The organism is Spinactinospora alkalitolerans, from assembly GCF_013408795.1.
GTDB lineage: Bacteria > Actinomycetota > Actinomycetes > Streptosporangiales > Streptosporangiaceae > Spinactinospora > Spinactinospora alkalitolerans.
In genome coordinates this window covers 5,192,133-5,422,818 of record NZ_JACCCC010000001.1, presented here as the reverse complement: position 1 = coordinate 5,422,818, position 230,686 = coordinate 5,192,133, and the positions used below count along the sequence as shown (strand labels likewise).

The 230,686-nt window shown below is 72.3% G+C and carries 198 protein-coding genes and 1 other RNA gene (2 of these 199 only partly in view); 107 read left to right on the top strand and 92 right to left on the bottom strand.

The features are described from left to right. The 3 genes from HDA32_RS24155 to sucD all read left to right on the top strand — a co-directional run. Positions 1–80, top strand: the end of a protein-coding gene (locus HDA32_RS24155) for a TSUP family transporter (protein ID WP_179645368.1). Its footprint begins 709 nt before the window's first position; only the last 80 of its 789 coding nucleotides appear in the window; its start codon lies beyond the left edge, outside the window; it ends in the stop codon at positions 78–80. A 249-nt stretch (positions 81–329) separates the two neighbouring features. Next, a complete protein-coding gene (gene sucC, locus HDA32_RS24150) occupies positions 330–1,514 on the top strand; it encodes an ADP-forming succinate--CoA ligase subunit beta (protein ID WP_179645367.1) in 1,185 nt (394 codons plus the stop codon). A 15-nt stretch (positions 1,515–1,529) separates the two neighbouring features. After that, entirely contained in the window at positions 1,530–2,408 is an 879-nt protein-coding gene (sucD, locus tag HDA32_RS24145; RefSeq protein ID WP_179645366.1) for a succinate--CoA ligase subunit alpha, read from the top strand. A gap of 109 nt (positions 2,409–2,517) precedes the next feature. On the opposite strand, the gene HDA32_RS24140 is transcribed toward sucD, so the two are convergent. Continuing rightward, complete coding sequence (locus HDA32_RS24140) at positions 2,518–3,054, bottom strand: DinB family protein (protein WP_179645365.1); 537 nt, start codon at positions 3,052–3,054, stop codon at positions 2,518–2,520. Positions 3,055–3,453: 399 nt separating this feature from the next. Here HDA32_RS24140 and HDA32_RS24135 point away from each other — a divergent pair, with 399 nt between their 5' ends. Next, entirely contained in the window at positions 3,454–4,794 is a 1,341-nt protein-coding gene (locus tag HDA32_RS24135) for a cell division protein PerM (protein ID WP_179646920.1), read from the top strand. Between the two features lie 153 nt (positions 4,795–4,947). On the opposite strand, the gene HDA32_RS24130 is transcribed toward HDA32_RS24135, so the two are convergent. Then, the gene (locus HDA32_RS24130) at positions 4,948–5,364 is read right to left on the bottom strand and encodes a DUF4190 domain-containing protein (protein WP_179645364.1); all 417 of its coding nucleotides are present in this window, start codon (positions 5,362–5,364) and stop codon (positions 4,948–4,950) included. Between the two features lie 264 nt (positions 5,365–5,628). Here HDA32_RS24130 and purN point away from each other — a divergent pair, with 264 nt between their 5' ends. The 3 genes from purN to HDA32_RS24115 all read left to right on the top strand — a co-directional run bounded on the left by purN (position 5,629) and on the right by HDA32_RS24115 (position 8,844). Next, entirely contained in the window at positions 5,629–6,267 is a 639-nt protein-coding gene (purN, locus tag HDA32_RS24125; protein ID WP_179646919.1) for a phosphoribosylglycinamide formyltransferase, read from the top strand. Continuing rightward, entirely contained in the window at positions 6,264–7,832 is a 1,569-nt protein-coding gene (purH, locus tag HDA32_RS24120; protein WP_179645363.1) for a bifunctional phosphoribosylaminoimidazolecarboxamide formyltransferase/IMP cyclohydrolase, read from the top strand. Before purN ends, purH begins: the two co-directional genes overlap by 4 nt. Before the next feature lie 157 nt (positions 7,833–7,989). Beyond that, a complete protein-coding gene (locus HDA32_RS24115; protein WP_179645362.1) occupies positions 7,990–8,844 on the top strand; it encodes a bifunctional methylenetetrahydrofolate dehydrogenase/methenyltetrahydrofolate cyclohydrolase in 855 nt (284 codons plus the stop codon). 227 nt (positions 8,845–9,071) lie between these two features. On the opposite strand, the gene HDA32_RS24110 is transcribed toward HDA32_RS24115, so the two are convergent. Beyond that, positions 9,072–9,677 carry an FHA domain-containing protein gene (locus tag HDA32_RS24110; RefSeq protein WP_179645361.1) on the bottom strand — a complete coding sequence of 202 codons (606 nt, stop codon included), beginning with the start codon at positions 9,675–9,677 and terminating at the stop codon, positions 9,072–9,074. Positions 9,678–10,196: 519 nt separating this feature from the next. On the opposite strand from HDA32_RS24110, the gene HDA32_RS24105 reads away from it, so the two are divergent. The 4 genes from HDA32_RS24105 to HDA32_RS24090 all read left to right on the top strand — a co-directional run bounded on the left by HDA32_RS24105 (position 10,197) and on the right by HDA32_RS24090 (position 15,045). Further along, the gene (locus tag HDA32_RS24105) at positions 10,197–10,523 is read left to right on the top strand and encodes a DUF3017 domain-containing protein (RefSeq protein WP_312863310.1); all 327 of its coding nucleotides are present in this window, start codon (positions 10,197–10,199) and stop codon (positions 10,521–10,523) included. 217 nt (positions 10,524–10,740) lie between these two features. Then, complete coding sequence (locus HDA32_RS24100) at positions 10,741–11,955, top strand: NADP-dependent isocitrate dehydrogenase (protein WP_179645360.1); 1,215 nt, start codon at positions 10,741–10,743, stop codon at positions 11,953–11,955. Between the two features lie 479 nt (positions 11,956–12,434). Continuing rightward, entirely contained in the window at positions 12,435–13,391 is a 957-nt protein-coding gene (gene mdh, locus HDA32_RS24095) for a malate dehydrogenase (RefSeq protein ID WP_179645359.1), read from the top strand. Between the two features lie 442 nt (positions 13,392–13,833). Then, a complete protein-coding gene (locus HDA32_RS24090; RefSeq protein WP_179645358.1) occupies positions 13,834–15,045 on the top strand; it encodes an LCP family protein in 1,212 nt (403 codons plus the stop codon). A gap of 209 nt (positions 15,046–15,254) precedes the next feature. Here the strand turns inward: HDA32_RS24090 and galK are convergent, their stop codons facing one another. From galK to galT, 3 genes are read right to left on the bottom strand one after another with little or no spacing between them, the layout of a single operon-like run. After that, positions 15,255–16,463: a galactokinase gene (gene galK, locus HDA32_RS24085; protein WP_312863441.1), complete on the bottom strand. Its 1,209-nt coding sequence runs from the start codon at positions 16,461–16,463 to the stop codon at positions 15,255–15,257. Between the two features lie 44 nt (positions 16,464–16,507). Then, positions 16,508–17,482 carry a UDP-glucose 4-epimerase GalE gene (galE, locus tag HDA32_RS24080; protein ID WP_179645357.1) on the bottom strand — a complete coding sequence of 325 codons (975 nt, stop codon included), beginning with the start codon at positions 17,480–17,482 and terminating at the stop codon, positions 16,508–16,510. Next, entirely contained in the window at positions 17,479–18,624 is a 1,146-nt protein-coding gene (gene galT, locus HDA32_RS24075) for a galactose-1-phosphate uridylyltransferase (RefSeq protein WP_376766985.1), read from the bottom strand. Before galT ends, galE begins: the two co-directional genes overlap by 4 nt. A 193-nt stretch (positions 18,625–18,817) precedes the next feature. Between galT and HDA32_RS24070 the strand changes: the two genes are divergently transcribed. The 5 genes from HDA32_RS24070 (at position 18,818) to HDA32_RS24050 (ending at position 24,817) form a co-directional block, all read left to right on the top strand. Further along, complete coding sequence (locus HDA32_RS24070) at positions 18,818–20,032, top strand: YihY/virulence factor BrkB family protein (RefSeq protein ID WP_312863309.1); 1,215 nt, start codon at positions 18,818–18,820, stop codon at positions 20,030–20,032. Positions 20,033–20,457: 425 nt separating this feature from the next. Then, positions 20,458–21,729: a glutamate--cysteine ligase gene (locus HDA32_RS24065; protein ID WP_179645356.1), complete on the top strand. Its 1,272-nt coding sequence runs from the start codon at positions 20,458–20,460 to the stop codon at positions 21,727–21,729. Beyond that, the gene (locus tag HDA32_RS24060) at positions 21,716–22,957 is read left to right on the top strand and encodes a M20 family metallopeptidase (RefSeq protein ID WP_179645355.1); all 1,242 of its coding nucleotides are present in this window, start codon (positions 21,716–21,718) and stop codon (positions 22,955–22,957) included. The genes HDA32_RS24065 and HDA32_RS24060 overlap by 14 nt, the downstream gene beginning before the upstream one ends. 145 nt (positions 22,958–23,102) lie before the next feature. After that, positions 23,103–24,215, top strand: coding sequence for an adenosine deaminase (locus HDA32_RS24055; RefSeq protein ID WP_179645354.1), 1,113 nt, complete (start codon positions 23,103–23,105; stop codon positions 24,213–24,215). Beyond that, positions 24,212–24,817, top strand: coding sequence for a PH domain-containing protein (locus tag HDA32_RS24050; protein WP_218882578.1), 606 nt, complete (start codon positions 24,212–24,214; stop codon positions 24,815–24,817). Before HDA32_RS24055 ends, HDA32_RS24050 begins: the two co-directional genes overlap by 4 nt. Before the next feature lie 628 nt (positions 24,818–25,445). On the opposite strand, the gene HDA32_RS24045 is transcribed toward HDA32_RS24050, so the two are convergent. Both HDA32_RS24045 and HDA32_RS24040 read right to left on the bottom strand, forming a co-directional pair. Next, positions 25,446–26,276 (bottom strand): purine-nucleoside phosphorylase, encoded by an 831-nt coding sequence (locus HDA32_RS24045; protein WP_179645352.1) that lies wholly within the window; start codon positions 26,274–26,276, stop codon positions 25,446–25,448. A 66-nt stretch (positions 26,277–26,342) separates the two neighbouring features. After that, positions 26,343–26,789 carry a gamma-glutamylcyclotransferase family protein gene (locus tag HDA32_RS24040; RefSeq protein ID WP_179645351.1) on the bottom strand — a complete coding sequence of 149 codons (447 nt, stop codon included), beginning with the start codon at positions 26,787–26,789 and terminating at the stop codon, positions 26,343–26,345. Positions 26,790–26,954: 165 nt separating this feature from the next. On the opposite strand from HDA32_RS24040, the gene HDA32_RS24035 reads away from it, so the two are divergent. Continuing rightward, positions 26,955–28,343, top strand: a complete 1,389-nt coding sequence (locus HDA32_RS24035; RefSeq protein ID WP_312863308.1) for an NAD(P)H-quinone dehydrogenase — start codon at positions 26,955–26,957, stop codon at positions 28,341–28,343. Positions 28,344–28,450: 107 nt separating this feature from the next. Here HDA32_RS24035 and HDA32_RS24030 read toward each other — a convergent pair whose 3' ends face one another. The 8 genes from HDA32_RS24030 to HDA32_RS23995 all read right to left on the bottom strand — a co-directional run bounded on the left by HDA32_RS24030 (position 28,451) and on the right by HDA32_RS23995 (position 39,268). Further along, positions 28,451–29,719: a chemotaxis protein CheA gene (locus tag HDA32_RS24030; protein WP_179645349.1), complete on the bottom strand. Its 1,269-nt coding sequence runs from the start codon at positions 29,717–29,719 to the stop codon at positions 28,451–28,453. Positions 29,720–29,869: 150 nt separating this feature from the next. Next, the gene (locus HDA32_RS24025) at positions 29,870–31,300 is read right to left on the bottom strand and encodes a dicarboxylate/amino acid:cation symporter (RefSeq protein WP_179645348.1); all 1,431 of its coding nucleotides are present in this window, start codon (positions 31,298–31,300) and stop codon (positions 29,870–29,872) included. A 364-nt stretch (positions 31,301–31,664) separates the two neighbouring features. Beyond that, on the bottom strand, positions 31,665–33,002 hold the full coding sequence (locus HDA32_RS24020; RefSeq protein ID WP_312863307.1) for a hypothetical protein: 1,338 nt from the start codon (positions 33,000–33,002) through the stop codon (positions 31,665–31,667). After that, complete coding sequence (locus HDA32_RS24015) at positions 32,992–34,320, bottom strand: hypothetical protein (protein ID WP_179645347.1); 1,329 nt, start codon at positions 34,318–34,320, stop codon at positions 32,992–32,994. The genes HDA32_RS24020 and HDA32_RS24015 overlap by 11 nt, the downstream gene beginning before the upstream one ends. Beyond that, entirely contained in the window at positions 34,317–35,096 is a 780-nt protein-coding gene (locus HDA32_RS24010) for a hypothetical protein (protein WP_179645346.1), read from the bottom strand. The genes HDA32_RS24015 and HDA32_RS24010 overlap by 4 nt, the downstream gene beginning before the upstream one ends. 360 nt (positions 35,097–35,456) lie before the next feature. Next, positions 35,457–37,220: an acetyl/propionyl/methylcrotonyl-CoA carboxylase subunit alpha gene (locus tag HDA32_RS24005; protein ID WP_179645345.1), complete on the bottom strand. Its 1,764-nt coding sequence runs from the start codon at positions 37,218–37,220 to the stop codon at positions 35,457–35,459. 168 nt (positions 37,221–37,388) lie between these two features. Next, entirely contained in the window at positions 37,389–37,649 is a 261-nt protein-coding gene (locus tag HDA32_RS24000; RefSeq protein WP_179646913.1) for an acyl-CoA carboxylase subunit epsilon, read from the bottom strand. 14 nt (positions 37,650–37,663) lie between these two features. Further along, on the bottom strand, positions 37,664–39,268 hold the full coding sequence (locus HDA32_RS23995) for an acyl-CoA carboxylase subunit beta (protein ID WP_179645344.1): 1,605 nt from the start codon (positions 39,266–39,268) through the stop codon (positions 37,664–37,666). Positions 39,269–39,490: 222 nt separating this feature from the next. Between HDA32_RS23995 and HDA32_RS23990 the strand changes: the two genes are divergently transcribed. The 8 genes from HDA32_RS23990 (at position 39,491) to HDA32_RS23955 (ending at position 48,859) form a co-directional block, all read left to right on the top strand. Continuing rightward, positions 39,491–40,279, top strand: coding sequence for an ABC transporter ATP-binding protein (locus tag HDA32_RS23990; protein ID WP_218882576.1), 789 nt, complete (start codon positions 39,491–39,493; stop codon positions 40,277–40,279). Next, on the top strand, positions 40,255–41,868 hold the full coding sequence (locus HDA32_RS23985; protein ID WP_179645342.1) for a hypothetical protein: 1,614 nt from the start codon (positions 40,255–40,257) through the stop codon (positions 41,866–41,868). The genes HDA32_RS23990 and HDA32_RS23985 overlap by 25 nt, the downstream gene beginning before the upstream one ends. A 142-nt stretch (positions 41,869–42,010) precedes the next feature. After that, a complete protein-coding gene (locus tag HDA32_RS23980) occupies positions 42,011–44,608 on the top strand; it encodes a phosphoenolpyruvate carboxylase (RefSeq protein WP_281370527.1) in 2,598 nt (865 codons plus the stop codon). A gap of 49 nt (positions 44,609–44,657) precedes the next feature. Beyond that, positions 44,658–45,512, top strand: coding sequence for a biotin--[acetyl-CoA-carboxylase] ligase (locus HDA32_RS23975; RefSeq protein ID WP_179645340.1), 855 nt, complete (start codon positions 44,658–44,660; stop codon positions 45,510–45,512). A gap of 172 nt (positions 45,513–45,684) precedes the next feature. Then, the gene (locus HDA32_RS23970) at positions 45,685–46,677 is read left to right on the top strand and encodes an adenylate/guanylate cyclase domain-containing protein (RefSeq protein ID WP_179645339.1); all 993 of its coding nucleotides are present in this window, start codon (positions 45,685–45,687) and stop codon (positions 46,675–46,677) included. A 116-nt stretch (positions 46,678–46,793) separates the two neighbouring features. Continuing rightward, the gene (locus HDA32_RS23965) at positions 46,794–47,879 is read left to right on the top strand and encodes an S-(hydroxymethyl)mycothiol dehydrogenase (RefSeq protein ID WP_179645338.1); all 1,086 of its coding nucleotides are present in this window, start codon (positions 46,794–46,796) and stop codon (positions 47,877–47,879) included. After that, positions 47,880–48,521: an MBL fold metallo-hydrolase gene (locus HDA32_RS23960; protein WP_179645337.1), complete on the top strand. Its 642-nt coding sequence runs from the start codon at positions 47,880–47,882 to the stop codon at positions 48,519–48,521. Between the two features lie 128 nt (positions 48,522–48,649). Next, the gene (locus HDA32_RS23955) at positions 48,650–48,859 is read left to right on the top strand and encodes a hypothetical protein (protein ID WP_179645336.1); all 210 of its coding nucleotides are present in this window, start codon (positions 48,650–48,652) and stop codon (positions 48,857–48,859) included. Between the two features lie 30 nt (positions 48,860–48,889). Here the strand turns inward: HDA32_RS23955 and HDA32_RS23950 are convergent, their stop codons facing one another. Both HDA32_RS23950 and HDA32_RS23945 read right to left on the bottom strand, forming a co-directional pair. Continuing rightward, entirely contained in the window at positions 48,890–50,176 is a 1,287-nt protein-coding gene (locus tag HDA32_RS23950; protein WP_179645335.1) for a sensor histidine kinase, read from the bottom strand. A gap of 63 nt (positions 50,177–50,239) precedes the next feature. Next, complete coding sequence (locus HDA32_RS23945; RefSeq protein WP_179645334.1) at positions 50,240–50,908, bottom strand: response regulator transcription factor; 669 nt, start codon at positions 50,906–50,908, stop codon at positions 50,240–50,242. 398 nt (positions 50,909–51,306) lie between these two features. Between HDA32_RS23945 and HDA32_RS23940 the strand changes: the two genes are divergently transcribed. Beyond that, positions 51,307–52,464, top strand: coding sequence for an ICP22 family protein (locus HDA32_RS23940; protein ID WP_179645333.1), 1,158 nt, complete (start codon positions 51,307–51,309; stop codon positions 52,462–52,464). Between the two features lie 22 nt (positions 52,465–52,486). Next, complete coding sequence (locus HDA32_RS23935) at positions 52,487–52,966, top strand: hypothetical protein (protein WP_179645332.1); 480 nt, start codon at positions 52,487–52,489, stop codon at positions 52,964–52,966. A 25-nt stretch (positions 52,967–52,991) separates the two neighbouring features. Here the strand turns inward: HDA32_RS23935 and HDA32_RS23930 are convergent, their stop codons facing one another. After that, the gene (locus HDA32_RS23930; RefSeq protein WP_179645331.1) at positions 52,992–53,480 is read right to left on the bottom strand and encodes a GtrA family protein; all 489 of its coding nucleotides are present in this window, start codon (positions 53,478–53,480) and stop codon (positions 52,992–52,994) included. A 139-nt stretch (positions 53,481–53,619) separates the two neighbouring features. Here HDA32_RS23930 and HDA32_RS23925 point away from each other — a divergent pair, with 139 nt between their 5' ends. Next, positions 53,620–54,741 carry a 5-(carboxyamino)imidazole ribonucleotide synthase gene (locus tag HDA32_RS23925; protein WP_218882575.1) on the top strand — a complete coding sequence of 374 codons (1,122 nt, stop codon included), beginning with the start codon at positions 53,620–53,622 and terminating at the stop codon, positions 54,739–54,741. Continuing rightward, on the top strand, positions 54,738–55,274 hold the full coding sequence (purE, locus tag HDA32_RS23920; protein ID WP_179645329.1) for a 5-(carboxyamino)imidazole ribonucleotide mutase: 537 nt from the start codon (positions 54,738–54,740) through the stop codon (positions 55,272–55,274). The genes HDA32_RS23925 and purE overlap by 4 nt, the downstream gene beginning before the upstream one ends. Here purE and HDA32_RS23915 read toward each other — a convergent pair. The 7 genes from HDA32_RS23915 to HDA32_RS23885 all read right to left on the bottom strand — a co-directional run bounded on the left by HDA32_RS23915 (position 55,229) and on the right by HDA32_RS23885 (position 62,029). Further along, positions 55,229–55,492, bottom strand: a complete 264-nt coding sequence (locus tag HDA32_RS23915) for a helix-turn-helix domain-containing protein (RefSeq protein ID WP_179645328.1) — start codon at positions 55,490–55,492, stop codon at positions 55,229–55,231. The two genes, purE and HDA32_RS23915, sit on opposite strands and share 46 nt — an antisense overlap. Positions 55,493–55,612: 120 nt before the next feature. Next, positions 55,613–56,224 carry a type III secretion system chaperone family protein gene (locus HDA32_RS23910; protein WP_179645327.1) on the bottom strand — a complete coding sequence of 204 codons (612 nt, stop codon included), beginning with the start codon at positions 56,222–56,224 and terminating at the stop codon, positions 55,613–55,615. Between the two features lie 106 nt (positions 56,225–56,330). After that, positions 56,331–56,753, bottom strand: a complete 423-nt coding sequence (locus HDA32_RS23905; RefSeq protein WP_179645326.1) for a CoA-binding protein — start codon at positions 56,751–56,753, stop codon at positions 56,331–56,333. 32 nt (positions 56,754–56,785) lie between these two features. After that, positions 56,786–58,117 carry a UDP-glucose dehydrogenase family protein gene (locus tag HDA32_RS23900; protein ID WP_179645325.1) on the bottom strand — a complete coding sequence of 444 codons (1,332 nt, stop codon included), beginning with the start codon at positions 58,115–58,117 and terminating at the stop codon, positions 56,786–56,788. Between the two features lie 474 nt (positions 58,118–58,591). Beyond that, positions 58,592–59,464, bottom strand: a complete 873-nt coding sequence (locus tag HDA32_RS23895; protein ID WP_179645324.1) for a hypothetical protein — start codon at positions 59,462–59,464, stop codon at positions 58,592–58,594. A gap of 97 nt (positions 59,465–59,561) precedes the next feature. Further along, positions 59,562–60,239 carry a hypothetical protein gene (locus HDA32_RS23890; protein ID WP_179645323.1) on the bottom strand — a complete coding sequence of 226 codons (678 nt, stop codon included), beginning with the start codon at positions 60,237–60,239 and terminating at the stop codon, positions 59,562–59,564. Between the two features lie 248 nt (positions 60,240–60,487). Continuing rightward, positions 60,488–62,029: an LCP family protein gene (locus HDA32_RS23885; protein ID WP_179645322.1), complete on the bottom strand. Its 1,542-nt coding sequence runs from the start codon at positions 62,027–62,029 to the stop codon at positions 60,488–60,490. 333 nt (positions 62,030–62,362) lie between these two features. Here HDA32_RS23885 and HDA32_RS23880 point away from each other — a divergent pair, with 333 nt between their 5' ends. The 6 genes from HDA32_RS23880 (at position 62,363) to HDA32_RS31900 (ending at position 70,309) form a co-directional block, all read left to right on the top strand. Further along, positions 62,363–63,361 (top strand): glycosyltransferase family 2 protein, encoded by a 999-nt coding sequence (locus HDA32_RS23880; protein WP_179646912.1) that lies wholly within the window; start codon positions 62,363–62,365, stop codon positions 63,359–63,361. Between the two features lie 326 nt (positions 63,362–63,687). Then, the gene (locus HDA32_RS31005) at positions 63,688–64,839 is read left to right on the top strand and encodes an acylneuraminate cytidylyltransferase (protein WP_246334466.1); all 1,152 of its coding nucleotides are present in this window, start codon (positions 63,688–63,690) and stop codon (positions 64,837–64,839) included. A 6-nt stretch (positions 64,840–64,845) separates the two neighbouring features. After that, positions 64,846–65,751 carry an N-acetylneuraminate synthase family protein gene (locus HDA32_RS31000; RefSeq protein ID WP_246334465.1) on the top strand — a complete coding sequence of 302 codons (906 nt, stop codon included), beginning with the start codon at positions 64,846–64,848 and terminating at the stop codon, positions 65,749–65,751. Positions 65,752–65,830: 79 nt separating this feature from the next. Further along, complete coding sequence (locus tag HDA32_RS23870; protein ID WP_179645321.1) at positions 65,831–66,805, top strand: glycosyltransferase family 2 protein; 975 nt, start codon at positions 65,831–65,833, stop codon at positions 66,803–66,805. Next, complete coding sequence (locus HDA32_RS23865) at positions 66,802–68,157, top strand: alpha-2,8-polysialyltransferase family protein (RefSeq protein ID WP_179645320.1); 1,356 nt, start codon at positions 66,802–66,804, stop codon at positions 68,155–68,157. The genes HDA32_RS23870 and HDA32_RS23865 overlap by 4 nt, the downstream gene beginning before the upstream one ends. Positions 68,158–68,233: 76 nt before the next feature. Continuing rightward, positions 68,234–70,309, top strand: coding sequence for an acyltransferase family protein (locus HDA32_RS31900; RefSeq protein ID WP_179645319.1), 2,076 nt, complete (start codon positions 68,234–68,236; stop codon positions 70,307–70,309). Positions 70,310–70,645: 336 nt separating this feature from the next. Here HDA32_RS31900 and HDA32_RS23855 read toward each other — a convergent pair whose 3' ends face one another. From HDA32_RS23855 to HDA32_RS23830, 6 genes are all read right to left on the bottom strand, one after another. Continuing rightward, positions 70,646–71,923, bottom strand: a complete 1,278-nt coding sequence (locus HDA32_RS23855) for a DUF6716 putative glycosyltransferase (RefSeq protein WP_179645318.1) — start codon at positions 71,921–71,923, stop codon at positions 70,646–70,648. Next, entirely contained in the window at positions 71,920–72,954 is a 1,035-nt protein-coding gene (locus HDA32_RS23850; protein WP_179645317.1) for a hypothetical protein, read from the bottom strand. Before HDA32_RS23850 ends, HDA32_RS23855 begins: the two co-directional genes overlap by 4 nt. Before the next feature lie 344 nt (positions 72,955–73,298). Next, a complete protein-coding gene (gene manA / locus HDA32_RS23845; RefSeq protein WP_179646911.1) occupies positions 73,299–74,492 on the bottom strand; it encodes a mannose-6-phosphate isomerase, class I in 1,194 nt (397 codons plus the stop codon). A 164-nt stretch (positions 74,493–74,656) separates the two neighbouring features. After that, positions 74,657–75,562 (bottom strand): class I SAM-dependent methyltransferase, encoded by a 906-nt coding sequence (locus HDA32_RS23840; RefSeq protein ID WP_179645316.1) that lies wholly within the window; start codon positions 75,560–75,562, stop codon positions 74,657–74,659. A gap of 233 nt (positions 75,563–75,795) precedes the next feature. Then, positions 75,796–76,548 carry a glycerophosphodiester phosphodiesterase gene (locus HDA32_RS23835; RefSeq protein WP_179645315.1) on the bottom strand — a complete coding sequence of 251 codons (753 nt, stop codon included), beginning with the start codon at positions 76,546–76,548 and terminating at the stop codon, positions 75,796–75,798. Beyond that, the gene (locus HDA32_RS23830; protein WP_179645314.1) at positions 76,545–77,315 is read right to left on the bottom strand and encodes an IspD/TarI family cytidylyltransferase; all 771 of its coding nucleotides are present in this window, start codon (positions 77,313–77,315) and stop codon (positions 76,545–76,547) included. The genes HDA32_RS23835 and HDA32_RS23830 overlap by 4 nt, the downstream gene beginning before the upstream one ends. 667 nt (positions 77,316–77,982) lie before the next feature. Between HDA32_RS23830 and HDA32_RS23825 the strand changes: the two genes are divergently transcribed. The 8 genes from HDA32_RS23825 to HDA32_RS23790 all read left to right on the top strand — a co-directional run bounded on the left by HDA32_RS23825 (position 77,983) and on the right by HDA32_RS23790 (position 85,376). Next, entirely contained in the window at positions 77,983–78,795 is an 813-nt protein-coding gene (locus HDA32_RS23825) for an ABC transporter permease (protein WP_179645313.1), read from the top strand. Continuing rightward, positions 78,795–79,604, top strand: a complete 810-nt coding sequence (locus tag HDA32_RS23820; protein ID WP_179645312.1) for an ABC transporter ATP-binding protein — start codon at positions 78,795–78,797, stop codon at positions 79,602–79,604. The genes HDA32_RS23825 and HDA32_RS23820 overlap by 1 nt, the downstream gene beginning before the upstream one ends. Before the next feature lie 304 nt (positions 79,605–79,908). Then, positions 79,909–81,021 carry a hypothetical protein gene (locus HDA32_RS23815; protein WP_179645311.1) on the top strand — a complete coding sequence of 371 codons (1,113 nt, stop codon included), beginning with the start codon at positions 79,909–79,911 and terminating at the stop codon, positions 81,019–81,021. A gap of 3 nt (positions 81,022–81,024) precedes the next feature. After that, positions 81,025–81,645, top strand: coding sequence for a DUF5941 domain-containing protein (locus tag HDA32_RS23810; RefSeq protein ID WP_179645310.1), 621 nt, complete (start codon positions 81,025–81,027; stop codon positions 81,643–81,645). Positions 81,646–81,691: 46 nt separating this feature from the next. Further along, the gene (locus HDA32_RS23805; protein ID WP_179645309.1) at positions 81,692–82,423 is read left to right on the top strand and encodes a phosphocholine cytidylyltransferase family protein; all 732 of its coding nucleotides are present in this window, start codon (positions 81,692–81,694) and stop codon (positions 82,421–82,423) included. Between the two features lie 5 nt (positions 82,424–82,428). Continuing rightward, the gene (locus HDA32_RS23800; RefSeq protein WP_179646909.1) at positions 82,429–83,478 is read left to right on the top strand and encodes an iron-containing alcohol dehydrogenase family protein; all 1,050 of its coding nucleotides are present in this window, start codon (positions 82,429–82,431) and stop codon (positions 83,476–83,478) included. Further along, positions 83,456–84,226, top strand: coding sequence for a CDP-alcohol phosphatidyltransferase family protein (locus HDA32_RS23795; RefSeq protein WP_179646910.1), 771 nt, complete (start codon positions 83,456–83,458; stop codon positions 84,224–84,226). The genes HDA32_RS23800 and HDA32_RS23795 overlap by 23 nt, the downstream gene beginning before the upstream one ends. Positions 84,227–84,518: 292 nt before the next feature. Beyond that, the gene (locus tag HDA32_RS23790) at positions 84,519–85,376 is read left to right on the top strand and encodes a glycosyltransferase family 2 protein (RefSeq protein ID WP_179645308.1); all 858 of its coding nucleotides are present in this window, start codon (positions 84,519–84,521) and stop codon (positions 85,374–85,376) included. A gap of 255 nt (positions 85,377–85,631) precedes the next feature. On the opposite strand, the gene HDA32_RS23785 is transcribed toward HDA32_RS23790, so the two are convergent. Then, positions 85,632–86,972: a nucleotide sugar dehydrogenase gene (locus HDA32_RS23785; RefSeq protein ID WP_179645307.1), complete on the bottom strand. Its 1,341-nt coding sequence runs from the start codon at positions 86,970–86,972 to the stop codon at positions 85,632–85,634. Positions 86,973–87,388: 416 nt separating this feature from the next. On the opposite strand from HDA32_RS23785, the gene HDA32_RS23780 reads away from it, so the two are divergent. Further along, on the top strand, positions 87,389–89,101 hold the full coding sequence (locus tag HDA32_RS23780; RefSeq protein ID WP_179645306.1) for a hypothetical protein: 1,713 nt from the start codon (positions 87,389–87,391) through the stop codon (positions 89,099–89,101). A gap of 227 nt (positions 89,102–89,328) precedes the next feature. Then, entirely contained in the window at positions 89,329–91,464 is a 2,136-nt protein-coding gene (locus HDA32_RS23775; protein WP_179646908.1) for a glycosyltransferase, read from the top strand. A gap of 159 nt (positions 91,465–91,623) precedes the next feature. Here HDA32_RS23775 and HDA32_RS23770 read toward each other — a convergent pair whose 3' ends face one another. Next, positions 91,624–93,060 carry an LCP family protein gene (locus HDA32_RS23770; RefSeq protein WP_179645305.1) on the bottom strand — a complete coding sequence of 479 codons (1,437 nt, stop codon included), beginning with the start codon at positions 93,058–93,060 and terminating at the stop codon, positions 91,624–91,626. A gap of 20 nt (positions 93,061–93,080) precedes the next feature. Then, positions 93,081–93,887 carry a TIGR03089 family protein gene (locus HDA32_RS23765; RefSeq protein WP_312863306.1) on the bottom strand — a complete coding sequence of 269 codons (807 nt, stop codon included), beginning with the start codon at positions 93,885–93,887 and terminating at the stop codon, positions 93,081–93,083. A gap of 178 nt (positions 93,888–94,065) precedes the next feature. Between HDA32_RS23765 and HDA32_RS23760 the strand changes: the two genes are divergently transcribed. The 3 genes from HDA32_RS23760 (at position 94,066) to HDA32_RS23750 (ending at position 98,201) form a co-directional block, all read left to right on the top strand. Then, positions 94,066–96,087, top strand: a complete 2,022-nt coding sequence (locus HDA32_RS23760) for a hypothetical protein (protein WP_179645303.1) — start codon at positions 94,066–94,068, stop codon at positions 96,085–96,087. Between the two features lie 91 nt (positions 96,088–96,178). Beyond that, positions 96,179–97,105 carry a glycosyltransferase family 2 protein gene (locus tag HDA32_RS23755; protein WP_179645302.1) on the top strand — a complete coding sequence of 309 codons (927 nt, stop codon included), beginning with the start codon at positions 96,179–96,181 and terminating at the stop codon, positions 97,103–97,105. Positions 97,106–97,115: 10 nt separating this feature from the next. Beyond that, entirely contained in the window at positions 97,116–98,201 is a 1,086-nt protein-coding gene (locus HDA32_RS23750; RefSeq protein WP_179645301.1) for a glycosyltransferase family 4 protein, read from the top strand. Here HDA32_RS23750 and HDA32_RS23745 read toward each other — a convergent pair. Then, entirely contained in the window at positions 98,198–99,139 is a 942-nt protein-coding gene (locus HDA32_RS23745) for a lysylphosphatidylglycerol synthase domain-containing protein (RefSeq protein ID WP_179645300.1), read from the bottom strand. The genes HDA32_RS23750 and HDA32_RS23745 overlap by 4 nt on opposite strands. An 86-nt stretch (positions 99,140–99,225) precedes the next feature. Between HDA32_RS23745 and HDA32_RS23740 the strand changes: the two genes are divergently transcribed. From HDA32_RS23740 to HDA32_RS23725, 4 genes are all read left to right on the top strand, one after another. Then, the gene (locus HDA32_RS23740; RefSeq protein WP_179646907.1) at positions 99,226–99,930 is read left to right on the top strand and encodes a class I SAM-dependent methyltransferase; all 705 of its coding nucleotides are present in this window, start codon (positions 99,226–99,228) and stop codon (positions 99,928–99,930) included. A 332-nt stretch (positions 99,931–100,262) separates the two neighbouring features. Continuing rightward, on the top strand, positions 100,263–101,063 hold the full coding sequence (locus HDA32_RS23735) for a hypothetical protein (RefSeq protein ID WP_312863305.1): 801 nt from the start codon (positions 100,263–100,265) through the stop codon (positions 101,061–101,063). Next, positions 101,060–102,244: a glycosyltransferase family 4 protein gene (locus HDA32_RS23730; RefSeq protein ID WP_179645299.1), complete on the top strand. Its 1,185-nt coding sequence runs from the start codon at positions 101,060–101,062 to the stop codon at positions 102,242–102,244. The genes HDA32_RS23735 and HDA32_RS23730 overlap by 4 nt, the downstream gene beginning before the upstream one ends. A gap of 67 nt (positions 102,245–102,311) precedes the next feature. Then, positions 102,312–104,930 (top strand): bifunctional FO biosynthesis protein CofGH, encoded by a 2,619-nt coding sequence (locus HDA32_RS23725; protein WP_179645298.1) that lies wholly within the window; start codon positions 102,312–102,314, stop codon positions 104,928–104,930. A gap of 63 nt (positions 104,931–104,993) precedes the next feature. Here the strand turns inward: HDA32_RS23725 and HDA32_RS23720 are convergent, their stop codons facing one another. Next, on the bottom strand, positions 104,994–105,755 hold the full coding sequence (locus HDA32_RS23720) for a DUF1266 domain-containing protein (protein ID WP_179645297.1): 762 nt from the start codon (positions 105,753–105,755) through the stop codon (positions 104,994–104,996). Positions 105,756–105,924: 169 nt separating this feature from the next. Here HDA32_RS23720 and HDA32_RS23715 point away from each other — a divergent pair, with 169 nt between their 5' ends. After that, positions 105,925–106,098, top strand: a complete 174-nt coding sequence (locus HDA32_RS23715; protein ID WP_179645296.1) for a hypothetical protein — start codon at positions 105,925–105,927, stop codon at positions 106,096–106,098. A gap of 83 nt (positions 106,099–106,181) precedes the next feature. Here HDA32_RS23715 and HDA32_RS23710 read toward each other — a convergent pair whose 3' ends face one another. The 3 genes from HDA32_RS23710 to cofD all read right to left on the bottom strand — a co-directional run bounded on the left by HDA32_RS23710 (position 106,182) and on the right by cofD (position 110,020). After that, entirely contained in the window at positions 106,182–107,414 is a 1,233-nt protein-coding gene (locus HDA32_RS23710; protein WP_376767025.1) for a glycosyl hydrolase family 18 protein, read from the bottom strand. A gap of 363 nt (positions 107,415–107,777) precedes the next feature. Beyond that, positions 107,778–109,055, bottom strand: a complete 1,278-nt coding sequence (locus HDA32_RS23705; protein WP_179645295.1) for a coenzyme F420-0:L-glutamate ligase — start codon at positions 109,053–109,055, stop codon at positions 107,778–107,780. Next, positions 109,052–110,020, bottom strand: coding sequence for a 2-phospho-L-lactate transferase (gene cofD, locus HDA32_RS23700; protein ID WP_179645294.1), 969 nt, complete (start codon positions 110,018–110,020; stop codon positions 109,052–109,054). The genes HDA32_RS23705 and cofD overlap by 4 nt, the downstream gene beginning before the upstream one ends. A 265-nt stretch (positions 110,021–110,285) precedes the next feature. Here cofD and HDA32_RS23695 point away from each other — a divergent pair, with 265 nt between their 5' ends. From HDA32_RS23695 to HDA32_RS23680, 4 genes are all read left to right on the top strand, one after another. Continuing rightward, the gene (locus tag HDA32_RS23695; protein WP_179645293.1) at positions 110,286–111,989 is read left to right on the top strand and encodes a hypothetical protein; all 1,704 of its coding nucleotides are present in this window, start codon (positions 110,286–110,288) and stop codon (positions 111,987–111,989) included. Between the two features lie 214 nt (positions 111,990–112,203). After that, the gene (locus HDA32_RS23690) at positions 112,204–112,491 is read left to right on the top strand and encodes a WhiB family transcriptional regulator (protein ID WP_179645292.1); all 288 of its coding nucleotides are present in this window, start codon (positions 112,204–112,206) and stop codon (positions 112,489–112,491) included. A gap of 494 nt (positions 112,492–112,985) precedes the next feature. Further along, positions 112,986–116,159, top strand: coding sequence for a glycosyltransferase (locus HDA32_RS23685; protein ID WP_312863304.1), 3,174 nt, complete (start codon positions 112,986–112,988; stop codon positions 116,157–116,159). After that, positions 116,156–117,592 (top strand): DUF5719 family protein, encoded by a 1,437-nt coding sequence (locus HDA32_RS23680; protein WP_179645290.1) that lies wholly within the window; start codon positions 116,156–116,158, stop codon positions 117,590–117,592. Before HDA32_RS23685 ends, HDA32_RS23680 begins: the two co-directional genes overlap by 4 nt. Before the next feature lie 11 nt (positions 117,593–117,603). Here HDA32_RS23680 and HDA32_RS23675 read toward each other — a convergent pair whose 3' ends face one another. Next, the gene (locus tag HDA32_RS23675; RefSeq protein ID WP_179645289.1) at positions 117,604–118,002 is read right to left on the bottom strand and encodes a metallopeptidase family protein; all 399 of its coding nucleotides are present in this window, start codon (positions 118,000–118,002) and stop codon (positions 117,604–117,606) included. A gap of 188 nt (positions 118,003–118,190) precedes the next feature. On the opposite strand from HDA32_RS23675, the gene HDA32_RS23670 reads away from it, so the two are divergent. The 5 genes from HDA32_RS23670 to HDA32_RS23650 all read left to right on the top strand — a co-directional run bounded on the left by HDA32_RS23670 (position 118,191) and on the right by HDA32_RS23650 (position 123,003). Further along, positions 118,191–118,589 (top strand): DUF3499 domain-containing protein, encoded by a 399-nt coding sequence (locus tag HDA32_RS23670; RefSeq protein ID WP_179645288.1) that lies wholly within the window; start codon positions 118,191–118,193, stop codon positions 118,587–118,589. A gap of 127 nt (positions 118,590–118,716) precedes the next feature. Further along, positions 118,717–120,081: a phosphomannomutase/phosphoglucomutase gene (locus HDA32_RS23665; protein WP_179645287.1), complete on the top strand. Its 1,365-nt coding sequence runs from the start codon at positions 118,717–118,719 to the stop codon at positions 120,079–120,081. Between the two features lie 168 nt (positions 120,082–120,249). Continuing rightward, positions 120,250–120,426 carry a Trm112 family protein gene (locus HDA32_RS23660; RefSeq protein WP_179645286.1) on the top strand — a complete coding sequence of 59 codons (177 nt, stop codon included), beginning with the start codon at positions 120,250–120,252 and terminating at the stop codon, positions 120,424–120,426. A 132-nt stretch (positions 120,427–120,558) separates the two neighbouring features. Continuing rightward, the gene (locus HDA32_RS23655) at positions 120,559–121,674 is read left to right on the top strand and encodes an SIS domain-containing protein (RefSeq protein ID WP_179645285.1); all 1,116 of its coding nucleotides are present in this window, start codon (positions 120,559–120,561) and stop codon (positions 121,672–121,674) included. A gap of 30 nt (positions 121,675–121,704) precedes the next feature. Next, positions 121,705–123,003: a serine/threonine-protein kinase gene (locus HDA32_RS23650; protein WP_179645284.1), complete on the top strand. Its 1,299-nt coding sequence runs from the start codon at positions 121,705–121,707 to the stop codon at positions 123,001–123,003. A 26-nt stretch (positions 123,004–123,029) separates the two neighbouring features. Here the strand turns inward: HDA32_RS23650 and HDA32_RS23645 are convergent, their stop codons facing one another. Together HDA32_RS23645 and HDA32_RS23640 are read right to left on the bottom strand one after the other, a co-directional pair. Then, positions 123,030–124,286, bottom strand: a complete 1,257-nt coding sequence (locus HDA32_RS23645; RefSeq protein ID WP_179645283.1) for a hypothetical protein — start codon at positions 124,284–124,286, stop codon at positions 123,030–123,032. A gap of 103 nt (positions 124,287–124,389) precedes the next feature. Next, the gene (locus HDA32_RS23640; protein ID WP_179645282.1) at positions 124,390–124,758 is read right to left on the bottom strand and encodes a MerR family transcriptional regulator; all 369 of its coding nucleotides are present in this window, start codon (positions 124,756–124,758) and stop codon (positions 124,390–124,392) included. Positions 124,759–124,874: 116 nt separating this feature from the next. Here HDA32_RS23640 and ahcY (HDA32_RS23635) point away from each other — a divergent pair, with 116 nt between their 5' ends. Both ahcY (HDA32_RS23635) and ahcY (HDA32_RS23630) read left to right on the top strand, forming a co-directional pair. Further along, a complete protein-coding gene (ahcY, locus tag HDA32_RS23635; protein ID WP_179645281.1) occupies positions 124,875–126,311 on the top strand; it encodes an adenosylhomocysteinase in 1,437 nt (478 codons plus the stop codon). A 7-nt stretch (positions 126,312–126,318) separates the two neighbouring features. Continuing rightward, complete coding sequence (gene ahcY / locus HDA32_RS23630; RefSeq protein ID WP_179645280.1) at positions 126,319–127,581, top strand: adenosylhomocysteinase; 1,263 nt, start codon at positions 126,319–126,321, stop codon at positions 127,579–127,581. A gap of 18 nt (positions 127,582–127,599) precedes the next feature. On the opposite strand, the gene HDA32_RS30315 is transcribed toward ahcY (HDA32_RS23630), so the two are convergent. Both HDA32_RS30315 and HDA32_RS23615 read right to left on the bottom strand, forming a co-directional pair. Further along, positions 127,600–127,989 carry a type II toxin-antitoxin system HicB family antitoxin gene (locus tag HDA32_RS30315; protein ID WP_218882572.1) on the bottom strand — a complete coding sequence of 130 codons (390 nt, stop codon included), beginning with the start codon at positions 127,987–127,989 and terminating at the stop codon, positions 127,600–127,602. Between the two features lie 77 nt (positions 127,990–128,066). Continuing rightward, positions 128,067–128,864 carry an RDD family protein gene (locus HDA32_RS23615; RefSeq protein ID WP_179645278.1) on the bottom strand — a complete coding sequence of 266 codons (798 nt, stop codon included), beginning with the start codon at positions 128,862–128,864 and terminating at the stop codon, positions 128,067–128,069. Positions 128,865–128,982: 118 nt separating this feature from the next. Between HDA32_RS23615 and HDA32_RS23610 the strand changes: the two genes are divergently transcribed. Next, complete coding sequence (locus HDA32_RS23610; RefSeq protein ID WP_179645277.1) at positions 128,983–129,978, top strand: stage II sporulation protein M; 996 nt, start codon at positions 128,983–128,985, stop codon at positions 129,976–129,978. Between the two features lie 54 nt (positions 129,979–130,032). Here the strand turns inward: HDA32_RS23610 and HDA32_RS23605 are convergent, their stop codons facing one another. The 6 genes from HDA32_RS23605 to HDA32_RS23580 are packed head-to-tail and all read right to left on the bottom strand — an operon-like array spanning position 130,033 to position 135,870. Further along, complete coding sequence (locus tag HDA32_RS23605; protein ID WP_179645276.1) at positions 130,033–130,377, bottom strand: type II toxin-antitoxin system Phd/YefM family antitoxin; 345 nt, start codon at positions 130,375–130,377, stop codon at positions 130,033–130,035. Positions 130,378–130,389: 12 nt separating this feature from the next. After that, positions 130,390–131,691, bottom strand: coding sequence for a DUF58 domain-containing protein (locus HDA32_RS23600; RefSeq protein ID WP_179645275.1), 1,302 nt, complete (start codon positions 131,689–131,691; stop codon positions 130,390–130,392). Between the two features lie 36 nt (positions 131,692–131,727). Then, complete coding sequence (locus HDA32_RS23595; RefSeq protein ID WP_179645274.1) at positions 131,728–132,726, bottom strand: AAA family ATPase; 999 nt, start codon at positions 132,724–132,726, stop codon at positions 131,728–131,730. Further along, positions 132,723–133,931, bottom strand: coding sequence for a DUF4350 domain-containing protein (locus HDA32_RS23590; RefSeq protein WP_179645273.1), 1,209 nt, complete (start codon positions 133,929–133,931; stop codon positions 132,723–132,725). The genes HDA32_RS23595 and HDA32_RS23590 overlap by 4 nt, the downstream gene beginning before the upstream one ends. After that, entirely contained in the window at positions 133,928–134,539 is a 612-nt protein-coding gene (locus HDA32_RS23585) for a DUF4129 domain-containing protein (protein WP_179645272.1), read from the bottom strand. Before HDA32_RS23585 ends, HDA32_RS23590 begins: the two co-directional genes overlap by 4 nt. An 8-nt stretch (positions 134,540–134,547) precedes the next feature. Further along, positions 134,548–135,870, bottom strand: coding sequence for a DUF7847 domain-containing protein (locus HDA32_RS23580; RefSeq protein ID WP_179645271.1), 1,323 nt, complete (start codon positions 135,868–135,870; stop codon positions 134,548–134,550). Positions 135,871–136,304: 434 nt separating this feature from the next. Here HDA32_RS23580 and mtrA point away from each other — a divergent pair, with 434 nt between their 5' ends. The 5 genes from mtrA (at position 136,305) to hpf (ending at position 142,957) form a co-directional block, all read left to right on the top strand. Then, on the top strand, positions 136,305–136,982 hold the full coding sequence (gene mtrA, locus HDA32_RS23575) for an MtrAB system response regulator MtrA (RefSeq protein WP_179645270.1): 678 nt from the start codon (positions 136,305–136,307) through the stop codon (positions 136,980–136,982). 8 nt (positions 136,983–136,990) lie between these two features. After that, entirely contained in the window at positions 136,991–138,739 is a 1,749-nt protein-coding gene (mtrB, locus tag HDA32_RS23570) for an MtrAB system histidine kinase MtrB (RefSeq protein WP_312863303.1), read from the top strand. After that, positions 138,736–140,619 (top strand): LpqB family beta-propeller domain-containing protein, encoded by a 1,884-nt coding sequence (locus tag HDA32_RS23565; RefSeq protein ID WP_179645269.1) that lies wholly within the window; start codon positions 138,736–138,738, stop codon positions 140,617–140,619. Before mtrB ends, HDA32_RS23565 begins: the two co-directional genes overlap by 4 nt. A gap of 272 nt (positions 140,620–140,891) precedes the next feature. After that, complete coding sequence (locus HDA32_RS23560; RefSeq protein ID WP_312863302.1) at positions 140,892–141,560, top strand: ComF family protein; 669 nt, start codon at positions 140,892–140,894, stop codon at positions 141,558–141,560. Between the two features lie 719 nt (positions 141,561–142,279). Continuing rightward, positions 142,280–142,957 carry a ribosome hibernation-promoting factor, HPF/YfiA family gene (hpf, locus tag HDA32_RS23555; RefSeq protein WP_179645268.1) on the top strand — a complete coding sequence of 226 codons (678 nt, stop codon included), beginning with the start codon at positions 142,280–142,282 and terminating at the stop codon, positions 142,955–142,957. Positions 142,958–143,147: 190 nt separating this feature from the next. Here hpf and HDA32_RS23550 read toward each other — a convergent pair whose 3' ends face one another. Further along, positions 143,148–143,495: a hypothetical protein gene (locus HDA32_RS23550; protein WP_179645267.1), complete on the bottom strand. Its 348-nt coding sequence runs from the start codon at positions 143,493–143,495 to the stop codon at positions 143,148–143,150. Positions 143,496–143,716: 221 nt separating this feature from the next. Between HDA32_RS23550 and secA the strand changes: the two genes are divergently transcribed. Beyond that, positions 143,717–146,599: a preprotein translocase subunit SecA gene (secA, locus tag HDA32_RS23545; RefSeq protein ID WP_179645266.1), complete on the top strand. Its 2,883-nt coding sequence runs from the start codon at positions 143,717–143,719 to the stop codon at positions 146,597–146,599. A gap of 183 nt (positions 146,600–146,782) precedes the next feature. Here secA and HDA32_RS23540 read toward each other — a convergent pair whose 3' ends face one another. From HDA32_RS23540 to HDA32_RS23530, 3 genes are all read right to left on the bottom strand, one after another. Then, the gene (locus HDA32_RS23540) at positions 146,783–147,721 is read right to left on the bottom strand and encodes a TIGR03619 family F420-dependent LLM class oxidoreductase (protein WP_179645265.1); all 939 of its coding nucleotides are present in this window, start codon (positions 147,719–147,721) and stop codon (positions 146,783–146,785) included. A gap of 127 nt (positions 147,722–147,848) precedes the next feature. Beyond that, positions 147,849–149,303, bottom strand: coding sequence for a PTS transporter subunit EIIC (locus tag HDA32_RS23535; RefSeq protein WP_179645264.1), 1,455 nt, complete (start codon positions 149,301–149,303; stop codon positions 147,849–147,851). A 69-nt stretch (positions 149,304–149,372) separates the two neighbouring features. Next, the gene (locus HDA32_RS23530) at positions 149,373–150,107 is read right to left on the bottom strand and encodes a GntR family transcriptional regulator (RefSeq protein WP_179645263.1); all 735 of its coding nucleotides are present in this window, start codon (positions 150,105–150,107) and stop codon (positions 149,373–149,375) included. A gap of 195 nt (positions 150,108–150,302) precedes the next feature. Between HDA32_RS23530 and HDA32_RS23525 the strand changes: the two genes are divergently transcribed. The 7 genes from HDA32_RS23525 to HDA32_RS23495 all read left to right on the top strand — a co-directional run bounded on the left by HDA32_RS23525 (position 150,303) and on the right by HDA32_RS23495 (position 156,679). Next, complete coding sequence (locus HDA32_RS23525) at positions 150,303–151,346, top strand: SIS domain-containing protein (protein ID WP_179645262.1); 1,044 nt, start codon at positions 150,303–150,305, stop codon at positions 151,344–151,346. A 115-nt stretch (positions 151,347–151,461) separates the two neighbouring features. Beyond that, a complete protein-coding gene (locus tag HDA32_RS23520; protein ID WP_179645261.1) occupies positions 151,462–151,698 on the top strand; it encodes a PTS sugar transporter subunit IIB in 237 nt (78 codons plus the stop codon). Between the two features lie 65 nt (positions 151,699–151,763). Next, positions 151,764–152,210, top strand: coding sequence for a PTS sugar transporter subunit IIA (locus tag HDA32_RS23515; protein WP_179645260.1), 447 nt, complete (start codon positions 151,764–151,766; stop codon positions 152,208–152,210). Further along, a complete protein-coding gene (locus HDA32_RS23510) occupies positions 152,201–152,887 on the top strand; it encodes an HAD family hydrolase (protein ID WP_179645259.1) in 687 nt (228 codons plus the stop codon). Before HDA32_RS23515 ends, HDA32_RS23510 begins: the two co-directional genes overlap by 10 nt. Positions 152,888–152,910: 23 nt before the next feature. After that, complete coding sequence (locus HDA32_RS23505; protein WP_179645258.1) at positions 152,911–153,168, top strand: HPr family phosphocarrier protein; 258 nt, start codon at positions 152,911–152,913, stop codon at positions 153,166–153,168. A gap of 11 nt (positions 153,169–153,179) precedes the next feature. Continuing rightward, positions 153,180–154,862 (top strand): phosphoenolpyruvate--protein phosphotransferase, encoded by a 1,683-nt coding sequence (gene ptsP / locus HDA32_RS23500; RefSeq protein ID WP_246334463.1) that lies wholly within the window; start codon positions 153,180–153,182, stop codon positions 154,860–154,862. Between the two features lie 158 nt (positions 154,863–155,020). Beyond that, the gene (locus HDA32_RS23495; protein ID WP_179645256.1) at positions 155,021–156,679 is read left to right on the top strand and encodes a glycoside hydrolase family 3 protein; all 1,659 of its coding nucleotides are present in this window, start codon (positions 155,021–155,023) and stop codon (positions 156,677–156,679) included. Here HDA32_RS23495 and HDA32_RS23490 read toward each other — a convergent pair. Both HDA32_RS23490 and HDA32_RS23485 read right to left on the bottom strand, forming a co-directional pair. Then, positions 156,673–157,356, bottom strand: coding sequence for a Uma2 family endonuclease (locus tag HDA32_RS23490; protein ID WP_179645255.1), 684 nt, complete (start codon positions 157,354–157,356; stop codon positions 156,673–156,675). The two genes, HDA32_RS23495 and HDA32_RS23490, sit on opposite strands and share 7 nt — an antisense overlap. Positions 157,357–157,652: 296 nt before the next feature. Then, positions 157,653–158,852 carry an acyl-CoA dehydrogenase family protein gene (locus HDA32_RS23485; protein WP_179645254.1) on the bottom strand — a complete coding sequence of 400 codons (1,200 nt, stop codon included), beginning with the start codon at positions 158,850–158,852 and terminating at the stop codon, positions 157,653–157,655. A 141-nt stretch (positions 158,853–158,993) separates the two neighbouring features. Between HDA32_RS23485 and HDA32_RS23480 the strand changes: the two genes are divergently transcribed. The 3 genes from HDA32_RS23480 to pruA all read left to right on the top strand — a co-directional run bounded on the left by HDA32_RS23480 (position 158,994) and on the right by pruA (position 162,081). Continuing rightward, positions 158,994–159,656, top strand: a complete 663-nt coding sequence (locus tag HDA32_RS23480) for an HAD family hydrolase (protein ID WP_179645253.1) — start codon at positions 158,994–158,996, stop codon at positions 159,654–159,656. Positions 159,657–159,759: 103 nt separating this feature from the next. After that, positions 159,760–160,224 (top strand): DUF6912 family protein, encoded by a 465-nt coding sequence (locus HDA32_RS23475; RefSeq protein ID WP_179646902.1) that lies wholly within the window; start codon positions 159,760–159,762, stop codon positions 160,222–160,224. Between the two features lie 225 nt (positions 160,225–160,449). Beyond that, complete coding sequence (gene pruA, locus HDA32_RS23470) at positions 160,450–162,081, top strand: L-glutamate gamma-semialdehyde dehydrogenase (RefSeq protein ID WP_179645252.1); 1,632 nt, start codon at positions 160,450–160,452, stop codon at positions 162,079–162,081. 19 nt (positions 162,082–162,100) lie between these two features. On the opposite strand, the gene HDA32_RS23465 is transcribed toward pruA, so the two are convergent. Then, the gene (locus HDA32_RS23465) at positions 162,101–163,654 is read right to left on the bottom strand and encodes a hypothetical protein (protein ID WP_179645251.1); all 1,554 of its coding nucleotides are present in this window, start codon (positions 163,652–163,654) and stop codon (positions 162,101–162,103) included. A gap of 275 nt (positions 163,655–163,929) precedes the next feature. Between HDA32_RS23465 and HDA32_RS23460 the strand changes: the two genes are divergently transcribed. From HDA32_RS23460 to HDA32_RS23425, 8 genes are all read left to right on the top strand, one after another. Beyond that, positions 163,930–164,634: an HAD family hydrolase gene (locus tag HDA32_RS23460; protein ID WP_179646901.1), complete on the top strand. Its 705-nt coding sequence runs from the start codon at positions 163,930–163,932 to the stop codon at positions 164,632–164,634. Positions 164,635–164,728: 94 nt separating this feature from the next. Beyond that, on the top strand, positions 164,729–166,210 hold the full coding sequence (locus HDA32_RS23455) for an AMP-binding protein (protein WP_179645250.1): 1,482 nt from the start codon (positions 164,729–164,731) through the stop codon (positions 166,208–166,210). Between the two features lie 382 nt (positions 166,211–166,592). Further along, positions 166,593–171,476 carry an NAD-glutamate dehydrogenase gene (locus HDA32_RS23450; RefSeq protein WP_179645249.1) on the top strand — a complete coding sequence of 1,628 codons (4,884 nt, stop codon included), beginning with the start codon at positions 166,593–166,595 and terminating at the stop codon, positions 171,474–171,476. A gap of 121 nt (positions 171,477–171,597) precedes the next feature. Then, the gene (gene prfB, locus HDA32_RS23445; RefSeq protein ID WP_179645248.1) at positions 171,598–172,713 is read left to right on the top strand and encodes a peptide chain release factor 2; all 1,116 of its coding nucleotides are present in this window, start codon (positions 171,598–171,600) and stop codon (positions 172,711–172,713) included. A 295-nt stretch (positions 172,714–173,008) separates the two neighbouring features. Beyond that, a complete protein-coding gene (gene ftsE, locus HDA32_RS23440; RefSeq protein ID WP_179645247.1) occupies positions 173,009–173,698 on the top strand; it encodes a cell division ATP-binding protein FtsE in 690 nt (229 codons plus the stop codon). 83 nt (positions 173,699–173,781) lie between these two features. Then, positions 173,782–174,690 (top strand): permease-like cell division protein FtsX, encoded by a 909-nt coding sequence (gene ftsX / locus HDA32_RS23435; RefSeq protein WP_179645246.1) that lies wholly within the window; start codon positions 173,782–173,784, stop codon positions 174,688–174,690. Between the two features lie 22 nt (positions 174,691–174,712). After that, positions 174,713–175,177 (top strand): SsrA-binding protein SmpB, encoded by a 465-nt coding sequence (gene smpB / locus HDA32_RS23430; protein ID WP_179645245.1) that lies wholly within the window; start codon positions 174,713–174,715, stop codon positions 175,175–175,177. Positions 175,178–175,199: 22 nt separating this feature from the next. Beyond that, entirely contained in the window at positions 175,200–177,170 is a 1,971-nt protein-coding gene (locus HDA32_RS23425; protein ID WP_312863301.1) for a penicillin-binding transpeptidase domain-containing protein, read from the top strand. 204 nt (positions 177,171–177,374) lie between these two features. Here the strand turns inward: HDA32_RS23425 and HDA32_RS23420 are convergent, their stop codons facing one another. From HDA32_RS23420 to HDA32_RS23355, 15 genes are all read right to left on the bottom strand, one after another. Then, positions 177,375–178,526, bottom strand: a complete 1,152-nt coding sequence (locus tag HDA32_RS23420) for a tyrosine-type recombinase/integrase (RefSeq protein ID WP_179645244.1) — start codon at positions 178,524–178,526, stop codon at positions 177,375–177,377. Then, positions 178,526–178,744, bottom strand: coding sequence for a helix-turn-helix domain-containing protein (locus HDA32_RS23415; protein ID WP_179645243.1), 219 nt, complete (start codon positions 178,742–178,744; stop codon positions 178,526–178,528). Before HDA32_RS23415 ends, HDA32_RS23420 begins: the two co-directional genes overlap by 1 nt. A 47-nt stretch (positions 178,745–178,791) precedes the next feature. Then, a complete protein-coding gene (locus HDA32_RS23410) occupies positions 178,792–180,309 on the bottom strand; it encodes a YfjI family protein (protein WP_179645242.1) in 1,518 nt (505 codons plus the stop codon). After that, positions 180,306–181,217 (bottom strand): bifunctional DNA primase/polymerase, encoded by a 912-nt coding sequence (locus tag HDA32_RS23405; RefSeq protein WP_179645241.1) that lies wholly within the window; start codon positions 181,215–181,217, stop codon positions 180,306–180,308. Before HDA32_RS23405 ends, HDA32_RS23410 begins: the two co-directional genes overlap by 4 nt. Next, on the bottom strand, positions 181,214–181,627 hold the full coding sequence (locus tag HDA32_RS23400) for an RRQRL motif-containing zinc-binding protein (protein WP_179645240.1): 414 nt from the start codon (positions 181,625–181,627) through the stop codon (positions 181,214–181,216). The genes HDA32_RS23405 and HDA32_RS23400 overlap by 4 nt, the downstream gene beginning before the upstream one ends. A 137-nt stretch (positions 181,628–181,764) precedes the next feature. Further along, a complete protein-coding gene (locus tag HDA32_RS31560) occupies positions 181,765–181,890 on the bottom strand; it encodes a hypothetical protein (RefSeq protein WP_281370407.1) in 126 nt (41 codons plus the stop codon). 297 nt (positions 181,891–182,187) lie between these two features. After that, a complete protein-coding gene (locus HDA32_RS23395) occupies positions 182,188–184,458 on the bottom strand; it encodes a cell division protein FtsK (RefSeq protein WP_218882566.1) in 2,271 nt (756 codons plus the stop codon). A 19-nt stretch (positions 184,459–184,477) separates the two neighbouring features. Continuing rightward, a complete protein-coding gene (locus tag HDA32_RS23390; RefSeq protein ID WP_179645239.1) occupies positions 184,478–185,668 on the bottom strand; it encodes a hypothetical protein in 1,191 nt (396 codons plus the stop codon). Continuing rightward, the gene (locus HDA32_RS23385; RefSeq protein ID WP_179645238.1) at positions 185,665–185,859 is read right to left on the bottom strand and encodes a hypothetical protein; all 195 of its coding nucleotides are present in this window, start codon (positions 185,857–185,859) and stop codon (positions 185,665–185,667) included. Before HDA32_RS23385 ends, HDA32_RS23390 begins: the two co-directional genes overlap by 4 nt. Beyond that, positions 185,856–186,038 carry a hypothetical protein gene (locus tag HDA32_RS23380; protein ID WP_179645237.1) on the bottom strand — a complete coding sequence of 61 codons (183 nt, stop codon included), beginning with the start codon at positions 186,036–186,038 and terminating at the stop codon, positions 185,856–185,858. The genes HDA32_RS23385 and HDA32_RS23380 overlap by 4 nt, the downstream gene beginning before the upstream one ends. Next, positions 186,038–186,526, bottom strand: a complete 489-nt coding sequence (locus tag HDA32_RS23375) for a DUF3307 domain-containing protein (protein ID WP_179645236.1) — start codon at positions 186,524–186,526, stop codon at positions 186,038–186,040. The genes HDA32_RS23380 and HDA32_RS23375 overlap by 1 nt, the downstream gene beginning before the upstream one ends. Beyond that, positions 186,526–186,831 (bottom strand): hypothetical protein, encoded by a 306-nt coding sequence (locus tag HDA32_RS23370; RefSeq protein ID WP_179645235.1) that lies wholly within the window; start codon positions 186,829–186,831, stop codon positions 186,526–186,528. Before HDA32_RS23370 ends, HDA32_RS23375 begins: the two co-directional genes overlap by 1 nt. Before the next feature lie 84 nt (positions 186,832–186,915). Further along, positions 186,916–187,098, bottom strand: a complete 183-nt coding sequence (locus HDA32_RS23365) for a hypothetical protein (protein WP_179645234.1) — start codon at positions 187,096–187,098, stop codon at positions 186,916–186,918. Between the two features lie 37 nt (positions 187,099–187,135). Beyond that, positions 187,136–187,897: a DUF4097 family beta strand repeat-containing protein gene (locus HDA32_RS23360; RefSeq protein WP_179645233.1), complete on the bottom strand. Its 762-nt coding sequence runs from the start codon at positions 187,895–187,897 to the stop codon at positions 187,136–187,138. Between the two features lie 2 nt (positions 187,898–187,899). Beyond that, positions 187,900–188,184 (bottom strand): WhiB family transcriptional regulator, encoded by a 285-nt coding sequence (locus tag HDA32_RS23355; protein ID WP_179645232.1) that lies wholly within the window; start codon positions 188,182–188,184, stop codon positions 187,900–187,902. Between the two features lie 211 nt (positions 188,185–188,395). Between HDA32_RS23355 and HDA32_RS23350 the strand changes: the two genes are divergently transcribed. The 3 genes from HDA32_RS23350 to HDA32_RS23340 are packed head-to-tail and all read left to right on the top strand — an operon-like array spanning position 188,396 to position 190,058. Beyond that, a complete protein-coding gene (locus HDA32_RS23350) occupies positions 188,396–189,148 on the top strand; it encodes a GntR family transcriptional regulator (protein WP_179645231.1) in 753 nt (250 codons plus the stop codon). Then, complete coding sequence (locus HDA32_RS23345; RefSeq protein ID WP_179645230.1) at positions 189,145–189,696, top strand: GNAT family N-acetyltransferase; 552 nt, start codon at positions 189,145–189,147, stop codon at positions 189,694–189,696. The genes HDA32_RS23350 and HDA32_RS23345 overlap by 4 nt, the downstream gene beginning before the upstream one ends. Next, positions 189,693–190,058: a hypothetical protein gene (locus tag HDA32_RS23340; protein ID WP_179645229.1), complete on the top strand. Its 366-nt coding sequence runs from the start codon at positions 189,693–189,695 to the stop codon at positions 190,056–190,058. Before HDA32_RS23345 ends, HDA32_RS23340 begins: the two co-directional genes overlap by 4 nt. A gap of 300 nt (positions 190,059–190,358) precedes the next feature. Here the strand turns inward: HDA32_RS23340 and HDA32_RS23335 are convergent, their stop codons facing one another. Further along, entirely contained in the window at positions 190,359–190,772 is a 414-nt protein-coding gene (locus HDA32_RS23335) for a hypothetical protein (protein ID WP_179645228.1), read from the bottom strand. A 796-nt stretch (positions 190,773–191,568) separates the two neighbouring features. Between HDA32_RS23335 and ssrA the strand changes: the two genes are divergently transcribed. Next, positions 191,569–191,939: a transfer-messenger RNA gene (gene ssrA, locus HDA32_RS23330) on the top strand. 209 nt (positions 191,940–192,148) lie between these two features. On the opposite strand, the gene HDA32_RS23325 is transcribed toward ssrA, so the two are convergent. The 4 genes from HDA32_RS23325 to HDA32_RS30995 form a co-directional block, all read right to left on the bottom strand. After that, entirely contained in the window at positions 192,149–192,463 is a 315-nt protein-coding gene (locus HDA32_RS23325) for a hypothetical protein (protein ID WP_312863300.1), read from the bottom strand. A gap of 92 nt (positions 192,464–192,555) precedes the next feature. After that, positions 192,556–193,599, bottom strand: coding sequence for an aminotransferase class V-fold PLP-dependent enzyme (locus tag HDA32_RS23320; protein ID WP_179645227.1), 1,044 nt, complete (start codon positions 193,597–193,599; stop codon positions 192,556–192,558). Between the two features lie 58 nt (positions 193,600–193,657). Then, entirely contained in the window at positions 193,658–194,179 is a 522-nt protein-coding gene (locus tag HDA32_RS23315) for an NADPH-dependent FMN reductase (protein ID WP_179646897.1), read from the bottom strand. A 183-nt stretch (positions 194,180–194,362) separates the two neighbouring features. After that, on the bottom strand, positions 194,363–194,548 hold the full coding sequence (locus tag HDA32_RS30995) for a hypothetical protein (RefSeq protein ID WP_246334462.1): 186 nt from the start codon (positions 194,546–194,548) through the stop codon (positions 194,363–194,365). Here HDA32_RS30995 and nagA point away from each other — a divergent pair. After that, positions 194,535–195,674: an N-acetylglucosamine-6-phosphate deacetylase gene (gene nagA, locus HDA32_RS23305; protein ID WP_179645226.1), complete on the top strand. Its 1,140-nt coding sequence runs from the start codon at positions 194,535–194,537 to the stop codon at positions 195,672–195,674. The genes HDA32_RS30995 and nagA overlap by 14 nt on opposite strands. A 259-nt stretch (positions 195,675–195,933) precedes the next feature. On the opposite strand, the gene HDA32_RS23300 is transcribed toward nagA, so the two are convergent. Further along, positions 195,934–196,839, bottom strand: a complete 906-nt coding sequence (locus tag HDA32_RS23300) for a hypothetical protein (RefSeq protein ID WP_179645225.1) — start codon at positions 196,837–196,839, stop codon at positions 195,934–195,936. A gap of 267 nt (positions 196,840–197,106) precedes the next feature. On the opposite strand from HDA32_RS23300, the gene HDA32_RS23295 reads away from it, so the two are divergent. The 7 genes from HDA32_RS23295 (at position 197,107) to pgfA (HDA32_RS23260) (ending at position 210,479) form a co-directional block, all read left to right on the top strand. Further along, complete coding sequence (locus HDA32_RS23295; RefSeq protein WP_246334461.1) at positions 197,107–199,401, top strand: acyl-CoA dehydrogenase family protein; 2,295 nt, start codon at positions 197,107–197,109, stop codon at positions 199,399–199,401. 9 nt (positions 199,402–199,410) lie between these two features. Beyond that, complete coding sequence (locus HDA32_RS23285; protein WP_312863299.1) at positions 199,411–200,970, top strand: GDSL-type esterase/lipase family protein; 1,560 nt, start codon at positions 199,411–199,413, stop codon at positions 200,968–200,970. After that, positions 200,957–203,416: an MmpA family trehalose lipid delivery protein gene (locus tag HDA32_RS30990; RefSeq protein WP_312863298.1), complete on the top strand. Its 2,460-nt coding sequence runs from the start codon at positions 200,957–200,959 to the stop codon at positions 203,414–203,416. The genes HDA32_RS23285 and HDA32_RS30990 overlap by 14 nt, the downstream gene beginning before the upstream one ends. Continuing rightward, positions 203,416–203,556, top strand: a complete 141-nt coding sequence (locus HDA32_RS23275) for a hypothetical protein (RefSeq protein ID WP_179645224.1) — start codon at positions 203,416–203,418, stop codon at positions 203,554–203,556. The genes HDA32_RS30990 and HDA32_RS23275 overlap by 1 nt, the downstream gene beginning before the upstream one ends. A gap of 169 nt (positions 203,557–203,725) precedes the next feature. Then, positions 203,726–205,144, top strand: a complete 1,419-nt coding sequence (locus HDA32_RS23270; RefSeq protein ID WP_179645223.1) for a glycosyltransferase family 4 protein — start codon at positions 203,726–203,728, stop codon at positions 205,142–205,144. Next, a complete protein-coding gene (locus HDA32_RS23265) occupies positions 205,141–209,436 on the top strand; it encodes an alpha-(1->3)-arabinofuranosyltransferase (RefSeq protein ID WP_179645222.1) in 4,296 nt (1,431 codons plus the stop codon). Before HDA32_RS23270 ends, HDA32_RS23265 begins: the two co-directional genes overlap by 4 nt. Beyond that, positions 209,433–210,479, top strand: coding sequence for a cell envelope lipid trafficking protein PgfA (gene pgfA, locus HDA32_RS23260; RefSeq protein WP_312863297.1), 1,047 nt, complete (start codon positions 209,433–209,435; stop codon positions 210,477–210,479). The genes HDA32_RS23265 and pgfA (HDA32_RS23260) overlap by 4 nt, the downstream gene beginning before the upstream one ends. Here the strand turns inward: pgfA (HDA32_RS23260) and HDA32_RS23255 are convergent. From HDA32_RS23255 to HDA32_RS23240, 4 genes are all read right to left on the bottom strand, one after another. Then, positions 210,476–210,889, bottom strand: a complete 414-nt coding sequence (locus HDA32_RS23255) for a PIN domain nuclease (protein ID WP_312863296.1) — start codon at positions 210,887–210,889, stop codon at positions 210,476–210,478. The genes pgfA (HDA32_RS23260) and HDA32_RS23255 overlap by 4 nt on opposite strands. After that, positions 210,886–211,092 (bottom strand): type II toxin-antitoxin system VapB family antitoxin, encoded by a 207-nt coding sequence (locus HDA32_RS23250; protein WP_179645221.1) that lies wholly within the window; start codon positions 211,090–211,092, stop codon positions 210,886–210,888. Before HDA32_RS23250 ends, HDA32_RS23255 begins: the two co-directional genes overlap by 4 nt. Positions 211,093–211,169: 77 nt before the next feature. Beyond that, positions 211,170–211,931 (bottom strand): class I SAM-dependent methyltransferase, encoded by a 762-nt coding sequence (locus HDA32_RS23245; protein ID WP_179645220.1) that lies wholly within the window; start codon positions 211,929–211,931, stop codon positions 211,170–211,172. Continuing rightward, the gene (locus HDA32_RS23240) at positions 211,928–212,677 is read right to left on the bottom strand and encodes a class I SAM-dependent methyltransferase (protein ID WP_179645219.1); all 750 of its coding nucleotides are present in this window, start codon (positions 212,675–212,677) and stop codon (positions 211,928–211,930) included. The genes HDA32_RS23245 and HDA32_RS23240 overlap by 4 nt, the downstream gene beginning before the upstream one ends. A gap of 107 nt (positions 212,678–212,784) precedes the next feature. On the opposite strand from HDA32_RS23240, the gene HDA32_RS23235 reads away from it, so the two are divergent. Continuing rightward, positions 212,785–214,782, top strand: a complete 1,998-nt coding sequence (locus HDA32_RS23235; protein ID WP_312863295.1) for a hypothetical protein — start codon at positions 212,785–212,787, stop codon at positions 214,780–214,782. A 16-nt stretch (positions 214,783–214,798) separates the two neighbouring features. On the opposite strand, the gene HDA32_RS23230 is transcribed toward HDA32_RS23235, so the two are convergent. Continuing rightward, positions 214,799–216,067, bottom strand: coding sequence for an acyltransferase family protein (locus HDA32_RS23230; RefSeq protein ID WP_179645218.1), 1,269 nt, complete (start codon positions 216,065–216,067; stop codon positions 214,799–214,801). 325 nt (positions 216,068–216,392) lie between these two features. Between HDA32_RS23230 and pgfA (HDA32_RS23225) the strand changes: the two genes are divergently transcribed. The 4 genes from pgfA (HDA32_RS23225) to dprE2 all read left to right on the top strand — a co-directional run bounded on the left by pgfA (HDA32_RS23225) (position 216,393) and on the right by dprE2 (position 220,484). Then, on the top strand, positions 216,393–217,316 hold the full coding sequence (pgfA, locus tag HDA32_RS23225; RefSeq protein WP_179645217.1) for a cell envelope lipid trafficking protein PgfA: 924 nt from the start codon (positions 216,393–216,395) through the stop codon (positions 217,314–217,316). A 10-nt stretch (positions 217,317–217,326) separates the two neighbouring features. Beyond that, positions 217,327–218,268: a decaprenyl-phosphate phosphoribosyltransferase gene (locus HDA32_RS23220; RefSeq protein WP_179645216.1), complete on the top strand. Its 942-nt coding sequence runs from the start codon at positions 217,327–217,329 to the stop codon at positions 218,266–218,268. A gap of 25 nt (positions 218,269–218,293) precedes the next feature. After that, entirely contained in the window at positions 218,294–219,643 is a 1,350-nt protein-coding gene (dprE1, locus tag HDA32_RS23215) for an FAD-binding protein (RefSeq protein ID WP_179646891.1), read from the top strand. 70 nt (positions 219,644–219,713) lie between these two features. Continuing rightward, positions 219,714–220,484 carry a decaprenylphospho-beta-D-erythro-pentofuranosid-2-ulose 2-reductase gene (dprE2, locus tag HDA32_RS23210; protein ID WP_179645215.1) on the top strand — a complete coding sequence of 257 codons (771 nt, stop codon included), beginning with the start codon at positions 219,714–219,716 and terminating at the stop codon, positions 220,482–220,484. A 324-nt stretch (positions 220,485–220,808) separates the two neighbouring features. Here the strand turns inward: dprE2 and HDA32_RS23205 are convergent, their stop codons facing one another. The 7 genes from HDA32_RS23205 to HDA32_RS23175 all read right to left on the bottom strand — a co-directional run bounded on the left by HDA32_RS23205 (position 220,809) and on the right by HDA32_RS23175 (position 228,504). Continuing rightward, positions 220,809–221,762, bottom strand: a complete 954-nt coding sequence (locus tag HDA32_RS23205; protein WP_179645214.1) for an oxygenase MpaB family protein — start codon at positions 221,760–221,762, stop codon at positions 220,809–220,811. A gap of 208 nt (positions 221,763–221,970) precedes the next feature. Continuing rightward, positions 221,971–222,558 carry a GTP-binding protein gene (locus HDA32_RS23200; RefSeq protein WP_179645213.1) on the bottom strand — a complete coding sequence of 196 codons (588 nt, stop codon included), beginning with the start codon at positions 222,556–222,558 and terminating at the stop codon, positions 221,971–221,973. Further along, complete coding sequence (locus HDA32_RS23195; RefSeq protein ID WP_179645212.1) at positions 222,539–222,913, bottom strand: DUF742 domain-containing protein; 375 nt, start codon at positions 222,911–222,913, stop codon at positions 222,539–222,541. Before HDA32_RS23195 ends, HDA32_RS23200 begins: the two co-directional genes overlap by 20 nt. Positions 222,914–222,925: 12 nt before the next feature. Beyond that, positions 222,926–223,375 (bottom strand): roadblock/LC7 domain-containing protein, encoded by a 450-nt coding sequence (locus HDA32_RS23190; RefSeq protein WP_179645211.1) that lies wholly within the window; start codon positions 223,373–223,375, stop codon positions 222,926–222,928. Next, entirely contained in the window at positions 223,372–225,816 is a 2,445-nt protein-coding gene (locus HDA32_RS23185; RefSeq protein ID WP_179645210.1) for a sensor histidine kinase, read from the bottom strand. Before HDA32_RS23185 ends, HDA32_RS23190 begins: the two co-directional genes overlap by 4 nt. 395 nt (positions 225,817–226,211) lie before the next feature. Continuing rightward, entirely contained in the window at positions 226,212–226,604 is a 393-nt protein-coding gene (locus HDA32_RS23180) for a DUF3592 domain-containing protein (protein ID WP_179645209.1), read from the bottom strand. A 460-nt stretch (positions 226,605–227,064) separates the two neighbouring features. Beyond that, positions 227,065–228,504 (bottom strand): GuaB1 family IMP dehydrogenase-related protein, encoded by a 1,440-nt coding sequence (locus HDA32_RS23175; RefSeq protein ID WP_179645208.1) that lies wholly within the window; start codon positions 228,502–228,504, stop codon positions 227,065–227,067. Between the two features lie 228 nt (positions 228,505–228,732). Here HDA32_RS23175 and HDA32_RS23170 point away from each other — a divergent pair, with 228 nt between their 5' ends. Beyond that, positions 228,733–229,731, top strand: a complete 999-nt coding sequence (locus tag HDA32_RS23170; RefSeq protein WP_179645207.1) for a CDP-alcohol phosphatidyltransferase family protein — start codon at positions 228,733–228,735, stop codon at positions 229,729–229,731. 226 nt (positions 229,732–229,957) lie between these two features. Here the strand turns inward: HDA32_RS23170 and HDA32_RS23165 are convergent, their stop codons facing one another. Then, positions 229,958–230,686, bottom strand: the 3' portion of a protein-coding gene (locus HDA32_RS23165; protein ID WP_179645206.1) for an acyltransferase family protein. Its footprint extends 354 nt past the window's final position; only the last 729 of its 1,083 coding nucleotides appear in the window; its start codon lies beyond the right edge, outside the window — the gene reads right to left on this strand; its stop codon occupies positions 229,958–229,960.

The window sequence follows — 230,686 nt, the reverse complement described above, 5'->3', positions numbered from 1 at the left end:
TGCTGCTGGTGGTCGTGGTGGCGCTGACGCTGAAATTGGGTTATGACCAGTTCGGTCAGAGCGTGTTAGGGGTAGTGTGACCCGTCACACGAATTCTCACCGCAGGCCCGGGGAGCGCAGGGCGGAATGCGCTCTTTGTCGGCTCTCGTGACTGGTCAACCCGGCCCCGGTGTCCTCTGTCAAGGCCCGGGAGGGCTAAGCTGCCGCATGTTGCGGATGGCTGTCGGCATATCTTCCAACGCGGCCGGCCCCGACAAGGTTCCCGCCGCTTGAGTGACACGACCTCCGCAAAGGACCGCACAGCCAGCGAGTTACAAGGACGGACCCTCGTGGACCTGTTCGAATACCAGGCGAAGGAACTCTTCGCGGAGTATGGGGTCCCGGTACCCCAGGGAAAGGTGGCGAGCACGCCCGACGAGGCGCGTGCCATCGCCGAGGAATTCGCGGCCGCGGGTAAGCCCCGCGTTGTCGTCAAGGCACAGGTCAAGACGGGTGGCCGGGGCAAGGCCGGCGGTGTGAAGGTGGCCGAGGGCCCCGAGGACGCCGTGGCCAAGGCCGAGCAGATCCTCGGCATGGACATCAAGGGCCACACGGTGCACCGGGTCCTGGTCGAAGAGGCCAGTGCCATCGCCGAGGAGTACTACTTCTCGTTCCTGCTGGACCGGGCCAACCGCACCTTCCTGTCGATCTGCTCCGCCGAGGGCGGCGTGGAGATCGAGGAGGTCGCCGAGACCAACCCCGACGCGGTCGCGAAGGTCTCGATCGACGCGCTGAAGGGCGCGCCGACCGAGGTCGCCGCCGACATCGTCGCGAAGGGCAAGCTCCCCGAGGCGGCCGCCGAGGGCGCCGTCGAGGTCGTTACGAAGCTGTGGGACGTCTTCGTCGGCAAGGACGCCACGCTCGTCGAGGTGAACCCGCTCATCCTGACCGAGGATGGCCGCGTGGTCGCGCTGGACGGCAAGGTCACCCTGGACGAAAACGCCGAGTTCCGTCAGGACCTCGACAGCCTCGCCTCCGGCGCCGAAGGGGACCCTCTCGAGGTGCGGGCGAAGGAGAAGGGGTTGAACTACGTCAAGCTCGACGGTGAGGTCGGCATCATCGGCAATGGTGCGGGTCTGGTGATGTCGACGCTGGACGTGGTGGCCTATGCGGGTGAGGCGCGCGGCGGGGTCAAGCCGGCCAATTTCCTCGACATCGGGGGTGGTGCCTCGGCGGAGGTGATGGCCGACGGGTTGGAGATCATTCTGGGTGATCCGGCGGTTCGCAGCGTGTTCGTCAACGTCTTCGGCGGGATCACGGCCTGCGATGCGGTGGCCAACGGCATCGTGCAGGCGCTGGAGCTGCTGGAGCAGCGTGGTGACGACGTGTCCAAGCCGCTGGTGGTGCGTCTGGACGGCAACAACGCCGAGTTGGGGCGCCAGATCCTGGAGGAGCGGGCCCATCCGGCGGTGCGCCGGGTCGACACCATGGACGGCGCCGCAGCCCAGGCCGCCGAACTCGCCGCGGCGAAGTAAGGACGAAGAGAAACCATGGCTATTTTTCTGACCAAGGACAGCAGGGTGCTGGTCCAGGGCATGACGGGCTCTGAGGGCGGCAAGCACACGCGGCGGATGCTCGCCTCGGGCACCAATGTGGTGGGCGGGGTCAACCCGCGCAAGGCCGGCCAGAGCGTGGACTTCGACGGCGCGGCGGTGCCGGTGTTCGGGTCGGTGGCCGAGGGCATGGCCGCCACCGGCGCCGATGTGACGGTGATCTTCGTGCCGCCGCGGTTCGCCCGCGATGCGGTGATCGAGGCGATCGACGCCCGGATCGGGCTGGCGGTGGTGATCACCGAGGGCATTCCGGTGCACGACACCGCGGCGTTCTGGTCCCATGCGGGCGCCGCCGGCCATGCGACGCGGATCGTGGGGCCCAACTGCCCGGGGCTGATCACGCCGGGGGCCGCCAACGCCGGGATCATCCCGGCCGACATCACCAAGCCGGGCCGGATCGGGCTGGTGTCCAAGAGCGGCACGCTGACCTACCAGATGATGTATGAGCTGCGCGACATCGGCTTCTCCACCTGTGTGGGCATCGGCGGCGACCCGATCATCGGCACCACCCACATCGACGCGCTGGCCGCCTTCGAGGCCGATCCCGACACCGACGCCATCGTGATGATCGGCGAGATCGGCGGCGACGCCGAGGAGCGGGCCGCGGAGTTCGTCAAGGCCAACGTGTCCAAGCCGGTGGTGGGCTATGTGGCCGGGTTCACCGCGCCCGAGGGCAAGACCATGGGCCATGCCGGCGCCATCGTCTCGGGCTCCTCGGGCACCGCCGCGGCCAAGAAGCAGGCCCTGGAGGCCGCCGGCGTCAAGGTCGGCAAAACCCCCAGCGAAACCGCCAAGCTGGCGCGCGAGCTCTTCTAGCGGGTCCGTCCGGCGAGGGCCGCCGGATGTGCCGGGTCCTGCCTTCGTCGTCCACGCGTGGACGACGAAGGCAGGACCTCTTCGCGTCGCGGGCTCGGCCCGCTCGCGGTCACCACTCGCCGGTGGCGTCCAGGAGTTCGTAGGCCGTGGTGCCGTCCAGCGACTCGCGGATGATGTCGGCGTGGCCGGCGTGCCGCGCGGTCTCCTCGATCAGGTGGAACAGGATCCAGCGCGCCGAGCGCCTGCTGCCCTGCGGGAACCACGGGGCCTCGGGGAGCGGGGCGGTCCGCTCCAGGTCCGGCAGGGCGGCGACGGTCTCCTCGGTCTCCTTGGCGGCCGTCTCGTAGGCCGCGAGCAGGTCGGCGACGGTTTCGCCCTCCTCCATCCGGAAGTCGGAGCCCCGGGTCTCCGGCGCCGCGGGGTGGGGGTCGGGCCGTCCGGCCAGGACCACCGACATCCACCAGCGCTCGGTCCGCGCGGCGTGTTTGACCAGCCCGCCGAGCGTGAGCTCGCTCGCGCTCGGCCGGGACGCCGCCTGCTCGTCGGTCAGGCCGTGCACGGTCCTGCGCAGTCCCGCCCGCTGTTCGGCCAGGAACGCCAGCAGCCCGCCGCGCTCGTCGGTCTCCGCTCGCACCAGTGCCGGCATGGTGACCACCTCTGTCTTCTCGTCCGTCGGTCGTGCTGAGGACGACACTACGGAGAATTGCGGTCAGTTCCTGTCCGCAATGGTGCGCGGATCGGGAAAGCCGGAGCGAGGCCGCAGACGCGGATGCGCGCGTCCGGACCCCGGCCGCGTCGTCGCAGGTGGGGCCGCGCGTACCACATCCGGCCAGGGAGGCGCCCGCCGACACGCCCGGTCCAATGGCCGGTGGGGCGGGGGCTCGGCTGGGAGCATGGGCGGGTGAGCGCGTCCTCAGGTTCTCCCGTGCACCGTGGCAGGTCCCGCGGCGGCCGCCGCACGCCCGAGGGGTGGGGCGGCAGGCCGCACGTCCGCGATCCGGTCGATCCCGAAGGGGCGCCGCGCCCGCTCTACACCGCGGGCGGTATGGCGGCGGGCTCGGCCGCGGGCATCGGGCTGGCCACGCTCACGACGCTCACGCTCATCGGGTGGGTCGCCGCGCCGCACGCGACCTTCGGCGAGGACATCGGGGACGTGTTCCGGGTGGCGGTCCAGGCGTGGCTGGTGGGCCACCAGGCGGGCTTCGCGATCCCCGGCGGGCACGTGGGCATGCTGCCGATCGGGCTCGTCGTGCTCCCGGGGCTGCTGCTGTACCGGTCCGGGCGGTGGCTGGCGCGCAGCTGCGAGCTCCCGCGGCTGCGCCACGCCTTCCAGGCCGCGGTCGCCATCGCCGGGCCCTACGCGGCCGTCTCAGGGACGCTGGCGCTGGTCGGGCAGACCGAGGTCGTGCGCCCGAGCATGCTGCAGGCGCTGCTCCTGGGGTTCCTGCTGGCGTTCATCGCCGGAGGGCTGGGGGTGCTCCGCCAACTGCTCAAGGACAAGGAGATCCCCTGGCGCCGGCTGCTGGAGCTGATGCCGGCCCGGTCGCGCTCGCTGCTCGTCGGCACGCTCAGCGCCACGTGCACGCTGCTGCTGACGGGCGCGCTGCTGTTCTTCGTCCCGCTGCTGCTCGACTTCGGCGACGCCGTCGCGACCACGGAGGAGCTCGGTCCCGGCGTGGTCGGCGGGGGGCTGCTGTTCATCGTCCAACTGCTGTACCTGCCCAACGCCGTGGTCTTCGGGATGTCCTACGCCGCGGGCCCGGGCTTCGCCGTCGGAGCGGAGACCGTCGTCGCACCCACCGGGGTGGTGGTGGGGCCGCTGCCGCAACTGCCCATGCTGGCCGCGCTTCCCGACAGCGGGCCGGCGCCGGTCGTCTCGCTGGTGGCGCTGGCGGCCCCGTTCATCGCGGGCGGGGTCGGCGGCGCCCTGACGCTGCGCAGCGCGCCGACCGTGGTCAGCGAGGCCGCGCCGCTGTGGGGGTTCGTCTGCGGCGTCTGCACGGGAGCGCTGTGCGCGGGGCTGTCGGTCCTGGCCGGCGGGCCGGTGGGGGCGCAGCGGCTCGCCGAGGTCGGGCCGTTCGCCTGGCAGGTGGGGTTGGTCGTGGCGCTGGAGGTCGGCGTCTCGGCGGCGATCGCGGCGTGGGCGGCCAACTGGATGTACTTCCGTCGCCCGCCGGCGATCCCGGCCGAACGGGCCGAGCCGATCGACGCGGAGGAGCCGGCCTCCGAGGAGCGGCCGGACGGGGTGCGCCCGCGCCGCCGGCCGCGCGCGCTCTCCTGGCGGTCCCGGCCGCCCCGGCTGCGGCGCGCCGCACCGGCGGCGGAGGAGGACGGGGCCGAGGAGCTCTACGGCATCACCTACGAGGAGGGGGCGCCCGACCGCTGACCGCACGGGCACACCTGCGCCGATCTCGAAGTTGGGTTCTCACCTCAGTCCCAGGTCGGAGAAGGCGTGCGCGCGAGTTCCACCTGTGGCCGGGGTTGCAGACCCCTGTGGCCGGGGATGAAAAGCCTCTATTGACCAAGGGCGGTCGACACGCTACAGGCCCGTACCGAGCGGGATGCTCTCCGGGGGGACGCCGAGGCGCTCGGCGAGCGCCTCCTGCAGGGCGTCGTCGCACTCGCTCTGCAGGGCCTCGGTGTGGGCCCTGGCCGAGCACTCGCCGTAGGCGGAGTACTCCGTCCAGAACACGGCGTAGCCGATGATCATGAACAGCGAGAGCACGACGCCCATCCAGCCCACGATCATGCTCATCAGGGCGCCCGGGGCCTGGCCGTTGGAGGCCTTGGCCGCGCGCCTGGCCTTGCGGCCCTGGATGATGCCGAAGGCGGAGAGCAGCAGGCCGAACGGCGGGAGCAGCAGTCCCGCGGTGGAGAAGAAGAGCCCCCACAGGCCGCCCCGCTCCACGGTGGGCTGCTGCCCGTCGGTTTGCGGCGCGGACGGCTCGTTCGTCACTGGGGCTCCTCGTTCTGTGCGCGGGCGGGTCGTGACCCACTCGGCCGCGGAGCGTTCGGCGGTGCCGCCGGTGCCGGCGGCGTCCCGCAACGTGGGTCCTCTTGGGGTAGACGCTACCTGTAGATATAGGCTGTCGAAGCGGATGGGGCCGCGGCCCCCGTGCGCGCCGGTGAGACCGGCGCACCCGATCCGGATGCCGCGCGCTTCGACCGCGCCCCCGGGGACGGGCGGTCCCGCATCGTTTTCGCACGAGGAGGAAGCACACTGTCGGCGCGAGTAGTCGTCCTCATCTCGGGCGCGGGGAGCAACATGGCCGCTCTGCTGGAGGCCGCGACCGATCCGGCTTACGGCGCAGCGGTCGTCGCCGTCGGCGCCGACCGCGAGGCCGAGGGGATCTCCCGGGCGGCGGAGGCCGGGATCCCGACGTTCGTCACCCCGTTCTCCGGTTTCGCCGACCGAGCGCACTGGAACGCCGTGCTCGCCGACCGGATCGCCGGGTTCCGGCCCGATCTGGTGGTCTCGGCCGGGTTCATGCGCATCCTCGGCCCCGAGGTGCTGAGCCGGTTCACGGTCGTCAACATCCACCCGGCGCTGCTTCCGGCGTTCCCCGGCGCGCACGCCGTCCGCGACGCGCTGGCCTACGGGGTCAAGGTCACCGGCGCCACGGCGCACTTCGTGGACGAGGGCGTCGACACCGGCCCCGTCATCGACCAGGTCACCGTCCGGGTGCTGCCCGGTGACGACGTGGCCTCGCTGCACGAACGCATCAAGACGGTGGAGCGGCGGATGCTGGTCGACGTCGTGGGCCGACTCGCCCGCGACGGGTGGACCCTGGACGACCGACACGTGATGCTGGGCGCCGAGCCCGGCGCTTCAAGCTACGTTACAGAGGAGAACCGGTGAGCCAGCAGGCCGTTCGGCGTGCGTTGATCAGCGTTTACGACAAGACCGGGCTGGAGGAGCTCGCCTACGGCCTCGCCGAGGCCGGGGTGGAGATCGTCTCCACCGGTTCCACCGCGGCGCGGCTGGCGGCGGTCGACGTGCCGGTCACCCCGGTCGAGGACGTCACCGGCTTCCCCGAGTGCCTGGAGGGCCGGGTCAAGACCCTGCACCCCAAGGTGCACGCCGGGCTGCTCGCCGACCGCACCAAGGCCGAGCACCGCGCGACCCTCGAAGAGCTCGACATCGCGCCGTTCGACCTGGTCGTGGTCAACCTGTACCCGTTCGCCGAGACGGTGGCCTCGGGCGCCTCGCCGCAGGAGTGCATCGAGAAGATCGACATCGGCGGCCCGGCGATGGTGCGCGCGGCGGCCAAGAACCACGCCGGTGTCGCGGTCGTGGTCGACCCCACCCGCTACGACGAGGTGCTGGAGTCCCTGCGCGTCGGCGGGTTCACGCTGGAGCAGCGCAAGCGGCTGGCCGCCCAGGCCTACGCCCACACCGCGAGCTACGACGCCGCCGTGGCGTCCTGGTTCGCCGCGGACTACGCGGCCGACGAGGTGGGCGGGGAGACCGGCTGGCCGGACTTCACCGCCGTCACCTACGAGCGGGCCGCGACCCTGCGCTACGGCGAGAACCCGCACCAGGTCGCCGCGCTGTACAGGGACGGCGACTCCTCGGGCACCGGCCTGGCCAACGCCGAGCAGGTGCACGGCAAGGAGATGTCCTACAACAACTACGTCGACGCCGACGCCGCGCAGCGCGCCGCCCACGACTTCACCGACCCGTGCGTGGCCGTCATCAAGCACGCCAACCCGTGCGGCATCGCGCTGGGCTCCGACATCGCCGAGGCGCACCGCAAGGCGCACGCCTGCGACCCGGTGTCGGCCTTCGGCGGCGTCATCGCGACCAACCGGCCGGTGAGCGCGGCGATGGCCGAGCAGGTCGCCGAGGTCTTCACCGAGGTCGTCGTCGCACCGGAGTTCGAGCCGGCCGCCGTGGAGGTGCTGGCCCGCAAGAAGAACATCCGGCTGCTCAAGGTCGCGCCGCCGGACCGCTCGGCCCGCGCCGAGCAGCGCGCCATCAGCGGCGGCGTGCTGCTGCAGATGTTCGACATGATCGACGCCCCGGGCGACGACCCGGCGGCGTGGGAGCTGAGGGCCGGCCCGGCCGCCGACGAGGCCACGCTGGCCGACCTGGCGTTCGCCTGGCGGGCGGTGCGTGCGGTGAAGTCCAACGCGATCCTGCTGGCCGCCGACCGCGCCACCGTTGGCGTGGGCATGGGCCAGGTCAACCGGGTCGACTCCGCACGCCTGGCGGTCGCCCGCGCCGGCGATCGGGTGCGCGGCTCCGTGGCCGCCAGCGACGCCTTCTTCCCGTTCCCCGACGGCCTGGAGGTGCTGACCGAGGCCGGAGTGCGCGCCGTCGTCCAGCCGGGCGGCTCGGTCCGCGACGAGGAGGTCGTCGCGGCGGCCGAGCGCGCGGGGATCGCGCTCTACCTGACCGGGACGCGGCACTTCTTCCACTAGATCGTTGACAGGGGTTGGGGGCTGTGGTCGCGGTTCTTTCGCGCATCACCGCATGACGCAGGCTCGCAGTGGTCCGGCAGGGCCTGGAGACAACACGACCCTCTGTGGTCGGCACACCTAGGGCGACCGCACCGCATCCAGATGGGACGATGGGACCGTGAGCGCACAGATTCTCGATGGCAAGGCGACCGCCGCGGCGATCCGGGCGGACCTGAAGGAACGCGTGACCGCGCTGCGGTCCAGGGGCGTGGTCCCCGGGCTGGCGACGGTCCTGGTGGGCGATGACCCCGGCAGCCGCTCCTACGTCGCGGGCAAGCACCGCGACTGCGCGGAGATCGGGATCGAGAGCATCCGCAGGGACCTGCCGGCCACGGCCACCCAGGCCGAGGTCGAGGCGGTCGTGGACGAGCTGAACGCCGACCCCGACTGCACCGGCTACATCGTGCAGCTACCGCTGCCCAAGGGGCTCGATGAGAACCGGGTGCTGGAGCGGATCGACCCCGACAAGGACGCCGACGGCCTGCAGCCGGCCAACCTGGGCCGCCTGGTGCTGATGCAGGAGGCGCCGCTGCCGTGCACGCCGCGCGGCATCGTCGAACTGCTGAACCGCTACGACGTGCCGCTGAAGGGCGCCGAGGTGGTCGTGGTGGGCCGCGGCGTGACGGTGGGCCGCCCGCTGGGGCTGCTGCTCACCCGCAGGAGCGAGAACGCCACGGTGACGCTGTGCCACACCGGCACCCGCGACCTCGTCGAGCACACCCGCCGCGCCGACATCATCGTGGCGGGCGCGGGGGTGCCGGGCCTGATCACGGCCGACATGGTCAAGCCCGGCGCGGCCGTGCTGGACGTCGGGATCACCCGCACCGATGCGGGGCTCGTCGGCGACGTCGCGCCGGAGGTGCGCGAGGTCGCCGGCCACGTCGCCCCCAACCCCGGCGGTGTTGGGCCGATGACGCGGGCGATGCTGCTGGTCAACGTCGTGGAGAACGCGGAACGCCAGGCGGCCCGGTAGGACCTCTGGCCGGGCGGCGGCGGGACCCCGGTTTCGCCGCCGCCGCGGGAACGGCCGGATGCACGGTCAACGGCACGTTCAGCGGCACGGTCAACGGCACGTGCACGGGAAGCGGGAGATGCTGGAGTGCCGCGCGGGCGGCCTCCGAAGGGAGGCGACGGCCGGTTGCGGCCGTCAAGCCTGGTCAGGGCCAGGGGGCCTCGGCGCGGTGAGGCCCCTCAGGGGCGTCAGCTCGCCTTGCGCTCGCGGTCGGGTACGGGCATCGGGCGGACCAGGCCCAGGGCGACGACCTCGTTGGCCAGGCGGGTACGGCGGTTCGGACCTTCCGGCACCCGGAACTTCTGGTAGAGCCGCAGGAGATGCTGCTTGACCGCGGCCTCGGTGACGACGAGGTCCTCGGCGATCCCGCGCGCCGTCGCCGGCGACACGAACGCCTCGTCCGACAGCGCCGGCCGGCACAGCGACGTCAGCACGTCGAGTTCCCGCCGGGTGAGTTCGGGGGCCGCGCCGCGGCGCAGCTCCACCTCGGGGTTGATCTCCTCGCGCGGCAGGCCGCCGATCTTGCAGCGGGCGGCGCCGAAGCTGACGACGTCGCCCTCTTCGAGGACCCGGCGCGCGATCGGTCGGCCGTTGACCCTGGTTCCGTTGCGCGAGAGGCCCAGATCGACGACGTAGATGTAGGGTCCGCGGCGCACCAGTTCGGCGTGCAGTTGGGAGACGCTGGGGTCGCTGAGCCGGATGTCGGCGCCCTGTCCCCGTCCGACCGTGGTGATCTCGGCGGCTAAGGGCTGTACGTCACCGTTCTCCTCGACCCGTATGTAGGGCCCGTCCACGGTTGTTCCTCCCAAAGTGGGGCGCGACCGATGAGGGGGTTTGCGACGGGGCGTGACCGGATGCATCGGGGTAGGGGTGGCGCGCGTGGCGGTTGGTGGTTGAGTGGGATTCATTGGGGGGTCCTCGCTCACCGTGGCACTCATCTCATGACTGGTTACCCGTGCGGCAGCGGTTCTACGCCCTTACTCGTGAGTAACGGCTTCATCTCAGGAGCTTTGCGGCATTTCGTGGAGATAGGGACACGCCGTTCGGTGATGCCTCTGTGACCGATTCGTGAGGAACGCCGGGACGGGGGAGGATGGTCACTAGAATGACAGAAGCGTGGCCAGTAACAATACGTAGTCAATCGAGGTTCGCCCGCGCGCCCATTGCGTGCGAGTCGCGGTTTCGGTCGCGGCATAATCGGCTGTGGCCGATCCGCGCCACGGGGAACCCCGTCGCCTTTCGTCGGCTCGGCCGGTCCCGCAACGGTGTGCGCTAGCGTGAGGTTTACGGTGAGCCAAAAAACGGTGGAAGCAGTGGGAGCACGCCAGTCACACGCGCCGCAGGAACCTGAGCAGGAGCCGGACCCGCGCACCGAGGTGCCGGGCTGGCTGGCGCAGGTTCCCTACTTCCTCGTGCTCGCCATGATGGCCGCCGGCATCGTGGTGGTCGCCGCGGCCTACTTCAAGCGCGGCCCCGCCCTGATCGCCGGGGCGCTGCTGCTGGCGGCGGTCTTCCGGGGGGTGCTGCCCCAGGAGCGGATCGGGATGCTCGCGGTCCGCCGCCGCTGGATCGACGTGACCATTCTCGTCACGCTCGCGGTGCTGCTGATCGTCTTGGCATGGGTCGCGCCCCAGCTCTGATCGCGGTCTCTAATAAGCTTGATATCGAGATACCCCATATGTTCACCCAGGGGAGCCGCTGAACCGCTCCGGCCAAGGCATTCGCGAGCCGGGGGCTCCGCGGTTCTCGCGGCGAGCTCATGAGGCACGACGCGGACGAGTCGCGACCCGGCTGGGTCCCGCGCATGGCCTCCAGCCACATGACGGCTAGCCGAAACGAAGGGACAGCCACACAGCCATGGCCAAGATCAAGGTTGCCAATCCCGTAGTGGAGCTCGACGGCGACGAGATGACCCGGATCATCTGGTCCTTCATCAAGGAACGGCTGATCCTGCCGTACCTGGACGTCGACCTGAAGTACTACGACCTCGGCGTCGAGGAGCGCGACCGCACCGACGACCAGATCACGGTCGACGCCGCGAACGCGATCCGCGAGCACGGCGTCGGCGTCAAGTGCGCCACCATCACGCCGGACGAGGCCCGGGTCGAGGAGTTCGGCCTCAAGAAGATGTGGCGCTCGCCCAACGGCACCATCCGCAACATCCTGGGCGGCGTCGTCTTCCGCGAGCCGATCATCTGCTCCAACGTCCCGCGCCTGGTCCCCGGCTGGACCAAGCCGATCATCATCGGCCGCCACGCCCACGGCGACCAGTACAAGGCCAGCGACTTCAAGGTCCCCGGCCCCGGCACGGTGACGATCACCTACACGCCCGAGGACGGCGGCGAGCCCATCGAGATGGAGGTCGCGCAGTTCCCCGAGGGCGGCGGCGTCGCCATGGGCATGTACAACTACCGCAAGTCCATCGAGGAGTTCGCCCGGGCCAGCATGGAGTACGGCCTGGACCGCGGCTACCCGGTCTACATGTCCACCAAGAACACGATCCTCAAGGCCTACGACGGCATGTTCAAGGACGTGTTCGCCGAGGTCTTCGAGACCGAGTTCAAGGAGCGCTTCGACGCGGCCGGGCTCACCTACGAGCACCGGCTGATCGACGACATGGTCGCCGCCGCGCTCAAGTGGGAGGGCGGCTACGTCTGGGCCTGCAAGAACTACGACGGTGACGTGCAGTCCGACACCGTCGCGCAGGGCTTCGGCTCGCTCGGCCTGATGACCTCGGTGCTGCGCACCTCCGACGGCATCGTCGAGGCCGAGGCCGCGCACGGCACGGTCACCCGGCACTACCGCCAGCACCAGCAGGGCAAGCCGACCTCGACCAACCCGATCGCCTCCATCTTCGCCTGGACCCGCGGCCTGGAGCACCGGGGCAACCTCGACAACACCCCCGCGGTGGTCGAGTTCGCCAACACGCTCGAGGACGTCGTCGTCAAGACCGTCGAGGGCGGCCAGATGACCAAGGACCTCGCGCTGCTGGTCGGCGGCGACCAGGGCTTCCTCACCACCGAGGAGTTCCTCGCCGCGCTGGACGAGAACCTGCAGAAGCGGCTGGGCTAGCCCTTCCCGGTTCCCGCCGTCCTCCGGCCCCGGTCGCCGCCGGGGCCGTCGGGCGAGGCGCGGGCCGTCCCCTCGCGCGCCGAGGGGACGGCCCGTTCTCGTCGCCCGGCCGGTCGATTCGCGAAGAATCTGTTTTGCCCGGTTTTGGTGTTGAAAGGGCCCCTTGCTTTACCTTTCAGCGATTAGTCTCAATGGTGAGAGAGACCACAATGGTCGACGCGACCGACCGCGCGCCCGCTGGGGGGTAGGCGCGCGCGGTTGACGGAGCGTCGCACAAGGGCCCGCCGCCTGCTCCGCAGGGCGGGCCCTTTCTCTGTGCCAACGGGCGCGTACCCGGTTCACCGCTTCCGGGGCCATGCGGAGTAGCCTGGTCACCGGCATCTCTCGATGCCAAGAGATCCGCCGGCTGCCGGGATCGTGAGTTTCCCCGCGGCTTCGGTCGGCACGGCACTGAAACCAAGTGAGGAGACTTCGAGACGATGGCTCGCAAGGGCAAGGTGACCGTCGTAGGCGCCGGTTTCTACGGTTCCACCACCGCGCAGCGGCTCGCTGAGTACGACATCTTCGACGAGGTCGTGCTCACCGACATCATCGAGGGCAAGCCCGAGGGGCTGGCGCTGGACATGAACCAGTCGCGGCCCGTCGAAGGCTTCGAGACCAAGGTCACCGGCGCGACCACGACGCCGGAGGGCGAGGGCTACGAGGCCACCGCCGACTCCGACATCGTGATCATCACCGCGGGCCTGCCCCGCAAGCCGGGCATGAGCCGGATGGACCTCCTCGAGGTCAACGCCAAGATCGTGCGCGGCGTCGCGGAGAACGTGGCCAAGTACTCCCCGAACGCCGTGATCCTGGTCGTCTCCAACCCGCTGGACGAGATGACCGCCCTGGCCCAGATCGCGTCGCAGTTCCCGAAGAACCGCGTCATCGGCCAGGCCGGCGTCCTCGACACGGCCCGCTTCACCAACAACGTGGCCGAGGCGGCCGGCGTCGAGGTCAACCGCGTCACGACCCTGACCCTGGGCTCGCACGGCGACACCATGGTCCCGGTCCCGTCGCAGTCCTCGATCGACGGCAAGCCGCTGGCCGAGGTCCTGCCGGCCGACAAGATCGACGAGCTGGTGGACCGCACCCGCAACGGCGGCGCCGAGGTCGTGGCGCTGCTGAAGACCGGCTCGGCCTACTACGCCCCCTCCGCGGCCGTCGCCCGCATGGCCAAGGCCGTGCACGAGGACTCCGGCGCGGTCTTCCCGGTGTGCGCCTGGGTCGACGGCCAGTTCGGGATCTCCGGTGTCTACCTGGGCGTCCAGGCCAAGCTCGGCGCCGGCGGCATCAAGGAGGTCGTGGAGACCCCGCTGTCGGAGCAGGAGCTCGCCGGCCTGAAGGAGGCCGCCGAGGCCGTCCGCGCCAAGCAGGCCGACGTCCAGGGCCTGTAGGCGCTTCCACCGTCCGACGCGCGGCGGCCGGTCCCTTCCGGGGCCGGCCGCCGCGCCGCGTCCGGGGGCGGGGCCGTGGCAGGGGCCCATGACAGCCGTCATCCCCCGCGGGGCGAACCGTCACGGCCGGAGCAGGCGATCCCTCACCGCCGACCGGTGACATCGCCGTCTACAGCGCCGATCCCGGTTCCGCGACGCTTGGGGCATGACCTCGACACGGCACGCAGACCGGGACACTGCGGCGACCGCGGCGCGGGCGCGGGGCCTGCCCCGCGCCCCGGGACGGACATGGCTGATCGCACTGGCCGTCGGCGTCGCGGTGGCGATCGGCGGGGACGGTGCGAAGAGGTGGTCGCCGCCTGTTCGAACCGAAATACGATGTGGCGAGTCTTAATGCACGAAGCAGGATGACGCTGCCACGAACGGATGGGCGAACAGAGCGATGGTTGACGCACCAGACGGACGCAACCGCCGGCGGCGGGGCGCCTCCGGCGACGAGGACCGCACCGCTGTGTTCCGGCGGCCCGCGGACGGCGGCATGCCCGAGGAGATCGAGAAGCTCTACCGGCCGAGCCGTTCCGAGCAGCGCTCCGCCGGAGGCGCCCGGCCCACGCGGCGGATGCCTCCGGCCGAGGACGCGCCGCCGCGGCGCCGGCGGCCGCGGACCTACGACGGCGGCGGCCGCAAGCGCAGGGAGAGGGAGGCCAGGCGCAGGCGGCGCCGCACGATCCTCGTCCTGGCGCTCGTCGTGCTCCTGGTGGTGCCCACGGTCTTCTACCTCTGGGCCGACTCCCGGCTGCAGCGGATCGAGGCGCTGCCCGACTACGAGGGCCGCCCGGAGGACCAGCCCGGCACGACCTACATGATCGTCGGCTCCGACAGCCGCGAGGGCCTCACCGACGAGGACATGCAGGACCTGCGCACCGGCGACGCCGAGGGCAAGCGCACCGACACGATCATGGTGCTGTACGTGCCCGACAGCGGCAAGCCGTCGATCATCAGCGTGCCGCGCGACTCCTACGTCACCATCCCCGGCATCGGCGACAACAAGATCAACGCCGCGTTCTCCGAGACCCTCGGCGGCGGCCCCTCCACCCTGGTGCAGACGTTCGAGCAGGCCAGCGGCGTCCGCGTCGACCACTACGTGGAGATCGGGTTCTCCGGCTTCGTCGACATCGTCGACGCGGTCGGCGGCGTCGAGATGTGCCCGGAGGAGCCCATGGAGGACCCCAAGGCCGGTCTGGACATCGAGGCGGGCTGCCAGGAGTTCGACGGCTCGACGGCGCTGGGCTACGTGCGCACCCGCGCCTCGGCCCGCGCCGACCTGGACCGGATCCAGCGCCAGCGCGAGTTCTTCAGCGCCCTGATCTCCAAGGCGACCTCGCCCGGCACGCTGATCAACCCGTTCCGCTCGGTCCCGCTGGTGACCGAGGGGACCGAGACGTTCACCGTGGACGAGGGCGACCACCTCAGCGACCTGGGGGGCATGGCGCTGGCGATGCGCGACTCCCCGGCCACGACCGCCATCCCGGTCGGCTCCACCCCGACCCTGGGCGTCGGCTCGGTGGTCCTGTGGGACGAGACCCGCTCCGAGGAGATGTTCTCGGCGATGCAGGCCGGCGAGGAGATCCCCGAGTCGGCGATGCAGGAGTAGGGAGCGCTGAAGGCATCGGTCTTCGCAGCGGTCGGAGAGGGATGTCCATACCCACCCTCCTCAACCACCGGGGGTCTTGTGACCTCAGCCCGAGGACGGGGCTTCGCCCACCTGCGCGCACCTTCCTTCTGGGGTGAGCCTTCAAGCCCCGGGAGTCGAGGTCCACGCTCCCCAGGGCCAAGGCTTCGACCCCCGGGTGACGTCCTCCTCTACCAGTCCACCCGGCGCGCCCCCGCCGCGGGGACGGCGACGCGGAAGTCCGGGGCCTTCCAGCGGCGTTCGGCGAAGGCCGCCGCCACGCCGGCGCACACGGCCTCCAGGCGGTCCTCGGCGACCAGCGCGATCGCGCTGCCGCCGAAGCCGCCCCCGGTCATCCGGGCGCCGCGGGCGCCCTTGCGCGCCGCGGTGTCCACCGCGACGTCCAGTTCGGGGCAGGACACCTCGAACTGGTCGCGCAGCGACAGGTGCGACCCGTTGAAGACGGCGCCGATCTCGGCCGTCCTGCCCGCACGCAGCAGCCCCACCACGGCGTTCACCCGGTGGATCTCGGTGACCACGTGCTGGACGCGGCGGCGAAGGACCGGGTCGTCGAGCCGCTGCAGCGCCCCGGCGAGGTCCTCGACGTCGCGCAGGGCCGGCACGCCCAGCGCCCGCGCGGCGCGCTCGCACTCCTCCCTGCGGTCGCCGTAGCCGCTCTCTGTGTGCTTGTGCTCCACCCGGGTGTCGATGATGAGCAGCCGCAGTCCCGCCTCCTCCAGCGGCAGCGGCACGTTGCGCGCGCCCTCGCTGCGGCAGTCGAGGAAGAGCGCGTGCCCCTCCTTGCAGCGCAGGGACGCGCTCTGGTCGAGGATGCCGGTGGGCGCGCCGACGAAGCGGTTCTCCGCGCTCTGGGCCAGCCGGACCATGGCGCGCTGGTCGGCGGCGAGCCCGCTCAGGCCCAGCGCGTCGACCAGCGCCAGCAGCACCGCGCACTCCAGCGCCGCCGACGACGACAGCGCGGCTCCCACGGGCAGGTCGGAGTCGAGCAGGATCCGGGCGCCCAGCGCGTCGTCGGCGAGGTGTCCCTCCTCCCGCAGGGCCCAGAAGACGCCGGCCACGTAGGCGGCCCACCCGGTGACGGAGGGGGCGCGCGCGTCGAGGCCGGCCGGAGCGAAGCGCACCGGCTCGCCGGGGCGCTGCGCCGAGCGGGCCTCGACGACGCCGTCGTCGGTCGGCGCGAGCGCCAGGGACACCCCCCACGGCAGCGCCATGGGCAGCACCAGGCCGTCGTTGTAGTCGGTGTGCTCGCCGATCAGGTTCACCCGGCCGGGCGCGCGCCACACCCCGGCCGGCTGCAGCCCGTAGGCCTCCTCGAAGGCCGCGGCGACCTGCTTCGCGGTCTCCTCGGGTCGGGCGGGCGGGCCGTCGTGCAGCCGCACCGGCTCGGGGGCCGACCCGCGTCTGGAGATGCGTCCGAACAGTCTCACGCTCCGCCTCCCACCGGTGCGGCGTCGGTGTGGAACGCCCAGGCGTCGGCCACGATGCCGCGCAGCTTCGGGCGGCGGGGCACCCAGCCGAGCTCGTCCTTGGCGCGGGCGCTGGAGGCCACCAGGGTCGCCGGGTCGCCGGGCCTGCGGTCGGCCTGCACGGCCGGGATCGGATGGCCGGTGACCTCGCGGCAGACGTCGATGACCTGGCGCACCGAGAAGCCGGTGCCGTTGCCGAGGTTGTGGATCCTGTGCCGTCCGGGCACGCAGTGCTCCAGGGCGAGCAGGTGCGCCTCGGCCAGGTCGGCGACGTGGATGTAGTCGCGCACGCAACTGCCGTCGGGCGTGGGGTAGTCGCTCCCGTAGACCGACACCGACTCGCGCCGGCCCAGTGCCACCTGCAGCACGATCGGGATGAGGTGGGTCTCGGTGGTGTGCCGCTCGCCGTACCGGCCGTAGGCGCCGGCCACGTTGAAGTAGCGCAGGCTCACGGCGCCGATGCCGTGCATGCGCGCGTGCTCGGTGAGCGCGGCGTCGATGGCGGCCTTGGAGGCGCCGTAGGGGTTGGTCGGGCGCACCGGGGCGTCCTCCGGGATCGGCACCTGCTCGGGCTCGCCGTAGACGGCGGCGGTGGAGGAGAACACGATCCTGCGCACGCCGGTGGCGCGCATGGCCTCCAGCAGCGCCAGGGACGCGCCGACGTTGCCGCCCCAGTACAGCTCCGGGTGGGCCACGGACTCCGGCACGACCGACTTCGCGGCGAAGTGCAGCACCGCGTCGATCCCGCCGGCGAGCACGTCGGCGGCGTGCTCGCGCAGGCTGCCCTCGACGAAGGCCGCCCCCTCCGGCACCGCGTCGCGGTGCCCGGTGGACAGGTCGTCGAGCACGACCACCTCATGCCCCGCCTCGATCAGTTGAGCCGCCACGACGCTGCCGATGTAGCCGGCGCCTCCGGTGACCAGAACCCTCACAGTGCGTCCCCGTTCCTCTCGCGCCCCTCGTTCAGGGCCGTGCGCAGCCGCTGGGCGGCGTCCTCGGGCGCGATGTCGTTGATCCACGCCGCCATTCCCGACTCTGATCCGGCAAGATACTTCAACTTCCTGTGGGCGCGCTTCGTCGTGAAGAGCTGCAGGTGCAGGCCGAAGCCGGGGTCGGGCGCCCCCGACGCGTCCACCGGCGACTGGTTCCACGCCGAGATGTAGGGAACCGGGCCCTCGAAGAGGCCGTCGAACGCGCGCAGCAGGTCCAGGTAGACGGCGGCGAGTTCGGCGCGTTGCGCGTCGTCCAGGGACGGCAGGTCGGGGACCCTGTGCTGCGGGAAGAGCTGCACCTCGTAGGGCCAGCGCGCCGCGGCCGGCACGAAGGCCGTCCAGTGCTCGCCCTCGACGACGACGCGCCGCGCGGCCTTGCGCTCGGCGGCCACGACGTCGTCGAACAGGTTGCAGCCGGTGCGCTCGCGGTGCCGCCGCGCGGCCTCGCGCATCCGGGTGATGCGCGGCGGGGCGAAGGGGTAGCCGTAGATCTGGCCGTGCGGGTGGTGCAGCGTGACGCCGATCTCCTCGCCGCGGTTCTCGAAGGGGTACACGTGCGCGATCTCCGGCATCGCGTTCAGCTCGGCGGTGCGGTCGGCCCAGGCCTCGATGACGGTGCGGGCGCGCCGGGGCGTGAGGTCGGCGAAGGAGGCGGAGTGGTCGGAGGTGAAGCACACCACCTCGCAGCGGCCCACGCCGGGGCGCAGGGCCAGCGCGGGATCGTCGGGATCCCCCGGCGCAGGGACGGGGGCGGCCGTCGTCGCGAGGGAGGGGAAGCGGTTCTCGAAGACCGCGACGTCGTAGTCGTCCGCCGGGATCTCGGTGCGGCGGTCCCCGCGCGTGGGGTCGAGCGGACACTGGTCCGCGGGCGGCAGGAACGTCCGGTTCTGGCGGTGCGCGGCCAGGACGACCCACTCGTCGAGCAGGGGGTCGTGCCGGAGTTCGGAGCCGGAGGAGAACGCGTCGAGCGGGCGCAGGTCCGTTGCGGCGGACCGGCCGCTGTCGGGGGTCTCGTCGAAGTAGATGACCTCGCGCCCGTCGGCGAGCCGCCCGGTCGATCGCCACACCTGTGAAGTAAGCACACTTTCAATCTAAACCATAAGAGTTTAGACCTGAAGTAGTCGCCTTCGATCGTAATCGATCTCACGGATTCGGTGTTCCGCGCGGTGCGGGCGCCCGCGCGCCTCCGATCTCCGCGAGCGCGCCCGGTTCCCGCGCGCGGGGGAGCGGGCTACGCTCGATCGGCACGGATGACACGATGATCTTGGAGTCGGTGTGGCGCCACTGGCGGGGCGGACCAAGGACCGGTTGCGGCACTACGGCAATGTCGCGATGGAGACCTACTGGGCCCTGCGCCGCCGCAGACCCGGCTTCGACCACCTGGTCCGGGCCTACGAGCGCTACGCCGACCGACGCGGCGACCAGCTCGCCGCGTCCGTCACCTACTTCGCGTTCCTGTCCTTCTTCCCACTGCTGGCGCTCGCGTTCTCGGCGCTGGGCTACGTCGCGGCGTTCAACCTGGAGGCGCGCGGCCACCTGGAGCAGGCCATCAACGAGACCCTGCCGGGCTTCGCCGCCCAGCTGCCGCTGGACGAGATCGCCCGGGCGCGCACCGGCGCCGGGGTCATCGGCCTGCTCGGCCTGCTCTACACCGGGCTCGGCTCGATCGCGGCCCTGCGCGAGGCCCTGCACGTCATGTGGCTGAAGAACACCGCCGACGGCCCCAACTTCGTCGTCGCCAAGCTCCTGGACACCGTCGTCGTCATCGTGCTCGGCCTGGCCCTCCTTGGCTCCGTGGCGCTCACCGGCGTCGCCCAGACCGCCACCGGCTGGCTGCTGTCCTGGGTCGGGCTCGACGGCTCGGTCGCCGCCGCGCTGGCGACCCGGCTGCTGGGCCTGGTGATCGCCGTCGGCGTCGACGTCGCCGTCTTCACGGTCCTCTTCGGCCGCCTCTCCGGCACCGAGCGGCCCTGGCGGCTGCTGTGGCGCGGGGCGCTGCTGGCCGCGGTGGGCTTCGAGGTCCTCAAGGCGGCCGGAGCGCTGCTGATCGGCAGCACCCTGTCCAACCCGGTCTACGCCTCTTTCGCCGTCCTGGTCGGGCTCCTGGTGTGGATCAACATCGTGCTGCGCTTCGTGCTCTTCGCCGCGGCCTGGACGGCGACGTGGCTGTCGGTCCCGCCGCCCTACCACGGCACGGTGCCGATGAGCGTCCCGGTCGCCACCGCCTCCGCCGAGCCCGTGCGGCCGGCGGGGAGGCCGGTGTGGCGCCCCCGCTCCGGGGCCCGGCTCGACCGGCTGCGCGCGGCCGCGCGCCGGACGGCGCTCCCGCTGACGCTGGGCCTCGGCGCCGCGGCCCTCGCCGTGTGGGTGCGCCGACACCGCGCACACACTCTCTCCGGAATCGGGGGCGCGGAGCGGGAGCGAGCGCCGTGGCGGGGCCGGCGCGGTGGCGCGGAATGGCCCGCCACGACGCGCGACATCACGTATTGATCACTTCGCGAGGTTTTCTCCGCACGTTGTGTAGCGTGAACCCTGTCATGGGCAGAGCGGTTGACCGAAATCCCGGAAATGTCCAGAGAGCCGATTGCGTTTGGACCTAATGTGGCTCTAACGGGCCCGGGACCCACCGGTTCACCGGTCCGATGCGACGGGGCGGTCTGATCACTTTGGATCATGCTTCGGGATTTCCCAGCGAGTTCAACGGGTCGTCTGTAATCCTCGATTGAGTCGGACGGCCGCGGCAGCCTCGGGCGCCGCCGAGAACCCGCGAACCACGTCACATCGCGCATCGATCCGATCGACCCGGGGGGAGTGAAACCGGCCATGGGACGCACTGACATCGGCGAGGAGGTCTCGCCTAGTGTGCGTCTGGAGCCGGTGAGCGATCCGGCCGGAAGACAGCGCGGAGGTTGATCGTGGCCATCGAATTCAACGCCTCGGACCGTGCCACCCTCGGGATCGAATGGGAACTCCAGCTCGTCGACGTCAACACCCGCCATCTCCGGCAGGAGGCCCAGCAGATCCTCGGTGAGCTGCCCGACCTCAGCGAGGCCGGGTCCCACCCGCCGCTGCGCCACGAGCTCATGCAGTGCACCGTCGAGGTCGTCACGGGCATCTGCGAGACCGTCGAGGAGGCCAGAGCCGACCTCGCCGGGAGCGTCAAGCGGCTCCAGGAGGTCATGGAGCCGCGCTCGGCCGCGCTCCTGTGCGCGGGGACCCACCCGCTGGACGACTGGCGGGACCAGACGCTCTCGCCGGTCCAGCGCTACGGCGAGCTCATCGACCAGATGCAGTGGCTGGCCCGGCGGATCCTCACCTTCGGGGTGCACGTGCACGTGGGCGTCCGCTCCAAGGACAAAGCGCTGCCCATCGTCAACGCGCTGGCCAATTACCTGCCGCATTTCCTGGCGCTGACCGCGTCGAGCCCTTTCTGGAGCGGGCACGACACCGGGCTGGCCTCCAGCCGCTCGATCGTGTTCGGGGCGCTGCCCACCGCCGGACCGCCGCCGCACCTCGCCGACTGGCCGGTGTTCGAGGAATACATGGAAACGCTGCTGCGCGCCGGGACCATCGCCAGCATCAAGGAAGTGTGGTGGGACGTCCGCCCGCATCCGGATTTCGGTACAGTCGAAATTCGGATGTTCGACGGAATTCCGACGCTGCGCGAGGTCGGAATGGCCGCCGCGCTGTCGCAGAGCCTCGTGCAGCTGTTCGACCAGCAGCTCGATCGGGGCTACGGTCTTCCCAGCCCGCCCACGTGGGTGGTCAACGACAACAAGTGGCGGGCCACCCGCTACGGGCTCGACGCGCGCGTCATCACCGACGAGCACGGCAGCACCGTCCCGCTGCGCGACGACCTCTACGAGCTCGTCCGCGAGCTGAAGCCGGTGGCCGGGCGCCTCGGCTGCGCCGAGGACCTGGACGTGGTCTCGGAGGTCCTGCACACGGGCGCCTCCTATGAGCGCCAGCGGGCGATCATCGACCAGGGCGGCACGCTCAACGACGTGGTGGACGCCCTGGCCGCGGAGTTCCGGGCCGAGGGGTTCGGACCGGCGCCCGGGGGCGGCGGGGTCACGGGGAACGACACCGCCGCGGGCGGCACCGCAACAGAACAGGGGAACGCCGGTGGAGACACCGGCCGAGAACATCCGTCGATGAAGAGGGGGCCCTCGCATGCAGGGGCGTGACCTGCGGGAACAACTGACCGCTTTTCTGGCTCGCCGGGAGCGGGAGTTCATCGAGTTCCGGCGAGACCTCCACATGCATCCCGAGCTCGCCTTCGCCGAGCACCGGACGACCCAGCGCCTGCTGGAGCGGCTGCGCGGCGTCGGGCTCGAACCGGTGCCGCTGCCCCAGGGCACCGGCCTGGTCTGCGACATCGGCCCCGACGACGGCCCCACCGTCGCGCTGCGCGCCGACATCGACGCGCTGCCGCTGACCGACGAGAAGGACGTGCCCTACCGCTCCACGGTGCCCGGAGCGGCGCACGCCTGCGGCCACGACGTGCACACCACCGTCCTGCTGGCCACCGGGCTGTTCCTGGCCCAGCAGGCCAAGGCCGGCGCGCTGCCCGGCCGGGTGCGGCTGATCTTCCAGCCCGCCGAGGAGCTGCCCGGAGGGGCGCGCGAGGTCATCAGCGCCGGCGGCATCGACGGGACCGACCGGATCTTCGCGCTGCACTGCGATCCGCGTCTGGTCGCGGGCCAGGTGGGCCTGCGCGTCGGGGCGATCACGGCGGCCTGCGACCAGGTCCTGGTCCGGCTGTCCGGACCCGGCGGCCACACCGCGAGGCCGCACCTGACCGCCGACCTCGTGTACGCGCTCGGCAAGGTCGTCACGGAGCTGCCCGCGGCGCTGTCGCGGCGGGTCGACCCGCGGGCCGGCTTCAGCCTCGTCTGGGGCCGGATCAGCGCCGGCTCCGCGCCCAACGCCATCCCCGACGACGCCGTCGCCGAGGGCACCGTGCGCTGCCTGGACGACGACGCCTGGCACGCGGCCCCCGACCTCATCAAGGAGCTGCTGGACTCCGTGGTGGGCGCCTACGGCGCGACGGCCGAACTGAACTACCGCCGCGGCGTTCCGCCCACGGTCAACGAGGGCGGCAGCGTCCAGATGCTGCAGGACGCCTGCAGCCAGATCCTGGGATCCGAGGCCATCGCCCCCACGCCGCAGAGCCTCGGCGGCGAGGACTTCGCCTGGTACCTGGAGCAGGTGCCCGGTGCGCTGGTGCGGCTGGGCACGCACTGGCCCTCCTCCGACACCCCGATGCTGGACCTGCACCGCGGCGACTTCGACGTCGACGAGCGGGCCATCGGCGTCGGGATCCAGATGATGGCGGCCACGGCGCTGACCGCCCTGTGGGAGGCCCGCCGCCCCCGCGCCGACGAGCAGGTGGAGGACGCCGCGCTGGCCTAGAGAGGTCCAAGGGCGAAAAGGCCAAGGGGGTCGGCTGGCCGCAGTGCGCGTAGCGCCGGCGGCGTGCACAGGCTCGTTCTCCGAACGCACGCCCTCGCCCGTAGCCTCATGGCTCACAGTTCGTCAGATGGCATCCTTGGGACCCATGAGCCATCAGTTGACCCTGGACCAGATCAGGCGCGCCCCGAAGGTGCTGCTGCACGACCACCTCGACGGCGGGCTGCGGCCGGAGACGATCGTCGAGCTCGCCGCCGCGACCGGCTACACCGGCCTGCCCGCGGACGATCCCGAGGCCCTGGGGGCCTGGTTCGCCGAGGCGGCCGACTCCGGCTCGCTGGAGCGCTACCTGGAGACGTTCGGCCACACCGTCGCGGTCATGCAGACCCGTGAGTCGCTGGTGCGGGTGGCCGCCGAGTGCGCCGAGGACCTCGCGGCCGACGGCATCGTCTACGCCGAGGTCCGCTACGCCCCCGAGCAGCACCTGGAGGCCGGACTCAGCCTGGAGGAGGTGGTCGAGGCCGTCCTGGAGGGCTTCCGGGTCGGCCAGGACCGCGCGGCGGCCCAGGGGCGCTCCATCCGGGTGGGGACGCTGCTGACCGCCATGCGGCACGCGGCCCGGTCGCGCGAGATCGCCGAACTGGCCGTGCGCTACCGCGACGTGGGCGTGGTCGGCTTCGACATCGCCGGCGCCGAGGCGGGACACCCGCCCACCCGGCACCTCGACGCCTTCGAGTACCTGCGCAGGGAGAACGCCCACTTCACGATCCACGCGGGCGAGGCGTTCGGACTGCCCTCGATCTGGGAGGCCCTGCAGTGGTGCGGCGCCGGCCGGCTCGGCCACGGCGTGCGGATCGTCGACGACATCGAGGCGGCCAGGGGCGCCGACGAGGCCTCCGGCACGGTGCGGATGGGCCGACTGGCCAACTACGTCCGCGACAAGCGGGTGCCGCTGGAGATGTGCCCCAGCTCCAATGTGCAGACCGGCGCGGCCGTCTCCATCGCCGAGCACCCCATCGGCCTGCTGCGCCGGCTGCGTTTCAGGGTGACGGTCAACACCGACAACCGGCTGCAGAGCGGCACCGCCCTGTCCGAGGAGTTCGCGAAACTGGTCGAAGCCTTCGGGTATGACTGGGATGACCTGCAATGGTTTACCGTCAATGCCATGAAATCGGCGTTCCTGCCCTTCGATGAGCGGCTCGCGCTCATCAACGGCCAGATCAAGCCGGGATTCGCGCAACTCAAGTGGGCAACAGATTGAAACCCTTCACACAGCCGGTCCCCCGCGTGCTGGGGTGGGTCTGGATCGCCATCGCGGTCCTCAACCTCGTCGACCTCGCGCTGCGCGGCCGCAGCCACGCCGCGGTGATCGCGGCGGCCGTCCTGGTGCTGAGCATCGGGGCCGTCTACGTCCTGGCGCTGCGTCCGCGCGTCGTCGTGACCGAGCGGGGCGTGCGGCTGGTGAACCCGCTGCGCGAGGCCTTCGTGCCGTGGTCGGCGTTCACCTGGGCCGACGTCACCGACGTGCTGCGGGTGCACGCGGGGGACCGGGTGTTCCGCTCGTGGCCGCTGCGCGAGACCAAGCGGGCCAGGGTGCGCGACAACCTCCGTCGCGCCAACGGCTACGCCGACGCCCCCGAGGAGGACGACCCGCGCAGGATGCGCCCGGTCGACTTCAAGGCCAGGCAGTTGCGCGACGAGGCCGAGAAGCGCAAGGCGCGGCCGGTCACGGCGGGTGGCGGACCGGCGGCCGCCGACGCGGGGCCGGTCTTGGACGAGCCGACCGTGGTGTGGTCGCCCGACGCGGTCGCCGCCGTGGGCGTCCCGCTGTTGCTGCTGCTGGCGGCCGTTCTCCTCGGCTAGATCGTTGACGGGAGTCGGGAGGCTGCGGCCGCAGCCTCCCGTTCGCCACCGCAGGACCTGGAGACAGTCCCCACCCTCTCCCATCACCGATCCGGCCGAGCGCCCGGACCGCGGCGTCGGGGGAGTCCCGGATCCGGGCTCCCCCGTTTTTTTCGCCGATCGACTTGACCACGTCCCGTAAAGAATGGTTAGGTAAGGCATGCCTAAGGGTTGCGGTTCCGGCTCGCGGTGGAGCGCGGACCACCTCGGATCCGCCTCCCACGGGCGTTCGCGGGTCAACTGAATAGCGGGCGCGCCGCCGACCACGCATCGCCACGCGCGGCGGTCCGGCCGAGGTCGTGGGGACCGACCGGACCGAAGGCGGCGCGCAGCCAAGGAGTACGGTTCTGCTCGCCGGAAGTCTGCGGGGACTTTCCGCTTCGGGCCGTACGGAGACCGCGCCGTCGGCGTCCGCGGTCGGCGCAGTTCATCCCCGGCCTCGGGATGCTGCTCGCCACGCAGCGCCGGCCGCCGCCCGGCGGATCGCCGGTCTCCACCTCCCCTCGGGGGAGGAGCGCACGAGCCCCCGGCGCGGAGGGGGCGGCGCTCCTTCCCCGAGGTGCTCTCCTGCGGTGCAGGCGGGACCCTGCTACAGCCTGAGCAGGATGCTGTTCAGCAGGCCGCCCATGGCGTGGGCGCGTTCGCGGGCGACACCGAGCATCTGCTCGGGGTCGACCGCCTCGCGGCCCGGGTCCATCACGTCGGCGGTCACCAGCGAGACCCCCAGGACCTCGGCGCCCATCTCGGCCGCCGCGATCGTCTCCAGCGCCATCGAGGTGCCGATCAGGTCGGCCCCCGCGGTCCGCAGCATGGCGACCTCGGCCGGGGTCCCGAACTGCGGGCCCGTCACCGCGGCGTAGACGCCTTCGGCGATCGAGGGGTCGGCGTCGCGGGCGATGGCGCGCAACCGCGGGGCGTAGGCGTGGGTGAGATCCACGAAATCCGGCCCGATCAGCGGTGACGCGGCCGTGAGGTTGATGTGGTCGCGCACCACGATCGGCTGCCCCACGGAGAAGTCGACGCGCAGCGACGCGGCCGAGCCGGTGAGGACGACGGTGCGGGCGCCGGCCGAGATGCCCGTGCGCACGGCGTGCGCCACCTGCGCCGCGCCGTGCCCCTCGTAGAGGTGGGTGCGGCCGAGGAAGACCGCCACGCGCTTGGCGCCCACCCACGTACTGCGCACCACCGGGACGTGCCCGGCGGCGGTCGGCGCGACGAACCCGGGGAGGTCGCCGATGGCGGCTTCGGCATCGGGGGCGCCGAGGGCGTCGACCGCGCCCGCCCACCCAGAACCGAGGACGACGACGGCGTCATAGCCATCCGCGCCGGTCCGTGACAGGAGCTCACCGGCGGCCTCGGCCGCGCGCGCCTTCGCCTCAGCGGTCCCCACAACGGGGATAACCTGCGTGGATTCGCTCACACCTCCGGAGCGTACTCCGCGACCCCCGATTTCGACCGCAGCGCCACGCAGGGGCCCCCATTCGTACTAGGACGTGCACGGACGCGACCGGAGGTCGGCCACGTAGTCCGGCGGCGCCCCCGCCTTCTCGGCGGCCTCGGCGAGCACGCCGAGGTAGAGCGCCGAGGGCAGGCCGCCCTCGTAGTCGTTGAGCACGTGCACCCACACGGGGACGTCGCCGTCCAGCAGGGTCTGCGCGCGCAGCCGGATCCGGGAGTAGACGCCGAGGTCGGTGCCCTCCCAGGAGTCCAGGAGTGACTCGTCCCACTCGGGGACGTCGTACAGCGCCACGAAGACGCTTGACTCGCGCTGCTCGACGAGCGTCGCCAGGGCCCCGCCCCACTGCGTCTCGCCACCGCCGAACGTCAGCCGCCAGCCTTCCAGCCAGCCGGTGCTCCACAGTGGCGAGTGCGGCGCGCGCTTGGCCATCTGCTCGGGATCGAGGTTGTTGCCGTATGCGGCGTACAGAGGCACGCGGCCATGCTACGTGGTCGCCCGGCACGGCGGTGCGAATTTCGCCACCCGGGATGAAGGACAATGGAGATAGAGCGACAGGCGAGCAGAAGCAGGGCGGCCGGCCCACAAGGCCCCGGCGTGTCCGCGAGAGGACGCGAGGCCGCCGGAAGGAGTGGAGCAGACGTGACGACCAAGGTCGTGATCATCGGGGGCGGCCCCGGAGGCTATGAGTCGGCCCTCGTGGCCGCACAGCTCGGCGCCGACGTGACGGTGGTCGACCGCGACGGCATCGGGGGCGCCTGCGTCCTCACCGACTGCGTACCGTCCAAGACGATGATCGCCACCTCCGTCCGGATGTCCTACGTCACCGACGCCGCGAAGCTCGGGATCAACGTGGGCGACGAGCCCGAGATCGACAAGGACATCGTCGGCATCGACCTCAAGACGGTCAACGCCCGGGTGAAGCGGCTCGCCCAGGCCCAGTCCGCCGACACCTCGGCCCGCCTGATCAAGGAAGGTGTGGAGATCGTCGCCGGCGAGGGGCGGCTGGTCGATCCGCACATCGTCGCGGTCGGCGACCGGCGCATCCGCGCCGACGTCGTCCTCATCACGACCGGGGCCCACCCGAGGGAGCTGCCCACGGCCAAGCCCGACGGCGAGCGCATCCTCACCTGGCGCCAGCTCTACGACCTGGAGGCGCTGCCGGAGAACCTGATCGTCGTCGGCTCCGGCGTCACCGGCGCGGAGTTCGCCAACGCCTACCAGGCGCTCGGCTCCGACGTCACCCTCGTCTCCTCCCGCGACCACGTCCTGCCCACCCAGGACGCCGACGCCGCCGAGGTGCTGGAGGGCGTGTTCCGCCGCCGCGGCATGACGGTGCTCGGCAACTCCCGCGCCGAGTCGGTCAGCCGCTCCGGCGACGGGGTCGTGGTGAAACTGGCCGACGGGCGCACGGTCGAGGGCAGCCACTGCCTCATGACGGTCGGCATGATCCCCAACACCGACAACATCGGCCTGGAGGAGATCGGCGTCCGGCTCGACAAGGGCGGGTTCGTGCAGGTCGACCGGGTCTCCCGGACCTCGACGCCGGGCGTCTACGCCGCGGGCGACTGCACCGGCGTCAACATGCTGGCCTCCGTCGCCGCCATGCAGGGCCGCATCGCGATGTGGCACGCCCTGGGCGAGGCGGTCGCGCCGCTGAAGCTGTCCACGGTGGCCTCGACCGTGTTCACCAACCCCGAGCTGGCCGCCGTCGGCGTCAGCGAGGCCGACGTGCGCTCCGGCCGCGTCGACGCCCGGGTGGTGAACCTGCCGCTGGACACCAACCCGCGCGCCAAGATGCACGGCACCAAGGACGGCTTCGTCAAGCTGATCTGCCGTCAGCACACCGGCATCGTCCTGGGCGGCGTCATCGTCGGCCCGCGCGCCAGCGAGCTCATCCTCGCGGTGTCGGTCGCGGTGCAGCAGCGCCTCACCGTGGACGACCTCGCGCACACCTTCGCGGTCTATCCCTCGCTGTCGGGCAGCGTCACCGAGGCCGCGCGCTCGCTCATGCAGGCCTCGCCGGAGTAGCGGCCGGACCGGCCGCGCACGCGCGTACCGGCGGCACCGAAGTCCCGGACACGAGGAGGGCCCCGGCCGTCCGGCCGGGGCCCTGTGCGTTCGGTGAGGGTGACGGGCTAGAAGTCGCCGAATCCGCCGAAGTCGCCCCCGCCGCCGAAGTCACCGAAGTCGCCTCCGCCGAAGTCGCCTCCGCCGAGGTCACCGCCTCCCATGTCACCGGCGCCCATGTCGCCCATGCCGGCGCCCATCATGGACCCCATCATGTTGCCGATCATCATGCCGGTGAACATGCCCATCATCATGTCCATCCCGAAGTAGCCGCCGGCGTAGGGCGCGTAGGCGGGACCGGCGTCGTAGTAGGGCCGGCGCCGACCGTCGACCTCGACCATGCGCACGTCGGGGTCGTGGCCGGAGAGCACCGCCTGGGTGCAGGCGGGGCAGGCCGGGACCGAGCGGGGCGAGCCGCCGGGCGGCGCCCACATGACGTCCTGCTGCGACGGCCCGTGCTGCGGGTTGAAGAAGCAGGGCTTGCGGCGCTCGGGGACCGGCTCGTCGTGCATCCGGGCACGGGTGGCGGTCATGTAGTAGCGGCCGTCCTCCAGCGCGGTGGTGACCTGCTGGATCTCGTCGGGCCGCTGGATGGTGTCCAGGGAGGACTTGGCGCGGTCGTAGGAGTCCATCGCGTGGGTGTAGTCGGTGCGCGTGGGCTCGTCGACCTTGGTCAGGTCGATCTCCAGGCCGGCGATGTCCTCGCCGAGCCGGGTGACGTCCTCGGCCGCCATCTTCTTGATGTCGGCGAGCTCCTGCGCGGCCTTGGCCTCGCGCTTCTTCTTGGAGTTGTACAGGAAGAAGCCGCCGCCGACCACGGCCAGGGCCAGGACGCCCAGCAGCACCATGCCGAAGACGCTCGACGCGGCGGCGGAGTCGGCCGCCTCATCGGCCCCCTCGGCCACGCTGACCATGCCGTCGACCGGGTTCTGGGCCGACGTCCACTCGTTGTAGATCGCTTCCTGGTCGCCCTCCGAGATGACGTCGGAGCGCAGCACCTCGCTGCCGCCGACGGCCATCGCGTAGGTGCCTTCGCCGACCTCGTCCCTGACCTGCGACAGATAGTCCGCCGCGGTCGTCTCCGAGGCGAACGCTTCCTCGGGCAGGATGACGAAGTAGACGGGGGTCTCGGCGCTCTCCGCCGCCTGCCCCATGGCGTCGATCTCGGCCTGCGGGATGTCCTCCGCGCTCGCGGGGTCGACGAAGATGTGGTCACTTTGGAGGTCGCCGGCGACCTCGCTCGGACTGGGGGCCTCGGCGGCGTTCGCCGGCGAAGCCGCCGTGAAGACTGTGAGCCCTGCGGCGAGCAGGGCGGGTACTGCCAAGCGGCGCAACATGATCGTTCCTCTCGCCTCCCTCACTCATGACAGACGAATGGGAGGGGCCGATGGTTCCCGCGGCGCGGGATGTGACCAAAGACTAAGGGCGGCTCATCCGACGGGCGAGCCGCCCTTGCGCTCTCATCGGGGTCGATGCGGGAGCGCAGGTCAGGGTGTGCTCGGCGCCGAGACCCTGTCCGCGTCCGCGCCCGTGTCGGCGGCCCCCTTCTCCTGCCGCTCCTGCGCGGCGGCCGCGGCCTGCTCGGCCGGGCTGGAGAACTCGGGGTCGACGAACCCGCCGAGCCCGCGCGGGGCGTTGTAGCGCTCGATGTCGATGATCTTCTCGCGCTTGGCCACGACGGCCGGGACGAGCGCCTGACCGGCCACGTTGGTGGCGGTGCGGCCCATGTCCAGGATCGGGTCGACGGCGAGCAGCAGGCCGACGCCCTCCAGCGGCAGGCCCAGCGTCGACAGCGTCAGCGTGAGCATGACGGTCGCGCCCGTGGTGCCGGCGGTGGCCGCGGAGCCGATCACGGAGACGAACACGATCAGCAGGTAGTGGGTGATGCCGAGTTCCACGCCGAAGAACTGGGCGACGAAGATCGCCGCGACGGCCGGGTAGATCGCGGCGCAGCCGTCCATCTTGGTGGTGGCGCCGAACGGCACCGCGAAGGAGGCGTAGGCCCGGGGAACGCCGAAGTTGGTCTCGGCGACGCGCTGGGTGACGGGCATCGTGCCTATGGAGGAGCGGGACACGAAGCCGAGCTGCACGGCCGGCCACACGCCGGAGAAGTACTTCAGCGGGGACAGGCCGTTGGCCAGGGCCAGGATCGGGTAGACGACGAACAGCACCAGTACGAGGCCGATGTAGATCGCCAGGGTGAACTTGCCCAGGGCGCCGATGGTGGTCCAGCCGTAGCTGTAGACCGCGTTGCCCAGCAGGCCGATGGTGCCCAGCGGGGCCAGCCGGATGATCCACCACAGCACCTTCAGCACGATGTCCAGCGCGGACTGGGTGAAGGCGAGGAAAGGCTCGGCTGACCTGCCGACCTTGACGGCCGCGATGCCGATCGCGATCGCGATGACGATGAGCTGCAGGGCGTTGAAGTCCAGCGAGGTGGTGAGCGCGCCGGTGCCGTCGTCGGAGGTTCCGGCGGACAGGCCGAGGAAGTTGGCGGGGACCAGGCTCTCCAGGAACGCCAGCCAGGATCCGCTGCTGTCCGGGTCCTCCGCGGAGGCGGCGTCCACGCCGCTGTTCACGCCGGGGCGGATTCCCAGCCCCAGCCCGATGCCGATGCTCACGGCGATCAGCGCGGTGGCGGCGAACCACAGCAGCGTCTGGCCGGCCAGGCGGGCGGCGTTGGTGACGTTGCGCAGGCTCGCGATGGAGGAGATGACGGCCAGCAGGATCAGCGGCGGGACGATCGCCTTCAACAGCGTGACGAACGTCGAACCGATGGTGTCGAGCGTGACGGCCAGCCAGTTCGGGGCGTCGGCCGTGCCGCCGAGCTGGCGGGCGACCAGACCGAGCGCGAGGCCGACGACGAGTGCTAACAGGACCTGGACGGCGAACGGTACGCGCCGGAGTGCGGACAGCACGGGTGACTCCAAGATCGGGGAGACGGCGAAAACCCGCGGTCGTGGGCGGGGTTTTCCGGGGGGAGGAGGGCGCGCGGACCGGTGTGGGACTCGGGCGCCTGGAACGCGGAGGCTCGGCCGGGAGGCCGATCGGCGGGCGGAGTCGGGGCTAACGACACGCGTGACTGGCGAACCGGCACAGGTCGATGTGCCGCCGCTGGGTGAGTCCCCAAAGATTCGTCACAAGAGACAACAATAGCCAAAGAATCCGTTTTATTCCCGGGTGGGTCTCTGGTCGTATCGGTCCCGGAACGTCCGGTCGCCGCGGACCCCGCCCCCCCCCGGGCCGGGGCCGCGGGGCCCCGGTGACGGGGGAGGCGGACCCCTACCCCGAGCGGCGGAGGTCGCCGCGGAGGATGCGCTGCACCAGGTCGCCGCGGAGCGCGCCGTAGCCCGTCGCCGACCAGACGCTCTCCTCGGCGGGAACCTCGTAGTAGGGGACCCGCCGCCCCTCGTGCTCGACGGTCAGCGCCTGGGGCGTCCTGCGGTCGCGTACGGCCGCGGCGCACGCCGAGCACAGCGGGACGGTGACGCCGCGCCGGGTGCCCACCGCGCGCCACGGGGTCGGCCTGGTGGCCGTTCCGTGCAGCGGGTTGAAGAAGCAGTGCGCGCGCCGCTTCGGCGCGCGCCTGCCCGCGGTGGCGGCCTCGGCCAGGCTCAGGGCGTCCTCGCTCACGTCGAGCAGGACCAGCGCACCGGCCAGGTCGGCCAGGCCGTCCGGACCGCCCTGCGCGGCGTCGTAGGCCTTGCCCGCGGCGGCGTAGGCGTCCAGCGCCTCCTGGTGGGCGGCCGTCGCGGCCTCCGGCCCGGCGTCGATGTCCGCGCCTTCCAGGCGCTCCCCGACCTCCACCAGCTCCCGGTGGGTCCGGGCGGCCACCTCGTCGCGGCGGGCGTCGTCGGCGTTGTCGAACACCGCGTGCTGCGGCAGGGCCGGGACGCGCACCCGGGCCGACCAGCGCCGCCAGAGCACGGGCAGGGCCCCGATGAACACCACGGCGACGGCCGCGATCACGGCCGCGATCACAGCCGGGGTCGGCCAGGCCGACCCGCCGTCGTCCCCGGCGCCGCTCTCGCCCTCGATCTCCGGCAGGCCCGGGCCGCCGTCCTCGGGCGGGTGCTCCTCCTCGTAGCGGGCCGTCTCGCGCTCGTAGACCTCCCGGCCCCGCCCGGCAGCCGTGATCTCCACCGCCCGCCGGATCCTGTCGGCGATCGGCACGTCGGCGAAGTCGTTCTCGTAGCTCACGGCCAGCGCGGCGTAGTGGGCGTTGTCGCCCTCCTCGGTCGGGAAGCCCGTGCCGTGCAACTGATCGGAGGAGCCCAGGGTGAGGTAGGAGGCGGATTCGCCGCCCATGCGGTCGTGCACCGCGCCGACCAGCTGGTCCGGGTCGCCCTGCCAGGCGTCGCCGCTGACCAGCGGGACGAGGACGACGCGGATCGGCTCCCCGCTCTCCTCGATCTGCTCGGCCAGCGCGGCGCGGTCCTCCTCGGGCAGGGCCGAGTCCAGCGACGGGTCCACGTAGACCGGGGACTCCCGCAGCGATTCGGCGATGCGCTGGGCGGGGCTGTCGGCATCGGCTCCGGCCGGGGCGCTCCAGCCCAGGGCGGCCGCGGCGCCGAACAGGGCCGCGGCCAGGCCCGCGGCGAGGCGACGTTCAATGGACACCGAGTTCCTCCATGACCCGTTCGGGCAGATCCCGGGTGTGCTCGCCGTATTCGACGGTGATCCAGAAGCGTGCGGTCTCGTGGTGGGCGACCCGCCGGCCCTCGTGCCCGACCAGCAGGATTCTGCGGCGCAGCGTCTCGGCGGGCAGGCGCGCGCAGTCCGCGCAGACCCGGACCCGGCCCATGCCGGGGACGTCGGTCTTGCGGCCGGTGTCCGGCGCGGAGCCGTGCAGCGGGTTGACCATGCAGGCCGGCCGGGTCCGCCGGCCGCGCTCGCGGGACAGCGCCTGCCTGCCGTCGCGCGCCAGCACGATCGCGCCGACGAGGTCCAACTGGTCGCGGTGCTCCCGCGCCAGGATGCCGGCCGCGTCGAAGGCGTTGACGGCGCGGCGCCGGTGCGGGTGCTCCTCACCGGCCTCGGCGATCTCCTCGCTCAGGGCCTGGAGCTCGGTGTTGAGGGTCCGTACCAGGTGGCCGCGGGAGGGCCTGCGCGGCGCCTGGCGGGGACGGGCCGCCTCGGCGGGCCCGGAGGAGCCCGCTCCGGCGCCGGGCGTCCGCACGGCGGCGGCCGACAGCAGAGGGCTCCGGCGCGCGGCGCGCAGCACCAGCGTGCCCAGGCCCCACACCAGGAGCGCCAGCAGCGGCCCCACGATCAGCAGCCCGGGGATGAAACCCCCGTACAGGTAGTCCTGCGCGGGCGAACCGGAATCGCCGGTGTCGGTGTCGGGGAGGGGGACGTGGGGGGCGGGGCTCCCGGCCGGACCCGCGGGAGCGGCGTCGACCTCGTCCAGGGTGGCCGCCAGCAGTTCGGCGTCGGAGGCGCCCTCGCGGCCGCTGTAGCTCAGTTCGTCGGAGAGCTCCAGGTCGATGGGCACGTCGAACGCCACCGCGTGCACATAGCCGCGGCTCTCCCGGTGGGCCTCCAGCGCGACGTAGACGCCCTCCTCCCCGAGGGCGTCGTGCAGCGCGTGCAGGAACACCTCGGGGTCGCCGCCGGACGCGTCGTCGAGGGAGAAGGGGAGCACCGCGATGCGGACCGGCACGTCGGCGCCCGCCAGCCGGTCGCGCAGCCCGGCCCGCTCCTCGGCGTTCAGCGACGAGGCGGCCTCGGGGTCGACGAACAGCGGCGACTCCCGCAGCCCTTCGGCCACGCGGTCGGCCCGGGCGGTGTCGGTGACGTAGGGCGGGACGGTGGTGACCGGGTTGGCGGGCCGGTCGGAGGCGAAGGCCCGCGCGGTCGGGCCCGGCGCGGTGAGCAGCGCGCAGCACAGCAGCGCCGCAACGGGCATGCGGCGCGCGGACGCGGGACGGGGACTCACGTGCGCCTCCGGGGCCGGACGCCACCCGGTCTCCGGCCGGGCGCGGCCGGCCGCGCCCTTGTGCGGCGGCGCACGAAGACGACGAGCGCGCCGGTCACCGCGGCCCCCAGCGCGGTGCCGGTGACGAAACCGATGTTCTCGCGGCCGACCGGGCGGGCGGGGTCGAGGTCGCCGCCGAGGAACTCGGTGAGGAACCCGGCGTCCGGGCCCTCCTCGCCTTCCTCGCTTTCCTCGCCGTTCCGGCCGATCTCCTCGCGGGCGCTCTCGGCCGACGCCTCGGGGTCCTCGGCGAGGGCCGCGTCCACGAAGTGCGCGGCCACCTCGGCGACCGGGGCGTCGTAGTCGAGGTCACCGGAGAACCGCGTGGCGTCGAGCGCGGCCTCCAGCGGCACGTCCACCCCGTGGGCCGTGCCGCTCACCCCGGCCCCCGAGGCGGGGAAGAGCAGGTAGAGGCCGTCCTCGCCGAGGCGGTCGTGCACGGCGGCGAGCAGGCTCTCGTCAACGGGGTCGGAGACGGCGACGGGCAGCACCAGGGCGTGGACGGGCACGTCCAGCCGGGCCAGCGTGCCGCGCAGCTCCTCGGCGGTGCCCTCACGGTCGTAGCGGCCGGCCAGGTGGTCGCTGACGTGGACGGGGTCCTCGGCGAGCCGCTCGGCGTAGAACTCGGCCTTGCCCTGGTCGACCTGTGCGGCGAGCGCGGCCGACGAGGGAAGGAGCGCACCGGGCACGGCGGCGAGCACCGCCGCGAACGCGGCCGCTCTGCTCCCGGATGTCATGGCCGGACATGTTAGCGGGGCGCCGAACGACGGCGGTGTGCGGGTGCGCACGGTGGTTCTCTCGCTGATCTTGGCCTTGAGTTTCAACCTCGACCCCAGGGGGTCTCCAAGCCCAGCCCCAGAAGGGAGGGCGTGCGGGTGGGTCCCTTCCACCTCGACCCCCGATGGCCGAGGTTGAAACTCACGTTGACCTTGTGAGCGTTATTTCAACGGTGGTCTCCGGTGGTGGCTGCAGCGGGGTGGGCGATGGTTGTCCTCCAGGCCACCGGGTGGTGCGCGGAAAGCCTGCGGCCACGGTCTCCGGCACCACGCAGCCGCTGCGGCAGCCCCTTGAAACCACCCGCAGCGGTCACGACCCGGTCAGGAGTCCTTGATCTCGCAGACGACGCCGCCGTTGGAGACGGTCTCGCCAGCGGAGACCGACAGCCCGGTGACCGTGCCGCTCTTGTGGGCGGTCAGGGGCTGCTCCATCTTCATGGCCTCGATGACGACGACGGCGTCGCCCTCGGCGACCTCCTGGCCGTTCTCGGCCACGAGCTTGACCACGGTGCCCTGCATCGGGCTGACCAGCGCATCGCCGCCGACCGCCGCGGCGGTCCCGCTGCCGGAGCCGCGCCTGGGGGGCTTCTTGGCGCCGGTGCGCGCGGCACCCGCGTCGAGGCCCAGGCCGGCGGGCAGCACGACCTCCACCCGCCTGCCGCCGACCTCCACGGTCACGCGTTCGCGCGGCTCGGCATCGGCCTGCTCGGCGGCGCCGGCGTAGGGCTCGATGACGGTGTCGAACTCGGTCTCGATCCAGCGGGTGTGCACGGAGAAGGGCTCATCGGCGGCCGCTGGGGCGAATGCGGGGTCGGTGACCACGGCCTGGTGGAACGGGATGACGGTGGGCATGCCGCCCACCTCGAACTCGGCCAGCGCCCGCCGCGAGCGCTGCAGCGCCTGGGTGCGGTCGGCTCCGGTGACGATGAGCTTGGCCACCATCGAGTCGAACGCCTGGGGCACGGTGAACCCGGTCTCGCAGCCGGTGTCGACGCGCACGCCCGGCCCGCCCGGCAGGTTGAAGGAGGTGATGGTGCCGGGGGCGGGCATGAAGGTGCGCCCGGCGTCCTCGGCGTTGATCCGGAACTCGAAGGAGTGCCCGCGGACCTCGGGGTCGTCGTAGCCCAGCTTCTCGCCCTCGGCGACGCGGAACATCTCGCGCACCAGGTCGATGCCGGTGACCTCCTCGGTGACCGGGTGCTCCACCTGCAGCCGGGTGTTGACCTCCAGGAAGGAGACCGTGCCGTCGACGCCGACCAGGAACTCGCACGTGCCCGCGCCCACGTAGCCGGCCTCGCGCAGGATCGCCTTGGAGGAGGCGCGCAGCAGCTCCTCCTGCTCGGCGGTGAGGAACGGGGCGGGGGCCTCCTCGACCAGTTTCTGGTGGCGGCGCTGCAGCGAGCAGTCGCGGGTGGAGACCACCACCACGTTGCCGTGCGCATCGGCCAGGCACTGGGTCTCGACGTGGCGGGGCCGGTCAAGGTAGCGCTCCACGAAGCACTCGCCGCGCCCGAACGCGGCCACGGCCTCGCGCACCGCCGAGTCGTAGGCGTCGGCGACCTCATCCAGGGTGCGGGCGACCTTCAGGCCGCGGCCGCCGCCGCCGAACGCGGCCTTGATCGCGATCGGCAGCCCGTGCTCCTCGGCGAAGGCCACCACCTCCGCGGAGCCCGAGACCGGGTCGGCGGTGCCGGCCACCAGCGGCGCGCCGACCTTCTGGGCGATGTGGCGGGCCTGGACCTTGTCGCCCAGCGACCGGATCGCCGAGGGCGGCGGGCCGATCCAGACCAGCCCGGCCTCGATGACGGCCTCGGCGAACTCGGCGTTCTCGGCCAGGAACCCGTAGCCCGGATGCACCGCGTCGGCACCGGAGGCCGCGGCGACGCCCAGGATCCTGTCGATGTCGAGGTAGGACTCGGCCGGAGTGGAACCGCCCAGGGCGTGGGCCTCGTCGGCGACCTTGACGTGCAGGGCTTCCAGGTCGGGCTCGGCATAGATCGCGACGCTGCCAAGACCGGCGTCCCGACAGGCGCGCGCCACCCGGACCGCGATCTCGCCCCGATTGGCGATGAGGACTTTACGCACGGTCGAACATTCCTCCTGAGTACGGCACCGGCCGGTTCCCGCGCCGCTGCTGAGAGTCTAGGAAGGGCGCGCGAGGACCGGCACGGCCGGGATACCTCTGCTTGGTCGTGGATGGGACGTGGACGAAAAAGGCCGACTGACACGATCGCCGCGGCGGCCGGGCCGGGATCACCCGGAGCGCAGGCTCATCCGCCATGCGCCCGGACCCGGATGCAGCGGGCGGCGCACCAGCCGCGAGCGGTCCCGCCACGCCGAGCGCGGGGCCGGCTCCTCGGCGGCCCCCGCTGCGGCCCGCGCGGCGCGGGCGCGCGCGGTCAGCACCGCGACGAGGGCCGCGGTCTCCTCGGGAGCGAGGTCGCCCCGAACGATGCGCAGCCGGGGCGCCGGGCTCTGCTCGGGGATGCCGGGGGCCGTCTCCCGCCCGCTCACGGCCTCTCGTTCCCTCACAGCGGGATGTTCCCGTGCTTCTTGGGCGGGAGCTGCTTGCGCTTGTTGCGCAGGCCGCGCAGCGCCTTGATCACCGACACCCTGGTCTCGGAGGGCAGGATCACCCCGTCGACGTAGCCGCGCTCGGCCGCGCTGTAGGGGTTGGCCAGCGTGTCCTCGTACTCCTGGATCAGCCGCGCCCGCTCCGACTCGGCGTCGGTGGCCTCGGCCAGCGTGCGCCGGTGCAGGATGTTGACCGCGCCCTGGGCGCCCATCACCGCGATCTGGGCGGTGGGCCAGGCCAGGTTGACGTCGGCGCCCAGGTGCTTGGAGCCCATCACGTCGTAGGCGCCGCCGTAGGCCTTGCGGGTGATGACCGTGACCAGCGGCACCGTGGCCTCGGCGTAGGCGTAGAGCAGCTTGGCGCCGCGCCGGATGATGCCGTTCCACTCCTGGTCGGTGCCAGGCAGGAAGCCGGGCACGTCCACGAAGGTCAGCACCGGGACGTTGAAGGCGTCGCAGGTGCGCACGAACCGCGCGGCCTTCTCCGAGGCGTCGATGTCGAGCGTGCCGGCCAGGCTCATCGGCTGGTTGGCCACCACGCCGACCGGGTGGCCCTCCACGCGCCCGTAGCCCACCACGATGTTGGGGGCGAACTGGGCGTGCACCTCCAGGAACTCGCCGTCGTCCAGGACGTGGCCGATGACGGTGCGCATGTCGTAGGGCTGGTTGGCCGAGTCGGGGACGAAGGCGTCGAGCTCCAGGTCGGCCTCGGTGACCTCGGGCTCGGCGTCGGAGTCGTAGACCGGCGGCTCCTCCAGGTTGTTGGCCGGGAGGTAGGACAGCAGCGCCTTGACGTAGTCGATGGCGTCGCCCTCGTCGGCGCCCATGTAGTGGGCCACGCCGGAGCGGGAGTTGTGGGTGCGCGCCCCGCCCAGGTCTTCGAAGCCGACGTCCTCACCGGTGACGGTCTTGATCACGTCGGGGCCGGTGATGAACATGTGCGAGCTCTGGTCGGCCATCACGATGAAGTCGGTGATGGCCGGGGAGTACACCGCGCCGCCCGCGCAGGGGCCCAGCACCAGCGAGATCTGCGGGATCACCCCGGAGGCGTGCACGTTGCGCTTGAAGATCTCGGCGTAGAGGCCCAGCGCCACCACGCCTTCCTGGATGCGCGCGCCGCCGGAGTCGTTGATGCCGACGACCGGGCAGCCGGTCTTGAGCGCGTGGTCCATCACCTTGACGATCTTCTCGCCGAACACCTCGCCCAGCGAGCCGCCGAAGACGGTGAAGTCCTGGCTGAACACCGCCACCGGCCGACCGTCGACCGTGCCGTGGCCGGTGACCACGCCGTCGCCGTAGGGGCGGTTGCCCTCCTGGCCGAAGTTGGTGGAGCGGTGCCGCGCAAGCGCGTCGAACTCCACGAACGATCCGGGGTCCAGAAGGGCGTCGATGCGCTCGCGCGCGGTCATCTTGCCCTTGGCGTGCTGTTTCTCAATGGCTCGCTCGGACCCCGCGTGTACCGCCTCATAGCGGCGACGCTGCAGGTCGGCGAGTTTGCCCGCGGTGGTGTGGATGTCGATCTCCGCCGCGGGCAGCGGTTCAGGGGCTTCGGTCGCCATAAGGATTCAGGGTAGTCCCGCCGCTGATCCGCATGGGGACACGGCCCCGGTTACTCGGTGGTAAGTGGGGATACGCACAGGTCAGACCGGCCGCAGCCGTTGAGCCGGCCGGATGCGTTCGGTGCCGTCCGCAGCGGCCGCGCCCCGCCGCGGGCCGACACCCTCCGGCCGATGGCGGCGGGTGCCCCGGGCGGAGGGCGGAGGTCGGCTACGGTTCCTGGTATGACCCAATTCGCCGTCCGGGCCCAGGGCCTCGTCAAGCGGTTCGGGAGCTCCACCGCGGACAGCGCCCACACCGCCGTCGCGGGGATCGACCTCGAGGTGCCCGCGGGCAGCTTCTTCGGGCTCGTGGGGCCCAACGGTGCGGGCAAGACCACGACGCTGTCCATGATCACCGGCCTGCTGCGGCCCAGCGCCGGCCGGGTGGAGATCCTCGGCCACGACGTCTGGAGCGACCCCGCGGCGGCGAAGGCGCGCATGGGGGCGCTGCCGGAGGGCGTGCGGATGTTCGACCGGCTCTCGGGCCGGGAGCTGCTGCGCTTCACCGGGCGGCTGCACGGCCTGCCGGCCGACGTGGTGGCGGCGCGCGCCGATGAGCTGCTCGACGTCCTCGATCTGACGGGTGCGGCGAACCATCTGGTCGTCGACTACTCCACCGGGATGCGCAAGAAGGTCGGGCTGGCCTCGGCGCTGCTGCACAACCCCGCCGTGCTCTTCCTCGACGAGCCGTTCGAGGGGGTCGACCCGGTGTCGGCCGGCACGATCCGGCGGGTGCTGGAGCGCTACACCCGCTCCGGTTCCACGGTGATCTTCTCCAGCCACGTCATGGAGCTGGTGGAGCAGCTGTGCGACCGCGTCGCGATCCTGAACCGGGGACGGGTGGTCGCGGCCGGCGAGGTCGGCTCCATCCGCGGCGGGCGCTCCCTGCACGAGGCGTTCCTGGCGATCGTGGGCGTGCGCGCCCAAGGGGAGGACGGAGGCCTGGCGTGGCTCGGGACTTCGTCCGGCTGAAGCTGAGCCTGATCGCCGGAGGGCTGCGCGGCGACATCACGCGCACGCTCGCCTTCGTCGTCGGCGTGGCCGCCGGGGTGGCGGCGGCCGGAGCGGGGTTCACCGGGTTCGCCCTGCTGCGCGGCGCGGGCGAGGCGGCCGGCGACGTGGGCGTGCTCGTCTTCACCGCGTTCGCGCTGGGCTGGGCGGTCGCGCCGATCTTCATGTTCCGTTCCGACGAGACGCTCGACCCCGCCCGGTTCGCGCTGCTGCCGCTGCGGCCCCGCACGGCGGCGGCCGGTCTGCTGGCGGCGGCGGCGGTCGGCGTCGCGCCGATCGCGGGCTTCATCGCGCTGTCGGGCAGCGTGGTCGGCCTGACCAGGGGAGCGCCATCGGTCCCCGTCGCGGTGGTCGCCGTCGCGCTCACCATACTGCTGTGCCTGCTGCTGGGCCGGACGCTGCCGCTCCTGCTGCTGCCGGTGCTGCGCGGCAGGCGCGGATCCGACGTGATGATCGCCGGCATGGTGCTGGTCGTCGGGGCCGTCGTACTCGGCCAATGGAGCATCTCCCTGTTCGGGCCGGAGGACATCGGCGTCGCCGTGGTCGCGCTCGCCGGCTGGCTGCGCTGGGCCCCGCCCGGCATGGCCGCGCAGGCCATCGCCGACGTCGGGGCCGGCGCCCACGGAGCGGCGGCGCTCCGCCTGGCGGCGGTCGCCGCTGTGGTGGCGCTGCTCGCGTGGTGCTGGACGCGGCTGCTCGGCCGCGCCCTGACCGGCCACGGCGCGACCGCGGGCGGCACCACGGTGCGGGCCTCGCACACCGGGGGCTTCGGCCCGGGGTGGCTGCCGCCGCGCACCGCCGCGGTGCTGGCCAGGGAGCTGCGCTACGCCTGGCGGGAACCGCGCCGCAAGGCCAACGTCGTGACGCTGGTGCTGATGCTGGGCTTCCTGCTCATGCTGACGCTGGTGGTCAGGGTCGAGATCGAGGGCCCGGTCCCCGACCCCTCCGTCCCCCTGATGCTGATGGTGGGCTCCATCAGCGCGCTGACCCTGACCTCGAACTACTTCGGCCTGCAGGGGGCCGCTCTGTGGACCACCGCGATCACAACGGCGTCGGCGCGCGACCTGCGTGCGGAGTTCAGCGGCGCACTCCTGGCGTTGAGCGTGCTCTGCTCCCCGCTGCTCATGGCGTTCACGGTCCTGCGCTCCCTCAGCGCGGCGCCGGAGGCTCAGGCGGGGTCCGGCTGGATGCTGTACGCGGGGGTCGCCCTGGGCGGGTTCGGGCTGTCGCTCGGCGTCGGCGTGCTCATGAGCGTCCTGCTGCCCTACGCGCTGCCCGAGCGCTCCCACAACCCCTTCGCCGGTCCCGGAGCAGGGCAGGGCCTGGTCGTCTCGCTCGCGCTCTGCGCCGCGTTCATCGTCGTCAACATCCTCGCGGTCCCGATCTACCTGGCCGCCTACGGCCTCGGCCCGGACCGGGGCCTCCACGTGCTCATCGGCGGCGCACTGTACGGCGCGGCCGCAGCGGGGGCCGGAGTGGCGATCGCCGCCGGGACGGGGGCGCGTAGACTCCCCGAGATCATGGCCAAGGTGGGCCGCCCGGCGGACTGAGGACGAACGGCGCGCCCCCGACCCGCGGATTCGCCGGTCAGGCCCTAGTGTCCGCCCCCGGAGCCAATTGGTAGAGACCAATCTGGGTAGGGTGAGGCACATGACAGCGGTTAGCGCGGAACGCGACAGTGCCCGCCAGGAGATGCCCGACCAGTTGCGCAGCGACGTCCGCCTGCTCGGCGAGATGCTCGGAACGGTGCTGGCCGAGAGCGGCGGCAAGGATCTGTTGGCCGACGTGGAGCGCCTCAGGCACGCCGTCATCGGCGCCAGGGACGGCTCGGTCACCGGAGAGGAGATCACCGCCCTGGTGGCCTCATGGCCACTGGAGCGGGCCAAGCAGGTGGCGCGGGCCTTCACCGTCTACTTCCACCTCGCCAACCTGGCCGAGGAGCACCACCGGATGCGGTCCCTGCGGGAGCGCGACGACGCAGACAACCCCCCGCGGGAGTCGCTGGCGGCGGCGGTCCGCCACATCAGGGACGGCTACGGCGAGGACCGGCTGCGCGAACTCGTGGCCGGCATGGAGTTCCATCCCGTTCTCACCGCCCACCCCACCGAGGCGCGCCGGCGCGCGGTCTCGACGTCGATCCTGCGGGTGAGCGAGCAGCTGGAGCGGTTCCGCGGCGCCCACCCGGGCAGCTCGGCCGAGGCCGAGGCGCACCGGCGGCTCATGGAGGAGATCGACCTGCTGTGGCGCACCTCCCAGCTCCGCTACACCAAGCTGGACCCGCTGGACGAGGTGCGCACCGCGATGGCCGCCTTCGACGAGACGATCTTCCGGGTGGTCCCCGAGATCTACCGGGCCCTCGACACCGCGATCGACCCCGACGGCACCGGGCGGCGGCCCTCGCTGGCCAAGCCGTTCGTGCGCTACGGCAGCTGGATCGGCGGCGACCGCGACGGCAACCCGTTCGTCACCCACGAGATCACCCGCGAGGCGATCGCCATCCAGTCCGAGCACGTCCTGCTCGCGCTGGAGAACGCCTGCGGGCGCATCGCGCGGACCCTGACCGCCTACGGCAACCTCACGCCGGCCGGCGAGGACCTGCGCGACACCCTGGCCACCGCCCAGGCCGGCTACCCGCGCCTGATGAGCGAGATCGTCAAGCGTTCGCCCAACGAGCCGCACCGCCAGCTGCTGCTGTTCGCCACCGAGCGGCTGCGCGCCACTCGCGAGCGCGACGCCGACCTGGCCTACCCCGGCCCCGAGGCGCTCCTGGCCGACCTGCGCACCGTGCAGGAGTCCCTGGCCGCGGCCGGTGCCGTCCGGCAGGCCTACGGCGAACTGCAGCACCTCGTCTGGCAGGCCGAGACGTTCGGCTTCCACCTCGCCGAGCTGGAGATCCGCCAGCACAGCGATGTGCACGCCAAGGCGCTGGAGGAGCTGCGCGCCGGCGCGGAGCCGTCGGAGAGGACCCGGGAGGTCCTCGCCACGCTGCGGGTCGTCGCCTGGATCCAGGAGCGGTTCGGCGTCGACGCCTGCCGCCGCTACGTCGTCAGCTTCACCCGCTCGGCGGCCGACGTCGCGGCGGTCTACGAGCTGGCCTCCCACGCCCTGCCGACCGGCAAGGCCCCCGTGCTCGACGTGGTGCCGCTGTTCGAGACCGGCGCGGACCTGGACGCGTCGCCGGGGGTGCTCGACGGCATGCTGGAGCTGCCCGACGTGCGGCGCCGGCTGGACGAGACCGGCCGCCGCCTGGAGATCATGCTCGGCTACAGCGACTCGGCCAAGGACGTCGGGCCGGTCAGCGCCACCCTGCGGCTCTACGACGCCCAGAGCAGGCTCGCGGAGTGGGCGCGGCGCAACGACGTCCGGCTCACCCTGTTCCACGGCCGCGGCGGCTCGCTGGGCCGCGGCGGCGGCCCCGCCAACCGGGCGCTGCTGGCGCAGGCGCCGGGATCGGTCGCCGGCCGGTTCAAGGTCACCGAGCAGGGCGAGGTCATCTTCGCCCGCTACGGCCAGCCCGCCATCGCCCGCCGCCACATCGAGCAGGTGGGCCATGCCGTGCTGATGGCGTCGACGGCGACGGTCGAGGAGCGGGCGGAGGCCGCGGCCGCGCGGTTCCGCGTCGTCGCCGACCGGATCGCCGAAGCGGCGCACACCGCATACAGGAAGCTCATCGACACCGAGGGCTTCGCGGAGTGGTTCTCCCGGGTCAGCCCGCTGGAGGAGCTCGGGGAGCTGCGGCTGGGCTCGCGCCCGTCGCGCCGCTCGGCCGCGCGCGGCCTGGACGACCTGCGCGCCATCCCGTGGGTGTTCGCCTGGACCCAGACCCGCGTCAACCTGCCCGGCTGGTACGGGCTGGGCAGCGGCCTCGCCGCGGTCGAGGACCTGGACGAGCTGCACGCCGCCTACGTCGAGTGGCCCCTGTTCGCCTCGCTGCTGGACAACGCCGAGATGAGCCTGGCCAAGACCGACCGCACGATCGCCGAGCGCTACCTGGCGCTGGGCGACCGCCCGGAGCTCACCGAGCGGGTGCTCGCCGAATACGACCGCACCCGCGACCTGGTCCTCAAGGTCACCCGGCACGAGCGCCTGCTGGAGAACCGCAGCGTCCTGTCGCGCGCCGTGGACCTGCGCAACCCCTACGTCGACGCGCTGTCGCACCTGCAGTTGCGGGCCCTGGCCGCGCTGCGCACCGAGCCCGAGCGGCTCTCGGAGGAGGACCAGCACCACCTGGAACGCCTGCTCCTGCTCTCGGTCAACGGCGTCGCCGCCGGCCTGCAGAACACCGGCTGACCCGGCGGCATGGGTCACGGCACCGGGTCGGAGGCGGTTGAATGGGGGCATGGCCACCGACTCCTCCCCCTTCAGCGACCTCGACCGGCCGCCGCTGCGGCGGGCCGCCCTGGAGCGCGCGCTCGTGCGGCCCGGCGGGCCGTGGCGGGAGATCGAGGTGCTGCCCGAGCTCGGATCGACCAACACCGAACTCATCGGACGCGCCCGGGAGGGGGCGGCCGAGGGGGCGGTGCTGGTCACCGAGCATCAGACGGCAGGGCGCGGGCGGCTGGACCGGGCCTTCCACACGCCGGCGCGGGCCGCGCTGACCTTCTCCGTCCTGCTGCGCCCCGATGTCGCGCCCAGCAGCTACGGCTGGCTGCCCCTGCTCATGGGGGTGGCCGCGGTGCGCGGCATCGGCCGGGTCGCCGAGGCGGCGGCCGGACTGAAGTGGCCCAACGACGTCGTCTCCACGGCCGCGGACGCCGAGCGCAAGCTCGCCGGGATCCTGTCCGAGGCGGCGTCCTCGCCCGACGGCACCGCCATCGTGATCGGCATGGGGCTCAACGTCTCCCAGAGCAGGGCCGAACTGCCCGTGGACACCGCGACCTCACTGCTCCTCGAAGGGGCCCCCTGCACCGACCGCGACCCCCTGCTGCGGGCCGTGCTGCGCGGGTTCGCCGACCGCTACCGCGCCTGGCTGGAGCACGGCGGCGACGCCGAGGCGTGCGGCCTGGCGGCGGAGTACCGGGAGCACTGCACCACGATCGGCCGCGAGGTGCGGGTCCGCCTGCCCGGCGAGCGGCTGCTGGAGGGCGAGGCGGTCGGCGTCGACGCCGACGGCCGCCTCACCGTGCGCACCGCCGGCGGCGGCCGCACCTCGCTGAGCGCCGGCGATGTGGTGCACGTCCGGCCCGCCGCGTGAGCCCGGGGCCGCGTGCGGCCGCGGCCGCGCCGACCCGGTCGGCCCGCGCAACACGGGGATCTCCTTGACCAACCCGACCCCCACGTACTAAACCGACAGTCACGCGCACGCCTCGTGCGCCGGGCGGGTCCGTCCCTTCGCCGCCTTTTCGACCTCGAACACGAGAGAGCGTATGCCGCCGCGTCCCGACCCCAAGGAGATCGAAGCCGCCCTGTTGGGAGGCGAGGCGCGGTACACCCGCGAGGAGGCCGTGCGCCGCTCCGGCGCGTCCCAGGAGTTCGCCACCCGGATCTGGCGGGCCCTGGGCTTCGCGACGCAGGGTGACGACACCCCCTCCTTCACCGACAGCGACGTCGACGCCCTGCGCGTCACCGCCGAGCTGATGCACCAGGGCATGCTCGACGAGGAGGCCGCCGTCCGGCTGGCCCGCGCCATGGGGCAGACGATGGCCCGGCTCGCCGAGTGGCAGACCAGCATCCTCACCACCCTCTCCCGCGCGCCGGGCGAGGACCAGGCGCAGGACCGGATCGGCTCGCTGCTGGAGGTGCTGCCCGACGTCGAACGGCTGCTCGTGCACATCTGGCGGCGCCAACTCGCGGCGTCGGCCGTCCGGACCCTCGCCGTCATGGAGCAGAGCGACGACGCGGCGCCGAACTACTTCCCGCTGGTGGTCGGGTTCGCCGACCTGGTCTCCTTCACCACGCTCAGCCGCGAGCTCGACGAGGTGGGGCTGGCCGAGGTCGTCGAGGGCTTCGAGGCGACCTCGGCCGACATCGTCGCCTCCGGCGGCGGCCGCGTGGTGAAGACGCTCGGCGACGAGATCCTCTACGTCACCAACTCCGCCGACCAGGCCGCCGAGATCGCGCTGCAGCTCGCCGACGGGGTGAAGACCCACGTCGAGGTGCCCGACGTGCGCGTGGGCCTGGCCTACGGGCCGGTGCTGGCGCTGCTCGGCGACGTGTTCGGCACGACGGTGAACCGGGCCAGCCGCCTGACCTCCTTCGCCCGCCCCGGCACCGTCCTCGTCGACGAGGCCCTCGCCGGCCTCCTGGAGGACGACGAGGCCTACCAGGTGGTCGGGGCGCGGGCGCGGCACGCCCACGGGCTCGGCCAGCTCCAGCCCTACGCGCTGCGCCGCAGCTTCGAGGTCGCACGCCACCTCTGACGGCCGGGTCTTCCACAAGTCGGGAGAGGATCTTCCTAACGGGGTCCGCATCCGGCATGTTGGAGGGACCCAGCGAACGCGATGGGGCACGATCAGGTGTGAGTGGAGGAGCCGACATGCCGCATGAAGTCAAGGCCGTGATCTCGCGGGAGAAGAACGCCCCCGTCGCCGTGGAGACCATCGTCGTCCCGGATCCGGGACCCGGCGAGGCGCTGGTGAAGGTGCAGGCGTGCGGGGTGTGCCACACCGATCTGCACTACCGGCAGGGCGGCATCGGCGACGAGTTCCCGTTCCTGCTCGGGCACGAGGCCGCGGGCGTGGTCGAGGCGGTGGGCGAGGGGGTCACCGAGGTCGCGCCGGGCGACTACGTGGTCCTGAACTGGCGGGCGGTGTGCGGCGAGTGCCGGGCCTGCCGACGGGGCCGGCCCTGGTACTGCTTCGACACTCACAACGCCGCCCAGAAGATGGCGCTGACCGACGGCACCGAACTCTCACCGGCGCTGGGCATCGGGGCGTTCGCCGAGAAGACGCTGGTGGCGGCCGGGCAGTGCACCAAGGTCGACCCCGAGGCGAGCCCGGCCGTGGCCGGCCTGCTGGGCTGCGGGGTGATGGCCGGCATCGGCGCGGCCGTCAACACCGGCGGCGTCACCCGGGGCGACTCGGTGGCCGTGTTCGGCTGCGGCGGGGTGGGCGACGCCGCGATCGCCGGGGCGCGCCTGGCCGGCGCGGCGCGGATCATCGCGGTGGACGTGGAGGACCGCAAACTGGAGTGGGCGCGCGGCTTCGGCGCCACCCACACCGTCAACTCCCGCGGCACCGACCCGGTGGAGGCGATCCGGGAGCTCACCGGCGGCAACGGCGCCGACGTCGTCATCGAGGCCGTCGGCCGCCCCGAGACCTACGAGCAGGCGTTCTACGCCCGCGACCTGGCCGGGACCGTGGTGCTGGTGGGCGTGCCGACACCGGAGATGCGCATCGACCTTCCACTGCTCGACGTGTTCGGCAGGGGCGGCGCGCTGAAGTCGTCGTGGTACGGCGACTGCCTGCCCTCCCGCGACTTCCCGATGCTCATCGACCTGTACCTGCAGGGCCGGCTCAACCTCGAGGGGTTCGTGTCCGAGAAGATCGCCCTGGACGACATTGAGGAGGCGTTCAACAAGATGCACCGCGGTGATGTGCTGCGCTCGGTGGTGGTCCTCTAGATGACCGAGAACCCCCCGATCCCGGTCGACCACCTCGTCACGTCCGGCACCTTCCGGCTGGACGGCGGCGAGTGGGACGTCGACAACAACGTGTGGATCGTCGGCAACGAGCGCACGGCGGTGGTGATCGACGCGGCCCACGACCACGAGGCGATCGCGCGGGCGCTGGGCGACCGCGAGCTGATGGCGATCGTGTGCACGCACGCGCACAACGACCACGTCAACGCCGCGGCCGCGCTGGCCGACCTCACCGAGGCGCCGATCCTGCTGCACCCCGACGACGCGCCGCTGTGGCACATGGTCCATCCCGACCGCGAGCCCGACGCGCCGCTGCTGCACGGGGAGCGGTTGCAGGCCGGCGACGTCGAACTGGAGGTGCTGCACACCCCCGGCCACGCGCCCGGGGCCGTCTGCCTGCACGCCGCGGAGCTCGGCATCGTGTTCACCGGCGACACTCTGTTCAAGGGCGGTCCGGGCGCCACCGGCCGGTCCTACTCCGACTTCCCCACGATCGTCGACTCCATCCGCGACCGGCTGCTCACCCTGCCGCCGGAGACGGTCGTGCACACCGGGCACGGCGACTCCACCACGATCGGCGACGAAGCCCCGCACCTGGAGGAGTGGATCGCCCGGGGGCACTGAGAGACCCTGCGGCGGGAATGTGCTTCGCCGCCCCGGGCCGGAAACGACGTTTTGTCCACGGGCATCGGGTATTGCTATCGCGACCGCCGGCGGACCGACATCCGGACTCCACCCCCCAGGAGGCAGCAATGCGCGGCAAGGCCCTCGTACCGGGACTCATCATCGTCTGGCTGCTCATCGGAGTGCTCGCAGCCGGCCAGCGCGGGTACTTCAGCGGATCGGACCAGAGCTGCGCCACGGTCGGAAGCACCGTCGTCACCATCCTGGCCGGGCCGCTGAACTACATCGGCGTCAACCCGGAGGTCGACTGCCCCTCACTGCCGCAGCCCTCGGAGTGACCGCGGAGCGCGCCGATCCCCGGGCGCCGGTCACACCGGACCGGTGACCCGGGACAGCCCGCCGGCCCCGGCGGGCAGGAACAGCGCGAACGTCGTCGGCTTGGCCATGATCAGCTCGACCCGCGCGCCCTCGGACTCGGCGATGTGCCGGGCCAGCGCGAGTCCCAGCCCAGTGCCGTTGCCGCCGCTGACCTCGCGCTCGAAGATGCGGGGAGAGAGCTCCTCGGGGACGCCGTCCCCCTCGTCGCTGACCTCGATGCGCACCGACTGGCCGGACTCGACGCGGCGCACGGTCACCGTCCCCGCTCCGTGCTTGAACGCGTTCTCCACGAGCGTCGCCAGGATCTGCGACAGGTCGGTGGGCACGGTCATGGCGGTCAGCCCGCTCTCCCCGACGAGCCGCAGCTCCCGCCCCTCCTGGCTGAACATCGGCGCCCACTCGCCCATGAACTGCTCCAGCACGTCGTCGATCTGCACCGGCTCCACTTCGGGGTTCTGGGTCTTGCGGGCCCGGCCCAGCAGGCTCTCCACGATCTCCACCAGCCGCTCGGTCTGGGCGAGCGCGGCCTCGCCCTCCTCCCGGACCACGTCGGGGCTGTGGGCTTCGGCGATGATCTCCTCCAGGCGCATCGTCAGCGCCGTGAGCGGCGTGCGGAGCTGGTGTGAGGCGTCGGTGGCGAAGTGCCGCTCGGTGGCGATGAGCCCGGCGATGCGCTCGGCGCTGCGGTCGAGGACCTCGGCCACGCGGTCGGCCTCGGGAATGCCGTAGCGGTGCCCCCAGGGGGTGGTCACCCCGGATCCCAACCGCTCCGCGGTCGCTGCGAGGTCCACCAGCGGCAGAGTGAGCCGGCGCGCCTGGATCATGGCCAGGCCCACGGCCACGCCGATGGCCAGCAGCGACAGGGACGCGATCCCCACCCAGGCACTGATGATGCTCTCGCGGACCCCGCTGGTGTCGCGCCACACCTGGACCAGGGTGCCGTCGGCCGTGGTGGCCTCCGCCTTCAACGTGCCGCCGTTGTCGGCCTCCCCGGACCGGTCGTTCCACCCGCCGGTGGTGACGCTGCCCTCCCCGGCGGGCGGCGTGATCACGATGTGGCGCTGGGGGTAGACGGTTCTGAAGTGCTCGGCGTCGATGCCGCCCTCGTGTTCCAGTTGCGCGTCGACCTCGGCGCCGATGACCTCGGCCTCGCGCTGGAGCTGGGCGACGTTCTCGTCGTAGACGGACTGGTACGTCAGCGCCCCCAGCGGCAGCCCGAGCAGCATCACCGCGATGATGGCGACCACCAGCGTGGAGAACAGCATCCGCCTGCGCATGTCACCCCTTGCTCGCGTGGCTCCCGGTTCCCGGTGCCGGGGCGCCGCGCCGCGGGTCCTCGGTCATTCCCGCTCGAACCGGAAGCCCACCCCTCGCACCGTCGTGATGTAGGACGGCTGGTTGGCGTCGTCGCCGAGCTTACGGCGCAGCCAGGAGATATGCATGTCCAGGGTTTTCGTCGACCCCCACCAGTTGGTGTCCCACACCTCGCGCATTATCTGCTCGCGGGTCACCACCTTGCCGGCGTCGCGGACGAGCACCCGGAGCAGGTCGAACTCCTTCGTGGTGAGTTGGAGCTCCCGGTCGCCCAGCCAGGCTCGGCGCGAGTCGTTGTCGATGCGCACGCCGTGCACGACCGGGACCTCGGCCCCGCCGCGGCGCAGCAGGGCGCGCACGCGGGCGAGCAGTTCGGCGAGCCGGAACGGCTTGGTGACGTAGTCGTCGGCCCCCGCGTCCAGCCCCACGACGGTGTCGACCTCGTCGGCCCGGGCGGTCAGGATCAGGATGGGGGTTCCGTGCCCTTCCGCACGCAATCGTCGGGCCACTTCGAGACCGTCCATCTCGGGCAGCCCTAAATCGAGGACGAGTAGGTCCACATCGCCCGCGCGGGCGCGTTCGAGAGTCTCCACGCCTTCGACGGTGACATCGACCGAGTACCCTTCCCGGCGGAGCGCACGGGCGAGCGGCTCGGAGATCGAAACGTCGTCTTCGGCCAGCAAAACGCAGGTCATGCACCCGATCGTAAATCGGGGCGGAGGGTTTTCCCTATTATGCGCGCCGCTTGACCAAGCGTTGACCAAAAATGCGCAACTCCCATAACAGGCATAATTCGCTTACTTCGCAACCCGCCCCATCGGTGCCGGGAAAGCCGGGGCAGCGAACACGCCTCCGCCGTCTCCCGTTCTACCCCGCGCCCCCCACCGGCGCCGACACTCCGCCGCCCTCCGCGTGTCCCGCCCTCCAACGGCCCCGGGCCGTCGGCGTTGTCGGGATATGGGCCCAAGAGGGCCCAAGAAGGCCCAAAAGTTTGGGTCCTTCTTAGGGGCCTGGGACTCTGTTCCACCTCATGGCCGCCTCGCTACGCTTGATCGGCTTGCCTACAAATCCCCCGAAATCGGTCTGCGGGTTCATGCTAAGACGAATATCCGATCCCGAACGCGGCGCGTCGTTCGCGGAATACGCGGCCGTCATCCTGCTGGTGGCCGCCATCGTCGGCGTGGTCATCGCCTCCGGAGTCTCCGAACGGATCGCCACGGGAATCACCGATGCCGTTGACCAGGCGCTCAATCCGGAACAGGGTGCTCCTGTCGCAGACGGTCCCGGCGACGAGAGCGAGGACGCGCCAGGCGCTGATCCGGACATCGGCCGGGATCCGCCCACCTACCCCGGCGAGCCCGCGGATCTCGACGTGCCCGAAGCCGACCCTGCCGAACCGGAGATCGACCCCGACTCCACGTGGCCCTACATGGCCACGACTCCGGTGCTGCTTCCCGGCCCGGAAGAGGAGCGGGACCCGTGCAATCCCCTGTGCCGACCGGGTGAGTCCGACGGAGACCCCTTCTCCGGCCTGCCGCGTGACATGCATCCAGAGGTCGACTTGGCGCTGGAGTCAAGGGAGCAGTACGGCGCCGAGGAGGAGGTCCCCGGGTACAAGTGCACCGGAAGAGCCCCGATGCACCGGCTGTGCCAGGTCAGGAAGGAGGCGCTCATGGCTGCCATGGGAGGCGAGTACGTCAGGGGCTACCCTGACGCGGCCGAGTATCTGCGGCACTTCCTGAGAGGCTCGGGCGAGACCATGACCGTCGACATGGACCGCTTCATGGACGACGTCCCGGAGTTCGACGAACAGGTGCGCGGTCACCAGCAGGAGCTTGGAATCGAGGCCGTTCAGCAGGCGCAGGCCCTGGACACCGACGGTCCGGTGACGTTTCCGGTGAACACCGCCTGGAACGCCTGGGGCTACCCTCCCGATGCCATCGACGGCGCCTCCTTCGTCTATGACGACGCGAACTGGGCCAATGCGATCGGGAGCTTCAACTACAACCTGGTCGGCGAGGTCACGGCCTATCCGCCGGAGGAACCCGGCGGTGAGTGGAGCTACGAGATCGACACCCAGGTGAACCTGCGGAAGTATTACGACTGGGGCAGGCAGGACACGAGTCCCGCTGTCAATTTCCCGGGTTTCACCTTCAGTCAGCAGGAGCTGTGGGAGTTGCACCGGCACGGCATGGCCCAGGAATTCTGGATCGCAGGGGACACCAGGGTGAGCAGTGAGGGGAGCGGCTGATCATATGGCTCGGAGACGTCTGATGGCGGGGGTTCTCGCCGTCGTCGCCTTGGCCGCGGGCTGCGGGGGAGACGACGAGCCGTGGATCCGGCAGGGGAACTTTCCGGCCACGCCCTCGCCGCTGCCCACCGCGATCGAGGAGCTGCGCGCCTCCTTCGAGGAGTTCAGCGGCCTGACCGTCCCGTCCGACGCCACCGACGTGGAGATCACCGCCGACCACAACGGTGCGAACCTTCCGCTGTACCGTGCTCAGTTCACCACCAGTCGAGGCGGAGCCGAAGTGTTCTGCACCGATGAGAACTTCGACGTCTACGTCAATCCGGATCCGCCCGATGCCGAGACGCGCGAGAGGCTCGGCATCACCGAGGAGACCGTGGACGGCATGGTGACCTGCCGCGGAACGAACCTCGACAGGCCGAATGTGCGGCGCGAGGTCGTAGTGGTGTGGCCGGAGAAGGACACCGCCGCCGTGCACGCCCTTATCCAGGAGCTGCCCGGCTGAGGGTCGGCCTCTTGCCGGCTCGGTGCTACGCCTGCTCCTTCTGCTGCTCGGCGGCGGGGGTGGGCGGTGGGGCGGCGGAGGGGGCCGCTCGGAAGACCCACTTGCGGTAGGACCAGAAGCGGAACAGCGAGCCGAGGCCGACACCGATCACGTTGCCCGCGATGTTGCGGGCCAGCGGGCCGTCCAGGCCCAGGACATCGACGGTGAACCACAGGCACGCCACCTGGATGAGCAGCCCGACCCCGTTCAGCAGGAAGAACAGCGCGTACTCGCGGCCCAGCCCGCTGCGCTCCCGGTGGCTGAACGTCCAGAACCGGTTGCCCAGGAACGCGACCACCGTGGCGCAGATCGTGCCCAGCGCCTGACCGGCCAGCTCGGGCATGCCCAGCACCCACCAGAACAGGTTCGTGCTGGTGAGCTGCACCGCATAGGCCACGGCGCCCACGGTGCCGAACTTGGCGACCTCGTGGACGAGGTGGGAAAAACGCTGGTAAAGCGCTCTAACGAATCTCAAGAGCCGTTCCGATCCATCACCGGGGTGGTCACTAGACTTTCACGGGTGCCGCGTCGGCCGCGCGGCGCCGTCCCTCCCCGCACCGCACAAGAGTTGAGGAACTGTGAGCGAGCGTAATCGGCCCGTCCCGTCCGTTGGAATGGTGGGAGGGGGTCAGTTGGCCAGGATGACGCACCAGGCCGGCATCGCCCTGGGCGTGGGCTTCCGGGTCCTGGCGAACTCCGCCACCGACAGCGCCGCGCTGGTCTGCGGCGACGTCCACCTGGGCGACGACAGAGGGCTGCCGGACCTGTTGGCGTTCGCGAAGTCCTGCGACGTGCTGACCTTCGACCACGAGCACGTGCCCGAACCGGTGCTGCGCGAACTGGAGCGGGTCGGCGTGATGACGCGCCCCGACCGCGCCGCCCTGGTGTACGCCCAGGACAAGCTGCGGATGCGCGTCCGGGTCGAGGAACTGGGCGCGCCGTGCCCCCGCTGGCGGGCGGTCACCGCCATCGACCACGTCGAGGCGTTCGCGGGGCAGACCGGATGGCCGGTCGTGCTCAAGGCCGCCCGCGGCGGCTACGACGGCAAGGGCGTGTGGGTCGTCGACTCGGCCGCCGAGGCGCTGGAGGTGCTGGAACGCGCCGCGCAGGCCGAGGTTCCGTTGCTGGTCGAGGAGAAGGTGGGCTTCACCAGGGAACTCGCCGTGCAGGTGGCGCGCTCGCCCTACGGGCAGGTCGCGGCCTACCCGGTGGTCGAGACCGTGCAGCGCGGCGGCATCTGCCACGAGGTGATCGCCCCGGCCCCCGGCCTCGACGAGGACAAGGCCGTCCGCGCCCAGGAGCTCGCGATCGAGCTCGCGCACGCGCTGGACGTCGTGGGCATGCTCGCGGTCGAACTCTTCGAGACCGAGTCCGGCGTCGTCGTCAACGAGTTGGCGATGCGCCCGCACAATTCCGGGCACTGGACCATCGACGGCGCCCGGACGTCGCAGTTCGAGCAGCACCTGCGCGCCGTGCTGGACCTGCCCCTGGGATCGCCGCGCAGCACCGCGCCCTTCACCGTGATGGCCAACGTACTCGGCGGCGCCGACTCCGACGTCTACAGTCGCTACGTCCACGTCATGGCCAAGGACCCCGAGCTGAAGGTGCACTTCTACGGCAAGGAGGTCCGGCCCGGCCGCAAGATCGGGCACGTCACCGCGGCGGGCGACGACCACGGGGAGCTGCTCGCCCGCGTTCGCGACGCCGCCGCCTACCTCAAGGGAGACCAGCAGTGACCGAGACCGTTCCGACCGTCGGCATCGTGATGGGCAGCGACTCCGACTGGCCCTTCATGCAGGACGCCGCCACGGCGCTGAAGGAGTTCGGCGTGCCCTACGAGGCCGATGTCGTCTCCGCGCACCGGATGCCGCACGAGATGATCGCCTACGGTTCGGAGGCCGCCGACCGCGGCCTCAAGGCGATCATCGCCGGGGCCGGGGGAGCGGCGCACCTGCCGGGCATGCTGGCCTCGGTGACCCCGCTCCCGGTGATCGGCGTGCCGGTGCCGCTGAAGTACCTCGACGGCATGGACTCCCTGCTGTCCATCGTGCAGATGCCGGCCGGCGTCCCGGTCGCGACGGTCGCCGTCGGCGCGGCCCGCAACGCCGGCCTGCTGGCGGTGCGCATGCTCGCCGCGCACGACGCCGACCTGCGCGCGAAGATGACGGAGTTCCAGGAGGACCTGAAGGCCGAGGCCCAGGCCAAGGGCGAGCGCCTGCGCCGTCAGCTCGGCGAGGGCTCCTCCATCGGATTCGGCGCCGCCCGGTAGCCGAGCAGGTCACCCGGCCGGCAGTCGAGCGCCTCGCACAGCTTCACCGGCGTGGAGAACCGGATGGCCTTGGCCCGGCCGTTCTTCGGGATCGACAGGTCGACCACGGTCCCCTGTGCCCGGTGGGACAGCTCGGTCAGGGTCATCCCGCGTTCGGCCAGGAGTTCGTCGAGGCGCACGGCGATGTGCTGCCGGGGATCGGGTTCAGCCGGCGACATGGTCGGAGCCGGGGGCGGTCTTCCGCGCGAGGAGGGATGAGGCTGGTGGAGGTTCAACCAGCCATGAACACCCGGCGGGGTGGCGCGACGGCGAGGGCCGGGAGGCCGGTCCGGGTGGGGTCAGGTCTGGGACCAGTGGGTCCACACGCCGGTCGGGACCTGGTCGAGCAGGGTGGTCATCGCGTCGAGCTTGGACTCGATGCCGGAGGGGCCGCCGCCGGAGGCGGTGCAGATGAACACGTCCCCGTCGAGGATGAAGTCGGTGAAGGCATACCGGCGGACCTCCTCCCGGACCTCCGCGCTGAGCAGGTCCACGGGGAACCGCACCTCGGGGCTCTCGGTGTACAGGTCGTGTGCGCCGCCCTCGGGGTCGTGCACCTCGACGTAGGGGACCCGGACCGGCAGCGCGACCGCGTGCACCAGGAGGGTGTCCCACCGGCCGGTGTGCTGCGAGACGTACAGGTAGTCGAAGACCATGAACCCGTGGCCGTGGCGCTCGCCCGAGACGGCGTTGCGGACCGAGCCCAGCCGCCCCGACGGCAGCGCCGGACGCGGCCAGCCCACGATGGTGCGCTGCGCCCGCTCCGCGTAGCGCCAGCCGTTGCGCTCGGCCAGCGCGCGGCGCTCGGCGGTGCGCTCGGAGTCGTCGGGCGCGGCCCCGGAACCCCCGTCAGGGGCCGGGTCCCGGCGCTCGGTCCCGCCGAGGAGCGAGAGAAACCAAGGACGTCGCATACCCCGCCCCTACCCGGCCGGGCATCTCCGTACCGGCTCGGTGCCGACCGGTATCGAGCAGCACCGACCGGCGCACGCACCATCGGCACCCCGGTCAGCGCTCCGATCAGCGTCCGGTCAGCAGTCGCGGCCATTCGATCGCGGGGCAGCGGTCCATGACCATGTGCCGCCCGGCGGACAGCACTCGCTCGGCGGCGGCCGCGTCGACCACGCCCAACTGGAACCAGACCGCGCCGACCTCGGCGCGCGCCAGAGCCTCGTCGGCGACGGCGCCGGCCTCGGTGGAGCGCCGGAACACGTCGACCGCGTCCACCGGGAAGGGGATGTCGGCGAGGCGGGCGTAGCCCTGCTCGCCGTGGACCGCGGCGGCCGAGGGGTGCACCGGCACGATCTTCTTGCCCTGCTCCTGCAGGAACCGCGCCACCCCGTAGGCCGGCCGAGCGGGGTTGTCGCCCAGCCCCACGATCGCCCACACCCGGGCTTCGGTGAGCACGCGGCGGATCACGGCCTCGTCGTTGAGATCGTCCATGCGTCCATCCTCGGCGATGCCGCGATCGGAGACTACGGGCGTCCCAGCGCCCGGTAGGTCCAGCCGCGCTCGCGCCAGTACTCGGGGTTCAGGGCGTTGCGTCCGTCGACGATCTTGGTCTCGGCCACGACCTTGCCGAGCTCGTCGGGGTCGGCGTCGCGGAACTCGGCCCATTCGGTGAGCAGCAGCACGACCTCGGCGTCGCGCACGGCCTCCAGCATGGAGTGGGCGTAGTTGAGGTCGGGGTGCTCGCGCCTGGCGTTGTCCAGCGCCTCGGGGTCGTAGACGGTGACGTGGGCGCCGAGGGAGCTGATGGTCGCGGCGACGTCCAGCGCGGGGGAGTCGCGGATGTCGTCGGAGTTCGGTTTGAACGAGGCGCCCAGCACGCCGACGGTGCGGCCGGCGAAGCTGCCGCCGATCAGGCCTCGGGCGATGTCGATGGTGCGGGCCCTGCGGCGCTGGTTGATGGCATCGACCTCGCGGAGGAAGGACAGCGCCGGCTCCACGCCGAGTTCGTCGGCGCGCGCCATGAACGCGCGGATGTCCTTGGGCAGGCAGCCGCCGCCGAATCCGAGGCCGGGGCCGAGGAACTTGCCGCCGATGCGGTCATCGTGGGACAGCGACTCCGCCAGCTTGATGACGTCGGCGCCGGCGGCCTCGCAGACCTCGGCCATCGCGTTGATGAAGGAGATCTTGGTGGCGAGGAAGGCGTTGGCGGACACCTTGACCAGTTCGGCCGTCTGCAGGTCGGTGGTGAGGAACGGGATGCCCTGCTCGATCTGGCCGGCGGAGATCTCGCGCATGGTCGCCTCGACGCGCTCGGAATCGGTGCCGATCACGATGCGGTTGGGGCGCAGGGTGTCCTGCACGCCGAAGCCCTCGCGCAGGAACTCCGGGCTCCAGCCCAGCTCGACGGCGTCACCCGCCGGCGCGGCGGCCGTCAGCCGGGCCGCGACGCGGGCGGCCGTGCCCACCGGGACGGTGGACTTGCCGATGACGACGGTGGGCCCGTTCAGGTGCGGGGCCAGACTGTCGACGGCGGCGTCGACGTAGGTGAGGTCGGCGGCGTTGGAGTCGGAGCGCTGGGGCGTGCCGACGCAGAGGAAATGGACGTCGGCGAACGCACCGACCTCGGCGTAGTCGGTGGTGAAGCGCAACCGGCCGTTGTCGAGGTTGCGGGCCAGGACCTCTTCGAGGCCGGGTTCGTAGAACGGCACGCGGCCCGAGGAGAGGATGTCGATCTTGGCCTGGTCGATGTCGATGCCGAGCACGTCGAAGCCGAGTTCCGCCATGCAGGCGGCGTGCGTGGCACCCAGGTACCCGGTACCCACCACCGAAATCTTGAGGCGCTGTTGTTCGGCCAATGGTTCGTCCTTCCTTCAACCGGCCCTGGCATGCTATCGACGCATGACCGGGACGATGCGGGCGGTGATCGCCACGGGAGGCCATCGGCGACGACAGATGGCCACGGTCCGCGACCTCATGCGGCCGGAGCGTGGCGCGGCGTACCCGTCGCACTCCTTTATCGTGCGTCAATGGACCGACCCGGACCAGCGCTCCTGTATGAGACATTGCCGAACCCGGGTCTAACGCAACCTCAACATGATCCTAAGAGGGCTCCGAGGGCGTTTTTCGCGCGGCTGGTCTGTGATGTTATGCGGCAAATCGCGGTGCTTGGTACTTCGGCGTTCCCACTCTCAAGCTACCCGCCGGTAAGGCCCTGGTAACGGCCGTTCCGCGATTCGCCGCGCCCCTTTCCGCGGTCCTCGGGCCCGGATCCCACGGATCCGCAGGGCGCCGCGGGCGCGGCTCGTGCGCCGCGGCGCACGGGGCGCCGGCTATTCGCGCGGCCGGGGATCGGGGCCGGGGTCGCCCTCGCCGCGGTGCGCGCCGCCGGGGCGGCCGGGCTCGTCCGTGATCCGCGGCATCGGTCCGGTGCCGGTGCCGTAGAGGTGCGACTCCTGCCCGGGGGGCGGTGCCGCGCCGGGCTCGGCGGGCGGCACCCGCGGAATGGGGCCGGTGCCGTACAGGTGCGGGACCTGCTCGTCCGGGCGGCGCGGCGGCCCGGCATAGGGCGCCTGCGCCGGCTGCGCGGGCCCGCCGTAGGGCTGCTGTTCCCCCGGCCGGGGACCGCCCCGGTACTGCGGCGGCGGAGCCGCGGGCCGTCCCGGGACGCCGTGGGGCTGCGCCGGCTGCGGGCCGGTCCCGGGAGCGTATCGGCCGCCCCCGTGGTCCACCGGTCCCCGCACCGGAGCGGGCGGGTGATCGGGGACGCCGTGCGGGCGCCCGGCGGGGGCGGCTTCGGTACGGCGGGCACCGGCGCGCCACCGCGACGGCGGCAGCGACGCGGCGAGCAGCAGGCCGCCCACCAGTACGTAGCTGGAGACGTGAGGGGCGAAGTACTCCAGGGGCACGACGGCCATGCTGAGACCGGCGGTGGGCTCCAGGGAACCGAGAACGCCCCAGAGCGACAGCACCGCGCCGGGGATCAGCGAGGCGAGCGGGGACACCCTGGACCCGGACACGAGACCGAGGACGATCCCCAGGACGAGCACCACGGCCAGGCCGGGAAGGACGGTGCCGACGCTCATGTCGAATCGGGCCAGCGCTATTTCGAGCCGCGTCCCGCCCCATCCCATCGCCAGCACCACGAGCGGCGTCACGGCGAGGCCGACGACCGCGCCGATCGCATGCCGCAGCCCGTTCGACATGGAATCCCTCCTCGATCCGGTCCCCGCCGGGACGTGTACCCAAATTTAACGGCGGAGGAGCCGCAGGAGAAGGAATATCGGCTGATGGTCCGGGCCGTTATCGGCCGTTGCGGAAGGTCCGGGTACTCGCCGCGGGATCGTCGATCCCGTCCCGGTCCAGGACCCGCACCCCGTTCTCACCGCGCCGGAACGGGGTGGTGGTCTTGGCGTCGTCCTCCGCGCCCTCCACCCAGGGCTCCTCGTGGACGGGCGGGTGTCCGCCGGTGTTCCAGCCCCGCTGCGGGGCGCCGGAGAGGTCGGCGGGGCGGTCCGGCCCTGCGGGCTCGGGCACGGGTTGCGGGAACGGCGCCAGGTCGCTCTCGGCGCGCGGTCGGGAGCGCCACCGCGACGGGGCGAGGGCCGAGATGAACAGCAGCGTTCCCAGCGCGAGGTTGACCGCGAGGGCGGGGCCCAGCGGATGGAAGAGCGTGCCGGGCGCGAGCCAGTCCGGAAGCGTCGCGTTCATCGACGGGTAGTCGACCAGCGGCCACAGGCACAGGCCCAGCAGGACCGCGCCGGGGAGGAAGGCCGCCAGCGGTGAGATCCGCGATCCGGCCAGGAGCCCGCAGACGAGTCCGATCGCCATCATGGCGGCGACGGAGGCCAGCAGCATCGGATCGTCGATGTCCAGGTTCGGCAGCCGGGAACCGATCTCGGCGGCGGACCACGCGGTACCGGCCCACAGCAGCGGTGTGACGATGATTCCGGCCAGCAGGCCGAGTGGATGGCGCAACACGGGCACCTCCCCGGAACGAACTGTCCCCTCCTCATACCACCCTGCTCACGGAATTAACATCATCCAGACCACAGCGTTACGGACGGCCCTCTTCGGGGCGCAGCACCACGGACCGCGCCATCCTGAGTCATCTCGGGCGAGCCCGGTGCGAATCGGTGGGAAACCCGGCTTCTTCCGCCGGTCTCGACGTCTCGGACCCCGGGAGTGCGGGTGGTCTCAACGCCCGCAGGGGCAGATCGGCGCAGGGGTCAGTCGCACACGTTGTCCGCCGCGGTGTCGGTCTGCACGCCGCCGCGGCCGTTCGCCGTACCCGCGGGGCTCGGCTCGGGAGAGGTGGACTGCGGCGCCTCCACGCTGACGTAGTTGAACCCGATGACGACCTGGACCCGCTCGCCCAGCGCGTCGTCCTGCTCCGCCCTCGCGCCGGGGATGGCGTCGACGACCGCCTGCGCGGCCCCGGCCTGCGACGGCGCGTGGCGGACCACGGTCTCCGCGACGTCGCGGGTGGGCCAGTTCTGCGCCTGGGACGGGACCTGGAAACCGGCGCCGACCAGGTCGCCGCGGACCGATGCGCCGAGGCCGGGCGTGCCCACCCCGTTGAACACCTCCAAGGTGACGTCGCCGGGCGCGACCGGCTCGTCCTCGGCCTCGCCGGACTCCCCGCCCGCGCCGGCCGGGCCGTCCAGCGGCCGGTCGGCGGCGATGTCGCCGAAGAGCTCGCCGGCCTGCTCCTCGTTCCAGGCGACCGCCAGCTCGCCGCTCGGCGTCCGGAAGTCCATGTCGGCGATCGGCACCTGGGTGAACGACACGTCCTGCAGGGAGAACGAGCGGAGCTGGCCGCCGAGCCGGTTGATGGCGGCGGTGTCCAGGCCGTCGTCCACGGTGATGGAGCCGAGCGCGCTGTCCAGGAAGTTCGCGAACCTGCCCGGATCGCTCAGGGTCTCGGAGGCCAGCGCCTTGTCCAGCAGCGCCGACATCACCTGCTGCTGGCGGTCGATGCGGTCCAGGTCCCCGCCGGCGGACTTGCGGGTCCGGGCGAAGGCCAGCGCCTCGACGCCGTCCACCTGGTGCGTCCCCGCGGCCATGTCCAGGTTCGCCTTCTCGTCGCGGATCGGCTCGGGCAGGCAGACCTCGATGCCGTCGAGCGCTTCGACCACGTCGACGAAACCGGTGAAGTCGACCTCCACGTAGTGGTCGACGCGCACGCCCGTGGCCGACTCCACCGTCCGGATGGCCAGCACCGGCCCGCCGTAGGCGTAGGCCGCGTTGATCTTGTTCCTGCCGTGGCCGGGGACGTCCACCCAGGAGTCCCTGGGGATGCCGACCACCGTGATCCGGTCGCGGTCGCTGTTGAGGTGCACGAGCATCATGGTGTCGGAACGCTCCCCTTCGACGTCGCCGACGCTCAGCTCCTCCTGCTCGGCGCCCTCCATGCCGCCGCGGCTGTCGGAGCCGATCACCAGGAAGTTGAGCGCACCCTCGGGCCCGGCGGCCGGCCGGTCGCCGTCGAACAGCCCCGCGAAGACGTTGTCCCGGTTGAGCTGCCCGGACACCCAGCCCGTCAGCGCCCACGCCGACCCCGACGCCAGCAGCACGATGACCGACATCGTCCCGGCCAGCAGCAGCGCCACCCGCTTGCGGCGCGCCTGCGCGCTGGGGAGGGCGAAGGGCGTGCGGGAGCGCGCGCGGGGCCGCGCGCCCCGCGCGTCCCCGGGAGGCAGCGGCCCCGAACGCACCCGGCGGAACTCCGGCGTCTCGTGCCGACCGCCGCCCCCGGCGTCGTCGCTCATCGGGTGACCTCCCGCACCATCAACCATCTCCCTACGGGTTGACACCCCAGAGTGTCAGGAATCCGCCCCCTGGCGGCAGGAGGCCGGATATCGGCGTGTTGGTCACCGCTTTCGACGCGGGAGGCGCGCTCCGCGATCCCGGCCGCCGCCCGGCGCGCGACCCGATGCGAAAAACCGGTGCGGGCCCGGTGCGCGGGCCGCCGGCCGGGCGGGCCGCACAGACCGGACAGGCCGCACAGACCGAGCAGGCCGGACACGACCCCGGATTGCAGTAGCGTTGCTCTTTGCGGGCCCTCCCGCCCTCTCCGGTTCCCTGACCCTATGGATATGCCCGTGACCTGGCCGGCCGTATCGGTTGTAACGCCCATCCTGAACGAGGAACGCCATCTCGCCGCCGCCGTGCGCCACGTCCTGAGCCAGGACTACCCCGGCGAGCTCGAAGTGGTGCTCGCCGTGGGCCCCTCGAAGGACCGCACGCAGGAGGCCGCCGATTCGCTGGCGGCCGCGGACCCGCGGGTCAAGGTGGTGCCCAATCCCACCGGCCGCACGCCGGCCGGGCTCAACGCCGCGATCGCCGCCTCCTCGCACCCCATCGTGGCCCGCATCGACGGCCACGCCATGATGCCGGCCGACTACCTGCGGGTGGCGGTGGAGACGCTGCAGGAGACCGGCGCCGACAACGTGGGCGGCATCATGGCGGCCGAGGGCGAGACGCCCTGGGAGCAGGCGGTCGCCGCGGCCATGACCTCCAAGGTCGGCGTCGGCAACGCCCGTTTCCACACCGGCGGCGAGGGCGGCCCCGCCGACACCGTCTACCTGGGCGTGTTCCGGCGTTCGGCGCTGGAGCGCGTCGAAGGCTACGACGAGGCGTTCCTGCGCGCGCAGGACTGGGAGATGAACCACCGCATCCGCCAGACCGGCGGGGTGGTCTGGTTCCAGCCCAGGATGCGGGTGTCCTACCGGCCGCGGCCCAACGTCAAGGCCCTGGCCAGGCAGTACTTCCATTACGGCCGGTGGCGGCGCGTGGTCGCCCGCCAGCACAAGGGCACCATCAACCTGCGCTACCTCGCCCCGCCGGCCGCGGTCGCGGCGATCGTCGCCGGCCTCGCGGGCGGCCTCCTCTTCTGGCCGGCCTGGCTGGTGCCCGCCTGCTACGTCCTGGCCGTCATCGGCGCCTCCCTGCCGCTGGGCCGGGGCCTGCCGCTGAAGGCCAAGTCGTGCATCCCGGTGGCGCTGGCGACGATGCACATGGCGTGGGGCACCGGCTTTCTCACCAGCCCGCCCGGACTGGGCCGGGACTCCAGGAGCGCGCGCGCCCGGCAGCACGCCTGACCGGCGCCGCGGCGACCGGGGCGGACGGCGGTCCGGACGCCCGCCCCCGAGCCGTGGCGTTCACCGGACCAGCACGGCGAGGGCCGGCGGGGTTTCCCGCCGGCCCTCGCCGCGTCCGCGTCCCCGTACCGGCGGCCCCCGCTGTCCGTCCCGCTCCGCGGCGGGCCCCGCCCGGCATCAAGACAACAACGGGAGTTAACGCGCGTACCCGTCGCCATTAACCGACCGGTCGCATTGGCTCGGGAGAGTGATGGCCTCTGCCCGCGACGGGATCTCGGCATCTCCCGGGTCAGAGTGGTCTTCCCCTCCGGTCAGGAGCCCTCTCGTTGAGTGTCATCGCAGTCATCCCCGCCCGCGGCGGTTCCAAAGGCGTTCCGATGAAGAACGTCGCCTCCGTCGGCGGACGCGCCCTGGTGACCCGCGCGGTGGAGGCCTGCCGGCTCGCGGAGACGATCGACGCCGTGGCGGTCTCCACCGACCACGAGGAGATCGCCCACGCCGCGCGCGCCGCCGGGGCGCTGGTGGTGGACCGCCCGGCCGGCCTCGGCGGCGACACCGCCTCCTCGGAGTCGGCGCTGCTGCACGCGCTGGACGAGCTGCGCGGTCGGGGCGGCGACCCCGATGTGACGGTGTTCGTCCAGTGCACGAGCCCGTTCATCGCCCCCGGCGACCTCGACGCCGCGGTGCGCCGGGTGCTGGCGGACGAGGCCGACGCGGTCTTCTCCGCCGTCGAGACCTACGAGTTCCTGTGGCGGCGCACCGGCGAGGGCGCCCGCGGAATCAACCACGACCACCACCACCGCCCGCGCCGGCAGGACCGCGAGCCGCACTACCGCGAGACCGGCGCGTTCTACGTCTTCCGCACCGACGGCTTCCGCGCGCACCGGCACCGCTTCTTCGGCCGCGTCGAGGTCCAGGAGGTCCCCGAGGCGCGCGCCGTGGAGGTGGACACCCCGGCCGACCTCGACCTGGTCCGCGCGCTCGCGCCGGTCGTCGACGCGCCCGCGCCGCTGGACGTCGACGCCGTCGTCACCGACTTCGACGGCGTGCACACCGACGACCTGGCGCACGTGGACCAGGACGGCCGCGAGGCCGTCTCGGTCAGCCGCTCCGACGGCATGGGCGTGCGGCTGCTGCGCGAGGCCGGGGTGCCGTTCTGCATCCTCTCCACCGAGGTCAACCCGGTCGTCCGGGCCCGGGCGGAGAAACTCAGGGTTCCCGTGACGCACGGGCTGAGCGACAAGCGCTCAGCCCTGCGCAAGTGGATCAGCGACGAGGGCCTTGACCCGGCCCGCGTCGCCTACGTCGGAAACGACGTCAATGACCTCGGTTGCCTGGCCGAGGTCGGATGGCCGATCGCGGTCCCGGACTCCCATCCGGAGGTCCTGGCCGCGGCCCGGCTTGTTCTGTCGCGCCCCGGAGGTTCCGGGGCCGTCCGCGAAGTGTGTGAACGCGTCCTCGCGGCACGAAAAGGATAGGTATCCATGACCCAGAGCGCAACGGTGCACACCAGTGCGGCCGCCCCCGTCACCATCGGTGACCTGCTGGTCGGTCCTGGTCAGCCCACGTACGTCATTGGCGAGATCGGCATCAACCACAACGGTGACGTCGAGATCGCGCGCAAGCTGATCGACGTCGCCGCCGAGTCCGGCTGCCAGGCGGTCAAGTTCCAGAAGCGCACGCCCGAGATCTGCGTGCCCAAGGAGCAGCAGGGCAAGATGCGGCAGACGCCGTGGGGCGAGATGACCTACCTGGAGTACAAGCACCGGGTGGAGTTCGGCCAGGACGAGTACCGCGAGATCGCCAAGTACGCCGAGGAGTGCGGGCTGCAGTGGTTCGCCTCCCCGTGGGACGTTCCGTCGGTGGAGTTCCTGGAGTCCTTCGACGTCGTCACGCACAAGGTGGCCTCGGCCTCCATCACCGACCACGAGCTGCTGCGGGCGCTGGCCGCGACCGGCAGGCCGATCATCCTGTCGACCGGCATGTCCACCATCGACGAGATCGACGCGGCCGTCGAGATCTTCGACCGCGACAAGCTGGTCATCCTGCACTCCACCTCCACCTACCCGATGCCGGAGGACGAGGCCAACCTGCTCACCATCGGAACCCTGCGGGAGCGCTACGGCGTTCCGGTCGGCTACTCCGGCCACGAGCGCGGCCTGCAGATCTCGCTCGCCGCGGTGACGCTGGGCGCCGTCGCGGTGGAGCGGCACATCACGCTGGACCGCGCCATGTGGGGCTCGGACCACGCCGCGTCCCTGGAGCCGACCGGCCTGGAGCACCTCGTCCGCGACATCCGGGTCATCGAGAGGGCCCTCGGTGACGGCGTCAAGCGGGTCTTCCCCGGCGAGGAGGAGCCCCGCAAGCGGCTCCGCCGCGCCACCGCCTGATCCGAACGACGCAGTGGGCACGGTGGGAGGGGCCGCCCGGCCCCTCCCACTCCCCCGAGGAAGACCTGGAGTAGTTCGAGTGACCACGCTGTCGGTCATCGTTCCGGCCCGCGATGTGGAGCCCTACATCGCCGACACACTGGCGAGCCTGGGCCGCAACGCGCGCAAGGATTTCGAGTTCATCGTCGTCGACGACGGATCGACGGATGCGACCCCGGAGATCGTGACCGATTTCGCCGAGCGCCTCGGCGGGCTGTCGATGATCCGCAACGACGCCGCCGTCGGGTTGTCCGCGGCGCGCAACCAGGGCCTGGCGGCCGCGAGCGGCCGCTACATCGTCTACCTCGACGGTGACGACTGGCTGCCGTCCGGCTACCTGGCCGAGGCGCTGGAGGCGATCCGGCGGCTGGACGTCGGCTTCGTCAAGACCGACCACGTGCGCGTGACCGGCAAGAACCGCGTGCTGGTCCGGGCCCCGGAGGGGCGCAGGAACGTCCCGCTCGCCCCCAGGTCGGCGATCCTGCCCGAGAACGTCGCGACGATGGTGGACTACCCCAACGCCTGGTCCGGCATCGCCGACCGCGAGAAGCTGCAGGACCGGGGCCTGCTGACGTTCAACGAGAAGCTGCTCACCGCCGAGGACCGCGAGTGGACGTGGCGGCTGCACCTGCACGCCGAGTCCTTCGCCGTGGTCTCGCTCATCGGCGTCTGCTACCGCCGCAGCGTCGCGGGCTCGCTCACCCGGATCGGGGACGAGCGCCAGCTGCACTTCTTCGACTCCTTCGACGGGGTGCTCGCCGAACTGGAACGCGACCCCGAGGGGGACCGGTTCCTGCCGAAGGCGCTGCGCAGCTACTGCGCCATGATCGCCTTCCACCTCCAGGAGGAGGAGCGGCTCACTCCGCCGCTGCGCAGGCGGCAGCGGCAGCGGGCGGCCGAGACCCTGCGCCGGATGCCGCCCGACGTCCTCGACCGCATCCTCGGCTCGATCGACAACGAGCGCGAGGAACAACTCCGGGCCGTCGTCGACCCGGGAAAGGCGCTGGCCCGATGACCCAGATGTTCGTCGCCTCCACGTTCTTCGGGGCGATGTCGCTCGCCGCCGCGGTCGACTCCGGGGAGTTCGGCCCGGCCGGTGACCGCAGGATCCTCCTGGTCAGCGACAACGCCGCCCTGCTGGAGATCACCGACCCGCTGATGGAGGCGCCGGGGTTCGAGGCCGTCCGCTCCCGATTCGACGAGGTCGTCTCGTGGAACGAGCTGCTGTGGCCCTTCCACCCCTCGACCTGGCAGCCCCGGCCGCAGGACGTGCTGCTGCTGCGGCGGCTGCTGGCCTCGTACTGGTCGTTGGACGACTCGCCTCTTCAGATCGTGGTGGAGTCGGTCCAGGTGCCGCCGGCGAAGTCCCTGGCGGCCATCTTCGAGGACGCGTCGATCACGGTCTACTCTGACGGCCTGATGAGCTACGGCCCCACGCGCAACAGCCAGCCGCGCGAGGTCGCCACCAGGATCGACCGACTGGTCTACCTCGACCTCGTCCCCGGCGTCGAACCGCTGCTGCTCGACGAGTACGACGTCGCACGCTCCCCGCTGCCGCTGGAGGCGTTCCGCGCGGTGGTGTCGGAGGTCGCCGACAGCCTCGACCGGCTGCTCAAACCCCGGCTGGACGAGGGGATCGAGGAGGCGCCGCTGCTGCTCGGGCAGTACCTGTCGGCCCTCGACCTCATCTCCCCGCAGCAGGAGGACGAGCTGCACGCCTCGATGGTGCGGGCGATGGCGGCCCGGGGGCACAGGACGGTGCTGTTCAAACCGCACCCGTCCAACACGCGCCGGACCCATCTGCGCATGAGCCGGACCGCACAGGAGCTGGACGTGCGGCTGGTCCTGCTGGAGGAGCCGATCCCCGCGGAGGTGTGGTTCACGGTCCTGCGGCCGTCGACGGTGGTGAGCTGCTTCTCGACGGGGCTGAGCACCGCGGCGCACCTCTACGGCATCCCGGTGGCCTGCGTCGGCACCGAGATGCTGCTGGAGGCCGTCACCCCGTACCAGAACAGCAACCGCATCCCCGTGACGATCGTCGACGCATCGATGCCCCGGATCGACGCGGAGGGCGGGCTCCGGCCGCCGCGGTTCTCCGAGGAGCGGCTGCACCGGGAGCTCGCGCCGCTGCTGCGCACCGTGAGCTACTGCATGCAGGGGGCGGCCTACCCGCACCTGCGCGAAGCGGCGGTCGACTACCTCGGCGCCCATTACGACGCCACGACCCGCCGCTACTTCAAGCGGCGCCGCCTCACGGCGCTGCACCTGCCGGGGGCACTGCCCCAGCGCTCCTCGACGAACTGGCTGGTCTCCGGCGCGCGCAAGGTCCGCAGCGTGCAGCAGACCGTGTTCGACCGCAAGGACTAGCGCCGGGACAGCGCCGTCTTCGTCCTCGACCCTCCTCTTTCCCGATCACCCCGCGTCGTGAGGCGGTAACCGAGTCGTGCACGTTTCCGTTCCCACCGGCGCCGCTCCAGCCCCGGAGCGCGCCGACGCCGCTCCGGGAGCCGGTTCCAGGGCCGGCGGAGGGAGCGGCTACCGGCCCGAGATCCAGGGGCTGCGCGCCGTCGCGGTCCTGCTGGTCGCCGCCTACCACATCTGGCTCGGCCGTGTCTCCGGCGGCGTCGACGTGTTCCTGCTGCTCACCGGCTTCCTCATCACGGGGTCCCTGGTGCGCGCCGTGGAGCGGCGCGGCAGGGTCGGCTTCACGGCGTTCTGGGCCAGGCTGCTGGGCCGTCTCACGCCCCCGGCCGCCCTGGTCCTGCTGGGGACGCTGGTCGCGACGGCCCTGTGGCTGCCGCAGTCGCGATGGCGCGACGTCATCGCCGAGACGGTCGCCACCGCGCTCTACCACGAGAACTGGTACCTGGCCGCGAACGCCGTCGACTACCTGGCACGCGACAGCGACCTCAGCCCGCTCCAGCACTTCTGGTCCCTGTCCATCCAGTGGCAGTTCTACCTGCTGTGGCCGGTCCTGATCGCGCTGGCGGCGCTGGTCGCCCGCCGGCGTGGCTGGGGCCTGCGTCCGGTCGTCCTGGCCGCGCTCGGGGCCGTGGCCGGCGTCTCGTTCGCCTACTCGGTCCGGATCACCGGGACGGACCAGGCCTGGGCCTACTTCGACACCGGGGCGCGCCTGTGGGAGCCGGCCCTCGGCGGCGCCCTCGCCATCGTCCTGCCGCACCTGCGCCTGCCGCGCGCCCCGCGCGTCGCCATGGGCTGGCTGGGACTGGCCGCGCTGGTCTCCTGCGGGATCCTGCTCCAGGTCTCGACCATGTTCCCCGGCTGGATCGCCCTGTGGCCCACCGGAGCCGCGGTGCTGGTCGTCGTCGCGGGCACGACCGGCAGCCGCTTCGGGGCCGACCGGCTGCTGACCTGGCGGCCGCTGCACTACATCGGCGACATCTCCTACGCCCTGTACCTGTGGCACTGGCCGGTGCTGGTGGTCTACCTCGGCGTCGCCGACCGCCAGGTGGCCTCCCCGCTGGGCGGCTGCTGCGTGCTGGCGGTGTCGCTCGCCCTGGCCGCCGCCACGAAATGGCTGGTCGAAGGCGGCGTGCAGCGGTTCGTCCGAACCCGCTCGGCGCCGCTGTGGTCGGTCGCCGTCGCGGTGGTCTGCCTGCTGCCCGTGTTCACCGCGGCCGGCGGCTGGTCGGTCCACCTGGACCGGCAGGAGCTCCACCGCAGGGAACTCGCCTCCGATCCGGGCAACTACCCCGGGGCCGCCGTCCTCGCGGCGGACTTCGCCGGTCCCGTCCCCGACGTCCCGGTGCTGCCGGCCCCGGCCGACGCCGACGGCGACCAGGGGGAGAACAAGGAGCCCGGCGGCTGCCACGACATGTTCGAGGCGACGACGGCCGACCCGTGCGTCGACGGGCCGGCCGACGCCGAGCGCACCGTCGCGCTGATCGGCCACTCCCACATCGCGCACTGGTACCCGGCCATGCGCGAGGCCGCGGAGCGCAACGGCTGGCGGCTGATCACCATGACCAAGGACGCCTGCCACTTCACCACCGGCCCCTGGCACCGGGGCAGGGACGACTACCCCGAGTGCGAGGCGTGGAACGCCGATGTGATGGCCGGGCTCGCCGAGGACCCGCCCGACGTGGTGGTCACGCACGCCACCCGGTCCAGCATCGGCAACGGGGAGCAGGTCCTGGAGGGCTACGAGGAGCGCTGGGCGGAACTGGCGGCGCTGGGCAGCCGCGTCGTGGCGCTGCGCGACACGCCCCGCATGGGCTTCGACGCCCCGGAGTGCGTGGCGCGCAACGGCGCCGACTCCCCGGAGTGCGAGACGGAGTTCACCCTCTCCCTCGCGCAGGAGCCGCCCTACGAGCGGCTCTCGGCGGCCTCCGAGGCGACCTTCATCGACCTCGACGACTACGTGTGCCCCGATGGGCGGTGCCGTTCGGTGATCGGCAACGTGCTGGTGTACTACGACGAGTCGCACATGACCGGAACCTTCTCGCGCACCCTCGCCCCCGCGCTGGAGACCGAGCTGAAGGCGGCCCTGGGGTGGTGAGGAGGCGCATGTTCGCCGTTCTTGGCCACTGGGGGGCGTGAAGCTCAGCCCAAGGTGGGATCCGCGGTGGTTGGGCGATGGTGCGCGCCGTCCCCGGCCTCAGGGGGTCTTTGACACCAGCCCAAGGAGGGACTCGCGGTGACCGGGCGATCCTCTCGTGTGGCCGAAGGCCCTTGACAGGGATCGCACCGGCGCCGCGCCGCCCACGCCGCCTGCGTGGGCGCCGGGCCGAAACCGCGGTGTCGGTCTGTGCCCATGGTGTCGGCGCGCGCCCTCCCTCCTGGGGCGGGCCCTACCGACCCCCTGGGGTCGGGGATGCACTCGTCCCCCGTCCTCTCAGGTCAGCAGCCTGCGCATCTTCTTGCGGACCCGGCCGATGGTGCGCAGCGTGGCCGGGGGGACCTCCAGGCGCAGCCGCGCACGGCGCCGCGCCGCGGCGTGCTCGGGGCCGTCGAGCAGCGCGGGCCGGTCCGGCAGGGTCCCCGCGCGGCGCTGGTCGACGAGCTTGTGCAGGTGCTCGACCCAGTCGTTGTCGGCGGCGGCGTGGAAGTAGTTGGCGGCGCACCACCGGGAGCTCGGCCGCCGGAACCGGCCGGCGCTCAAATCCTCCAGCGTGCCGAGGACGCCGCTGTCCTCGAACACCAGGTTGATCATCTCGGCGCTGACCCCGAAGTCCGACAGCACCAGCAGCGGCACGTCCTGGGCGGTCGCCTCGAGGGCCGCGGTGGAGCTCACCGTCACGAACCCGCTCGCGCGCTCCAACTGGTCGCGCATCGCGCCGCCGACGAAGGTCACGGCCCCCTCGGGCACCGCGCCGGCCGCCACCAGGCCGTTCCACAGCGTCTCGTAGTGGTGGTGCTCGCGGTGCGTCTGCTGCTCGTGCGCGCGGGCCCGCAGTTTCACGACGACGTCGAGGTCGGGCCGGTTCGCGGCGAGCCCGGCCAGCGCGTGCAGGACGCGCTCGCGCTCCTCCCGCTCCACGGGCACCTTGGCCTGGGTGGCGAACACGACGCGGTCGCGTTCGGTCCTCTCGGTCCTCTCGGTCCTCTCGGTCCCCTCGGGGGCACCGGGACCGGCCGGTCCGGCCGGACCGGGGGCGGGCCCGCCGGCCAGGAACGGCAGGGTGGCCAGCGCGACCGAGCCTGTGGCGCCCAGGCGCGCGCCGACCTCGCGGAACTCCTCGACCTCGCGTCGGCTGTGCAGTACGAACAGGTCCACCGGCCCGCGGAACAGCCACGCCTTGTCGGAGGCCGGGACCGAGATGCCCGGCAGGCCGGAGACGAGCACCGGCCGCGGCTCCAGCCCGTTCAGCACGGTGCTGGCGAGCACGTCGACCACCGGCCCCGTGCACGCCACCACGATGACGTCGGGCCGGCTGCGCCGCACCGACCGCCGCAGGGCCTGGGCCGTGAGCACCGGCGGCGGCGCGTCCTGCACCCGGGTCCCGTGTACGGCCCCCTCCATCTGCGCGGCGGACGGCGCGATGGGCGTGCGCACGACCGCGAGCTCACCGCTCCACCCCTGCGGCAGGCCGTCGAGGAGTCCCGCGGCCCACTTCAGGTAGGAGTCGGAGTCGGCGATCGCCAGGACGTGGACGTCTCCACGTTCGGTCAACGAGTTTCCTCCGGGCTGTGGACGAACGTGCTCAGGTGCGCGCGCAGCGACGGGGCGGCCTCGGCGGTCCACCAGTCCTCGGGGACCCCGGCCGCGTCGATCCGCACACCGCGGGTGCCGAGCAGCACACGCAACGATGTTACGGCGGTCGAGGGCAGGCTCACGACGCGGTGCCCGGCCGTCAGCCCGCGCAGTCCGACCTCGGCGGGCAGGCCGTGGCCGGCGATGCGCACGCCCGGCACCCGGCTCAGCGGCTCCAGGGTCGAGGCGTCCTCGCGCCGGTGCGGGTAGTAGAGCACCGGCTCCTTGGCCGCGTGTGCGCCGACCCACTCCAGATAGCGGTCGGCCCTGATGAGCCCGTCGTTGACCATCGCGGCGCCGAGCACCACGCGCCTCTCCTCGGGGGCCGAGGAGTCCGGCTGGGCGCGCAGCCAGGTGAAGTCGTGGTTGACGATGCTGATCCCGGCGCGCCGCGCCTGCTCGGCGAGGTCGTCGGGCAGCGGGATGACGGTGAAGACCGCCAGGCGGCCCGCGCGCGCGGCCGCGCGCAGCCGCAGCGCCGTGGCCAGTCCCAGGGTCTTGCGCGAGACGCCGGCCCGCACCCGCGCCCGCACCAGCGGGGCGGCGACCGGCTTGACCAGCAGCCGCAGCAGGTGCAGGGTCGCCAGACCGTCGTCGACGACGACGTAGCGCCGGCGGCGGTCGCGCAGCAGGGCTCTCTGCACCTTCCCGGAGAAGGCGTCGCCGATGAACCACAGGCCGGCGTCGGTGCGGGCGTCGCGCGGCTCGTCCCTGGCCGGCAGCACCGTCAGGTCGGCCGGCAGGCCCAGGCGCTTGATCTCGGCCACCGTGGCCTCCAGCGCGGCCGATCCCGACCGGGGGATGGCGTGGCACCGCTTGGCGAACCGGCCGGTGGAGTGGGCCTCCAGCACAGAGAGAAGCTGGAGGGGGGTCTCCACCCAGGCCGTGGCCGCGGTGAGGTCGTCGGTGCCGAGGAGACCGGCCGGTGCCGCGACTAGCTTGTTGTTCACGGGAATGCCTCGTCGCTCCTGTGCGGCCGCCGCCGCCACGGCGGGGTGGCGGACCGGCGACGGGGGGACAGCGGTGAAGGGGCGGGCGAAGAATGCCCGGATATGGACACCTTCGCTTTCACCTTAGTGAGTGCGGTGGGCGCGCGCGGGACCCGCACGTGAACTTCCGTCGAACTCCGCGGCCGAATCGGACGGCGGGGCGAGGCGGGCTTCCGAGGCGTGGACCCGCTGTGCGGCCTTGTGGCGATGCCGGGTGGCGGGTGCCCTGGAGGAGAAGGCGGCAGCAAGGGCGGGAGCGGGTCCGGGCGGGCGCACTTGTGTCCGTTTTTCGGTGACGGAGGAGGTCAGATCCGCCCGGTGGTCGCCGCGACGACCCGCGCCGGGCCCGTGAGCGTCACCTCGCCGCAGGAGGCGGGCACGAAGGCGGACTCGCCCCGACCCAGCACCAGCCCGCGGCCCGACTCCGAGCGGAGCCCGGCCTCGCCCTCCAGGACGAACACGATCGCCGGTCCGCGCGGTCCGGGGCCCTCGGCGGCATCGGGCGTGATGATCGAGAGCGCGAAGTCGGCGACGTCCGGGCGGTGCTCGATCCGGCCGTCGCAGAGGTCGGGCACCGCGTAGGGGACGGGCAGCACCGCGAACTCCACGACGTCGAGCAGCTCGTCGGCGTCCACGTGCTTGGGGGTCAGTCCGGCGCGCAGCACGTTGTCGGAGCCGGCCATGATCTCCACGGCGGTGCCGCGCAGGTAGGCGTGCACGTTGCCGGCCGGCAGGAACAGCGCCTCGCCGGGGGCCAGCGTGACGTGGTTGAGCAGCAGGGCGGCGACGGCGCCGGGGTCGCCGGGGTAGCGCTCGGCGAGTTCGAGGACGACGGCCGCGCCGCCGCCGTCCGGGACGGCGTCCACGGGGAGCTCGGCGAGTTCGCCCACGAACCCGTCCACCTCGGCGGTGCGCCGCTCCGGCGGGAGGGTGAGCAGCCGGGTCATCGCCGCGCGCAGGGCCGAGTGCGGCTCGGGCGCGGCGAGGTCGGTGCGCAGGGCGACGGCGAGCGGTGAGGCCAGCCCGTCCAGCTCGGCGCGGGCCAGGGCCGGGTCGCGGAAACCGCACAGCGCCTCGAACGCGTCGAGCGCCAGGACCAGCTCGGGCTTGTGGAACGGGTCCTTGTAGTTGCGGTGCGGGGCGTCGAGGGGCACCCCCGCGGCGTTCTCCGCGGCGTACCCGGCGCGGGCCCGCGCCGCACTCGGGTGCACCTGCAGCGACAGCGGCTGTTCAGCGGCGAGCAGCTTGAGCAGGAAGGGCAGCCGCTCCCCGAAGTGCAGCACGACGTCCTCGCCGAGCATCTCCTTGGGATCGCCGGCGATGGCGGCGTCCAGGGCGACCGGGCCGGCCTCGGCCTCGATCCGGCTGGGCGCGCCCGGGTGCGCGCCCATCCACAGCTCGGCCTGGGGCCGCCCGTCCGGGGCGACGCCGAGCCGGTCCGGGATCGAGGTCGTCGAGCCCCAGGCGTACGGGCGTATCTGGTTGGCCAAGCGCCACATCATCCGGTCTTTTCGACGAGGGAGCGGGGAACCGCCGGGCTCGGTCGCGAGCCCGGTCCGATCGAAACGCTAGCCCCGGCCACCCGCGGACAGAGGTGTGAAGGAGGGGTCGACACAGGGCTTTCGCGATCGCGACACGAAGACTTCACCCGGCCTTCGCCGGATCACCGCCCGGGGCGCCGCCCGGCCAGCGTGCGGCGGACCTTGTTCAGCGCGCGCGACGCCAGGGGTCGGGAGCCCTTTCCGGCCAGCCGCGCGTCGATCCGCTGCACCCGCGCCGACAGCTCCGACAGCGAGGCCCGGATGTCGCCGAGCGCGGCCTCCGGCTCCGCCGGCTTGGGCGCGGCCGGCTTCTTCTTCGCCTTGGTGACCCTCAGCACCGGCCGGTCGTGGATCCGCTGCTCCTCCCACCACAGCCCCTCGGCATCGGGCAGCCACGTGCGCAGCGCGTCGAGGTGCGGTCCGGCGTCCTCGAAGCAGCCGTAGAACTTGGTCGGGGTGACGCAGATCGGCACCAGCCCGTCGACGGCGACGGCCTGCCACACGGCCGCGGCCACGCCGGGCGTGTGCTCGCTGCGGTAGTCGTCGAGCACGGCTATGCCGCCGTCGCGCAGCAGGGCCCGGGTGTTCCGCAGATCGAGGTGAACATGCTCGAACAAATGCGAGGCGTCGACGTGAACGAACCGCGCGGATTTCTCCGCGACGTATTCGGTGATGCGCGCCGAGGCGCAGTGCGCGACGGTCGGCAGCTCTTTGTGGAACGTGAGGTAATTCCGCTCGAACGCGTCGCGGGTGAGCGTGCTGTAGCTCCTGGTGTTCTCGCGCGCGTTGTCGGCCTCCTCCGGCGTGGCGCCGAAGAGGTCGCAGGCGACGAACTCCTCGCCCTCGCGGATGTGGTCGCCGATGGCGACGGCGCTCTTGCCGAGGTAGACGCCCATCTCGACGAGGGTCCCCGGCTCCTGACCGCTCTGCCGGGACAGGAAGAAGTCGAACAGCAGCCGGTCCTCCCAGTAGAACCATCCGGGGATCTCGGTGCGCTTGGTCGGTACGACATCGGCGTGGGAGTTCACGGTTGATCTATCCGCCTCGCTGCTTCGGGTGGTGATTCCGGGAGGCGTTGCGCGGCCGGCGATTCTCCGGCGTCCCGGTCATCCTTTTGGCGAGCGACACTATCCGGCGCGGTGACGCGAAAAAAGCGGCTCGGACCGGGAACGGCGGTTCGGGGCGAAGAATTCACCGGGAATTTCCGTGATGCGCGGACACCGGATTCCTCCGGTGCGCGGCCGGCGTTCCCCCGGCGCGGTCACCGTTCCTTGAGCGCGGCCAGGACCCCCGGGACGTCGTCCACGACCAGCGCGTCCACGCCGGCGTCGGAGAACCGGGCCGAGTCGGCCGGGCCCGGGCACCAGCAGACGACCTCCAGCCCGGCCCGGTGGGCGACGTCCACGGTGCGGGCGACCGCGCGGCGGCCGGGGCGCGGCTCGTCGGTGGACAGGCCGAAGGAGCGGGCGTCGATGGCCACGGCGGCGCAGCCCATCCCGGCCGCGCCGGCCACCGCCTGGTCCAGGGGGCTGCGCACGAACGGCATCCACGCCGTCGCGATCGCGCGGTCGGCCTCGTGCACCGCGAGCAGCGCCGCGGGGTCGAAGGAGCACACGAACAGCCGGCGCCGCCGCGACTCCCGCTTCAGGTGCGGCATCAGCAGCGTCGTCGTGCGCCGGGACGGGGCGTCGACGGCGTCCTCCATCACGGTCTTGACGTCGACGTCGATCCCGATGTGCTCGGGCACCGCGTCCAGGACCTCCTCCAGCGTCACCAGGCCGGCCTCGCGCGCGGCCGACGCGGGCAGGTCGACGATCACCCTGCCGTCGGGCAGTGCGGCGTCGTGGTGGACCAGCAGCTCGTCGTCGGCGCTGCGGCGCACGTCGACCTCGACCCAGGCGGCCCCGGCGGCCACAGCGGCGGCGAACGAGGCGAGCGTGTTCTCCTCGGCCCCGTCCACGACCCCGCGTCCGGCCCCGCGGTGCCCGATGACCTCGGGCGGATCGAAGATCACGGTCTCCTCCCGCGCTCGCGCAGCAGCGCCTCGGCGATCGCGATGTCGCCCGGGTGCGTCACCTTGATGTTGGCCTCCTCGCCCACGATGACGCGGACCTCCTCCTCAGGGAGGTAGCGCAGCACCACCCCGCAGTCGTCGGTGGCCACCAGATCCGGGTCGGCGAGGGCCCGCTCGTAGGCCCGCCGGACCACCCCCAGCCGGAAGCCCTGGGGGGTCTGCATCCGGCGCAGCGACGCACGCGCGGGAACGGCGCGGATCGCCTCGCCCCCGGTGCGGCCCGGCCCGACCTCCACCACGGTGTCGCTGGAGGGAACCGCGACGCCGACGGCCCCGGCCTCGCCCAGCGCCCGCACGCAGTCGGCGATGACGCGCGGGCTCACCAGGGGCCGCACGGCGTCGTGCAGCAGCACCAGCTCGTCGTCGGCCGCGGACTCCAGCGCCCGCAGCGCCGCGTACGACGTCTGCGTCCGGTCCGCGCCGCCCGGCAGGATCCGCGACACCTTGGAGTGCCCGCCGTCGGCCACGATCTCGGCGACCTCCGACACGTGGTCCTCGACCATCAGCACGATGACGTCGTCCACCTCGGGCGCCGCGCAGAACGCCGCGACGGAGTGCTCGATGATCGTCCGCCCGGCCAGCGGGAGCAGCTGCTTAGGGCGCGCCCCGCCCATCCGCACGCCGACCCCGCCCGCGAGGACCGCGGCCGTCACGCGCGGGCGCCGCCCGGCTCCGGAACCAGCCGAACCAGCCGAACCAGCCGACATCAGAAAAGCCTTCCTCCCGCGATCCCCGCGGATTCCCGCGGTCGAAGGCCGAGGGTAGCGGACACGCCAGCGGCCGGGGCGCGGCGGGGAACAGCGGAGAGCAGTGGGGAACGGCCGGGAACAGCCGGAGACGACCGGGAACGGCCGGAACGGCGACCGGAATATCCCGATATCAACGATCCTCCAACAATGGGCCGCCGAGCGGTCCGGCCGCGGCCGCGCCCGGGTACCCTGAGGACGCGCTGGACGGGTGTCCGGGCCGCGAACGGTGTGTACGTCGGAGGCCCGGAGACTCGATCCACCACCTGGAACGGGTGTCCGGCTGGAATGGGTGTCCGGGCCGCGAGCGGTGTTTACGTCGGGGGCCCGGAGACTCGATCCACCACCTGGAATGGGTGTCCGGGCCGCGGATGTGAAAAGATCGGGCGCTGGGCCCCGGCCGCTCCGGCCACGAAGGACAGCGGTCGCGGTTCGTCCGAGGTCTTCGAAGGACACCCGATCCCCCGAACCGTGCTGCCACCGCGTCCACCGCGGTGACGGGCGCTTTTGGCGGACACGCCGCGCTTCATCGCCGGCCGACCCCGTCGCCGAAGTCCGCCCCCGGATCTCGCGGCGGCGCGCCGTCCGCGCGTTCGAATGATACGACTGCACCCCGGAGGAGGTGGCGGTGGCGTCTAGGGCGCTGGCCGTCTGGCAGAACCGGCAGGTAGTGAACCTCCTGGTTCGGCGGGACCTAAAGGTCAAATACCAGCAATCGGTCCTGGGCTACGCCTGGTCGATGCTGGAGCCCCTGGCCATGGCCGGGATCTACTACTTCGTCTTCGGCGTGCTGTTCTCGGGCCGGGCCGCGCCCGAGAACGCCGACCAGTACGGCGGGTACGCGCTGTTCCTCATCTCCGGCCTGCTGCCGTGGATGTGGTTCAGCACGGCGATGAGCGAGGCCAGCCGCGCGCTGATCACGCACTCCAAGCTCATCACCACGATGAAGGTGCCCAGGGAGATCTTCCCCTTCGCCGTCGTGAGCGGGAAGTTCGTGGACTACCTGTTCACCTGGCCGGTGCTGATCGCCTTCGTGGTCCTGCTGCAGGGCAAGGTCGGGCTGAACCTGCTCTGGGCGCCGCTGGCGATGGTCTGCCAGTTCGCCTTCCTGCTCGGGCTCACCATGCTGCTCGCCTCGGTCAACGTGCTGCTGCGCGACGTCGAGCGCATGATCCGTATCCTGAACCGGGTGCTCTTCTACGCCACGCCCATCATCTACCCGCTCATCCGGGTGCAGGAGGCACTCCCGGCCTGGGCGATGACGATCTACGAGCTCAACCCGCTCGTGGGCATCTTCCAGATGCACCACGCCGCCTGGTTCCCCGGTGAGGCGCCGGACACGGTGATGCTGTGCTCGACCCTCGGGTGGTCCGCTGCCATGCTCGTTATTGGATACTGGGTGTTCCGGCGTCTTGAGACGGCTGTTCTGAAGGAGTTGTAATGGCGGAGCCGGTCATCGAGGCCAAGGGGCTCGGCGTCAAGTTCGCGATGAATCGTCGCCGCAAGCGCAGCCTGCGCGAGATGTTCATCCACGGCAACAGGCGCGACCCCAACAAGGGCGGCGACTTCTGGGCGCTGCGCGACGTCTCCTTCGAGATCGCCAAGGGCGACTGCGTCGGCATCGTCGGCAAGAACGGCACCGGGAAGTCGACCCTCCTCAAGCTCATCGCCGGCGTGCTCATGCCGGATGAGGGGTCGGTGACGGTGCGCGGCAAGGTCGCTCCGCTGCTGGAGCTGCGGGCGGGCTTCTCCGACCAGCTCACCGGCCGCGAGAACGTCCACCTCGTGGGCTCCCTGCACGGCATGAGCCCGAAGACGCTGGACGAGAGATTCGACGAGATCGTCGAGTTCGCCGAGATCGGCAAGTTCATCGACACCCCGGTCCGGCACTACTCCAGCGGTATGAAGGTCCGCCTGGGCTTCGCGCTGATCTCACAGCTCGAGCACCCGATCATGCTGGTCGACGAGGTGCTCGCGGTGGGCGACAAGGCGTTCAAGCAGAAGTGCTACGCCAAGATCCAGGAGATGCTGGCCAACGACCGCACCATGGTGCTGGTCTCCCACAGCGAGGGCGACCTCAAGCGCTTCTGCAACCGAGGCCTCTACATCAAGCGGGGCGAGCTGGTCATGGACGCCGACATCAAGGGCGCCCTGGACGCCTACAACGCCGACACCAAGGCCGAGACCGAGGCCAAGAAGAAAGAGGCCGAGGCCAAGAAGAAGGCAGAAGGCGACGACAAGGCCGCCTGACGCCCTTCACCTGTCTGCCGGCCACCCTCGGCCACCGGGGGTCTTTCACCCTGGCCACCGGGGGTCGTGAACCTCAGCCGAAGGTGGGATCCGCGGTGACCGGGCGATGCTCTCGCGTGGCCGAAGGCCCGTAGACGGAAATCGCCCACCCGCGCGCCCTCCCTCCTTGGGCGGGCCTTACCAACCCCCTGGGGCCAAGGCCTCCTTCGATCTCCTTGGGGCGGGGTCGTGCGCGTCGATGCTTGCCAAGCGTCCCCGCCTGGGTCACGGTTACCGCAAGGACGGATCTGGGAGGGACGCGGCCGTGACCGAAACCGGTGTGCTCGCCGTCCGCGGCCCGCGACCGGTCCTCGGCCACATCGCTCGCTGGGCCGGGCTGCGGCCGCTCCCCGCCGCGCGGTTCGGCCAGATCGGCCTGCTCGTCGGTGTCCTGGCCGCGGTGTGGCTCACCGAGGACACGTTGCGCGGAGCCGTCATCGGCTCACTGCTGCTGGGCGCGGTGCTGTGTACCGACGCGATCGGCGCCGAGTCGCTGCGCGCGCACCGCGACGCGCTCGACGCCTGGCTCGCCGTTGTGCTGCGCCACCTGCGCGAGTACGCCGTCTACGGCGGACTGGCCCTGGGCGGCGCCCTGGCCGGTGTGCCGCACGCCTGGGCGTGGGCCGCGGGGGCGCTGGTCGCGCACGCGCTGCGCGCGTCGGTCGGCTCGGCCCGAGCGGCGCGGCCGGAGACCACCGGGCCGGATCTTCCCCCGCTCTTCGGCGGGATCGGCCCCGGCCGCGGCGAGCGCACGTCCGCGGACCGCTCCTTCACCACCGAGCTGCTCGGCGGAGCACCCGGGGACGCCCGGACCCTCGAACTGCCCGATGACGTGGCGGAAGGCGTCACCGTGTTCGGCGGCTCCGCGGCGACCGCCGAACCGTACGGGGACGAGGTGGAGGGCGTCAGGGTGCTGGGGCGGTGGGCGGACGGCGCCGGGCCGGACGCCGCGCCCTCCGGTGGCGCGGGGCCGGACGGGGAATCGGCGGAGCAGGACCCGGGGAGCGCCACCATCCGCATCCGCACCGCGCCCGATTCGCGCGGCGGCGGCCTGGACCCCATCAGCGTCGCCGACCTGGCACCGGGCGCCGAAACCGCCCGCTCCCGCGCGGCGGCAGCCGCCGACCGGTGCGAACAGCAGGGGACGGCCCCGCCGCCGGCGGCGGATCCTCAAGGAACAGGGGCGACCCGGGTCGCGGGGAGCTCCCGCAGGCCGGACCTGATCCGGCGGATCACCGCCTTCGCCCAGCCCGAGAGGTGCCTCGTGGTGGCCGCGACGGTAACGATTTGGGACGTTCGGGTGACCTTTATCGCACTGACTGTCGGTTGTGTCCTGGCGACGGTCGGCGATCTCAGCATCCAAGACGCTACGAGGTAGGACATGTCGCCATCTCCGTCGGCCGCACAAGAGGACCGCGTTGACCTGCGTTTTCTTCGCGACGACGGCCATGTGAGCATCGGGATCGGTCTTCTCGCGGCCGGTGCGCTGCCCCCGCTGCTCCCCACGTGTGCGGGCGCGATGGTAACGGCGGTGCTGCTGGCCGCGGGGCTCGGCGAACTCTCAGGCATTACCCTGTTCGCACCGGCCGCGGCGCTCCTGCTCTCCGGAGTGGCATCAGGGCATCCGCACGACGGGCGATTTGATTGGGTGGTCCCACCGGTCCTCCGCGCGACGGAGTACCTCTACCTACTCGCGCTCGGCTATGGTTCGGGCGTGCCAGACCCGCTGGTGTTCGTAGTCTTGACGGCGGTCGTCCTGCACCACTGCGACGCCGTGCACCGGACGCGCTGCGGCGCGCGGCCCCCCGCCCGGGTCATGCGGGCGAGGCTCGGCTGGGACGGGCGGATGCTGCTCATCGCCGCCGGCGGGGTGCTGGGATGGCTGCCGTTCGCCTACGGTCTGCTCGCGGGCTACCTGGTGGTGCTGCTCGTCTGGGAGACCGCGGCGAGCTGGCTGGCGACCCCCGTCCTGACGACGGCGGACGTGCCGCACAACGAATGAGGAGGAGGCGTCGACGCCTCCGGAACCTAAGGAGGAAGGCGCCTACATGCTCGGTATGGTTCTTGCCGCCGGAGCGGGTCGCCGGCTGCGCCCCTACACCGACACCCTGCCCAAGGCACTGGTGCCGGTCGACGGCGACACCACGATCATGGACATCTCGCTGCGCAACCTCGCCGCCGCGGGCCTCACCGACGTCGTGATCGTCGTGGGCTACTGCGCCGGCGCGGTCGAGGAGCGCAAGGAGGACCTCGAGAGCCGCCACGGCGTGAAACTGACCCTGGTCCACAACGACAAGGCCGAGGAGTGGAACAACGCCTACTCCCTGTGGACCGCTCGCGAGTACTTCTCCGAGGGCGTCCTCCTCGTCAACGGTGACACCGTTCATCCGGTGAGCGTGGAAGAGACGCTACTCGCCGCCCGGGGACCGGAACTCCTCCTCGCGGTGGACAACGTGAAAACTCTCGCCGACGAAGAGATGAAGGTGACCCTGGACGACTCCGGTCACATCGAGCGGATCACCAAGCTCATGGACCCGGCGGCCGCCGCGGGCGAGTACATCGGCGCGACCCTCATCGAGGGTTCGCTGGCCGACCGCCTCGCCGACGCCCTCAAGGCCACCTGGGAGCGCGATCCCCAGTTGTACTACGAGGACGGCTACCAGGAGCTCGTCAACCGGGGCGGCAAGGTCGCCGTGGCGCCGATCGGCAAGGTCGACTGGGTCGAGGTGGACAACCACGACGACCTGAGCCGCGCCAGGGAGATCGCATGCCGCTACTAGCCCGGATGGTCGCGTCCCCCATCGCGATCGACGTCCGGCGGGGGGCCATCACCGACCTCGGCACGGTGCTCGCCGACCGCCGGATCGCCAACGAGGGCCGGATCGCGGTCGCGGTCGGTCCGGGCCAGGGCGCCCAGATCGTCGCCGACCTGGACCTGCCCCACTGCGAGGTGTTCCGGGTCGACGGCGGCAGCGTCGACGTCGCCACCGAGCTCGGCAAGAAGCTGCGCTCGGGGGCTTATGAGGCCGTGGCCGGCATCGGCGGCGGCAAGACCATCGACGTCACCAAGTTCGCCGCGACCATGGCCGGAATCCCCATGGTCGCGGTGGCCACCAACCTCTCCCACGACGGCATCGCCTCGCCGGTCAGCTCGCTGGAGCACGAGAGCGGCAAGGGCTCCTACGGCGTGACGATGCCGACCGCGGTGGTCGTGGACGTCGACTACGTGCGGGCCGCCCCCCAGCGGCTGGTGCGCTCGGGCATCGGCGACGCGGTCAGCAACCTGTCGGCGATCGCCGACTGGGAACTGGCCGGCCGGGAGCAGGGTGAGCCGGTCGACGGCATGGCCGTCACCTTCGCCAGGGTCGCGGCCGAGGCGATCCTGCACCGCACCGACTCGGTCGACTCCCAGGAGTTCCTGACCGCGCTGGCCGAGGCGCTGGTGCTGTCGGGCATGGCGATGTCGGTGGCCGGCACCAGCCGTCCGGCCAGCGGCGCCTGCCACGAGATCCTGCACGCCATCGACCAGCTCCACCCGGGCACCAGCAACCACGGCGAGCTGGCCGGGCTCGGGGCGCTCTACGCCTCCTTCCTGCGCACCCGCCACCTCGGCGAGGGGGAGCGGCGGATGGCCGACATCCGCGCCTGCCTGCTCCGGCACGAGCTGCCCATCGTCCCCGCCGACGTCGGCCTGGACGAGGAGCGGTTCGCCCGCGCGGTGGCACACGCCCCCTCCACCCGCCCCGGGCGCTACACCGTCCTGGAGCACCTCGACCTGTCGGACGACGAGATTCGGCGGAGCGTCGGTGAATATGTCCAAGCCGTCGGTCGCTGAGGTCCGCGCCGGCGGCCAGCCGGAGGGCATCAAGGAGCGCCGCAACGAGGAGCACTGGGCGGGCCGGCTCTACATGCGCGACGTCTCGCCGTACGTGAGCACGGTGTTCGTCCGCATGGGCGTGCCGCCGAACCCCATCACCTACCTGATGATGGCGTTCGGCGTGCTCGCCGGGGTGGTGCTGGCGTTCGGCGGCCTGTGGTCGGCGGTGCTCGCCGCCGTCCTGGTGCAGGTCTACCTACTGCTGGACTGCTCCGACGGCGAGGTCGCGCGGTTCACCGGCCGCACCAGCGTCGCCGGGATCTACCTCGACCGCATCGGCCACTACCTCGCCGAGATCGCCCTGCTCATCGGGTTGGGGATCCGGGCCCAGGGCGGCTTCGAGGCGGGCGGCTGGGTCATCGCGGGCATGGCCGCCGCGCTCGGTGCGGCGCTGATCAAGGTCGAGACCGACAACGTCGTGGTGGCGCGGGCCAAGGCCGGTCTCGGCGAGCACGTCTCCGAGGCCGCCATGCAGCCGCGTTCGGCCGGGTTGGGCCTGGCCCGCAAGGCGGCGTCGGCGCTGCGCTTCCACCGCCTGATCCAGGCGGTGGAGCTGTCCCTGGTGGTGGTCGTCATCGCGATCGTGGACGCGGTCCGCGGCGACCTGCTGGCCACCCAGGTGCTCACCGCGGCCTGCGTCGCGGTCGCCGCGCTGCAGACCGTGCTGCACCTGGTGAGCGTGCTGGCCTCGCGCAGGCTGCACTGAGGGGGCGGTCCCGCGGTCGCGCGGGGCCGGTTTCTCACCACGTGTGACCGAATCCAAACACCCCTTTATCCCTTCGTTAGCCATTTCGTGGAATGGTTAACCTCCGTTAGCCCCGTAGCCACGTTGACGAACGGTTGCCATGACCACTCCTGTTTCCTCGCAGGCCGCTCCGGAGGCCGCCGGGCCGCCCGCCGATGGTGTGTCACCGCACCCCGCAGACCCCGCCGAGGGGCTACGCTCCGGTACAGACGACCGGGGCGAGAACCGCATGGGGCGTGGAGGTGCACAGCGGATGAAGGTCTCCTGTGTGCTTCTGACCATGGGCAACCGGCCCGCGGAGCTGCGGCGCGCGATCAACAGCGTGTTCGAGCAGGAGGGCGTCGACGTCGAGGTCGTCGTCGTGGGCAACGGCGCCGACCTGCCCGAGCTGCCCGAGGGCGTGGCCACGCTGCGGCTGCCGGACAACGTCGGCATCCCCGAGGGCCGCAACCACGGCGTCAAGGTCTGCGCCGGCGACATCATCCTGTTCCTCGACGACGACGGCTGGTACCGCTCGCGCGACCTGGTCCGCCACGTCCACGACCGGTTCGCCGCCGACCCGGAGCTCGGCGCCGTCTCGTTCCGGGTGGCCGACCCCGACGGCGGGCCCGACCAGCGCCGCCACGTGCCGCGGCTGCGCGCCGGCGACCCGCAGCGCTCCAGCAGGGTCACCACCTTCCTCGGCGGCGCGTGCGCGATCCGACGCACGGCGTTCGAGCAGGGCGGCGGGCTGCCGGGCGGCTTCTTCTACGCGCACGAGGAGACCGACCTCGCCTGGCGGATCCTCGACGCCGGCTTCCACATCGACTACGACGCCGAGGCGGTCATGTACCACCCGGCGGTCGCGCCCACCCGGCACGCGGACTTCTACCGGCTCAACGCGCGCAACCGCGTCTGGCTGGCCCGCCGCAACCTGCCATGGCCGCTGGCGGTCGCCTACCTCGGCACCTGGGTCGCCATCACGCTGCTGCGCGAGCGCTCCCGCCCGGCGCTGCGCGCCTGGTTCGCCGGGTTCAAGGAGGGATGGAAGGAGGCGGCCGGCCCCAGGACCCCGATCACGTGGTCCACCGCCTGGCGCATGACCAGGATGGGCCGCCCCCCGATCATCTGAGCGAGAGGGCCTTTCGAGGGCCTTTCGAGGGCTTTTCGGAGCGACCTCGTCCTGTGCCTGTTTATGGCGGTTCTCTCGCCGATCTTGTGGGGTCTAAAAACGTTGCGATAACCCCAACAAGGTCAAGATCGCCGGAGGAGGGCCCGGGGTACAGGGCCGCACAGCAGACCTGAGCCGCACATTCACCGAAAGCCGAGGCCACGCGACTTCCGCACACCTCGGTAGGGGCATCCGAAAGCCTTCGTCAAACACTCCCTAGAGCACCTGGATGCCCTCGCGGGTGACCGGGGTGGTGGTACGCCGGTCGGCGGGGACCGAGGGGTCGAGCCGCCGCAGCACGCCCCGGGTGTCCAGCAGCAGCCGGGCGCGGTCGGTGAGCAGCTCCGCGCGGTACTCCTTGTGGTCGGTCAGCAGGATCGTCAGGTCGGCCTCCGCCATGGCCCGCTCCAGGTCGGTGGCCCGGGGCACCGAAGTGCCGTTGAGCGACCACTCCTCGACGTGCGGGTCGTGGTAGCTCAGCGTCGCCCCCTTCGCCGCGAGCTTGCGGGCCACCGGCCGGGCCGGCGACTCGCGCTGGTCGGCGATGTCGGCCTTGTAGGTGACGCCGAGCAGCAGCACGTTGGACCGGGACAGTGCCAGACCGGCGTCGTTGAGCAGCTCCTGCGCCCGTAGCAGGACGTAGGAGGGCATCCGCGCGTTGATCTCCTGGGCCAGCTCCACGAACCGGAAGGGATAGCCCAGGGTCTTGACCTTGTAGGACAGGTAGTTGGGGTCGATCGGGATGCAGTGCCCGCCGACGCCGGGGCCGGGGTGGAACGCCTGGAACCCGAACGGCTTGGTCGCGGCGCAGGCGATCGCGTCCCACAGGTCGACGCCGAGCTCCTGGCAGAAGATCGCCATCTCGTTGACCAGCGCGATGTTGACGTGCCGGTAGGTGTTCTCCAGCAGCTTGGCCATCTCGGCCTCGCGGGTGCCGCGGGCCCGGACCACGGTCTGCACGAACTTGCCGTAGAACGCCGCTGCGAGTTCGCCGCAGCGCTCGGTCAGGCCGCCGACCACCTTCGGGGTGTTGGCCACGCCGAAGGACGGGTTGCCCGGGTCGATGCGTTCGGGCGAGAACGCCAGGTGGAAGTCGGCGCCGGCGACCAGCCCGGACTCCTCCAGGATCGGCCGCACGATCTCCTCGGTGGTGCCGGGGTAGGTCGTGGACTCCAGGACGACCAGTGTGCCCGGGCGCAGGTGGGCCGCGATCGACTTGGCCGCTGCGGTGACCGCGCCCAGGTCGGGGCCGCCCTCCTCGGACAGAGGGGTGGGGACGCAGATCACGATCGTCTGGGCGCCGCCCAGCACGGCGGGATCCGTGCTGGCCTGGAAGCCCGCTGCCAGCATGTCGGCGATGTCGGAGGCGGAGAGGTCGTCGATGTGCGATGTTGCGGCGGTCAGTCCTTCGACCACCTTCGGGCTGACGTCCAGCCCGGTGACCTTGAGACCGACCCGGCTCGCCTCGTGCGCCAGCGGAAGGCCGACGTAACCGAGGCCGATGACGGCCAGGTCGGAAGTTGATACGGCGGCGTCCACAGATGATCCCCCTCGCATGATCTTTACAGTGCGGGAACGTAAGGACGGCATGCGGTGACTAGACGTCCGAGATTAGTTGCGCGTTGACCGTTGTCGCAGGAAGTGGCCTGGTTCGGACAGTCTCAGCGGTACCGGTCCGTAGGGTTCGACCCGGCGCTATGCGGGCTTCCGCGGGCGCCGCGCGGCCGGACGCGGTGGCGACCGGCCGCGGACGCGGCCCCCGACCGTTCACCGCACCGTGGCGCGACGTTCTCCGCCCCGGGGTTACGCTGGCGGCGTCCCGCTGGTCGAGCGCCCCCACCGCGGACGGCACCGCAGGCGGGCAGCGTCCGCCGAGGTCCCGCCGCTGCGCGGCGGCCACGCGGGCGAGCGCACCGAATGGAGGGATGGCACTCTTCCCGAGCGGGGACGCCCGGGTTTCCTGCCGAGAGACCATGACGAAACGGCGTGAGCAGAGCCAGACCGAAAAGCTGCGGAAGGCGCTCTCCGAACGGGAGGCCCAGCTCCAGGAGGCGCAGGCCCGCCTGGCCGCGCTGGAGGGCTCGACGTCGCTCCAGGTGGGCCGGGCGCTGACCTCGGCGGCGAAGCGCCCGGGGCGCGGACTCGTGCGGCTGCCGCGCGACCTGTACCGGCTGTGGCGCGGCGACGATCCCGCCGGCCAGGCGGGGGCGCGGCGCCGCCGCACCGCCGAGCCGGTCCGCTCCTACGACGCCGAGCGCCAGGAGGCGCGGCTGCTCGCCGGTACGGCGGGACCGCAGGACGACCGGCTCGTCGTCGCCGGTGTCCTCTCGCCCGAGGCGCGCGCCGCGATCGACCCGTACGTGCGGGTGGTCCCGTTGCGCCCGCACGACGCCCAGGTGGTGTTCGACTCCATCGGCATCGACGCGGTGCTGGTGTCGGCCTCGGCCGCGGCCCCGGGCACGCCGTGGGCGCACACCGGTGATCCCGCGGCACTCGACCGCACCCGCGCACTGCGCTGGATCGTGGAGTCCGCCGCATCCAGGGGCATCCCGTCGGTCCTGGTCCGCGACGCCCCCGCGCCGCCGGGGCTCGCCAGGATCGGGTTCGACGCCGTGCACGACGGCGGCCTCGGCGTTCCGCTGCACCGCTTCAACCCGGTCGCCGTGGAACCCGATCGCGCTCCCGCGCCGGTGCACGTCTCCGCCGCGACTCCGGCCCGGGGCGCCGCGGCGCCGCTGCTCGCGGCGCTCGCGGAGGACGGCCTGCGGGGCGGCGCGCCGCGCTGGAGCGACCTGCCGGACGTGCTGCGCGCCGGCAGCGGCGTCGTCGTCACGGATCCGGCCCTGGCCGACCGGGCGCTGGCCTGCGGGACCCGCGCGCTGCTGCTGGGCTCCCACCCCGAACCCGAACGCGTCGGCAGCGCGCTGCGCACCGTCCCCGCCGACCCCGACGCCCGGCACGCGGCGGCGCGCGAACTCGCCGATGTGCGCTCCGCCGGGGCGCTCACCCCCGAGGAGCTGCGGTCGGTGCTGCGCCTGATCTTCCTGCGCCTGGCCACTCCGGTCCGCCTCGCCGAGATCCTCGGCGGCGTCCGGCTCGCACCCGGCTCGGGCGGGGCCTCGCTGCCCCTGAAGGGGCGCCGCGTCGCGCTGCTGGCGCTCCCGGTCGACGACACCTCGTCGCTGGCGCTCGCCGACGACGTGCTCAACCAGATGCACCCGCCGGCCGAGGTCGTGGTCCCGAAGGGGTCGGCGCGCTTCGCCGGCGTGGAGCGGCTCCGCTCGCACGGCCTGCCGCTGCGCACGACGGCGAACGTCGAGCCGGCGGTCGACCCCCGGCCGCGGGACTGGGCGCGGATGGCCGAGGTCGCCGGATCCGGGTGGGCCGCGCTGTGGCGGGAGCCCCGCGGCGCCGCCTTCCTCGCCGACACCGTGTGCGCCGCCGAATGCTCCGGAGCCGACGCCGTCGGCCCGGCGATCGCCTCGTGGGCCGCGGCCCACGGCGCGGCCGACGCGGTCGACTGGGCGGGGGCCGACCAGGACTACGTGTTCGTCAGCGCGATCCAGCCGGATCTGGCCCGCCGCGACCTGCTGGTGCGGGCCCTGCACCCCGGGGTGTGGAACCGCCGCGGCGCCCGGCTGCTCGCACTCAACCCCGTGCACACCGCCGATCCGGTCGGTCACTGAGGTCCGCGGAGACCGTGCGGCACGTCCGGAGGGGGCGGTCCGGTCCGGCGGCCGGGGCCGGGCGCAACCGGCGCGGGACTCGATGGGGGGCACACTGGGAGCCGGGGCGCGTCGGTGGCCCCGCACGGCGGATCGGTTCCGAAGGGAAGCACGTGAGCATTCGCGCACTCGTCTACGGCGACGTCGACCTCAACACCGTTGACGGGTCGGCGGTCTGGGCGCAGTCGATGACCCGATGCCTGGCCGCCGCAGGGTGCGAGGTCACCCTGCTGCTCAAGACCCGGGTCGGGAACGAGCGGCTGACCGCCCCGCTCGACGGCGCGCCCGGCGTCACGCTGCGGCGCCCCTACGAGGAGTCCCTGCTCGACGACCTCGGCCCGCGCGGGCTCACTCCGGAGCAGGCCGTCGCCCTGATCACCCGCCTCGACTCCGAGCGGCGGTTCGACCTCGTCGTGCTGCGCGGCCGCCGCACGGCGGCGGTCGCCGCCCACACCGATGCGCTGGCCGGTCGGCTGTGGACCTGCGTCACCGACGTGCCGCAGACGGCGACCGGCCTCACCTCCGCCGTCGTCTCCGAGCTCACCGACATCGCGGTCGCCTCGCGCCTCCTGCTCTGCCCGACCGAGGAGCTGCGCGGCTTCCTGGAGTCCTCGGTCCCGGCCGCGTGCGGCAAGAGCGTGCTGTTCCCCCCGGTCGTCGTGCCGCCGCCGGAGGGGGCGGTCGGCCCCGGCACGCCGCGCACGCCGCTCAGGATCGTCTACACCGGCGGCTTCGCGCCCCGGTGGAACACGCTGGAGATGACCGGGCTGCCGGCCGCCCTGGGCCGGCGCGGGGTGCCGGCCGAGCTGCACGTGATCGGCGACGGAATCCACCGCGACCCGGCGGAATGGGCCAAGCGGATGGGGCGGGCGCTGGAGGACACGCCCGATCTCGTCCGGCACGGCGGGCGCCCGCACGAGGAGGCGCTGCGGCTGGCGGCCCAGTGCGACGTCGGACTGTCGTGGCGCGCCCCCGAGGCCGACACCGACCTGGAACTGGCGGCCAAGGTGCCGGAGTTCGGCGCCCTCGGCCTGCCGGTGGTGCTCAACCGCACCCCGATGCACGAGGAGCTGCTCGGCCCGGACTACCCGCTCTACGCCGGCGAGGACCTCGACTCGGTCGCCGACGCGCTCGTGCTCGCCACCGACCCGCAGACCTACCGGTCGGCCGCGCAGCGCTGCGCCGATGCATCCGGCCGCTTCACGCTGGAGCGCGCGGTCGAGCGGCTACGCGGACACCTGCGGCTCGCCCTGCCGCCCGCGCCCGGGGGAGTCGCCCCGGAACGCCCGCTCAAGGTGGTCATCGCAGGGCACGACCTGACGTTCTTCACCGGCCTGGCCGAGCACCTCATGGCACTGCCCGGCCTGGAGGTGCGCCTGGACGAATGGGAGGCGCTGCACACCCACGACCAGTACCGCAGCAGGGAACTCGCGGCCTGGGCCGATGTGGTCGTCTGCGAGTGGTGCGGCCCCAACGCGCTGTTCTACGCGCGGCACAAGCGGGCCGGGCAGCGGCTGCTGGTGCGCCTGCACCGGTTCGAGCTGCACACGGAGTGGCCGCGCAAGCTCGACATCGAGAAGGTCGACGCGATCGTCTGCACCAGCCCCTACTACGCCGACCTCACCAGGGAGCGCGCGGGCTGGCCCGCGGACAGGGTGGCCGTGCTGCCCAACTGGGTCGACGTCGACCAGTTGGACCGGCCGAAGCTGCCGGGCGCGCAGCACACGCTTGGGATGATCGGCATCGCGCCCTCGCGCAAGCGGATCGACCGGGGCCTGGACGTGCTCGCCGAGCTGCGCCGGCGCGATCCGCGCTACACCCTCGCCGTCAAGACCAAGCAGCCGTGGGACTACTGGTGGGTCTGGAACCGCCCGGAGGAGCGGGAGTACTACGAGCGCGCCTACCGCCGGATCCAGCGCTCCGAGCTGCTCGCGGACGGCGTGGTGTTCGACCCGTACGGGCCGGACGTGGCGGTGTGGCTGCGCCGCGTCGGCTTCGTGCTCTCCACCAGCGACGACGAGAGCTTCCACCTGGCCCCGGCCGAGTGCGCCGCGTCCGGCGGGATCCCGGCCGTGCTGGCCTGGCCGGGGGCCGACACGATCTACTCGCGCCGCTGGATCCACGAGGACACCGGGGCGATGGCCGACGCGATCCACTCCATCGTGACCGAGGGGCGCTTCGACGCCGTGCGCGCGGCGGCCCGGGACGAGATCGCCGCGAAATACTCGCTGCGCCGGGTCCGGGGACTGTGGACCGACCTGATCATCAGCGGCGGGTTCCCCGAACCGGTGCGCCCGGACGGCACCGTGCCCGCCATACGGTAGGCCCGGCGCGCCGGGCCCACCGTATGGCGGGCCTCCGGTTCGGCGCGCGCCGCCGTGCGGGGGCCGAGCGCCAGAAAAAGGCCCCGTGCCGGCGGACGGCCGCAGTGGGCTCGTCCCGGCACGGGGCCTCGCCGCTCACTCAAGGCGACGGGACGCCGCTCATTCGCAGGCGTTCGTCTCGGCCGCCTCGGCGGTCGTGCCCTCGACCGAGTCGGGGATGCCGCCGCCCCCTGCGCCCTTCAGCCCGTCCCAGTCGCCGGAGAGGACCAGCTGGACGGTGGTGCCGAGGGCGGGGTTCTCCTCGGTGGTGGCGTTGACGAGCTCGGCGGCGACGGCCTCGGCGTGCTCCTTCTGCCCGGAGCCGTAGTAGACCGTGGTCGCCTCCGGCACCGCGCCCTGCGGGTTGCCGGTGCCGGTGACCTGGAAACCCTTGTCTCCGAGCCCGGCGCCCGCCTCACCGGCCAGACCGGAGACGGTGGTGCCGTTGATCACCTCGACGGCGACCTCCTCCGGGGCGACGGAGGGCTCCTCGGCCTCCTCCTCGGAACCGCCGCCCTCCTGCTCCTCCTCGTCATCGGAGAGGTCGACGTCGTTGGCCACCGCCTGGAACAGCTCCGAGGCGTCGGGCTGGGTCCAGGCGATCCGGTTCGGGTCCTGGGGGGCCGCCCCGTTGGGGACGGTGATGAACTGGACCTTGCTCATGTCGACCTCGCGCATGGCGATGGCGATGTCGGCCATGGAGTCGACGGTGAACTCGTCGTCGGTGGTGATGGAGTCGGTGACCGAGCCGAGGAAGTCGTAGAGGTTCGTGGGGCTGGCCAGGACCTCGCTGCTCATGACCTTGCGCAGCATGGCGCCCATGAACTCCTGCTGGCGTTCGATCCGGCCGAGGTCGCTGCCGTCGCCCTGGGCGTAGCGCGAGCGCACGAAGGCCAGCGACTGCTCGCCGTCCAGCGTCTGCTCGCCGGCCTCGAGGTCGAGCTTGGCCTTCTTGTCCTCGAGCGGCTCGGGGATGCACATCTCGACGCCGCCCAGGGAGTCGACCATGCCCTTGAAACCGCCGAAGTCGACGCTGACGAAGTGGTCGATGTGGATGTCGGTGAGCTGCTCGACGGTCTTCCACAGGCACTGCACGCCGCCGAGGCTCATCGACTCGCCGATCATGCCGCTGTGCGCGCTCATGCCCGGCTTGTCCTCGGTCGGGGAGCAGGAGGGCATGTCCACCAGGGAGTCGCGGGGCAGGTTGATCAGCGTCGCGCCGTCCTGGTCGGGGGAGATGTGCGCGATCACCAGGGTATCGGGGCGCTCGCTCTCGGCCTCGCCGTACTCGGCGTTCTCGCCGGCGCGCGAATCCGAACCGACGACCAAGATGTTCACCGCGCCCTCGACCTTGCTCGGCCGGTCGCCGAAGGCATCGGTGTCGATGCTCTCCTGGCTGATGTTGCCGTAGATGTCGTAGTAGGCGCCGTAGGCCGTCAGGCTGCTGCAGATCACCAGGGCGGTGGCGATGACGGCCACCCAGCCGCCGGCGGTCAGCTTCTTGCGCGCGGAGCGCGCCGGGGCGGCTCTACGGGAGGAGGAGCGGTTTCTGGGCATCGCGCACCAAAAGGTAGGTATCAGGTCAACGGCTTGATGGTGCCCGAAATGGGAGGGGGCTCGGGCCGAGCGTCGGCGATCGCCGTGACACGCTCCATATCAATCCGCGCTTGCAGGTTAGTCGAATCGGCACCGGACGTCAGCACCAGGGCCGAGGCGCTGTGAACCGCGGCCAGGAAGCGTGAGAGGTCGTGTCCCAGAGCCGTGAGGGGATCCGACGTGGAAGCGATGATAGCCACCCGATCGGCGGATGTCAGCTTCCATTCGGTTGCCTTTTCGCGGGCGGCGGCCACCAGATCGGAACCGGTGTACCGGTGCCCGCTGCCGCTGTCCAGCGCGACCGCCGCGGGCCGCACCGGGGCCGCGGGCGCGAACCGGTCGCCGAAGCCGCGGACCTCCACGGCGTAGTCCATCGCCGCGGGCGGGCAGTCCTGGAGGGGGGCGCCGAGCGGGTGCAGCGAGGCGCCGACGACCTCGCGGGCGCCGGGGGCGTCCAGCGCGGCGTCGAGGCGGGCCGCGTCGGCGACGACGATGTCGCCTTCGGGCACCCCGCCGCCCTGCTCCCCGTCCGCGGCGACGACCGCCGTCGTGCCGGTCGAGAAGCAGGCCGTCAGCCACACCAGGCTCTGCCAGTGGACCGGGAGCGCGAGCGCCACCCGCTCCCCGGGCTCCGCGCCGAGCCCGTCCACGAGCAGATTGGCGGTCTTGGCCACCCAGTTGTCGAACGTGGCGTGGGACAGTTCCACGCGCCCGCCGGTCGCCTCGTCATAGGCGGTGACGAACGGGCGGGCCGGATCCACGGCCACGGCGCGACGCCACAGGTCCACGGGTGTCTCCGCTGCTTCCGCTGACACGGCGCCCCTTCGTCGACGGTGATCACAACCGCGCACATGCTACTCGCCACCGGATCCGTCCACCGACGCCTCCGCCGAACCGGGCCGGCGGCACCGGGCCGCGGTCCCTTCCGCGTCACCGGTACCGGTCGGCAACTGGCATCGTGGCACCATGCGAATGACCCCCGCCCGCCTGTTCGCGCGCGTCACCGTCGTTCCGGCCGTCGCGTTCTCGGCCTGGCTGCTGGTGGCGTTCCCGCTCCTGCTCCTCGGGCACTTCACCCCGGTGACCGGGGTGGTCCTCGGGGTGCCGGCCGTTGTCGCGGCCGTCGCCGTCGTGCCGAGATGGGTGCCCGATCCGGCCGAGGACGACATCCCGTGGTGGCCGGTCATCGCGGTCGGGGTCATCGTGCTCGCTTTCGCCGCCGTGCAGCTCGCCTACCACTCCGAACAACTGGTGATCCGCAGGGACGCCGCCTCCTACGCCCAGTACACCGTGTGGATCGCGCAGAACGGGTACCTGCCCATCCCGCAGCAGCGCGAGCTGATCGCCGGCGACGACCCGGCCCTGGCCTACAACAGCCTCGCCTACTACCAGGTGGGCGATCAGGTCTGGCCGCAGTTCCTCGCCGGTACGCCGCTGCTGCTGTCGGTCGGCTACTGGATCGGCGGGCTCGACGGCATGGTCGTCCTCCCCCCGCTCATCGGCGCCCTGGGCGTGCTCACGTTCGCCGGCCTGGCCGCCAGGCTGATCGGGGCGCGCTGGGCGCCCCTCGCCGCGCTGACGCTCGCCGTCTGCCTGCCCGAGCAGTGGATCAGCCGCTCCACCTACAGCGAGCCCGCGACGCAGGTGCTGCTCCTCGGCGCGCTCGCGCTCGCCCACGACGGCCTCACCCGCCGCACGGCCCTGCGCGACCGCTGGGGGGCGCCGCACGCGCTCGCCCTGGCCGCGGGGCTCGCATTCGGCCTGAGCCTGGCCGTGCGCATCGACGTGCTGCGCGACGTCCTCCCGGTCGTCGGCTTCCTCGGCCTGCTGCTGCTCGCCCGGCGCGGCCAGGCCGTCCCCATGCTCATCGGTCTCGCCGTCGGCCTCGGCTACGGGTTCACCGCCGGGTTCGTGCTGTCGCGGCCCTACCTGGAGTACCTGTCGGCCTCACTGGACCCGCTGCTGGCCGTCGCCGCGGTCGTCGTCGTGCTCACCGCCGCCGCGACGGCGCTGCTGTGGCGGCGCGGCGTCCCCCGGACGGACCGGCCCGCCTGGCTGCCAACGGCCACCGCCGCCCTGGCGGTGCTGGTCATGGCCGGTTTCGCCGTGCGCCCGCTCGTCCACGTCCAGCGCGGTCACGGCGACGAGGCCACCGCCCACTACATCGGGCAGGTGCAGGAGGTCGAGGGGCTGCCCTTCGACCCCGACCGCACCTACGAGGAGATGAGCCTGTACTGGGTCGGCTGGTACGTGGGCCTGGCCGCGGTGCTGCTCGCGACCGCGGGGGTCGCGCTGCTGCTGCGCCGGGTCATGCGCCGGCAGGAGCCGCGCTGGGTGCTGCCGCTCATGGTGCTGATCTGGACCGTCACCACCACGCTGATCCGCCCCGCGATCACCCCCGACCACCCGTGGGCCAGCCGCCGGCTCATCGTGCTGGTGATCCCCGCGTTCATCCTGCTCGCGGTCTGGTTCCTGGCCTGGGCCATCCGGTGGATCCGGGCCCACCCGGCGCGGCCGCCCGCGTGGCTGCCCGCCTCCGTCGCGGCCCTGGGCGCGGCCGCGCTGCTGATCCCCACCGGGATCACCGCGAGCGGCATCATGACCTACCGCATGGACGTCGGATCGGTGGCGGGCACCCGCGCACTGTGCGCGCAGATCCCCGACGACGGCAGCGTCGTCATCGTCGACGCCGGCACGGCCAGCATGTTCGAACAGCTCATCCGGGGCAACTGCGGGGTGCCGACCGCGCACGTCAACGCCCCCGACCAGGTCTCGGTCCAACGCGTGGTGGGCGAGATCGAACAACGGGGCCGCCGGGCCGTGCTCGTCGGGTCCTCCCCCGACCAGCTCCTGCCCTACCTGCCCAATGGGACCCGGGTCTCCCACCCGTTCGACGTGCACACCGATCAGGACCCCAGCACCCTGATGGAGCCGCCGTCCGGGGCGTGGCGGTTCAACGCCGACGTCTGGCTGGCCGTCGTGCCGTGACCCCGTCCGCGCCCGCTCCCGATCGCCCCGCCCGGGGGCTCGCGCGCGCGGCCCGGGCTCTTCTCGCTATCCTTGGCCCACCGTGAGCGACATGTCCCCTTTCCCCGAACACGACGGCGACGGCACCGGCACGCCCTACGTCACGATCGTGCTGCCCTGCTACAACGAGCAGGACCACGTCATCAAGGAGGTCGAGCGGATCTGCGCGGCGATGGACGCCTGCGACTACCGCTACGAGCTCCTGGCCATCGACGACGCCTCCACCGACGACACACTGGCCCGGCTGCGTGAGGCCGAACCGGCGTTCCCGAGCCTGCGCGTCATCACGTTCGGGCACAACGGGGGCTCCGGCACCGTCCGCAGGATCGGCACGCAGCGCGCCCGCGGCGAGATCGTGGTGTGGACCGACGCCGACATGACCTATCCCAACGAGCGCATCCCCGAACTCGTCGCCATCCTGGAGCGCGATCCCGACGTGGCCCAGGTCGTGGGCGCCCGCAGCCAGGAGATGGGCACCCACAGGTTCCTGCGCGTCCCCACCAAGTGGCTGATCCGCAAGATCGCCGAGTGGCTCACCAACACCAGGATCCCCGACCTCAACTCCGGCCTGCGCGCGTTCCGCCGCGAGGTCTCGCTGCCCTACCTGCGGCTGCTCCCGCCCGGGTTCTCCTGCGTCACCACGATCACCCTGGCGTTCCTGTCCAACCAGCACCGCGTGCACTACGAGCCGATCGTCTACTCCAAGCGGTCCGGCGACTCCAAGTTCCACTTCGTGCGCGACGCCTACCGCTACATCCTCCAGGTGCTGCGGATGGTGATGTACTTCAATCCGCTGAAGGTGCTGATGCCCGTCGCGCTGTGGCTGCTCGGCATCGGCGTGCTGAAGGGCGTCTACGACGTCGTCAGCGACCCGGTCTACATCCGGAACAACACGATCATGCTGGTCATGACGGGGCTGATGATCGCGTCGATGGCGCTGCTGGCCGACCTGATCGTGCGCTCGCGCAACGGGAGCTAGCGGGAGGAGCATGCGGATCGCGCTGGTCGGGCCGGCCCACCCCTACAAGGGCGGCGGCGCCCGGCACACCACGGAGCTCGCGCACCGGCTCGCCGCCGCAGGGCACGACACCGTCATCGAGTCCTGGCGCGCCCAGTACCCCGCGCTGCTCTACCCGGGCGAGCAGCGCATCGACGCGCCCGAGGGCGAGCCCTACCCGCGCACCCGGCACGAGCTCGCCTGGTACCGGCCGGACGGGTGGTGGCGGACCGGGCGGCGGTTGGGCCGCTGGGCCGACCTCGTCGTGCTCACCCTGTTCACCCCGCTGCAGGTGCCGCCGTATCTGGGACTGCTCGGCGGCGCGGGCCGCAGGGCCGCCGCGGTCGCGTTGTGCCACAACGTGCTGCCGCACGAGCGCGGCGCGCTCGACGCAGCCCTCGTGCGCGCGCTGCTGGGCCGGGTCGGCGCGGTGCTGACCCACTCGCCGGAGCAGGCGGAGCTCGCCCGGTCGCTCACCGGCTCCGCCGTGCGGACGGCGGAGCTGCCGCCGCACCTCCCCGCGATCCGCGCCCGGCCGGCCCCCGATCGGGAGTCGGTGCACCGGCGGCTGCTCTTCTTCGGCATCGTGCGCCCCTACAAGGGGGTGGACGTGCTGCTGCGCGCGCTCGCCTCCGGCCCGCCGGGGGTGTCGCTGACCGTCGCGGGCGAGTTCTGGGGCGGTTCGGACGAGTTGCGCGGGCTCGCGGCCGACCTCGGAATCACCGACCGGGTGGAGCTGCGCGAGGGGTACGTGCCGGCCGGCGAGCTCGACGGCCTGTTCGCCGCGGCCGACGCCCTCGTGCTGCCCTACCGGAACGCGACCGCGTCGCAGAACGTCTGGCTCGCCCACGAGCACGGGCGCCCGGTGATCGCCACGCGCGCCGGCACCCTGCCCGACCACGTGCGCGAGGGCGTCGACGGCCTGCTGTGCGAACCGGGTGACGCCGACGACCTGGCCCGGACCCTGCGTGCGTTCTACGCGCCGGGCGAGGCGCTGCGGCTGCGCGCCGGCGTGCGCCCGGTCGACCCGGAGCCGTACTGGACGAGGTACCTGGAGGCCCTGACCGCGGAGGTCTAACCCGTCATCGCCGGGCCGCGGCGGCCTCCGGGGAGGAGGAGGGAGGCTCCGGCCCACAGCAGGTCGGCCGCCGTCATCACCAGCCGGGACAGCGCGGCCACCACCAGTGCCGGACCCGGGTCCAGCACCGGGGCCAGGCCCACCACGAGCACCACTTCGCGCACGCCCAGCCCGGCGGGCGCCAGGACGACGACGACCCCCAGCGTCCACGCCAGCGCATAGGCCCCGGCCGCGACCGGCAGGGCCGCGGCGCCGTCGCCGCCCACCCCGGCCACGAGCAGCCAGACGTGCGCGGTCAGCGGGATCCAGGCCGCCGCCGACCAGCCCACCGCCGCGGCCATGCCGCGCCCGCTCACCCGCTCCAGTTCCTCGTCGGGTACGGCCCTGGACCGGCGGGCCAGCCGCAGCGCAGCGTGGACCAGCCACGTCACCACGCGCGGATGCAGCGCGGCGAGCAGGACCGGTGCGCACGCCAGCACCCACCACCAGCGGCGGGCCGCCTCCTCGGCGGCGAACGGCAGGGTCGCCGCGGCCACGGCGAGGTTGACCGTCAGCGTCACCACGACGGCCAGCACGGTCGCGGTGATCCCGCGCTGCCGTGCCACCTCGCGGTCCCTGGCCAGCTCGACCTGTGCGACGAACGCCCACACCGACCCCGGGAGGTACTTGCCGAGCTGGCCCACGAACATGATCCGCGCCGCGGTCCCCGCGGGCAGCGGCGAGCCGAGGTCGGCCAGGATCGCCCGCCACGCCAGCATCTGCGCGCCCAGCCCGGCCAGAGCCGCGCCCGCCGAGCCCGCGACCGCCCACGGCGACAGCGCGGCCAGCGCCTCGCTCGCCTCGTCCCAGCGGTCGTGCAGCGCGTAGCCGGCGCAGGCCAGGACCACCAGGACGATCGCGGTGCGCACCCAGGGGTTGGCGCGGAGACGGCTCAGCACGTGGCCAGGGTAGTGCGCGCCGATGCGGCCCGATGCGGCCACGGCACACGGCCGACGCAGACCTCAGTAAGGTGATCTGCGTGCGCATGCCTGATGTCATCGCCTTCGCCGGCCACCAGATCCACGTGTGCCGTTACCGCGAGGCCGGAACCCTGCTCCGCTGGCTCGGCCGTGACCTGCGGGAGCAGGTCGTCCTCGACGTCGCCGGGGGCGACGGCTACTGGGCGGCCCAGGCCCGGCGGCGCGGCGCTCGGGCGGTCTCCGTCGACCTGGCCCGGCGCAAGATGCTGCGGGGCAGGCTGCTCAGGCACGCTCCCGCGCTGGTCGAGGGCGACGCCCTGCGACTGCCGATGCTGGACGGGACGGTCGACAAGGTCATGTCGATCTGCGCGATCGAGCACTTCGACGACGGCCCGGCCGCGCTGCGCGAGATGGCCCGCGTGCTCAGACCGGGCGGGGAGCTCGTCATGTCGGCGGACTGCCTGTCCCGCCGCGCGGCGTGGCCGGCGCTGTTCGAGGCGCACCGCCGCCGCTACCACGTGCAGCGCACCTACACCCACGGCGGGCTCACCGAGCTCCTCGACGGGTGCGGGCTGGAGGTGCGCGAGCACAGCTACCAGTTCCGCGGTCGCGCCGCCGAGCGCGGCTACCTGAGCCTGTCGGCCCACGGCGGCCGGTTCGGCTTCAACGCCGCCGCTCCGCTGATCCCGCTGGTCTCCCTCAGTGACCGCAGGGAGCCCAACACCCGCGGCAGCATCGTGCTGCTGCGCGCACGCAAGCGCGGTGCCTGACCGCGGTCCCCTGAAATCCCGGCGCGTCCGCGAACCGGCGGCGGGTCCGGCGCGTCCTATAGCACGTCCGGATAAGAAGCACCAGACTTGTTTCTTAACCAAGCTTTAACCATAGAGGGATACCGTGCGTCACCTACAGGATCGCGCGCCCGGTCCGGGCAACGGCCGGACCACGCGTTCACAGGTCACCGGTCCGTCCCGCTCACGGCCGAATTCTTCGTCGATACCCGGGTAGTCGCATGGCCGCAGCCGTGTGCACAGGTGTCGCATCTTTCGGATACAGGGGGTAGGGGACAGTGCAGGCAGAGCTGAGTCGGATCGATTCGGGGAACGTGCTGGAGCTGCGTTTCCGCGAGTCCGGGGCGGAGTTCGCAGAGGAAGCCGACGCGGGGTTGGCGCTGCGTTCGCGGGGCGAGGGCGCCGAGACCGTCCCGGTGCCGCGGGTGCGCCGCGAGGGCGGTCGGCTCCGGGCCGAGCTGGACGAGCTGCCGCTGGCCGACGGCGTGTGGGACGTCGTGTTCGTCCGGGCCGACGGCCGGACCGAGCCGGTCGCCACCGCCGACCCGGGGTTCAGCCTCCGGGAACGCTCGGCCTATCTCGCCGAGCCCCGGCAGAGGGAGCTGCGGGTGGTCCGCACCCCGGAGGGCCGACTGCGGCTGCGCGCCGCGTCGGTGCTGCCCTACGCCGAGGTCGAACGGATCGACATCGACGAGACCGAGATCACCGTCTCCGGGGTGCCGGCCTACGTGCCGCGGCGGCCCGGGCGCCAGGAGGCGCAGCTCGTCGTCCGCCAGCGCAAGCGCTCGGGCGTCGTGACGGTGGAGGCCGAGCTCGCCGACGCCGCGTTCCGCTGCCGGATCCCCCTGGCGCCCATGTCGGAGGCGCACGACTTCGACCGCGCCCACAACGAGTGGGACCTCTGGCTGCGCACGCCGCTCGCCGACGCCGAGCTGCGCCTGGCCTCGCGCGCCGACGACATCGTCGGCAAGAAGAAGCGCTTCACGTTCCCCGCCGCGGTGCTCGGCGGCGCCGAGCGGCGGGTGAGGATCCGTCCCTACTACACGGTCGACGACGATCTCTCGCTGCTGGCCACCGACGCCCGCGGCGACAAGGCGCAGGGAGCCCACGAGTGAAGATCGCACTGCTCCTGGCCAACGCCTACGGCATGGGCGGCACCATCCGCACCGTGTTCAACCTCGCCGGCGGCCTCGCCGAGCGGCACGAGGTCGAGATCATCAGCCTCATCAACCACCGCGAGAAGCCCTTCTTCACGGTGCCCGAGGGCGTCGCGGTGCGCGCGCTGGCCCCTTCCCGCGAATGGACGCAGCGCCCCAAGCAGCCCATGGTCGCCCGGTGGCGGGAGAAGCGGGCCTGCGGCACCGTGCCGAAGTCGGAACAGGAGCGCAACGGCGCCTTCAACAGCCGCACCGAGTACGAGCTGCGCAGGTACCTGCGCGGCACCGACGCCGACGTGGTCGTGGGCACCCGGCCCGGCGTCAACATGCTCCTGGCCAGGTGGGCCCCGCCCGGGCTGCTGACCATCGGCCAGGAGCACGTCAACCTCGACAACCACCAGCACGACGTGCGCGACGCGATCCGGCGGTACTACCCGCGGCTGAACGGCCTGACCGTGCTCACGGAGGCCGACAAGCGCGCCTACGAGGAGTACCTTCCCGGTCGGCCCGACTGGATCACCACGATGCCCAACGGCCTGCCGCCGGGCGACTACCCGCGCTCCACGCTGGAGAACCCGATCATCGCCACTGCCGGGCGCCTCACCCCGATCAAGCAGTACCCCAAGCTCCTGGAGGCGTTCGCGGTGGTCGCCGAGGCGCATCCGGAGTGGCGGCTGCGCATCTACGGCGGGGGCGGTAACGAGGGCGCGCTCAAGGCCAAGATCGCCGAGCTCGGGCTGCACAACCAGGTCGCCATCATGGGCCGCACCAAGGACCTGACCGGCGAGCTCGCCAAGGCGTCGATCCTCGCGGTCAGTTCGCGCACCGAGGGCTTCGGCATGACGATCATCGAGGGCTTCTCGGTGGGCGTGCCCGCCGTGAGCTTCGACTGCCCGCACGGTCCGCGCGAGATCATCACCTCCGAGCGCGACGGCCTGCTCGTGCCCCACCAGGACGTCGGCGCCCTGGCCTCCGGCCTGCTGCGCCTGGTGGAGGACCCCGAGGAGCGCCGCCGCATGGGGGAGGAGGCGGTACGCACGGCGCGCCGCTACGACCTCCCGCTGATCACCGAGCGCTGGGAGAAGTTCATCAACGAACGCCTGGCGGTCAAGACCGCCGACACCGCCGCGGCGGCCTGACGGACACCCGGGCGCGGGCCCCGGGCCGCCGCCGTCGGCCCGGGGCCCGACCCGTATCGTGCCGCTTATGAGTGCTGCTGGAAACGGGAACACCGGACAGGTCCCATCCGCCTCCGCCATGCGGCGCGCGCTGGCGCGGGCGCGCGACGGAAAGGCCCTGGACGCCGCCGAGGCCGAGGTTCTGCTGCACGCGCGCGGCGACGACCTGGACACGCTGCTCGACCACGCCGGCCGGGTCCGCGACGCCGGGCTGGAGGCCGCCGGGCGGCCCGGCGTCATCACCTACAGCCGCAAGGTCTTCATCCCGCTGACCCGGCTCTGCCGCGACCGCTGCCACTACTGCACCTTCGCGACGGTCCCCGGAAGGCTCCCGGCCCCCTACCTCTCGCCCGACGAGATCCTGGAGATCGCCCGCCAGGGCGCGGCCATGGGCTGCAAGGAGGCCCTCTTCACGCTCGGCGACCGTCCCGAGGAGCGCTGGGAACAGGCCCGCCAATGGCTGGACGAGCAGGGCTACGACGACACCCTCTCCTACGTCCGGGCCATGGCGATCGCGGTCCTGGAGGAGACGGGTCTGCTGCCGCACCTCAACCCCGGCGTCATGAGCTGGTCGGACCTCCAGCGGCTCAAACCGGTCTCGCCGTCCATGGGGATGATGCTGGAGACCACCTCCGAGCGGCTGTTCACCGAACGCGGCCAGGCCCACTACGGCAGCCCCGACAAGGACCCGGCGGTGCGGCTGCGCGTCCTGGAGGACGCCGGACGCTGCAACGTGCCCTTCACCACCGGCATCCTGATCGGCATCGGCGAGACCGCCGCCGAGCGCGCCGACTCCGTCTTCGCCCTGCGCAGAGTCGCGCGCGAGTACGGCGGGATCCAGGAGGTCATCGTGCAGAACTTCCGGGCCAAGCCCGACACCGCGATGATGCACCGCCCCGACGCCGAACTCGCCGAGCTCGCCGCGACCATCGCCGTGACCCGGCTGGTCATGGGGCCCAGGGCGCGCGTGCAGGCCCCGCCGAACCTGATCGGCGACGACTTCGGCCTCATGATGCGCGCCGGCATCGACGACTGGGGCGGCGTCTCCCCGCTCACCCCCGACCACGTCAACCCCGAGCGCCCCTGGCCGCAGATCGACGCGCTGGCCGAGCACACCGCCCGGTCCGGCTTCGAACTCCGCGAGCGTCTCACGATCTACCCCGAATACGTCCGCCAGGGCGAGCCGTGGCTGGACCCGCGGCTGTTCTCCCACGTCGCCGCGCTCGCCGACCCCGAGACCGGGCTGGCCCGCGCCGACGCGGTCGTCAAGGGACGCCCGTGGCAGGAGCCGGAGGCGGCCATGGCGTCCTCCGGCCGCACCGACCTGCACGTCGGCGTGGACGCCGAGGGCCGGACGGGGGATCGCCGCGGCGACTTCGACGCCGTCTACGGTGACTGGTCGCTGCTGCGCGAACGGATCGCCCGCCCGGCGCTGGGCGTCGGCGCGCCCCGCCGGTTCGACCCCGAGATCCGCGCGGCGCTGCGCAGCGCGGAGCGCGACCCGGCCGGGTTGAGCGACGAGGAGGCCCTGGCCCTGCTCTACGCCCACGGCCCCGAGCTGGAGGAACTGGCGGCGCTCGCCGACGGCGTGCGCCGCGACGCGGTCGGCGACGACGTGACGTTCGTGGTCACCCGCAACATCAACTTCACCAACGTCTGCTACACCGGCTGCCGCTTCTGCGCGTTCGCCCAGCGCCGCACCGACGCCGACGCCTACACGCTCTCCCTGGGGCAGGTCGCCGACCGGGCCGCCGAGGCCTGGGAGGCCGGCGCGACGGAGGTGTGCATGCAGGGCGGCATCCACCCGGACCTGCCCGGGACCGCCTACTTCGACATCGCCCGCGCGGTGAAGGAGCGGGTGCCGGACATGCACGTCCACGCGTTCAGCCCGATGGAGGTCGTCAACGGCGCCGCCCGCACCGACCTTCCGGTGCGCGAATGGCTGCTGCGGGCCCGCGAGGCCGGGCTGGGCTCGATCCCCGGCACCGCGGCGGAGATCCTCGACGACGACGTCCGCTGGGTGCTGACCAAGGGCAAGCTGCCCACCGCCCAGTGGGTCGAGGTGGTCACCGCGGCCCACGACCTCGGCATCCCGACCACGTCGACGATGATGTACGGCCACGTCGACACCCCCGAGCACTGGGTGGCCCACATCAAGCTGATCCGCTCGCTGCAGGAGCGCGCGGTCCGGCGCAACGGGCGGCCGGGCTTCTCCGAGTTCGTGCTGCTGCCGTTCGTGCACACCAACGCGCCGATCTACCTGGCCGGGCTGGCCAGGACCGGGCCGACGGTGCGGGAGAACCGCGCGGTGCACGCGCTGGCCAGGCTGCTGCTGCACGGCCACGTCCCCAACATCCAGTGCTCGTGGGTGAAGCTGGCCGACGAGCACTGCCGCCTGCTCCTCAACGGCGGCGTCAACGACGTCGGGGGCACGCTGATGGAGGAGACCATCAGCCGCATGGCCGGCTCCGACAACGGGTCGTTCAAGACCATCAGCGACATCCGGGCCCTGGTCGAGCCGACCGGCCGCCCGCTGCGCCAGCGCGACACGCTCTACGGTGAGGTGCCGCCGGAGCGCCGCGCGGCGGCCGAGGCCCACGACGGCGTCGCCGCGAGCGTGCGCCGCCCCCGCCTGCCCGTGGTCTGACGGCTCCCGCCGGCCCCGGCGCCACCGGCGGCGTTCCCGCGCGGTCCGGGGCCGGGGCCGGCGTCACAGGTTCCAGGGGATGTTGCGCCAGGGGCTCTGCGGATCGGACATCAGGGCGTGGTGGGCGGCGAGCGGGCCGGTGTAGTACGGGCCGAACTCGCCGTCGTCGAAGCGCAGCACGCGGCCCAGCGCGTAGCCGGCCGACAGGTCGGCCCAGGAGGCGTAGTGCCGGCGGGCCTGCTCGCCGGCGCGCAGCACGTACCACTCGGCGGTGCGCGGGTCGGCGAACTCCGCGTGCACGCCCCAGCGGGCCATGTTCACGGCGCGCCCGAAGTCGTAGGCGATCATGTGGGTGACGAACCCGCCGGGCGGCAGCAGGCCGTCGGCCACGAAGCGCCTCTCGTAGTCCAGCACCGCGCCGGCCCGGCTCAGCAGCCGCTGGTAGACGCCGTCGCCCTGCCGGTTCTGCCGACACCACTGCTCGACGGCCCCGCGCCAGGTGGTCGCGTCGACCGCGGAGCCGTACCACTGGGCGGCCTGTCGGCGCAGCCCCAGGACCAGGGTGGCGGTGCGGTCGCTGCTGTCGTCGCCGAGCAGCGCCTCGAGCTGCCCGCGCCAGCTCGCGAGGTCGGTGACGCCCCAGCTCTCCCGGAGCATCTCGCGCTTCTCCACGGGGCCGCAGCAGGAGCACGACCTGGCGATCGTGTTCCACGGCGCCTCGTTGGTGACCGCCATCTGCGCGCCGCACGCGAACGCGTGCGCCATCGGTCCGTGGAAGTGGCCGTAGGGCTCGGCGAGCACGGCCGGAACGTTCTGCTGTCGCACCTGTCCCCCGTTGCGCTGACGTGCTGGGTGGGCCGCGACGCACCGGACGCGGCCGTGTCGATCACGGGGGACCGAGGTTATAGCACGGAAGGCCCGACAAGGCCGGACTCCTGCGCCGACGAGTGTGCGCGACTTATGATCGGGTTATGAGCTTCAAGCGCATCACCAGATGACCGAGGGCCTCGCTCTTCAGCTCGGCTGCACACTCGCGGACTCGGGCGCCAGCGATGTGGTGGACATGCACGTTGCCCTGCTGGCCCGCAAGCTCGGCGCCGCGATCTTCACCTCCGACCCGGGTGACCTCGCCAAGATCGACTCCGCCCTGACCCTGGTCACCGTCTGACGCGCCGGGGCGGCCCGCGCGGTTCACGCCGCGCGGGCCGCCCCGGCTCGTCCGTTCCGGTCGGGAAGCGGTCGTGGGGAGGGTCAGCAGGCGCCGAGGTCCTTCCAGGGGCCCCACTGGCTGGCCGCGGGGGTGTCGCCCCGGGTCCAGTGCCGGGCCTCGTAGGTGCGGCCGTCGTAGGAGACCCGGTCGCCGGAGGTGTAGACGGTGTCGGAGGACCAGGCCGCCGCGGTGCAGTCGCCCGGGTCGCCCGGGTCGGGGTCACCCGGATCGCCGGGGTCGCCGGGGTCGGGCTCGCCCGGACCGGGGTTGCCCAGGCGCGGGCCCACCGTGTTGGCGAACTGGTAGCCGTTGGTGGCGTCCCAGTTGATCGACCAGGTCATCACGCCGCCGATCGGGCCGTAGGGCGTGTCGGGGGCGAAGGACCCGCAGCCGGTGCCCTGTTCGAGGCAGTCGACGGCGCGGACGACGTCGTTCGGCGCCAGGTACCCGCCGGCCGGCGCGGCCGACGGCACGGCCGGGAGCCCGAGGCCGACCTGGTCCGGGCGCAGTCCCATCTCGACCTGGATGCAGGCGAGCGCGGTCACGAAGTCGACCGTGCCCTGGCTGTAGACCTGCTGGTCGCAGCCGAGCATCGAGCCGGAGTTGTAGTACTGCATGTTGACGATGGTCAGGATGTCGGAGATCTCCTGGGCCAGCCGGTAGTAGCCGGCGTTGGCCGACTGGAAGTCGATCGTCTGCGGGGCCATCGTCACGATGAGGTCGGACCCGGCCCGGTCCGACAGCGAGTGCAGCGCCTGGGCCATGTACTGGGCGTTGATGCCGTGCTCGAGGTCGATGTCGACCCCGTCGAAGCCGTACTCCCGCATGAGTGCGTAGGCGGTGTCGGCGAAGTTGCGCGCCTGCGTGGCGTTGGTGACGTCGACGTGGCCGAGCGCGCCGCCCACGGAGATGACGACCTTGCGGCCCTGCGCCTGTACCGCGGCGATGTCGTCCTTGAACTGCTGCTCGGTGTAGCCGTTGAGTTCACCGCCGGCCAGGTTGAAGGTGATCCCGCCGGGGACCCCGGGGGCGTTGTCGGCGAATGCGACCGCGATCAGGTTGTAGGCGGTCGGGACGTCGCTGATCTCCAGGACGGTCGAGCCGTTGTCGAAGTTGTGCCAGTACCCGGTGAGCCACTGCTCCCCGGGGGCAACCTCGGCGGCGGACTCGGCCGGCGCCGGCTGCGCCTTGGCCGGGCTCACCGCCATGAGCGCGCCGGTCAGGGCCACGAGTAGTGCTGAGAAGAGGGTCGTCACTGTTCGGAGGGGCGACAGTGTCAAGGGGATGCTCCTTGTCCGTCGAGCGGGGTGCGACGTGATGGGGCGTCTTCTCGCGATGTCCGGATTCGGCCAGCGCTTAAATTGGAAACAAACCTAAGAGAAATGGCCGCGGAAGGCAATGAGATTGGAAAGAAAGTTTTCAATTTCTGGGCGCCGCAGCTCTTGGACTTGAACCTCACCCTGGCCACCGGGGGTCGTGAACCTTAGCCACAGGTGGGATCCGCGGTGACCGGGCGATCCTCTCGCGTGGCCGAAGGCCCCTAGACGGAAATCGCCCACCCGCACGCCATCCCTCCTTGGGCGGGCCTTACCAACCCCCTGGGGCCGGGATTGGAGCCCAAGGCCGATGGAAGACCCTCAACGCACCTCGATGAACGCATCCGGGGACCTGGGCGGGCGGTCCTTCGGCGGGGCCGCGGCGCGGCCGACGGCGACCGAGCCCATCGGCTGCCACTCCTGGGGCAGCTCCAGCACCTCGCGGACCACGTCGGGGCAGAACATCGTCGAGGACACCCAGGCCGAGCCCAGCCCCTCCATCGCCAGGCCCACCAGCAGGTTCTGCACGCCCGCACCCATCGCGACCAGGAACATCGAGCGCTCCGCCGCGGCCCTGCGCTCGTCGGGGTAGGGATGGGCCCCGTCGGCGACCAGGCACGGGACGACCAGGTAGGGCGCGCGGCGCAGGACGTCGCCGCGGCGGGTGCGCCGGGCGACGGAGTCCGCCCCGAACCCGTCGCGGCGCAGATCGGCCACCCACGCGTCGAGCATCGCGTCCAGCAGCCGCTTGCGCGTCCGGGCCGACTCCACCAGGACGAAGCGCCACGGCGTCGTGTGGTGCGGCGCGGGCGCGGTGACGGCCGCGGCCACCGCCCGGCGCACCGCGGCCGGGTCCACCGGTTCGTCGGTGAAGTCGCGGATCGTGCGCCGCGCGGGCACCACGTCGCGCGAGCCGTACCGGAACATGTCCTCGTCGGCCGGGCGGACGAGGACGGCGGCCCCCGCGCCGTCGGCCTCGGTGACCAGGTGGCCCAGGCCGCGCACGACGGCCGCCGGCACGCCGGTCGCCTTCCCCTTGACCAGCTCGCCCGCTGCCGCGATCTCGTCGGCGACCGCGTTGAGGGTGACCTCCAGCACGTTGCCGTGCGTGTCGGACCGCCCGCGCAGGTCCTCCAGCGCGTCGATGCCGGCCGCGCCGATCGCGATGTCGGTCTGGCCCACCCGCCACGGGCGGCCGAAGGTGTCGGTGACGACGACCGCGACGTTGACGCCGAGCCGCTCGCGCAGCCCGGCGCGCAGCCGCCGCGCCGAGGCGTCGGGATCCTCCGGCAGCAGCAGGACGTGCCCCGCCTCGACGTTGGAGGCGTCCACCCCGGCCGCGGCCATCACCAGCCCGTGCCGGGTCTCCACGATCCGGGTGTCGCCCCGCCGGGCCACCACGCGCACCGTCTCGGAGTCGATCGCCTCCTGGCGGTCCATCCGCCGCACGCGCCCCTCGGCCTTGCTCACCACCTTCGACGTCACCACGACGACGTCGCCGTCCACCGGTCGCGCCGCCGAGGCGATCAGTTCGGCGAGGTCGTCGCCGGCGCGCACCTCGGGCAGCCCGGGAACGCCCTCGATGCTCAGGGAGGTCATGCCCGCTCCTTCAGTTCGACGGCGAGGTCGAGCGCCGCGCGGGCGATCGCCGCCGTCGCCTCGGGATCGCTCATGTACAGCGGGCGGGAGCGCACCTCGACGCCCGCCACGGCCGCGCCCGCGTCGGTTTCATCCACCAGCCAGCCGTCCAGCAGTTCGGAGCCGTAGTGCTCGGCGACGGCCCGCGCGCTCGTCTCCACCCCGATGGCGCTCAGGCAGGCGTCGGCCATCCCGCGCACGGGGGCGCCGCCGATGATCGGGGAGACCCCCACGACCGTCTTGGCCGCGACCGCCTCGCGGACGCCGGGCACGCCCAGGATGGAACCGACGCTGACCACCGGGTTGGACGGCGGCAGCAGCACGACGTCGGCCTCGGCGACGGCCTCCAGCACGCCGGGCGCCGGCTTGGCCTCCTCGACGCCCACGCCCACGATGGCCTCGGCCGGGAGCGCCGCGCGGTGCCGGATCCACCACTCCTGGAAGTGGATCGCCCTGCGCCCCTGCTCGTCCTCGACCACGACGTGCGTCTCCACCCGGTCGTCGGTCATGGGGATCAGCCGCACACCCGGCCGCCAGCGGTCGCACAGCGCCTCGGTGACCGCGGACAGCGGGTACCCGGCCGCCATCATCTGCGCGCGCACGATGTGGGTCGCCACGTCCCGGTCGCCCAGGCCGAACCACTGCGGCTCCATGCCGTAGGCCGCGAGTTCGGCGCGGACCGTGAAGGTCTCGTCGGCGCGGCCCCAGCCCTGGGACTCGTTGATCCCGCCGCCCAGGGTGTACATCACCGTGTCCAGATCCGGACAGATCCGCAGACCGAACAGGGTGATGTCGTCACCGGTGTTGCCGATGACCGTGATGCTCGATCCGCCCTGCGGATCCTCCGCTCCGATCCCGAGTGTCGCCTTGAGGCCGCGCAGGAACCGCGCGCCTCCGATCCCGCCAGCCAGCACGACTATCCGCATGGGCACAAGTCTGGCAGGGTGGTTCGGTGTATGTGCCGTGCCCCCGCGGCTCCGGTCGGTGGACGGCCCGTACCCGTCCGCGCCGCCCGCGCGCACGGGGGAGGCACGCATCCTTCGCGCACGTCGGGCCCCTCCGACCTGCGTGCGGCCGCTAGGAAACGGATCCGTCGGTCTTCTCCGCGTCTCACGGCCGATTCACTTGACAACCCGACGATATGCAAAGCTTCCACCGACGCGACAGTGAAGCAGCGGAGGGGAACCTCTCTTGAACAACGAAGCCATCCACAGGCTGCGGGAGCCTGCCGCCTGGGCGCTGCTCGGCGCCGTGGCCGTGCAGATGCTTGCGGGCCTCATCAACATCTTCGGGGCGGGCGCCGGATATGGCTCCGTTCCCGTGGCCGGCAACATGGTCGACAGGGCCGGTGCGTTCTTCGGCCCGGTCACCGTCGCGCTGATCGTCGTCGCGGTGCTCCTCATGATCACCGCGCCGAAGAAGTCGCCGCGCACCTTCCCGGTCGTGCTGGCCGCCATGATCCTCCTCGGCATCGGCGCCGTCTTCGGGGTCATCACCCTGATCATGGGTTTCCTCACCGGCGACAACGCGGCCGTGGGATTCAGCAACTTCTTCGTCACGGTCGCCAACCTGGCCATCCTGGTCTTCGCCGGCCTGTTCCTGATGCGGCTCTTCGGCGACCAGACGCTCGTGCCGCGCAGCGCCGGCCCGCAGCAGCAGGCGTTCCCGCAGGGCGGGCCGTCCCCGATGTTCCCGCAGACCGGCGCGCAGGCGTCGTTCGCCCCGCAGGCCGACCCGGCCCAGACCGGCCAGGGCTACCAGGCCGGCGCCCAGCAGCCGCAGCAGGACTGGGCGGCCCAGCAGAACTACGCCGACCCCGGCCTGACGGGTTCGGGCCAGACCGGCTGGCCGCAGCAGGGCGGTGACGTCTACGCCCAGCCCGCGGGCTACGACCAGGGCCGGCAGGCGCAGCCGGGCTACGGCCAGGCCCCCGCCCAGGACTGGGCCGGCCGGCAGGACGTCTACGGCCAGTACCCGGCCGGCTACACCCAGACCGGCGCGCAGCAGTCCTACGCCGAGCCGCAGTACGGGCAGCAGCCGGAGCAGCCGCCCTACGCCGGCCAGCCGGGCTACAGCGGCGCGGAGCAGCCCGGCTACGACCCCTACGGCCAGCAGGCCGCGCAGCAGCCCTACGGCACCGGTGGCCAGGCCGCTTACGGTTCGGCCTACGATCCGGGCCAGGTCTCGCCCAGCGGGGGGCAGCCCGCGCAGTCCTACGGCACGGGCGGTCAGGCGGCCTACGGTTCGGCCTACGATCCGGGTCAGGTCTCGCCCAGCGGGGGGCAGCCCGCGCAGTCCTACGGCACCGGTGGTCAGGCGGCCTACGGTTCGGCCTACGACCCCGGCCAGGCGCAGCCCGCCGGTGATCAGGCGGCGCAGCCCTACGGCTACGACGCCTCCCAGCAGGGCTACGGCACCGGCGCCGACTCCGAGGCGACCATCGTGCAGAACCCGGTCACGGGAGCTCCGGGCGGCGGCTACCCCGCCTCCGACGCGACCATCGTGCAGAACCCGGGCACCGGGACCCCGGGCGGCTACCCCGCCGATGAGCACGCCCAGTCCAGCGAGCGGGCCGCGCAGGAGGCCGTCCAGTACGGCTGGTACCAGCAGGCGCAGGTCGGGGAGGGCGGCCGGCAGCAGGGCCAGCAGCCCGAGCAGCGCCGCGACACGCCCCTGGAGCCGTTCTTCCACTCCGATGAGCAGAACGACTCCGAGGCGACCATGCGGGTCGAACCGGGTTACGGCGGGCAGTACGGGACCGGCGGATACCCCGCCCAGCCGCACGACGCCGCCGGCTCCTACGGCGACAACCACCCCTCTGACCAGCCGCGACACTCGGGGTCGGAATCCGATGACCGGCAGCAGGGCTGGTACCGCGACGACGACCGCCGCTGACCTCCTCGCTCCCACGACACCGTGAAAAACGCGTGGTAATCCGCTGAGATGCGCGTGCGGACGGCGAGTCGCCGTTTGTTACGTGATATTCAGGGGATTACCACGCCACGTGCTTGACGTATAGCAAGACACGCGCGTGTAATTTCAAGGTGTGATTCCACCCTCCCGGGGGTCGAAAGGGAGGGTACATCTAGGGGGGCAATAGGAGGTGCGCATGAGCGAGGTCATCCCGCTGGCGCACGGCGCAGACGAAGATCTGGGCTGGCAGGAACGCGCCTTGTGCGCGCAGACCGATCCCGAGGCGTTCTTCCCCGAGAAGGGCGGCTCGACGCGGGAGGCCAAGAAGGTCTGCCATTCGTGCGAGGTGCGGGCGGAGTGCCTGGAATATGCGCTGGAGCATGACGAGCGCTTCGGCATCTGGGGGGGACTCTCCGAACGTGAGCGTCGAAGGCTGAAGAAAGCCGTCGGGCAGGACTTCGATTTCCTGACCGACATGCTGTGATTCGACCGGCCTACGTGCCCGTGTGCCCCGGCGCTTTCGCCGGGGCGCACGTCTTTCCCCGGACGCTCGCGGCGGGGACGAGGGAGCGCCGACCGGGCGGCAGGGGCAGCGCAGCGGACCGTTCCCGCGGGGGGCTCCAGGCCACACGGGCAGGGAAACCCCACCGATGTTCGACGGTCGGGTCGGCGCAGGGGGGTGGCTGTCGCAGTGCGCGTAGCGCCGGCGGCACGGTGGATCCGGGCGTGAGGTCCCGCCTCGCCCCGAACGCAGCGGTCAAGGCCCGATCAGTGGGCCGGACGCCGACGTCCGCGGCCGCCGTGGCGCCCCCGGCCGTTGAGCGTCATGGCTCCGCGCGGGGCTCCACTGGCGTAGGGTGAGCTGCCACTAGAGTCCTGACCTGACCGTAATCTCCCTTTTGTTCAAACCCGAATCCCCGAGAGCGAACACCAGCCGTGCTACCCCTGGACCCCGCTCGCCACATCGTCACGGCCGTCGTGGTCACACATGACGGCGCCCGCTGGTTGCCCGAAACACTGGAGGCCGTGCGCGCCCAGTCGCGGCCGGTCCAGCGGGTCGTCGGAGTCGACACCGGCAGCCGCGACCGCAGCGGCACCATCCTCGCCGAGTTCATCGCCCCCGACGCGATCATCACGCTGCCCCGCGACACCGGCTACGGAGACGCGGTCCAGGCGGCTCTCGACCACCCCCGGTCGCGCACCGAGTTCCCCGGAGCCCCCGACGCCACCGAGTGGATCTGGCTGATCCACGACGACTGCACGCCCCACGCCGACGCGCTGCAGCACCTGCTGACCGCGGCCAACGACGACGCCCGCGCCGCGATCCTCGGCCCGAAGCTGCGGGACTGGTTCGACCGCCGGCTGCTGGTCGAGGCCGGGGTGACCATCGACGGCGCCGGCCGCCGCGAGACCGGTCTGGAGCCCCGCGAGTTCGACCAGGGCCAGCACGACGGCACCCGCCAGGTGCTCGCCGTCTCCAGCGCGGGGATGCTGGTGCGCCGCGACGTCTGGGAGGCGCTCGACGGCTTCGACCCCGGCCTCGCCCTGTTCCGCGACGACATCGACTTCTGCTGGCGCGCCGGCGGGGCCGGCCACCGGGTGCTCATCGTCACCGACGCCGTCGCCCACCACGCCGAGGCCGCGGCCCGGCGGCGGCGCCGCATCAGCGCCACCAGCGACCACCCGCGCCGCGTCGACCGGCGCAACGCGCTGTTCGTGCTGCTGGCCAACCTGCCCTTCGGGGCGATGCTGGGCGCGCTGGTGCGCAACTCCTTCGCCTCGCTGCTGCGGGTGCTGATGTACATCGTGGCCAAGCAGCCGGCCAACGCACTGGACGAGGCGGTCGCGATCACGCTGGTGTACCTGATGCCGGTGCGGCTGGTCCGCGCCCGGTTCCGGCGGCGCCGCAACCGCCGCCGCACCTACAGCGCGATCCAGCCGTTCATGGCCCGCGGCGTGGCGGTGCGGCAGTTCACCGACGCGCTCGCCAACCTCTTCTCGGGCTCGCCGCTGCTGGACACCCCCGGCAGACACCAGGCCGTCACGACCGCCCCCAGCGCCGACGACGACGATCCGCTCCGCGACGACCAGGGCCTGCTGCGCCGGGCGATCACCCATCCGGGCGTGCTGCTCGTCCTCGGTCTCGTCGTCGTCTCGCTGATCGCCGAGCGCTCGCTGCTGCTGGGCGACCGGCTCGCCGGCGGCGCGCTGCCCCCGGTCTGGGGCGGCGCATCGGACCTGTGGGCCATGTACGTCGCGAGCTGGCACGACGTCGGCATCGGCTCCGACGCCGCCGCCCCGCCCTACATCGGCATGCTCGCGATCCTGTCCACGCTGACGCTGGGCAAGCCGTGGCTGGCCGTCACCATCATCCTGCTGGGCTGCGTCCCCCTGGCCGGCCTGACCGCCTACCTGCTGGCCCGGCGGGTGCTGCACTACCGGCCGGCCCAACTGTGGATGGCCACCTCCTACGCGCTGCTGCCGATGGCGACCGGCGCGGTCGCCCAGGGGCGGCTGGGGACGGCGCTGGTGCACGCGCTCTTCCCGGTGCTGGGCATCCTCGTCACCCGCATCCTGACGCTGCCGCCGCGGCGGTCGCGCCGCTCGGCCTGGGCGCTCGCGCTGCTCCTGTCGCTGGCGACGGCGTTCGTGCCGCTGGTGTGGGTGCTGGCGCTGCTCACCGGCGGGCTGGTCGCCCTGGCCTTCGGCCACATCGGCCGCCGGCTGCACGTCAGCCTCGGCATCGCGCTGGTCACCCCGCTGGTGCTGCTGCTGCCGTGGACGCTGGAGCTGTTCCTGCACCCGTCGCTGTGGCTGCTGGAGGCCGGCCTGCACCGCGGCGGCCTCTCCGAGGAGCGGCTCCCGGCCCAGTCGCTGCTGCTGCTCTCCCCGGGCGGCCCCGGACTGCCGCCGATCTGGGTCACCGGCGGCTTCGTCGCCGCGGCGCTGTGCGCGCTGCTGCTGCGCAGGCGCCGGATGATGGTCGCGGCCGGCTGGTGCATCGCGCTGTTCGGGATCCTGGTGGCGATCGTGCTCAGCCGGACCCCGGTCACCTCGCCCTACAGCGGCGAGCAGGCGGTGGCCTGGCCCGGTGTCGCGCTGGCCTTCGCGGCGACGGCGATGCTGCTGTCGGCGGCCACGGCGGCCCAGTCCTTCGGCGACCTGTGGCGCCTCGGCGGTGCACCCCGGCTGTTCGCCCTCGCCGTCGCGCTGCTCGCGCTGACCACGCCGGTCGCCGCCGCCGGCACCTGGATGTGGAACGGCGTCCAGGGGCCGCTCAGCGGCAGCGCCCCGCCCTCCATCCCGCCCTTCCTGGAGTCGCTGAGCGCCGACGGCACGCAGCCGCGCACGCTGGTCGTCGCCCAGAACGAGGACGGCTCCGTCGACTACAGCGTGCTGCGCGGCAGGGAGCCCCGCCTCGGCGAGCCGCAGATCCCCGTGGAGGACGCCCCGTCTGCGGAGCTCGACGCGGTCGTGGCCTCGCTCGTCGCCGGCCGCGGCGGCGACGAGAGCGCCGTCCTCGCCGAGTTCGGCGTCCGCTACGTGCTCGTGCCCGCGCCCGAGATCGGCGACGAGGTCGACGTCACCCTGGCCAACACGGTGGACGCGACGCCGGGGATGCAGCGGCTCCAGCTCACGCAGGACTTCGGGCTGTGGCGGACCGGCGAGGAGACCGGGCGGCTGCGCATCGTCACCGGCTCGCCGCAGGAGGACCCGCCGACCGTCCTGGAGTCCGGCCCGGTCGAGGCCGACGTGACCGTGCCGCCGGGCAGCGGGCCCCGCACGCTGACGCTGGCCGAACCCGCCGACGGCGGCTGGCGCGCCACCCTGGACGGCGAGGAGCTCGCGCAGGGCTCGACCCGGTACCACATGCAGACGTTCGACCTGCCGGCCGACGGGGGGCGCCTGGAGATCGCCAGGACCGGGGTCACCCGCCAGATCTGGCTCTTCGTCCAAGGGGCGCTGTTCCTCGTCGTCGTGGTGCTCGCGCTGCCCGGCGCCCGCACCGAGGAGGACGCCGGCGAGCAGGCCGCCCAGCCGCGGCCCAGGCCGCGACGGCCGCGCCGCCGTGCCGCGGCCGGGACGCGGAGGGCGACCCGGGGCCATCGGGGCCGCCGCCGGAGCCGACAGCGAGGGAGCAGTATCCAGTGAGACTGATCGTCGAGAACCGGTTCGCCCTCTTCGGCCTGGTCGTGGTGGCCCTGGCCGCGCTGTTCGGCGTGGCGTTCCTGACCGGCGCGTTCGGCCTGGGGCGCACCGACGCGGCGACGGCCGAGCCGGCCCGCGTGGAGTCGGCCCTCAGGGTGTGCCCCGCGCCGCAAGGCGAGGACCGGCTGACCCGGGTCGCCGCGTTCGCCCCGGAGAGCGACGAGGGTGAGAGCGGCGGTTCCCTGGTCGCCGAGGAGAACGCCGCGGACGCCGAGCCCCTGGGCGAGCTGAGCGAGGCCGGACGGCTGTGGAGCGAGGAGGGCGGAGCCGGAGGCGGCACCGTCGTGCGGGCCACGGGCGCCCTCGCCGCGGGACTGGAGGTCGCCCAGGTCACCGTGGGCGAGGACGGTTCCTACGCCACCGAGCTGCGCTGCACCCAGCCGAGCCTGAGCACGTGGTTCGCCGCGCCGGGCGGGGCGGAGCTGGACGAGCTGACGCTGAACCTGACCAACGTCGACGACACCCCGGCCACCGTGAACGTCGACCTCTACGCCACCGACGGGCCGGCGTACTCGGACGAGACGCGGGGGATCACGGTCGACCCGCACGACACGGTCGAGCTGTCGCTGAACCCGCTGATCGAGTCCACCGAAGCCGTCGCGGTGCACGTGCGGACCAACTCGGGCCGGGTCGCGCCCGCGCTGTTCGCCGAGCGTTCCGGTTCCGGTTCGGACTGGGTGCCGCCCACGTCGCCGCCCGCCAAGCGGCACGTCATACCGGGGGTCCCCTCGGGCAACGGGGCCAAGCGGCTCATCGTGGCCGCGCCGGGGAACGACCCGGCAACGGCGTCGGTGCGGGTCATCACGCCCGAGGGCGACGCCGAGCACGAGGCGCTCGACGGCCTGGACATCCCACCGGCGGCCTCGGCCGCGCTGAGCCTGGAGGGCCCGCTGGACAAGGAGCCGGGCACGGTCGTGGTGGAGTCCGAGCGCCCGATCGTGGTCGGTCTCGCGCTGGACCGCGCCGGAGGCGACGACACGGCCTACACCGCGGCGGTGCCGCCGCTGGAGAAGGGCGTGAACAGCAGGGCGGTGCTGCCGGCCAACCCCGAGGGGACGGCGACCGAGCTGCTCCTGGGCGCCCCGGGGGACGCGGCGTCGGTGCGGGTCACCCCGGTGCTGGCCGACGGCACCGCGGGGGAGGTCCTGGAGGTCGAGGTCGAGGCCGGGCGCACCGCGCGCGCCGAACCGGAGTCGCCCGGCGCCGCGCACGCCTGGATCGTGGAGACCTCGGGCCCCGGCCCGGTGCACGCCGCCAGGGTCCTGACCGACGGCTCCGGCGACGACCGCGCCACCGCCGTGCGGCCCCTCCCCCCGGCCCCCGCCGTGGTCCCGCTTCCCCCGGTCTCGGACAGCCTCACCAGCGTGGTGCGGTAGCGGGTGCGCGCCTACCCGGCCTCGGGGTCCACGGTCTCCGGTTCCAGGCCGAGGAGGTTGGCGACCTCCTCGACGACGGTGTCGTAGACCAGCAGCGCCATCTCGTCGGGGTCCTTGGTGCGGATCTCCACGGGGCGCCGGTAGACGATGATCCTGGCCTGGCCGGACTTGGCCGTTTCGAGCCGGGAGAACGGGATGCCGTCCTCGGCGGTGACCCCGGACGGGACGTGCGGGACGTCCTCGACCAGGAATTCCACGTTGGCGAGTTCACGGGCCCAGACGCGCTCCAGCCGCTCGACGGCGTCGAGCACCAGGTCGTCGAAGATCTGCGCCCTGCTCCGGGAAACGGGCAGCTCTGGCGGCGTCAGTGGACCGCGGACGCCACGTCCGCGGCGGTCCCTGCGTCGCACTCGGTCGGCTTGAGGCCGGTGAAGGTGCACTCGTCGCACATATCGAGACTATGCCATCGGCGGCCCCGTGCGCAGCCCCCGGGAGGATCGGCGGCCCCCGGCGGTCCCCCGGTGAGCGGCCGCGCGGCCGCGGGCGCGAGTGGGGCGATGCTGGCAAACGGGCCGGGAAAGGGATAGCGTCTGTGCTCGTGAGCGTTGTACGTCGCTGCTCGCGCACCGCGTGCAGGCAGCCAGCCGTGTTCACGCTCACCTATGTCTACGCCGACTCCACCGCCGTCCTCGGACCGCTCGCCGCCTACGTCGAACCGCACTGCTACGACCTGTGCGCGGTCCACGCCGAGCGCCTCACGGCGCCGCGCGGCTGGGAGGTGGTCCGGCTCCCGGCCGACAACGTCGGCGGACCCGGCAGCGACGACCTGGAGGCCCTGGCCGACGCCGTGCGCGAGGCGGCCCGGCCGCCGAGCGGGACCGAACCGGTCGGCCAGGGCGTCGAGACCCACCGCCGCGGCCACCTGCGCGTGGTGAAGTCCGAGTCCGCCCGCCCAGGCCAGTCCCACCCTCCGGCGCGCCCCTCGCAGGACGCCTGACCTCCGGTCGCGGCCGGGCTCCCCGTCGCCGGGCGCCCCCGTGCCCGCGCTCCGGGTCTTGTACGTTGGTAGCACGCGGGCCGTCGCGGTTCGCGGGCCCGGCCACACGACGACCTTCGGAGCAGCTGTGGGTGACCTCGGTCAGATCTTCAAGGCATATGACGTCCGGGGTGTGATCCCCGATACGCTCAACGCCGAAATCGCCCGCGCCATCGGCGCGGCGTTCGCCCGGGTCGTCGAGGCCGAGACCATCGTCGTCGCGCACGACATGCGCCCCTCCTCCCCGGAGCTCGCCGCGGCGTTCGCCGAAGGGGCCACCGGCCAGGGCGCCGACGTCGTCGCCGCAGGCCTGGGCTCCACCGACCTGCTCTACTTCGCCTCCGGCAGGCTGGGCGCGCCCGGCGCGATGTTCACCGCCAGCCACAACCCCGCCCAGTACAACGGCATCAAGATGTGCCGCGCCGGCGCGGCGCCGATCAGCTCCGACACCGGCCTGGACGAGATCCGCCGCCTGGCGGAGGAGGGCGTCCCCGCCCACGACGGCCCCGCGGGCACCGTCACCGAGCGCGACCTGCTCACCGAGTACGCCGCGCACCTGCGCTCCCTGGTCGACCTCTCGGGGATCCGGCCGTTGAAGGCCGTCGTCGACGCAGGCAACGGCATGGGCGGCTACACCGTGCCGGCGGTCCTCGGCGACCGATTGCTCGACGCGCTGCCGCTGGAGATCGTGCCGCTGTACTTCGAGCTCGACGGCACCTTCCCCAACCATCCGGCCAACCCGATGGACGCGGCCAACATCGCCGACCTGCAGGCCAAGGTGCGCGAGACGGGCGCCGACATCGGCCTGGCCTTCGACGGCGACGCCGACCGCTGCTTCGTCGTGGACGAGCGCGGCGAGCCGGTCTCCCCGTCGGCCGTCACCGCGCTGGTCTCGGTCCAGGAACTGGCCAAGGAGCCCGGCGCGGCGATCATCCACAACCTGATCACCTCCAGCGCCGTGCCGGAGATCGTGCGCGAGCACGGCGGCGAACCCGTGCGGACCCGCGTCGGCCACTCCTTCATCAAGGCCACCATGGCCGAGACCGGCGCGATCTTCGGCGGCGAGCACTCCGCGCACTACTACTTCCGCGACTTCTGGCGGGCCGACACCGGCATGCTCGCCGCGATGCACGTGCTCAGGGTGCTCGGCGCCGACTCCCGGACGCTCTCGGAGATCACCGCCGAGTACTCCCGCTACGCAGCCTCCGGTGAGATCAACTCCGAGGTCGCCGACCAGGCCGAGCGCTCGGCCGCCGTCGAGGCCGCCTACGCCGACCGCGGCGACGCCACCGTCGACCACCTCGACGGCCTCACGGTCGCCTTCGCCGACGGGAGCTGGTTCAATCTGCGCGCCTCCAACACCGAGCCGCTGCTCCGGCTCAACGTCGAGGCCCCCGACACCGCGACCATGCAGAAACTGCGCGACGACGTGCTCGGCATCGTCCGCGCCTGACCGAACATTGACGGTCGGATCCGTAAAGGGGTCTGGCTGTCGCAGTGCGCGCAGCGCCGGCGGCACAGGAGGGCCGTATTCCGACCGCCCGGCCCGGCGCGGATCCAATGGTCGAAGCTCAGTGAGAGAGCTCGACCGACCCGGTTACGAACAGGAAACACCGACGATATGACCACCAAGATCGATGAGTGGCTGCTGGAGATCCTGGCCTGCCCCAAGAGCAAGGCCCCGCTGCGCCTCGACGAGGAGGCGGGTGAGCTGGTCTGCGACGAGAGCGGACTGGCCTACCCCATCCGCGACGGCATCCCGGTGCTGCTGGTCGACGAGGCCCGCGAGATCCGCTAGGGAGATTCGCACCACGGGGCCGCAGACGGGGCGTGCGGCCAAGGCACGGGTCCGCGTGCCGCCGGCGCTGCGCGCACTGCGACAGCCAGACCCTCTGTCGTGACCCTTTCCAGGAGCGTACGGGAGGATTCCATGGCACCGGAATTCGAGGAGCACCGCCTCGACGACCTCGCCACCGATCCCGGCCTCGACCCCGGCGGGGCGCTGCGGCAGGTCGCCTCGGCCGCGGCCCAGGTGCGCTCGGCCCGCTCGATCGCGCTGGAGTCGGGGACCGACCGGCTGGCCGACGAGGGGCGGCCCCGTTCGATCGTCGTGGTCGGCTCCGGCGCCGCCGCGCTGGCCGGCGACGTGCTGGCGGCGGTGCTCGGCAACGGGTGCCCCATCCCGGTCCTCACCGCGCGCGACCAGCGGCTGCCCGGCTGGGTCGGCGGGTACGACCTCGTCGTCGCGGTCGCGGCCACATCCGGCCACGAGGCCGAGCCGACCGTGCGCGCGGCGGGCGAGGCGGTGCGCCGCGGCTGCCGGTTCCTCGCCGTCGGGGTGCCGGACGGCCCGCTCGCCGAGCTCGCCGAACGGGCCCGCGCCCCCTACGTCGCGGTGCCGCTCGCCGGCGAGCCGCGCGCGATGCTGTGGTCGCTGGCGGTGCCGCTGCTCACCGCGGCCGGCCACGCCGGTGTGACCGCGGTTCCCGGCGAGGTCTACGAGGCGGCGGCCGCGCGCCTGGAAGAGGTGGCGCACCGCTGCGGGCCCGCGGTCGAGACCTTCGAGAATCCGGCCAAGACGCTGGCCGTCGACCTCGCCTCGGCCCTGCCCATGGTGTGGGGCGGATCCGACGTCGCCGCGCTCGCCGCCCGCAGGTTCGCCTCGCAGCTCGCCGCCAACGCCCGCTGCCCCGCCCTGTCCGGGCGGCCGCCCGGGATCGTCCACGACCAGATCGCGACCCTGGACGGACCCTTGGGCGGCACCGGCCCGCGCAGCATCTTCGACGACCCGGTCGAAGAGGGGGCCGTGCGGCTGCGGCTGGTGCTGCTGCGCGACGACCAGGAGCCGGCCGAGACGGCGCGGGACCTGGCGGAGGCCGAGCAGCGGGCCCGCGAGCACGGAGTCCCGGTCAGCGAGGCCGCGGCCGAAGGCGGGCACCCCATGGAACGCCTGGCCGGTTTGATCGCTCTAACCGATTACGCCACTGTGTATCTTGCTGTGGCGTATGGCGTGGAGCCGCTGACGAATACTCTGGTCGTGCGATAGCGCCATCCACGACCGCTCTGGAGGAGATTGATGCCCGGTCACGAATCGCTGTCGCCGAGCGATCCCACCGCCTTCGGCGACTACAGCGTGGTCGGACGCCTGGGGCGCGGCGGGCAGGGAATCGTGTATCTCGGTCGCGACCTCGAAGGCGACGAGTTCGCGATCAAGGTGCTCAACGAGGAGTGGTCGCAGGACAACGATCTCCGCAAGCGCTTCGAGAAGGAGGTGCGGGCCGCCCAGAAGGTGGCCTCCTTCTGCACCGCGGCGATCCACGAGGCCAATCTCGACGCCGACCCGCCCTACGTCGTCAGCGAGTACGTCCCCGGGGCCTCGCTGCAGGAGGCCGTCGTCAGGGACGGGCCGCGCCGGGGCGCGTCGCTGCAGCGCCTGGCCGTGTCCACCGCGACGGCCCTGGTGGCGATCCACCAGGCCGGCATCGTGCACCGCGACTTCAAGCCGGGCAACGTGCTGCTCGGCCCCGACGGCCCGCGCGTGATCGACTTCGGCATCGCCAGGGTCACCGACAGCACGGCCACGATGACGAACTCGATCGTCGGCACGCCCTCCTACATGGCGCCCGAGCAGATCGCGGGCACGGGCATCACCGACAAGGTCGACATCTTCGCCTGGGGCTGCGTGATGGCCTTCGCCTCCACAGGCAACGCCCCCTTCGGCTCCGACAGCGTGCCCGCGGTCGTGCACCGCGTGGTCAGCGCGCCGCCGGAGCTCGACGGGGTCACCGGTGCGCTGCGCCCCATCGTCGAGGACTGCCTCAGCAAGGACCCCGCCCAGCGCCCCACCGCGCAGAAGCTGCTGATGCGCCTCCTCGGCCACGAGGAGACCAAGGAGGTCCCCACCGACCAGGCCATGGCCGAGGGCCAGCGCATCGCCGAGGCCGAGACCGGCAGCGGCCCGCAGGCGCCCCCGCGCGGCTACGCGAGCGGCCCGCAGACGCCGCTCCCGTACCAGCAGCCCCCGGTGGGCGGCATGGGCGGTCGGCCGATGACCGGCCCGCAGCAGCCCGGCTACGCGCCCACCCCCCCGAACCCGAACCCGCCGCGGCCCATGCCGATGCCCGGTCCCGGCGTCACCGGGGGCCACCCGGGCATGGGCGGCCCGCGCCCGCCGATGACCGGCCCGAACCCGCCTTACGCCAACCGCGGCACGCCCGTCCGGCCGCCGCAGACCGTTCCCCCCAAGCAGGGCTACCCGCAGCAGCGCCGGCCCGCGGAGGAGGACCCGGTGTTCTCCCAGGGCTGGGTGATCCCGGCGGTGCTCATCGCGATCGTCATCCTGCTCCTGCTCCTGCTGCTGATCGCGGTGGCCTGAGCCGGACCCGTTCCCGCGGCCCCGCGTCAGCGCAGGGCCCGGGTCAGGCTGTTGACGGCCCGGGAGATCGCGTCGTCGGCGAACTCCTCCACGGCGGGCCAGCGCTCGCCGGCGCTGTCGGTGGGGATGAGCGTCACGCAGTCGGTGCAGGCGAGGTCGAGGACGTCGGCGGCGCTCTCGTCGGTCAGCAGCCGCGCGTCGGCGGTCACGGCGAGCACCCCGGTGGCCGGGGTCCCCACGTCCTGCACGGCCAGCAGCAGCCGCAGCGCCGCGTCGGCGACGGTGAGGTCCAGGGACACCCACCAGCAGCCCGGGCCGCGGGAGAACATGGCGCGCTCGGCCGCGGCGTCGAGCCGGCCGCGGTGGCGCTCGTCGTCGCCGATGTCGCCGGCGTCCACCGCGGCGCGCGCCCCGGGGTCGAGTTCGCGCAGGACCAGCCGGAGGGAGCCGGCGCCGTGCCGCAGGTGCTCCAGCAGCCTGCGGTGGATCGCGGTGGCCAGCGGGGCGGTGTTGGCCGGCGGCTGGCCCGACGCGCGCGCCGCCCAACTGAGCTCGCCGCGCAGCGCCGCGATCTCCAGCTCGGCGAGCAGGCAGACGAGCCCGGCGAGCCGCGCCTCCTCGTCGGCGCGCGACCGCGCGGCGTCGTGCGGGGCGGCCAGGCGGCGGTCCATGATCAGCGGAGGGTAGTTCGACCGCATGAGCGACAGCGAGGCGACCGCCCACGGCAGCGGGCGGTGGTGCAGTGGGGGGCCCGCTGGGGTCCGCTGCCCGGCGGATTCGAGCGCCCGTTCGCACATCAACTGGAGGTGGGCCGCGCGGATGACCGGGTGCGTCTCGACGGCGGCGGCCTCGGCGAGGTACTCTCCGGTGCCCTGGTGCGCCGGAACCGGCTCGTCGAAGTCCGGGATGGTCCGGGCGAGGTCGCCGAGGTAGTCGGCCGTCAGCGGCTGGCCGGCCCGGCAGTCCGCCGCCATCGCCACCAGCGCCTGCTCCTCGTGCCGCAGCCGTTCCCGCAGGGCGTCGTCGACCTCGGCGGCGTCCCAGCCCTGCGCCGCCATACGCGCCGCGGCCGGGGAGGCCACGCCGCCCTGCCCGGCCAGCGCCCGCAGCTCCAGCACGTGCCGCCGGAAGAGGCGCCTGCGGTCATCGGCCCACAGGTGGCCGGGGCGGCGGGTCTGGTGGTCGGCCCAGATCTCCCGCAACCGGTCCAGCGCGGCGAGCCGCCGTTGGACGTCGAGCGGAAAACGAGTCGGGGCGAGTTCATGGCCACGTCGCGAGTTCACGAATCTCACCGTAACCCGCCCGCCGTGGCGGAAACCCGGACCGTCCGGATTCGGGCGCACGATCTTCACGGCGCCCCGGCCGCCGCGGCAGCCGCCGCCCGGGTCAGCGCTCGGGCCGCCGCAGCAGCCGCAGGGCCTTCTGCTGGTCGAAGTCCAGGGCGCGGGCCGGAGACGGCGACAGCCGGCCCAGGCGCTCCCCGTAGCCGCGGACCCTGGCCATCGTCGCCGGTTCGGACAGCACCCGCAGGGCGAACGACAGCGCCGCCGGAGTGATGTCGTAGTGGCGCTCCAGCTCCAGACCGGCGGAGACCGTGCGCAGGTCGGCCTCGGTGAACCGCCGGTGCCGGTGGCCGCGCCCCGTGGGCTGCTCCTTGGTCACCGGCAGCAGGCCCAGGCTCTCGCGGTAACGCAGCATTCGGGGGGTCGTGTCAAGGCGCTCGGCGGCGGCCGAGATCGGGATGTCGCGGTTCATAAGGGCGAATACAACAGAAACTGACAAACAATTGTCAAGTTGGTCCGCGCGGCGGTGTCCGGCGGCCCCCTCCCGCCTTAGACTCGTGGCGCGCATCCACAGGAGGAGAAAGACGCATGGCATTCGACTTCAAAGTCGCCGACCTGTCCCTGGCCGAGTTCGGCCGCAAGGAGATCCGGCTCGCCGAGCACGAGATGCCCGGCCTCATGGCCACCCGCGCCGAGTACGGCTCCTCCCAGCCGCTCAAGGGCGCCAAGATCATGGGCTCCCTGCACATGACCGTCCAGACCGCGGTCCTCATCGAGACCCTGGTCGCCCTGGGCGCCGAGGTCCGCTGGGTGAGCTGCAACATCTTCTCCACCCAGGACCACGCCGCCGCGGCCGTCGTCGTCGGTCCCGACGGCACTCCCGAGGACCCGCAGGGCGTCCCCGTCTTCGCCTGGAAGGGCGAGACGCTGGAGGAGTACTGGTGGTGCACCGAGCAGGCGCTCACCTGGCCCGGCGCCGACGGCCCGAACATGATCCTGGACGACGGCGGCGACGCCACCATGCTCGTCCACAAGGGCGTCGAGTACGAGAAGGCCGGCGCGGTCCCCGACCCCTCCACCGCTGACAGCGAGGAGTTCCGGGTCGTGCTGGAACTGCTCCGCTCCAGCCTGGCCGCCGACCCGCAGAAGTGGTCCAAGATCGCCCCCGGCATCAAGGGCGTCACCGAGGAGACCACCACCGGCGTGCTCCGCCTGTACGAGATGAGCAGGGAGGGCAAGCTGCTCTTCCCGGCCATCAACGTCAACGACTCGGTGACCAAGAGCAAGTTCGACAACAAGTACGGCATCCGCCACTCGCTGCCCGACGGCATCATGCGCGGCACCGACGTCCTCATCGGCGGCAAGGTCGCGGTCGTCTGCGGCTACGGCGACGTCGGCAAGGGGGCCGCGGAGTCGCTGCGCGGCCAGGGCGCCCGGGTCATCGTCACCGAGATCGACCCGATCAACGCGCTGCAGGCCGCCATGGACGGCTACCAGGTGACCACGCTGGAGGACGTGGTCGGGACCGCCGACATCTTCATCACCACGACCGGCAACTTCAACATCATCATGGCCGACCACATGGCCCGGATGAAGCACCAGGCCATCGTGGGCAACGTCGGCCACTTCGACAACGAGATCGACATGGCCGGCCTGGCCAAGATCCCCGGCATCGAGAAGACCGAGATCAAGCCGCAGGTCCACGAGTGGCGCTTCCCCGACGGCCACGCGGTCCTCGTGCTGTCCGAGGGGCGGCTGCTCAACCTGGGCAACGCCACGGGCCACCCGAGCTTCGTGATGTCCAACAGCTTCACCAACCAGGTCATCGCGCAGATCGAGCTGTTCACCAAGCCCGGCGAGTACCCGACCGGCGTCTACGTGCTCCCCAAGATCCTCGACGAGAAGGTCGCCCGGCTGCACCTCGACGCGCTCGGCGTGAAGCTCACCGAGCTCACCAAGGAGCAGGCCGCCTACATCGGCGTCGACGTGGCCGGTCCCTACAAGTCCGACCAGTACCGCTACTAGTTCTCGGATGCGGGCACCACGGCACGACGTCGCGGACCTCGGCCTGGCGCAGGCCGGGGTCCGCCGCGTGGAATGGGCCGAACGCGCCATGCCGGCGCTGCGCCGGATCATGGAGCGCTTCGCCGAGCAGCGCCCGATGGAAGGGCTGCGCATCGCCGCGTGCATGCACGTGACGGCCGAGACCGCCAACCTGCTGCGTGCGCTGCGGGCCGGCGGGGCCGAGGTGGCGCTGGCCGCCTCCAACCCGGTGTCCACCCAGGACGACACCGCCGCCGCGCTGGTCGCCGAGTACGGCGTGATGGTGCACGCCCGCTCGGCCATGGACGCCGCCACCTACGCGCGCAACCTGGTCACGGTGCTGGAGCGGCGTCCGCACCTGCTGCTCGACGACGGCTGCGACCTGGTCAACATCGCGCACCTGGAGCGCCCGGAGCTGCTCGCCGAGACGGTGGGCGGCTGCGAGCAGACCACCACCGGGGTGCTGCGGCTGCGCCGGATGAGCGCCGACGGCGCCCTCAAGCTGCCCATGGTCGCGGTCAACGACACCGCGACCAAGCGGATGTTCGACAACCGCTACGGCACCGGCCAGTCCACGATCGACGGGATCATGCGCGCCACCAACGCGCTGCTGTCCGGGCGCACCATGGTCGTCGCCGGGTTCGGCTACTGCGGCCGGGGCCTGGCCGAGCGCGCCCGAGGCATGGGCGCGCGCGTCATCGTCACCGAGGTCGATCCGGTCAAGGCGCTGGACGCCGTGATGCAGGGCTACACCGTGCTGCCGATGGAGGAGGCCGCGCGCGCGGGGGACGTGTTCGTGACCGTCACCGGCAACCGCGACGTGATCCGCGCCGAGCACCTGGCGCTGTTCAAGGACGGCGCGGTGCTGGCCAACTCCGGCCACTTCGACGTGGAGATCGACCTCCCGGCGCTGGAGTCGCTGGCGGTGGAGGTCCGCCGCGAGGTGCGGCCCCAGGCCGACGAGTACGTCCTCGCCGACGGCCGCCGCGTCGTCCTGCTCGCCGAGGGCCGCCTGGTCAACCTGGGCGCCGCCGAGGGCCATCCGGCCGCCGTCATGGACATGTCCTTCGCCGTCCAGGCCCTCACCGTCGCCTGGCTCGCCGAGCACCACGGTGAACTCGCCCCCGGAGTCCTCGACGTCCCGGCCGAGATCGACGCCGAGGTCGCCGCCCTGGAACTGGCGGCCCTGGGCGTGCACATCGACGAGATGACCCCGGCCCAGGAGGACTACCTCAGCTCCTGGCGGCCGTGAGCCCCCGACTTCGTCGGATCAGGCGGCCTGCAAAGTGGTCGCGGAGACCGTGCTGGGCTCTGGAACGGCTTCACCGCGCTCATGCAGGATCTGCAGATGCGCATGCATGGCTTCTCGCATCTCGCTCAACGCCTCGGCCTCCGTGTCGCCGAGTGCGATGCACCCCGGAAGATCCGGTGACCAAGCGCCGTAGCCGCCGTCCTCGGCGCGTTCGATGATGACAGCGTACGTACTCACCGTTACCTCCATCTGATCCCCGCCTGCTTCAGGATGCTTTTCTCGGTGCCGACAGGCAAGGTCTTTACCGGGCTTGCCTGCAATGGTGACGACGCCGAGCTTCTCGGGGTGGACATAGTGGCGGTGACTTCCTCGCGTGCGGTGCAAGGTCCGACCGTCCGCCTCGATCATCTTGATGATCTCACTGACCTTGAGGGGATAGAGGATAACGTACCGTGATTCCCGTATTCCTCTCTGTGCGTCTGAGGTCAAGGGCGCTTCTGGTGGTCTTGGCGCCGGGCCATCCGTTCCTCTTCGCGGCGGCGGCGTTCGGCCAGGACCGCGGAGAGGAACTCCGGGGGGCTGGTGCCGGGCGGCGGGGGAGGGCTGACGGCCCGGGCGACGGTGTCGGCCACCCGCACCCCCATCTCGTAGCGGGCCTGCTCGGTCAGCTCGCCGAAGCGCAGCACGTACTGGCGGGCCATCGCGGCGGCGTCGGGGGTGAGCCCGGAGAGCTCGGCGCTGCGCGCCCATTCGGCCAGGCGCGGCGGCATCGCGATGACCTCGTCGCGCCTGCGTCCCGCGCGCTCCTCGACGACCAGCGTGCCGGCCAGGAAGTCGCCGATCCGTCGGCCGTCCCGGTTGACCAGCGAGGTGATCAGCGCGGGGACGCCGGACAGCAGCCAGATCTCGACGAAGGCGCTCAGCGCCCGCGCGAGCGCCTGGCGGAACCGCTCCGGCGAGCCGTCGGTGCCCACTACGCGCAGCCCCAGCGCCAGTTTGCCCAGCGACCGGCCGCGCGTGAGCGCCTCGAAGGTGGTCGGGTAGCCGACGATGAGCAGCGCCACCAGCGCGACCTGCACGGCCGCCGTCGCCGCCGCGTCCAGCCCCGCCCCCACCGCCGCGACCAGGACCGTCGCGCCGAACAGCAGCGCGACCTGCACGGCGACGTCGATGAGCAGCGCGAGCATCCGCGTCGCGAAGCCCGCCGGGCGCAGGTCCAGCACCACCGCGTCCCCGGTGATCAGATGGGACTGCCCGTAATGGCCGCCGCCCGGATGTGCCACGTCGTCTCTCCCGCCTCGTTCATCCACCGTCGCCTCCAAGTCTGGCAGTGCTCGCAGCGGCGGCGCACCACGGCCTCCGGGCCGCCCCGCCGGAGCCGTTGTCAGTAGAGTCGGGGGCGTGGATCTCGACGTCTTCGCCGCCGCGCACCGCCCCGACTGGGACCGACTGCAGGACCTGGTCCGCCGACGCCGCCGGTTGTCCGGCCCCGAGATCGACGAGCTCGTCGACCTCTACCAGCGGGTCTCCACGCACCTGTCGGTGGTGCGCTCGGCCCGGCAGGACCCCGCCCTGGTGGGCTGGCTGTCGGGGCTGGTGGCGCGGGCCCGCTCCGCCGTCACGGGAGCGCACGCGCCGGCCTGGCGGGACTCCGTCCGCTTCTTCACCCGCACCTTCCCCGCCGTCGTCTACCGGCTGCGGTGGTGGTGGATCGCGGCGTCGCTGGGCACCGTGGCGTTCTCCACCGCCGTGGCCGTGTGGATCGTCGCCGACCCGGCGGTGCAGGCGGCCATCGGCGCGCCGGAGGAGATCCGGGCCTACGTCGAGAACGACTTCGCCAACTACTACGTGGAGCACCCCGGCGCGTCCTTCGCGGCGCGGGTGTGGACCAACAACGCCTGGGCCGCGGCGCAGGCGCTGATCTTCGGCGTCTTCCTGTGCCTGCCCACCGTCTACGTGCTGGCCCTCAACGGCGCCAACATCGGCGTGGCCGCGGGGCTGATGTTCGCCAACGGCAAGGGCGACATCTTCCTCGGCCTGATCATCCCGCACGGTCTGCTGGAGCTGACCGCCGTCTTCGTCGCGGCCGGCGTGGGGCTCAAGCTCGGCTGGACCGTCATCGACCCCGGCCGCCGCCCCCGCCTGCAGGCGCTGGGCGAGGAGGCCCGCGCCGCCATCGCCGTCGTGCTCGGCCTGGTGCTGGTGCTGTTCGTCTCGGGCCTGATCGAGGGCCTGGTCACCGGCTGGGTGCACACCACCTGGCTGCGCATCGGCATCGGAGTGGCGGCGGAGGCGCTGTTCCTGGCCTACGTCTACACCCTGGGCCGCAAGGCCTACCAGGAGGGCGAGACCGGCGACATCCGGGACCGCCCGGCGACCGCCCCGGTGGCTGGGTGATTTCACCGCGGTCAACGCGTCCGTGTCATTGAGCTCAACTGATCCGCGTTCCGCTCATAGGCGCGTCGAGATGTCGCCGTGCCCGGAGGAGAACATGCCGACGAAGGGCAGAACGCGCTGAGGGCCGGCCTCTCCGTGGACGGTGAAGGGATCGCGGAGGTCCTGGTCGACGAGGTCTTCGGTGTCGCAGCGGAGTCTGTCGAAATCGACGTGCGGAAGGTCTGCGGACGTGCGCTTCAGCTCGTCCCGGGAGACGAGCGCCCTGTCGCCTTCGAACGGGAGAAGCCGCGCGGCCGGGGCGCCGTCGCGGGTGATGACGAAGCTCGCACCGCGTTCGACCGCCCGGAGGGTCCTTCCATCGTCGTCGCGCGGTTCCCGCTGGTCGATCTCTCTGCTCACGCCCCGATTGTGCTACAACCTTCCCGCCGCCTTCAGGGAGATGTAGGCGTCGGCCAGGGCCGGGGCCAGGTGGTCGGGGTCGGCGTCGACGACCTCCACGCCGTGGCGGCGCAGCTCGGCGGTGATGCGGCGGCGCTCGGCCAGCGTCCGTTCGGCCGCCGCGGCGTCGTAGACGGCATCCGTTGCGCCCCGGCCCGCCGCCATCTCGCTCACCCGCGGGTCGCCCACGGCCGCCACCAGCACCAGGTGCCGCGCCGTCAGCGCGGGCAGCCGGGGCAGCAGGCCCTCTTCCATGGCGGCGGCGTTGAGGTCGGTGAGCAGCACGACGAGCCTGCGGGTGCGGCCCTGCCAGCCCAGGATCGCCGCGATCAGCCCGGCGGGGTCGGACTCCACCAGCTCCGGCTCCAGCGGCGCCATCGCCTGCACGATCGCCGGGACCGTGCTGCCCCGGCCGTGGCTGAGCACCTGGGCGCGCACCCGGCGGTCGTAGGCGAGCATGTCCACCCGGTCGCCTGCCTTGGCCGCCAGGGCCGCCAGCAGCAGCGCCGCGTCCATGGAGTGATCCAGCCGCGGGGTGTCGCCCACTCGCCCGGCCGAGGTGCGGCTGGTGTCCAGGACGAGCAGGATGCGCCGGTCGCGCTCGGGCCGCCAGGTGCGCACCACGACCGCGTCGCGCCGCGCGGTGGCCCGCCAGTCGATCGAGCGGACGTCGTCGCCGGGCACGTACTCGCGCAGCGAGTCGAACTCGCTGCCCTGCCCGCGGATCATCGCGCGGTGCTGGCCGTCCAGCTCGCGCAGCCGCGACAGCTTGCCCGGCAGGTGGCGGCGGCTGTGGAACGGCGGCAGCGCCCGCACGCTCCACGGCACGGCGTGCGTGACCTGGCGCGCGGCCAGGCCCAGCGGCCCGAAGCTGCGCACCGTGACGCCCGCGGCGTGCTGGTCGCCGCGCCGCTGCGGGGTGAGCACCGTGGTGATCCGGCGCCGCTCGCCCGCGGGGACCGTCACGTCGTGGGTGCGCGGCCGCGCCGACGCGCTGGGCGGCCACGCGTCGCGGATCCGCGCGCGCAGCGGCCGGGGCCCCGAGTTGGCGACGACGAGCGCGACCTCCGCGCTCTCACCCAGGCGGAGCGAGGCCTCGCCCTCGCGCTCCAACGCCACCGCGCGAGCGCCCGCGGCGAGCGAAAGGTCCACCGCGACCGCCGCCACCAGCAGCCCGAGGAACACCCACGGCACCCACGCGCCCGCGGGCGCCGCGATGAACACCACGGCCACCCCGGCGAAGGCCAGGAGGACCGTCCGTCCGGTGATCGCCATCTGCAACTTCCTCCGCTGCTCTGGGATGCGCCGAGGTCAGCGCGGGACCGGGACGCTCGACAGCACGCCGTCGAGCAGGCCGTCGGTCGTCGCGCCCTCAAGCTCGGCCTCGGGGCGCATCGCGATGCGGTGCCGCAGGGTCGCCTTCGCCAGCGCCTTGACGTCGTCGGGGGTCACGTAGTCGCGCCCGGACAGCCAGGCCCACGCCCTGCTGGTGCGCAGCAGCGCGGTCGCGCCGCGCGGCGACGCGCCCAGTTGCAGCGACGGCGAGCGGCGGGTGGCCCGGCAGATGTCCACGATGTAGCCGAGCACCTCCGGCGCCACCCGCACCGAGCGGACCGCCTCGCGGGCGGCGCGCAGCTCGGCCGCGCCCGCGACCGCCCGCACGCCGGCGGCGTCCAGATCGCCGGGGTCGAAGCCGTCGGCGTGCCGGGTGAGCATGTCGACCTCTTCGGCGCGCTGCGGCAGCGACACGACCAGCTTCAGCAGGAACCGGTCGAGCTGGGCCTCCGGCAGCGGGTAGGTGCCCTCGTACTCCACCGGGTTCTGGGTCGCGGCCACCACGAACGGGTCGGGCAGCGGCCGCGGTCGGCCCTCCACCGTCACCTGCCGCTCCTCCATGGCCTCCAGCAGCGCGGCCTGGGTCTTGGGCGGCGTCCGGTTGATCTCGTCGGCGAGGAACAGGTTGGTGAACACCGGGCCGTCGTGGAACTCGAACTTCGCGGTCCTGGCGTCGTAGACCAGCGATCCGGTGACGTCGCCCGGCATCAGGTCCGGGGTGAACTGCACCCGCTTGTGGTCCAGCGACAGCGCCGCCGACACGGTGCGCACCAGCAGCGTCTTCGCGACGCCGGGCACGCCCTCCAACAGCACGTGGCCGCGGCACAGCAGCGCGACGACCAGGCCGGTCACCGTCTCCTCCTGGCCGACCACGGCCTTGGCGACCTCGGTGCGCAGCGCGGTCAGCGCGTCCCTGGCCTGATCGGCGGACGGCCGGCTCTCGGGCGGCCGGCCATCTGGGGTAAGGGCGGTCACGACTGGCGTACCTCTCTCTCAAGCCTGTCAAGTTCGTCGGCGAGCCGGACCAGCGTCGCGTCGTCGCCGGTGAAGGGGTCCGGCGAGCCCGGGGCGTCCGCGGTCGGCACGCCGTGGAGCAGGGCGCGCAGCCGCTCGTGCGTCTCGCCGGTGCGCGCGGCGACGGCGTCGACCACCGACTCCGGCGCGGCGTCGGGGCCGAGGCCCAGCGAGGGGCGGATCCGGTCGAGGACCCCGGTGCGCAGGGCCGCCGCCGCGCGGTCGCGGGCGCGCCGGGAGGCGTAGAGCCGGGCCCGGCCCTCGGTGGTCTCGGCGGCCCGCACCACGACCGGGATGCGCTCGGTGACCAGCGGGCCGAGCCTGCGGCCGCGCCACAGCGCGAGCAGCAGCAGGGCCGCGCCGAGCTGCACGAGGGCCGGGGTGAACCCTTCGGGCAGCAGCTCCCACAGCGTCGTCTCGCCCGATGGCGCGGGGACGTCGGGGATGAACCACACGACGTCGCGCTCCGCCAGCAGGTTCAGCAGCAGCGCGGCGTTGCCGCGGTCGGCCAGGTGGGAGTTGCGCAGCGGGTCGCCGGTGCCGAGCACCGTCACCGTCGATCCACCGGTGTCGACCCGGACCAGGGCCGACCCGTCCTCGGCCGGGTAGCAGCCGGCCGCGCCGCCGGCGCCGCCGACCGAGTAGAGCTCGCCCCCGGTGTCGGCGCTCCCCGCCGCCTCGGCCGCGGGGAGATCGCAGCGGGGCGCCAGTGCGTCCTCCTCGGTGCGGCCGGAAACGGCCACGCCGGGCGCCATCTCCTCCAGCACCCGGGTGGTGGGCTGGACGAGCAGGCGGTCGCCGGGCAGCCCGGCCAGCCGCTCGGCCTCCTCGGGGAGCAGCCGGTGCGAGTGGACCAGGACCAGGACCGATCCAGCGCCGGTCGCGGCCGCGGCCTCGTCCGTCGTGCGCGCGACGGTGACGTCGGCGCCGCGCTCGCGCAGGATCTCGGCGAGCGCCCTGGAGCCCTCGGGATTGGGGCCCTCGGGTTCGAGGTCGCCCTCGGGAAGCCGCTGCGATCCGAGCGAGAGCACGACGGCGAGCACGACGAGCGCGCCGATGAACGCGAGGGGGCCGCGGGCGGCGCGCCACAGCCCGGCGGCGGTGGGCGAGGCGGCGGCGGAGGGCGCGGTCCGCTCGGCCTGAGGGGGAGGGGAGGCCGTCGTCATCCGGCCCTCTCAGCGTCGGCCCCGCCGGAGCCCTCCCGCAGGCCCGCGTCCAGGTCGCGCAGCACGGCGTAGCCTTCGGCGGTGGCGGGGCGCTCGCCGTACCAGACGTCGTTGAACACCCGGGCGCCCTCCTGGAGAGCGGTCCGGCGGCTCGGCAGCGCCAGGGCGGCCTCGGCCGTCAGCTCGGTCGCGGTGCGTCCCGGCCGGGGCGGGATGATCGCGCGCTCCTCCAGGTCGCGGCTGATCGCTCGGAGCCGTTCGCGGACGGCCTCGGCGTATGCGCCTTCGGCGGCGTGCCGCTCCGACAGGGCCCGGTGGTCGGTGGCCGACAGCGGTGCGCCGGAGTCGACGACCGCGCCGCGCCGCCCGGTCCGCCGGGCGGGTCGGGTGTAGACCACCAGCGCGACGACGAGCAGCACCAGCAGGGCCAGCAGCGGTCCCAGCACCCACCAGCCGCCGGGGACGGAGTCGCCGACCCGGCGGGCGAGCTCCTCCAGCCATCCCATGAACCACGTGTAGAGGCGTTCCACCAGTCCCGGTTCGGCCTCCTGGTAGACGGAGTCGGACAGCTCCTCCCTGGCCAGCCGAGCGCCCTCCTCGCGGCTCACCGCTCCGCTCAAGCCGGGGCCCCCGGCGCCTGCCCGGACGGCGCCGGGTCGGTCAGGTAGACCTCGGCGCCCACCTGCTCACCGGAGTGCGCGGCGGCCTGCAGCTTCAGGTCCAGGCCCTCCCTGCGCATGCGCAGGTCGATGTAGAGCAGCGCGGTGGCGCCGGCCGTGAACGGGCTGGTGACCGCGGCGGACAGCACCATGCCGACGTAGGTCAGGGCCGAGTTCGCGATCGGGCTCCACGCGGCGTCGGGGGCGAGGAACAGCACCGCCATCGAGCCCATGCTGAACGGGGTCGACAGCAGGCTGCCGACGAGCTGGACGATGAGCATCGTCAGCAGCAGGATCCCGAACACCCGCCACCAGCTCCTGCGGGTCAGCGCCCACGAGCGCCCCAGGGCGCGGGCCGGGCCGATCCGCTCCAGCACGACGGCCGGCATCGCCAGCGCGATCTTGACGTAGATCCAGGCGGCGAGCACGCACGCGGCGAGGAGGCCGGCCAGCATCACGATCAGGCCGGTGATCGGTTCGACGGCCATCAGCAGCGCGCCCACGAACACGACGGCGAACAGGACGGCGGTCCACAGCAGGGAGATGAGGAACACCAGCCCGATGAGGCCCAGGATCGCGCCGATCCGGCCGCGCACGGCCCGCAGCGCCTCCTTCAGCGACATCCCGTGGCCGAGCACGGCCGCGCCCACGACCGCGGCCAGCAGCCCGTTCAGGACGTTGGCGGCGATGTACTGCACCAGCGCGCCGCCGTAGACGCTGACCAGACTGAACACGGAGAACGGTATGGCGTCGGGGGGCGGCGCGGCCGTGGGGTCCTCCAGGATCGGCCCCATGTAGGACGTGTACTCGTCCATGAAGGTGCCGAACCCCAGCGCCGGCAGCAGGCTGGCCACCGCCATGACGATCAGCGACAGCCCCAGCGTGGCCTTGGGGTTGTGCCGGACGTAGTTGAACGCGCCGTTGAACACGTCACCGAGGGTGAGCGGGCGCAGCGCGACCACGCCGGGCTTGGGTTCCGGCGGGCGAGGGGGGTAGGGGCCGTAGCCGCCGTGGCCGCCATAGGGCGGCTGCCCCGGAGGCTGCCCGGGCGGTCCCCAGCCGGCTCCGCCCGGAGGGGGCGGTGGCGGGGCCTGGCCGCCGCCGGGCGCGCTCCACCCCGCTCCGCCGGGCGCCTGGGGGTCCGGCGGGCCCCACTGGCCTCCCGGTGCGCTCCACGGGGCCTGTCCGGGCCCCTGGGCCGCACCGCCGGGCTCGGGGCCGGACTCGGGGTCCGGTCGACTCCCAGGGGCCCGCCACGCCTGACCGTCCTCCTGGGTCATCGATCCTCCCGATCCCTGTCATCGCACTGAACCCGGGCGTGTGGTTACCCAGGCTAGGTCAGTCCAACCTACTGCCGGACCATGTATGCCAGGGGCCTTATTCGCCGCTTATCGGCCAACCGATACCGTTCATTCTTTTTGTATGCTTTCGTTATCTACCGGCCATGTCGCCCGGGGTCGGGTGAGTGCCCGCTCTGGACGGGGCGGCGGGTGAGACGGCAGGGTGTCCGAGGGGAATCCGGCCGCCGTCATCTGCCGCGCGCCGTGATCACCGCCCGTCACCTGCCCGATGATGGCAAGGTTAGGGGCGGATGGTCGCTCCATGGGGGGACCCCGGCAGAAGAGATCGAAGTTTTGCCGCTTGAGTGTCCGGAAAGGAGAAGGCGCTCGGGCCGTCATCCCGCCACGGGGTGCCAGCGAGCGCCGGAAAATCGATGAAGGGACGCGTACTGGTCGTCGACGACGACCTCGCTCTCGCCGAAATGCTGGGCATCGTCCTCAGGGGCGAGGGGTTCGAGCCGTCGTTCGTACACGACGGCGACAAGGCCCTGGAGGCGTTCCGCGAGACAAAGCCTGACCTCGTGCTGCTGGACCTCATGCTGCCCGGGGCCGACGGAATCGACGTGTGTCGCCAGATCCGCGCCGAGTCCGGCGTTCCCATCGTGATGCTCACAGCGAAGAGCGACACGGTGGACATCGTGCTCGGCCTGGAGTCCGGCGCCGACGACTACATCGTCAAGCCGTTCAAGCCCAAGGAGCTCGTCGCCCGTGTTCGGGTGCGCCTGCGCCGCACGGAGGAGCCCGCTCCCGAGGTGCTCCAGATCGGCGACATCACGATCGACGTGGCGGGGCACTCCGTGCGCCGCGAGGGTCAGCCGATCAGCCTCACCCCGCTGGAGTTCGACCTGCTCGTCGCGCTCGCCCGCAAGCCGCGCCAGGTCTTCACCCGCGAGGTGCTGCTGGAGCAGGTCTGGGGATACCGGCACGCCGCCGACACCCGCCTGGTCAACGTGCACGTCCAACGGCTCCGGGCCAAGATCGAGAAGGACCCCGAACACCCGGAGGTCGTCGTCACGGTGCGCGGTGTCGGCTACAAGGCCGGTACCGCCTGAGCGGTCCAGTGACGGCATCGGTGCCGGGCATCGCCGGCGACGCGAACGCGGCGCACCCGCCAGAGGGCGAGGTCGTCGCGCCGTCGCGTTGGCAGTGGGGCGCCGGCGCGCTCCGCAGCGGCTACCTCGTCGCCCAGCGCGCCGCCCGCGCGCTGGTGCGCGGCGTGCACTCCCGCTGGCGGCGGTCCCTGCAGCTCCGCGTGGTCACCACCACCCTGGTGATCTCGGCGCTGGTCACCGCCGTGCTCGGGTTCTTCCTGATGCAGCAGATCCAGACCGGCCTGCTCACGGCCAAGCAGGAGGCCGCGCTCAACGACCACCACGCCGGCCTGACCCACGCCATCAGCGTGCTCCAGGACAGCGACCAGTCCGACCGGGACCGCCAGCTCGACCAGATCATCGGCGACCTCGGCGCGCGCAGCGGCGCCACGGGGCTCTACGAGGTCGTCATCATGCCGTCGGTGGGCGGCATGACCGGCAGGGCCACCGGCGACGTCGACGAGTCGAGCGTGCCGACGCAGTTGCGCGAGGAGGTGCGCAACAGCACCGAGCTGGAGAGCCAGTACGCCCGCTACACCGAGATCGTCCGCCGCGACGGGCCCAGGGAGCCGGCCCTCGCCGTCGGGGCCCAGTTGTCCAGCGCCTTCGAGCTCTACTACCTGTTCCCGCTCGACCACGAGCAGGACATGCTGGACCTGGTGCAGGGCACGCTGGTGGCGGTGGCCTCGGCGCTGATCCTGCTGCTGGCCGCGATCGCCTACGTGGTCACCCGGCAGGTGGTCACCCCGGTGCGGCAGGCGGCGAGCTCGGCCGAGCGGCTGTCCTCGGGTGATCTGTCGGAGCGGATGAAGGTGCGCGGCGAGGACGACCTCGCCCGCCTCGCCATGTCCTTCAACGACATGGCCGGCAACCTCCAGGAGAAGATCCACGAGCTGGAGGAGCTGTCCAAGGTCCAGCGCCAGTTCGTCTCCGACGTCTCCCACGAGCTGCGCACCCCGCTGACCACCATCCGGATGGCCGGCGACCTGCTCTACGAGGACCGCGAGGACCTCGATCCCGCCATGGCCCGCTCGGTGGAGCTGCTGCAGAGCCAGTTGGAGCGCTTCGAGGAGCTGCTCGCCGACCTGCTGGAGATCAGCAGGCACGACGCCGGCGCGGCGACCCTGGCGGTCGAGTCGGTGGACGTGCGCGACGCCGTGATGAAGGCGGTGGGCGACGCCGAGCAGATCGCCGAGCGGCGCGGGATCAAGGTGGTGCTGCGGCTGCCGGCCGAACCCTGCGTCGCCCAGTTCGACGCGCGCCGGATCAACCGGATCCTGCGCAACCTCGTCGTCAACGCGATCGAGCACAGCGAGGGCAAGGACGTCATCGTGACCGCGGCGGGCGATCGCGACGCGGTGGCGGTCGCGGTCCGCGACTTCGGCGTCGGCCTGAAGGAGGGGGAGGAGCACCTCTGCTTCGACCGGTTCTGGCGGGCCGACCCCGCCCGGGCCCGGACGACGGGCGGCACCGGGCTGGGCCTGTCGATCGCCAAGGAGGACGCCCTGCTGCACGGCGGGTGGCTCCAGGCGTGGGGAATGCCCGGCAAGGGGTCGCAGTTCCGGCTCTCGCTGCCGCGCAAGGCGGGCACCGAGCTGCGCGGCTCCCCGCTGCCGCTGGCGCCGCCGGAAATGGCCATCGGGCGCGTGCGGGCCGCCTTCCCCGCACCCGGTGAACTGGACGCCTCATGGTCGGGGGGATTGGGGGACACACCATGACCAGATCGTCGCTGCGCATCGGCGCCGCCGCGTCGGCGGCCTGCCTGGCCGCCACGCTGTCGGCGTGCGCGAGCGTGCCCACCGGCGGCCCCGTCGTCCAGGGCGCGGGCGGGAGCAACGACGTCGGTCAGGGCGGCTCCTACGCGCGGCTGATCCCCGCGGGCCCGCAGCCGGGCGTCGGCGAGACCGGGCTGATCCGGGGCTTCCTGGGGGACATGGGCAGCTTCGAGGAGGACTACGAGGCCGCCCGGCTCTACATGACCGACGAGGAGCGGGCGTCCTGGTCCCCCGACGGCACCGTGCTCGTCTACGGCGAGATGGACTCCGTCGGCCTCGACGTCCGGCGGAGTGAGGACGGCGAGCGCGCCGAGGTGCGGATGCGCACGCCCCTGGCCGCAACGATCGATCCGAGCGGCCAGTACGTGCCCGCGGGCCAGGGCGAGATCATCGACGTCACCTTCGAGCTGGCCAGGGTCGGCGGCGAGTGGCGGATCTCGGAGCTGCCCGAGGAGATCATGCTGAGCCGGCGCGACGTCGACCGCGCCTTCCGGCCGCTCAACCTGTACTACTTCAACCGCGACATGAGCACGCTGGTGCCCGACCCGATCTTCCTGCCGGTGCAGCCCACCAGCGAGTTGCCGGACCAGCTTTCCCGGATGCTGGCCACGATGCTGGTGAGCGGCCCCACGGACTGGCTGGAGCCCGCGGTCCGGTCCTCCTTCCCCGGGGACGCCACCGCCGACGTGTCCTACGACTCCGGCCTGGTCACCGTCGAACTGAGCTCCGAGGCCGACGGCGCGGACCCTGAGGAGCGCCTGGGCATGGTGGCCCAGCTCGTCTGGACCCTCAAGCAGCTCCCCGACGTGCGGCAGCTCACGCTCAACATCGGCGGCGACGAGGTGCGGATCCCGGCCTCCGAGGACGAGAACCTGCAGACCGACAGCGGCACCTGGAGCTCGGTCAACCCCTCCGGCGTCACCGGGAACCCGCGCGCCTACTTCATGCGCGACGGCCAGTTGTGGTCCCTGGACGGCAGGCAGCAGGAGGCCCGCTCCCAGGGTGCCCCCGGCATCGGAGACACCCCGCTGGAGCAGCACGCGGTCTCCCTCGACGAGGACAAGGTGGCCGGCGTCGGCGTCGGCGACAACGAGGTGGTCGTGGCCGAGCTCACCGAGGGCGGCGCCTACACCACCGTGCTGAGCGGGGGCGAGTACACCTCGCTGTCCTGGGACGGCTACGGCAACCTCTGGGTCGCCGAGGACATCTCCGCCGAGAAGGAGGCCGCGGAGGAGGACGAGGACGAGGACGTCGAGGACGACACCGAACGGGGCGACCCCCCGGCCGGCTCCTCCGACGCCGACCCCGAACAGGACGACGCGGCCGGCACCAGGCTGTGGCTGCTGCGGGGCGGGACCGACCCGATCGAGGTGACGGCGCCGGAGCTGAGCGACCGCACGGTCACCCGGTTGCGCGCCTCGCGCGACGGCACCCGCGTCGCGCTGCTCACCGAGGACGGCGAGAACAGCCAGGTCCTGGTGGGGCGCGTGGTCTACGACGACGCCGGAGTCCTCCTCCAGGCCTTCCTTCCGCTGGCCACGGACCTCAACGATGTCTCCGACCTCGCCTGGCGCGGGGCCGACCAGCTCGCGGTCCTGGGCCAGAAGGAGCGCGCCGCCGTCCAGGCCCACCTGGTGCCGCTGGACGGCAGCACCCAGTCGACCAGCGCCGGCGCCACGACGGGCGTCGACATGAAGAGCATCGCCGCGGCTCCGGGCCAGCCGCTGCTGGCCGGAACCGAGGACGACTACGTCTCCATGACCAACGACCGCCTGATGTGGGAGCGCGTGACCGACGGGACCAACCCGGTCTACCCGGGGTAGGGGGCCCGGTCTGGGAAGGCTGTCGCGAGAGTGCGCGCCCTTTCCGCGGACCTGCGGTGTGCAGGAGACCTGGCGCGCACCTCGCGACCGAAGCGCGTGGCGAGGTCGACGGGCGGCCGCACCACCGTCTCGGCCGCGAGGCGCGGCCCGTCCGACGAGCGGGCGGGTACGGCTCCGGCCTGACGGGGCCGCGCTCTCGCGGCAGCCTCTTTCGTCCACAGGCCGCCGGTCCGGGTGGCGGGGCGGAGATCCGCGGGGCGAGCCTGGAGGGCGTGGGGACGATCCTGTCCGGCCTGGCCGCCCTGGCCGATCTGGTGCTGCGCGCGGAGTGCGCCGGCTGCGGCGGCGCGGGCGCGCCGCTGTGCGCCGAGTGCGCCGACGTCCTGGCCCGCGGCCCCCGGCGGTGCCGCTCCCGGCCGGGGTGCCCGCCGGTGTGGGCCGCCGGTCCGCACGCCGGGCGCCACCGCGAGGTCCTGCTCGCCTTCAAGGAGCACGGGCGGCGGGCGCTGGCCGGCCCTCTCGGGCGCTCGCTCGCCCGCGCCGCCGTCGACGCCGGGGCCGGCGCGGGGCCGGTCCTGCTGGTCCCCGTGCCCACCCGGCGCTCCTCGGCGCGCAGGCGCGGCTACGACGCGGTCGGGCTGCTGGCCGCGGCCGCGGCGGCCGAGCTCACCGCGCAGCGCTTCGACGTCCGGCTGCGGCCGGTGCTGCGGCACACCCGCCGGGTCTCCGACCAGGTCGGCCTCGGGGCACGGTCGCGCCGGGCCAATCTCGCCGGCGCGCTGGAGATGCGGCCGGGGAGCGGCCCCGAGCTGCGGCGGCACCGCGTCCTCGTCGTCGACGACGTGTTGACCACCGGGGCCACGGTGGCCGAGGCCGCCCGCGCGCTCAGGGCCGGGGGCGCCGGCGTGCTGGGCGCCGCCGTTCTGGCCGAACGCGGGTAACCTCGGTTCCGCCGAGGGAGCCCCGGGTCCGGGGCCGGACCGTCAAGAACCCTTTACCGGGCGGTCCGGTTTCCCACCCCCTCGGTGTTTTGTGGGGGTACGGGACGCGGTACCGCCGTGTGCAGGGGAGATTGCCACCTGACAAGCGGTGGATATCGGGCTAGCGTTCCAGACATGGCACCCGTCCGGGTCCGTGGTTGCGTCGGGCGCGGCGCCCTCCGAGTGGGGGCGCCGGTTCGGCAAGCCGATGCCAGCCGCAGGCGAAACGGCCCACGTAAGGCGACTTTTCGTCGACCGATCACGGTGCGGCTTAGAGGTAAGACCTGCCCCGTCGGAGGACCCGATGTCCTCCAGCACAGGGAGAAGGGCAGTAGTGGCGCTCAAGCGCCGCGGGACCCTCAGCAGGCGGATGTGGGGACGAAGACCAGGTCGGCCGGACGGGTGGCATCTCTCTTCAGCATGTCCGCGGGGGAGTCCTCCCCGCGCCTCCGTCGGCCTTGCGAGCCGCTGCGATCACCCATCGGGCACCGGGTGAATACCCGTGGTCCTGTGGGTATACGGCTCCCAACATCAGCCGGCGCCGCCGTCTGCGGGCCATGGGCCGCAGACGGCGGCGGGAGAGGAGGAGGCGAACCGACGCCCACCGTTCAAGCAGGAGCGGGCACAGCAACAGCAAGCCTGGCCGTCGGCAGAGACGGCCAAGCGATGAAGGGGGTCTTGTGGACATCATCGTCAAGGGTCGGCGCACCGGCGTCAGCGACAAGTTCCGGCGGCACGCCGAAACCAAGCTGGCCAAACTCTCCAAGTGGGAGCAGAAGGGCATGAGCGTCGATGTGGAGGTGTCCAAAGAGCGAAACCCGAAGCTGGCGGATCAGCGTGAGCGGGTTGAACTGACCATCCACACCAACGGCCCGGTGATCCGGGGCGAGGCTTCCGCTGACGACCGCTACACCGCGCTCGACCTGGCTCTCGACCGCATCGAGGCGCGACTGCGCAAGGCCGCCGACCGGCGCAAGGTGCACAAGGGCAACCGAGCCCCGGTCTCGGTGGCTGCGGCGACCGCCGAACTCGCGAACTCCACCGGGGCGCCGCTCGGCGAGGTGACCCGACCGGCTCCCGTTCCCTCCCCGGCGGAAGACCCCGACGAGATCGACGGCGCGGCCGTCGACAGCGCGTTCGCCGACGAGGTCGTGGAACTCGACACCCAGGGCGGTGCCCCCGTTATCGTTCGGGAGAAATTCCACTACGCCAAACCGATGACCATTGACCAGGCCCTTATGGAAATGGAACTCGTGGGCCACGATTTCTACCTCTTCCGCGACGAGGAGCGCGACGCGCCGAGCGTCGTCTACCGCAGGAAGGGCTTCAACTACGGGGTCCTGCGCCTCATGGAATAAAGTGAGGCCCGTCTTCGAAAGGCCGTCGGCGCGCCGCGTCCGGTGAAGCGCCGGGCGCGGCGCGCCGAGGACGCGGCGCCCCCCGGTCCCGCTCGCGCATGGCGGCCGTCGGCTACGCCGCCCGCGAAAGGGTCCGCGGACGCGGACCGGCCGTTCTTCGCCGGGACGCCGGGCTCGTCCGTGCCCGCCGTCAGACGCCCTCCCCCTGGATCTCCCGGTCGCGCCGCTTGATCTTGTGCAGCGGCGTGGAGTGCGGCTCCTCGGAGTCGTAGCGCGGATCGTCCAGGACCACGTCGGTGAAGATGTCGGACACCGCGCACAGGATCCCGCCGATGACCATGGCCGCCACGCCGACGCCCAGGAGCCACCACGCGGGCCCCAGGGCCAGGGAGAGGCCGGCCAGCACGAAGCCGACGAGCAGGAACGCGACGGCGACCCACGACGCCTGGCGGCCCCGGTGGTTGTTGGTCGGGGCCCAGGCCCCGCCCTCGATCTGGTAACCGCGGATGTAGCGGCTGCGGTTGCTATTGTGCGCCATAGCGGTACCCCCAGATACCACGGACTCCGATCGGGAACCCTTATGACGGTGGATAACCCGCCTGGAACCGGATAAACCCTGATGAGGGCCGCGCCGTGGGCTTCGGGATGCCCGCGCGGGGCCGATGAGGCAATAAGCTCGCCTACCATGGAATGCTGGGGGCGAAGGATCCGTTCCGTCCTCCGGATGCGGGCCACGATTCGGCGAGGAGCGCATTAGAAGTGCCAGGCATACTCGACAAGGTCCTGCGCGCGGGCGAGGGAAAGATCCTGCGCAAGCTCAAGAGGCTCAAGGACCAGATCAACTCGATCGAGGATGATTTCGTCGATCTGAGCGACGCCGAGCTGCGCGAACTCACCGACGAGTACAAGCAGCGGCTCGAAGACGGAGAAACGCTGGAGGACCTGCTCCCCGAGGCGTTCGCCACCGTGCGCGAGGCCGCCAAGCGGACGCTGGGTCAGCGCCCCTTCGACGTGCAGCTCATGGGCGGTGCGGCGCTGCACTTCGGCAACATCGCCGAGATGAAGACCGGTGAGGGCAAGACGCTCACCGCGGCGCTCGCCGTCTACCTCAACGCGCTCGCCGGGCAGGGCGTCCACGTGGTCACCGTCAACGACTACCTGGCCCGCCGCGACGCCGAGAACATGGGCCGCATCTACCGGTTCCTCGGCCTCGAGGTCGGGGTCATCGTGCCCGACATGTCCGCGGCCGACCGCCGCAAGGCCTACCAGGCCGACGTCACCCACGGCACCAACAACGAGTTCGGCTTCGACTACCTGCGCGACAACATGGCGCTGTCGAGCAAGGACCGCGTACAGCGCGAGCACAACTTCGCGATCGTCGACGAGGTCGACTCCATCCTCATCGACGAGGCCAGGACCCCGCTCATCATCAGCGGCCCGGCCGAGCAGAACTCCCGCTGGTACTCCGAGTTCGCCAAGATCGCGCCGCGGCTGCGCCGCGAGACCGACTACGAGGTCGACGAGAAGAAGCGCACGGTCGGCATCACCGAGTCCGGCGTGGAGAAGGTCGAGGACTGGCTCGGCATCGAGAACCTCTACGAGTCGGTCAACACCCCGCTGATCAGCTTCCTCAACAACTCGCTGAAGGCCAAGGAGCTCTACCGCCGCGACAAGGAGTACATCGTCAAGGACGGCGAGGTGCTCATCGTGGACGAGTTCACCGGGCGCGTCCTGCGCGGCCGCCGCTACAACGAGGGCATGCACCAGGCCATCGAGGCCAAGGAGAAGGTGCGGATCAAGGACGAGAACCAGACGCTCGCCAAGGTCACCCTGCAGAACTACTTCCGGCTCTACGAGAAGCTGTCCGGCATGACCGGTACCGCCACCACCGAGGCGGCGGAGTTCAACCAGACCTACGGCATCGGCGTGGTGCCCATCCCCACCAACAAGCCGATGATCCGCGACGACGAGCGCGACGTCGTCTACAAGAACGAGGACGCCAAGTTCCTCGCCGTCGTCGACGACATCGCCGAGTGCTACGAGGCCGGCCAGCCGGTGCTCGTCGGCACGACCAGCGTCGAGAAGTCCGAGCTGCTCTCCAAGCTGCTCAAGCAGCGCGGCGTCGACCACGAGGTGCTCAACGCCAAGAACCACGCGCGTGAGGCGTCGATCGTGGCGCGCGCGGGCAAGCTCAAGGGCGTCACGGTCGCCACCAACATGGCCGGCCGCGGCACCGACATCATGCTCGGCGGCAACCCCGACTTCATCGCCGACGAGGAGCTGCACGCCCGCGGCCTGTCCCCGCTGGAGACCCCCGAGGAGTACGAGGCGGCCTGGCCCGAGGCCCTGGAGAAGGCCCAGAAGGCGTTCGAGAACGAGCACGAGGAGGTCGTCGAGGTCGGCGGGCTCTACGTGCTGGGCACCGAGCGGCACGAGTCGCGCCGGATCGACAACCAGCTACGCGGCCGCTCCGGCCGCCAGGGCGACCCCGGCCGCTCGCGCTTCTACCTGTCGCTGGAGGACGACCTGATGCGGCTGTTCAACAGCGCCCGGGTCGAGATCATCATGGAGCGGCTGAACATCCCCGAGGACCAGCCCATCGAGTCGGGCGTGGTCAGCAAGGCCATCCAGTCCGCCCAGGGCCAGGTCGAGCAGCAGAACTTCGAGATCCGCAAGAACGTCCTGAAGTACGACGAGGTCCTCAACCGGCAGCGCAAGGTCATCTACGCCGAGCGCGGCAAGGTGCTGGAGGGGGCCGACCTCAAGGAGCAGGTCGAGTCGATGATCGACGACGTCCTCGACTCCTACGTCCGGGTGGCCACGGCCGAGGGCGACCCGGAGGACTGGGACCTCGACAAGCTGTGGAAGGCGTTCAAGCAGGTCTACCCGATCGACTTCACCGCCGACGAGCTCATCGAGGAGAACGGCGGTGAGCTGAGCTCGCTCACCCCCGAGCTCATCGGCCACCGGGTCCGCGAGGACGCCCATGCCGCCTACGAGCGCCGCGAGGAGGAGCTGGGCGCCGAGACCATGCGCGAGGTCGAGCGCCGCGTCATCCTGCAGGTCATGGACCGCAAGTGGCGCGAGCACCTCTACGAGATGGACTACCTCCAGGAGGGCATCGGCCTGCGCGCCATGGCGCAGCGCAACCCGCTGATCGAGTACCAGCGGGAGGGCTACGACATGTTCCAGGAGATGCTGGAGGGCATCAAGGAGGAGTCGGTCGGCTTCCTGTTCAACGTCGACGTCCAGGTGAAGGACAAGCCGGGCACGGTCACCGCCTCCGGCGCGGCGGCCACCGCGACGGCGGCCCCCGTGGTCACCACGGCCGAGGAGGAGCCGCGGGCCGCCGAGCAGCCGGCGGCCGAGGAGGCCGAGACCACGGAGGAGGCCGAGGAGAAGGCCTCGGCCAAGGCCGAGGGCAAGTCCGAGGACGAGACCCCCGACGTCGTGGTCCAGGGCTTCGGCGCCGACCGCCCGAGCCGGCTGCAGTACTCGGCGCCCGACGAGACCGGCGGTGTGGAACGCCACACCGAGTCCACCGACGACGACTACGCCAACACGCCGCGCAACGCGCCGTGCCCGTGCGGCTCCGGCAAGAAGTTCAAGCGCTGCCACGGCGACCCGAAGAACCGCGCCTGACGGCTTGACGCACGAGGCAGGACCCCGCCGCCGTCGGCGGGGCCCTGCCTCGCCGATCTCGACCGTGAGTTCCAACCGCGACCATCGGGGGTTTTGAAACCTCAGCCGAAGGCGGGATCCGCGGTGGTTGGGCGACGGTGCACGCCGCCCCCGGCCCCAGGGGGCCGAGGTTGAAACCCAAGGTCAAGATCGGCGGGTCTCCGGCGCCAGCGCCTCCAGGATCTCTTCGGCCCGCTGCGTCGCGGCGGCGGCGGACACGTCCGGGTGGCCCACCAGCGGGTCCCAGTTGAGGTCGTAGTAGAGCTCGGTCACGCCCTGCTCGGCCAGCCGGGCGACGTCCGCGCGGATCTGCTCGTAGGACCCGGACAGCCGCAACCGCCGCCCGTCGGGTCCCGCCGTGCCCGCACCGGTCTCGTCCACGCGCAGCACGCCGCGCACGACCACGCGCACCGCATCGGGATCCCGGCCGGCCCGCTCCGCCGACGCGCGCACCACCGCGATGTCCTCGGCGATCGAGGCCAGGTCGGTCGCGCTGCGGCTCATCCAGCCGGCCGACGCGCGGCCGGCCCGCTCCAGCGCCGGGCGCGCCACCCCGCCCAGCAGCACCGGCGGGCCGCCGGGCTGGACGGGCTTGGGGGCCATGCGGCCGGGCGGAACCGTGTAGAACTCGCCGTCGAACGCGCTGACCTCGTCGTTCCAGAGGGTGTGCAGCACCTTCAGGTACTCCTCCGCCCGCGCGCCGCGCCGCTCCCGCTTCGCTCCGGTGGCGGCGAACTCGATCGGCGCCCAGCCGATCCCGAGCCCCAGGTCGAGCCGCCCGGCGCTGAGCACGTCCAGCGTGGCCGCCTGCTTGGCCAGGTAGGTCGGTGAGATGAACGGAAGGTTCACCAGCGCGACGCCGAGCCGGATCCGCGAGGTGCGCGCCGCGGCGTAGGTCAGCGCCAGCAGCGGGTCCAGCACGCTCCGGTAGACCGGAGCGATGTCGTTGTCGGCGGGAGCCAGCAGCCGCTGGAAGGTCCACAGCGAGTCGTAGCCCAGTTCCTCCGCCCGCTCGGCGAACCCCGCGAGGTTCTGCGGCGTCGCCCACGCGCCCGCCACGGGCGCCCCGAATCCGATCTTCATGGCACCGAACCTACGGCACCGGCGTCCGCTCCGGTCGCAAGGGGGAGGGGAGAGCCGGGGGAGACCGCGTGACGCGGCGAGGGCGGGACCCTCGTGGAGCCCCGCCCTCGCCGTGTGCCTCTTCAGGTCAGGAGGAGGATCCGCGCCGGCCCTCCCCGCGGTCGGCCGCGCCGGTCGCCTGGTCGTCCTGCACCGGGCCGCCCGCCGGACCGGTGACGGAGGCGGCGGCGTCGGGGTTCGCCGCGACCGAGGCCTGCTCCTCGACCGGCTCGCGGCCCGGCGTGGGCAGGTTGAGCTTCGTGATCGCGAAGTAGAAGACCAGGTAGTAGATGACGAAGTAGACGGCGCCCAATCCGAGGATCACCGGGAGTCCGGTCGTGTTCGACTTGAAGGAGTTGAGCAGTAGGTCGATCAGGCCGGCGGAGAAGCTGAAGCCGAGGTGCGCGTCCAGCGCGTTCAGGATCGCCATCGAGATGCCGGTCAGCACGACGTGCACGGCGAACAGCACCGGAGCGACGAAGATGAACGCGAACTCGATCGGCTCGGTGATGCCGGTGACGAAAGCGGTGAGCGCGGCGGAGATCATGATGCCGCCGACCGCCGCGCGCTGGCTCGGATGCGCGGCGCGCCATATCGCCAGTGCGGCGGCGGGCAGGCCGAACATCAGCACCGGGAAGAATCCGGAGAGGAAGCCGCCGGCGGTCGGGTCGCCGGCGAGGTAGCGGTTGATCTCGCCCTGGACGACGGTGCCGTCGGCCCCTTCGTAGCTGCCGAAGACGAACCAGACGACGGAGTTGACGATGTGGTGCAGGCCGAACGGCAGCAGTAGCCGGTTGACCACGCCGTAGACGCCGGCGCCGACCGCACCCGAACCCACGATCCAGTTGCCCAGGTCGTTGATCCACCCGCCGACGGTCGGCCAGACGAAGCCGAACACCACTGCGAGCAGCAGCGCCGCGAACGCGGTGATGATCGGAACGAAGCGGCGGCCACCGAAGAAGCCCAGCCAGCTCGGAAGCTTGATCCGGTAGAAGCGCTGCCACAAGAGCGCCGCGACGATGCCGATGACGATGCCGCCGAGCACGTCGGTGGGGTTCTTCACCCCCCAATTGATCGCGGGATTGCCGTCCGCGTCGAACGTGGTGACGGCCTCTCCCAGTTCGCCGCCGAGTTCGAAGAACAGCCATTTGGTCACCCGGTCGAAGACCATGTAGCCGACCACGGCGGCCAGTGCGGTGGAGCCGTCCGCTCTCTTCGCGAAGCCGATGGCCACACCGACAGCGAAGAGCAGCGGAAGCGCCTGGAAGAGCGCGTCACCGGCGGTGCCGATGACACCGGCGACGGGCTCCATCCAGCTCATCCCTGCGACGTCGGCCAGGCCGCCGACCTCGGGACCGTTGCTGCCGAGCATGTCGCCTTGGCCGAGGCGGAGCAGAATGCCTGCTGCGGGCAGCACGGCGATCGGCATCATCAGGCTGCGGCCGATGCGTTGCAGGATCGCCAGGATCGTCGACGACTGTTTCGGTGCGGCGGGAAGGCCGCTTTCGGCGGCCGATGCGGAACTCACCGCTGGTCCTCCCATGTGCTTGCAGTCGAGCTTGTGGCTCGGGGTGATTGGGTAATCCGACGGGATGCGGGTCGGGTGCGGCCGCTACGCGGAACCGCGTTGCGGATCCAGGGTCGAGTGCAACTGGTAGCGGTCGGCCCGGTATGTGGAGATCGCCAGTTCGGCGCACCTGCCGTTGGCGAAGCTGCGTCGCTGCAGCAGCAGCACGGCGCTCGCGGAGGGCAGACCGAGGAGTCTGGCGTCTGTGGAGTCGCAGATGCCGGCCTCGATGGTCTGCTCACCGGAGTCGAGGAGAAGACCGTACTCCTCCTCCAGCAACTGGTAGAGGGATCGGCCGGACAAGGAGTGCTCGTTCAGGCCGGGGGCGACGGAGAGCGGGATGTTGGAGCGCTCCACCGCCATGGGCTCGCCGTCGGCCGTGCGCAACCGCTCGATGTGGTGGACCGGGGTCCCGGGGGCGATGCCCAGCATGCGGGCGAGGTGCCCGCGCGCGGGGACGATCCGGCGGGCCAGGTCCCTGGCGCCCGGCACGTAGCCGCGCGACCGCATGTCCTCGGTGAACGACGCCAGGCGCAGCGACATCTCGATCTTGGGACGGGCCACGAAGGTCCCCTTGCCGGGCACCCGGTAGAGCTTGCCCTCGGCGACGAGGTGGTCGATGGTCTGGCGCACCGTCATGCGCGACAGCCCGTACTTGACCCCGAGTTCGCGCTCGGAGGGGACGGCGTCGTCGACTCCGAGCCGGCTCTCCTCGATCCAGTCGAGCAGGATTTCCCGGAGCTGGGAGTACTTCGGGACCGGGCTCGTGGGGTCGATCATGACGGGTGCCTGTTCGGTTGCGTATCGGTCGGATATGGTGCGTACTGGTATAGGCCGGACTAGACCACAGTAGTCCGTGGTGTGTCAACGTTCCGGTGCCGCACGCGGATTAACACTTCGGCAACGCGGTAACGTCGCTGATCAGGTGGTATGTCCGGCGGGGGCAAGGCATACGAACCGATGGGAAGAGAGCAGATGACAACCACGACGAGCGTCATGCGGTCCGAGATCGCGGAGCAGCCCGACGCGCTGCGCCGGACCCTGGACGCGCTGCTGCCCCAGTCGGCCGAGATCGCCGCGCTCGCCCAGCAGACCCGGCAGGTGCTGTTCATCGCGCGCGGCTCCTCCGACAACGCCGCCGTGTACGGCGGCTACCTGCTCCAGGCGCACGCCGGCCGCCTGGCGACGCTGGCCTCGCCCTCCATCGCCACCACCTACGGCGCGAAGGTGGACCTCTCCGGGGTCCTGGCCGTCGCGATCTCGCAGTCGGGCCGCACCGAGGAGATCGTCGACACCATGACCTGGGCCGCCGACTGCGGCGCCCGCACCGTCGGCATCACCAACGGCGCCGGCTCGCCGATCGCCGAGACCGCCGATGTGGCCCTGGTCACCCGGGCGGGCGACGAGCTGGCCGTTCCCGCGACCAAGACCTACACCACCCAGCTCGCCGCGCTGGCCGTGCTCGCGCTGGGACTGGGCGCCGAGCTCGGCGCCGACGAGCTGAACCGGGTCCCCGACGCCATCGAGGAGACGCTGGCCGAGCCGGGCGAGCAGTTGGACGAGATCGTCGAGCGGCTCGTCGGCGTGCACGGAGCGGTCGTCTCCGGGCGCGGCATGGCCTTCTCCACCGCGCTCGAGGCGGCGCTGAAGCTGAAGGAGGCCTGCTACCTGCACGCCATGGGGCTGTCCTACGCCGACCTGCTGCACGGCCCGATCGCGGTCGTCGACGCCGAGACCCCGGCCATCCTGGTGGCCGCGGGGTCCGGACCCACGCTGCAGGGGACGGTCGCGCTGGCCGAGCGCGTCGTCGCCAACGGGGCCCCGGCCTACGGCATCGGCGGCGGCTCGGCGCTGGCCGGGGCCTGCGACCTCTGCCTGCCCGCTCCGGACCTGCCCGAGTGGCTGGCCCCGATCAGCCTCATCGTCCCGGCCCAGCTCATCACCGAACGGCTCGCCCGGCGGCTGGGCTACGACCCCGACGCGCCGCGCGGCCTGGGCAAGGTGACCCAGACGTCGTAGCCGTCCCGGGCCACCCCCTGTGGCCATCCGTTCCATGGGATTTAAGCTCAGCTGAGATCCGCAGCTTTCACCGTCCACCGGTCCGCACGCCGGTGGATCCCAGAGGGAGGTAGACATGGCCGACAAGGCATCCGCGATCGTCGCCGGGCTCGGTGGCGCCGGCAACATCGAGGACATCGAAGCGTGCATCACCCGCCTGCGCACCGAGGTCGGCGACCCCGGGAAGGTCGACCAGGACGCGCTGAAGGCGGCCGGTGCGCACGGCGTGCTGATCTCCGGCAACGTCGTCCAGGTCGTGGTGGGGCCCGAGGCCGACTCGCTGACCGACGACATCAACGACCTGCTCGACTGATCCGACGACGACGCCGGGGCGCGGCCGCGTCGGTCGCGCTCGGCCTTCGAAGAGGAGGCTGCACCATGCTCTCCGTGCTTTCGCCCGTATCGGGCACCGCAGTGGGGCTGTCCGAGATTCCCGACCCCGTGTTCGCGCAGGGGATGGTGGGACCCGGCACCGCCATCAGGCCCAGGGACGGGCTCCAGGAGGCGGTCGCGCCGGTCACCGGCAAGGTCGCCAAGCTGCACGCGCACGCATTCGTCCTGCTCGGGGAGGGCGGCCGGGGCGTCCTGGTGCATCTGGGCATCGACACGGTGAAGCTGGACGGCGCGGGCTTCGACAAGCTCGTCGAGGAGGGCGCCGAGATCGAGGCGGGCCGGCCGATGATCCGGTGGAACCCCGCCGACGTCACCGCGCGGGGCCTGTCGCCGATCGTGCCGATCGTCGCGCTGGACGCCGACGGCGACGTGATCTCCCGCGCGGGCACCGGGGAAATCGAGCAGGGCGATCTGCTGTTCCAATGGGCGTGAGTGCAATCGTGGACCTCTCCGAAGACCTGACCCCGCCCCGCGCCGCGCTGTTCGACCTGGACGGCACGCTGATCAACAGCGAACCGCGCAGCCTGGCCACCTGGGCCAAGCTGCTGGACGCGCACAACGTCCCCTACGACAGGGAGCTGCTGCACAAGTTCATGGGTCGGCGCGGCACCGACGTGCTGGCCGACCACCCCGAGCTGCTCCCCGGCATCACACTGGACGTGCTCATCGCCGAACTGCGGGTCTACGGCCAGGACCCCGACCTGCCCCCGGTGGAGCACCTGCCGGAGTCGGTGGCGTTCCTGCGCCGTCTGCACGCCGAAGGCGTCCCGTTCGCGCTGGTGACCTCGGCCGGCCGGGACTGGGCCGAGCTGGCGCTGACCGACCTGGGCGTGCGCGAGCTGTTCAAGGGCCTGGTGACGGCCGGCGACGTCAGCGAGGGCAAACCCGACCCGCAGGGCTACCTGCGCGGCGCCGAGATCCTGGGCTACGCGCCCGAGCACATCGTGGTCTTCGAGGACACCCCCGCCGGCGTCCAGGCCGGCAAGAGCGCCGGCATGCGGGTCGTGGGCATCACCACGACCCACGAGCGGCCGGCGCTGGACCGGGCCGACCTCGTCGTCGACCATTTGACCGAGGTGGACTGGCCTCGGATCGTCCCCCGACCCTGAAGCGAGCAAGAAGAGGTGGAACCGTGGCAGAGCGCCGCGTGAAGGTCGAGTCCGAGGTCGGGCTGCACGCCCGGCCGGCGGCACTGTTCGTCCAGGCCGCGTCCAAGGCCGGCGGCGAGGTGACGGTCGCGAAGGGCGACGGCGCCGCCGTGTCCGCCAAGAGCATCCTGGCGGTGATGGGCCTGGGCGTCCGCCAGGGCGACGAGATCGTCCTCACCGCGGACGGGGACGGAGCGGAGGAGCTCCTCGACAGGCTCACCGAGATCGCCAACGAGAGCTGATGGGAACCGCCATGACCGACACGCTGACCGGCGTCGGGGTCAGCTCCGGCGTCGGCTTCGGGCCGGCGCTGCGGCTGGCGCGGGCGGTGCCCGAGCCCCCGGAGGGCGAGCGCCACGGCGGCGACGCCGCAGCGGAGGCCGCCCGGGCCGCCTCCGCGCTGGAGGAGACCGCCCAGGACCTCACCGACCGCGGTGAGCGCGCCGGCGGCGACGCCCAGGAGGTCCTGGACGCCCAGGCGCTGATGGCGCGCGACCCCTCCCTGGCCGGGGACGTCGAGCGCCGCGTGGGCGAGGGCACCTCGGCCGCGCGGGCCGTGTTCGAGGCCTTCACCGCCTACCGGGAGGTGCTGGCGAGCGCCGGCGCCTACCTCGCGGCCCGCGTCGCCGACCTCGACGACGTGCGCGACCGCGTGGTCGCGCGGCTGCTGGGCGTCCCGGTGCCGGGCGTCCCCGAATCGGCGACCCCCTTCGTCCTCCTCGCCCACGACCTCGCCCCGGCCGACACCGCGCTGCTCGACCCCGAGCGCGTGCTGGCGTTCGTCACCCGCGAGGGCGGGCCGACCAGCCACACCGCGATCCTGGCCCGCTCCCTGGGACTGCCGGCCGTGGTGGCCTGCGCCGGTTCGGAGGAGATCGCGGACGGCGTCCCCCTGCTGGTCGACGGCGCCACCGGCGAGGTCGTGCGCGACCCGGACCCCGCGTTCGTCGAGCAGGCCGAGGCCAGGGCCGCGGCCCGGACCACCGCGGCCGCCCGCAGCGAGGGGCCGGGGCGGACCTCCGACGGCCACCGGGTCCCGCTGCTGGCCAACATCGGCGGGCCCCAGGACCTGCCGGCCGCGCTGGAGAACGGCGCCGAGGGCGTGGGCCTGTACCGGACGGAGTTCCTGTTCCTGGACCGGGCCGACGCGCCCACCCGCGAGGAGCAGTTGGCCGCGTACCGGGCGGTGCTGGAGGCGTTCCCCGGGGCCAAGGTGGTCGTGCGCACGCTGGACTCCGGCGCCGACAAGCCGCTGGCGTTCCTGCCTCCGCCGGCCGCCGAGCCCAACCCCGCGCTGGGCGAGCGCGGCCTGCGGATGATGCGGCGCTTCCCGGAGATGCTGCGGACCCAGCTCGCCGCGCTGGCCGAGGCCGAGCGCGACACCGATGCCCGGCTCCAGGTGATGGCGCCCATGGTGACCGACGCCGAGGACGCCGAGTGGTTCGCCGCGGCCGCGGCCGGGGCCGGCATCGAGCAGGCCGGCATCATGGTCGAGGTTCCCGCGGCGGCCCTGCGCGCCGCTCACCTGGCCGAGTCCGCCGGGTTCTTCAGCATCGGCACCAACGACCTCACGCAGTACGCGTGCGCGGCCGACCGCGAGATCGGGGGCCTGAGCAGGTTCCAGGACTCGTGGCAGCCGGGCGTGCTGGACCTGGTGGCGCTGACCGCGTCGGCCGCCTCCGGCGCCGGACGCGAGTGCGGGGTCTGCGGCGAGGCCGCCGCCGACCCGGTGCTGGCCTGCGTCCTCGTCGGCCTGGGGGTCACCTCCCTGTCGATGGGCGCCACGGCGCTGCCGCTGGTGCGCGCCGCACTGGCGCACAGCAGCCTGGAGCAGTGCGGGGACGCCGCAACGGCCGCCCGCGCGGCGCGGACCCCCGAGGCCGCCCGGCGGGCCGCCCGCGACCGGCTCCCCGGCCTGGCGGAGTTCGGGCTGTAGCAGCCCCCTTGCGCGCGTCCACCGCGCAAGGGGCCCCGACCGCGGCGGGGCGGCGGCGGTGGAGCGCTTTCGGGCACCGCCGCCGCTATCGTGGGTGCGGAACGTGCTCACCTCGCCGTTCCGCACCCACCGCCCCCCACCGGAAGATCCTCGTGAGCATGCCCCTTCGACGCCTTCTCGCCCCGCTCGGCGCGGGACTCCTGCTGCTGTCGGCCGCCTGCGGCGGCGGAGGGGAGGACGGGGACCGGCCGGAGCCGCGGCGGCCCGAATCCTCGGACCCGGCCGAAGGCGCCGCCGAGCTCATGGCCGACATGAGCCTCGAGGAGAAGGTCGGCCAGCTCCTCGTCCCGGTCGTGCAAGGCACGACGGCGGAGGAGAACGCCGACCTCATCGAGGACCACCACCCGGGCGGCTTCATCTACTTCCCGGACAACCTCTCCGACGTCGAGCAGATCACCGGGCTGTCCAACGGGCTGCAGGACCTCGCGACCGGCAGCGGCGCGGGCGTGCCGCTGTTCCTCGGGGTCGACCAGGAGCAGGGGATGGTCTCGCGACTGCCGGTCGGCACCCGGTTCCCCGACGCGATGGCGGTGGGCGCCACCCGCGACCCCGAGGCCGCGGCGTCGCTGGCCGGCACCACGGCCGAGGAGCTGACCGCACTCGGCCTCAACCTGGACTACGCGCCGGTGGCCGACGTCAACGTCAACCCGGACAACCCGGTGATCGGCATCCGCTCCTTCGGCTCCGACCCCGCCCTGGTCGGCGAGATGATGACCGCCGAGGCGCGGGCGTTCGAGGAGGGCGGCGTCGTCCCGGTGGCCAAGCACTTCCCCGGCCACGGCGACACCGACGTCGACAGCCACACCGGCCTGCCCACGATCGACAAGCCGCGGGAGGAGTGGGAGCGGGTCGACCTGCCGCCGTTCGAGCAGGCGGTCGATGCCGACATCGACGCCATCATGACCGCGCACGTGTTCATGCCGGAACTGGACGACTCCGGTGAGCCCTCCACGCTGTCGGAGAACGTGATCACCGGCATCCTGCGCGGCGAACTGGGATACGACGGCGTGGTCAGCACCGACGCGCTCAACATGGAGGGCGTCCGCCAGACGCACGACGACGGCGAGATCGCGGTGCGGGCGGTGCTCGCGGGCGCCGACCAGCTCCTGATGCCGCCGGACGTCGAGGCGGCGCACAGCGCCGTGACCGCGGCGGTCGAGGAGGGCCGGATCAGCGAGGAACGGCTGGAGGAGTCGGTGCTGCGGGTGCTGGAGCTCAAACTGGAGCGCGGCCTCTACGACGCCGAGCCGGCCGACGCGGCCGCGGCCTCCGACGTCCTCGGCGGCGAGGAGCACGCGGCCGCCGCCCGGGACGTGGCCGACGCCTCGGTGACGCTGCTGCGCAACGAGGGCGGCGTGCTGCCGCTGGAGGAGGGCTCGGCCGTGCGGGTCATCGGTTCCGGGTCCGAGGAGATCGGCGCGGCGCTGCGCGACAAGGGGTACGCGCTCGCGGATTCGGCGTCGGCGGCCGACACGGTCGTGGTGGGGACCGACGGCGCCCGCGGCGACGCCGAGCAGAAGGGCCTGGTCGCCGACGCCCGAGCGTCGGGCACACCGGTGGTCGTGGTCGCCCAGGGCAACCCCTACGACATCGCCGAGCTGCCCGACCTGGACGGCTACCTGGCCACCTACTCCTCGGTGGACGTCTCCCGCGAGGCCGCGGCCCGCGTGCTCGCCGGAGAGGTCGATCCCTCGGGCCGCCTGCCGGTGGACATCCCGGGAACCGACCTGGAGTTCGGCGACGGCCTGAGCTACTGATCCCCTTCCGCGCCTCCGGGGCCGTCCTCCGCCGCCTCTCCGCCGTCCCGGGGCTCCGAACCGTCCGCCTCGGGCCCGCCGATGCCGGCGCGCCAGTCGCCGTCGGCGACCAGCCATTCGGGGACGATCCGGACGGGGAACGGGAAGTCGGTCTCGAAGACGTCGGACCCCACGGCCTGCCGCACCTCGATGAACTCCCCGTCCTCCAGCCGGAACTCGATGATGTCGGGCTTGTCCAGCGACGGCGTGATCAGCCAGTACGCTTGCACCCCGAAGTTCGCGTACTCACGCTTCTTGGTGTGGTGATCGCGCAGGATGCTCTCGGGGGAGACCACCTCGACCGCGAGCAACGGGGGACGGGTCAGGTGCGGGACCTCCAGCGGTTCGCTCCTCTTGACCGCGACATCGGGAATGCGGTGGTGGGTCCTCTTGGCGTTGAACGTGACGCCGGGGCCTGACTGGACCTCGAACTCGTCAGGGGCGACGGTGGCGAGAAGCCAGGTCAGCCGGGTCTCCGCCCGGGTGTGCGGCTGCGCGGGGGCCGACGACACGTCAAGCCTCCCGTCGACCAGTTCGTACCTCCGGCCGTCGTCCGGGGTGTGCTCCAGGTCCTCCACGGTCAGCGGCCGGTCGGCGGGCAGACCGAGTTCGGTCTCGCTCAGAGTCATGACACTCATCTTGCCTCCTCAGGTTCATGACGGCCAGCATGCACGCAATCCGAGCGGCCCGGAGCCGATTCTGGGAACATGAGTTCGATTCGGCTTTGTCGAAAGTCGATGCTCCAGGTCAGAGCCGTATCAAGGCGGCAGGGAGCCGGTGAACCCGGAATTCCGGGTTCGGTTGCGTCCGTCCGCAATGCGCCGTTCAGGCCGGGCCGGTTCGGTCGGCTGCCGCGGCGGCCGACTCCTCGTGCGAGCCCGGACCTCGGGCGCCCGCGGGACTCCGCCCGCGGGCGCCCCGCAGGTCCGCGGCGTCAGCGGTACCGCTTGATCTCCTGCCGGGCGAGGGAGCGCAGGTGCACCTCGTCGGGGCCGTCGAAGATGCGCATGGCCCGCGCGTGCGCGTACATCTCCGCCAGCGGGAAGTCGTCGCCGACGCCCCCGCCGCCGTGGATCTGGATCGCCCGGTCGATCACCTCGACGGCCACCCGGGGCGCCGCCACCTTGATCGCCGAGATCTCGGTGCGCGCCTCCTTCGTGCCGCGGTTGTCGATCAGCCAGGCCGTCTTGAGCACCAGCAGCCTGGCCTGCTCGATGGCCAGCCGCGACTCGGCGATCTGCTGCTGGACCACGCCCTGTTCGGCCAGCGGCCCGCCGAAGGCGACGCGCTCGACCGCGCGGCGGGCCGTCAGCTCCAGCGCGCGCTCGGCCATCCCGATGGCGCGCATGCAGTGGTGGATGCGGCCGGGGCCGAGCCGGGCCTGGGCGATCATGAAGCCGTCGCCCTCCCCGGCGACCAGGTTGGCGGCGGGCACCCGGACGTCGGTGAACCGCAGCTCGCAGTGGCCCTCCTGATCCTGGTAGCCGAAGACGGGGAGCGAGCGGACGATCTCCAGGCCGGGGGTGTCGCGCGGCACCAGGATCATCGACTGCTGCCGGTGCGCCGGCCCGTCGGGGTCCGTCTTGCCCATGACGATGAGGATCTCGCAGCGCGGGTCGGCGGCGCCGCTGATCCACCACTTGCGGCCGTTGACGACGTAGTCGTCGCCGTCGCGGGTGATGGAGGTGGCGATGTTGGTGGCGTCGGAGGAGGCGACGTCGGGCTCGGTCATCGCGAACGCCGAGCGGATCCTGCCGTCGAGCAGCGGCTCCAGCCACTGCTTGCGCTGCTCCTCGGTGCCGAACATGTGCAGCACCTCCATGTTGCCCGTGTCGGGCGCCGAGCAGTTCAGCGCCTGCGGGGCGAGCACGGGGGAGCGGCCGGTGAGTTCGGCGAGCGGGGCGTAGTCGGTGACGCTCAGGCCGCCGACATCGGGGAGGAAGAGGTTCCACAGGCCCCGCCTGCGGGCCTCGGCCTTGAGTTCCTCCATGATCGGGGGCAGGTCGTGGTTGTCGTGGCCGGCCGCGGCGCGCCACGCGTGGTAGACGGGCTCCGCGGGGTACACGTGCCGGTCCATGAATTCCTGCAGATCGGCCAGGTACTCGCGGGCCGTGGAACTGAGCTCGAAGTCCATGCCCCGAGTATGCCACCCGACCGACTGGTCGGTACTGTCCAGGGTGGATTCCCGGCCCCGGTCCCGGCCGAGGATTCAGAACGGGAACCGCGGGGAAGGCTCTCGTGCCCACCCCAGGGCCGAGTGGACGGAGGCGATGGAATGTCCAGCACGTGTCGCGGCATCATCACCGATTGGGGCGGCGTCCTGACGTCGCCGCTGCCCGAGACGATCGCGGCCTGGCTCGAAGCCGACGGCATCGACAGCGATCTGTACCGCACGGTCATGCGCTCATGGGTGCAGGGCGCCTACGCCGGCGGCGCGGCGGCCAACCCCATCCACGCGCTGGAGCGCGGCGAGGTCGATCCCGGCGACTTCGAACGCCGACTCGCCGCCGAGCTGCGGCTGGTCGACGGCGGCGCGGTGCCCCACGACGGGCTGCTCACCCGGATGTTCTCGGGCTTCCTGCCGGTGGAGGAGATGTACGCGGCCCTGCGCCAGGCGCGCCGCCAGGACGTGCGCACCTGCCTGCTGTCGAACTCCTGGGGCAACGGCTACCCGCGCGATCGCTTCGCCGACACCTTCGACGCCGTGGTCATCTCCGGCGAAGTCGGCATGCGCAAGCCCGAGCCGGAGATCTTCGCCCACGCCCTGGAGCTGGTCGGGCTGCGGGCCGAGGAGTGCGTGTTCATCGATGACATCGACCACAACGTCTCGGCCGCGGTCGAGCTGGGCATGGTCGGCATCCTGCACCGGGACCCCGAGGAGACCCGGATCCGACTGGAGGAGGCCTGCGGGATCGAACTCGAGGCGATGTCGAAGTGACGGTGCGGCGCGGCCGCGGCGCGCGGCCGCGCCCGCGTCTTTGGCACACTCGGCGTGACAGCTGATCCACGACCGCCCGAAACCTGAAATGCCGAGTTCCACGATGCGCATCTACCTGCCCAGCACCCTTCCGGCCCTCGCAGCGGCCCTCGCCGAGGGCGCCGTCCGCGGCGAGCCGCTCGCCGCTTTCGCGGTGACCCCGGCGCTGCGGGAGCAGCACGGCGACGGCGACGGGGAGGAGCTGGAGTACGAGGCGCTGCGCGCGGCGGCCGACGCCTCCCTGCGCCTGCTGGCGGCCGACGGCGCCGCGCCCCGGCGCCGCGTCGTCATCGCCGCCGACATCCCCGAGGCCGCCGTGCGCGCGCCGGACACCGGGGGCGACGGCCACCCGGCCCTGGTCACCGTCACGGGAGCGGTCCCGCTGAAGCGGGTGGCCTCCGCCCACGTCGACGACGAGGCCGCGGCCGACGACATCGCCGCGGCCGCCGCCACCCCCGGAGCCGGCCACGAGGACGACCACGAACTGATGTGGTTCGCCACCCAGGAGCTGAAGTACCTGTACGAGTAGCGCGGCGATCTCGGACTTGACCTCCGACCCCGGCCCAAGGGGGTCTGTCAGGCCCGCCCCGGCTCGAAAGTGGCGTGCGAGAGGATCGCCCAGTCACCGCGGAGCTTGCGGCTCAGCGATACGGACGGGGCGTCTGCGGGTAGGGGTTGCCGAAAACGCGGGTCCGGGGCGTGGTGCGGTTCTCGGGCCCGGGCGTTCTGCCGCGATCCGGCCGGGAGGCCTCGTATGGATGCCGTGACCAACGTTCCCGTTCCCGTCAACGAGCCGAACCTGACCTATGCGCCCGGCAGCGCGGAGCGTGCCGAGCTGGCGGCGGAGATCGAGCGGCAGACCGGCCGCGAGCACGAGATTCCCCAGACCATCGGCGGGGAGCACGGCCTCGGCGGCGGCGAGCCCATCGAGGCCGTCCAACCCCACAGGCACGCCCACGTGCTCGGCCGGATGGGCAACGCGACGACCGGGGACGTCCGCCGCGCGATCGAGGCGGCCAGGGCCGCGGCCCCGGCGTGGCGGGCGATGCCCTTCGACGACCGCGCGGCGATCCTGCTGCGCGCGGCCGACCTGCTGGCCGGTCCGTGGCGGGCCAGGGTCAACGCCGCCACCATGCTCGGCCAGTCCAAGTCGGTGCAGCAGGCCGAGATCGACGCGGCCTGCGAGCTGATCGACTTCTGGCGGTTCAACGTCTCCTACGCGCGCCGACTGTACGAGGAGCAGCCGATGTCGGTGCGCGGCGCGTGGAACCGGCAGGAGTACCGCCCCCTCGAAGGCTTCGTCCTGGCCATCACCCCGTTCAACTTCACCGCGATCGCCGGCAACCTGCCCACCGCCCCGGCGCTCATGGGCAACGTCGTGCTCTGGAAGCCCTCGCCCACGCAGACCTTCTCCGCCCACTTCCTCATGCGGCTGCTGGAGGAGGCGGGGATGCCCCCGGGCGTGATCAACATGGTCACCGGCGACGGCACGGCCGTCTCCGAGGTCGCGCTGGCGGCCCCTGACCTGGCCGGCATCCACTTCACCGGCTCCACCCGAACCTTCCAGCACCTGTGGCGGACCGTGGGCGCCAACATCGCCGACTACCGCTCCTACCCGCGCATCGTCGGCGAGACCGGCGGCAAGGACTTCATCGTGGCCCACTCCTCGGCCGACCCCGGCGTGCTGCGCACCGCCATGATCCGCGGCGCGTTCGAGTACCAGGGGCAGAAGTGCTCGGCGGTCTCGCGCGCCTACGTCCCCCGCAGCCTCTGGTCGGCCCTCCGCGACGACCTGCTGTCCGAGACCGAGTCGCTGACCATGGGCGACGTGACCGGCGACCTGTCGACGTTCATGGGCGCCGTCATCGACGACCGCGCCTTCGCCAAGAACGCCGCCGCCCTGAAGCGGGCCGAGGCCACCGACTCCATCACCGTCCTCACCGGCGGCACCACCGACGACTCCGTGGGCTACTTCGTCCGGCCCACCGTCCTGGAGTGCGACGACGCCGAGGACGAGGTGTTCACCACCGAGTACTTCGGCCCGATCCTGGCCGTGCACGTCTACGACGACACCCGCTACGGGGAGGTGCTCGCCCAGGCCGCCGACATCGCGCCCTACGCGCTGACCGGCGCGGTGATCGCCCGCGATCGGGCAGCGGTGGCCGAGGCGAACGAGGCGCTGCGCTTCGCGGCCGGCAACTTCTACGTCAACGACAAGCCCACCGGCTCCGTCGTGGGCCAGCAGCCCTTCGGCGGCGCCCGGGCCTCCGGCACCAACGACAAGGCCGGCTCGATCTTCAACCTGATGCGGTGGGCCAGCCCGAGGTCGGTCAAGGAGACGTTCACGGCGCCGACGGACTGGCGCTACCCGCACATGGGCCGCTGACCCCGCGGGCGCGGGGCTTTCAGAGCAGGGCGCGGATCGCGGCGAGGTCGCGGCCGGCCCCGGCCGCCAGCGCGTTCGCGCGCTCGGTCAGGTCCCGCCAGTTCGCGGCCCCGGCCGCCACCCGCGCGCGCAGCCGCGCCCGCTCGTGCTCGAGGGCCTCGGCCGCGCCGTCCCGCTCCCGCTGCCCCTTCAGCCACTGCCACACCGCCACCGCGGCGGCGGCGACGGTCAGGACGTGGATCCCCGGTTCGACCGCGAACGCGACCACGGCCAGCACGACCGCTGCGCCCGCGCTGATGGCGGCGTAGAGGTTGCCCTTCCCGCTGTAGGCGTACTCCCGCTCCAGCCGGGCCTCGGCCGCGCGCAGCTCCGCGTCGTCGGGGCCCCGCCCGGTGACGGTCACCCGGTGCCGGCGGTGCACGGCGACGGCCGCGTCGTCAGGGGTCCTGCGCCCCTGAGCGGCGAGCCGTTCGGCCGCGGCGAGGATCCGCGGGGCGTGCACGCCGATGGCGAACGCGCGCCGCGCCGCGGGAACGCCGGAGCCGGCGGCGTCCTCGCGAAGCAGGGCGAGGGTCTCCCCGGCGGGGTCCCGCCACGTCGGCACCGGTTCATCGGGGGAGGCCCCGCCGTTGCTCTCCACCACCCGGCGCAACTGCGCGACCCGGACGAGCAGGGGGACCTCCTCGGCGCTGCCCTCGGCCACCAGCAGCCGCAGCGTCTCCGCCACCGAGGGGTCCGGCGCCGGCGCCTCCTCCCCGGCCCGCAACGACTCCTCCAGCCAGGCGCGCAGCGCGGCGAGCCGGGAGGCCGCGCCCGTCTGCTCCAGCACGGCCCGGGTCCCCTCGAGGCCGCTCGGCGCCTTGGGCACGTCCCCGGTCGGCTCGAAGGCCTCCCAGAAGGCGACGTCGGCGGAGGGGTCGGTCCCGCGGTCCAGGGCGGCGGCCGCGTGCCCGTGCAGCAGCTCCCGCGCGCCGGCGCCCAGGAGGCCGTCGGCGGCCAGCAGCCACAGCGCCCGCTGGTCGCGGGCGACCTCGTCGGGGAGCTCCGGCAGCAGCCGGGGCAGGATCCAGTCGGCGAACGGGGCCGCGCGCCCGGGATCGGGGCCCGGTCCGGCGGTCGCCGTCCCGAGCAGGGCGAACACGCCGCTGCTCAGCGCGTCGCGCTGGGCGGCCTCGGTGAAGTGGCGCCGGGCGGCGCCGACGTCGCCGCGCAGCGCGACGTGCAGCCCCCGGGCGGCGGGCACCAGCCAGTAGCCGGGCACGTCCGGCAGCTCCAGCGAGGCGGGTGCGGTGCCGTCCAGGAGCTGGCCGGCGCGGTGCCGGGCCAGCGCGGGCTCGTCGAACATGGCGAGCAGCGCACGCACGTCGCTGAGCTCGACGAAGGCGTCGAAGCTGGCCGACATCCGGTCCAACCGCTGCTCCAGCGTCCCCTGGACCCGGCTGAGCTCGGAGCGCAGCCGCCGGTCCTGGGCGCGCGCGTTGGCCCTGGCGCTGGAGAGCTCCTCCTGCAGCGCGTCCAGCCTGCGGTTCTGCCGCGCGTCGGCGATCAGGCCGCCGAGGTCCGAATCGACCATCGTGTCTCCGTCCGTTCGTCCGCGCAGGTCAGGGGGATGGTCCGGGGCGCGTCCCGGAGCACGGCCGCGGTCGGCGGCGCGCCGCCGACCGTGCTCCCCGCCACCGGCGCGGACCGCGCGGGCGCCGACCCCGCCGCGCCACTGATGTGGACGGGGCGGACCGCCCGCCGGTTCCCGCGGGCTCCGTCCGGTCGGGGAGCCGACCGTGCGGCACTATAGACGAGCAAGGACGGCCCCCTCGAGCACCCAAGGAGCCTCCCATTAGCCGGCTGGTGTTGTGGAATATCGACCTCACCCTCGTTGACGTCGCCCAGGTGATGCGCGCGGCCTACGCCGAGGCCTTCGAGAAGGTCACCGGCAGCCCGCTGGTCTACCTGGCACCGACCGCGGGGCGCACCGATTCCGAGATCTTCTTCGAGTTCCTGGCGCGCAACGACGTCGGGATCGACCCCGATACCGACCCGCTGCCCGACTTCACCGATGCGCTGGGGGAGTCGTTCGCCCGGCGCCGCGACCGGCTCCAGGCCAAGGGCCGCGCCATGCCCGGCGCCGAGGCGGCGCTGGCCGCCGTCGGGCGGCTGGAGGACACCCTCCAGAGCGTCGTCACGGGCACGATCATGTCCAACGCGGTCGCCAAGCTGGCCGCGTTCGGGCTCGACGGCCACCTGGACCTGAGCATCGGCGGCTTCGGCTCCGAGCACTACCCCAAGGCCAGCCTCATCCAGTTCACCCGGATGCGCGCCGAAGAGGCCCACGGGCGGGCGTTCCCCGAGGCGAGCACGGTCTACATCAGCGAGTCGGTGCGCGACGTCGAGGCCGCCTGCATCGGCAGGGCCACGCCGATCGCGGTCGTCAGCGGGTCGGCCACCGAGTCGCAGCTGCGCGCGGCCGGAGCCGTCCACGTGCTCGACGACCTCACCGACCCGCAGGCGCTGCTGAACGCGATCCGGTCGGCGACGGAGGACCCCGGCGCCACCTGAAACCAGCCCCGGCGCAAGGTTTGGCGTCCGGGGCGCGCTGGCATGAGAAGCGGTGGACCGCCGCAGCCGAACGCGCACGGAGGATGATGCCGCCATGCCGACCGAACCCGCCGCGTCCCCCGCACCCCCCTCGACGAAGGCGGACCGGGCGCTGCTGTGGGAACCCGGCACAGCCGAACGCGAGAACGCCCGCGTCACCGCCTACATGGACTGGCTGGCCCGCGACCGGGGGCTGCTGCTGGGCTCCTACGGGGAGCTGTGGCGGTGGTCGGTCACGGAGGTGGACGCGTTCTGGGAGTCGGTCTGGGCCTACTTCGGCGTCGCGGGGGAGCGCGGGGCCGGACCGGTGCGCGACGCGGCGGCGTCCGGCGCCCGCTGGTTCCCCGGGGCGACCCTCAACTACGCGCGCAACGCGCTGCGGCACGCCCGCACCAACCCCGGCGCCCCGGCCGTCATCGCCCGCTCGGCCTCCGGCGGACGCACCGCGATCACTTGGGCCGAACTCGCCGCCGAGACCGCGCGCGTCGCCGCAGGGCTGCGCGACCTCGGTGTCGAGCAGGGCGACCACGTGGCCGGCCGCCTGCCCAACGCCCCCGAGGCGCTGATCGCCTTCCTGGCCGCCGCGGCCATCGGGGCGGTCTGGTCGGTCCGCCCGCCCGGGCCCGGCACCGGGGCCGCCGCCCCCGCCCGGATCGGCCCCAAGGTGCTGTTCACCTCCGATCCCGCGGCGGCCGAGGAGCTCCGGTCCGCGCCGACCGGCCCGCCGACCGTCGTGGGAGACCTTCCCGGCGCCGTCGCCTGGGCCGACCTCGGCGCCGGCGGCGCGGCCAGGGAGCCGGCCTACACCGCGGTCGGCTTCGACCACCCGCTGTGGGTCCTGGACGCGGCCGACGCGACCGGAGCGCCCCGCCCCGTCGCGCACGGCCACGGCGGCATCGTCCTGGAGCATCTCAAGACGCTCGTCCTGCACCGCGACATCGGTCGGGGCGACGTCCTCCTCCTGCAGGCCGACACCGGTTCGACGACGTGGAACCACCTGGTCGGCGGATTGCTGGCCGGCGCGACCGTGCTCCTGTACGACAGCGGCGACGCCGGACCGGAGCCGGGGCGGCTCTGGCGGATCGCCGACGAGGAGGGGGCCGACCATCTCGGCCTCGACGCCCGGCACCTCGACGCGTGCGCGCGCGCCGGCGCGGGGGCGGACGGGCTGGCGCTGGAGCGGCTGCGCGGCATCGGCTCCTGGGGCCCGACGCCGTCGCCCGAGACGTCGGCCTGGGTCTACCGCGACGTCAAGCGCGACGTGCTGCTGGGGCCCGCGTGGGCCTGCGCCGAACTGTGCGCCGAGCTCGCGGGCCCCTCGCCGCTGCTGCCGGCGCGCGCAGGGGTGATCGCGGCCCGCTGCCTGGGCGCCCGGGTGGAGCTCAGGGACGGCGGACCGATCATCACCCGCCCGATGCCCTCGATGCCGGTCGACCCGGCGGGGCCCGGCGGCGGGGAGGACCCGGCGCGCGCCGGGGCGTGGCCGCTCGGCGACCGGGTCACGGTCCTGGGCGACGGCGGCTGCGTCCTGCGATGATGTCCGGTGCGCTGTCCGGATGCGGTCGGCCCGTGGAACGGCGCGGATCCCCCGCGTACCGTCGCAGATGAAGAGATCTCACGAGCAATCCGCTCCTAATGTGCGAAACGCACCGTTAGTGGTGTTGATCACTGTTGGGCGCCGCGAAACGCAGTAGCCTGGGCCATGGCATGGAACGGACAAGGACGTCCATCCACCGATGCCTCGACCTGTGCGCACAGGTTGCCGGTTCACCGAATCCGACAACGCGGCGAACGGCCGCCCGATTCACGGCGGCCCCATGAGCCAGCACAGTTCACATCACCCGATGTCCGGGCAGGATTCCGGGCAGAGGGACGAGCACAGCCAACCCCCGACGGCTCACAAAGGAGTGAGATCGCACATGTCCGGGCAGTCTGACGCCGTGAAGGACCAGCTACTGCGTGACGCGGTCACGGAGTGGTCCGAGCCATCCGGCGGATCACCGCACGAGCTCGGCCGGATCGAGCACTTCCTCCGGCTGTACTACCGACACGTCGCCCCCGAAGAGCTCAAGGAGCGCGGCAACGCCGAGATCTGCGGCCCCGCGATGGCGCACTGGAACCTCGGGGCGCACCGAGGGCAGGGCCGGGCCAAGGTCAGGGCCTTCACCCCCGACAGCGCCGAGATCGGCCGCGACGTCGGGCACTCCGTGGTCGACATCGTGACCGACGACGCCCCGTTCCTGGTCAGCTCCGTCACCATGGAGCTGGCCCGGCACGACATCGGGGTCCAGCTGATCATCCACCCCCAGCTGCGGGTCGAACGCGACCTGACCGGCGGGCTCGTCGAGGTCGAGCCCGCCGAGTACACGCTCGCTCCGCTGGCCGAGTCCTGGATGCACCTTGAAATCGACCGGCAGGCCGACCCCGCGGCCCTCAGGGACCTGGAGGCCGACCTGGAGCGGGTCCTCACCGACGTCCGCCACGTCGACGAGGACGCCGCGAAGATGCGCAGCCGCGCCGTCCTGCTCGCCGACGAGGTCTCCGACTCCGCCGACGCGCTCAACGCCGCCGGGGTCGATCCGCGCGAGATCACCGAGAGCGCCGAGTTCCTGCGCTGGGCCGCCGACCGGCACTTCACCTTCATGGGCTACCGGGAGTACACGCTCGTCCAGGACGACGACGGCAACGACACGCTGCGGCCCCTCGCGGGCACCGGCCTCGGTCTGCAGCGTCTGGACGCGCCGATGGCGGAGAGCACCCCGGCGCTGCCCCCCGAGGTGAGCGCGCGGGCGCGGGCGCCGCACGTGCTGGTGCTCACCAAGGCCAACTCCCGTGCCACGGTGCACCGCCCCAAGTACCTCGACTACATCGGCGTCAAGAGGTTCGACGCGCGGGGCCGGGTCGTCGGCGAGCGCCGCTTCCTCGGCCTGTTCACCCACGAGGCGGTCACCACCAGCATCGCCCAGATCCCGATCCTGGAGCGCAAGCAGGCCGAGGTCCTGGAGCTGGCCGGGTTCGACGCCGAGAGCTACGACGGCAAGGACCTCATCGAGATCCTGGAGGGCTTCCCGCGCGAGGAGCTGTTCCAGGTGCCGGTGGAGGAGCTCTACCAGATCGTGCTGGGCGTGCTGCGGCTGCGCGAGCGCCGGGGCACCAAGCTCTTCCTGCGCCGCGACGTCTACGGGCGCTACATGTCGTGCCTGGTCTACATGCCGCGCGACCGCTACAACACCCAGGTCCGCCTGGACATCCAGGACGTCCTGTCCAAGGCGTTCAAGGGCGCGAGCATGGACCACAGCGTCATGGTCGGCTCCGCCCCGCTGGCCCGACTGTACCTGGTGGTGCGCGCCGAGCGGGGGCGGGCGCTGCCCGACCTCGACCACGCGGCCCTGGAGGCCGAGGTCGCCAAGGCCACGCGGTCCTGGAACGACGACCTCTCCGCCGAGCTGACCGCGCGCTTCGGCGCCGACCGCGCCACCGCACTGCTGAAGGCCTACGGCGACGCGCTGCCCGAGGGCTACAAGGTCGACAACGGCGCCGAGACCGCCGTCGACGACATCTCCCGCATCGACGCGCTGGGCGACGACGAGGTCGCGGTCAACCTCTACCGCCCGGCCGACGCCGGCCCCGGCGAGTGGCGGTTCAAGATGTACCGCACGGGCGAGCCCGTCTCGCTGTCGCGCGTGCTGCCGCTGCTGGAGCACATGGGCGTCGAGGTCGTCGACGAGCGGCCCTACGGCGTCACCGGCGCCGGCGGGCGCCCGGCCCCGGGCGCCCCGGCCCGCGCCTGGATCTACGACTTCGGCCTGGCCCCGATCGAGTCGACCGAAATGGCGCAGAACCGGCTGAAGTTCCTGTTCGAGGACGCGTTCACCGCGCTGTGGCTCGGCCAGGGCGAGTCCGACGGCTTCAACGCGCTGGTGATCCGGGCCGGCCTGACCTGGCGCCAGCTCACCATCCTGCGCGCCTACGCCAAGTACCTGCGCCAGACCGGCAGCACCTTCACCCCGGCCTACATCGCCGACGTGCTCGTCGCCAACGTGCACATCGCCAACCTGCTGGTGCGGCTGTTCGAGTCGCGCTTCGACCCGCACCACGGCGCCGGCCGCGACGAGCGCTCCGAGGCCATCGCCGAGGAGGTCCGCGGCGAGCTCGACCTCGTCGCCAGCCTCGACCAGGACCGCATCCTGCGCTCCTTCCTGGCGGCCATCGAGGCCACGCTGCGCACCAACCACTTCCAGCGCGACGCCGACGGCGAGGTCGGCGGCAAGCCGTACCTGGTCTACAAGCTCGACCCGCAGCGCATCCCCGACCTGCCGGCGCCGCGGCCCAAGTTCGAGATGTACGTGTACTCGCCGCGGGTCGAGGGCGTCCACCTGAGGTTCGGCTCGGTCGCCCGCGGCGGCCTGCGCTGGTCGGACCGGCCGGAGGACTTCCGCACCGAGATCCTCGGCCTGGTCAAGGCGCAGACGGTGAAGAACGCCGTCATCGTGCCCACCGGCGCCAAGGGCGGGTTCGTCTGCAAGCGGCTGCCCGCCGGAGGGGGCCGCGACGCCGTCCAGGCCGAGGTGGTGGCCTGCTACGAGCAGTTCATCAGCGGCCTGCTCGACGTCACCGACAACCTGGTCAACGGCGACGTGCGGCACCCCGACGACGTCGTCCGCTACGACGCCGACGACTCCTACCTGGTGGTCGCGGCCGACAAGGGCACGGCGTCCTTCTCCGACATCGCCAACCGGATCGCCGCCGAGCGCGGTTTCTGGCTCGGCGACGCCTTCGCCTCGGGCGGCTCGGTCGGCTACGACCACAAGGCCATGGGCATCACCGCGCGCGGCGCGTGGGAGTCGGTGAAGTACCACTTCCGGGAGATGGGCGTCGACGTCCAGAGCCAGGAGTTCACCGTCGTCGGCATCGGAGACATGTCCGGTGACGTGTTCGGCAACGGCATGCTGCTGTCGGAGCACATCCGGCTGGTCGCGGCGTTCGACCACCGGCACGTCTTCCTCGACCCCGATCCCGACCCCGCGGTGGGCTTCGCCGAGCGGCGCCGGCTGTTCGAGCTGAACCGCAGCACCTGGGCCGACTACGACGAGAAGCTGATCTCCGAGGGCGGCGGCGTGCACCCGCGCACCGCAAAGGCCATCCCGATCACCCCGCAGGTGCGCGCGGCGCTGGGCATCGACGAGGACGTCACCTCGCTCACCCCGTTCGAGCTCATCCAGTGCGTGCTCAGGGCGCCGGTCGACCTGCTGTGGAACGGCGGCATCGGCACCTACGTCAAGGCCTCCTTCGAGACGCAGGCCGCGGTCGGCGACAAGGCCAACGACCTCGTGCGCGTCGACGCCCCGGAGCTGCGCTGCAAGGTGGTCGGCGAAGGGGGGAACCTGGGGCTGACCCAGGCGGCCCGGATCGAGTTCGCGCTCGCCGGCGGCCGGGTCAACTCCGACTTCGTCGACAACTCCGCCGGCGTGAACACCTCCGACCACGAGGTCAACATCAAGATCATGCTGGACCGAGAGGTCCGCGCCGGCCGGCTCTCCAAGGAGGAGCGCGACGAGCTCTTCATCGGCATGACCGACGAGGTCGCCGACCTGGTCCTGAGCGACAACCACCACCAGAACGTGGTGCTGGCGGCGGCGCGCAAGCAGGCCACCGGCATGCTGCACGTCCACTCGCGCTACCTGCGCCGGCTGGAGCGCTCCGGGCACCTCAAGCGCAAGCTGGAGTTCCTGCCCGACGACAAGGCCATCGCGGCGCGGCGCTCCAGCGGCCAGGGCCTGACCGGTCCGGAGTTCGGCACGCTCATCGCCTACACCAAGATCACGCTGGCCGAGGAGATCCTCGGCTCGGACCTGCCGGGCGACCCGTACCTGCGCGGCACGCTCACCGGCTACTTCCCGTCGGCGCTGCGCGAGCGCTTCGCCGACGCCATGCCGCGGCACCCGCTGTGCCGGGAGATCATCACCAACGTCGTGGTCAACGACATGGTGAACCGCTCGGGCTCGACGTTCGCCTTCCGGCTCAACGAGGAGACCGGGGCCAGTGCCGCCGACATCGCGCGGGCCTACCTGGTGGCCAAGGAGGCCTTCGGGCTGGACGAGCTCTGGCGGGCCGTGGACGCCCTCGACCACCGGATCGACGTCGACACCCAGTTGGCGGTGCTGCTGGAGGCGCGCAAGCTCACCGAGCGCGCCGCCCGCTGGCTGCTGCACAACCGGCCGTCGCTGTTCGACCTGGGCGAGGAGATCGCGTTCTTCGCCGAGGGCGTCTCCGAGATCGTGCCGCAACTGCCCGAGCTGCTGCAGGGGCGCGACCTGATGGCGTTCACCGAGCGCCGCGACTGGTTCGCCGCGCGCGGCGTGCCCGCGGACCTCGCCGAGCGGGTCGCCGGCATGGTCCCGGCCTACTCCACGTTCGACCTGGTCCAGGTCTCCCAGCAGACCGGCCGCCCGCTGCGCGAGGTCGCCGAGGTCTACTTCGACCTCGCCGACCAATTGCAGATCAGCCGGCTGCGGGAGCGGATCATCGCCCTGCCGCGCGACGACCGCTGGAGCACGATGGCGCGGGGCGCCGTGCGCGACGACCTCTACGCCGCCCACGCCGACCTCGCCCGCAACGTGTTGATGTCGGGGCACTCCGGCGAGGGCCCCGACGAGCTGCGCGCGCACTGGACGGAGCAGAACGAGACCGCGGTCAGGAGGGCCGGCCAGACGCTCTCCGAGATCTGGGAGACCGAGCGCTTCGACCTCGCCACCCTGTCGGTGGCGCTGCGCTCGGTGCGGTCACTGGTGACCTCCGGCTGATCCGGCGGGGAGCGCGGCGCGCGGCCTTACGGGTCCGCGCCGCGCCCCTCCCCGCCCCCGCGAACGGCCGGGGCGCCGGTCCTCGTGGCCGCCGGTCTCCGGACGCCCCTACACTGGCCTTGTGGCAGATCTAGACCCCGCAGAGCAGATCAAGGAACTCTCGTCGACCCTGGCGAGCGTGGAATCCGTGCTGGACCTCGATGCCAAGCGCACGGAGATCGAACAGCTGCGCGAGCAGTCTGCCGACCCCGAGCTGTGGAACGACCAGGACAACGCCCAGAAGGTCACCCGCAGGCTGTCCTACCTGGAGACCGAGGTCACCAGGGCCGAGGCCATCCGCCGACGGGTCGACGACATCGGTGTGCTGTTCGAACTGGCCGCGGCCGAGGACGACGCCGACACCCTGGCCGAGGCCCAGGCCGAGCTGGCGGCCCTGCGCAAGGACGTGGGCGAGCTGGAGGTGCGCACGCTGCTGTCGGGCCCCTACGACGAGCGGGAAGCCCTGGTCAGCATCAACGCCCAGGCCGGCGGCGTGGACGCGGCCGACTGGGCGCAGATGCTGCAGCGCATGTACCTGCGCTGGGCGGAGCGGCACGGCTACCCCACGGAGGTCTACGAGACCTCCTACGCCGAAGAGGCCGGCATCAAGTCCACGACCTTCACGGTCAGGGCGCCGTTCGCCTACGGCACCCTGCGCGGCGAGCACGGCACGCACCGGCTGGTCCGCATCTCCCCCTTCGACAACCAGAACCGCCGCCAGACCTCCTTCGCCGGGGTCGACGTCGTGCCGGTGGTGGAGCAGAGCGACCACATCGACATCGACGAGAGCGACCTGCGCATCGACGTCTACCGCTCCAGCGGTCCCGGCGGCCAGGGCGTCAACACCACCGACTCCGCGGTCCGGATCACGCACGCGCCCACGGGCATCGTCGTCTCGTGCCAGAATGAGCGGTCCCAGTTGCAGAACCGGGCCACCGCGATGTCGGTGCTGCAGGCCAAGCTGCTGGAGCGCAAGCGCCAGCAGGAGCGCGCCGAGATCAACGAACTGCGCGGCGACGGGGCGAGCAGCTGGGGGACCCAGATGCGCAACTACGTGCTGCACCCCTACCAGAACGTCAAGGACGTGCGCACCAACGTCGAGACCGGCAACACCAGCGCCGTTCTGGACGGTGAGATCGAGGAGTTCGTCGACGCCGAGATCCGGTGGCTCCGCAGCCAGGAGCGCGACGGACGCTGACCCTCCACGGAGGACGCGCCGGAGCGCGCGGGAGCGGGTATATGTGAACGTTACCACCGGTTGACGTTTCCGATATGCTCGAGTCGCCGTTGCCTCGCAGCCGTGGCTGGGGGGTAACGTGGGAAAGGAAACTACCCGGCCGCCCCGAGTGGTCACTCCGGGTGACGCGTGTCGATCTGGACATTCCGGGTTGCTTTCCCCCCTACACTGTCGATTGGCCCTGTGGCCGGTACTGCCTTGAGCGGAGCCACATCCGCCTGGGCGCCCCAACCTTCGAGAACCTTGTGATGCTCCTGTGATCCACTTTGATACCGTCACCAAGGTCTACCCGACCCAGAAACGCCCCGCTCTCGACGAGGTTTCGATCGACGTCGACAAGGGCGAGTTCGTCTTCCTCGTCGGACCTTCGGGCTCGGGTAAGTCAACGTTCCTGCGGCTTGTCCTCAAGGAGGAGAAGCCCAGCAAGGGCAGGGTCCACGTCGCGGGCAAAGACCTCGCGCGCCTGTCCAACTGGAAGGTCCCGCACCTGAGGCGCCGCATCGGCTGCGTCTTCCAGGACTTCCGCCTGCTGCCGAACAAGAACGTCTTCGAGAACGTCGCGTTCGCGCTGGAGGTCATCGGCAAGCCCCGCCGGTTCATCCGCAAGGTGGTCCCGGAGGTCGTGGAGCTGGTCGGCCTGGAGGGCAAGTCCAACCGCATGCCCGACGAGCTGTCGGGCGGCGAGCAGCAGCGGGTCGCCATCGCGCGGGCCTTCGTGAACCGGCCGCAGATCCTGCTGGCCGACGAGCCCACCGGAAACATCGACCCCGCCACCTCGATCGGCATCATGAAGGTGCTCGACCGAATCAACCGGACCGGAACGACCGTCGTCATGGCGACCCACGATGCCGCGATCGTCGACTCGATGCGCAAGCGCGTCATCGAACTCGAGGAGGGGCAGGTCGTCCGGGACCAGTCGCGTGGTGTCTACGGCCAGGCGTACTAGGACTAGGACGCGGGCCGGCCGTGCGCTCCAGTGCCGGCCGCGGAGCGCGGCGAAGCCCCACAAGGATGGACCCTTAACACATCATGCGAGCACAGTTCGTACTTTCTGAGATCTGGATCGGCCTGCGCCGAAACCTCACGATGACCATCGCGGTGATCACCACGGTGGCCATCTCGCTCGCCCTCTTCGGCGGAGGCCTGCTCATCAACCAGCAGGTCTCGGAGATGCGCGGGTACTGGGACCAGCGGATTTCGCTCACGATCTACCTGTGCACCGACGTCTCGGTCAGCACCACCTGCCAGGAGAACGGGCCGGCGACCGAGGAGGACCGCACCGCCCTCCAGGCCGACCTCGAGCAGATGTCCGAGGTCTCCAGCGTCGAGTACGTCACCCAGGCCGAGGCGTGGCAGGACTTCCAGGACCGCTTCGCCAACCAGGAGGCGCTCGTCGAGGCCACCGAAGAGGGCGACATCCCGGACAACTTCCGCGTGCAGCTCACGGACCCCAGCCAGTACGACGCCGTGCAGAGCGCGGTCGAGGGGCGCGGCGGCGTCGACACCGTGTCCAACGACCAGAGCGTCCTCGACCAGTTCTTCGGCCTGCTGGACGGTCTGAAGTGGGCGGCGCTGACGGTCGCCATGGTCCAGCTCGCCGCGGCGGCGCTGCTGATCGGCAACACGATCCGACTGTCGGCCTACAGTCGCCGCAGGGAGACCGGCATCATGCGGCTCGTCGGAGCGTCGAACTTCTACATCCAGCTCCCGTTCCTGCTGGAGGGCGCGATCGCCGGCCTGATCGGCGGCATCTTCGCCTCCGGGTTCATCGTCGCGACGAAGTTCTTCCTGCTGGACAGGATCCAGGAGTGGTTCCAGTTCGACGTCACGCTGGGGATGGGCTCGGTCCTCTACGTCATCGGCATGTCGATGATCCTCGGTGTGCTGCTGTGCACCATCGCCTCCTTCCTGACACTGCGGCGCTACCTGCGGGTGTGAAGCGGCGGAAAGGAAAACTCCAGTGGCACGGGAAAAAGGACACAAGGTCGTCGCCCAGAACCGGCGGGCCCGGCACGACTACCACATCGACGACACCTACGAGGCGGGGCTGGTCCTCACCGGTACCGAGGTGAAGTCGCTGCGTGCCGGACGGGCCTCCCTGGTGGACGGCTTCGCCCTGGTCAAGGACGGCGAGGTGTGGCTGCAGAACGTCCACATCCCCGAGTACACGCAGGGAACGTGGACCAACCACGCGGCGCGCAGGCCGCGTAAGCTGCTCCTGCACCGCGAAGAGATCGCCAGGCTGATCGGCAAGACCCGGGAGGCCGGTCACACCCTGGTGCCCCTGTCGCTGTACTTCCGCGACGGCAAGGCCAAGGTGGAGATCGCTCTGGCCCGCGGTAAGCGCGACTACGACAAGCGCCACGCCATCGCCGAGCGCGAGGCCAAGCGCGAGGTCGAGCGCGCGCTCCGCCGTCGGCGCTGAGGCGTTGAAAGGAACGCTAAGGGTGTCCACCCGTCATACCCGTCGATTCGCAGCCGCCACGGTGGGCCTCGCCGCCGCGGCGGTCGTCACCGGCTGCGCGGCGGAGCCCAGCCCCGAGATCGCCGTCCGCACCTTCCTGCTGGATTGGCAGGCCGGCGACTACCGGGCGGCCGCGCGGCAGACCGACGGAGACGTCGAGCAGGTCGCCGCGGCGCTGGAGCAGGCGCACGACCAGCTCGACCTCGCCGCGCTGCGGTTGAGCCTCGGCCCGATCACCAAGGACGGCGAGACCGCCACCGCGGAGTTCGAGGCCGAGGCCGACCTCGGCATCGGCGACCCGGTGTGGAACTACGACGGCTCCATGCCGCTGACCCGCACGGGCGGCGGCTGGACCATCTCGTGGTCGCCGAGCGTCATCCACCCCGAGCTGGGCGAGGGGGAGCGGCTGGCCGTCACCTACGACGTGCCCGACCGCGGTCAGATCTACGACCGCGAGGAGGAGCCGCTGGTCGGCGAGACCGAGGTCGTGGCTTTCGGGGTCCGCCCGGCCGACATGGCGGACATGGAGGACGGCGTGGGCCGGCTCGCCGAGCTCCTCGACGAGGATCCCGCCCCGCTGCTCAACCGGGTCCGCTCGGCCCCGCCCGAGGCCTTCCAGCCGCTGGTCCTCATGCGCGAGAAGGACGTCGCCTCCGCGCTGCTCGACGATGCCGAGGCCGTCCCCGGCGTCGAGGCCGAGCAGATCGAGATGCCGCTGAGCCCGAAGTCGGCCTCCGCGGTCATCGGCGAGGTCGCGGGCACGGTCGAGCACAAGGTCTCCTCGCGCGTCTCAGGCCCCTACCAGGCCGGCGACACGGTGGGTCTGGGCGGCCTGCAGAGCGTCTACCAGCAGCGGCTCGCCGGCACCGCCACCACCGAGATCGTCACGCTCGGCGAGGGCGGCGAGCGGACCGACATCCTGTACCAGTGGCCGGGCGCCGAGAGCGGGTCGCTCACGACCACCCTGGACGGCACCGTCCAGGAGGCGGCCGAAGGCGCGCTGTCCCTGGTGCCGGAGAACGCCCACCTGGTCGCGCTGGACGCCAGGAACGGCGAGATCCTCGCCTCGGCGAGCCGACCGGGCAGCGTGGACAACGACGGGGCGTTCACCAAGGAGTACCTGCCGGGCGAGGCGTTCACGATCGTCTCGACGGCGGCGCTGCTCGAATCCGGTGCGGCGGGCCCCGACCGGTCGGTGCCCTGCGAGGCCGAGCAGACGGTCGGCGACCGCACGTTCACCACCATCAACGGCACCGGGCTGTGGGGCCGACCCGACCTCGCCACCGACTTCGCCCACACCTGCACCACGGCCTTCGCGAGCCTGGCCGACTCGGTCGACCCCGACGCCCTCGCCGCGACGGCGGCCGACTTCGGCATCGGGAGCGAGTGGCGGCTGCCCGTACCGGCCTACAGCGGCGAGTTCACCGTGCCGGGCGGCACCACCGAGACCGCGGCCGCCATGGTCGGGGCCGGCCAGGTGCGGGTCAGCCCGCTGACGATGGCGCTGGCGGCCGGCGCGGTCGCCGACGGAAGCTGGCACGCCCCGAGACTCGTGACCGACGACGGCGGCGGGCGGCAGGAGGAGCAGCAGGAGCGGCGGCTGAACCCCGAGGCGATCGAGCCGCTGCGCGAGATGATGCGCTCCACCGTGGTGGAGGGCAGCGCCTCCGCGGCCAACGTCGGCACGGTGCCGGTGCACGGTCAGACGGGGGTCGCCGAGCAGCGGATCGACGGGGAGGACACCGCCGTCCAATGGTTCGTCGGCTACCAGGGCCACATCGCCTTCGCCGTGGCCGTGGAGACCGACCCGTCCCACACCTACCGCTACTCGATCGGCGCGGCAGCGGACTTCCTGCAGCGCCTGCCCTTCGACTACGTCCAGCGGATCGGGGCCGAAACCGGCGACGAGCAGGCCGACGTGGGCGGCGTTCCGGCCACCACGCCGGGAACCTGACCGGCTCCGGCACAGCAGCCGAAAATCATCGCGCCCCGCAGGCAACCTCCCCGGGGGCCGGTCGCGTCTTCCCCTATGACTGAGCCCGCCACGGGCAGTTCTGGTGTGCGCGGATCCCGTGGCAGGTCAACCGGCCAAAAGCGCAGGCTCCCCGGTCGGCCCACAGAACAGTGGAGCCAACAAGGGAGCCTACGGGCCGTTTTCTCAGCCGTTTTCCCCCTCTTCCTCTTCGAGGAGCGGCCCTAGAACCTCCGCTCCCCGCCGCAAGACCGGCCGGAGTTCCTTCCGGTAGACCGTCTCAGTGGTCGATGACCGGTGGTGCCCGACCAAGTCCTTGATCTGCTCTATGGGCACCTCCAATGAGGACAGCAGCGAGACGAAGCTGTGCCGGAGCTCCCGAGGACTCCAGTCCCGGCCGATCCCGGCTTTCTCGGTCACCCTCTTGAACATGCGGTTGACGTCTTGAGCGTCGCGCTCGGTCCCGTTGCGGGTGCTGAACACCAGGTCGGCGTCCTTCCAGCGGTCCCCGGCCCTGAACTGCTGGCGGTCCTGTTCCTCCTGGTGCTCCTTCAGCACCCGGACGGCCAGCGGCGGCAGGGCGAGCGTCCGCCGGCTCTTCCTGGTCTTCGTCTCGCCCTTCCTCCGCACCGATCGCCAAACCTCGATGTAGGGAGGCGAGTCCTCACCCGGGTCCAAGTGGACGTGCTCCCAGCGGAGCGCCCGGGCCTCCTCGGTGCGCATACCGGTCAGCAGCGAGACGACGATGTAGGCGTGGATCAGCGACCCGGCGGCCGCGGCGAGCACGGCCCGCGCCTGGTCCAGGTTGAGCGCCTTGCTCGGGCGTCCTTCCGTACCGGCCGGAGCCTCCACGAGCTCGGCCACGTTCCGGAGCAGCTTGTCACGCCGCTGAGCCTGCCGGATGATCCGCCGGAGCATACCCAAGAGGCGCGCGATCACCGAGGTGGCGTACCGCTCGGTGAGCGTGTCCAGCCAGTCATCGACGTCATCGGCGGTGAGGTCCCGGAGAACGCGTTTCCCGAGACCGGGAATGATGCAGGTCTCCACATAGTGGGCGTACAGCTTCACGGTTCCCGGATCGCGCCCCTTGAGCCCGTTCTTGAGCCAGTCGCGACCCGCGTCGGCCACGGTGTACCGGGCGGAGGACTTCACCCCGTTCTCAAGCTCCTGACGCTTGTCTCGGAGCTTGTTCCGGACCTCGGTCTTGGTCTTCCCGTAGACCTTCGGGCGGCGGCGTTTCCCAGAGGGGGTGTATCCCATGGAAGCCTCACCGACGAAGCAGTTCTTGGACTTGTCCCAGTAGATGGAGTCATCGCCGCGGCGTGCGCGTTGCGCCATCAGGCGGCCACCTCGGCTTCCTGTTCCAGCAGCGCGACGAAGTCCGCGATGGCGCGCTCGGAGATGCGCCGCGCGCGGCCGACCTTGACGTAGCGCAGGCGGCCGGCGCTCATCTGCTCGTAGATCTCGCTTCGGCTGAGCCGGAGTATCTGCACGGTCTCTTTGACCGTGTACAGGGCTTGCGGGAGCTGCTGGGCATCCCGGGGGAGCAGTTCCATGTTCGGCACTCCTTCTGGTTGGAGCGCGGTCCGGCGGTGCTTGGTGGCTATGCGCCGGGGCCGCTGATGTCGGGGTGGACCTGGTAGGCGGGTGAGGGCGGGCGGCCTCCTTTCCTGCTGGGGGGCGGGGCGGGCTCCTGGCGGATCCAGCCGTAGCCTTCGAGGGTTTCGAGCGCGGGCGCCAGGTCGGCGGCCTTGCGGAAGGTGCCGCGCGGGAGCGTGCGGAAGGCGTCGCGGGCGGTGAAGCGCTCGGGGCGCTTGCGCTCGATCCACGCCATGAGGGTGCGGGCGGCCGCGAGATCGGGATCGGCGCCCATGTGGTCGAAGGTGGCCAGGGCGTGGGCGGTGAAGTACTCGCCCAGCCGGATCGCGGCGGCCATGGTGTCGGCGTCGACGGGGATGCGCCACCCGTTGCTCGGGTGGGCGCCCAGGTGGATGAGCGCGGCCAAACGGGCTACGGCGCCGATGTACTTGCCGGCCCAATCGCCGATGTGGTTCAGGTCGCCGCTATCGGGGCGCAGGCGGGTCTCCAGCACTTCGGCATGGCTCTGGAGCGCGCTGAGGGCGTCGGGGTGGACCTGGAGCCGGATGGGATCGTCCCAGTCGGCCAGCGCGTGCACCAGCGTCTGCAACTGGGTGTCGTAGACCGCGGCGACGTCTTCGGGTACGGGGTCGGGGTCGATCCTGCGGTATCCGACGTTGCTGGCGGGCAGCGAGTACAGGAACCGGCCCAGCAGTCCCTTGCCGCGGAATCCGGGGCCGGTGGCGATCTCGCTGATGACCTCAGGCTGAACGGCGAGCCCGAGGGTGAGCGCGGGGTGTTCGACGTGTTCGGCGGGTGCGCCCTTGCGGTCCACTCGCAGCATGTCTCCGGCGTGGCCTTTCAGGAAGACCTCGAAGTTGGGCACGCCGGAGTAGCGGCCCGCGAGGGTGGCGAAGATGCCGCCTTCGGCGGAGAGCACGGCCAGGCGCCCGCCCTGTTCGGCCAGCAGGGAGGCGGCGGCTTCCGGGGTGATGTCGTCGGCCATCAGCCGCGGCAGGGGCGGCACCTGGATGGCTTCCACAGCCATGGCGGCATCGGAGGCGTCGGCCATGAGAGTGGGGTCGCCGTCGGGGCCGCTGCCGGTGGCCAGGCGCTTGGCCTTCTCCGCGGCCCCGGTTGCGACGTCGCGCGCCAGTTGAGCCTCGATGATCTGGGGCTGCACTCGTTCCACGAGCTGCTTTTCCGCGCGCATCAGCGGCGCGGTCATGGCGCGAAACACCGCGGACTTGCGGGAGGCGGGCGGCATCGCCACCACGGTGAAGATGTTGACCGGCTCGGACCAGTTGCCGCGGACCTGGACGATGGCGCGCCCGCCGGCCGCGGTCGAGAGCGCGGCCAGGGCGAGGCATCCGGCCATGTCGGCGGGGGTCTGGGTTTCCTCGGCCACACCGGTGACCATGGCGGCTACCCAGTCGGGGAGCGCGTCCACCGGGAAGGCGGGCAGCGTCCGGGCCGCTCCCAGCGGCACCGGGGGCTCCCACGGTTCCGCGGGATCCTGGTCGTGCACCTCGGTGCCGCTCATGCGGCACCTCCGCGCGGCTTGCGCAGACCCGCTTGGATGCCGCTGTGCACGGTGGCCTCACATTCGGCCGGCGGCAACCCGATCTGCTGTCCGGCGGCCAGGAGGGCGTCTTCGGCGAGGTGCTTGGGCAGCACCCCGCCACCGATCAGCGTGCCCAGGGCGAAGGCGGCGGCGTTGAGCGTGTGGTTGCGGTGCCCGGTCCGGGCGGACAGCACCCGCTCGACTTCGCCACGCAGCGCCGCGGCGGCGTATCCGGCGGCGTCGCGGTAGGTGGCCAGCATCTGGTGGACCTGGCCGGAGGTGGTGTGCTCCCCCTCCTTGGGGAGCAGGGCGCCCAGCCACGCGGGCAGCGGAGCCGGCGGCGCGGCGTTCTCCACCGTGTAGGGGCCGGAGGCGTCGGCGCCGGCCACGTGGGAGCCGGGGCCGACCACGTAGCCGCCGTGGGCGCGGGTGTCGATCAGCCACCCCAGCCCCTTCGGGGTGCGGCCGGCGGTGTTGCGGTACTGCACTCCGGCGGGTGCGGCGTAGTACAGGTGCAGGCCACCGCGGCGGGTGCGCACCGTGAAGGTGTCCAGCGGCAGTTCACCACCGGCGTGGGTCTCGGCCAGCGCGGCGAAGACGTCGGCGCCGTCGGTGATGCCCTCGCGGCTCCACTCCGGCGGCGCCGTCTCGCCGGGCTTGGGCGTGTCCAGGTCGATGACCACCAGCCCGGACGGGCCGCAGGCGATGCCGTAGTTGAACGCGCCGCCGCTCCAGAACCGAACGATCAGGTCGGGGTCGGTGGTGGCGTGGCGCTCCCAGTCGCAGAACCGGCGCACCGGCTGCTTGCCACCGCACACCAGCGGAAAGACGTACCACCCGCGCTTGGCGGCGGCCAGCACGTAGGGCAGGACGCTGCGGACGCTCATGCGGCTTCCTCCAGTTCCCAGGCTTCCGGGGTGGTGCCGTGCTCGCAGTTGGGGCACTGGCCCAGCGAGGTGGGCAGGCAGTAGACGAAGGTCAGGCGGCAGGTGGAGCAGGTGCGTCGGGCGCGCAGGGCGGCGGCCAGCGCGCGGGCGCGGGCGGCGGTCATCGGGCGCTTGGGTTTGGCCAGGGACAGCCGGTACAGGGCGGCGGTGCGCACCCCGGCGGTGCCGCGGCGCGAACGCCACATGAGCTGGGCGGCCGGCTCCTGGCCGCCCGGGCGCAGTCCGAGTGCGGCCAGTTGCTTGCGGGTGGCCAGGTCGGGGTCGAAGACGCGCGCCCATCCCCACGGGTAGGTCGGGATGCCGTGGCGCTCGCCGTCGGGGTCGAGGAACGCGGCGACGCTGCGAGCCATCAGCGGCCACCGCCTTCGGGCATCTGGCCGGTAGCGGGTCGATGGGTCATGATGGAAGTGCTCCTTTCGGTTGGAGCGCGGCCCCGGCGGTGCTTGGTGGCTATGCGCCGGGGCCGCTTTCTCGTGTCAGCGACGGGTCAGCAGTTCTTGTGAGCGGCCCACTCGGCGGGGTCGCTGGGGCAGTAGTGGACGCCGCAGGCGCACAGAACACGCGTGCTGTGGACGATGGCGGCGGCGGTCAGGCGGCGGACGGCCTTTACCATTGGGGTCACCTCCTCGGCTGTCTGGTCGGGGCAGGGAAACCGCCTGGGGCCGCTCGTCCTGGCAGATGTCGCGGCCCCGGGCGGGGCTAGAGGCACCGACCGCGCTGTCACTCTTCGTGACGGTCAGTGGGTTGGGTGCAAGCAGGCCGGGGAGGGGTCCGGCCCTGTTCCGGCGGCTGGAATCGGGTGTTTGCGCTGGTGGCTGCTAGCGGCTACATCCCTGGTGAATCGGTGTTTGTGTCGCTAGCAGGGGTGCTAGGTCTAGCGGGGGGGCGGCCCGGGACCGCCCCCCTGGTTTCAGTCACGCTCCGCGATTGCGTTGGTGATGGTGTCGAGGTCGACACCGCGGCGGTTGGTCTCCTTGCCGTTGATGAGCCGGTTGATCTGGCGGCCCTCGATGCCGTACTGGGACTTCATGGCGTTGGACAGCGGGGTGGCCTTGCGGCGGGCGTCAGTGACCTCGGCCCATGCGCCGTACTCCTCAGGCCGGAGTTCGGCCAGGCGGTCCACCAGGACGGTCCACCAGGCTTCGGTCTCGCCGGTGGGCCAGGCGGCCAGGACGTCATCGAGCAGGTTGGCCGCGGGCGCCTCGTCGACGGTCGGGGCTTCACCGGCGGCCACCCCGGTGATGCGCCCGGATGCTTCGCGGAGCTGGCGGGCGCGGTCGGCGACCTTTTCGGCGTCGGGGCCGTCGACGAAGGCTGAGCGGCAGATGATCGGCTCGTCGGCCACGCCCACGGCGTAGGCGATGCCCTTGTCGCTCATGGTGAAGGTGGTGGCGCGCAACCCGTTCTTGTAGCTGGAAGTGCCCAGCACCATGTCGTTTTCGACCTGGCCGGTGACCTTGAAGCACATCCGCAGACCCACGTTGCTCGCCACGCCGGTGGGGATGGCGTCCTTGTCGGGGCGCTGGGTGGCCACCACCAGGATGATGCCCAGCGCGGGCCCAAGGCGGATGATCTCTTCGGCGATGGCGCCGGCCTCTTCGCCGTACTGCTTGTGCTCGAACAGCATCTGGCATTCGTCGATGCCGATGAGGATCGGGTGCAGCCCCAGCGTCTTCTTGGCGGCCAGCTCGGGGGTGACCTTGTTCTCCGGGCAGATGTCGCGGGGCAGGTTGGCGATGACGTCGGCGCGGCGCAGCAGCTCCTTGCGGACCTCCCGCAGGCTCAGCAGCGCACGTTCAAGCACCGGGTCACTGAAGCCCTGGCCGTAGTCGTGGCAGACCTGCCTGAGCATCGACAGATCACCGGTGCCCTTGAGCTCGAAGATCCGCAGCTCAACCAGGACATCGAGGGCGGCGGCCAGCAACAGCACCCGCAGGCCGAAGGTCTTGCCCATGCGCGGGATGGCGCCGATGAGCAGGTTGGCGAACATGAGCTGAATGGCCACCGGGCGGCCGCGCTGATCCACCCCGTAGGGCAGCGGCTCGAAGATGGAGGCCTTGCCGGTCTTGAGCAGCGGCCAGGGCGCGGGCTTGGCCTTGTTCATCGGCAGGTCGCCCACCCACAGCACCAGGCGGCCGGGGTGCTCCTCGGTTTCGGCCTCAGGCCACACACAGCCCAGGTTGCGCCGCAGACCGGAAGCCAGCTCCTTGCGCTTCTCCGCCACCGCAGAAGCGGTGACGCCGTAGGGCAGGTCCAATTCGGCGCGCCACCCGGGGCCGTCGCGGGTGATGGGCGCGGTGAAGGTGATCCCGCTGCCCTTCGGGCCGAGCGCCTTGTTGATCTCGGCGATGCCCAGCGAGCCCAGCGCCCGCAGCACCGCGTCACTGTCGAGCTTGGTCACCTTGGCGGGCAGCACCGCGCGGTTGATCAGCGGCACGTCCTTCTTCCCGCCGAAGGCCCCGAGCGTGGTCAGCAGCGCCCACACCGCCACCCACGGACCCCAGCCCGGCGTGGTCGGAGCGGCGATGAGCGCGGTCACCAGCACCACCGCGGCGGTGCCGGCCGAAAGCGTGGCGCGGGTGCGCACCCGCACGTTGCGCTCGCGCGAGAGCACCATGTATTCCCCGGTTGAGCCCCGCTGTGCGGCGGCCTGGCGCAGCGGCTTGGACTCGGCATCGGCGACCCAGCGGCCCCACGCGGTCAGCGCCCGGCCCGCACCCCGCGGGGAGCGGCCCAGCAGCCGCAGCAGATACAGCGGGGCGCGGGTGGCCTGATAGGCCAGCACGTGAGCGTAGTAGTCGGCCACCCACTTGGCGGTCTGTGCGGCCTCCTCACGGGTGCGCAGGTAGGCCGGAACGATCGGGCGGGCGCTCTTCTTGCGCTCGGCCAGATCGGCCAGCCAATCGCCGCGCTGAGCCACGAACGCGTCCACGTCGCGGTCAACCCGGACGACCTCGCCCTTGAGAACCTCGCCGTCGTCGACGATCTCGCCGAGGGCGGTCTCGGCATCGGCGTCGGCGGGGACCTCGGTCACCTGCGTGGCCGGCGCCTCAGGGCCGGCGGGCGGCACCTGGGTGGGGCGGGCGCCGGTGGGAAACGCGATCACCTCGGCTTCGCGGCCCCGTTCGGCCAGGATCAGCGCTTCCTCGATGTCGGGCTGTTCGCGGTTGGGGCGGAACATGTGCAGTCCTCCGGTTCGGTCAGGCGGCGGAGTCGGTCACGACCGACAGGCCGGAAGCGACGACGGTTTCGGTGCGGTCCTGGTGGATGGCGAGCACGCGCTTGGCGCGGTCGAAGCCGACCCCGAGAGCGCTCTGGATGCGCCGCACGGGAGCATCAGCGCTCAGTTCGTCGGTGGCGATGAGAGCGCTGAGCCGGTCGGCCAGCTCTGCATCGGAGAGCGCGCGCGGAGAGTCCTCGGCAGCGCGCTTCTTGGCGGCGGCGGGGATCTTGGCGCCCTTGTTCGGGCGGGTCTTGCGGGGTGCTTCTGAGTCCTGTTCTTTGCGCCGGTCAGCGGTGGAACTCTGCTGCTGCGGACGCTCGGGACGGGGCTGGGGGGCGGTGCGCGCCACGATGGGCAGGTGCCGGGCCTCGGCCGGAACCGTGACCCAGTCCAGTGCGGGCGGCAGCGGCGCCCCAGTGCTTCCAGGAGCGCTCTCGGGGACGTCCTGGGGAGCGCTCTCAGGGTCTGCCTGGTCGACTAGGGAGGGTGCTTCCGAGCCGTCGTCCAGGACCCACGGGGTCGCGCTGGCGACGCCGTCTTGAATGATGCTGATCAGGTAGGCCGTGCCTGCGGCGCCGATGGGTCCCAGGGCGTGGCCGGCCAGTGCGGCCAGCGCTCCGGCGTCGAAGGCTTCGGGCCAGTGTCCGGCGGCGTTGAGCACGATCGAGGTGGCCAGTGCGCCGAACTCGATGCGGGTGGCGCGTGCGTCCAGGTCGCCTCCGGCGGACTGGAGTCGGGCGCGGATCAGGATGACTCCGGCCACGATCCCCAGCAGTGCGGGTTCGACCAGCCACGCCGCGGCCGCGGCCGGAGAGCCAGGGTCTAGGGACAGCAGGTTCACCATCCCGGCCTGGACTCCAGCCGCGCTCCATCCGCCGAAGGCGGCTATGACCGGCAGCAGGCAGCCGAGGGCTAGTGCTCGGGTGCGTTCCACCCGCATCGCGCGGGCCTCACCGGACCGGGCGATGCGGTGGCGGGTGCGGGCGGATTCTCCGGCCAGCATCGCGCCGCGCCGGATGGCTTCCTGGCGCTGCTGGGCGCGCCGCTTGGTGCGTTCGGCGCGGACCTGGGCGCGCACCTGGGCGCGGTCCTCGCGTCGGGACAGCCGCTGCCGCAACTGCTCCAGCTCGTCAACGTCGTTCTTCGCCGCCGTTGTGGTCGTGGTCATCGGTCACCTCCGGCGTGGCGTTCAGCGGCGGTCAGGGGCGCGGCTGCCAGGTCGGCGGCGGTGTCCAGGGCCAGGGCGGCCACGGCCAGCGGCAGCGACAGCAGCCGCAGCAGGGTGACCGCCAGGGTCAGGGCCAGCACCAGCAGCAGGGCCAGCGCTCCGGCCTGGCGCACCATGTCGGTCGTGGTCATCGCCGGACCCCCTTGCGGGCGGCGCGGCGGCGGTTGTTGGTGCGGGCCACCACGTGGGGGCCGGCCAACCGGCGGATCCGGGCGGCGGCACGCTTGCGGGCGGCGCGGACCTTCTTCACCGCGGTGGTGGCGGCCAGGGCCAGCAGGATGCCGAGGGTGATGTAGACGACGGGTTCCATCAGGCGCCGCCGATCGTGGTGATCAGGGCGGCCACCAGCAGCCAGGCCACGTGCCAGGACTGGTCAAGGGCGTAGGCGCCGGTGCCCAGGTGCGGGGCGTCGTCGTGGCCGGGCCGGGGTGCGCCCAGGGTGTAGAACTCGCCCTTGCCCACCCGCTGGGCCAGGCGCGCCAGGGTGGTGCGCCGGTCGGCCCAGTAGTGCGAACCTGCGTCCACGGCCAGCGCGAGCCCGACGGCCGCGGGGTGGATGTCCAGGCCCAGCACCAGCGCCACCACCGCCAGGGCGATGACCTTGGTCAGCGCCAGGGAGGCGACGTGGCGGGCGCAGGCGGCACGCCCGGCCCACCCGGGCCGGGCCTTGGTGGCGGCCTGGCAGGAGGACTGCACCCAGTGGTCGCCCACCTGGTGTGCGGCGAACAGCGCCACGAACACTGGGGCGAACAGCGTCGGCTCGACTGTGGGCAGGATCGGCGCCAGGTCGAAGGCCATCACCGCTCACCTCCGGCGGACTCATCGAGCTCGGGCAGGTAGGTCCACACCTGCACGCTCACGCCGTTGACCTCGAAGATGACCCGCGGCCGGCATCCCCGGTGGCGCTGCCAGTCCACCTCGGCACCGAAGGCCTCGGCCCACGCCTGCAAGCCCGCGGTGCCGCCGCGCTCCAGGTGTCCGGTCAGTTCGTCGGGAATGATCTGGCTGAGGCTCCAGTCCGCGGGCGGCAGACCGGTACCGAGCAGGGTGACCAGCACGCGCGCGGCCCGCTGCTGTGCGGCGGTGGGGTCGGTGTGCGACATTGGTGGTGCTCCTTCGGTTTCGTGATCGGGAGCGCCGGGGGCCGCCGTGCTTTGGTCGGTGAGGCGGCCCCTTGGCATGTCCGGCTACTTCCTGCGGCTGTTGATGCCACCGGTCACGGTGGTCGCCTGCACGGTCACCGAACCTTCGTAGGTCTCGGTGCTGCCGTCGGGGCGGGTGACGACGGTGGCGCCGTTCTTGCGCTCGATGCGCTTGACGTCGCCGGTGACGGTGTGGTCGGTCTTGGCACTGTTGCTGAACAAGGCCATGGCGGGTTTCTCCCTGTCTTCGTGGGGCTGGTAGGGGCTATAGGACGCGTTCGGCGCCGTTGTGGGTGCGGGTGCGCACGTTGGGCCGGTGGCCGTTGGTGTGCACCGTGATGGGGCCGTTGTGGGTGCGCGCGGAGATCGGGCCGTCGCTGGCGGCGGTGATGTCGACCGGCCCGTTGTGGGTGCGGGTCTGGGTGTGGGTGCCGGTGGCGGCTACGGTGATGCCGCCGTTGTGGGTGTCGGCGTCGACCGTGCCGATGGCCCGGTCGATGTCGAGGTGGCCGTTGTGGGTTTCGGCGGTGACGTCGGTGGCGCTGTCGACGTGCAGCGAGGTGTTGTGGCCCTGGTGGTCGACCTCGGCCAGGTGGCCGGTGGTGCGCACCGCGCCGTTGGCGATGCGTGAGCGCAGCGCCGATCCTTCGGGCATCTGCACCACCGCGGTGACCGGCTCAGCCGTCCTGCCGCCGCTGACCACGGTGCCGTTGATGATGGTCGTCCCGCTGGTGGTCATGATTCCGCCGTTGATCACCGTGCCGGTGACGACGGTGCCGACCCCGGTGTTGGTGAAGACCGTCCCGCCGGTGGCGACGACGGTGGGCTCGGGGTCGGGCAGGGTGACCATCCAGCGGCCGCCGCTGATACGCGCGGCGGCGCCGTCAACGATCTCGGCAGGGCCGTTCAGGCTCAGGGACGCCTCAGGCAGACCGGGCACGACCCTGACGATCAGCTCCATCTGCGCGGCGGTGATGTCGAGGGTGAGCGGACCGGCGACGGGGGCGGTGAAAGCGCGGGTGGGCATCTTTAGGCCACCTCGTCCACGTCGCTGAAGACCGCGATCTCACCGGCGGTGCATCCGGCCCAGATGCCGTGCTCGGGGCGGATGCGAGCGGCGTATTCGAAGCACAGCGAGCGCACCGGGCAGTCCGCGCACAGCACCGCGGCGGCCTGCTCCCGCAGGATGCGCGCGGTCGGCTTCTCACCCTCGGGGGCGAAGAACAGCTCCATCTGCTCCCCGCACACCCGCGGTTCGGCGAGCAGCGCGCGCTCCAACCGTGCGGTGCTCATCTGCATGGGGTCGATCGGCACTCGATACCTCCTGAGTCGGGCGGCCCCTGCTGGTGGCTATGGAGCAGGGACCGCAGTGCCAACGCTCCACTTGGGAGCCGTCCAAAGGTTTGGCGCCTTTGGATGGCTCCAATTATTGGCATGCGCTCGCAGGGAGCGTCAAGGGTTTTGCTAGTTTGGATCCATCCAAACCAGTGATTTTTTAGAACGCGCTGGTCAAGAGGGGTGTCACATGGCAGAGCAACCGCTGTATGTGCAACTCGCCGACGAGTTGCGCCAGAACATCAGCAGCGGCGAATGGGGACCGGGCCACAAGCTGCCCCCTGAGCGAGAACTGGCCGAAGACCGCAAGATCAGCCGCAACACGGTGATCAAGGCTTATGACCTCCTGCTCCATGAGGGCCTGATCACTTCGGGCAACACAAGGGCAGGTCGACGCGTACGCGACCGTCGAACGCTCTACGTCTATGCGAGCAAGACGGAGCAGGTGGACCGGCGCATCACCTCCGGCGTCGACGCCTGGGTGACCGATGTCGCTGAGCAGAACCGCAGCGCCGGACAGGTCATCGATGTCGGCGTGGTGAACGCAGACGAAGACCTTGCCGACTGGCTGCAAGTCCCTGTCGGGGAACCCGTCGCCGTGCGCCGGCGGCTTCGCTCGGTGGACGGACTGCCCGACAACCTGTGTGACACCTACTACCCGATGGACCTGGCGCGGGAGATCCCGGAGATTCTCAACCCGGCTGACGTGCAGCAAGGGGTTATCGCCCTGATGGCCGAACGCGGTTACCGCCAGGTGCGGTACGAAGACCGGCTCAGATGGAGTCCGGCCACGCCCGATGAGGCGGCCAAGCTCGGCCTTGGACCGGGCATCGCCGTCCTTCGCCAAATCCGTATCGGCCACACGGAGGAGCGGCCCGTCAAGGCCACGGTGACCATTTGGCCGGGGGACACCCACGAGCTGCGCTACGAGATGTCGGCATGACCCCGACCTGGCGCATCGACGAAGCAGGCGAAGGTGACCTTCCGGAGGTCGTCACGCTGCTCAACGAAGTGGCGCAACGGCTGCGCAACCGCGGGATAGAGCAATGGGCCTTGGGCTGGATGACCGATGCCCGAATCCGGCCCGCCATCATGCGCGGTGAGGTCTTCGTCGTGCGCGCCGCGAAGGGGCGGATCGTCGCCACGGTTCTGCTCACGGACGTAGCGGACGCCGACTTCTGGACACCCGAAGAGCAGCAGACCAAGGCGCTGTACGTGGCCAAGCTCGCCCGCAGCGACGATCACCCGGGGGTGGGAAGTTGGCTGCTGAGGTGGGGAGTCGACTACGCGGCCCGTAAGGGCTACTCCGCGGTCCGATTGGACGCATGGGCGACCAACGAGGGCCTTCACCAGTACTACCGCGATCGGGGCTGGACGCACCTGCGAACGATGCGCGTCCCCGGCCGGCGGTCCGGAGCCCTCTTCGAGCATGAGGCGTCTCCCGACCCTGCCGTTCATGAAGTCTTCGAGGAAGGGATCTCCACACGATGATCATCCCCAGCTCAGTCGGACGCCCGAGCGCGGTCATGGCGACGACGTGGCTCCCCAGGGATGCGGCGGAGCCTGAGCACTGGCACACCGTGCCAGCTCTCACCGTGCGGGGAGTCCACCCCTTCCTGACAGAGGAAAGAGATCTTCAGATCAACATCACCGAAGGCGCTCCCGAGGTGATCCGTGAACTCAGCTTCGACGGCGCGAACTGGCGACTGAGCCCGCCCCCCGGCTGGGGAGCCGAGTACGGCGACCACATCGTTTCCCGCGCGCTGCCAGGCGAGCTGGATCCCGCTGTGAGGTACCGCGTCCGCCACGTGGTGGGCCCGGAGGGATGCTACCTGGGGCTTGAGGCGGCCTGAGGGGTGCTGACAGAAGCCCAAGAACTGACACAGCCTCTGTATGTGCTGGTCAGAGTGCTGCGGACGGCTCTGCCAGAACCTCTCCAAAACCTCTTTGGTGCTGCCAAAACCTCGCGGGCATCAAGACGCCTCTTCGGGACTTCAGGAGGTTGTGTCAGCAGGCGGGAAGTTTTGACGAGGTTCTGGCAGCAGTGGACTTACTAGGGCGGGACTCAGGCTGAGCTGCGGATACGCATCCCGCGAAGAGGTTGGGTCAGTTCTTGGGCTTCTGTCAGCGGGGTGGGGAGCGGCCGCTTCGGCTTAGCGGCGGCGCACCTCGAAGACCGGAGAGGCAGGGCGTCCCGGCCGGTTCTGTGGGGCGGCATCCCGGCGAACGATGCGGCCGGATGCCTCAAGGATCTCCAGAGCCTCTATCAGCACATCAACGCTCCGAAAGCGCGTACGAGGTAGGCGCCGGAATGCCTCACGCTGCGTGAAGCTGTTGATCCGCTGCCGATGTATCCAGTCGAGTACCGCCTGGGCGTTCTCCGTGAGATTGGGTGCCTCTGGAGCGGGGGGCGCTGAGTCGTTACCGGCCAGGAGCACGCGGCACTCATTGCGAACTTGGGCGACCCGAAGACTCACCTCGTCCAGTTCGATCAGCAGGCGAGTGGCTTCCTGAAGCCGTTCCGCAGGGTCTTGGATGGCCATGAGTCGTGCCAGTTCATCGAGCATGCCACAAGCCTAACTGTTTTCTGTCGATTCTGTCATTTTGTCAGTGAAAGTGATGGGAAGGGCCTGCATGATCGGAAAGCGGCTTCGTGAGATGCCCGCAGACGGCCGAACAGTGCGAGGGGAAGGTGGTCCCATGGCCGTAGAAAGCCCCACGCCACGGGCTGTTTGAGAGCTTCGGCGGGGAGCCAACCGGGGAGCCAACAGCGGCGGATGCGGCCGGACGGCGGTGGACGCCTGTGGACTCCGGATGTTGGGCGCACCTCGCTGACCAGGGGCGGAAGAACAAATCTTGGAGGTCGAGCAACCTCCCCGGGGGCCGGTCGCGTCTTCCCCTATGACTGAGCCCGTAAAGGGGGTTGCGGGCCAGTCGGGAAAAACAGGACCTCGTCTCGGGGGAGGCCCTGTTGTTTCGAGGCCGGCCTGACCCTGCCGGCCGCCCTCGCGGGCAGCGTTGATGGATCCCGTCCGCGCCCGCGGGGGTTTCTCACTGATGTCTGAGGATCGGGTCCGTGTAGGGGGTCGGCTGTCGTAATGCGCGCAGCGCCGGCGGCGCAGCGGCCCCGAGCCCTGGAACTCCCGCCTCGCTCCGCGGACGCAGCGGTCGCACCCCGACCGTGTGCACGTCTCCCGAAGCCGTCCGGGGAGCCGGGGAGGCCTCCGGCGGGATCCGCGGGGAAAATCTCGGTGGGCCGGGAATGGACTTGGCCCCCGGGCCGTTGTACCGATAGCGTTGGGAAACGTAGGGCCACCACGGTGGCCCGCTCGCCGGGCCCACGGGCCCGTTGAAAATTCCACAGGGGGTGATCGGTTTCGACTTCGGTGGTTGTTCCAGGGGAAGCGGGCCGAGGACCGCGATTGTAACCTCGTTAATCCTGCGATCGCACAAATAACAAGTGCCAATTCCAAGCGCACTGAGTTCGCTCTCGCTGCCTAAGCGATAGCGTCTCTGTCGGCCTGAGCTCGTCTCCGGCTCAGGATCCGGCATCGTTAGGAGACTCACCGTTCAGATCAGGCCACGGGGCCTGAGCGGGAAAATCACGTGGCTGGGCTCGTCAGCGACACGTCTGCGTGAGCGCTGGAGCCGAGTAGAACGGCGAGCAGACTGCGCCCGGAGAAGCCCTGTTGCGGTACCGAAGGACGCGGGTTCAATTCCCGCCACCTCCACGAGACGGCCCGGGGGCCGACGACTACGATCGTCGGCCCCCGGGCCGTTGTGTTTTCCGGGGGAGGCCTTCCGGGCGCTCCCGCGAAAAACGGGCCTTCGGCCGCACGACGGGCCGCCCGTTCTCCGCGAGCCCTTGTGGCCGGGGTCTCACGACCCCTTGCGGCTGAGGTCCGGCCCTCGGTGGTCAAGGATGACGGACACGGCCCCCGGCTCAGTGTTCGATCGCGCCGAGGAGCAGGGCGATCCGCCGGGCGGCCGGTTCGGGGCTGCCGCTGCCGCCCACGTAGAGCCCGAAGGAGGTCACGAACGCGTGCTCGTGGGACCGGCCCTCGCATCGGATCTCCTCCACGGCGTAGTCGGACTTGGGGTTGCTCACCCGGAGGAACGGCACGCCGTCCTCGACGACGCGGGCCCAGACCCCGTACGGCGTCAGCGCCGCCGCCAGTTCACAGAGGTGGCGGTGCGCGGTGAGAGGTGCCACCGCGGGCGCGTGCGACAGCGGACGGGCGTGCTTCGGGTAGACCACGGCGGTCTCCTCACGGAATCGATGACCCTTGCCCGTATTGTTACTCTCCGTGCTGTTGCGGGCGCGGATGCGACACGCCGCGGCCGGGCCGGTCAGGCCGTCCCGAGCAGCGCCGCCACGGCCCGGTCGACGTCGTCCTCCGTGGTGTAGACGTGGAACGACGCGCGGGCCCGGCCGGCCCGCTCGGCCACCCGCACACCGGCGGCCGCCAGCCGTTCACCGGCGCCGGGGGCGTCCACCGTGACGATCGCGGAGTTTCCCTCGGGCCGGCCCAGCGCGGTCAGGAACCGGTTGGCCAGCGCGACATTGTGGGCGTGGATCCGCTGCACGCCGATGTCGAGGATGACGCCGATGGAGACGGCGGCCGCCACGGCGGCGAACCAGTTCGGCGAGATGTCGAACCGGGTGCCGGTCCGCGACAGGCGCATGTCGGGGTCGGAGAAGGACGCCATGGGGTCCTGCGCCGCGCTGGGACCGGCGGCGACGGGGCGCATGAGCGAGCGCAGCCGCGGCGAGAAGTAGCCGAACGCCAGGCCGCGGGGCGCCATGAGCCACTTGTAGCAGGCGCACACCAGCGCGTCGAAGCGCGTGGCGTCCACCGGCAGCCAGCCGGCGGCCTGGGTGGCGTCGACGCAGACCAGCGCGCCGTGCCGGCGTGCGGCGGCGAGGATCTCGTCGACCGGGGCGACCTCCCCGGTCGCGAACTGCACCAGGCTGAACGTCACGATCCAGGTGCGCTCGTCGACGGCGTCGGCCAGCTTGTCCAGCGGCGCCGTCACCACCTCCACGCCCCGGTCGGCGTGCGCCATCCAGGGGTAGAGGTTGGAGGTGAACTCGCCTTCGGGGGCGAGCACCCGCGCTCCATCGGGCACCGCCAGGCCGGCCGGACCGAGCAGCTGGGACACCGAGGCCCCTTGGGTGACGTCCGGCGGCGCGGCCCCGACCAGCGTCGCGAACCGCTCCCGGGCGGTCTCCGCCGCGGCGCCCCACGCCGCCGGGGTGTCCCTGCCGTGCCGCCAGACGTCGACGGCGTCGCTCAGCGCCGCGGCCCCGGCCCGCGGCGGGATCCCGTACTGGGCGGTGTTCAGCCAGACCGAGTCGACGTCCCAGAGTTCACGTACTGAGTGAAGGTCCATACCGCAAGGATTCCAGGGCCGGGAAGCGCCGGGAGCACGGGGACGGCGCTCCTCCCGGTCAGACGGAGACGGCGAGCGCCTGGTTCAGCGCCGGGGCGGCGACCTCGGCCCAGGCCGTGATGACGCTGAGCGGCTCGGCGAGCTCGGAGTGGGCCAGCAGCAGGGCCGGCTCGGCCACCCAGGCGCCCAGGTCCGACAGCAGGACGCGCAGATCGTCCTCGACGTTGCGGCCGTTGCGCAGGTCGCCGACGACGGCCATCGGCAGCGCCACCGTGTGCCCGAGCCCGAGTTCGGGCAGGCGGTCGAGGAACACCTTGAGCAGGCCGGTGTAGCTGCCGTGCGTCTGCGGCGTGGCGACCAGCAGCACGTCGCTGTCGCGCACCCGGTTCAGCGCGTCGGTGACGTCGCTGCCCGGGGTGGCGGCGAGCAGCGCGGGGCCGAGCTCGGCGAGGTCGATGACCTCGGCGGACGCCGCGTCGATGTCGGTGTAGGCGGAGACGGTGTCGGCCGCGTGGACGGCGGCGGTGCGGACGGCGGAGCGGGCTTCGGGGGCGCCGATGAGCACGGTGATCCGGGTCATGGAGATCTCCTGGTGTGAGCGGCCGTGCGGCCGGAGGACGTAGCGCGTGGGCGACATGGAAGGGATTTCCCTGCGGCCGGGTACGACGACGTGCACACGGAGATCACGAGGATCTGGGCCGGGAGTCGAGAGCCGCGGGGAGCCTGAGCGGCGCAGGGCGCGAGGACCCTGGCCGGCGCTGGGCTACGGACAGAGCGCGCTCGCCTGCTGTCGCAGATCGACATGCAGGCGCTGGACGAGCAGCTCACCGGCGGACATGTTCCCAATGATGAGCAAGGGCGGCGCTATCGTCAATGCGTGATGGCGGGTTTTGTCGCCGTCAACGGCGTGACGACGACCACAGGAGGCGCGGAAGATGGGCACGGTCACCAACGCACGGCTGGTCACACCGGACGGCGTCACGGAGGGCTGGCTGCGCACGGAGGGCGGGCGCATCGCCGCGCTGGGCCCCGGGCGGCCCCCACGGGAGGCCGGTGACCAGACGGACCTGGGCGGACGGTGGGTGCTCCCCGGCACGGTGGACATCCACGTCCACGGCGGCGCCGGCGCCTCGTTCACCGACGCCGACCCCGAGCGGGCGCGCTCCGTCGTCGAGTTCAACCGCTCCCACGGCGTGACGACGGTCGTCGGCGGCCTCGTCTCCGCGACGCCCGAGGACACGCTGGCCCAGGTCACCACCCTGGCCGAGCTGGCGGACGCCGGTGAGCTGGACGGCGTCTACCTTGAGGGCCCCTACATCGCCGCGAGCAAGTGCGGCGCGCACGATCCCGCGCTGCTGCGCGACCCCGACCCGGCCGAGTTCGACCGCCTGCTCAAGGCCGGACGCGGCCACATTCGGATGATCACCATCGCGCCCGAGCTCCCCGGAGCGCCGGAACTGATCCGCGCCGCGGTCGCCGAAGGCGTGGTGGCCGCTGTCGGCCACACCGAGGCCACCTACGACCAGGCGCGCGCCGCGTTCGACGCCGGGGCCACCGTCGCCACGCACCTGTTCAACGCCATGCGCCCGCTGCACCACCGCGAGCCCGGCCCGATCGCGGCGGCGCTGGCCGACGACCGGGTCACCGTCGAACTCATCAACGACGGCGTGCACGTCCACGCCGCGATCGCGGAGATGGTCTTCGCGCAGGCCGGCGCCGACCGCGTCGCGCTGATCACCGACGCGATGGCCGCCACCGGCCTCGGCGACGGCGAGTACACCCTGGGCCGGCTGCGGGTCCGGGTGCGGGACGGCAACGCCACCGTCATCGAGACCGGGGCGATCGCCAGCAGCACCATCGTGCTCCCCGACGCGGTCCGGCGGGCCGTGCGCCACGTCGGCGTGGACCTCGCCGACGCCGCCCGCTCCGCCGCCGCGACCCCCGCCAGGGCCCTCGGCCTCGACGGGGTCGGCTCCCTCGCCGAGGGCAACCGCGCCGACCTCGTCGTGCTGGACGACGACCTCGCGGTCACCGCCGTCATGCACCGCGGCGACTGGGTGCGAAGGGCCGACTGAGGCCCGCCGGCCGGGGCCGCGGAAGCGGTTCTCTCATCGATCTTGACCTTGATTCTCAACCTCGGCCTCAGGTTGGAGTCGCGCGCGGGTGGGCGATTTCCGTCCACGGGCCTTCGGCCGCGCGAGAGGATCGCCCAGTCACCACGGGTTCCGTCCTTGGGCTGAGGTTCTCGACTCTTGGTGGCTGAGGGTGGCGGGCGCTGTCGCCTGGTCACTGTGGGGCTTCGTTCTTGGGGTGAGGTTTCAAGGCCCCCGGGGATCAAGGCCGAGGGGAGGCGCCGCGCAGGCGTGCGGTCTCCTGCTCGGCCTGGGCGACGTTGCCGCGCACCAGGGCCACCACCGCCAGCGTCAGGCCGAAGCCGAGCGCGCGCAGGGCGAGCATGAGCGGGTCGGAGGGCAGTTCCTCGCTGAAGACGAGCGTGCCGAAGACCACCATGAACACGTTGCCCAGCACGTTGGCGACCGGAGCGGTGACCGAGGCGCGGGCGCGCTGCATCGATGTCTGGAAGAGCACGATGCCGACGGCCCAGCCGACCGCGTACAGGTAGGGGAACGGCGACAGCAGCGCGGGGACGATCGCGCCGGGCAGCCCGTTGTCGACGAGCAGCCCGCCCAGCCCCTTGCCCTGCAGGCCGGCCACCCCTTGGGCCAGGCCGGCGGCCCCGCCCATGGTGGCGGCCGAGACGTAGCGGCCGCCGCCGGCGGCGAAGGCCATCGCGCCGACGCACGCGACGACCGTCCCGAGGCTCACGGTCAGCAGCAGCGGGACGTCGGCCGTGGTTCCGGCCTCGGCGTCGCCCGGCCCCAGCGATAGGCTGAGCAGCAGCAGCGCGACCGGCATCAGGCCCAGGGCCACGCGCTCGCCGCGCGTGATCCGCTGCCCCAGGAGCAGCGCGAGCACCAGCAGCATCGCCGAGATGCCGCCGGCGAACGCCGGCTGCACGACCGACACCGGCGCGAGCCCCAGCGAGACGATCAGGCCGACGCTGCCGAGGGCCGCCAGCGCGCACCCGCCCAGCCACTGGGCGTTGCCGAGCAGCACGCGGGCCAGGTGCAGCGGACGGCGGATGCCGATGGCGGGGGCGCGGTGCAGCGCCCGCTGCTCGAAGGCCAGCCCGCTGGTGTAGATCGCTGCGGAGATCAGCGCGGCGATCAGACCCGTCACGTACGGCCGCCTTTCCAGGGGGTGCGGGAGGGTGTGCCCGGTCGCGGTACGGGGAGGGGGACCGACCGCGCTGTTCATTCCGCCGCTTCGGGCACACCCCCAACGTAGAACCTGTTATTCAGCAGCCTCCTTGTCAAGAGGTCATTGATTGACTTTCCCGAATCCGAAAAAGAAAGAGATTATTTTCCGGCTCACCCGCTGGTTGACCGGCCATGTATAACGCGTTCTAGTCTTGGGTTATCGCACACGGCGGACGAGGGAGCGGCCATGGCCATCGGGCTCACGAGCGAACACGAGGAGCTGGGCGCCGCGGTGCGCGGCTGGGTGCGGCGCAGCGCCCCCGCCCCGGTCGACGAGCCCGATGGGCGCCCCGCGTTCTGGCCCGGCCTGGCCGACCAGGGCCTCCTCGGACTGCACCTGCCCGAGGAGTACGGCGGGCAGGGAGCGGGGCTGCTGGAGCTGGCCGTCACCCTGGAGGAACTCGGCCGCGGCCTGGTCCCCGGCCCCTTCCTGCCGACGGTGCTGGCGAGCGCGGTGATCGCGCGGTGCGCCGACGGCAAGGCCCGCGCCGCCCTGCTGCCGGACCTGGCCGACGGCTCCCGCACCGCCGCCCTCGCCCTGGCCAGCGGGCTCACCGCGCGGACCGGAGCCGACGGGGCCCGCACCGTCAGCGGAACGCTGAGCCCGGTGCTGGGGGCGGCCTCCGCCGACCTGCTCGTGGTCCCGTTCACCGACGGCGACGACGAGGCGTGGGCGGTGCTGGAGGCGTCGCACCTCGAAACCACCCCGCTGCCCAGCCTCGACGTCACCCGCGCCGTCGCCCGCGTGCGGGCCGACGCCGCCGTCCTGCCCCAGGACGCCGTCCTGACCGGCCTGTCCCGCGATCTCGTCTCCGGCGTCGCCGCGGTGCTGATCGGCGCCGAGGCGACCGGTGTGGCCGCGTGGTGCGTCGCGGCCGCCGCCGACTACGCCAAGGTCCGCGAACAGTTCGGCCGGCCCATCGGGCGGTTCCAGGGCGTCAAGCACAAGTGCGCCCGCATGGCGATCGCGCTCGAACAGGCCCGCGCCGTGGTCTGGGACGCGGCCCGCGCGGCCGACGACGCCGGTCCCTCCGCGGGCTTCGCCGCATCGGTGGCCGGCCTGGTGGCGCCGGACACCGCGCTGTCCTGCGCCCGCGACTGCATCCAGGTGCACGGCGGCATCGGGTTCACCTGGGAGCACGACGCCCACCGCTACCTGCGCCGCGCCTCCACGCTGCGCGTCCTCGCGGGCCCCGCAGCGTCCCGGGCCGCCGAGGTCGCCGACTCCGCGCTGAAGGGCGGTCGGCGCCCGGTGGAGATCGAACTCGGGCCGGGGGACGACCACGGGCTGCGGGAGCGCGTCCGCGCCGAGGTCGCCGAACTCGCCGCCATCACCGATAGCGGCGAGCGCTCCGCGGCCATGGGCGAGGGCGGTTGGGTGATGCCGCACCTGCCGCGCCCGTGGGGCCGCGACGCCTCGCCGCTGGAGCAGGTGCTCATCCATCAGGAGCTGCGCCGGGCCAGGGTCAAGGGGCCGATGCTGGCGATCGGGGCGTGGGTGGTGCCGTCGCTGGCCGGGTACGGCACGCCCGAGCAGCAGGAGCGCTTCCTGCGCCCCACCCTGCGCGGCGACCTCATGTGGTGCCAGTTGTTCAGCGAGCCGGGAGCGGGCTCGGACCTGGCCTCCCTGTCGATGCGCGCGGAACGGGTCGAGGGCGGCTACCGGCTCACCGGGCAGAAGATCTGGACCTCGGCCGCGCACCTGGCGCAATGGGGGATCTGCCTGGCCAGGACCGATTCGGAGGTCCCGGAACGGCGAGCCGACGAGCGAGCGGAGCCGTCGACGGCGTCCCGCGAAGCGCCCGCCCCGTCGGCGGCGGAGCGGAGCGAGAAGGCGAGCGTGGCCAGGAGAACGGACAAACATGACGGCATCACCTACTTCGTGGTGGACATGTCCGCCCCCGGCCTCGACGTGCGGCCGCTGCGCGAGCTCACCGGCGACACCCTGTTCAACGAGGTGTTCTTCGACGAGGTCTTCGTGCCCGACGACTGCGTCATCGGCGAGCCCGGCCAGGGCTGGAAGGTCGCCCGCAACACGCTGAGCAACGAGCGGGTGGCGCTGTCCGGAGGGTCGGGGCTGGGCGCCGGAGTGCCCGAGCTGCTGAACTTCTGCGCCGAGGACCCCGGCCGCGTCGCCGACCAGGCGACCCGCGTGGAGATCGGCCGCCTGGTCGCGCAGGGTCAGGCCATCGAGCTGCTCGGCCTGCGGGTGACGCTGAAGCAGTTGTCGGGCACCGAGCCCGGGGCCGAGTCCAGCGTGCGCAAACTGCTCGGGGTGGAGTTCAACCAGCGGGTGGCCGACTACATATGGGAGCACCAGGGCGACGCGGCGGTGTGCGAGGACACCTCGGCCGGTACCGGCGTCTGGGCCCGCTTCATGCTGTTCGGCCGCTCCATGACGATCTACGGCGGCACCACCGAGGTCCAGCTCAACATCATCGGCGAGCGGCTCCTCGGCCTGCCGCGCGACCCCGAAGCCTAGTCCGCGGCCGTGCCCGGCGGAAAACCCGACGATCCGGAGCCGGACGCCCCCGACGACCGGCGGCGCTTCCGGCCGACCGCGCTGGGCCTGACCGGGGTCGCGCTGGCGGCCATGGCCGTCACGCTGCTGGTCATCCAGGCGTTCGCGGGCGGCTTCCGCACCGACGGCGAACCGTCGGCGCCGCGGCCCTCCGGCGGGGTTCCGGCGCCGCCGGAGGGAACGGCCAGGATCATGGTCGCCGGCGACTCCGTCGTGCAGGGCAGCAGCGGAGACTTCACCTGGCGGTACCGGCTGTGGCGGCACCTGAGCGAGGAGTCCGGCGTCGACGTCGACTTCGTCGGGCCCCACGAGGACCTGCTCGACGTCGGCACCGGCGCCGACGGCAGCCTCGACTACGCCGTCCCCGACTTCGACCGGGCGCACGCCGGCGCGTGGGGCGCCACGGCGGCCGACGTCGCCGACGTCATCGGTGAGCAGGTCGCCGAGGGCGACCCGCACTACCTGCTGCTGATGGCCGGGGCCAACGACCTGGTCGAGGAGGGGGCGACGGCGGGGGAGGCCCTGGAGCACCTGCGCGAGGCCGTGGTCACCGCCAGGGTGGCCGGCGAGGACCTGCGGATCGTCCTGGGGGAGCTGACGCCCATGTGGGGCACCGGTCGCGACGAGGAGGTCAACACCCTCGTCGCCGAGTTCAACGCCGGCCTGCCGCTGCTGGCCGAGCAGCTCACCGGCGCGGACTCGCCCGTGGTGGTGGCGCACACGGCCGAGGACTACGCCCCGGCCGAGGACAACTGGGACACCACGCACCCCAACGCGCGCGGCGAGCTGAAGATCGCCGCGGCGTTCGCCGACGCGCTGGCGGAGCCGCTGCGCCTGGGCGAGCCCTACTCCCGGCCGCTGCCGGAGGTGGAGGTGGGGCCGCGAACGGCGCCGGTCGCCGCGGCCGAGAACGTCGACGGCGGCGCGCGGCTGACCTGGGACCCGGTTCCGGGCGCCACCCGCTACCAGGTGTGGCAGCGGCGGGTGCGGCCCGAACCCGACGAGCTCGTTCCGCTCTCCGCCGAGGTGCAGCGGGACGGACCGGAGGACGACCCGCGGTTGAGCGCCGACATCGGAGGGCTGTACAACGGGGCCACGTACGCGTTCATGGTGCGGCCCTACAAGGGCGACGACGGCGGTGTGCGCTCCGAGGCGGTCGAGATCACCGTCGAGGAGCCGCCGCCGGAGGCGCCGGAGTGGCTGCGCGTGGACAGGGAGAACGGGGACGACGCCGTGCTGGTGTGGGCCGCGGTGCCGGAGGCCGGCCACTTCGCGGTGTGGCGGCGTCCGCTGGAGTGCGCGGCCGAACCGTCCGCCGACGGGGAGCGGCCCCGGGAGCCGGAGTGCGAGCCGCCCGACGGCGAGGGGCCCGGCGAGGGCGAGGGGTGGACGACCGTGGGCGTCGTGAACGGTGAGCGCCGCTGGAGCGTCACGGTGCGGGCCGGGGCCTACGAGTTCGCGGTGGCCTCCCACCTCGACTTCGTCGAGGGCGGGATCTCCGACCCGGTGGAGTTCCGTGCCGGCGGGTGAGCGTTCGCGGGCGCACCGGCTCGCCCCGTGGGGCGTGGGCCTGGCGGCGGGGGCGCTGGCGCTGGGCCCGGTGCTCGGGCCGGGCATCGCGCTGCGCTACGACATGGTGTTCGCGCCCGACGCGCCGCTGTCGGCGGTGACGCTCGGCGCCGGCGGCGGGTTCCCCCGCGCGGTGCCCAGTGACGCGGTGGTGGCCGCGTTGGGCCGGGTGCTGCCGGCCGACCTGGTGCAGGCGCTGGTGCTGCTGGCGGTCTTCGCGCTGGCGGCTGCGGGGGCGGCCCGACTGGTGCCGGGGCGCGGCGCGCTGCCGGGGCTCGCCGCGGCGCTGTTCTACGTCTGGAACCCCTACCTCGCGGAGCGGCTGCTGCTGGGGCAGTGGGCGGTGCTGCTCGGCTACGCGGGGCTGCCCTGGGTGCTGTGCGCGGCCGTCCGGCTGGAGCGCGTCCGCGACCTGCCGCGCCTGGTCGTCGCGCTCGTCCCCGCGGCGGTCGGCGGGTTCTCCTCCGTGGTGCTGTCGGCGGTCGTGGCCGGGGCGGCCGCTGCGGCGCGCCCGTGGCGGCGCGCACTCGCGGCGCTCTCCTCGGTGGCCGCGGGCCTGGCCGCGGTGAGCCTGCCGTGGCTGGTGCCGGCGCTGGGCAGCGGCGCGCGCACCGACCCCGCGGCGGTGGAGCTGTTCGCCGCGCGGGCCGACACCCCGTTCGGCGCGGTCGGGTCGCTGCTGAGCCTCGGCGGGATCTGGAACGCCCAAGCCGTTCCCGCAGGCTACGACCAGCCGTTTTCCGCGGCGTGCCGACTGCTGCTCTCGCTCGGCGCGCTCGCCGGCTGGGTGTGGCTGCTGCGGCGCGGGCCCCGTCCGGCCTATGGGCGCGGGCTGTCCCTGGCCGCGGCGGCCGGGTTCGCGATCGCGCTGCTGGGGACGGTCGGGCCGGGGCGCGCCCTGCTGGCGGCGCTGATCGGGGCGTGGCCGGGCTTCGGCCCGCTGCGCGACGGCCAGCTCTACGTCGCCCCGCTGGCACTGCTGCAGGCGATCGGCTTCGCCGCGGCGGTGCTGTGGTTGCGCGGCCCGGCCGGGGGCGGGCAGGGCGAGGCATGTGCGCTGCCCTCGACTCCAGGGGATCATGAATCTCGGTTCCAGGATGGACTGGCACGCCCACCTCGATTCGCGCGCGGGTGGACGCGCACGCATTCGGCCGCAGAGGGTTCCAAGGTCCTGGCACCCCAGGGGAACATGCGCGCGGGTGGGCGATTCCCTCGCGTGGCCGAAGACCCGTGGACGGGAGTCGCCCGCCATTGGAGGACGTCAAGACCACCCCTACCCCGAGCCGGGCGTGGGCGGAAGCGTGCGTACTCCCGTGGCGGGGAGGCGTGGGGCCTCGACACCCCAGGGGGACATGCGCGCGGGACGTCGTCGGCACGGACCGGCACCGCGGGTTCGGCCCGGTGGCCGGGGTGGCGGTGTGCGGTCGGGGTCTTGGGTCGAGGCCCACGCCTCCTGTGGTCGATGTTCCGAGCGCTCGGTGGCCGAGGCCGGCGGGCGCGGTGGCCCGCGTCTTCACCGCGCACCGAAACCATGGTCGCGCCCTGGCACACGAGGTGGCGGCGTGCGCTGCGCGGCACCAGTGCGATCCCTTCAGGGGCCTTCGGCCACGCGAGAGGATCGCCCGGTCGCCGCGGATCCCTTCTTCGGCCGGGGTTCAAGCCCTCTGTGGCCGAGGACAGTGGGCACGGTGGCGAACGGGCCGGTGCGGTCGCGGCGGTCCTGCTGCTCTTCGTCCCGCTGGTGCTGCTGCCCGGTCTGGCCTGGGGTGCTGCGGGGAGGCTGGTTCCGCTGTCCTACCCGCAGGAGTGGCTGCGGGTGCGGCAGGCCGTGGCCGCCGATCCGGCGCCGGGCGCGGTGCTGTCCCTGCCCTGGAGCGCCTACCGGGGGCTCGACTGGAGCGGGGACGGGCGCACCGTCGTCGCGCTCGATCCCGCCGTGAAGCTGTTCGATCGCCGCGTCGTGTGGAACGATGACCTACGAGTCGAGACGGGCGGGCAGGTCCGCGTCATCGAGGGCGAGGACCCCCTGGCGCGCGAGGTCGCGCCGCTCCTCGCCCCCGACCGGCCGCCGGGCGAGGGCCCCGGTCTCGCCGCCGCCCTGGGCGAGCTGGGCATCCGCTACGTGCTCATCCAGCGGGAGGCGATCGGCGATCCCCACGATGAGAACAGGTTCTCGCTGGAGTTGGCCGATGCCGACGTGGTCCGTGACGGCCCCCGCCTGCTCCTGCTGAGGATTCCGGATCACCATGTAGAAGCGGGGATTGCCCGGCTTTCAGGGTTGGAAGTTACCGGCTGGTTGGCTACAGTTGGGGCAATCATCTGGTCAATCACTGCATCAGGTTCTAGTCTCGTTTCCATGCGGCCGCCCCGCCGGAGCGGAGCGGTGCCGCGGAAGGAGAGCACGTAATGATCAAGATCATCGCGGCCTGCGCCATCGGCGCGGCACTGGCCGGGGGGCTCACCCTCGCCGGCACCACGTTCGCCGCCGGAGCCTCCTCGTCCGCGGAGCCGGTGAACGAGTCGCTCTACAACTACGGCGACCGTTAGACACCCCGGGCGGCCCCCTCGGGGCCGCCCGACCCCACTCGGGCTCCGGCGCACGCCCGCCGCGCTTCCTCCCCGCCGCGACCCCACCGACCCTTACCCCGAGTGGTTTGGACGTCACCATTGGTGATCAGACGCTCGTCGGGCGCGCAGGCGAAAATCAGGAGAGCACGTGGTTTTCCAGCAGACACCCCTCTGGGCGCATGCCGACCCCGGCACCGACCTCGGCCCCGTCCCCGGCGACCCGTCCCTGCTCTACGACCCCTCCTTCGGCCCGCCCGTCACGCTGACGCCCGAACCCCTCGCCCCCGCGCGGCGGGAGCGGCCCGGGCCCCGGCGCCGCCCGGTCGAGCGCGCCCGCGCCGCCGCCCCCGTGGACCGCGGGCCCTCGGCGGTCCCGGAGCCCCTCCTGGCCGAGCGGCACGGACCCGAGCCTCGCCTCGACGGCGTGCGCATCGCGATGATCAACTGGCGTGATCCCTGGCAGGCCGCCGCCGGCGGCGCCGAGGAGTACGCCTGGCGGATCAGCCGGCACCTGGCCGGACGCGGCGCCTCCGTCACGTTCGTCACCGCGCGGGAGCCCGGCCAGGCGCGGGTGGAGACCCGCGACGGCATCGTCGTCCGGCGCATGGGCACCAGGTTCACGGTCTATCCCCTGGTCATGCTCTGGCTGCTGCTGTGGCGGCGCGAATTCCACGCCGCGCTGGACTGCATGAACGGCGTCCCGTTCTTCTCCCGCCTGGTGCTGCCGCGCCGCACCCGCGTGATCAGCGTCGTCCACCACGTGCACGACCTGCAGTTCAACGCCTACTTCAGCCGCCCGCTGGCGTGGCTGGGCAGGTTCATCGAGGGCAGCGTGGCCGGCAGGGTCTACCGCTCCTGCACGACGGTGACGGTCTCGGACTCCTCCAGGCGGGCCATGCGCGAGAAGCTGCGCTGGCGCGCGCCCATCACCGTGATCCACAACGGCGCCCCGCCGTCCCAGCCCGTCGCGCCCGACCACGCCGTGAGCGAGGAGGAGATGGGCTCGCCCGCGATCGTCAGCCTCGGCCGGCTCGTGGTGCAGAAGCGGGTCGCGCGCGTGGTGGACGTCGCGGCCGACCTGAGCGAGAGCTGGCCGGGCCTGCGCGTCCACGTCGTGGGCCGCGGCCCCGAGAGCCGCACGCTGGCCGACCGGATCGCCGAGCACGGCCTGCACGGCCGGGTCCGGCTGCACGGATTCCTGCCGGAGCAGCAGAAGAACGCCGTCCTGGCGGGCTCCGTCCTGCACGTCACCGCCTCGGAGTTCGAGGGCTGGGGCCTCACCGTGATCGAGGCCGCGGGGCTGGGCGTGCCCACCGTCGCCTACGACGTCGACGGCCTGCGCGACTCGGTGCGCGACGGCGAGACCGGGTGGCTGGTCCGTGAGGGCGATGACCTGTCCAAGGTCGTCGACCGCGCGCTGACCGAACTCGGCGACCCGGTGCGCGCCGCCGAGATCCGGCGCGCCTGCCGCGAGTGGGCCGCGAACTTCACCTGGCAACGCAGCGGGGCCGCGATGACCCGGCTGATCGCGGCGGAGGTCCACCCGTCCGGGCGGTCCCGCACGTGACGCCGGGGTCCGCCGGTGCCGGGCCGGACGGCGCGCTGCTGCACCGGCTCAAGCTGTTCGCCGTCTGCCTGCTGCTCTGCGCCGTGGCGTTCAGCCTGGACCCGACGAAGATCGTCGGCGACACCAAGATCGACCTGACGATCGACCCGTTCGGCTTCCTGGAACGGGCGCTGCACCTGTGGGACGGCTCCTACTTCGGGCAGTTGCAGAACCAGGCCTACGGCTACTTCTTCCCCAACGGGCCCTTCCACGCGCTGTTCATCGCGCTGGACATGCCCGAATGGGTGGTGCAGCGGCTGTGGATGGCCGTGCTGATGTGCGCGGCGTTCCTCGGCACGGTCCGGTTGGCCGGCGCGTTCGGCATCGGCACCTCCCACACCCGGATCGTCGCCGGGGTCGCCTACGCGCTCGCGCCCCGCGTGCTGACCCTGCTCTCCTACAACTCCGCCGAGCTCCAGCCCACGATGCTGCTGCCGTGGGTGCTGCTGCCGCTGGTGCACGGGGCCGCGCGGGGCGCCTCTCCGATGCGCGCGGCGATGCTGTCGGGCCTGGCGTTCCTGTTCTGCGGCGGCACCAACGCCGCGTCGGAGCTGGCGGTGCTGGTCGTGCCGCTGCTGTACCTGCTGACCCGGGCCAAGGGGCCGCGCAGGCGGCGGCTGCTGGGCTGGTGGCTGGCGGCGATCCTCCTGGTGTCGTTCTGGTGGCTGGTCCCGCTGCTGCTCATGGGCCGCTACGTGTTCTCGTTCATGCCCTTCACCGAGGACGCCGCGACCACCACGAGCGTGACCTCACTGGTCAACGCGCTACGCGGCACGTCCAACTGGATGGGCTACGTGCCGGCCCAGGGCGAGGTCGCGCTGCCCGCCGGCTCCGAACTGGCCAACACCCCGTGGCTCATCCTGGTCACCGCGCTCGTCGCCGGGCTCGGACTGGTCGGGCTGGTCGACCGGCGGCTGCCGGAGCGGCTGTTCCTGATCGTCTCGGTGCTCACCGGCACCGCGATCGTCGTGGCCGGCCACACCGGGGACCTCACCGGACCGCTCGCGCCGTTCATGCAGGCCATGTTCGACGGCGCGCTCAGCCCGTTCCGCAACATCCACAAGTTCGACGCCCTCATCCGGCTGCCGCTCGTGCTGGGCCTGGCCCACCTGCCGACGGCCGTCGCCGGACGCGCCGCCGGGCGCATCGGCCCGCTGCGCGTCCCGGCGGTGCCGCGCGGCACCGCCCGGCGCGCCGCCGCGGGAGCGTGCGCGGTCGCGGTGCTGGCCACCCTGACCCCGCTGGCCACGGTCGGCGGCGCGACCCGCGGCGGATTCGCCCGGATCCCCGACCACTGGTACGAGGTCACCGACTGGATCGACGCCCAGGGCGGCGGCGGCATGACCATGGCCGTCCCCGGCTCCGCGCGCGGCGAGTACCTGTGGGGCCGCCCGATGGACGAGCCCATGCAGCCGCTGCTGGAGAGCTCCTGGACCAACCACCAGATCATCCCGTGGGGCTCGGCCGGCGTCTCGCGGCTCACCCAGGAGATCGACCAGCGGATCTCCTCCGGGCGCGGCTCCGAGGGGCTCGCCGACACGCTCGCCCGCATGGGGGTGCGGTACCTGATCGTCCGCAACGACCTGGAGCGCAGCGGCAACAACGGCGGCTGGCCGGCCCGCGTCCACCAGGCGCTGGGGGACTCGCCCGGCATCGACCACGTGCGCGCCTTCGGCCCCGTCGTCGGCTCGCTCGACCCCCTGCCGGCCGCCCGCTGGTACGACCAGCCCTACCGGGCCGTCGACGTCTACGCCGTGCGCGACGCCGCGCCGCCGGTCGGCACGGTGCCCAAGGACGGGGCGCTGCGGGTGACCGGGGGACCGGAGGCCCTGCTCGCACTGGCCGAGCAGGGCCTGCTCAACGACGACCGCCCGGTGCTTCTGGGCGACGACCCCGGCGCCGAGCGGATCGGGCCGGACGACACCGTCGTCACCGACACCGCGCGCCGCCGCGAGGTCGTCTACTCCGACGTGCGGCGCAACGTCACCAACACGCTGACCGCCGACGAGGAGCGGCGCGACGCGCCGGCTCCCGACGTCATGGACCCCGCCTGGCGGCCCTACACCTCGGTGGCCGCCTACGACGGCATCGCCTCGGTCACCGCGTCGTCGTCGGAGGCCGGCGCGTCGGCCGGCGCGGGCACCCGCGACCCCGGCCGGATGCCCTACGCCGCGCTGGACGACGCCGAGAACACCTCGTGGCGCTCCAGCGGCTTCAAGGGGGCCAACGGCGAGTGGCTGGAGATCGAGTTCACCGAGCCGCGCGACGTCAGCGGGCTGACCGCGGCGTTCGAGCAGATCCCCGGCGAGCCCCCGCCCTCGGAGGTCACCGTGGCCACCGACACCGGCAGCACCTCGGTCGCGGTCGACGGCTCGGCCGAACCGCAGGAGCTCACCGCCCCGCCGGGGCGCACGTCGACGCTGCGGATCCGCGTCGACGAGCTCGCCTGGGAGCCGGAGTACCGCTTCGGCACCCGGGTCGGCATCACCTCGATCACCGTTCCAGGGCTGGAGCCGGGGCGCACCGTCGAGGTCCCCGGCGTGCCCGGCGGCGCCGGCACCACCGTGCTCACCGGCTCCGTCGGCACCGCACCCGGCTGCATGGAGGGCTCGAAGGTCTGGGTGTGCAACCGCGACCTGGCCGTCCAGGGCGAGGGCGCCCACACCGTCGACCGCTCCTTCACGCTGTCGGAGGGCGCGGCAGGCGGCGAGCAGGTCGTCAGCGGCCAGGTCGTCGCCGCCGACCCCGGCGCGGTGGCGAACGCGGCCAACCGGGCCGGCGGCCACCTCGAGGTCACCGCGTCCTCGACCTCGGTGCGGCACCCGGCCGCGATGGGCCGCAACGCCTTCGACGACGACCCGGCCACCGTCTGGTACCCCGACCCCGGCGAGGCGACGCCGTCGCTGGATGTGGAGCTGGGCGAGCGCGTCCGGCTCAACGGAATCCAGGTGGACTTCCCCCGCGCCGACAGCGTCACCAGGCCGGTCAAGGTCACCGTCGAGACCGGCTCGACCGTGCGCGAGGGCTGGCTCGACGGCAGCGGCCGACTGGCCTTCGACCCGGTCAGGACCGACGAGCTGACCGTCACCTTCGACCCGCCCGAAGGGCAGCCGCTGGAGGTGCGGCGGATCGCGCTGCCCGACGTGGAGCCGTTGGAGCGGGTCGGGGACGAGCCCGTGCGCTCGGCGTGCGGCCTGGGCCCGGCGCTGCGGGTGAACGGTTCGCGCGTGGACACCCGCATCGTCGGCGGGACGCTGGAGGACCAGTTCGCCGGGCGGCCGCTGGAGTACGAGAGCTGCACCGACCTGACCCTGTCCGAAGGGCGCAACCGGGTCGTGGTCGAGGCCGGCAACCAGTACCGGGTGCGCTCGGCCGTCGTGCGCGACGCCGACGTCGGCGAGCGCGCGCCGGTGACCATGGCCGGCGTGCAGGCGATGGCGGAGTGGGGCCCGGGCGAGCGCCGGTTCACCGTGAGCGGTCAGAACGCCGAGGAGGACTCCTACCTCGTCGTCAACGAGAACTTCAACGAGGGCTGGGAGGCCACCGTCGAAGGGAGGGACGCCCCGCTGACCCCGGTGCGCCTGGACGGCTGGAAGCAGGCGTGGGAGCTGCCCGCGGGCACCGCCGGAACGGTGACCCTGCGCTACACCCCCGACGCCGCCTACCACGCCGCCCTCGTCGTGGGCGGGGTGCTCGCGCTGGCGGTCGCGGTGCTGGCCCTGGCGCGGCCGCGCCGCGGGCGGGCGTCCCCGGCGTCGCTCGCGCTGCCCTCGGCCGTCCCCGCGCGCCTGCGCACGCCCCTGCTCGTCCCGCTCGCGCTGCTGTTCGGCCTGTGGGTGGCCGGGGCGGCCGGCGTCGCGGTCATCGGCGCCGCGCTGTCCGCCGCGTGGTGGGCGGCGCGCCGCCCGGCCGATACCAAGCGGCACGCCAGGGAGCGGCGGCCCGATGCGGTGACGGCCGTGCTGCGCCGCGCGGCCGGGCCGTGGACCGCCCTGTTCTCGCTCGGACTGGCCGGGCTGTCCCTGGCCGCGGGCACCTACCTCGGGATCCACCTGCCGTTCCACGACATCAGCGGCCTGCTGTCGGAGCCGCTGCGCGGCTGGGTGCCGCAGGTGCTGTGCCTGCCCGCGCTGGCCAGGGTCGTCGTCTCCCTCGGCCGGTTCGACCGGCCCGGGCGCCGTTCCCCGCGCGCACCGGCGCGGCGCGGCGCGCGGGCGCTGCCCGAGTCCGTCCCCGAGGAGGTGCGGGCGTGACCGCGGCGGTCCGGCGCGAGCGGGCGCGCACCGGTGACGGCGCAGCGCCGCCGCCGCGGCCCCCCGGCTCGCTGCGCCGCAACCTCGGGCTGCTGCTCGTCGCGGCGGGGGCGTTCCTGCTCACCCTCGCGCCGCTGCTGCGTTTCCACGTCCACCCGCAGATGGCGGCACTGCCCGGCGACCTGGACGCGGTGTGGCAGTTGGAGGACGAGTCCGGCTCCTACCTCGACACCACCACCTGGGAGACCCGCGACGACGTCGACATCGCGCGGCGCACCGAGCTCACCGGCCGGGTCACGCCCGGCAACCCCGACTGGGTCACCTGGGAGATGTCGGTCGACACCGCGAGTTCGGCGGGCATGATCGACCACGTGGACCGGCGCGTCATCGTGGACCGCTCCACAGCGATGGCGGTGAACTGCTGCGGCGAGCACGTCGACGGCGACCGCGCGGTGCGCCAGGCCGGCCTGGTCCTGCGCTGGCCCGCCGGGGCCGAGGCCGAGGAGTACCCGTTCTACGACGCCGACGTGCGCGCCGCGCCCCCGATGCGGCTGGAGGCCGTCGACGAGGTCGGCGGTCTCGCGGCGCGCCGCTACGTCCAGACCGTCGAGCCCGCCCAGGTGCCCGACTCGGCCCACGAGGTCCCCGCCGAGGTGATGGGCCTGGACCGCTCCGGGACGGTGCGGGTCACGCGCTGGGTGGAGCTGGTGCGCACCTACTGGGTCGAGCCGGTCAGCGGCGACCTGCTCGACGCCGCCGAGCAGCGCCGCGAGACGCTGCGCACCGGCGACGGCGGGGCCGAGCGCGTCGCCCTGGAGGCCGACCTGAGCATGCCGGACCACCGGATCGGCGCCAACGTCGACAACGCCGAACGCAGGGCCGGCCTGCTGACGCTGACGCGCAGTACCCTCCCGGCCGCCTTCGCCGCGTTCGGCGTCCTGCTCGCCCTCACCGGCCTGGCCCGCACCGGGACCTGGGCCCGCCGAGGGCACGCGGAGGAGGACGGCGAGGGGCCGGCCGGAAGCGGTTCCGAAAGGGATTAGACGGTGCCCGCCGGTACCACCCACTCGGTGATCTGCCCGGTGACCTGGGAAATCGTGTCGAAATCAGAGTCATAATGCACAACCGTGAGTCCATGCTGCTCCGCGGTGGCGGCGATGAGCAGATCCGGAACCCCGGCACAGCGGTGATGCCCTCGTGCGGCCAGCTCCTCCTGGATCTCCAGTGCTCGTTGCCAGAGGTGCTCCCCTGTTGGAGACCAGGGATAGGAACAGCGAATCTCGGTCTTGAGCTCCCGGTAGTCGTCGATGTCGCGCGCGGAATACAACAGCTCGATCTCCGTCACGGAGCAGACGTGGACCAGTCCGCGTCGGATGAGTGGTTCCAGCACCGTGGCCACTGGTTCGAGATGCATTCTGGCAAGTGCGCTCTTGTCTGCGAGGTAGCCGGTCACGACCAGATCTTCTGTTCGACCCCGGGATCGAGGAGCTCGGCGAACGCCCCGGACTTGGCGCGGGTGATGAACTTCTCCCGGGCCGCTTCGCGGATCACCGCGTCCAAGGCGGCGTCCACTGTCGCCTTCAGCGTGGTGGTGCCCAGCACCTCCTGGGCGATGCGGGCTTTGTCCATGCTGATATCAATACTGGTCTTTGCCATGTCGACACCTCCTTGCATGTAGCAAGGATATCGGAGTGTGGAACTTGTGGGTATCTCTTTAGGGGAAGCGCTGCTGTCTAACGCTTCCGCAGTACCAGCAGCAGGTTCCAGGTGACGACCTCGCGCAGGCCCGGGACGCGGACGACGGGCTTGAGCCAGGACGGCAGGTAGCGGGGCAGGACCTCCACGACCTCGACGTCGGTGCGGCGGCGCGCCCAGGCGAGCATCGCGCGGGCGGAGACCGCGAACATCGTCGAGCCGTAGTCGTTCTTGGGCCGCCGCCCGTTCCTGCGGGTGAAGCGCCGGGCGGCGTAGTCGCCGCCGAAGTAGTGCCACGGCGAGGTCTCGTGGCCGCCCCAGGGGGACAGCCACAGCGTGTAGGAGAGGTAGACGAGGCCGCCGGGCCGGGTCACCCTGACCATCTCGTCGGCCATCCGGGCTGGGTCGGGCACGTGCTCCAGCACGTTGGAGGAGAAGCACACGTCCACCGAGCCGGTGCGCACCGGCAGGTCCAGCGCACTGCCCAGCAGCGCGGTGTCGGGGAGTTCGCCGCCGCGCAGCCGCATCTCCCCGGCGTCGGCGTCGACGCACACGCAGCGCGCCCCGGCCGCGCGCAGCGCGTCGGCGAAGTAGCCGGGGCCGCCGCCGACGTCGACCAGCAGCGCGCCGTCCAGGTCGGTGTAGCCGCACAGTTGGGCGACGGTGTCGCGGGCGAGCGTCCCGTAGAAGAGGTCCGGGTCGCTCTGCTCCCTGCGAAACGCCGAGAAGAGCCGGACCGAGCGCCCCAGCGTGGCGCGGAACGGGGCGGTGCCGCCGCCGGGGCGGTGCAGGAGACTCATGCCGGCTCCCCGGACGCGTCGACGGTGACGAAGTGGCGCAGGTGCTGCCAGTGGTCGCCGCCCCAGTACTCCTCCGAGTGCACGACGCGGGCGCCGCGCTCCGCCATGAGCGCGCGCAGCCGCTCCGGCGCGAGGGTGTGCATGCGCATCGGAGCGGGGTAGCGCAGGAGCGCGCGCTGGCCGAAGCGGATCAGCGCCAGCGGGGCGTAGCGGAAGACCAGGCCCTTGAACGTGCGGCGCTCACGGGCGGGCACGCCGATCACCATGGCCCCGCCCGGCCGGACCACGCGGGCGAACTCCGAGAGGTAGCCGCGCGCCAGTTCGGGCGGCAGATGCTGCAGGACGAGGTCGGTGTAGACGAGGTCGAAGGAGTCGGAGTCCAGCGTCCCCAGGTCGGGGGCGTCGTTGAGCCGGAACTCGATCCGGCCGCCGCTGCGGTCCAGGCGGCGCGCCTCGGCCAGCATCGGGGCGGAGATGTCCACGCCGACGACCGCGTCGAAGTGCGCGGCCAGCGCGTTGGACAGCCGGCCGGCGCCGCAGCCGAAGTCGAGGGCGCGGCCGCGCCCCGGCGCGATGCCCAGTTCGGCCAGTCGTTCGACCGCACCGTCGATCTCGGCCGCGCCGGAGGCGAGGAAGTCCTCGTCGTCCCAGCCGCCGCCGCGCTTCGTAGGATCGACGCAGACCGCCCACAGCGGTTCGGCCGATCCGAGCCGGGTCCAGTCCCTGCGGACTTCGTCGAGGCTCATGTCCGCTCCCTGGTCACACCACCGGAAGAACCTGGCTGAAGCCTGTTCCTGTTGTGATTCGCCCACTGCTATGGACCTGCGGCGATATTCGCAGCAGTATGTGGAACGTGTTTTATTCTGACACTCCCTCAGGCGGTGCCGTCAAGCCGGAGCGCTCCGAGGAGGAGGGGCGGCCGCCGGAGCGGGGGGCGCCGCCGACGCTGTGGTGGCCCGAGATCGGCCGGGACCGCCTGGTGCTGCTGGGCGGCCTGCTCATCGTGGCCTCGCTGGTCCTCAAGGGCTGGGTGCTGCGCTCGGCCTACTTCGTCGAGGACGACTTCCTGTTCGTGGCGCGCGCGGCGTCATCCACCCTCACCTTCGACTACCTGACCGACCTGCACAAGGGCCACCTGATGCCCGGCGCGATGCTGCTGGTCTACGTCCAGACCGCGATCGCGCCCTACAACTGGGCGCTGACCGCCGGCGTCATGCTGGCGTTCCAGGGCGGCGCCTCGGTGGCGGTCTTCCGGCTGCTGTGGGTGGTCTTCGGGCGGCGCTGGGCCGTCCTGGCGCCGCTGGTGGTCTACGTCTACGCTCCGCTCACGCTGCCGGTGCTCACCTGGTGGTCGGCCGCGCTCAACGCCGTGCCGTTCCAGCTCGCCACCGCGCTGGCGCTGCTGTGGACGGTGCGCCACCTGCGCACCGGGGAGCCCAGGTTCGCCTGGATGGCCGCGGGCGCCGTGGTGCTCGGCATGTCGTTCTCGGTCAAGGCGATGTTCCTGCCTCCGCTGCTGTTCGCGGTCGCGGCCGCGTTCCTCACGCGGGGCCGGTTCCCGCGGGTCGTCGTCACGGCGCTGGAGAACCGGCTGTGGTTCTGGGTGGGCATGGCTGCGCTGTCGGTCGGCCACGGGCTGCTGTACCTGTCCAAGCAGGACAGCGCGGACGGGGAAGGCGCCGGCGCGCCCGAGTTCGACGTCTCGGTGAGCATGGCCGGCCGGCTGCTGGGGGAGACGTTCCCCGTCGGCGCCGTCGGCGGGCCGATCCAGTGGGGCCCGGTCACCCCGGCCGGGGGGCTGCTGGAGCCGGACCGGGTCGTGCTCGCGGTCGCGTGGGCGGTGCTGGGGCTGCTGGTCGTGCTGAGCCTGCTGTTCCGGCGCCGCGCCTGGCGCGCCTGGGCACTTCTCGCCGGCTACCTGGTGTGCGTCGACATCGTTCCGACGCTGATCGCGCGCGGGCGCTACCAGGAGCTCGTGGGCTACGACCCGCGCTACGTGGCCGACGCCGCGCTGGTCTTCGCGCTCTGCCTCGCCTTCGCCTTCATGTCCGCCGAAGAGGAGGGCGACGGCGTGTACCGGCGCAGGCCCGACCCAGGGCGGGTGCGCGACGTGGTGGCGCTGGGCACGGCGGGCTTCCTCGCGGCGGCGAGCTACTCGATGTACACCTACGCCGACACCCTCTCCGGCGACCGGGTGCGCTGGTACCTGGACACCGTGCGGATGTCGATGCAGGCCGTGCCGGAGGAGGCCGGGATCTACCCGCGCCCGGTGCCCGCCGACATCGTGCTGCCCTGGAACGGCTCGCGGCGGCTCAGCTCCCATGTGCTCAGCCCGCTGGCGGGGGAGGGCGTCGCCGAGCGGATCGCCGCGCCGCAGCCGTCCAAGGCCCCGCTGGTGTTCAACGACGCCGGCTACCTGGTCAACGCCAGGCCCGCACCCGACAGCGCCTTCTTCGGCCCGCCCGAGGGCGAGGAGTGCATCGCCACCTTCGGCGGCCAGGCGATGTGGCCGGTCGAATCGCTGGGCGGGCCGAGCCTGGTCGCGGGGATCGCCTACACCTCCGAGGTCGAGACGCAGGCGGCCCTGGTGGTCGGCGACGCCTGGGTGCCCACCACGCTGCCCGCCGCCCCGGACGGCGCCTCCTGGTTCGTCCCGGTCGGCGGCGCCGGCACCCAGCTCCTGGTCCAGACCCAGGAGGCCGACGTGTGCATGCACTGGGTCACCTTCGGCGAACTGGTCCCCGAGGTCGAGGGCAACCCGTGGCACCGGCCCGAGCAGGAGGAGGCGTCCCCGTCGGAGGAGGACCGCCCCACCGAAGAGCCGACGGAATGGGAGACCGACGCCGAGTAGCCCGCATCGGCTGTTCCTAGGCGATGCCCGCTCGGCCGGGTTTGCGCTCCTTGGGGCGGACTGCGTCGTACCAGCGTCTCGTGGGTTCCTCCACCCAGCGGTGGGTGGCGTAGGCGAGCAGGACGGTGCCGGCCGTGACGGGGACGAGGTCGAGCCAGAAGGAGCCGGTGAAGATCTCCTGGCCGGTGAAGTCGCGCCACAGGTACAGGACCACGAACTGCCACAGGAAGATGCCGTAGGAGACCTTGCCGAGGAAGCGCATCAGGCGGTGGCGCAGGAAGGCGGTCGTGCGGGTTCCGGCGCCCCGGGGCAGCAGCGCCACGGGGGCGATGACGAAGAGGGCGAACAGCACCGACACGACCATGTCGATGAGCGCGATCCAGAAGCCGTCCACGCCCACGAATCGGGGGCCGGTGGCCGGGGTCGAGGCGATCAGGTAGACGACCAGGGCGATGCCCCAGCACAGCCCCGGCGCCTGGGCGACGGTGCGGCAGCAGCGGCGGACCGGGCCGTCGGGGCCGGCCTCGCGCCAGGCCCACTCCGACACCACAGCCAGCGCCATGCCCGCCGCGAACATGCCCAGCGTGCGCGGCAGCCAGGCGTGCAGGTAAGGGCGCGGGTCCGGGTAGAACTGGACGACCAGCGCCAGCGCGCCGACCGCGGTCAGCGCGCCCAGGCCGGTCAGCAGCCGCCGCGCCCTGGCGCCGACGTCGCCGCCGCGCCCGGCGTAGCGGGTGAGCAGCAGCGCCAGCAGCGGGAGCAGCAGGTAGAAGCTGGCCTCGACGCACAGGCTCCACATCTGGCCCAGGCCGTAGGGGCCGGTGCCGACCCACCACGGGTCGAAGTCGTAGGTGAAGGTCAGCGTCAGCACCTCGAACCAGGTGCGGACCGAGCCGAGGTGGTTCCGCGACCACAGCAGCAGCGCGACCACGGCCACGACCCAGTACGCCGGCAGGACGCGCAGCCCGCGCCGCCACAGGTAGGAGCGCACGTCAGGGCCGTCGGCGCCGTCCAGCGCGGCCCGGGCCCACGGCCGGTACAGCAGCAGCCCCGACAGCGCGAAGAACAGCGGAACGCCCATCTCGCCGCGCGACAGCAGCGCGCCCGGCACCCCCGGGGCCAGCGCGACGCCGGTCTCCACGGCGACGTGGAAGACGAGCACCATGAGCGCCGCGATCGCGCGGATGCCGTCGAGCGCCTCCTGGTGCCCGCTGACCTGGGGCAGCCACCGGGCGACGGGGGAGTCGGCGGGGTCGGGGCGGTGCTCTGCGGATGCTGAGGTCACGGACCGGCCTTCCACGGTGCGCGGGCTGTCGACGGGACCGGGTCGAGGGTTCTGAGGGCGCGGGTTACGAGGGGGCGGCTGCCGCGGTGCGCGCAGCGCCGGTGGCACACGCGTCCCCGCTGCTTGCCGCACGCCTTCGCCGATGGTCCCACGGCTCGGACCACTCTTGCGGACCCTTCCCCGTTTAGTGCTAGATAGAACCTGTTATAAAAATTCCGACACGCCCTGATGACGTAGCTCACCGGGGCAACTACGATACCTCAAATTGAAGCAAGTTCCAGTTGAAGCAGGTTCCGGATATGAACACTTGCGCCCGGGAGGGGTAATGCGCCGTACCGTGGCAGTCGTCTGCATCGCGCTCGGGGTCTTCTGCCTGACAATGGCTCCGATGCTGCGGTTCTGGCTGGCCAGCGCCGTCATGAAGACCCCCATGGATTACTACTCCGAGACGGTGAACCGGGGCGAGGACGTCACCTACTTCAGCGCGGAGGAGGTCGAATCGATCGAGGGCGCGACGGTCGAGGCCTACACCACGCTGCGCGCCGACGTCGCGGCCAGCGACGACGAGGTCGTCGTCTGGGACCAGTTCACCTGGGTGGAGGACATCGACCGCGACTTCGCGATCCTGTCCACCACCCGCCGCGCCGGGCACGACCGGGTCAGCGGCGAGGCGGCCGACTGCTGCGACGCCTCCGTCAACGACGAGTCGGTCGCGCAGTCGGGGCAGGCATTCAAGTTCCCGTTCCTGACGGAGCAGCGCGACTACGAGTTCTTCGACACCACCTCCCAGCAGACGCTGCCGATCGAGTACGAGGGCACCGAGACCATCGAGGGCATGGAGGTGTACAGGTTCGTCCAGGTCGTCGAGCCCACCAAGGTCGGCGAGCGGGTGCTGCCCAAGAGCCTGCTGGAGATGGGCGGCGAGGGCGACGCCACCACCGACGAGGTCTACTCCGTCACCCGCACCTACTGGATCGAGCCGTCCACCGGGGTCCCGGTCAACCTGCGGGAGGAGCAGCGCCGGGTCGCCGAGGTCGACGGCGAGGAGCAGTTGGTGCTGTTCGAGGGCAGCCTGGAGTTCACCGACGAGACGGTCGACAACGCCCTGGAGACCGCGTCGCAGAGCGGTCAGATCACCTTGATCCGCACCACGCTCCCGATCACGCTGGTCGTGGTCGGCGGCGGCCTGCTCATCCTCGGGGTGCTCCTCTACGTCAGCGGCCGCCCGGCCCCTTCCCGGCGGCACTGACCTCCCGGCCATGGGCGAGCCGACCTCCGCACCCACGGCGGCGCGGGCCGCGCCCCCGGCACCGGCGGCGGGCGGGATCCCCCTGCGCGCCCGTGCCGCGGGCGTGCTGCGCGCCTGCCGTCCCAAGCAGTGGCTGAAGAACCTCCTCGTCTTCGCCGCGCCGGGGGCGGCGGGCGCGCTCACGGACCCGGACGCGCTCGCCCGATCGCTGCTGGCGTTCGCGCTCTTCTGCGTCGCCGCGGCGGGGACCTACCTGCTCAACGACGCCAGGGACGTCGAGGCCGACCGCAGGCACGAGCGCAAGCGGCACCGGCCCGTCGCCGCGGGGACCGTGCCCGTCCCGCTCGCGGTGGGCCTGGGCTGCGTCCTCGTGGTCGCCGCGCCGCTGGCGGCCGTGCCGACGGGCAACAGCCCGCTGCTGGCGGTCCTGGTCGGCTACCTGGTCCTGACGGCCGGCTACACGCTGTGGCTCAAGCACGTCCCCGTCTGCGACATCGTCGCGGTGGCCGGCTGCCACGTGCTGCGCGCGCTCGCCGGCGGGGTCGCGATCGGGGTGCCCATCACGAGCTGGTTCCTGATCGTGGTCTCGCTCGGGGCGCTGCTGGTCGTGACCGGCAAGCGCGAGGCGGAGCTGCGCAATCCCGACAGCGGGGGCTCCCGCGCCACGCTCACCCAGTACTCGGTGGGCTACCTGACGCAGGTGCGCACCATGGCGTCGGGGGCGATGATCGTCACCTACTGCCTGTGGGCGCTGGAGCACCACGAGGGAGCCGCGCTGGGCTTCCACGCCGCGAGTATCGTCCCCTTCATCATGTTCGTGCTCCGGCACCACCTGCTGGTGGACCGGGGCGTCGGCGAGGAGCCGGAGGAGATCGCGCTGCACGACCGGCCGACGCAGCTCTACCTCGTGGCGCTGGTCGGACTCGTCGGACTGGGCATCCACTTCGGCTGACCCCGGAAAGGAGCGGCCCGTGCGCATGCGACGCCGCCTGCTCACCGGGTGGGGGCGGACCGCACCCACCATGGCCACGGTCGCGCGCCCGCGCACGGCGGAGGAGCTCGGGCTGCTGCTGCGCGGGGCCGGGCGGCGCGGCGCGATCGCGCGCGGGCTGGGGCGCTCCTACGGCGACGCGGCGCAGTGCGCGGGCGGCCTCGTCATCGACTGCGCCGACCTGGATCCGGGCTTCCGGCTGGACGCGGCCGGCGGTACGGTCACCGCGTCGGCGGGCACCGGCATGGACGGACTGATGCGCCAACTCGTGCCGCGCGGCCACTTCGTGCCGGTGACCCCGGGGACGCGGCACGTCACCGTCGGCGGCGCCATCGGGGCCGACGTCCACGGCAAGAACCACCACGCCGACTCCTCCTTCGGCGCGCACGTCCGGGCGCTGACCCTGGTCACGGCCGACGGCAAGGCGCACGAGACCGGCCCGGACCGCGACCCGGAGCTGTTCTGGGCGACGGTCGGCGGCATGGGGCTGACCGGCGTCGTCACCGAGGCGACGTTCGACGTGATCCCGGTGGAGACGTCGCGGATGCTGGTGGACACCGACCGCACGCCGGGACTCGACGCCACGCTGGCGGCCATGGCGGAGACGGACCACCTGTACCACTACACGGTCTGCTGGATCGACCTGCTGGCGCGCGGCGCGGCGATGGGGCGCGGGGTGCTGACCCGCGGGCACCACGCCCGGGTGTCGGACCTGCCGCCCCGCCTGCGGCGCACCCCCTTGGCCTACGGTCCGGGGGCGCCGGTGAGCGCGCCGCCGTGGGCGCCGCCGCGGCTGCTGAACCGCTGGAGCGTGCGCGCGTTCAACGCCGCCTACTACGCCGCGGCGCCGCGCCGCAGGCGCGGCGAGGTGCAGGAGCTGGCGGGCTTCTTCCACCCGCTGGACGCGGTGCGCGGCTGGAACCGGATGTACGGGCCGCGCGGGCTGGTGCAGTACCAGTTCGTGGTGCCGTTCGGGCAGGAGGAGACGCTGCGGCGGATCGTCGAGCGGCTGTCGTCGAGCGGGGCGGCGTCGTTCCTCGCGGTGCTGAAGCGGTTCGGCGCGGGCACGCCGGCGCCGCTGTCGTTCCCCCGGCCGGGCTGGACGCTGGCGCTGGACCTGCCGGCGGAGCTGCCGGGGCTGGCGCGGCTGCTGCGCGCGTTCGACGCGTGGGTGCTGGCCGCGGGCGGCCGGATCTACCTGGCCAAGGACAGCCGCGCGGCGGCGCCGACGCTGCACGCGATGTACCCCGAACTGCCGCGCTGGCGAAGCGTCCGCGAACGGGTGGATCCCGACGGGGTCCTGATGTCGGACCTCGCCCGCCGCCTGGAGCTGTGAGCGGGGCCGTGCGCCGCCGCGATCCGAAGCACCACCGACGACGGCAGTACGAGTAGGACGGGAGCAGAGCATGCGGAACGCGGTCGGCGGGGTGGACTCGGTCCTCCTCCTCGGGGGGCGCAGCGAGATCGGGCTCGCCATCGCCGAGCGGCTGGTCCGGGACGGGGCGCGCAGGGTCGTCCTCGCGGCCCGCGACAGCGGGGACCCCGGCCCGCTGCGCGCCGCCGCCGCGCGCCTGCGCGGCCTCGGCGCCGCCGACGTGCACACCACCGCCTTCGACGCCGCGGCCCCCGGCACCCACGCCGGCGTCGTCGCCGAGGCGGTGGAGCTGGTCGGCGACCTCGACGTCGTCGTCGCGGCCTTCGGCGTGCTCGGCGAGCAGGCGGCCTACGACGCCGACCCCGTCGCCGCGGCCGAGAGCGTCACCACCAACCTCACCGGCCACGTCTCCGCGGGCCTGGCCGTCGCGGCGCGGCTGCGCGAGCAGGGGCACGGCACCGTGGTCGTGCTGTCCTCCGTGGCCGGCGTGCGCGTGCGGCGCGCGAACTTCGTCTACGGCGCGGCGAAGGCCGGGCTGGACGGCTTCGCCCAGGGCCTCGGCGACGCGCTGGCCGGGACCGGCGCCCGGGTGCTGATCGTGCGCCCGGGTTACGTGCGCACGCAGATGTCGGCGCACGTCTCCCAGGCGCCCTTCCCCGCGACCCCGGCCCAGGTCGCCGACGCCGTGGCCGAGGGACTGCGCACCGGAGCGGGCGTCGTCTGGGTCCCGCGCAGGCTCCGGGCGGTCTTCGCCGGCATGCGCCTGCTCCCCCGCCCGATCTGGCGCCGCCTGCCGAGGTGAGGGCGCTTCTGTCTCCGGCGAGGTCTCCAGTGGTGACCGGGCCGCCGCGCCCGCCGCCCTCGGCCACAGGGGTTTTTACAACCTCAGCCCCAGGAAGGGGTTCGCGGTGAACGGGCGGCCCGTTGTGTGGCCGGAGGCTCGTGTGCGGGGTGCCCGGCTCCGCGCGAAGCACACCGGTCACCCTACGGTCCAGGCCGAAACCGTGATTTCGGTATGTGCCGAAGGCGGCGGGTCTGCTTCGCGCACGGGTGCGCAGTCCACCTCAAGGGGCCTTCGGCCACATGAGGGAGCCGCACCCGCGCGAACCTCTTCCTGGGGCGGGTCTTAAAGACCCCCCGGGGTCGAGGTCGTGGAACCCCCCGACGCCGGGACGCGGGCTCCGGTCTCGGGGACCTCGGTGGTCACCAGGTCGTGCGGCACGGGGCAGCCCTTGGGGAAGGTGCCGATCCTGGACACGTCGTAGCCGTCGGGGTAGCTGCGGATGTTCGGGCTCATCCGCGCCCAGAACGGCTCCTCGCGCGGCGGCATGAACCGCACCACCCTGGCGCGCGCCCTCAGTCCGGCCTTGGCGGCGAAACGCCAGAACCACGAGGGCCGGTCGTAGCGGAACGCCGTGATCAGCCGGTCGTCCAGCAGGCCCATCGTGAACGGGCGGATGATCGGCCGCTGCCACGCCGGGTAGAAGTCCACCATGATGCCGAGGGTGGCGTCGGAGACCCTGCGGCCGCCCTCGCTGTAGCCGAAGTGCGCGCGCTCGTAGGAGTCGAACAGCTCGTGGAACTCGGCGTAGGTCCCGGGGATCCGCTTGATCCCCATGTGCCTGCCGAGCATGCGGTAGTAGTTGGTGTTCGCGGCGATCTCGTGCTCGGTGAGCCGGCGCCAGCCGTAGCCCCAGTCGTTGAGCCAGCGCACCGGCATGACCACGAACGTGCTCAGCACGTAGAGGTAGTCGTCGTTGCTGATGTCGTAGGAGCGGTGCATCTGGTTCATCCGGCGCAGCGCGTCGCGGCCCTCGCCCGGCCCGAACCCGTGCTCCATCATCGCGTCGAGGATGAGCGCGGTGTCGTCGTAGCGGTGCTGCGTGCGCTCGGTGAACTCGCGGGTCTCCCCGAGCAGCTCGCCGATGCTGGGCACGGCGTAAGTCCGGTACAGCGCGAGGCCCAGTGCCTGGGACATGTCCCACGGGAACTCGTGGGTGGAGATGATCTGGGTGATCCGCAGGCAGTCGGCCTCGGCGTCCAGCCGGTGGATCTCGTCGTACCAGTCGTACCGTTTCATGCGGGCTCTTTCGATTTCGCCTTCGCCGTCTGGCCATTTGGCACGCAAGGCAGCCGCCGTCTCGGGCGGCGCGAGGTTACCAATTCGTAGGGTAATCCGCGTCCGCGCCGAGGGCAGCGGGAAAAACCGGCTCTATGTACTTATTGTCGCATTCGTAATCTTCCGTACGCGGCCGGGGAGCCCTGCGGCGCCGGCGGTGCCGCTTCCCTCACACGGTCGCCGAAACCGCCGCCGCGACGTGCTGCACCAGCGTCAGCAGCACTTCCTTGCCCGATTCCCGCATCCGCGCGTCGCACAGCACGACGGGAACGCCCGAGGAAATGCTGAGCGCCTCCCTGACCTCGTCGGATTCGTAGCGGTGCGCTCCGTCGAAGCAGTTCACCGCGACGATGAACGGGATCGACCGCCGCTCGAAGAAGTCCACCGAGGGGAAGCAGGTCTCCAGCCGGCGGGTGTCGGCGAGCACCACCGCGCCCAGCGAGCCGAGCGCCAACTCGTCCCACATGAACCAGAACCGCTGCTGGCCCGGCGTGCCGAACAGGTAGAGCACCAGGTCGTCGTTGATGGTGATGCGGCCGAAGTCCAGCGCCACCGTCGTGGTGGTCTTCTGCTCCACGCCCGAGGTGTCGTCGACGTCGAGGCTCGCCTCGGTCATCAGCTCCTCGGTGCTCAGCGGGGAGATCTCACTGACCGAGCCGACCAGGGTGGTCTTGCCGGCGCCGAATCCGCCCGCGATGAGGATCTTGATGGCGGAGGGGATCGGCTCCGCGCCGCGGTCAGAGTCGTTGGATGCCATCGAGTACCGCCTGCAGTATGTCCCGGCTGACCGGGCTCTGTGTGGTGTAAGGGGCGCGGGCGAGGACGTAGCCCCGCCCGATCAGGTCGCTCAGCAGGACCTTGACCACGGCCACCGGGACGTCCAGGTGGGCCGAGACCTCGGCGACCGACAGCGGCCGCCGGCAGAGTTCGAGGATGGACACCTGCTCGGGTTCGAGGGACATCTCGTCCACATCGGCGCGGGCGGCGATGACCACGCTGATCATGTCCAGTTGCACCGTGTCCGAGCGCTGCCGCCCCAGGGTCATGATGTAGGGGCGGACCAGGGGGCCGACCTCTTCGGAGTCGGGACCGAGTGAGTGCCGATCCGGCATGCCTGCTCCCCGCTATCGAGCCGAGTTCTCGGACACCTGAGGGTTGACGGGGTCCGGGCCGCCGTCATGGCGCGGCGCGGCGTCCAGGAAGCGGCCGACCTGCTCCACGAGCACGTTCATCTCGTAGGCGATGAGGCCGACGTCGGAACCCTCCTCGGAGATGACCGCCAGGCAGGCGCCGCTGCCCGCACCCGTGACGAACAGGTAGGCGTGCTCCATCTCCACCACGGTCTGCAGCACCCGGCCGCCGCCGAACTGCCGTCCGGTACCGCGGGCCAGGCTCTGGAACGCCGAGGCCACCGCGGACAGGTGCTCGGCATCGTCCTTGCCCAGATCCTTGGACTTGCCGATGAGCAGCCCGTCGGCGGAGAGCACGATGGCGCACGTGGCTCCGACCGCCCGGTCGACGAGCTCGTCGAGCAGCCAGTCCAGGTCCCTGGAGGCGTTGTTCGTCACGGTCATGCATCCTTCTCGGTGTCGTTCTGCCGCTGGCGGCCCTCCAGGCGCCCCCGCCGGGTGCCCTGCTGGAAGGCCGACATGCTCTGCCGGAGGCGCTGCGAACGGTCCTGCTCCTCGGCCGGCGAGGGGGCCGCCGCCGCATCGGGGAAGAGGGACGGGGAGTCGCCGTGCAACTGCGGGGCCAGGTTCGCCTGCGGCGTGCGCTTGGGGAGCTTCGGGCGCCCGCCGGCCCCCTCCGCCGGCTCGGAGGGCTCCTGGCGTTCCTGCGTCGGCTGCTCCGGGCGGCCCTCGCCGGGGACGCGGCGCGGCAGCCGCCGCACCGGCGGCTGCGCCCCGCCGGCGGGTGCCGCGGCCAGCACGTCGCCCCCGCCGGGCGCCGCGGGCGCGGGCTCCTCCGCTCCGGCCGGGGCGCTCCCGCCGTCGGCCGCGGCCTCCTCCCGCGCGGCCTCCTCCTGCGGCGCGTCCGGGGCGTCCTGCGCGGGCCCGTCGTCCAGGGGCGTCTGGTCGGTGACGATGAGGGACGAGGGCAGCAGCACGATCGCCTGCACGCCGCCGTAGGGCGACCCGCGCAGCCGCACCTTGATGTCGTGGCGCTGAGCCAGCCGCGAGACCACGAACAGGCCCAGGCGCATCTTCTCGTTGATGCGCATCACGTCGAACTCCGGCGGGTTGGCCAGCAGCTCGTTGGCGGCCTTGAACTCCTCCTCCTGCATGCCCAGGCCGCGGTCCTCGATCTCGACCGTCACGCCGTTGGGTACCTGCTCGCTGCGCAGGTGCACGTGCGTGTGCGGCGGGGAGAAGGTGGTGGCGTTGTCGACCAGCTCGGCGACCAGGTGGATGACGTCGGCGACCGCGGGGCCGTTGAGCGAGACCCTGGCGATCCGCTGCCGCTTGACCCGGGTGTAGTCGCCGGACTCGGAGATGGCGCCGCGCAGCACGTCGATCAGGGGCATCGGGCGGTGCCAGGTGCGGCCCGGGGACTCACCCCCCAGGATCAGCAGGTTCTCGGCGTTGCGGCGGGAGCGGGTGGCCAGGTGGTCCAGCTTGAACAGCTCGGTCAACTGCTCCGGGTCCTCCTGGTCGCGCTCCATCCGGTCCAGCAGCCGCAACTGGCGGTGCACCAGCGTCTGGCTGCGGTGCGCGATGTTGAGGAACACCCGGTTGACGCCCTCGCGCAACTCCGCCTGCTGCACGGCCACCTCGACGGCCGTGCGCTGGGCGGCGTTGAACGAGCGGGCGACCTGGCCGATCTCGTCGGGCTGGTGCGGCAGTTCGGGGACCTCCTCGGCGATGTCCACCGTCTCGCTGCGCCGCAGCCGCTCCACGAGGGCGGGCAGCCGCCGGTCGGCGATTTCCTGGGTGTCGTCGCGCAACCGGTGCAGCCGCGTGACCACGCGCTGGGCGGATCGGTTGGAGAAGACGAACGCCAGCACCGCGATCGCGGCGACGCCGAGGCTGCCCGCCGCCGCGAGCAGGATGGCCCGGTTGGCGAGCGCGGCCTGGAGGTCGCCGGAGTACAGCGCCTGCGTCGCGCCGATCTCGGTGAGCTCGTCCTTGACCGGGACGTAGACCTCGCGCCATTCGGCCTCGCTGACCGGCATCTCCAGGTTCTCGCCCGCCTCGCCGGTCAAGGGGTCGACGGTGGATGCGATCCGGCGCCCGGCGATCTCGTCCTCGAGCTCCTGCAGCTCGGCGTAGTCCTCGCTGTCGCGCAGCGCGGTCAGCCGTTCGGTCTGCTCGGGGCCGAGGTAGTCGCCGACCGCGCCGAGCATGCCCTGGTAGGCGCCGAGCAGCCGGGTGAACTCCTCCTGGTCGGCGCGACTCAGCTCACCGGAGGCGAACGCACGGGCCAGCCGGGCGTCGGCCTGGGCGAACAGGTCCACCGCGCGGAAGACGTAGGTGGCGCTCAGCCCGGTGCCCACGACCTCCTTGGTCGGGTTGGCCCGGGACTGCTCGTCGAACAGGTCGGCTCCGGCCAACGACAGGGCGTTGTAGTACTCCAGGACGTCGGCGCGGGACGCCTGGCCGCTGTTCACGAGACCGCGGACCTCGGAGATCTCGCCGAACCGGTCGCGGAGGTCGATGATGCGGTCCTGCACCGGTTCGGGGGAGAACGGGAGCAGGCCCTCGAACTTGTCCAGGATCTCGGTCATCGACCGGTCGGAGGCCGCGCGGGCCTCGTCCAGCTCGTCGCGCTGCCGCTCCGGCTCCTCCAGGTAGGCGATGGTCGCCGAGCGCTCGTCCATCACCGCGGTCAGCGCGATGGCCGCGGGGGTCAGCAGCTCCTCGTTGCCCTTGACGACCGCGTACTGCAGGGCCGCGCCGTAGAACAGGTAGCAGCTGACGACCAGCCACAGCGCGATGAGCACCGATGTGGGGGCCAGGACGATCCTCCGGAGGCGCGACTTGATCGTGCGATCTCGCCTCTTCGTTGCTGCCTGCACTGCTCTCCTATAGCCCGTGAACCGCTGAGCGCGCCGGACTCTGGGACGGCGGGATGCCGAAGGGGGAGACGCCACGGAGGGGACCGGGTGCGCACGGCATCGGATGAACCGGGTGGACGCGGCGGAAAGAAGTCGTAACTCCACCAATAAGGTGAATCCGGCCATCGGATCGTACCGTTTCCCGCCGAATCGTCATCGCCTGGGAATGCGGAGAGACGGCCGCCGACCGCCTCGTCGACGGTCCGATATCGCACCCGGTTCGACCGTTTGCGCATTTCACCGTGGTGGAGCAGGGAAGAGCGCCGGTGGAGGCGCCGAGCGTGAAGAATTATCAAATAGTTACAGAACGCGTTGGTAACATCACACGGGACCGGGCGGGGTCGGTTACCGTCCGCTCACCCCCAGGCGAAGGCGCCCATCAGCCCGCCGATCAGCACCATGGCGGCGCCCAGGCCCGTGAAGATGCCCCGCGGCCAACCGCTCAGCCAGGCGCCGGCGACGATGCGGGCCTCCTCGGGCCGGTGCGGGTCGTAGGAGACGGTGACGGTCTCGCCGTGCTTCGCCGCCGCCCAGCCCGTGTTGCCCTGCGTGGCGAGGACCTCGCGGCCGTCGTCGGTGCGGAACCGCACGATCATCCGCGCCGAGCGCTTCGTCTCCCGGTAGCCCACGACCTCGCCCTGGGCGCGCACGCCGCGCGCCGCGAGGGACGACGCGCTCCTGGCGTCGCGGAACAGCCAGACCAGCAGGGCCAGGCCGATGCCGATGGGGAGCAGCGGGTACAGCGCCATGGACTCACCTGTGGCTCGATGGGACGGTCCTGCGGCCATTGTGCCCAATCGCCCGCCCGGGCGGTGCGCGGGCCGGGTCCCGTGTCGCGGGGGCCGTCCGCCGCCGGGGGGCGTCGGGTCCGCGGCCCGGACGCGGTCCCGCCGCTCGGCCGCGACGGCCGGGCCGCTGCGGCCGCCCCTGACGGGCGTCACCGGCGCCGCCCGGCGTCCTCCCCCTCCCTCGCGAGGATGACCCGCACCCCCCTCTTCCGGGGGTGTGCGGATACGTCCGGCGGCCGATGCGCCCGCACCGGGCGCGGTCCTACCGTGGTGATCGTGGCCGGCGGGGCACGTTACGGGGATGCGCGGTCCGGCCACGGCAGTGAGACGGGGGACCGGGTCGGGCGCGTCCCGGACTCCGCGCGGCCGGCGGGCCCGAGCGCACCGGCTCGGGCCCGCCTTCGTCGGAGCCGCTGCGCGGCTACCAGCCGGCGGGGACCGGCTTGCCCTCGCTGTAGCCGGCCGCGCTCTGCACGCCGACGGTGGCGCGCTCGTGGAACTCCGCCAGCGTGGTCGCGCCGGCGTAGGTCATGGAGCTGCGCACACCGGCGACGATCTCGTCGATCAGGTCCTCGACGCTGGGGCGCTCGGGGTCCAGGTACATCCGGCCGGTGGAGATGCCCTCCTCGAACAGCGCCTTGCGCGCGCGCTCGAACGGGGAGTCCTCGGCGGTGCGCAGCCGCACCGCGCGGGCCGAGGCCATGCCGAAGCTCTCCTTGTAGAGCCGGCCCTGGGCGTCGCGCATCACGTCGCCGGGGGACTCGTAGGTGCCGGCGAACCAGGAGCCGATCATCACGTTGCTCGCGCCGGCGGCCAGGGCCAGGGCGACGTCGCGCGGGTGCCGCACGCCGCCGTCGGCCCAGACGGACCCGCCCAGCTCGTGCGCCGCCTCCGCGCACTCCAGCACGGCGGAGAACTGCGGCCGGCCCACGGCCGTCATCATCCGCGTCGTGCACATCGCGCCCGGCCCCACGCCGACCTTGACGATGTCGGCGCCGGCCTCGATCAGGTCGCGGGTGCCCTCGGCGGTGACGATGTTGCCCGCCACGATCGGCACCGAGGGGTCGAGCCCGCGCACCCGCTTCAGCGCGCCGATCATCTTCTCCTGGTGGCCGTGCGCGGTGTCGATGATCAGCGTGTCGGCTCCGGCCTCCAGCAGTTCGGCGGCCTTGCCCTCGACGTCGCCGTTGATGCCCACCGCGGCCGCGACGCGCAGTCGGCCGCCGGGATCGACCGCCGGCCGGTACAGCGTGGCGCGCAGCGCTCCGGTGCGGGTCAGCACCCCGACCAGGGCGCCCTCGGTGTCGACGACCGGGGCCAGCCGGTGCCGGAAGTCGTGCAGCGTGCCGAACGCCTCCTTGGGGTCGGTCTCGGCCGGCACGGTCAGCAGGTCGGTGGACATGACCTCGCGCAGCTGGGTGAAGCGGTCCACGCCGGTGCAGTCGGCGTCGGTGACCACGCCGATCGGGCGGCGCCCGCCGTCGATGACGATGACCGCGTTGTGCGCCCGCTTGGGCAGCAGGTTCAGCGCGTCGCCGACGGTGTCCTCCGGGCCCAGCGTGATCGCGGTGTCGTGGACGAGGTGGCGCCTCTTGGTCCACTGGATCACCTCGGAGACGACGTCGATCGGGATGTCCTGGGGGATGACGGCCACACCGCCGCGCCGCGCGATGGTCTCGGCCATGCGGCGACCGGCCACCGCGGTCATGTTCGCGACTACGATGGGAATCGTCGTGCCGGTGCCGTCGTGGGACGCGAGATCCACGTCCAGCCGGGAGCCCACAGCCGAGCGCCGCGGGACCATGAACACGTCGCTGTAGGTCAGGTCGTGGTCGGGAACCTGGTTGTTCAGAAAGCGCACGCCTCTACCTCGGTCGTTGCTGCCGGGGGTTCTCCGGTCCTCGGGACACCCGAGCCGAAACCCCCCTTACCTGTCAATTATGGCCGTGCCGATTAGGTCCCCCGACACCTGTCTGCAATGATCTTGCGGCTGATGTTCACCCTCCCTCCCGGTCGGGCCGGATGTCCGCCTTCGGCGAATGCGGCGCCCCGGTCGGCGATTCACAGCGGGAGTCCCGCAGGAGATGAGATGACGAGCTTCACACTCGCGGACGTCCGTGAGCGTACGTACAAGAAACGTGACGCGTGGTGGACGGTGTTCCTCGTGGACCCGCTCGCGGCCCGGCTGGTCGTGTGGACCGCCAACCGCACCGCCATCACCCCGAACCAGATCACCTTCGGCGCGGGGGTGCTGGGCCTGGGATCGGCCGTCTGCTTCGCGCTGGCCACCTGGCCGTGGCTGGTGGCGGGCGCGGTGCTGTTCCACCTCAGCTTCGTGCTGGACTGCATGGACGGCAAGATCGCCCGGCTGAAGCACAACGGCTCGGTGTTCGGCGCGTGGGTCGACTTCGTGTTCGACCGCATCCGGTTCTTCGGCTGCATGCTGGCGCTGCTGATCGGCCAGTGGGCCCGCACCGGCGAGGCGGTGTACCTGATCCTCGCGCCCGTCGTGACCTTCGTCGACCTGCTGCGCTACCTCAACGGTTCACAGGTCGCCAAGACCCGGCAGAGCATGCGCGAGAAGCTGCGCGCCGCGGCCCAGGGGAAGTCGGTCGACGCCGGAGTGGACGACCCCGAGAGCACCGAGGCGCCCGAGGGCGCCGCGCCGGCCGACAGCGGTGAGACCGCCCCGGTGGTGTTCATGGAGGAGGTCCTGCGCGACAATCCCGACATCGGTGCCGACCAGGTGCGCAGCGGCGCCCACCCCGCCGGGGCGCGCGTCATCGACGTCCACAAGGGGTTCAGCTCCAGGTTCGGCCGGTACGAACGGGTGCGCGCTTTCCTGCTGCGCAGCCGGGTCCGCCCGCACCTGTTCAGCGGCATCGAGTTCGAGATGTTCGTCTGCGTCCTCGCGCCGCTCACCGCGCTCGTCGCGCTGGTCTCGTCGCTGCCCAGCCTGATCGTCCCGGTGCTGGTCCTCTCCTGCGCCGCGCTGCTGCTGTTCGAGGTGGTCATCGTCTACAAGCTGTGGCTGGCCACCCGGGACTTCGGCAGGGAGCTGGAACGGCTCCAGGCATCCCGAGAATAGCCGGAGTACCCGCGGGAAGGCTGCGGCGAGAGCGCGGCCCCATGTCGTCCACCTGAAGAAGGGCGCTCGCCTGTGGGCCGCGCCTCGCCGCCGAAGCGGTGGGAGACCCGGCCAAAAGCGGGTTCAAGGCGTGCTTCGGCCGGGAGGAGCGGGCCGCGGCCTGGCGTGGGAGGCACCGGTGTCCTTGATGGGCCCGCACTCTCCCGGCAGCCTTCTGCCGCCGCTTTCAGACCGGGTTCCGTTCCCGGTCCCCGCGGTCGGGGGCGCGGCGCAGCATCCATTCCACGCTCGGCTCGACGGCCCACTTCGCGGCCCTGCGGACCCACGGGGACAGCAGCAGGAACACCAGCGCCACCGCGACCGCGGTGTTGAGGGCCAGGCCCCAGTGGCCCTCGGTGAACTCGTACCAGCCGAACTGCTCGGCGATCCGGATCGGCAGGCCGTGCAGCAGGAACACGTACATGGTCAGCGTGCCCAGCCCGGTGAACCAGGTCGTGCGGCGCGGGGTCAGCGACAGCAGCGCCGCCGTCAGCGAGGCGGCCAGCACCATGAAGACCAGGCGCCCGGAGATCCCGATCGGCAGGACGTCGACGTCGCGGTCGAGCAGGCTCTCGCGCCAGTACACCCACTCCAGGCTCAACTGCTCCAGGTAGACGTAGGACATCGCCGCGGTGATCAGCACCACGCCGACCGACCAGGTCCGCACCCAGCGCTGCCTGAGGAAGTCGAAGTGGTGCGGCTCCAGCAGCAGGCCGAGGACGAAGAACGGCAGCAGGCTCAGGATCCGCGACATCCCGAACGCCTCGCCGGTCTCCACGACGCCCGCGGCCAGCGAGACCAGGACCGCCACGGGCAGGGGGTGGCGGATGCGCCTCCAGATCGGCACCGTCAGCCGCCACACGAACAGCGCGGCCAGGAACCAGGTGAGCCAGAGCGGTTCCAGCGGGGTGTCGGG

What these genes read in the sequence shown, in the direction of transcription:
- HDA32_RS23410 (WP_179645242.1), bottom strand. Translation starts at nt 180,309, where the DNA reads ATGAGCGGCACCGAGGTGCACGACCAGGATCCCGCGGAACCGTGGGAG.
- HDA32_RS23295 (WP_246334461.1), top strand. Translation starts at nt 197,107, where the DNA reads ATGGCCATCGGGCTCACGAGCGAACACGAGGAGCTGGGCGCCGCGGTG.
- HDA32_RS23715 (WP_179645296.1), top strand. Translation starts at nt 105,925, where the DNA reads ATGACCGAGGGCCTCGCTCTTCAGCTCGGCTGCACACTCGCGGACTCG.
- ahcY (WP_179645281.1), top strand. Translation starts at nt 124,875, where the DNA reads ATGGCATTCGACTTCAAAGTCGCCGACCTGTCCCTGGCCGAGTTCGGC.
- HDA32_RS24030 (WP_179645349.1), bottom strand. Translation starts at nt 29,719, where the DNA reads ATGTTGCGCCGCTTGGCAGTACCCGCCCTGCTCGCCGCAGGGCTCACA.
- HDA32_RS23820 (WP_179645312.1), top strand. Translation starts at nt 78,795, where the DNA reads ATGGCGGAGCCGGTCATCGAGGCCAAGGGGCTCGGCGTCAAGTTCGCG.
- HDA32_RS23785 (WP_179645307.1), bottom strand. Translation starts at nt 86,972, where the DNA reads ATGCGAGGGGGATCATCTGTGGACGCCGCCGTATCAACTTCCGACCTG.
- HDA32_RS24055 (WP_179645354.1), top strand. Translation starts at nt 23,103, where the DNA reads ATGAGCCATCAGTTGACCCTGGACCAGATCAGGCGCGCCCCGAAGGTG.
- HDA32_RS23450 (WP_179645249.1), top strand. Translation starts at nt 166,593, where the DNA reads ATGTCCGGGCAGTCTGACGCCGTGAAGGACCAGCTACTGCGTGACGCG.
- HDA32_RS23725 (WP_179645298.1), top strand. Translation starts at nt 102,312, where the DNA reads ATGAGTGCTGCTGGAAACGGGAACACCGGACAGGTCCCATCCGCCTCC.
- HDA32_RS23565 (WP_179645269.1), top strand. Translation starts at nt 138,736, where the DNA reads ATGACCAGATCGTCGCTGCGCATCGGCGCCGCCGCGTCGGCGGCCTGC.
- HDA32_RS23945 (WP_179645334.1), bottom strand. Translation starts at nt 50,908, where the DNA reads ATGACCTGCGTTTTGCTGGCCGAAGACGACGTTTCGATCTCCGAGCCG.
- ahcY (WP_179645280.1), top strand. Translation starts at nt 126,319, where the DNA reads ATGCGGGCACCACGGCACGACGTCGCGGACCTCGGCCTGGCGCAGGCC.
- HDA32_RS23245 (WP_179645220.1), bottom strand. Translation starts at nt 211,931, where the DNA reads ATGAGTCTCCTGCACCGCCCCGGCGGCGGCACCGCCCCGTTCCGCGCC.
- HDA32_RS23510 (WP_179645259.1), top strand. Translation starts at nt 152,201, where the DNA reads ATGGGCGTGAGTGCAATCGTGGACCTCTCCGAAGACCTGACCCCGCCC.
- HDA32_RS23660 (WP_179645286.1), top strand. Translation starts at nt 120,250, where the DNA reads ATGACCACCAAGATCGATGAGTGGCTGCTGGAGATCCTGGCCTGCCCC.
- HDA32_RS23690 (WP_179645292.1), top strand. Translation starts at nt 112,204, where the DNA reads ATGAGCGAGGTCATCCCGCTGGCGCACGGCGCAGACGAAGATCTGGGC.
- HDA32_RS23995 (WP_179645344.1), bottom strand. Translation starts at nt 39,268, where the DNA reads ATGGCGACCGAAGCCCCTGAACCGCTGCCCGCGGCGGAGATCGACATC.
- HDA32_RS23465 (WP_179645251.1), bottom strand. Translation starts at nt 163,654, where the DNA reads ATGGTCGATTCGGACCTCGGCGGCCTGATCGCCGACGCGCGGCAGAAC.
- HDA32_RS23805 (WP_179645309.1), top strand. Translation starts at nt 81,692, where the DNA reads ATGCTCGGTATGGTTCTTGCCGCCGGAGCGGGTCGCCGGCTGCGCCCC.
- HDA32_RS23970 (WP_179645339.1), top strand. Translation starts at nt 45,685, where the DNA reads ATGCCGCCGCGTCCCGACCCCAAGGAGATCGAAGCCGCCCTGTTGGGA.
- HDA32_RS23740 (WP_179646907.1), top strand. Translation starts at nt 99,226, where the DNA reads ATGCCTGATGTCATCGCCTTCGCCGGCCACCAGATCCACGTGTGCCGT.
- HDA32_RS23865 (WP_179645320.1), top strand. Translation starts at nt 66,802, where the DNA reads ATGACCCAGATGTTCGTCGCCTCCACGTTCTTCGGGGCGATGTCGCTC.
- HDA32_RS23360 (WP_179645233.1), bottom strand. Translation starts at nt 187,897, where the DNA reads ATGCCCACCCGCGCTTTCACCGCCCCCGTCGCCGGTCCGCTCACCCTC.
- manA (WP_179646911.1), bottom strand. Translation starts at nt 74,492, where the DNA reads ATGTGGCGCTTGGCCAACCAGATACGCCCGTACGCCTGGGGCTCGACG.
- HDA32_RS23650 (WP_179645284.1), top strand. Translation starts at nt 121,705, where the DNA reads ATGCCCGGTCACGAATCGCTGTCGCCGAGCGATCCCACCGCCTTCGGC.
- HDA32_RS23390 (WP_179645239.1), bottom strand. Translation starts at nt 185,668, where the DNA reads ATGACCACGACCACAACGGCGGCGAAGAACGACGTTGACGAGCTGGAG.
- HDA32_RS24100 (WP_179645360.1), top strand. Translation starts at nt 10,741, where the DNA reads ATGGCCAAGATCAAGGTTGCCAATCCCGTAGTGGAGCTCGACGGCGAC.
- HDA32_RS23485 (WP_179645254.1), bottom strand. Translation starts at nt 158,852, where the DNA reads ATGGACTTCGAGCTCAGTTCCACGGCCCGCGAGTACCTGGCCGATCTG.
- HDA32_RS23810 (WP_179645310.1), top strand. Translation starts at nt 81,025, where the DNA reads ATGTCGCCATCTCCGTCGGCCGCACAAGAGGACCGCGTTGACCTGCGT.
- HDA32_RS23520 (WP_179645261.1), top strand. Translation starts at nt 151,462, where the DNA reads ATGGCCGACAAGGCATCCGCGATCGTCGCCGGGCTCGGTGGCGCCGGC.
- HDA32_RS23480 (WP_179645253.1), top strand. Translation starts at nt 158,994, where the DNA reads ATGTCCAGCACGTGTCGCGGCATCATCACCGATTGGGGCGGCGTCCTG.
- HDA32_RS23775 (WP_179646908.1), top strand. Translation starts at nt 89,329, where the DNA reads ATGACCCGATGCCTGGCCGCCGCAGGGTGCGAGGTCACCCTGCTGCTC.
- HDA32_RS24090 (WP_179645358.1), top strand. Translation starts at nt 13,834, where the DNA reads ATGGTTGACGCACCAGACGGACGCAACCGCCGGCGGCGGGGCGCCTCC.
- HDA32_RS23950 (WP_179645335.1), bottom strand. Translation starts at nt 50,176, where the DNA reads ATGCGCAGGCGGATGCTGTTCTCCACGCTGGTGGTCGCCATCATCGCG.
- pruA (WP_179645252.1), top strand. Translation starts at nt 160,450, where the DNA reads ATGGATGCCGTGACCAACGTTCCCGTTCCCGTCAACGAGCCGAACCTG.
- HDA32_RS23760 (WP_179645303.1), top strand. Translation starts at nt 94,066, where the DNA reads ATGCGAATGACCCCCGCCCGCCTGTTCGCGCGCGTCACCGTCGTTCCG.
- HDA32_RS31560 (WP_281370407.1), bottom strand. Translation starts at nt 181,890, where the DNA reads ATGGTAAAGGCCGTCCGCCGCCTGACCGCCGCCGCCATCGTCCACAGC.
- HDA32_RS23530 (WP_179645263.1), bottom strand. Translation starts at nt 150,107, where the DNA reads ATGATCGACCCCACGAGCCCGGTCCCGAAGTACTCCCAGCTCCGGGAA.
- HDA32_RS23405 (WP_179645241.1), bottom strand. Translation starts at nt 181,217, where the DNA reads ATGAGCGTCCGCAGCGTCCTGCCCTACGTGCTGGCCGCCGCCAAGCGC.
- HDA32_RS23420 (WP_179645244.1), bottom strand. Translation starts at nt 178,526, where the DNA reads ATGGCGCAACGCGCACGCCGCGGCGATGACTCCATCTACTGGGACAAG.
- HDA32_RS23795 (WP_179646910.1), top strand. Translation starts at nt 83,456, where the DNA reads ATGTCCAAGCCGTCGGTCGCTGAGGTCCGCGCCGGCGGCCAGCCGGAG.
- HDA32_RS23770 (WP_179645305.1), bottom strand. Translation starts at nt 93,060, where the DNA reads ATGCCCAGAAACCGCTCCTCCTCCCGTAGAGCCGCCCCGGCGCGCTCC.
- HDA32_RS23190 (WP_179645211.1), bottom strand. Translation starts at nt 223,375, where the DNA reads ATGACCGTGACGAACAACGCCTCCAGGGACCTGGACTGGCTGCTCGAC.
- HDA32_RS24060 (WP_179645355.1), top strand. Translation starts at nt 21,716, where the DNA reads ATGCAGGGGCGTGACCTGCGGGAACAACTGACCGCTTTTCTGGCTCGC.
- HDA32_RS23830 (WP_179645314.1), bottom strand. Translation starts at nt 77,315, where the DNA reads ATGTCGGCTGGTTCGGCTGGTTCGGCTGGTTCCGGAGCCGGGCGGCGC.
- pgfA (WP_179645217.1), top strand. Translation starts at nt 216,393, where the DNA reads ATGCGCCGTACCGTGGCAGTCGTCTGCATCGCGCTCGGGGTCTTCTGC.
- ptsP (WP_246334463.1), top strand. Translation starts at nt 153,180, where the DNA reads ATGACCGACACGCTGACCGGCGTCGGGGTCAGCTCCGGCGTCGGCTTC.
- HDA32_RS23990 (WP_218882576.1), top strand. Translation starts at nt 39,491, where the DNA reads ATGACCCAATTCGCCGTCCGGGCCCAGGGCCTCGTCAAGCGGTTCGGG.
- mdh (WP_179645359.1), top strand. Translation starts at nt 12,435, where the DNA reads ATGGCTCGCAAGGGCAAGGTGACCGTCGTAGGCGCCGGTTTCTACGGT.
- HDA32_RS23240 (WP_179645219.1), bottom strand. Translation starts at nt 212,677, where the DNA reads ATGAGCCTCGACGAAGTCCGCAGGGACTGGACCCGGCTCGGATCGGCC.
- HDA32_RS23345 (WP_179645230.1), top strand. Translation starts at nt 189,145, where the DNA reads ATGACCCCGACCTGGCGCATCGACGAAGCAGGCGAAGGTGACCTTCCG.
- HDA32_RS23955 (WP_179645336.1), top strand. Translation starts at nt 48,650, where the DNA reads ATGCGCGGCAAGGCCCTCGTACCGGGACTCATCATCGTCTGGCTGCTC.
- HDA32_RS23800 (WP_179646909.1), top strand. Translation starts at nt 82,429, where the DNA reads ATGGTCGCGTCCCCCATCGCGATCGACGTCCGGCGGGGGGCCATCACC.
- dprE1 (WP_179646891.1), top strand. Translation starts at nt 218,294, where the DNA reads ATGCGACGCCGCCTGCTCACCGGGTGGGGGCGGACCGCACCCACCATG.
- HDA32_RS23780 (WP_179645306.1), top strand. Translation starts at nt 87,389, where the DNA reads ATGACGAAACGGCGTGAGCAGAGCCAGACCGAAAAGCTGCGGAAGGCG.
- HDA32_RS23400 (WP_179645240.1), bottom strand. Translation starts at nt 181,627, where the DNA reads ATGGCTCGCAGCGTCGCCGCGTTCCTCGACCCCGACGGCGAGCGCCAC.
- HDA32_RS23755 (WP_179645302.1), top strand. Translation starts at nt 96,179, where the DNA reads ATGTCCCCTTTCCCCGAACACGACGGCGACGGCACCGGCACGCCCTAC.
- HDA32_RS23885 (WP_179645322.1), bottom strand. Translation starts at nt 62,029, where the DNA reads ATGAGCGACGACGCCGGGGGCGGCGGTCGGCACGAGACGCCGGAGTTC.
- HDA32_RS24010 (WP_179645346.1), bottom strand. Translation starts at nt 35,096, where the DNA reads ATGACATCCGGGAGCAGAGCGGCCGCGTTCGCGGCGGTGCTCGCCGCC.
- HDA32_RS30315 (WP_218882572.1), bottom strand. Translation starts at nt 127,989, where the DNA reads ATGATCGAGGCGGACGGTCGGACCTTGCACCGCACGCGAGGAAGTCAC.
- HDA32_RS23750 (WP_179645301.1), top strand. Translation starts at nt 97,116, where the DNA reads ATGCGGATCGCGCTGGTCGGGCCGGCCCACCCCTACAAGGGCGGCGGC.
- HDA32_RS23370 (WP_179645235.1), bottom strand. Translation starts at nt 186,831, where the DNA reads ATGTCGCACACCGACCCCACCGCCGCACAGCAGCGGGCCGCGCGCGTG.
- HDA32_RS23220 (WP_179645216.1), top strand. Translation starts at nt 217,327, where the DNA reads ATGGGCGAGCCGACCTCCGCACCCACGGCGGCGCGGGCCGCGCCCCCG.
- HDA32_RS23580 (WP_179645271.1), bottom strand. Translation starts at nt 135,870, where the DNA reads ATGACCCAGGAGGACGGTCAGGCGTGGCGGGCCCCTGGGAGTCGACCG.
- HDA32_RS23455 (WP_179645250.1), top strand. Translation starts at nt 164,729, where the DNA reads ATGCCGACCGAACCCGCCGCGTCCCCCGCACCCCCCTCGACGAAGGCG.
- HDA32_RS23395 (WP_218882566.1), bottom strand. Translation starts at nt 184,458, where the DNA reads ATGTTCCGCCCCAACCGCGAACAGCCCGACATCGAGGAAGCGCTGATC.
- HDA32_RS23365 (WP_179645234.1), bottom strand. Translation starts at nt 187,098, where the DNA reads ATGGCCTTGTTCAGCAACAGTGCCAAGACCGACCACACCGTCACCGGC.
- HDA32_RS23905 (WP_179645326.1), bottom strand. Translation starts at nt 56,753, where the DNA reads ATGGACGATCTCAACGACGAGGCCGTGATCCGCCGCGTGCTCACCGAA.
- HDA32_RS23495 (WP_179645256.1), top strand. Translation starts at nt 155,021, where the DNA reads ATGCCCCTTCGACGCCTTCTCGCCCCGCTCGGCGCGGGACTCCTGCTG.
- HDA32_RS23415 (WP_179645243.1), bottom strand. Translation starts at nt 178,744, where the DNA reads ATGGAACTGCTCCCCCGGGATGCCCAGCAGCTCCCGCAAGCCCTGTAC.
- HDA32_RS23935 (WP_179645332.1), top strand. Translation starts at nt 52,487, where the DNA reads ATGGCGGGGGTTCTCGCCGTCGTCGCCTTGGCCGCGGGCTGCGGGGGA.
- HDA32_RS23380 (WP_179645237.1), bottom strand. Translation starts at nt 186,038, where the DNA reads ATGGAACCCGTCGTCTACATCACCCTCGGCATCCTGCTGGCCCTGGCC.
- HDA32_RS23350 (WP_179645231.1), top strand. Translation starts at nt 188,396, where the DNA reads ATGGCAGAGCAACCGCTGTATGTGCAACTCGCCGACGAGTTGCGCCAG.
- HDA32_RS23340 (WP_179645229.1), top strand. Translation starts at nt 189,693, where the DNA reads ATGATCATCCCCAGCTCAGTCGGACGCCCGAGCGCGGTCATGGCGACG.
- HDA32_RS23535 (WP_179645264.1), bottom strand. Translation starts at nt 149,303, where the DNA reads ATGGGAGGACCAGCGGTGAGTTCCGCATCGGCCGCCGAAAGCGGCCTT.
- HDA32_RS24140 (WP_179645365.1), bottom strand. Translation starts at nt 3,054, where the DNA reads ATGCCGGCACTGGTGCGAGCGGAGACCGACGAGCGCGGCGGGCTGCTG.
- HDA32_RS23180 (WP_179645209.1), bottom strand. Translation starts at nt 226,604, where the DNA reads ATGGCGCTGTACCCGCTGCTCCCCATCGGCATCGGCCTGGCCCTGCTG.
- HDA32_RS23960 (WP_179645337.1), top strand. Translation starts at nt 47,880, where the DNA reads ATGACCGAGAACCCCCCGATCCCGGTCGACCACCTCGTCACGTCCGGC.
- HDA32_RS23195 (WP_179645212.1), bottom strand. Translation starts at nt 222,913, where the DNA reads ATGCCGGATCGGCACTCACTCGGTCCCGACTCCGAAGAGGTCGGCCCC.
- HDA32_RS23550 (WP_179645267.1), bottom strand. Translation starts at nt 143,495, where the DNA reads ATGGCGCACAATAGCAACCGCAGCCGCTACATCCGCGGTTACCAGATC.
- HDA32_RS24135 (WP_179646920.1), top strand. Translation starts at nt 3,454, where the DNA reads ATGGCGGCGGGCTCGGCCGCGGGCATCGGGCTGGCCACGCTCACGACG.
- HDA32_RS23655 (WP_179645285.1), top strand. Translation starts at nt 120,559, where the DNA reads ATGGCACCGGAATTCGAGGAGCACCGCCTCGACGACCTCGCCACCGAT.
- HDA32_RS23205 (WP_179645214.1), bottom strand. Translation starts at nt 221,762, where the DNA reads ATGAAACGGTACGACTGGTACGACGAGATCCACCGGCTGGACGCCGAG.
- mtrA (WP_179645270.1), top strand. Translation starts at nt 136,305, where the DNA reads ATGAAGGGACGCGTACTGGTCGTCGACGACGACCTCGCTCTCGCCGAA.
- HDA32_RS23490 (WP_179645255.1), bottom strand. Translation starts at nt 157,356, where the DNA reads ATGAGTGTCATGACTCTGAGCGAGACCGAACTCGGTCTGCCCGCCGAC.
- HDA32_RS23910 (WP_179645327.1), bottom strand. Translation starts at nt 56,224, where the DNA reads ATGCGACGTCCTTGGTTTCTCTCGCTCCTCGGCGGGACCGAGCGCCGG.
- HDA32_RS23170 (WP_179645207.1), top strand. Translation starts at nt 228,733, where the DNA reads ATGACGAGCTTCACACTCGCGGACGTCCGTGAGCGTACGTACAAGAAA.
- HDA32_RS23275 (WP_179645224.1), top strand. Translation starts at nt 203,416, where the DNA reads ATGATCAAGATCATCGCGGCCTGCGCCATCGGCGCGGCACTGGCCGGG.
- HDA32_RS23895 (WP_179645324.1), bottom strand. Translation starts at nt 59,464, where the DNA reads ATGTCGAACGGGCTGCGGCATGCGATCGGCGCGGTCGTCGGCCTCGCC.
- dprE2 (WP_179645215.1), top strand. Translation starts at nt 219,714, where the DNA reads ATGCGGAACGCGGTCGGCGGGGTGGACTCGGTCCTCCTCCTCGGGGGG.
- HDA32_RS23640 (WP_179645282.1), bottom strand. Translation starts at nt 124,758, where the DNA reads ATGAACCGCGACATCCCGATCTCGGCCGCCGCCGAGCGCCTTGACACG.
- HDA32_RS23980 (WP_281370527.1), top strand. Translation starts at nt 42,011, where the DNA reads ATGCCCGACCAGTTGCGCAGCGACGTCCGCCTGCTCGGCGAGATGCTC.
- HDA32_RS23590 (WP_179645273.1), bottom strand. Translation starts at nt 133,931, where the DNA reads ATGACGACGGCCTCCCCTCCCCCTCAGGCCGAGCGGACCGCGCCCTCC.
- HDA32_RS23600 (WP_179645275.1), bottom strand. Translation starts at nt 131,691, where the DNA reads ATGGCGATCACCGGACGGACGGTCCTCCTGGCCTTCGCCGGGGTGGCC.
- HDA32_RS23540 (WP_179645265.1), bottom strand. Translation starts at nt 147,721, where the DNA reads ATGAAGATCGGATTCGGGGCGCCCGTGGCGGGCGCGTGGGCGACGCCG.
- HDA32_RS23320 (WP_179645227.1), bottom strand. Translation starts at nt 193,599, where the DNA reads ATGGACCTTCACTCAGTACGTGAACTCTGGGACGTCGACTCGGTCTGG.
- HDA32_RS23790 (WP_179645308.1), top strand. Translation starts at nt 84,519, where the DNA reads ATGAAGGTCTCCTGTGTGCTTCTGACCATGGGCAACCGGCCCGCGGAG.
- HDA32_RS23965 (WP_179645338.1), top strand. Translation starts at nt 46,794, where the DNA reads ATGCCGCATGAAGTCAAGGCCGTGATCTCGCGGGAGAAGAACGCCCCC.
- HDA32_RS23335 (WP_179645228.1), bottom strand. Translation starts at nt 190,772, where the DNA reads ATGCTCGATGAACTGGCACGACTCATGGCCATCCAAGACCCTGCGGAA.
- HDA32_RS23515 (WP_179645260.1), top strand. Translation starts at nt 151,764, where the DNA reads ATGCTCTCCGTGCTTTCGCCCGTATCGGGCACCGCAGTGGGGCTGTCC.
- HDA32_RS31000 (WP_246334465.1), top strand. Translation starts at nt 64,846, where the DNA reads ATGACCCAGAGCGCAACGGTGCACACCAGTGCGGCCGCCCCCGTCACC.
- HDA32_RS23940 (WP_179645333.1), top strand. Translation starts at nt 51,307, where the DNA reads ATGCTAAGACGAATATCCGATCCCGAACGCGGCGCGTCGTTCGCGGAA.
- ftsX (WP_179645246.1), top strand. Translation starts at nt 173,782, where the DNA reads ATGCGAGCACAGTTCGTACTTTCTGAGATCTGGATCGGCCTGCGCCGA.
- nagA (WP_179645226.1), top strand. Translation starts at nt 194,535, where the DNA reads ATGGGCACGGTCACCAACGCACGGCTGGTCACACCGGACGGCGTCACG.
- HDA32_RS23315 (WP_179646897.1), bottom strand. Translation starts at nt 194,179, where the DNA reads ATGACCCGGATCACCGTGCTCATCGGCGCCCCCGAAGCCCGCTCCGCC.
- cofD (WP_179645294.1), bottom strand. Translation starts at nt 110,020, where the DNA reads ATGCGGATAGTCGTGCTGGCTGGCGGGATCGGAGGCGCGCGGTTCCTG.
- HDA32_RS23975 (WP_179645340.1), top strand. Translation starts at nt 44,658, where the DNA reads ATGGCCACCGACTCCTCCCCCTTCAGCGACCTCGACCGGCCGCCGCTG.
- HDA32_RS23925 (WP_218882575.1), top strand. Translation starts at nt 53,620, where the DNA reads ATGGTGGGAGGGGGTCAGTTGGCCAGGATGACGCACCAGGCCGGCATC.
- HDA32_RS23200 (WP_179645213.1), bottom strand. Translation starts at nt 222,558, where the DNA reads ATGGCATCCAACGACTCTGACCGCGGCGCGGAGCCGATCCCCTCCGCC.
- HDA32_RS23385 (WP_179645238.1), bottom strand. Translation starts at nt 185,859, where the DNA reads ATGACCACGACCGACATGGTGCGCCAGGCCGGAGCGCTGGCCCTGCTG.
- HDA32_RS23525 (WP_179645262.1), top strand. Translation starts at nt 150,303, where the DNA reads ATGACAACCACGACGAGCGTCATGCGGTCCGAGATCGCGGAGCAGCCC.
- HDA32_RS23250 (WP_179645221.1), bottom strand. Translation starts at nt 211,092, where the DNA reads ATGGCAAAGACCAGTATTGATATCAGCATGGACAAAGCCCGCATCGCC.
- HDA32_RS23475 (WP_179646902.1), top strand. Translation starts at nt 159,760, where the DNA reads ATGCGCATCTACCTGCCCAGCACCCTTCCGGCCCTCGCAGCGGCCCTC.
- sucD (WP_179645366.1), top strand. Translation starts at nt 1,530, where the DNA reads ATGGCTATTTTTCTGACCAAGGACAGCAGGGTGCTGGTCCAGGGCATG.
- HDA32_RS23705 (WP_179645295.1), bottom strand. Translation starts at nt 109,055, where the DNA reads ATGACCTCCCTGAGCATCGAGGGCGTTCCCGGGCTGCCCGAGGTGCGC.
- HDA32_RS23915 (WP_179645328.1), bottom strand. Translation starts at nt 55,492, where the DNA reads ATGTCGCCGGCTGAACCCGATCCCCGGCAGCACATCGCCGTGCGCCTC.
- HDA32_RS23375 (WP_179645236.1), bottom strand. Translation starts at nt 186,526, where the DNA reads ATGGCCTTCGACCTGGCGCCGATCCTGCCCACAGTCGAGCCGACGCTG.